Here is a 166,345-nt window from a genome sequence, read left to right on the forward strand (position 1 = left end):
GGATGCTCGACGAGGCCCGCCCGGATCGGATTCAAAACGATATATCGGCAAAGACACAAGAGATACTCGTCGCGTTCGACGAGGATAGCCTTGTATCGACCCTGATAGACATGACCGACTGTTTTGTTTCGGGCGTTATAACGAGTTGTATAGACCCCGTTGATGTAATGCATGACCTCAGCGAGGTTGCCGTCAGGAGTCTCAACGAGAAGGTGGTAATGGTTTGTCATTAGGCAGTAGCCGTGGATGAGAACGTTAAAGCGTTTTGCGGCTTCTTCCAGAATTACCAGAAAAGCCTCACGGTCCTTATTTGTTCTGACGATAGACTTCCGGCCGTCGCCGCGGCTCATAACGTGGTAGACGGCGCCGGGGTACTCGATGCGTAGAGGTCGTGCCATGACGAACACGCTATCAAATTATGGATGAAAGAAAAAGACTTGACTTATAACGGACGGAGTCAATAATTAACCTTACAAAGCACGACCTGACCCCTAAGCCGACCCCGGTCAGATAGTACATAAAGAAAAATAGAATTACTCTATTGAAGGGGAGGAGCATTATGACACAGACGATTGATTTAAAGAAAGAACAGCAAGCTTCGATTGCCAGGCCGCGGTACAAATATTCTATAATGGCGCGGAGTTTTTTTATAACCATGGATATCCTGACGGGCCGTAAGGTGACTTTGTCAAAGGCCAAGTTGCTGGAGACTCTGGCCTGCATTCCTTACCGTGAATGGGAGATCCGGCAGTATATCCGGCTGACCCGACGGTATCGAAAGTGGGAATTCGTCGATTGGGCCAACGGCATAAAACAATGGAGCCGAAACGCCCAGGACAATGAATACACCCACCTTCTGATCGTCAACGAGAAGATGAAAGAAGACGGGATGAAAGACGCCTGGTACCTGTTCCCGTTAATCCCATTTATCATGGTCATGGTCTATGTCCCCTTCGCGAAGACGTTAGCATTATTCCGTACTCGGCGAGCCTTTCTTTTTAACGCCGAATTCGAGGACCACGCCGAGCACGTATACGCCCAGTTCGTTGGGGAGCATCCGGAGTGGGACGAACAAAAAGTAGATAACGATCTGGTGAAAGCTTACGCGGATGTCGAAACCTGGGGCGATGTTTTCCGCCGCGTTGGTTTGGACGAACGCGACCACAGGAACGCAAGCTTTGTCGCTTGCGGCAAACCGGAGTTTGTCGTTGAATACGAAGGGATGCCTTAAAAGGGTCAAGTCTGTTTCTAGTCCTTTGGTTCTGCTAGTCTAGCGCTATGGATAAGTCACAAAAACGAGAGGAACACCGGGCCACTCGGGAAGTCAAGAGGCAGGCGCACGAAGATGAAATGGTTAAGCTGCGCGGCAAGCGGGAGGGCAAGAAATGGGCCTTCTCTCTCGGCCTGATGATTCCATTTCTGCTAATCGTCGTATCTTTCGCCGCTGTCGCGTACGTTTTGTTAGTACTCCCCGGACGCTCCATTAACCAAACAGACACTATGGCCGCCAAGGCGATACTTAAAGCCGCCGCTGTTGCCGCCGACCAATTCGCTTCGGACCATAACAATTCTTATGGAGGCATGACAGCGGGCGATCTGAAAGCCATCGACTCTAAGATTAACTGGGCTGACGGCGCTCCTAATCCCGGCCAGGTCGGTATCGTCTCGGCCGAAGAAACTACGTTCAAATTGGTCTATAAGGATTCGACCGGCGGCGAATTCCAAGCGGCGCGCGATAAACCGGGGGCGCCATCTTTCACAGACGTCAGCGGCAACCCGATATAGAGCTTTGGTGTTTCTACTGTACTTTGATTTTGTACTTTAGGGTGTTGGCGGGAGCAACGGGTTTGTCCCAGGTCCGGAGATAATTGAGCGTTATCGTCGTTTCGCCGGCCGCGATTGCCTTATAGGACCAAACATGATCGCCGCCTGAGCCCACTCGCCCCGTATTATCGGCCGTGTATTTGTCGCTTATCTTTTTAACGACTTTACTGTCTGTACCCTTGGCCATCTGCCATACATATCCCGTAGTCGCGTTGCCTCTGAGAGTAATCGTGAATTGCTGGCCTACAGACGCTTCAATGGTCTTGCCCGAATCGGCCTCGGTATAATTAGCCGTTCTAAGGCTGCAACCTACATAAATCAGGACCGCGACAATACCCAGAACAAAGACTAATGAAATTACTAAGGTTCTTCTCATTTGGCGCCTCCATGGCCTAGCGCTAACCCCGCTGCCAGCTGATTTAATCATATACGCACAGCCAGTTAATTAAAAGGGTTCAATATGTAAATGGGGCCAGGGGTTGAATAATAAGGTTTCGGTTATTGCTTACGCGGTTAACATGTGTTAACTTAAATTTATTTGGTTAACATATGTTAACTAGGTTGGTTAAGGTTAACAACGGTAATAAAGTGGGGCACACATGGACAAGAATATGATTAGCACAACGGAAGCGGCAAAGATAATGGGCATAAGCCGTATAGCTGTCTGGAAGAAGATAAGTCAAGGGAAACTTAAGGCTGTAAAAATCGGTCGGAACTATGTTATCGATAGGCAAGATCTTGGGGATATCTATTCGGAGACGACACCCGAAACTGAAAAGATTATCGACGAAACGGTCGACCGGGTCATAAAGGAATATGGAGACGCGCTTAACAGGTTGGGCAAAGAATGAAGCCGGTTTCGATTAATGAGGTTGAGCGTGTCACCCATCGACTGGCGCAAGAGAAACTGGCCTTTGACGAGCCGATTCCGGATTTATCAACGCGGTATCCCGGTATCTTGGAGAGTTGTCTAAAGACAACATTCGAGACAGTTGCCGGGGGCAAAGACCCATATCGTGGTTTGCCTAAGAAAGCGGCGATTATGTTCTATCTGATGATTAAGAATCATCCGTTTTTCAACGGGAATAAACGAGTCGCTGTGACGACAAGGTTGACCTTCCTCGTGCTAAACGACAAATGGCTAAGGGTTACGAATGAACAGCTCTATCAACAAGCGGTTGAAGTCGCGCAAAGTAATCCCAAATACATGGATAGTGTAGTAAAGGATACCCAAAGGTTTATCTCAGACCATCTTGCAGGTGTATGAGGACGGGGGCTGGATGTTTGCCTCGCAATGACGGAAACACCCCCTCACCTTTAATCCTCTCCCTGTAGGGTAGAGGAGATTGTTTAGCACCCACCCTTTAATTCCCTCCTTGCCTGCCGGCAGTCAGGCTGCGGCAGATTTGCGGGGCGCCCCAGGATGACGCACCTCTGTATGCCTCCTGTTCTGATTTCTGTATCTGCGCAGAAACAAATACAGTGACTACCGTATTCTTGAATACTTGCGAATACGAGTATACTGGCGGTATGGCGATTATCATTGTCTCTGATTTGCATATCGATACCTGGGACAACGGGGAAAAAACACAGGGCAAGACCAAGGCCCGGCACTTTCTGGATTTCCTGGAAGCCAAGACTCCGGAAATCGAGGCGCTATATATAGCCGGGGATCTGATGGATATGCCGCCGGTGCGAAACCACGATGTCGTGCCTAAGGGCAGCGTCGCGGAACAAGTGATGAGCGGTCTGGTTGCCTTTGCCTCCAAGCCCGATAAAGACCTGGTCTACCTGGTCGGCAACCACGACATCGGGATTTCCGGTTTGCGGATTAATCTTGACTTTCAGGTTCCCTGGTTGGGCAGGATGGCCATAACATATCCGCGCGTCTATATAGAAACACCGGCCGGCGGGGTCCTGGTCGAGCACGGACATTTCTACGATCCCTCGCTAATGTTGTTCGCCGGCGACCTGATTCTCGGCACATATTACGGAGATGTTCGCGGCTTGCCGGCTTCGGACGTCTCCAGCGGTGTCATAAGGGCTCTTCAGCGCCGAGACCCTGTTACGGCCGAGAGGGTTGTAGAAGCGGGAGCGATGGAACCGGTCGCGAAACAGCGGCCGGGATGCCGGAGCATCGGTAGAAATATGATCAACTCGGTTCAGCACTGGTTCGGTTCGACGGTCGATGTTGTTTCTCCGGAATTGTGGCGGAAAGCGGCGCCGACGGCTTTGGCTGAATATAACGATTCGGCTGACGCCGACCACCAGGCGAACACGATTATCTTCGGCCATACTCACACGCCGGATAGCATGACCTGGGACGACATGCAGTATTTTAATAGTGGTTCATGGTCAAGCAATGGTCCGCAATCGACCTACCTGGAAATTTCCGCCGACGGCCGGATATCATCCCACGAATGGATAGAAAGTCTACAAATCCAATAACCGGTTTGAGTCCTCTTTTAGGCTTTGAGTTTTCTGGCGGAGAGAAGGTGGTCCGCTTCTCGCTCGAGGAAGAAGTTCAAGGTAACCCGGATGGCAACAGTGGCGCCAAGCAGCGAAATCTCCGTTATGGACGGAGCAATCAGGGTCCTTAGAATGTCCGCGCCTACCAAAAACTCCAAGGCAAAGGAAAGAGATCTGCCCAAACGTAACCGGATTTCGTCGGTGGAAACCGGATCCTTCAGGTATCTTCCAAAGCCACCGACATACCGGATGGCGCTATCAATAGCGGAAATGGCGATAACCAAACCCGCGAAGATATTTAGAGCGAAAGAAATAATATGAAATATATTTTTTACTTGCTGTTCCACAGTAAGCTCCCAAATATCAAATCTCAAATAGTATATCAGTCATAAAGGAACTTACGCGACCCATATAGGAACACTAAGGAAACGCAGCTTCTACTTCTTGCTCGGTCGCCCCGCCGGCGATGACGTATACAAGTATCTTGCCCCTGGACCAGAAGTATTGAGTCTGCCCTCCAGGTGCGACGACATACGCGGTCCTTCCGGCCAGCTTGATTACGCGAACACTTCCGAAGTCGCCGCCGATGCGCTGCATGGCCTTAACCATACGGTCGGTTTCGCTCCTCGCCTCTTTCGCTGTGGCGTATTCACTGAGCCAAACGGATATATCAGTTCCATAGCTTCCAATGGCCATTTCTTTAGCGTTTCGGAGCCGTCTCTGATGCAGCCTTGTACTCATTTCGGCCGCGGCTTCACCGGTTATTGTTTCCGTGAGCTCGACTGAGCCTATATTCGGCGGCAGGCTGTCGCTAAGGGCTGGGGGAGGCGGGCTTTCCGCCTTGCCACAACCGGTGATAAAGATTAATGCAAGAAAGAAGATTATCGGGAATCGTTTATTCAACCTATTTACTCCTTGTTTAACCAGCGTATTAATTGAAGTATACCCGAGCTAGTATGGCTTGGGGAATGACAGTATACTGGCGATAGTAAAATGTTGGTTGTCTAAGGAGGGGTTGGGGCTATGAAAGTTTACGCGGTGGTCGTAACTGTGGTTCTGCTCGTTTGTTTGGCGGCGGGCGGCTTGGTGATCGTTAAGCAAGGCGGCGATTTGCAGGCGATAGAGAAAAATCTTCAGACAGAACGCAGAAGGACCGGCGACGCGCAACGACAATTGAAAGATCTACAGGACGGAGTCGTCGCTATTAAGGTAACCAGCTTGGCGCTTCAAGCAGCTGTCAACGCCCCGATAATCCCCGGCGACGTAAAGATCGACCGGATTGAAGACGCCGCCGCCACCGACGCGCGGCAGAAACTGGGGGATATTACCGACCAGAAAGATAGAGAGATGGCGCTCGCGGATTGGGACGCGCTGCGTAACGGCGGCCGGGTCGTTGATTACCAATCAGTCTTGCGTTCGCTGTCCCAGAACATCACCCGCAACCTCGAACCGAAGAAGTAAATATTCTAAACAGATGGGCTGTCTTTAGGAGTTGAATTATGAGACAGAAGTTGATTGTTTGGTTGCTGGCTTTTTATATGGTGTTGATCGGTGGCGTAGCGTGGGCTAGCGCGCCTGTTGTCGCCACCGTCTTCTATATTCTGCTGGTGGCGCAGATACTTATTCACACCTTTTGGCTATGCCCGCGATGCGGCAACGATGAGTGCGCGATTAATCCGAAGAGTCCCTATTTTATTTTCATGGGGCGCCGGAAAGCGGCGCCGGTTGAAAAGCTGCCTGCCAGAAACATGACCTTGCCGGTCACAATGCTGGGTTTGACAATGCTCGTCGGCCTATACGCGATTTGGCTGTTAAGCCCGATCGTCAGCTATTCGTTGGCTTGGGCCGGCGCGATGTTGGTTTATGCCTATTCCAGGGTAGCCTGCAGCACCTGTCAAAACATCTGCATTATGAGTCGGCGGAAGCAGGCCGGCTAGTGTTATACCAGCCTCTACATTGCACAAAACTATGTTTTGACCTAGTTTAAGAATGGTTCATTACGTGCTATAACATTGTCGAAGCTATCGATGAGGAGGAGCCATGAAGTGCAAGAAGACCCCTGTTGCCAAGAAGATAAAGCCCTGTCCGCCCGAGGAGGGGCATAAATCAAAGGTTGAGAAACCCAAATCTCAAGAACGTCTTAAGTATGACCCGGGTCACAGGATGAGGGTTCGCGACCAGGACGGGCGCACTACGCACCGCGACTACGAAGACCAAGACAACCACAAACCTCACTAAGGCAGCTGTCAGTCTGCCGATAGGGCGAAACGGTATTCGTCGGTGAAGTCTTGGGACTTGTTCGGGCCGTCTTTTAGATAGAACTTAACGCGCACGCTTTTATCGTCCAAGTCGATCACCAGCGGCCAGAGGGTTCTTAGCGGTAGGTCGAGCGACGGGCCTTCGGAGCTGTCCTGGCAAAAACCTCGAACCAAGTCCATTGCCTGAAATCCGTCGGCGGCTGAATACTTCCGGTCGGTATTCTCAACTAGATAAGCATTCAGCTTCCTGTAGCGATTGAATGAGTTATAAGCCTGTTCCGGACGATTCCGGCCAACGCTTCGCCGATTTCTTCATTGGTCCCCTTAACCGAGATGTGCCTGACTTCCATATAATTGTCGCCGCTTTTGGGTAGGATGACTTCGTTCTTTAGAACGACGTTTCGGTTCGATGAATTATTGCTATCTGGCATGAGACTCCTTTTCTGGATAGGTTTCCTCCTAGATTACATATATACCACTGCAAAGGAGAGAGCCCATTGTATGGAATCGGAAAAGTAAGTATAATGTAAGTAAATACGGATTTTGATGGAGGTCATAATATGAAAAGAGAAAGCGCGGTTTTGTCTTCCCGGGGCCAGCTTACCCTGCCGGCGTCGGTGCGGAAGAGCGTCAATATCAAACAGGGCGATGTTTTGAGCGTTTATGAGGTCGACGAGCGGTTCATAATTATCGAGAAGGCGCAAGCGACACCGTTGGAAGAAATCCTGACTCGCTTTGAGGAAAGCGCGCGAAAGAATAATTTGAAAGCTGACGACGTAGTGGAGATTGTACGCGCCGCGCGCCGCACCGTCTATCGCGAGATATATGGCGCCGATTCTTAGGGTTTTTGCCGATACAAATATCCTGGTTTCGGCATTTTGGTTTAATGGACCGCAGCGTCGGCTTGTTATAGCAGCGGTTGAGGAAAGACTGACTCTTATGCTTGGACAAGTCGTAGTTCGTGAGACGCAAAGTGTTATTAAGAAGAAAACACCTGATAGGGAAGATGATCTCAGGGCTTTCCTGGAGGCTATTCCTTTCGAAACAGTCCCCCTGCCATCCAAAGCGATGGTATTGCGTCACCGGAAATATGTTACGCACGACGAGGACGCGCCGGTATTAGCGTCGGCCGTTCTAGCGGACGTAGATTATGTAGTATCCGGAGACAAGAAGTTCTCGAACAGGGCGACAAGAGAAATGGTTGAGTTGATTTCATGCTCGGAGTTGTTGCTTAGACTGCCCCCGAAGAAGAAATCGCAAAAAACCTAGTCTCTGTCTTTGCGGTTTTGTTTTTGGTCCAGATACAGTTTCCGGAGGCGGAGATTATGCGGGGTGACCTCTAGGAGCTCGTCGTCTTCCAGGAAGTCTAAGCATTGTTCCAGGGTCAGGATAGTCGGCGGCGTCAGCAGGATGGAGTCGTCGGAGCCGGCGGCCCGCATGTTGGTCAGCTTCTTTTCCTTGGCCACGTTGACCCAAAGGTCGTTCGTCTTTGCGTGCAGGCCGACGATCATACCCTTATAAATAGGAGTCTGCGGATTGATGAACAGGACGCCGCGTTCTTGCGTGTTGCCCAGGCCGTAAGTTACAGCTTTGCCGCTTTCCGAGGCAACCAACGCGCCGTTTCTTAACTGAACAAGGGCTGAACCTAACTTCTGATAGCGGAGGAACATTGAATTCATGACCGCGGTTCCCCTGGATTGAGTCAGCAGTTCACTACGCAAACCCAATAGCCCCCGCGTCGTAATCTCAAAAACCAAGCGGACGGTAGAGTCGGAGTTGTCTTCCTGGGATTGCAGGACACCCTTGCGGCGGCCGATTTCGCTGATGACGGCACCCGTATAGGCCGTGTCGACGTCAACGGTAAGCTCTTCAACCGGTTCGTTTTCCTGTCCGTCGATCATCTTCGTTATGACTTGGGGCTTGCCGACCTGGAACTCATATCCCTCGCGCCGAAGCGTTTCCAAAAAAACCGACAGGTGCAGCTCGCCCCGCCCGGAAACGATGAAGTTCCCAGACTCACCCATCTCCAACTTGAGAGAGACGTTGGTATCCAGTTCCCGTTCGATTCTCTGAAGGATCTGGCGGCTGGTAACGAACTTGCCGTCCTGGCCGGCGAAAGGCGAGGTGTTGGCGGAGATGCTGATCTTTAGCGTCGGTTCCTCGATCTCGATGACCGGCAGCGCTTCGGGTTGGTTAACACAGGCCAGCGTCTCCCCGATATTGGCGTTCTTCACACCGGTCAACGAGACGATATCACCAGCCTGGGCTTTGTCTACCGCCAACCGGTTCAAACCTTGGCTGACGTAGACCGCATCAACGCACGCTTGCTCTTCCGTGCCGTCCTTTTTCATCAGCGTTATAGTTGTGCCCGGACTGATGCTGCCCCGAGTAATCCGGCCGATGGCGTATTTCCCCTGGTAGCTATCGCTATCCAGCGCGGCGACCAGCATCTGGAAATGTTTGTCGACCTCCGCTTGAGGCGCCGGGACATATTTCACGATCGCCTCGAAAATAGGCGTCAGATCGGCGGGCGCACTCATGTCGGCCGGCATGGTTGCCCAAGCTTTGCCCTCGCGGGCGATGGCGTAATAGACGGGGAAATCAAGGTGGTCGGGGTCGGTCGCCAGGTCGAGGAAAAGGTCGTGCGTCTTCTCGATGACCTCGTCAACCCGAGCGTCGCGCTTGTCTATCTTGTTGATGACCACGATCAACTGCAGCCCGATTTCCATGGCCTTTTTCAGCACGAACTTAGTCTGGGGCATCGGGCCTTCCTGGGCGTCGATGACCAAAATGGCGCCGTCCGCCATGTTCAGAGTGCGCTCAACCTCCCCGCCGAAGTCGGCGTGGCCGGGAGTGTCGATGATATTGATCTTAGTGTCCTTATAGATAACGGCAGTGTTTTTGGCAAGGATGGTTATACCGCGCTCCTTTTCCTGGTCATTAGAGTCCATGATCAGGGTTTGCGTGAACGCGGCTTCGTTTTCCCGGAATGTTTTTGATTGCTTCAGAAGACCGTCTACGAGAGTAGTCTTACCGTGGTCGACGTGGGCGATAATGGCAACATTGCGAAGATTCATAGATGTTTGATGCTACGGGAGATTCGCCGAAATAGCAAATCAGACTGGATGTCCGGCACAAAAAGAAAACAGCCCCGGGAGGGATGAACCTCTCCAGGGGCCGTTTGTCTTTAACAGATAAAGCTAACGCTTAGTAGCGCTTGCTGCCGTATCCGCCGCCGTAGCTACGGTTATTGGACGACGTACGCTCTTCGCGAGGCTTGGCCTCGTTAACGTTGAGCTTACGACCGTCAAGCTCCGTCTCGTTCAACGCCGAGATAGCCGCTGCCGCCGCCTCTTCGCTGCCCATTTCAATGAACGCGAAGCCCTTGCTGCGACCGGTCTGACGGTCCATTACCAGGTCCGCCGACGCGACTACACCGCTGGCCGAGAAAAGCTCTTTAAGCTGATCGGCAGTTGTGTCGTAGGAAAGGTTTCCCACATACAGTCTAGTTCCCATACTCTTTTCCTCCCTTCACAGTCATTGCCTTCGGATGAAGGCGGAGGCTAGTCAAAGGAACCAGGGGTCTGCGGACGAGGAAAAATCTCTGCGTGCTCAACCAAAAGCTCAATCGAAAAACCTACTATTTAAGTATAACACACAATGCACATGATAGTTACAAGTCAATCCAGGCGTCTTCGTAAAAGTGGCTTAGGGCCGACCGGCCCTCAGGAAAGCTACATTCAGCAACCGGGTTCGCCGGGGTGGTCACAGCAATTTTGACGCAACCGGATTCTGCGCCATAGGTTCGAGAATATAAGCTTTAATTTCTTACCGAGCGACATTGGCTGGCGAATATTACGCCAAAAGGCGCCAGGATCGGGATTAGCATGCTGGTGCAAGGCCGGCTCCCTTCTCTCCTCTATGATAATCAATGTTGCCGGCAAAGGGCTATACTGACGATATGGGCAATATGACGTTTGAAGAAGCCATGGACAGATTGAAGGCGAAAGCCAGGCCCGACCAGCTGGAGGGCATGGCTAGGTTCGGGATAACCGGCGCCGGCCGGCTGGGCTTGTCCATGCCCGACATTCGCCAGCTGGCCAAGGAGATCCGCAAGAATCATGATCTGGCGCTCAAACTTTGGGTTACGAAGGTCCCGGACGCAATGATTCTGGCGGCAATCGCGGACGACCCCGCTCAAATGACCAAAGAGCAACTGGAATCGTGGGTCGTAGATATTAATGCCTGGGACGTTTGCGACCAATTATGTATGACAATGGATAAACTCCCCTTCGCTCCTGAGCTGGTCAGGGAATGGTCGACCAGAGACGAAGAGTTCGTCAAGCGAGCCGCCTTTGCTTTGATCGCCTGCCTGGCCTGGCACGCCAAACAAGCCCCCGACAAAGACTTCATAGGTTACCTGAAGATTATCAAGGCTGGGGCGACCGACGAGAGAAACTTCGTTAAGAAGGCTGTTAACTGGGCGCTGAGAAACATCGGCAAGAGGAACGCCGCTCTCAATAAAGAGGCCTTGAAAGCGGCCAGGGAAATTCAGAAGATAGATTCAAAAGCAGCGCGGTGGATTGCCGCGGACGCGATTCGGGAACTGGAAAGCGATAAGATTCAAGTCAGACTGGCTTAAAGCGGCGCGGCCGCGAAAGGTGTTAGTTATGAAAAAGGCGATGATGGCGTTATGCGTTCTTATGGTCGGGGTCGTTGTTCTGTTCGGCTGCTCGAAGCAGACCGGTAGCGAGGAGACGACCGGAACAACCGAAAAGGGGGCTGAGAAGACGATGTTTGAGTTAAAGAGCGAGGCTTTTACCAACAGGTCCGCCTTGCCCATCAAATACGCCAAGTCCAACGTGACGGGCGGACAGAATGTGAGCGTTCCGCTGTCTTGGTCCGGCGCTCCGAGCGGCACCAAGGCGTTCGCTTTGGTTATGGTGGACCGCAATCCCATGGCCGACAACTGGATTCACTGGGCGGTCGTCAGCATACCGGCAACCGCAACATCGATTCCGGAAGGAGCATCCGGAACGGAGAAGATGCCGACAGGCGCACAGGAGCTTAACAACACTTTCGGAGACAAGGGCTATGGAGGGCCTACGCCGCCGGCGGGGACCGGAACTCATGAATATGAGTTCATTCTGTATGCCTTAATCAACGATAATATTGAGGTGCCGGCGACACCTTCTCTAGCCGTGTTCGAGGCGGCTGTAGACCCAGCCGCGATCGCCAGCGCCAAAATCTCAGGAATGATGGAACGGTAAGGAGGCGAAATGGTGAAAAAGACCTTGGCGGTTATCGGTCTGCTGGCAATCGTCGGAACGATTATCGCGGTTGCCGCGATAATGTTCTGGCCTAGCGGCGGCAACGCGGCCGAGAAGGCGCTGGCGCAGTCGTCACTGCGAAATGTCATCTCCGCGGCCGAGATATACCGGGAGGAGCATGACAACGTCTACGAGGGTCTGACCGCAGCGAAGATACAGAATACGGTCAGTGAGAAGGTCGTTGACGGGATGCCTAAAGCCGGGCAAGTGGGCATAATGGATTATAATTCGGACCAGCTGGTTCTTTTATTTGTAGGGCAAAGCGGCAGCGAGTACAAGGTGACAGTGAAATCAGGCTCTATTGAATGGGATTTCTAGCCATTAAAAGTATACGTGCGATATTGTAGAAAGGAGGCCGGATGGCTGACAAGCCGGTAGGGGAAACTCCTGTTAAGAAAGTTGAACGGAAACGAAATATTTGGATGGCGTTGGCAATCGCGGCCGGTGTAATTGTTTTCTTCATGGTGATTGTCGGCCTGGTCGCTGTCAGGTTGAATTCTAAGTCGACGGACCAGAGCCAAACGGCCACGACGACCACGAAAAAAAGCACCACAACCACGGATGATACCAACATTAATCAGAAATCGACGCCTAGCATCACCCAATCCGCGGAGGATGCGGAGAAGTATAAGGGTTGGCAGACTTATGAAAATCAGTCATGGAGGGTGTTCGTTCGGTTCCCGGCCGGGTGGACAAAAACAGAGACTTCCGGAAGCTTAAACGTCGTTTTCCTAGGTCCGCCGACGGCCGGAGGCGTTATTCTGAACGAGTGCGTTTTCGGCATCTTTGTCAAGGAAGTCCCGGCCGGTACGACGCTGGACTCATATGTCCACACAGCCCAGACGCAGCCTATGGGTGGCGGAACCGTTGCGGAGCAAATGGAGACCTCGGTTGGCGAAAGCCCGGCGGTAAAAATCATGGATACGTATTCCGATGTGGGCGCTCCCTGGAAGAGGCTAAGAATTTGGACCATAAAGAACGGGCGGGCTTACACTTTTTCTTATACCGCCAGCATCAACTATGGCGGAACGGATTATTACACTCTGCATTCGGCGACCGCCGATATGATTCTGGCCTCGGTGATTATTCCCGATTAGTGGTGCGGCGGCAGATCCTTGGCCGCGTGACTAACGGTCTCACTTATCCGCTTGGCCCGGGTATCCTCGCGTTTTGCGGTGTCTATCCACCGAAGTATCATCTTCTTAGTCGAATCGGTAAAGCCGTCGAAATTCTCTCGCGCGGCCGGATTAGCGTTTAAAGCCTCGTTTAGATCGTCCGGGATGTCCAGGTTATCGATAGGGACGAGCGACGTCCAAGCCCCGTTTGCCTGGGCGATTTTGACTGCTTTCTGTCCGGCCGGTGCCATCAATCCCTGGCGCTCCAGCCTGGCAACGCGGTTACGGTTGTTCTGCGACCAGATACTGGTCGGTTTGCGGCCGGAGAACCAGAGCTTAAATCTTTCCTTATCAATCGGGTGAAGCCGGCTATCTATCCAGCCGAAACATATCGCCTCTTCAACCGCGTCTTCCAAAAGAAGACGGGGTGAGCGGCTCTCTTTTTTGTGTATTACGACCCACGTGCCCAATGACGAGGCGTGGTTTTTGTCCAGCCACGCACGCCAGGTAGCACGGTCCTTGGGGTCTAGGGGTTCCTCGGTGTCTTTAGAAAAAGAACTAACAATCATATTAGTATTCTAGCATCTTCAAGTAACAACATGGCGGTTAAGTCGAAATTAATTCAGTGTTCTCGGTCAGTTTGTAGACCGCCGCCATAGACAACAGGCCGTAAGCACCCAGCCACATCGCGATGATGATCTGGGTGGGCAAGTTGACCGGATCGTAGATGCCGGCCGGTTTAAACAGGCTGTAACTTAAGTCGGCGATTGTGAAGACCGACAAACCGAGCACGAGCAGTGCTTCCCATAGTCTATTGAAGTGGGTTCTGTGGACCAGGATTATCACCGATAGCCCGGCCACAACACACACGTCGAGGGCCGTGTACAAGTAATTTACAAACAAGGAAAAGTCTACGCCCGGCGTTCGCACTATGCTGGCGGCGACGCCGTGCGGTAGGAATATGGCCATAACTACGCTGATTATAATAGACACGACTATAACCGCAAACGGGTAGAATTTTACCCACTTGAATCTCAGGCCCGGTTTCTCGGTGGCGCGGCCGAGTGAAACCACGAGAGCGACCAGGAACACATAAGAGGTTAGGTAGAAGATATCCGGGACGCAAAAAACTCTTTTAGGTCCGAACATGCCGGTAAGCTCGCAGATACGGAGAGACAAGTCGCCGATTGCCCACAACGCGCCCGCTGATGCTATCAGAATCCAGACTTTCTTGTCGTGACCACGGGATTTGACAGCGGCGACGATTAAGACGGTAACCGTTACAACACCCATTATAAAATAGAAAACATCCCGTACAGGTTCAGCATAGGCTGTGTTTACGAAAGCGGAAGTCAGCAGGAAGATTGTGATGAAAAAAAACAGACCGAGCCAGGCGGCGAGAACGATTCGCTGATTCCGCTTTTTGCTGTTCATATCATGAACAGTATACATTTTTATATCATATAATAGAACGATGTCTAGAAAACCATACCTGAGATGGACCTTAACCTTGGCCGGGGTGGCCGCGCCGATTGTGTTGGTGACATATCTGTCCAGCCAGCACGGCATGATGGATGTCATCAGGGATTACCTGCCGCTCAAACGCAATATGTACATTTTGCTGGGTACCAGCTTGCTCGCGTTAATCGCGCTGTGCGCGGACATTCTTGAAAGACGCAGCCGGGGGCTGGCGGCCGCGATATCGGGCTCGTTGACCTGGGCCATGATAGTTGTCTCTTTCACGCTGTGCGCCGCTTTCGCCGCTTATATTTTTACCCCCGCGTTCAACGGCTCTGGTGATACGCCGCCTCAATTAATGATGATAGAGTCCCAAGCGCCTAAAGGGATGCCGGGATTGGCCGTGGTGTTTTACACTGACAAACCGACCGGGAATACGATTGTCTGGGGCGAGGTCGGGGGCAAGTTGTTTTCGACCAGGGAAAAAATCGCGTCAAATAAGCACTGGTTTCGCTTAGACGGTTTACAGCCGGATAATGAATATATGTACGCGGTGAACAGCCAGAAACCGGTCTGGTTCAGAACGCCCCCAAACGACGGACAACCGATCTGGTTTGCCGCGGGCGGCGATGTTCATTTCGGGAACAAAACAAGTAATCCGGCCGCCACCAAGGCGCTCTTGGCGCAAATTGCCAAACCGACCAACGGGTACGACGCTTTTTTCCTTCTCGGTGATATGGTTCAACTTGGTATCAACGACTCCATCTGGCGGGAAACCGCGCGGCAGTTCGCGCCGTACACCCGGTCTATTCCGACGGTCGTACTACCGGGTAATCACGATACGATGCTGGGCGGATTGCCGTTGTTTGAGAAATATCAGAAACCGCCAGGCCAAAGCGGCCAAGATTTATGGCAACGGATTGATATAGGAAACACCCATTTCCTGCTGCTGGACCTGGAATGGGAGCTGCAGACGTATACCGTCGAGGAAAAGACTTGGCTAATTGACGAACTGGAGACCATCCCGAAAGATGACTGGACAATCGTTATGAGCCACACGTTCTACTATTCCTCCGGCGCCATTGAGGACGGCTGGCCTTGGTATGACAACAAATCGGTTATCAAGGAGTTGACGCCGGTCTTTGAAAAATACGGCGTCGATATCGTGATGTCAGGCCACAAACACGACAACGAGCTGTTGAAAAAGAACGGTGTGACTTATGTTGTCTCGGGCGCGTTGGGGGGCGAGCCGCATAAACTGCTGACCTATAGGTCGCTGGCCAGCGTATGGCTGAAAACCGGCGCTTACGCTTTTGCCGACGTCACGATCAACGGCAATCTGGCGACGATATCTTTCATCGACCAAAACGGAAAGTCGTTGTACCGGACAACGATAAAAAAGCAGACGCCATAATATTCCATCTAGCGGCGTGGGCTCCGTATAAGGTAAAATGTCGGCGGGGGTAGCGAATAATGGAGATGCCGGCGGCCCAGCCGCAAACGCAAGTCCAAACTCAAACACAACCGGCGCCGGTCAAACCGCAGGCGCCGAAAAGCCGCCGGGGTTGCGTAACCTGTCTGATAATCACCCTTGTCATCCTTCTTCTCTTGACGTGTTGCTGTTCCTGCAGCCTGTTCGGCATGCTCAGCTTGGCCGGCGCCAAAGGCCAACCGGGAACTATCCTCAAACCTTCCGGCGGCAGCTCCGGGACCAAGATGGAAGCCAGCAGTCTGGCCATTCCGACCGGACTTAAAGCGGCCGCGACCGACGCGGCCATCAAGCTTGACTGGGATTCGATCAGCGACGCCAAGAACATTCGCATCTACCGGAGCGAAAAGCCGGGCCAGGGTTTTACCAAGCTTGATAAGGTCGAGAGCCCCGCTTCCAACTATAAAGACGGAACCGCGAAAAAGGGCACGACATATTACTACGTAATTACGGCTCTCGCGTCATCCGGAGCGGAAAGCGCCAACTCGGCTCAAGTCGCCGCCGTTATAGATGTCGCGCCGTTGGTGCCCAAGGGCATTTACTCCTGGAAGGACGTCAAAGCCAAAGCCGACGCCGACGCGGAATATCTGCGGGTGTTGACCAAAGTAACCGGGATGACTATGAGTGATGTCAATCGCGAGGTGGAGCGGGAGAAGGCCGGCCAGTCGATCAAGGTCACACTGCTAAAGGGAACAATTATCACCAACACGATGGAAGACTACCGCATCGTGCCGAATTTCACTCTGACCTATGACCGCGAAGCATTATGCGACGCTAACGAGATCCCGCGCGTCTTGACGAAGTGCGGCAACCCGATGAAGACGCAGGCGCCGGTAACCCCGACCGCCGTTTTGATTCAACAGGTCCAGATCTTCATCACGAATGTCGTGATGATTTTCCCGCCGAATGTAACCAACGTCTTGATTAACACCGGTCAGTCAGCCAATAACGTGATGGTAGCTGTTATCCCGACAGTCATCCTCGTCGATTTCGGCCCGGATTTCAGTCCGCCGCCGCCGACTGTGTTCGTCGACCCGGCCACGTTCGGGGATGACCTGTATGATCCGGAGACGGACATCAATCTAGAAGAAGGCCAGCAGTGGATAAACGAAGGCAAACTGCTGATTACGGCCAATCCGCCCGATCCCGCCCCGAGTCAAAGCGTCACCATGACGGTTAGAATATTTCCAGCTGAAGCCGGCGTTATGATGGATTACAGCATGGTCGGAACCGACGGTTACAGCACGTCAGGAACGGGGACAACCGATAAGAACGGAGAGTTTTCGTTTACCATCCCGGGCGGCGGAGCCGAGGTTCACGATACGGTTACGGTAACTGTTCCGTCCAAGAGCAACCTTGGCGGGACGGTCGAATACACCTTCTGATTTATCCATTCTTCTCACCAAGCCGATATCAATCATGGGCTGTTCTATATTCGACACGAGGGGGCGGGACACTATGAGAATCCACAGACTTTTTATCGTTCTGGTTTGCGTAGGGCTACTGGCTTTCCTCGGATTGGCTTGTTGCTGCCCGACGGCTTTTCCGGTCGGGCCTTGGTCCGAATCGGTGGGCTCCAACTCTACGTCGGTCGCGGTGCCCAAGCTTGATATCACCTATCCCGTCCAGGGAGACGTCACGGATTCGTCACAAATGGAAGTCAGCGGTCTTACCGATTCTGACGCGAGCCTCTCCGTAAACGGCAAGAGTCTCACGGTTTACTCCGACGGAAGTTTCAAAGGTGTAGTCGAACTGCAGCCGGGAGAGAACAGCCTTATCTTCACGGCGATCCGGCCGGGAGGCGATCCCGCCATACGAGAAATAACTGTCACTTCAAACTGTTCCACCTGAGGCTAGCCGCTGGCTGCCGGTCGGCAGCAAAATATGATAGAATTGACCAATGGTGATTAATATTGACTAAAGACATAATGGACGTCAAAGAAGTAGCGGCTTATATGGGTTTCAGCCCGACCAAGATATACCGCATGTTAACCTCAGGCGAGATTCCACACATCAAAGTCGGCGGTCAGTATAGATTCCCCAAGGCGGTGATCGACGATTGGCTGGCCGGGAAGCTTGAGGTACCGGCAGTCGGTAAGGCTACCAGGGCAACGAAGACTACGAGGACTACACAGTCCGTTGCGGGGAAGGAAGTGCGGGTGGAGGATGAGATTGTCGCCCATTTAGCCGCCTTTAACAAGACCGGCGCCGCGGCCGAGCGCAAGCAGGCGAAAAAAGTAATGACGCTTAATATGGACAAATTGGACTGGCAATATCTCGCGGGCAGAGCTCAAGAGGCCGGGGCGTTGGACGAAGCAATCACGGTTGAGAAAGAGATCAACCAAGGCGGCTAAGCCCGAAGGCCGCTAAGAGATTTGACCGCCAGCCTGACCTGTGTTGCTGACAGTACCGGTGGAAACAAGAAGTACCCAGGCCAGACAGAAAAATGCAATCCCCAAGACGGTTAACGCAATCCCCGCGATAGCCCACTTTCTTTGGACTTCCTGGAATTCCTGGATGCTGTCCCAGCGTTTGTTTTTCCACGCCCATTCGTTCCCTTTTATCAGGAGTACCCAGGGCATGACATAGTAGCCGCCGGGAACGAAGACAAGAAACGAAAGCCAGACGCGGTTACCGATACCCCAAATCCAGGTCATTAAGAACGCGCCCCAGTTGACGCCCTCCAATTCTGCCGGTAGGGATGACATCGAGCCCTGCCCTGAGTTGTCGGCGAACATACCCTCCACAGGAATGTCTCCGGGATAGGTGCCGGAGGGCACAGAACGCTCCAAGGTTCGGCCGCTTCGCGCGGCCTGATCCGGCATTTGGGAGCCGCGCGCGGCCATAGAAGAGACAGGATGCCCCCGGTCGCAGCGTCCGTTGGCGTCCAGATAGACGAATTTCTTACACTCTGTGCAGAAGGCGGCGCCCTCCTTGGAGGCTTTGGTTTTGTCAACGGGCGCCGAGGCCGCGGCTTGATCCGGTGCGGACGGCTGTTCAGAGGGGGCGGCAGGAAGCTCGGCCGGCTCGGCGGGCGAGTCCGGAACCTTAGCCAGTTTGCCGCATAAGGTGCAGATTTCTTCGCGGTCCGATAGCTCGGCGCCGCAGTGCACGCAATTCAAATATGCCTCCTTAATGTACAGTGCTCTGATGTGTATAATACAGGTATCCAGTCTGCCCCTCAAGGAGGCAACGTGCCTGAAGATTCCTGGGCCTACAAGGATGCGGGCGTCGATATCGAAGCCGGCGCCGCTGCCGTTGACGTCATCAAAGAACTGGTCAAGAAAACAAGCCGACCTGGCGTCGTTGGCGGCATAGGCGGATTCGGCGGACTTTTCAGGTTGGAACCGGACCGTTACGACGACCCCCTGCTCGTATCCTCGACCGACGGAGTCGGGACTAAGGTCAAAATCGCCCAGGAAGCCGGCGTGCATGACACTATCGGCATCGACTTGGTGGCGATGTGCGTCAACGATATCGTGGTCATGGGGGCGGAGCCATTGTTCTTCCTCGACTACATAGCTTGCGGCAAGCTTGAAGTTTCCCTGGTAACGGCGTTGGTCAAAGGAATCAGTGACGGATGCGTCGAAGCCGGCTGCGCGCTTCTGGGCGGCGAGACGGCCGAGATGCCCGACATGTATAAAGTAGGCGAGTATGATCTGGCAGGATTTACGGTCGGCGTGGTTGAGAAAAGTAAGGTCATTGACGGATCGGCTATCACCGATGGCGACGTAATCATAGGGTTGCCCTCATCCGGTATTCATAGTAACGGATATTCGCTGGTCAGAAAGTTGCTGCCAGAACCCGACCCGGCGCTTCAGAAACAGTTGTTAACCCCGACCAGAATTTACGTCAAACAGATTCTGGAATTAGTAAGAGAAACGACAGTCCATGGTATCGCCCATATAACAGGCGGCGGCTTAGTCGACAACGTAGCCAGGCTTCTACCGGAAGGAACCGCGGCGGTTTTAAACACAGATGCCTGGAAGACGCCGGAACTCTTTGCTATGCTCCAAAGACAGGGCAACGTCAAACGGACAGAGATGTTCACGGTCTTTAACATGGGCATCGGTATGGCCATAATACTGCCAGTTCAAGAGGCAGAAAAGGCGGGAAGGTTACTGCAAGCCCTGGGCGAGGAATATTTTGTGATCGGACAAATTGCCAAAGGCCGCGGAAACGTAGTTCTGGGGGGTTCTTAAGGTGTTCGATTTCATCGGTTTCGGCGCTTTGAACGTAGACCTGATTTATGTAGTCGACGACCTAAGCAACATAAAGGTCTGCGGCCGTGACTGCGAACCGGGGGGCGAGGTCTTCTGCAACATAGGTGAATTCAACGACGTTCAGCAGCTCTTGAAAACCCACGGCAAGTTTGTGAGCCGCAGCCCCGGCGGAAGCGCCGCCAACACCGCCGTTGCCATGAGCCGGCTCGGCTATAAAGCCGGTTATATCGGCCAGGTGGGCGAGGATGAAAACGGTGACTTCCTCCTGGAAAACATGGCCGGCGTCGACACTTCGCGGATTAAACGGGGCGGTGAGGCGGGCGTAACGATCGTTTTATTGGACCCGAACGGCGAGCGGACAATCATCGTTCTACCAAACGCCAACGACGATTTCTCTTACGCCGATATCGATACGAACTATGCGGCGGACACAAAATTTCTTCACTTGACCTCGTTTGCGGGTGAGACGCCGACGGAAGCTCAGATTAAGTTGGCTCAAGCGCTTGGCAACGGCGTCAAAATAAGCTTTGACCCGGGCGAGATCCACACCCAAAAGGGTTTAGTGAAGATGATGCCTGTCTTTAAGAAAAGCCACACCGTGTTTATCACGGACCGTGAGGTAAGGTTGTTGACCGGCGAGGACTATGTCGACGGGACTCACGAGATCCTGAATTACGGACCCGAGGTTGTTGTCTGCAAGCTGGGGAAAATCGGCTCATATGTTCTTACGCGCAAAGAGGAATTCGGGGTGCCCGCCGAAGAGGTTAAGGCGATTGACAAGACCGGCGCGGGTGACGTCTACGCGGCCGGCTTCATCGGCGGGATGATCAAGAAATTGCCGCTGATGCAGTGCGCTCAACTGGGCAATAAGGCCGCGGCTACAAGTATAACCGGTTGGGGTCGTGAGAACTATCCCGATCAGTCGCTTTTCTCCGGAGTCGGGTGATGACGCTTAAACTGGGTTGGTTTTCCACCGGTCGGGACCGGGTGGCGCTCGACCTTTTTGAAATCGTCTACGAGGCCATAGCGGATGGGACTATCGATGCCGAGATGGCCTTTTGCTTTTGCAATCGCGACAACGGCGAAGCCCCGGAAAGCGACGAGTTTATCGCGACGGGCCTGGGCCACGGTGTTCCGGTAATCGCGATGAGTTCGGACGCGTTTGAGCCGGCGCGCCGCATGGAGGGCAGGCAAGACGTGGCTACACTAGAGGCCTGGCGGCTGGATTACGACCGCGCTGTTATGCACGCGATAGACGGACGGTCGGCCGACATCGTCGTCTTGGCCGGATATATGCTGATTGTCGGTCCTGAGATGTGCGTCCGCTACAACATGGTCAACCTACATCCGGCCTTGCCGGACGGGCCGACAGGCACTTGGCAGCAGGTAATAAACCAGTTACTGGAGACCGGAGCCCGGGAAACCGGAGCAATGATGCACCTGGTGACGACGGAGCTGGACCGAGGACCGGCGATCGCGTATTTCAAAATACCGGTCCGCGGCGGGTTCGACCAGATCCGCCACGACGGCGTAATCAGGGAGTTGCCATTGCTCCTGCTAACCCTCAAGGAATTCGCGGACGGCCATCTACAGATAAGGGAAGGAAAGATTTATGCCGGCGGACAAGAACTCAAGACAGGCTATGACCTGACCGGCAAGGTAGAGGCTTGGCTTGAAAGTGAGACGAAATGAGCAGGCAATTTGTCACCGATTGTGAAGGACCTGTTTCATTAAACGATAACGCCATGGAGATGGCCGCGGAATTCATCCCGAACGGTGCCAAGTTTTTCACCAAAATCAGCCGTTACGACGATTATCTGGTAGATATCGTCCACAAGCCCGGGTATAAAGCCGGCGACACCTTACGGCTGATTATCCCGTTCTTTAAGGCCTACGGGGTTACCAAAGCGATGATGGAGGATTATTCACGGCAGAATATTATGTTCGTACCGGGCGCGCAAGCGACTTTGCACCGGGTGCTACAGGAGATGGAAGCCTTTATCATTTCCACGAGCTATCACCCTTACATCCAGGCCTTATGTGAAGTGGCGGCATTCCCGATCGAGAACACTTACTCCACGGAGATAAATATTGACCATTATGTCTTATCGAAAACCGACGAGAAGCGGATCAAGGAGATAAAAGAAGAGATCGACGAGATGCCGGAATACGACCTTCCGCCGGAGGCCAAGCATTTTGACGAGCTGCCGGAAGAAAGCCGGAAAACGATTGCTCTACTGCAGCACGTATTCTGGGAAGAGCTGCCGAAAATGCACGCCGGGGCGCTTCTGACAAGCATAAATCCAATCGGCGGCCCGGAAAAAGCGCGGGCTTTGGACGATAGCTTGCTCCGAACCGGCAATGAAATTTCCGAAGTCATGTACGTCGGCGACAGCATTACCGATGTCCAGGTTTTTCAAGAGGTGAAAAACGGCGGCGGCTTGGCCGTCTCGTTTAACGGGAACCGGTACGCGATCGACGCCGCGGAAATTGCCTTATACGGGGCGGGTACGCAGATAATCACGCTGGTGGCGGACGCTTTCACGGCGGGCGGAAAAGCCGAAGTAGGTCTATTGTTGAACAAAATGGATACCCACATGATGGGGAAAATCAACGCGCGCGGCGCTGTCATTATCAGTGAATCTGACAAGGAAAAAACGGTTCGAGAGAGCCAGGCTATGCGCAAAGAGATAAGAGGAATCGCGGGACAGCTCGGCTAGTCGGAAGTGAATAGTGAGAAGTTGTAGTGACAGGTGAAGTGGAGGACAAGTGGATAAGGTAAAGATTAAGAGAGCACTGATAAGTGTTTCGGACAAGACGGGCTTGGTAGACCTGGCCAAGGTCTTAGCCAAATTCGGCGCCGAGATTATTTCAACCGGCGGCACAGCCAAAGCCTTGGAGGCTGAAGGAATTAAGACAATCAACATCTCGGACGTGACCAAATTCCCGGAAATGCTGGACGGACGCGTAAAAACCCTTCACCCGGCCGTTCACGGAGGCTTGCTGGCCAGGCGCGACCTGCCGGAGCATATGAAGACGATCGAGGAGCATGGGATTATCCCGATTGACATGGTCGTCGTCAATTTGTATCCGTTTGAGGCCACGGTTGCCAAACCCGACGTGAAAAGGGAAGAGGCAATCGAGAACATCGATATCGGCGGACCGAGCATGTTGCGAAGCGCCGCTAAGAACGCAGACGCCGTCGCAGTCGTCGTTAATCCGGAGAGATACGCGCCATTGATAGAAGAGCTGGAAGCCAACGATGGAGCGCTTGGCCTGGCCACCAGGATGGAGCTTCAGAAAGAGGTCTTCAAAACGACGGCGTCTTACGACGCGGCGATTTCCCAGTATCTTGGCGACGCCGGCGAGGTCACCGATTTTCCTGACATGCTGACGCTGCGGTTCAAAAAACTGCAGGACTGCCGGTATGGCGAGAATCCTCACCAGCGGGCTGCTTACTACAGCGCGCTGGTGCCGGAACCACACGCGCTGGTTAACGCCAAGAAACTGCACGGCAAAGAGCTTTCGTTCAATAATGTGTTGGATATGAACGCGACCTGGGGCTTGGTTCACGAGTTCAACGTGCCGGCCGTCGTGGTCGTCAAACACAACAATCCCTGCGGCGTGGCGCTGTCGACGGACATTTCGGACGCCTATCGGAAAGCCTGGGATGCTGACTCATTGAGCGCCTTTGGAGGCGTCGTCGCTTTAAACCGTCCGGTTACAAAGCAGATCGCCGAGCACATGAAGGGTGTTTTTATCGAGGTAGTCGTGGCGCCCGGTTACGACGACGAGGCGCTGGCCATTCTGGAGGAGAAGAAGGACATCAGGTTGTTGGTCATGGACGCCAAACGGCCTACGCATGTCGGAGAGAAGGATTTCAAAAAGGTCGACGGCGGTTTGCTGTTGCAGGATATGGATCTGTCCCGCGAGGAACGCGACGACATGAAGGTCGCGACCAGGCGGCACCCGACCGAACAGGAATGGGAAGATCTGCTTTTCGCCTGGCGCGTCGGCAAACACGTCAAGTCGAACACCATCGTACTGGCTAAGGACATGGTGACGGTGGGCGTGGGCGCCGGACAAATGAGCCGGGTTATTTCGGCTACGATAGCCGGGATAAAAGCCGGCGAGAAAGCCAAAGGCAGTGTGCTGGCCAGCGACGCGTTCTTACCGTTCCGCGACGGAGTGGACGAAGCGGCCAAGGTGGGGGCGGTAGCGATCATCCAGCCCGGCGGCAGCGTTCGCGACGACGAGGTCATCGCGGCGGCCGATGAATTCGGTATGGCTATGGTCTTTACCGGGTACCGTCACTTCAGACACTAACTTAGGATGTCATTTGGTTAAGAAAGGTTTTCTGGAAGAGGCTAAATGCCCTTGGTGGATTTGCTGGTCGTTCGATAATCCGCTCCGCCGTCTGGTTCATAATTCCTGCCGGATCATGGAGGGGCTGGTCAACGAGGGTGACACGGCGCTTGATTTAGGATGCGGCGAAGGCTACTTCACTATTGACATGGCTTGCCTGGTCGGCGACTCCGGCCGTGTGTTCGCCGTCGATATTCAGGAACATATGTTGAAAGTCGTCCGCCGGCGCGCCAAACGGGCCGGCCTGGAATCGCGCATTGAGACGATTCTTGGTTCCCCCGACAGACTGACTATACCCGCGCCGGTCGACTTCGCGCTGGCCTTCTGGATGGTTCATGAGGTGCCGGACAAGGACAGGTTAATGGCCGAAATCGCGGCCGCCATGAAACCGGGCGGCCGCTTTTTGATCGTCGAACCGAAATGGCACGTCTCGCTGGACTCCTGGAACGAAATGATGAAGATCGCGGAAACCGCCGGCTTGCACCAAATCGAGGAACGTCCCGTCAAACTTAGCCGTGCAATCATCCTGCAGAAACAAAACACGTAGAGGCAACACTACAGTGCTCCAGGGCACGATAGTGAAGGGGTCGACTTCTGTGCTCTAGTGCACTAGAGTCGTGCACTTCAGAGGCACTTTATGTTTCCGGTCGGTAGTGCTAATCTGATGGCATAAAAAGTAAACTTTCCAGCCGGATCAACCTGCCCTTTGGAGGGTGCGCCATGAACCGGAGCATCTATCACCGGACCAGTCTGGTCGCTGTATCCGTCCTCACACTTGTCGTCTTTTTGGGTTGTTTCTGTTGGCCGAGTCTGCCCAGTCTGGTTCACCAGGGCAGTTGCGCGCCGATTCAAGCCGCCCAATCCGCCAACGGAAAAGCCGGGGCGATTCCGCCGCCGAGGCCGAAGATCGTTTATATTCACGCCGGCGACATTTGGATTATGAACGCCGACGGGAAAGAGAGCACCCAGTTGACCAAGACGACAGAGGCGGAATTCAGCCTAAGCTTTGCCCAGTACCCGGAGAAGATATGGTTCATCAAAGAGACCGGGGTGGCCGGTTCGACGCCGTACGGAGACGTCTATTCATGCGATTTGGCCGGAAAGAACGTCGCTCATATAACCGACGGGCTGAAAGTCGGATTCGCCGTGGTCTCCAACGACGGGAAAAAGCTCGCCGCGTCCATTGTCAAACAAGTCCCGGATTTGAACGCGGGCGGCCAACCGGGCGATACGGCCGATATGTGGATCCTCAGCGCGGAGAAGCAAAAGCAGACGGGTTCCGAAGACTATGTCGACCTGACGAGCAACTTGCCGTACACGCTCGGTTTAGGCAGGTACGGTTCAACCTTCGCGGCCTGGTCGCCGACGTCCGATACGCTTGCTTTCACCTATAAAAGCGACGGCAGCGCGTCTTTGGGCATATCGACAAGAGCGGTCTATACGGCGGCGGCGGACGGAACAAGCCGGATCGAAATCATCAAGAGCGCCGACGAACCCGGGTTTGACGGCCAGGGGGAACGGATTGTAGCAGTCAACGGCGCCCACTGGGATACGATGGGCGTTATCCAGACCAAAGCCGACGGCACTTCGCCTGAAGTGGTCTTGCCGATTGCTCCCGGCTCGGATGTAAGCACTACACTGTACAGCGTCTATACTCCGTTCTGGATGAACACGTACGAGGATATCACAACGCAAGTGAACATCTTTTATGCGAAGACGACGCACCCGGCGCCTCCCGGCGAACCGGTTAACACACTGGAACGCTTCGATACCCAGAAGAAGACAACCTCGGTCGTGGCCACCCAAAACGGCGCCGACAAAACAATCACCCACGCCTCCGGTGAGAATTACAAAAACCTCATTGCCTTCCAAGTTGGCCGGTCCGATTCATCGGGGGGCGGCAACGCGTCGATCTGGACGGTTAAGCCGGACGGCACGGGTTTGACGCAGCTGACGCAGGGGACCGACGATAGCGAACCCATTTGGGCAGAGGACAACAGCTGGTGGAGAGGGGAAGGCGGTACCGCCAAGGCCAACAAATGCCATTGGCCGTACCAGAATAAAACGATTCAGTTCTGAGTTATTTCCCGCGGATCTCGTCGAGCATGTTCATCCGGGTAACCATCAACGCCGGAATCAACCCGGAAATCAGGGCGACAAACATGATTATTTCCGCGCGAATGATGAAACTGGCGTAGTTGACGACCAGATGAGCGTCACCCAGCGGCAATGAAAACGGATATTTAATAAAGTAAGGCACAAGAATGGCGAAGAACATCCCCGTCCCCATTAAAACGCCCATCGCCGAGTAGATCGTGCTCTGCATAATATATACGGAGTGAATAAGATACGGGCGGACACCCAGCGCGCGCAGGACCCCGATTTGCTGGCGTTTATTGCTTACGTCGATGTAGATTACGATGAAGATCGTGATGGCCGCGATCAGGGTGGCGACCAGGCTCAACAGAACGTCGATGCTGACAAAGCTTTTGGTGACGTTCTTCATTAAGCCTCTTTGGTCAACCCACGTCTCGATTACCCCGGTAACGCCGGCGGCTTTCAATCGTTCCATGACCGCGGCTTCGTCGCCGTTCTTGTCGGTCTTTACAAGAATGCTCGTCGGTTTGTTCTTGAGCGCAGGAGCGATATCGCGCAGGCCTTTAAGCGTGATAAAGGTCTGCATGTCGCTCTCGACAAAATTCGCGTGGAAGACGCCGCGGACCGTCATTTCCGTCTCGCCCGTCGCCGTCTGGACTTTTATCTTGTCTCCGACCTTAGCTTTGAAGCCCCGGTTTTCCGTGTTGTCCCCGCCGGCGGCCTCGTAACCGAGGAGAATACCGTCACGGTCGTTCGGGTTAAGATACCGGCCGTCCTTAATAAGATTCTTAATCTCGGTGATGTTCTTCTCATCTTGCGGATCGATCGCGATAACGCGGAAAGCTCCTTTGACGTTCTTGGAAATCAGCGTGGCCGGAACGGTGTAGTGGGCGGACGCGGCGGCGACTCCGCCGGTGTGGCGGATCGCGTTAAGCACGGCGGTCGAATCCTTGATGGTGTCCTCTCCTTTGGGCGGGAAAACGATAATGTTGCCGGCCAGGGTGTTAATTATTTGAGAATCGGAAACATCGATTATGCCGTTAAAAAGCGAGGTGACGAAGACCAGGTTGATAAAGGCGATCGCCATCAGGAAGATAATCAAGAGCAGCGTCCATTTGCTGCCGCGGATGATATGCCGGTTGATGAGGAAGAAAGGGATTTTCCATTCGTGCATTAGGCGACCTTCCCGTCGACCAGGTTTATCAACTGTGTCGCGTAGTGCGTTTCGTCCTGTTCGTGCGTGATCATCACTAAAGTGTGGTGCTCCTCGGTATTCAGCGACTGAAAGAGTTCCATGATGCCTTCGGCGGCGATAGAGTCCAGGTTAGCGGTCGGCTCGTCAGCGAAAATCACGGCTGGATTGTTAATAAGCGCTCTGGCGATGGCGATTTTCTGCTGTTCACCGCCCGAACATTGGCGGGGAAGGTTGTTGACGCGGTGGGCGACGCCGACGCGGTCCAGAAGGTCCAATGCGCGGGCCCGGGCTTCTTGGCGCGACGCGACCATCATAGCCGGCAGCATGACATTCTCCAGCGCGGTCAGCTCCGCCATCAACGCGTATTCCTGAAAAATGTAGCCAAGTTCCCGCACGCGCATGCCGGCCCGCTCCTTCTCAGACATCATGAGCACGTCACGGCCGCTGAAGACGATCGAGCCGGAATCAGGACGGTCCAGCAACCCAAGCTGATGCAAAAGGGTTGATTTGCCGCTGCCGTTGCGGCCGGTGATGATAAAGAACTCGCCGTCTTGAATAGTCAACGAGACGCCGTTTAATGCTGTAACGGAGATTTCACCTAGGTCGTAGGTCTTGTAGATGTCGTCGACCTTGATGATGGGTTCAGTAGCCATGCGTTCATTCTAACATTTATTGAATTGCCCTCGTCGGGCGTGTAAAATAAGACGTTATGGGCCGTTAGCTCATCTGGTAGAGCACCGGACTTTTAATCCGGGTGTGGAAGGTTCGAGTCCTTCACGGCCCACCAGCAAATCGGTGGTTGGTGGTTAGAGGTTAGTTGTTAGAGAGGACATATGTTCGACCCTGGTTGTCCGCAGCCAACTGCTAACCACTAATAACTAACAGCTATTAGGCCCCCATCGTCTAGTGGCCTAGGACACCGCCCTTTCACGGCGGCGACAGGGGTTCGAGTCCCCTTGGGGGTACCAGCCTATCTATGATAGGCAACTAACAACTTACGACAGACAACAGACAACAAAACCAGGTTGTAAGTTGTATATTGTAGGTGGTGGGTTCGCGTTAGCGGGGGCGATTAGCTCAGTGGGAGAGCGCTTCCCTTACAAGGAAGATGTCGGAGGTTCAAATCCTCCATCGCCCACCATTTTCAGAGGATGGTGCCAGATTCAGTATCTTCTGAAAATGGTTGACACGAGTTGATTTGAACCTCCGACATAAGGGGGGTTGCATCGGGGGGAAAGGTTCCCCCCGTAATCTAGGTTAAGGAAGGGGGAACTCAAGGGGGAAACCGTTGGTTGCCCCCGTGAGGAGGGCAGGCAGTTAGGTGACTGCCCGACGGAGGATGGTTCAAATCCTCCATCGCCCACCATTGATATTTGTTATAGTTATATGATTGTAATACGGAGCCGTGGTGTAGCCTGGCCTAACACATCTGCCTGTCACGCAGAAGATCGCGGGTTCGAATCCCGTCGGCTCCGCCATCTCGATGTTGGGGATGGCGGGATAGCTCAGTTGGTAGAGCGCGGGACTGAAAATCCCGGCGTCCCCAGTTCGATTCTGGGTCCCGCCACCACTTTCCTTACCAACCGATAAGAGGCTTTCTTGAACATCCGGTTAAGCGACCTAATCGATCTGCCGGTTTTCGATGTGGAAAACCATAAGTTCCGCGGGTATGTCCGCCGTTTCTTGTTGACCGAAGACAAGACGGAGATCCGTGCTTTGATACTTCGCCGCCAGGCTTCCTATCCCCACAAGACCATGCCGTTTGAGCGCTTGGTCGGCGTGGGCGACGATCATTTGATGTCGGCCGGCCCGGCAATCCTACTGGTTTTTAACAGGGATGTAAGCCGAGCCGTCAAGCGGGTCGTTAAGAATCCTCATCCGTCCGCGGTCGAAGGGGATGACGTCATCGGCAAAGTCGTCGACTACATCATCGACGAATCGGGGAAGGTGACCTCGCTTATCATGGAAAAGAACATTTTTACCAAACCGGTCAGTATCAGCGCGGAACGCGTCATCGAATTCAAAGATAACCGGTTCTACATGAAGCCGGACACCCGGCAATGGGAACAGACACCTTTGTTTGAGGAGATTGCCGTGTTGACCGCCAGGCAGTTGGCTTTCGCGACGAACAAAACGAAAGACGTGATCGCCAAGACGAAGAAGAAGTACAAAGAAGCGAAAAAGAAGGACTGAAGTTAAGTCTAGAATCCCAGGTCTATCTGCAAGTTTCGGTCAGCCCCGATGGCCGCCCCGTCGACGTTTAACATCAGCTTGGTCGCCGCTTCCGGTATCGCGAACACCATGACGACGCGCTGCTTTTCCTTGACCAGAATCGACGCGGAATAAACGGACACGAGTTTCGGATTGGCCAGCCCTTTGATTTGGGCGTCCGTCGCCTTCTTGTCGATTAAGTAGGTCTTGCCGGCGCCGTCTTTAAGCGTGAACGCCTCCGGTTTCAGAGTGACCTTTTGGTCGCCTATATTTGTCAGGTAAAAGTCGACAATCAGGAACCAGTCTGGCGCGGTCACCTTGGCGTCCGCCTGTCCGACGTCGCGAGTCTTCAAGACGCTGATGACCGACCAGTTTATGCCGCCCAGCTTCGTGCTCTCGCCTGACTTAATCGCGACCGGCTTGACGGCCGGCGCGCGGCAGGCGCGGACAATCAGGACGATGGCCACGAGCGCTACTATGATTATGGCGATGGCGATGATGCGTCTTATAGTAACTGTCATGCCAACATTATAACCTTTTACTTGCAATTGCTGTCTAATATACTTATTCTGATACTGACAACTTACCTGGTCATAAAGTCATTTGTCATTCTACCGCCGGCACGAAAGGAGCCTTAAGAATGTTCAAGAGAACCCTCGCCGCAGTCGTCACAGCCTGTCTTTTTTTCTCTACGACAATCGCCTGCACCGTTTGCGGAGTCACGCCGCAAGATCAGACTAAGGTCACCAAGCGGACGGTCAACGTCAATCCGCTTTTCTACAAGGAAGACAGTACCGGTCCGAGCGGCGGTTACGGCACCGCCAAGATAACCATTGAAACCAACAAAACGGGTACGCCCAAGGTCGGTTTTATCGAGGACGAGGTCGCCGGGACCGGCGCGCAATGGCGGGCATCGGGCTGGATGGCGGCGACCATGGGACCGTTCCTGCTAGGCCGCGATGTCACTGACTTCAAATATAGTTTCGAGATGAATGGATATATCGACGGGCCTAGCGCCGGAGGATTAATGACCGCCGGCGTACTGGCGGCGCTGTTGGGCGACGACGTCAAGAAAGATGTCACGATGACGGGCACAATCAATCCCGACGGTACTATCGGCCCGGTCGGCGGCATTATGTACAAGATAGACGGGGCCAAAAAAGCCGGTAAGAAGACGATGTTGATTCCGGCCGGCACCCGTTATGAGGTAGACCAGACGACGGAGGAAGCCGTTGATTTAATCGCCAAAGGTAAGAGCAAAGGCATAACCGTTAAAGAGGTAGCCAACATCTACGAGGCTTATAAGGGTCTGACGGGCAATGAGTTGCCGAAGCCGGAAGGGGCGACCTTAACCAAGGTCGAACTCCCTGCCAGCGTGGACAAAAAGGTAAAAGACCGCGCCGTAGACTGGTTCCAGAAATATGAGGATGAAAGGACGAGGTACGGCGGCGTGGTTGTCGGCTTCGACACCTCGATCGAGGACGACTGGGTCGCGTCGGCCGACGATATGGCTGCCAAGGCCGACGATTATTTGGGACAGGGCATGACGTCCGCGGCTTATGACCAGATAACGGGCGCCTATATGTACACGACCATGGCGTACAACATGAAGAAGGCGATGCAGGCGTACCTGGCGCAGGGAGGCGTGGCGGGCGTCGACAACTATTTGTCGACGATCGATCCGACAGGCAAGAAAATGAATGATGCCTTTGACCAGCTGCGAAAAACAAAACCAGGCACTCTGGCCGATACCATTGTCCTGGCGGACGCTTTCGGGCGGTTATCGCTGGCGAGCGGTCTGATTGTGCAGGCCGAGGACCTGTTAAGCCGGGACGCGGCCACGCCCGAGGAAGCGGTAGCCAATATATTGATCGCCACGGCTTATTACTCTCTGGCGAGTTATGGAATAGACTACGCGCTGGATTCGGTCAAGATCGGGATGGGCATAGGCAAGGCCAAACCGGCCGACAAAGCGGCGATCACCCAGCTTTCCGAGGCGCTTCGCAAAGCGTCGGAGGCCAATATCGAATACTTTGACACGATCGTCTTGCAGGATATTGCCGACAGCGAAAACGTCAGTCTGGACGCCGTGAAATACTACTTCCTGACCAATGAGCTTGACTACGGATTCGCCGTTTCGGCGAACGTCGGCGCGCAAGAAATGAAGGACAAGCTTGGCAACACGGAAGCCAGGGCCATCGGCGTGCTCGGCAATTCACTGGAGTCGTTCGTATTGTCCAGTAAGCTTATCGCCAAGTATTATTCTTTGGGAGCCGAAACCGACGACAATGGAAACGTTATCGGCGTGACGATGGAAAAAGCCATGATCAATATGCTCGATTTTGGCGAGGATTCCGCTTTGGAAAACATCAACTCGGCCAAGAAGGCGGACGCGTTGCCGGTCATGGCCATAATCGCTTTCGACGGCGGCAAGGTCTATCGCGAGGGCACTTACGAAGATAAGTTTACGGCTCTCCAGAACTTCTGGGCGGCCTCCCTGGAAGGGAAAATGCTGTCGATTCTGGCCGGTATGAAGGTAACAAGGACGACGGCGTCGGGCACTTCGGGAACCGCGAAACTTTTGGGCGATTAGACGCCGATAACGGTCAGGGCGGCCGGGACGATTTCCGCCCGGTACCGTTTAGCTAAAATAAGTTCTCCATCGAGCGCGGCCGGAAGGTCGCGCTCGCTTTCTATATCTACGGTTCCAGCCTTGTAGAAATGGGTTTTCTTCATCCAGGTATGTTTACCGGCGACGGCGAACGGAAGGCGTAAGAACAATTCCCAACGCGGCAGGGCGTCGATAACACAGACCTCCAGCAGGCCGTCCGCATTGTCCGCTCCGGGCGTTATCTTAAAACCTCCGCCGTAAATCGGGCCATTATTGATTGCGACCAAGAGGACTTCTTTGGTTTCCCACTCGCCCCCGTCAACGCGAATCCGGACCGTGTGGCCGTAATAGTCATGCAAGACCACCCGGAACAGGGCGGTCATGTATAAAGAGAGACCGGTCTTCCGTGTTTCCTCTTTGATTTCGTTGGCTAAGTGGGCTACTCGGGCATCGAATCCGATGGCCAGCGAGTTGGTGTAATAGCGGCCGTTAACCAGCCCAAGGTCGATATTTTTCCGTCCGCCTGTCTTTAAACGAGCCATGGCCGCGCGGGCGTCTCGCGGGACGCCGATTGCTTTGGAAAGATCGTTTCCGGAACCGGTCGGGATCAAACCCACGGGAATGTCCAACCGCTTTTGGTGGGCAAGTCCGTTGACGATTTCGTAAACCGTGCCGTCACCGCCGGCTGCGACCACGGCGTCGTATCCGTTTAACGAGGCCGCGATGTCGAATGCTTGACAGGGGTGCTCGGTGACGGAGATATCGGCTTCAGCCCAGCCGGCCAAACCGTCTTTCAGTAGAGGAATTACTTCGCGCCCTCGCCCGTGATTGGCGTGCGGATTGACGATTACCTTAACGTGCCGCGCTCCCGCCTCAGGCATCGCTCCGGCCGCCCCGCATAAGCAGGATAGAGCCGATAAAGACCAGCAGCAAGACAACCGCAGTCCCGCCCCAGATAATCCAAGCCGGCGCGCCGGTCGTCGTTTTATCGGAGGCCGTTTCGCCGCCGGGGAGCATTACCTTTTTCTGGGCGATGGCCATGGCCACCGACGGCTTTGTTTTCATCTTTAAAGCGCGGGTTATCTCAGTTGAGGCGGTCCGGTAGTTTAGGGTGGCGACCATTGTGTAATGACCTTGTTTGCCGGCCGGGATTTTGTAAGTCTTTTCGTAGGTTTTGGTTTCGTTCGGCGCGAGGCGGTTGTCGGAATAGATCTTGACCGCGCGCCACATGGGAACGGTTCCGTCGTGTTTGCCCTGGGCGTCTTCCAGAACGGTCGTGTAACGTTCGTTATAGACCTTGTCTTTCTGGCCGTCTTTATCAACGGCGATGATTTCCAGCCAGACGTCGCGCACTTCCGTCAAACCCGTCGGAATCATGTGGCCGGCGCCGGTGTTAGTCACCTTGACGGTGATGAAAACCTTGTCTCCCGGTTTTGCGCTGGTCCGGTCGGTTGCCACTTCGATTTTGGCCGCTTTCTTCAGGAGCTTGATTGCTCCGGTCTTATCGCCTTCCGCGAAATTGCCGCCGGCGAAGGTGTGGCCGAAAACGACGGGGCGCTTCGGACCCTCAGAAGCTATGCTGACGTTTTTCATCTGAGGCATCATACAGTGCTGACATTGCCGGTTCTTAGCCGGGTACGGGCTGTTCTTCCATTCTGTGTAAGTTTGCTCGAGCGGCAATCCGTTGATCGGGTGATAAACGTCGTGACACATGCCGCAAAATTCGGACTGAGTATGCAAAACGGACAAGGTCGTTTCGTGGACTTCGGAGATCGCGTCAACAAACGGGCCCCGCTTTACGTTGCCGGGCGTATTGACGAAAGACGCGTTACCGATGCCGTTTGTGCCGCTGACCGTATGGCAAAAATCACAGGACACGCCGCTCATCGCGATGCTGCTCTTCGGCGGCACTTCTCCGATCATTTTCCCTATCGGGGAGTGACAATCGAAACAAAAGGCCCTTATGGCCTGGGCTTCAGGATTGTCGGGGCCGCCTAGATCTTCCACGGCGTAGGCGACCTGTTTCTGAAAAAGCTCGTCGGTTACAGCCCGGGCGTGGGCGGAGTGTTTCCATTGGTTATATAAGGTAGTATGGCATCCGCTACAATAAGAGGGTTCCATAAAGTCTTTGGCTGAATATTGAGCGGCGGAAGCGGCCGGTGAGGCCGATAAGACAAGCGCCGTTAGAAAGATGAAGGTCAGAACCTGGCGAAGCAACTTCATGCGGCCTCCTTTGGTATAATCTACGCGAAATAACTCACAATAACCATAATTCTAGCACACGGGGACATGGATGAGCCTGACAGGATTAGAGACAAGCGGCAAGAAATTAATCATGACGGCCGGCAAAGGCGGCGTAGGTAAGACGACGTGCGCCTCGGCCATCGCGACACAGTTGGCGGACGAGGGCTATAACACCATAATCATATCTTCCGACCCCACGCCGTCGCTTTCCGACATCTTTGAAACGGACGTCGGCGCCAGCGAAACACCGATACCGGGCGCTCCTAATCTTACAGCCCTGGAGATAAGCTCGGACCTTATCCTGGAGCGCTGGAAGAAGAAATTCGGCCCGGAAATATATGAGGTGATCAGCTCGTTTTTACCTTTTGACGAAGATATTATCGATTATGTGGCGACGGCTCCCGGAATCGAGGAAGAATATATGCTGGACTATATCCTGGAGCTGGTCGAGAAGAGTCGTTACGATATTGTCGTCTGGGACACCGCGCCGGCGGGCCACACCCTAAAACTTCTGGACATGCCGAACATGTTTATAAGCCATTTGACCAAAGCAATGAAGGTCTACATGGGTTTTACGGACTACATTAAGAAGGTGCAGAACGTCACCAAGCGCAAACCGAGCCGCCGCCGGATCGCCGACATAATCAAAGAATGGGAAGCACTGGCCGACAAGGTCGTGTCCTTCATGAAGAATCCCGCCAACACGGAGTTCATCCTGGTTACCATACCTGAGGCTTTGGGCGTCAAGCAGTCGGAGAGGATTATTAAATCGTTGGACGATTATGGGATGGAGATGAAACACCTGGTCGTCAACAACGTTATCGGGGAATCGGACAGCCCGTTTCTGGAATCGCGCCGCAACATGCAGCAGGGGTATCTCAAACATCTGAAAGACGAATACGAACAGCGTATGGAGGTCCTAGAAGTGCCGCTCGCCCCAAGCGAAATAAAGGGCTTGGAGCGAATACGGCAAATCTCTTCTATTCTATTTTCCTAAGGATAAGGTTTTTAGGCCTCGGATGGAGCCGCGGCGTTGAGCTCTTCCATCAACTTATCCACGTCAATGCCGTGAGCCTCGGCGGCTTGTTCCACGGTCTCGCCGCTGGCAATGAAACAGCCCAAGCAGTGCATTCCATTGTTCATCAGGACCTTAGCCGTGTCCGGATTCATCTCCAACACCTGGCTGATGGTCAAGTCTTTGGTGATTTTCATAGAATCAGTCCTCGAACGTAATGGCCTCTTCCGGACAGTTTTCGACGCAGGCAAAGCATTCCTGACAATCGTCCGGATTGACAACTTCGCTCTTGTAATTTTCGTTGTCTGGATCCGGCTCTGAAAAAACAACCGGGTCGGCCGGGCAAACGTCATAGCACGTTCCGCATCCGGTGCACTTATTGGCATCTACTTTTGGCGGCATACTTCTCCTCCTTTCACAGGGTGTTTACGAAGTTCGGTGCGGTGTCTGAAGAGGCTTGGGAGTCTCAAAAGACGTCGGCGCGCCTATTCTTACGTATTTACCGGGTTTATATTCCGTCAACCCTAGGGCTGCGCGACGCTCTTTAATATGCGCCAGGGTCTTGTTTACTATTTCGGCAGGATCCGGTTCGAACTCAAGACGTCCCTGGAGCTGTTCCTGCCATCTATTATTAATTATATCCTCAATTACCGGGCTGCCGCTAACCGGGCTGCCGACACCGAAGATAACGTAAGCCCCGCTGGCCACGAAGTACTCACCAATAGCCAGGGCTTTCTCGCTCATCCATTCCGGCGCGATACCTACGGCCGGCAGATCCGAGATGTCTTCGCCCAGCCCGCCTTCATTGACCACGTCCGAGAGCACGGTCAGGATCCGGGAATTGTCGACGCAGGAACCCATGTGCAGAACTGGAGGAATGCCGACCGTTTCGCCGATTTCCTGGAGCCCCGGACCGGCGTCTTTCATGGCCTCCGGCAGGAGCAGACCGTACTTGGCGTTGGCGATGGCGCCGCAGCCGGTCTGGACGACAAGGATATCGTTCTTAATGAGTTCTTTGACGATATAGTTATGGGCCGCGTCCTGTTCGACTCGTGGATTGTTACAGCCGACTACGCCGGCCAGACCCATGATCCGGCCTTCCATAATGGCGTCGTTCAGCGGCCGGAGTGTGGCGCGGTATTTGCCGCCCAGCATATAACGGATATATTCGTGGGAGAACCCGGCGACCAGGTCGCTAATATAATCCGGGATCTCGTATTCCTTGCGGTTCGGGTAGTTCTCGATCGCCAGTCTGACGATTTTCTTAGCCGTCTCAATCGGCGCGTTCTCGTCCAACGGCATATATTCTGCGCCCGGCACCTTGGCTTTGCGGCTGGTGGCTACGAGCTTGGTGTGGTAGCTGGAAGCGACGTCGGCCAGCGCCTGGAAGATGCACTGCACGTCGACGACCATAACATCGACGACGCCGGTGACGATAGCTAATTCCTGGTGCAGGAAGTTGCCGGCCGGCGGGACGCCCTGGCGGGCCAGGACCTCATTTGACGAGCAGCAGATGCCGGCCAGGTTGATGCCTTTGGCGCCCTTGGACTCGGCCAGTTTGATAAGTTCGGGATCGCGGCTGGCGGCAATGATTGTCTCCGAAAGCAGGGCTTCATGGCCGTGCATGACTATGTTGACATAGTCTTCCTTCAAGACGCCCAGGTTGACCTGACCGCGTCTGGCCCACGGCGTGCCGAAGATGATGTCCTGCAGATCGGTCGCCAGCATGCTGCCGCCCCAACCGTCGCCGAGCGAGGTCTTGAGTGAATGCATGAGGATGTGTTCCGGATCCGTATCAACACCCATGTTCGTGCGGTGCATGGCCTCGACGATCTCCCGATCGATGCCGCGGGGGGCGATATCGAATTTGCGCCATATCTCCTGGCGTTTCAACGGCGCCCGGTTCAAGTAATTCAGCTCGCCTTCCTGGCGGCCGAAGTTACCCAGCGCGATATTGGCGACGTCGAGCGCGATGTCTTTGACCTCGCGGCCTTCGGTCGCGAGGTCAAAGTGCTCGGCCACTGCCATAAGTTTATCCTCGTCCGCGATGCCGAAGCCGGAGATCTCTCCGGTCGCGATGCCGCGCAACATCAAGGCGACGTCGCGCCCGTGATCCGAGTGAGCGGCGGAACCGGCGGCAACGGAACGCGCCAGATTTCTGGCGACTACGGTCGCCGCATCAGCGCCGCATATGCCGCGGCTGCCCTCTTTGGTCAAGCGGCAGGGTCCCATAAAACAGTTTTTGCAGCAAGCCCCGGTCAATCCGATAGGGCAGGGTTTCATCTCATCGACGCGGGAAAAAGCGGTGGAAACCTTATCTTTGGCGGCCTTTTCTATCATCTGTTCGGCCGCGGGATCCATCGTCTTCCGGAGCGTCTTTTTTTCTGATTCCGGCATACCAACCTCCATTCGCGCATGTAGCGCTTGTTACTTGACAATAGTGTAAAAATTATATCACATGACTCCTATTGTATAATGTAATTTGTCGGCCCAAGCGACCTCCCCGGAAAGGATTTTAGGGTGAATATAGAAGCAGTCGGCAAAAGCGCGGCCAAGTTGGTCGACAACATCGAAACGGTTATCAAGGGCAAGCGTCAGGCCGTCGAATTATCTGTCGCGGCGTTGCTCTGCCGAGGACACCTCTTGATCGAAGATGTGCCGGGCGTCGGCAAGACGATGCTGGCCAAATCGATCGCCAAATCGGTCGACGGAACATTCAAAAGGATTCAGTTCACGCCGGATCTGCTGCCGTCGGATATAACCGGCACCAGCCTGTTTAATCAAAAAACCGGCGACTTTGAATGGCAACCGGGACCGGTCTTCGGCAACATCGTTCTGGCTGACGAGATCAACCGGACAACGCCTCGGACACAATCGGCCCTCCTGGAAGCAATGGATGAGCGACAGGTGACCATCGACGGGGTAACCAGGCCGATGCCGGAACCCTTTTTTGTCATCGCCACGCAGAACCCGGTTGAGTATCACGGCACGTACCCGCTGCCGGAAGGACAGCTTGACCGTTTCCTGATGAGCATAAACCTGGGCTATCCTGACGCCGCCGATGAAAAGTCGGTCGTTATCAGCCAGCAGTCGTCCCATCCGATCGAAACGCTTAAGCCGGTCATGCACGCGGATGAAATCGTTGAGGCGCAGACCGCGGTTAAGACCGTCTCTATCGACGAAACGCTTATAGACTATGTATTGAAAATCACGGACGCGACACGGCGGTCCGACGACTTTGTTTTGGGCGCCAGTCCGCGAGGAACGCTGGCGCTTGTCCATACGGCGCAAGGTTACGCCGCCATCAAAGGGCGGAAATTCGTTCTGCCGGACGATATCAAAACCGTCGCCATGGCCGTGCTGGCGCACCGGGTTTTCGTAAAGCCGCGGCTGAAAACGGGCGAGGCGCCGGCCAGGAAGATAATCGCCAGGATTCTCGACGAGGTGCCGGTTCCCGTAGTTCGATGATCAACCGCAAAGTAATCACCCTTCTCCTTCTGGCTTTGGCGATGTTTCTTATCGCTACCAATGTTCAGGCAGCTCTCCTGTTTCTGATTTCGGCCTCATTGATCGGCCTCGTTGTCATTTCTTACGCGGTCCCGATCTTGGTCACCAGCCGGCTAACCACGGTCCGGAAGATGCCGGCGGAATCGTTTGAGGGCATGCCCGTCGTTATCCGGTCGGAGGTTTCCAACCGGGGCTGGCTGCCGAGGTTTCTTCTTAAGGTAGAAGACCAGCTGGCCCGGGGCGGCGGCGGAACCGTTGTCTGGCTGCCCGGCGGCGCCTCGCGGGCGGTAACGTATGAAACCGCTTTGCCCAGAGGCGTTTATACCAAGGCCGGTTTGGCCGCGGACTCGGGTGCGCCGTTCGGGGTGTGGCACCGAAGAGTTTCAAACGAGGCCACCGCCGGCATAACCATCTATCCCGCCTACGAGGAGATTCCGACCTTCCCGATTCTTGAACCGATGTCCAGCCCGTCGGAAACCGTGCATGAACGGCGAAGCGCCGGCTCCGGCTATGACTATCTGGGAATCCGGGAATACCGGCGGGGCGACAGCATGCGGGCTGTTCACTGGCGGAGTTCCGCCAGGCGGGGCGAGCTTGTCGTCAAGGAGTTCGAGGAAGAAATCGCCACGCCCGTCAGCATCGTCATTGATTTAAAGGCCGGGACCGCGGCAGGCCGAGCCGGCGACGATTCTTTGGACGCTGCAGCCCGCGTCGCCGCCACCTTAGCCAACTATTGCCTTAAAGCCGGCCACCCGTTGCGTCTTTTTGCCCAGGACAAAGAGGCCGTGGCGAAAATCGAACGCCCCGGTTTCTTCCCGACCCTTGAATGGCTGGCGGGACTTAAAGCCAACGGCCGCCTCGACGCGGCGGCCCTGGTCGAGGAGGCGATACCTTTCATCGGCCAGCGCTCGACGGTCATTCTGATCGCGACGTCGCAAAAAGCCGACTGGGCGGACATTTCCGCCGCCGTGCAAGCTCGCCGGGCCAGACTGATCGTCGTCTTGGTAGACGCTCGCAGCTATGGGGACAAAGTCTCGCCAACGCTGGAGGAGATCTCCGGAGAAATGGCCGGCGCTCGCGCGACGCTTTACGGATTAATGAAAGGACAGGATGTTAAGGAGTGTTTGAGAGAGCCCTTGAACGTTACCGGGAGATAAACAGGAAGCTGCCGCCCGAGAACTCGTTGTTTGTCCGGGCAAGCGTTTTGGGCGCCGTATTGACGGGCACATTCGCCGTCGTTGCCCAGGGTTATCTGCCGCAATCAACCAATATTATCGCTCCCATCGGTATAATCGCCGGCTTTGTCCTTAGCTGGTACCGGCGCGATAACGTCAACGTCGGTCTGAAAATTGCGCTCTCGTTCGCCCTGTTCGGCGTGACGGGCTGGTTCTTTTACAACGTGGTTTCCGTGCCGTACGATACCCGGGTGCCGTTGGCCGAACTTTTTCTGTGGATTCAGGTCCTGCACAGTTTCGACCTACCGGCTCGCCGTGATCTGCAGTTCTCTTTGGTGTCAGGCTTAGTGCTGACCGCCATGGCGGGCACCCTGGCGCTGGACATGTCCTTTCTCTTCTTCCTGGCGGGATTTATCGTATTCTCATTGCTCGCGATGTTCGGTATGTATCTATCCGAGCTGGGAGTGAGTCCGCTGCAAGTTTTAAAAGAGGCGCCCGCCTGGAAATCGCTGGCCTGGATCGCGGTGACAACGGTCCTAATGATGGCGATTACCGTAGGCGCGTATCTGGCGACTCCAAGGCTGCCGGGTATGCGGGTGCAGAGCCTGCCTTTTAGCGCGGAAAAAGCCTTTGCGGCGGCCTTCCGGGGCGGGCTGGCCGGGCCGGCCGTCAATCTGAACGAACGTTTGCCGAGCAGCCGGGCGACTTTTTCCGGCACCTCGTATCCCGGATTCAACAAATCGCTCGATTTGCGAGTCAGGGGTAAGTTGTCCAAAGGGCTGGTCATGAGGGTAAAATCGACCAACCTGACCTATCATCGCGGCCAGTCTTTCGTCAATTACACTGGCAAGGGTTGGACGGCCGTCGCCGAAAAACCGAAACAAGCCAGGCAAAAAACGCAGCCCCCCATCATCCTGCCCGTTTTGGACATTGAGGGATATATGGGGGCGCGGGAAACTGTTTCCTCCTATTATATCGAAGCGGACCAGCCGAATATCGTCTTCGCGCCGTACCAGGCGGGTATGCTGTACTTCCCGTCGGCGGCCGTTTGGATAGACCGGGAGTCCGCCGTAACGAGCTCTTTCTCCCTGGATTCCGGGGTGATCTATAGTGTGATTTCACACTACGATCCGGCGAATCCGACGCGCTTGAGGAAGCAGCCTCAAATATACGGAAACCGCGAACTGTCCAGATATCTGCAACTGCCGGAGATGCCCGACAGGGACGCGGCCTTGGCCGCGCGAATCACGGCCGGAATGACCAAACCCTACGAGAAGCTGGAGGCAATCCAGGCGGAACTGAATCGAAGGTGCCGTTACGACCTGGAGGCGCCTTTCCAGCCGGAAAACCGGGACGCGGTCGATTTCTTCTTGTTTAGCAGCAAAGCCGGCGGTTGCGACCAGTTTGCCAGCGCCTTCGTCGTGCTGGCCAGGATGAACGGCCTGCCGGCCAGACTGGTCACGGGCTATGTGCCGGGCGACTATAATCCGTTTACCGGTTACTACGAAGTTCTGGCCGAGCACGCGCACGCCTGGGCTGAGGTCTATTTTCCGAACTACGGGTGGATCGCCTTCGACCCGACACCGGGCAGCGAGATGCCAACGGATACGGGCCGATTGCGGAGGTCGTTCGCCGGCGCGTCTCTGTTTGAGTACTTAAACCGGCACTTCCCGGAACAACTGAGAACGCTGAGAAATGTTCTCGGTTCGTGGAGAGCGGTCGTTTCTTCCCCGTTGGCCAGGGCCGCCGCCGCTTTGCTTCTGGCCGGCGCCTTTGGCTACGCGGGCGTGGCGGCCTGGCGAAGATTCAAGACGCGGGTAATAGAACCTGCGGCCGCGCGAGCCGGCATGCCCTTCACCGCGGTTGAAAGCGCTTACTTGGCCATGTGCGAGCTATTCGCCGGCCTGGAGCGACCCAGGCGTCCAAGCGACACACCGGCCGAGTATTCCGCCGCTTTGACGGCCGAGTTCGGATGTCCGGAAATCGGCCGGCTTACAGGCATGTTTGAGACCGCGTTCTACGGCCGAGAAGCACCCGGCAAGTCTGAGGAGGACGCGGCGCGGGAAGCTTGGCGGACGCTATCCGACAAGTTGAAAAGGCCGACCGATACATGCTAAACTGCTTGTGCTCTTGAACAGGTTTTGAACCTTTAGGGGGCCTGCCCGTTTTATGGATAAGTATAAGTACCTAGTCGGCATTTGTGTCGTCTTTTTTGTCATCACAGTGGTGATCTTCTTCACCAAGGGATCGACCCTTTTCTGGCCGCTTTTCTACGTGCCCATTATGATGGGGGCGTTGTATTACAACGAAATCGGCGGGGCGGGAGTCGGTGTCTTAAGCGCGCTAGCGCTATTCGGATTCCTGTACTTGCAGATCCCTGTTGACGAGGTCAGCGCCAGGACGATTGAATTCTCCGTCGCCAGCGGCCTTATGGTTTCCGCCGGATTCTTCTTCGGCTGGTATTTCCATTCTCAAAAGAGAAGGCTGGCCGATCTGAGCGACGGCACGATGCTCGACCGGCTGACCGGGCTGCACAACTACGGTTACTTCGCTGAACGGTTGGAAGAGGAACGGAAACGAGCCGACCGTTTTGGCAGCCGCGTCGCCCTGATGATGGTCGATGTGGATTTCTTTAAGCCATTCAACGACCAGTTCGGCCACGCCTCCGGTAATCTGATGCTAAAGAGGCTGGCTGTTATATTGGAGGAGAAGGTTCGGGACGTCGACATTGTATGCCGTTACGGCGGCGAGGAATTCGCCGTTATCTTACCGAATACCGAGGATGAAGCTCTGACCGTGGCCGAACGAGTCCGTCAGGCTGTTGAAGAATCGGGTTTCGAGGGCGATAAGAACGAGCCTGCCGTAAAGAAGACGGTCAGCATTGGCGTCGCCGTTTACCCCAACCACTGTGAAAACGACCTGGAACTTATCGATTGCGCCGACAAGGCTTTGAATCGCGCTAAAGAAACCGGCCGGAACCGCATCGTGCAATACGATCCGGGCGTTGATACCCAGCCGACCTAATGCTTTATGCCGTTTGTGACCTTGGCGGAACAACTACACAGGTCGCCCTCGTCGACGAGCGGGGCGTCATCAAGATCGACGCCCGCCGCCCGACTCTCCTAAAATCATCTACATCAATAATTGACGGGGTCGTCGACCTGACCGAGGAACTGCTGTCGGCAATCCACAAAACGAAGTCAGATCTCGACGGTTTCGGGATCGGGGTGGCCGGCCTGGTGGACTACAAAACGGGGACGGTTGTTTTCGCTCCCAACCTGCCTTTGCGCAACGCGCCGCTAAAGAAGACTATGGCCGGGCGGTTCGGGACGAAAGTTGTTGTTGAGAACGACGCCGCCGCCGCGACCTTAGGCGAGGCCAGATTCGGCGCCGGCCGCGGTGTTAAAAACCTGGTCATGTTGACAATCGGCACCGGCATCGGCGGCGGAATCATTATTGACGGAGCGCTCTATCGCGGAACCTCAGGCAGCGCCGGCGAGCTTGGCCATATGGTTATCGAGGCCGGCAAAGCGGCCTGCGAGTGCGGCGGGCAGGGTTGTCTGGAAGCGCTCGCGTCCGGCCGCGCCATCGCCGCGCGGGCGCGCACGGCCGTCAAGAAAGCGGGCGGCGGAAAAATCGTCGATCTAGCCATCGGCGACCTTAAGAACATCACCGGCGAAGTTGTGTCGCAAGCGGCTCAAGCGGGCGACACAACAGCTATCGCTGTGCTGGCGGAAACCGGCCGTTTCATCGGTGCCGGCCTGGTGACCATCGTAAACGCGTTCAATCCGGATATGATCATCCTCGGCGGCGGAGTCATGGAAGGCGACACCCTGATCCTCAAAACCGCCGTGGCCGTTGTCAAAAAATGCGGCCTTATCCCTAACCGGGACGTCGTTAAAATCGTACCGGCGAAACTAGGCAACAAAGCCGGCCTCTACGGCATTTCTTCCCTGCTTGCGGAAACAAAGAAATAGACTCGCATGCCGCTCGCGTCCTACCATCGTTTTTGCTTTGGGGTCAGGCCCTTTCTTCTTATGCGATAGGGCCTGACCCCGTGTTTCAAGTCGCAACGCCTTCGCAAACAATGCTCTCCGCTCGGACGTGATTTGTCCGCATGCTCGAACTTCTTTTTAAAGCTAGCCCTCTCTCTTGAGGGGAGAGGGCTACTGTTAATAACCACTCCAGCGCTTTGGAGTGCTGGAGTGGTTTTCCACAGGGCGCTCGTTTATATATACCAACTCTTGTTTGTATAGCAACTTATGTTTGCCCGGACGCATCCCCGGGAATATGTCCCAACCGACTTCATTTTCGCATTTGCGCAAATACGGAATTTGCGCAAATGCAGTTTCTGACTGATATGGAAATTAAAGGTTATGTCACTCCCGTTCTTTGGAGAATGGGGCTGTTCGCCTTGGAGCAGGGATAGGGCTAAAATGTTGGTGGCGTTATGGTTAGCGCTGATCTTTGGAGGTAGCAAAAGTGGCGGCTGAGGTTTTTTTCGCCGGAATGAAATCGGCCCTCGGGTCCGGAATGCTCGACAAGACGGGTCAATTGTTCGACAAAGCCGGCTTTGCCGAGTTTATCAACGAACGCGACCTGGTCGCGCTGAAGATTCATTTCGGCGAACGGGGGAATACCGCTTTTCTATCGCCTATTTATGCCCGGCGGGTTATCGACAGGGTTAAAAAAGCCGGCGGACGCCCTTTTTTAACGGACGCGGGAACCCTGTATGTCGGCGGGCGAAGTAACGCCGTCAGCCATATCACAACTGCTGTTCAGAACGGCTATTCCTTCGCGACGGTCAATGCGCCGGTTATTATTGCCGATGGGCTGACCGGCAAGGATTATGTCGAAGTCGAGATAAACCGGAAACATTTTGAGAAGGTGAGAATCGCCAGCGCGGCGGTTCACGCCGACAGCCTGATAGCCTTAACGCATTTCAAAGGCCACGAGATGACCGGTTTCGGCGGAGCGCTGAAGAACATCGGCATGGGCCTGGGGTGCCGGAGCGGTAAACAACAGATGCACGCCGATGTTACGCCGTCCGTCGACGCGTCAAAGTGTAAAGCCTGCGGCAAATGCGTCCGCTGGTGCGGCGCCGCGGCCATCAAGGTCACCGGCGAGCGGGCGGAGATCGACCTCTCGAAATGCCAGGGTTGCGGAGAGTGTATCGTTACCTGTCCCGAACAGGCAATCAGCATTAACTGGGGCGACGACGCGGTTAAGGTCCAGGAAAAAATAGCGGAATACGCGTTGGGCGCGATTAGCGACAAGAAAGGGAAAACCGGATTTATAAACTTCATTATGAACATCACGCCTGATTGCGATTGCTGGGGTTACAGCGACGCGGCGGTCGCGCCGGATATCGGCATTGCCGCGTCAACCGATCCCGTCGCAGTGGACCAAGCATCGATCGACCTGGTTAACGAGACCGCCGGCCGGGATCTGTTTAAGGAAATCCACACGAACGTCGATTGGGATGTTCAGTTGAGGCACGCCGAGGCTATCGGTTTGGGAAGCCGCGATTATAAACTGGTCCGTCTGGACTAAAGTTTTGCAGCCTGGAGCCGATAACTGATTAGCCCTAAAAACAGGGGTTGATGAGGTAAATATGCATAACGTGACATTCTCGGGACGACAAATGAAAGAACCGAAGGGGGCTAAGCACCGTAAGGGCCTCTCGACCACTCTCGTGTGGTGGCTGTCCGGCGGGGCCGCGGTAAGCGTCATCGCGTTAACCATCGTTCTGACAACATATCTGTCCGGCGGATTTTCTGCTTACCGGACAGGTCAGCCGGGTACGGATATGCGCGCCTTCCAGCTGCCCGCCCCGACGAATGACATGCTCACGCCTGCCGTTGAGCCGGTTTCGGAAAACGAGCAGGTCTGGATCGACAACATCAGGACCCTCTCCAAACAACAACGGCAGCAGGCTGAAGAAAGACAGCGTCAGCAGGACGAAGCCTTGCGGCAGCAACAGTTGGCCGCGGCCGCCCAGGCGAAATTGACCGCCGGCTCTACGTCTTCGACCAAGCCGGCAGACGGTACCGCTTTCTTAGTCGGCGATCAGTCGCAAGCCCGCGCCATCGACATCTACCTGACGGAGGTCGAAAGTCCGATGGTCGGTTACGGCCGGGCGTTCGTCAGCGCCGGACGGACTTACGGCGTCGATCCGTTCCTCGTCGTCAGTATCGCCGGCAAAGAAAGCTCCTGGGGCAAAGACTGCTTTCTGCCATTTAACGCCTGGGGCTGGGGCGACGTTTATTTCAAGAACTGGGAAGACGCGATCTTCAGCTACGCGCGCTGTTTAAGCGAGGAATACATAAAGAAAGGCAGAATGACTCCGGCCGTTATCGCGCCGATCTATTGCCCGCCGAATGCCGCGGCGTGGACTCGCGACGTCAACGATTTCTACGCTGAGCTTTACGGCGTCTATGCCGCAATCCAGCGGTAGATTCATGGCCCCAGCCGCAGGGAAGCTATTCGTCACCGCCACGCCTATCGGCAACCTGGAAGACATCACGCTGCGGGCTCTTCGCGTCCTCAAAGAAGCCGATCTCATTGCCGCCGAAGACACCAGGGTAACGCGCAAACTGCTGGCAAGGTACGACATAAAGACCCCTCTAGTCAGCCTGTATGAGCACAACGAGAAGACAAGGATTCCGGAACTTCTGGCGAAAATCAGATCCGGGCTCAACGTCGCGCAGGTGTCGGATGCCGGCATGCCCGGCATATCCGACCCCGGTTACCGGTTGATCAAGTCTTGTCTGGACGAGGGTTTGCCGGTTGAGATCATCCCCGGTCCGACCGCTCTCATCAATGCTTTGGTCGCGTCAGGATTGCCGACGGACAGGTTCCTTTTCATAGGTTTCTTGCCGCCGAAATCCGGCGGGCGCAGGAAACTGCTGGAGGAGCTGAAGGAAGAAAGAGGGACGCTGGTTTTTTATGAATCGCCCCACCGCGTCAAGAAAACGCTCGCCGACGTGACGGAAATCATGGGAGACAGGCCGGTCGCGCTGGCTCGCGAGCTCACTAAGATGTTTGAGGAAACCCTCCGGGGCACGGCCGCGGACATCTTGGATCGATTAGGCGAGAAGAACGTCAAAGGCGAAATCGTCCTAGTCATCGGCGGCAAAACCAGAAAATAATAGACTCGCATGCGGCTCGCGGCCTACCAGCGCTTACTCGTCTCACTCCCAAGTACTAAGGTCGCTTCGCCAAGCAAACCCTGCTCTCCGCTCGATTCGTGGAATGTCTGCTGTTCAATCTTACTATTCAAGACTGTTTCTCCCCCATACTTGGGAGAGAAAGGAAACCCAGGGTCGAGGCTCCCACCCACACCTCAGGCTAGACTCGCAGATTGGGGCGCTCGAATTCATTTTTACATCTGCGCAAGTGTCATATATGCGCAGATGAGCGGACAGTGAGTCTTTTCAGACAGCGTGTTTGGTTGGGTTTCGTGATAAGATATGGAGACTTGATTAGGGCATCAACATGTTAACTTGCCAAGGACTTTCAATGGCAGGTTGCTCGGAGGGCAGCATGGATCAAAGCAAAAAAACTATTACGGCAGCGTCCGTTATGATTATTGCCTTCTTATCGGCGATTGTCGCAGTCGCCTTGGTACAGAATCCGCCAACGGAAGTTAAGCCTCATGACCATGCGGCCGAACAAGCGGGCCAGCAGTCAGATCAAGCCTCCGTTCTTGAAGCGACTCTCGATGAGATCGATCCGAAGGCGACAGGCACACTATCATTGGTGGTGCAGGGCAACAACAACGAAGAGGCTGCTAAGAAGCTGACGGAAGCTTTACATTCGCAGTTTGAAGGCTTCATCGGAAAGGTGACAATCGACCTAAGTAAACAAACCTTTGTGCTCGAATACGATACCACCAAGCTAACGGAAGATAAGCTGCTTATCGCTATAGGCGATGCCGGTTACAAAGCGGAAAAAACCCCCGCCGAATAGACAAGCACGCAGACTATTTTAGTTCTTCGAGGCAGGCGCCGCAGATTTGTTTGCCTTTGTATTCGGTGAGGTTGTCCTCGTTCTGGCAGAAAACGCAGTGCGGCTCGTATTTCTGCAGGACGATTTTGTCGTCTTCGACGTAGATCTCGATTTCGTCGTCAGGGGAGATGCCGAAGATGCGTCTGAGTTCCATGGGAATAACGATTCTGCCGAGATCATCCAATTTGCGAACAATTCCCGTAGACTTCAAAATACCCCCAACAGAATCGAAATAATAAATAATATTTAAGAAATAAGAGACAGCACGCGGAACAAGTATATTGTTTCTTATTTATTATTTGCAGTCCGGCGAGCCGGATTGCACCTTGACACCAATTTATGCAGATTATATGGTAGTTTACGAATCAAAGTCAATATGACCAGGCATCTAAAGGACCTATCAAAATGGACAAGTTCTACGTCACCACCCCTATCTATTATGTAAACGATATTCCGCATATCGGCCACAGTTATACGACGATTGCCGCCGACGTGCTAGCCCGCTGGCATCGTCAGCGCGGCGAAGAAGTCTTCTTCCTGACCGGCACAGATGAACACGGGGCAAAGGTCGCGCAGTCAGCCGCCGCGGCCGGGTTGGAACCCAAGGAGTTCTGCGACCAGGTATCGGCCAGGTTTATCGCCGTGTGGCGGGCGCTCAACATCTCTAACGACGCTTTCATCAGGACGACGGACAAAGCGCATGTTGAAGCCGTCGAGAAATTCCTGACCGAGCTAAACAACAGAGGCTTTATCTATAAGGGTGAATACACCGGGCTGTATTGCGTCGGCTGCGAGCGATACTATTCGCGCGACGAGTTAGACGAGGGAAAATGCCCGCTTCATAACAAGGAATGCGAGATCGTTTCGGAAGAGACCTACTTCTTCAAACTCTCGGATTTCACGGACAAGATTCTTGGGGCGATAGAGTCAGGCGAGTTCAGCATCGAACCGCCCGAACGGAAGAACGAAATCGTCAGCTTCCTGAAACTGGAAGGTCTGACCGACTTGGCCATTTCCCGCAGCAAGGTGGAGTGGGGCATCCCGCTGCCCTTCGATCCATCGCACACAGCGTATGTCTGGACGGATGCGCTACTAAACTACATCACCGGAGTCGGCTGGCCCTCCGATAAAGACAGATTCGCCAGGCTGTGGCCGGCTGACATCCAGCTGATGGCCAAGGATATCCTGCGCGTTCACGCGACCATTTGGCCGGCTATGCTGTTGGCGCTGGACATCCCTATGCCTAAACGAATGGTCATCCACGGCTTCTTCACCGTTGACGGCCAAAAAATGAGCAAAAGCCTAGGCAATGCCGTCGACCCGACCGCGTTGTCCGAGACTTATTCGGTCGACGGTCTGCGGTATTTCATATTAAGGGAGTTCGGATTCGGCCAGGACGGTGATTTCTCACTGGCGCGTTTGCATGAACGGTATAACAAGGACCTGGCCAATGACCTCGGAAATCTGGTCAGCCGGGTGCTGGCCATGGTGGAGAAATACCAGGCCGGAATGGTCCAAGAACCGTCCGGCCAAATCGAGGCCGTCGACGACAAGTTAAAAGAAACCGTTATGGCGGCTTTTACCGAAAGCTCCGCGGCGCTGGAGAAAGTCGCCTTCAACGAGGCCTTAGCCGCCGTGTGGCAGGCGGTCGGCGAAGCCAACCGTTATGTGGATAACACCGCGCCATGGGCCTTGGATAAGGCAGGAGAGGTGGAGCGGCTGCGCACCGTTCTTTATAACGCGGTCGAGGCGGTCAGACTGATTGCCAGGCTCATATCGCCCTTTATCCCCGAGACGGCCCAGAAGGTCGGCGAGATGTTAGGGACGCCCCCCGACAGCCCGGCCGAGTGGGGCTGGTTCCCAAAGAACACAAAGGTCAGAAAGGGAGAATCCCTCTTCCCGCGCCTCTAGAAGTTGCCGAAACAGGCATATTGGCGTAGAATTATACCCCTATTCAAGGAGGGATTGCGTATCCGCAAAAAAACGCCGTTTCGGCTGTTCATATTTGTATCCGCCTTTCTTCTAGCTACAACCAATCCGCTTATGTACGCTCTCGGCGTTACCGAGTCCGAGGCGCAGTCCGAACTGGAAGACGCCAACGTCTACCTGGTGACGGCGACGCGCCAATACCACGAGACGGCCGCGGAAGTCGAACGCGTCGATAGCCATATCGCCGAGGTCGAGAAGGAAATACAAGAGCTCAACCGTAACTTTGACGAGACGAACAAGGCCATGAACAACAGGCTTAAGACCATTTATAAATATAGTGATTTCAGCGCGCTCGAGCTGATTCTGGGGAGCGCCGATTTTGACGATTTCAGCCAAAGGATGGAGCTATTGTCGCGGCTGGCGTTCAGCGATTCCCGGCTTATGAAGACGGCCTCGGAGAACAAAGCGATTTTGGAGAGCAAGAAAGCCGAGCTGGCCGCTGAACGTGCCAACCGTCTGGCAGCGCTGGCCGACCTAGGCGGGAAGACGCGGGATATCGAAAACCAGGTGCGCGAGAAACACGAAGCTCTGGCTGCCGCGCAAGCGGCCGCGCAATCCCCCGGCAACCCCGTGGCGGAGCCGGCCGAACCGGCTCACCTTGATAGACCCCTATCCGGACGGAGCGAAACAGGCGACGCCAGCTACTACTACTATACCGGCGGATATACCGCGGCTCACAAGACTTTACCCTATGGCACCATGGTGCGCGTCACCAATCTTAGAAACGGCGCCCAAGTATGGGTGGAGATCGTCGACCGGGGGCCTTGGGGTCCGGGACGTGTCATCGACCTGGAGGAAGTTGCTTTCGCGGCTATCTCCGACCTGGGCGCGGGCGTTATTCCGGTAATGATTGAGTGGTAGACGAGAAGAACATATGGGCCAGTGACGGGGTCAGACCCCTTCACATATGTCCAGGGGTCTGACCCCTGGTCTCAAGACAACAAGGAGGGGTTAATCAGTGCCGATAGTTAATCCCTCGACCACGAAAGAAATCCTTAAAAAACACAGCATTCATCTCACAAAAAGACTCGGCCAGCATTTTCTGATTGATGCCAACATCCTGGACAAGGAAATCGCCGCCGCGGGTTTGACCTCGGAGGACACAGTTTTAGAGATCGGACCGGGCATCGGCACGCTAACCGAGGCCTTGTCCAAACACGCCGGCCGCGTCGTCGCGGTGGAGTATGACAACCGGTTTATAGCGATCTTGAAAGAGACTCTGGGCGGGCGCGACAACATAAAGGTCATCCAGGCCGACGCCATGGACACTGACCTCAACTCCCTCGGCGCGAACGTCATGGTGTCAAACCTGCCCTACAATGTCGGTACGGCCGTTATTACGAAAGTCCTCCAGGATGTTCCCGACATAACCCGAATGGTCGTCATGCTGCAGAAAGAAATGGTCAACAGACTGGCGGCCGGACCCGGCAGCAAAGACTACGGGGTTTTGGCCATATCCGCGGGGTGTTATGCTCGAACCACGATTGTGGCTGAGGTAAAAAGAAACTCCTTTTTGCCGCCGCCGGACGTCGATTCAGCCATTGCTGTTCTTGATCGGCGACCGCGACCGCAATTCGGCTCGGAGACGGCCGCGTTTATCGCCTTTGTGAAAGGACTTTTTGCGGTTCGCCGGAAAACAGTTAAAAAGGCTTTGACTATAGGCGAGACCGCTGTTTCCACGGCCATGGCGACCGCGGCGGTAACAAAATCCGGGCTGGATCCGACCGCCCGCGCAGAGACAATGTCTGCCGAAGAGCTATGGCGTTTGTATGAAATGTTACAAAATGCCAGGTCTTGACATTCTAGCAGATAGTGATAGAATTCCCATAGATAAAAAAGGAAAGGACGCCAATGATTGTCCAAGCTCTTCCGCAGCAAGAAGCGATCTGCCGGATCAAGCAGGAGCTTAGCGCCCAAATAGGCAAACGTATCAAGCTAAGCGCAATCAAAAGCCGCGGGGCGTTATGGGAGAGAGAAGGAACCCTAGAGGAAATCTACCCCAACCTTTTTATCGTTGAAATCGAGGAAGCGACCTGTCTTCGCAAGATTTCTTATTCCTACGCCGACGTTTTTACGAAAAACATCAAGATGACCTGCTGTGAAACCGGCGAAGACCTTTTCCCCTGGCTGCCAGACAGATTCTAATTTTCGCATCATAGGGGGCCTCTCTTGCTTAAGTTTATCGCGCGGGCCAAGATCAATCTATACCTAGACGTTGCTGACAAGCGGCCTGACGGATTCCACGAGGTCAAAACTGTTCTTCAGAGTGTAACGCTGGCTGACGAAATCATGTTCACGCCCAATGAATCCGGCATTGAAGTCGCCTATGGCGACTTTGGCAAATGTGATTTCCATAATGATCTGATTATTCAAGCCTGGGAGGCGCTGGCGGCGCTGACCGGCCACGATGCCTGTTTTACGGCTGACGTGAAGAAGGTTATTCCCGCGGCGGCAGGATTGGGCGGCGGCAGCGCCGACGCGGCGGCCGCGCTCATCGGCCTAAACAAACTCTACGGATTGGGTTTGGATCAGGCGGACCTTAGGCGGATCGCCGAAGATATCGGCGCCGACGTTCCGTTCTTCCTCACAGGGGGGACTATGGAGGGAACCGGCGCGGGAGAGACGCTAAAGCCCCTGCCGGCCATGCCGGACTGCGAAATCGTTATCCTTAAACCGTCCGTCGATGTCAGCACGGGGCGCGCTTATCAGGATTTTGACGAAGCAGGCACGGCCGCGGACGAACATAAACCGGGCCTCGACGCCCTGGAATCAGCCTTATCAAACGGCGACTACGGACAGATCTGCGAGTCTCTTTTTAACGCGTTTGAGCCTGTCATTATGGGCAAATATCCGGCCATCAGAGCGGCCAAAGAGGCCGCGCTGGCAGCCGGCGCCGACGCGGCCTTGATGTCCGGCAGCGGGTCGACGGTGTTCGCGCTAACAAGGTCATCCGGTATCGTTGAGGATATTATCTCGGCCGGCGAGGAGACGGGCGCTCAAGCCTATCGGGCCAAACCTTGCAACGTAGCAGTCGTAGAGGTAGATTAGTAACACTACAAGTAACAACCGGCGGTTGACTTCTATGAGTACAACAATAGACGCGGTTATTCTAGGCGGCGGCAAGATTAAGCAAGCGGCAGGTGAAACGCTTTCCGCCAGCGCCGAAGTGGTCGGGAAGGGTCTCATCAGGCTTAGCGGCCGGGAGATGATCGAGTATGTAATAGACGCGTTGAAGAACGTCGAACGCGTCCGCCGGATTGTTGTCGTCGCCCCCGAGTCGGCCCTCCATGAAAGCTGGTCAAGCTGTGTCGACGCCGTTATTCCTACTGTCGGTTCCGCAGTCGACAACGGTGTGGAGGCCCTCAAATACCTCAAGGAAAACAGCCCCGGTCTGACCAAATACGTACTCTTCATGACCTGCGACATCCCGCTTATTACAACCGAGGCGATCGATGACTTTCTCGACCGGTGCCAGACCACGAACGACGACGTCTATTATCCCGTTATCTTAAGAGAAGTTGTTGAGGCCAAATATCCGGAGACCAAAAGGACGTACGCGAAACTTCGGGGCGCGACAATTACCGGCGGCAACTTTGCCCTGATGGAGCCGGAGGTAATTCTAGCTAACCTGAATCTGCTGGAGGACGCATATAGCGCCCGTAAGAGCGTCTTTCAAACACTGAGACTACTCGGGCCCAAGATGATCGTTAAGTTTCTTACCAGGACGCTCACCCTTTCCGATATTGAGAAACGCGTGACTAAGATTATTAACGCCAGAGCGAAGACCATCGTCACTCCATATCCGGAAGTCGGAGTGGACGTGGATAAACCGGAAGACTTGAAACTTGTTAGCAAACTAATGGCTGACGCCAGAACCTAGAACCATCAGGGGGCGCAACACAAGCAAGAAGGGGGAGAACGACATGAGGGTCACAGCGGTGTCGATGAGAGTCGTCGAGCGGGAGAAGGTAAAAGCCTTCGCCTCTATCACCCTGGACGACGAGTTTGTCGTCCACGACCTTAGAATCATCGAAGGGCAGAAGGGGCTGTTCGTCGCCATGCCCAGCCGCAAACTTCCTAACGGAGAGTTCCGCGACGTCGCCCACCCGATAAAACCGGAGGTCCGCGAGATGATACAGACCGCGGTTTTAGAGGAGTTTGAGCGCCGCAAGGAAGAAGGGCCGGAAATCCCGACGACCATTGAAGAAGCGGAATTCGTCCCGAAGCAAGAGGTCGCCCAAACAGCCGAATAGATAATCCCCAAACCCCGCCGCCGCCTTTTCCTTTATAATTGGAACGTGGTGGGGCGTGGCCAAGTGGTAAGGCGCGGGACTTTGGCTCCCGGATCGGAGGTTCGAATCCTCCCGCCCCAGCCAAGATAGAGGCTCTCGGCCTAGCAGCGTTAGCTCCTCTCGGCCGCACAATATGCTTTTCATTTTGCCTGCTTATACCGATAATAAGAAAGTGTATCAGTCTTAGAAGCGGGTAAAATATGACACTTGAGCGTAAAATCGATTGCGTGTTCGACAACCGCGAAACCGAGCGGTCGCTTCAGATTCTGCTAGACAGTTTCCCCTACTACGCCCTAATCGTTGACGAGGACCACCGAATAGTTCTTGCCAACAAAACAACCCTCAAGGGACTGAAAAAGACCGTGGAAGATATTCGAGGAACTTATTGCCCGAAGATCATTCACGGATTAGACGACGTGTTTCCGGGATGTCCGCTGGAAGAGGCGGCACAGGCAGACAAGCCTGTCGAGCGAGACTTGCAGGATAATAAAACGGGGCGATGGATGCGTTCGGTCATCTATCCGATGAAGCAAAGGACAGTCGGGGACAGACGAGTTTTCTTTCATACGGCGCAGGATATTACCGTCTACCAGGAAGCCGAGGAGGGACGCCGGGAGAACTCGCGCTTGTTGGAGCTCGCCTTTGACGATATGATCGCCGCCCTGGCGGCCACAGTCAGAACCCGTGACCCTTATTCAGCCGAGCATCAAGTCCGAGTGACAAAACTAGCGACCGCGATGGCTGTAGAACTTGGTTTCTCTGAATACCAGGTTAAGGGCGTCGAGATGGCGGCTGCCGTACACGACATAGGAAGACTTTACGTCCCGACGGACGTTCTCAATAAAACAGGACCCTACTTGCCGATTGAACGCGAGATAATGCAGACTCATTGTCAATACGGCTACGACATCCTCAAAGGAATTCACTTCAAGCAGCATGTACCGGAGACCGTACTCCAGCATCACGAGAGACTGGACGGATCCGGTTATCCCAACAGCTTATCCGGCGACCAGATATTCAAGGAAGCACGAATCATCTCCGTCGCTGACGTAGCGGAGGCGATGCAGTCTCACCGACCTTACCGGCCGTGTTTTAGCAGGGAATTGGCTCTGGCCGAAATCACAGACAATAAGGGAAGGCTTTATGACCCTGAAGCCGTTGACGCTTGCGTATTTCTGTTTAGCGAAGGCGGCTTCGAATTCTAAGACGCGCGGCGGACAAACTAAAGCATGCATAGGTGATATGCCGATAATATCACGGTGGGCGGCAGCGGAGGCAAAATGAGCGTTCGCTTAATAAGCGATTCTGATAACTCTCAAACGATCGAGATTTTGCTGGAAGAGATACTCGGCAGGATCGCGGAAGCCGTATTCGTAATCGACAAGCAAGGCCGTTTCTTATATGTGAATCGCGCGGCCTATGAAGACCGCGGTTATTCCAAAGAGGAATTCCTGAAACTCAACGTAAGGGATATCAACCTTCCGGAGCGCGCCAAGTTAGTCCAGGCCAGAATCAACGAAGTCAAACGTAACGGCCAGACCACTTTTGAGACGGTCCATGTTCGTAAGGACGGCTCAACGTTTCCCGTAGAGATCACCTCCAGGATGATCAGAGCCGGTGAAGTAGCCGGCATGATTGCCGTCGCCCGCGACATCAGCTGGCGTCTGAAAGAAGAAGAACAGCTTAAGGCTTCAGAGGAGAAATACCGGGACTTGTTCGAGGACAGCCCGCTGGCGATATTTAAAACGACCGCGGACGGGAGAATCGAGATGGCCAACAGTGCACTTGCCAGGATGCTGGGGTATGAGACGTCCGAAGAGCTCATAGCCAAGGTGCCGAATGTGGACGCCACCTACATAGATCCGTCGTCAAGAGATAAACTCTATAAAATAATCGGGGAGCAAGGCACGGTAAGAAACTTTGAAACGGCGCTCAGAAGGAAAGACGGCAGCATATTCTGGGGAGCGCTAAACGCGCGCGCCATCCGGGGAAACAAAGGAGAGATAGCGGGTGTCGAAGGACAAGCGCTCGATATTTCAGACCGCAAAGCGGCGGAAATCGAAATAATGGAATACCAGCGCCTTCTGGAAGGGATTCTGAGCAGCTCGGACGCGCCCATTTTCTCTATTGATAACAATGGGAGATATTCGAGTTTCAATAAGGCTCATGCCGACGCCATAAAGTTGTCTTATGGAGCCGATATTGAGATGGGCAAAAAGATTTTTGACTATCTTTCTGTCAAAGCGGACAAGCAGAACGCGATGGCCAACTTCAAACGCGTTCTCAAAGGCGAACGATTTTCCGAAGTGACCAAATACGGAGACGACAAGAAATCCAGACTGTATTTCGAGATGACCTATAATCCGATTCTTGATGACGAAGGCAAGGTGGTAGGCGCCAGCGTTTACGCCAGAAATATCACCGAAAGACGACGAGCCGAAGCCGCTTTACGCGAAAGCGAGGAGAGATATAGGAGCGTTTTTGAAAACACGACTGTCGGGGTGATCAGGACAGGCGCTGACGGATCACTGTTGTCGTCCAATCCGGCGTTCGCTCAAATGCTCGGATATAAAACAACCGAAGAGTTGATAAACGCGGTGCCTAATGTAAGAGCGCTATATGTTGACCCGGGACAGCGTAAAAGGTTGCTTGTCATCCTGAACGACAAGGTTGTCGCCAACGATTACCCGATTGAACTTAAGCGGAAAGACGGCAGCGTTTGCTCGATTTCAGTGAATGTCAGGGCCATAAAAGACAAAACTGGTAAGGTAATCGCCCTCGAAGGTTTGCTGGTTGATATCACCCAGCGGCGGCAAGCGGAAGAGCAGCTGAAGGAAGCGCACGGTAAACTTGAGGCGACGCTGAGGGCGATTCCGGACCTTATGTTCGAAGTGGACACGAAAGGTCAGATATACGACTATCACGCACCAGCTAACGAACTGCTTTATGCTCCGCCGGAAACTTTCGTAGGGAAAAACGTTTCCAAAGTTTTACCAGAGCCGGCGGCATACATATGTATGGAGGCGATCTCTAAAGCCACCGCACACGGCTGGTCTCGCGGCGCCACGTATATGCTTGACCTGCCAAAGGCGGGAAAGCGATGGTTTGAACTGTCAATCGACACAAAAAAACACGACAGCAAAAAAATCGAACGGCTGTTGGTTATTTCCCGGGACATTACCGACCGGGTCCTGGCGGAAGAATCCATAAAACACGAGCGCGACACGGCGCAAATGTATCTTGATATTGTTGACACTGTCGTCGTTGCCGTCAACGCAGAGGGCAACGTCATAATGATCAATAAATACGGTGCGGACCTCCTTGGATATACCGAGGAAGAAATCATCGGCAAACCGTGGTTAACCACGTTTATCCCTTACCATGAGCGAGCGCTCGTCGAGGGCATGTTTGAGCGTATTGCCAAGGGAGAAAAGGCCGTCGAGTCTTACGACAACACGGTATTACGCAAGAACGGTGAGGAACGTTTGATCAACTGGCGGCATAGGTTCGTGAACGACGACAAAGGCAAACTCAAATTTGTTGTCAGTTCAGGCGTAGATATAACTGACATTCATAAAGCCCGCTATGAGGTCCGGCAGAGCTATTCGCAGCTACAGTCGATCGTAGACGGCATTATAAAAGCGCTCGCCATGACGGTTGAAACACGCGATCCGTACACTGCCGGCCATCAACGGCGCGTCGCGCAGCTGGCGGTCGCGATGGCGGAGGTTCTTGGCTGGAAAGAGATTCAGATCAAGGGCTTGGAAATGGCGGCGACAATCCACGATATCGGTAAGATGTATGTACCAGCCGAGATACTCAATAAACCGGGCAAGCTGGACGCGGTTGAATTTGAGCTGATCAAATTGCACTCCGCGGCAGGTTATAATATCGTCAAAGACATCGAGTTCGTCGAGCCGGTCGCCGATATGGTCCGGCAGCACCACGAACGGCTTGACGGATCCGGCTACCCGGACGGACTTAAACATCAGGATATCGTCCCGGGCGCCAAGGTCATGGCTGTCGCCGACGTTGTCGAAGCCATGTCTTCGGACCGGCCGTACCGGCCCGGCCGCGGTCTGAACGCGGCCCTAGAGGAAGTTCAGGACAGAAAGGGCGGGCTCTACGACGCGGAAGCGGTCGAGGCCTGCATGGAACTGTTCGTTAAGGCCAAGTTCAAGTTCGACTAGCGAAAGGGATTATGCGCCGGATGAAGACATGCTAGGCCATGATTGAGCTTTTGTCCTCCGTAATCCCTCTCTCCATCGGGGCGGCTTTTAGCCCTACGGTACTAGCCTTCACACTGGTCATTCTGGGCGGGAAAACAAAGCCGCGCCTGAAAGCCTTAATCATGATCGCGGGTATGTCTATCGCTTTGACCGGTTTGGCTTTGGCCGCGGGGTCGCTGACGGACGTGACAGCTAACACCGAGGTAAAATCGGTTACCTTATGGCTAGACATAGGCTTAGGGATTTTCTTGATAGGTCTAGGATTGAGAAGCATCCTCATCAAGCAGACCGACGTACCGCCGAAACCTCGTCTTAAGAGCGGCGCTAGAGGAGGAAGGAGCGTGGCCGCCTTTGTCCCTATCGGAATCGTCATCATGCTGACTGATTTCTCGTCGATTGTTCTATTTGTCCCGGCGATACGGGACATAACGGCGGCCTCGATAAGCTGGACGGCGAAGCTTCTGGTAGCCGCCATCCCGTTTATCGCAGTTCTAATACCCGCCTCCGTGCCCCTGCTGGCGGTGACCTTCTCGCCGGATAAGGCCGGTCAGGCGCTTCAGAAGTTGAACGTTTGGCTAGCCCGGCACAACCGGACGATCAGCGTCAGCCTGGCCTTCGCGTTCGGAGTGTTTCTTTTGTGGAAAGGCGCCTCAAAAATATTCTGATCCCCTAACGGGAGTTTAATCGGAACGGCGTCTTCTCGCTGCGCCCCCGCCTCCGTACGTGCTTAGGTCGATTACGAAAGCGAAAATCAGAATGAACCACTCAAAAAGACCGGGATTCTTGCCGATCAGGACATAGGCGAGAGTCGTCCACGGCAAGAACAGGATCCCTAGAACCGGGATAAACCAGTTGGGGAAGAGATCGACAAACCTGAACGGATCGGCTAGCCACCAGAAAATCGTCGCCAATCGCGGCAGACCGGCCAGCGCCATCATAATCAGACAACAACCCATGATTCACCCTCCTCTTAGACCAAAACCGGGATAATTATTCTGTGCTTAAGCCAAATGTTGCAGCATAAGCGCTTGCGCCGCAACCATTTTCTCTATTTCAGACCCGTCGACGCTTTCATTCGCGCCGTGGATTAATGCCGCCGCGTCGGAAGCGCCCCACAGGACGAACTCAGCTTGCGGCGCGGCTTCAGCCAGCCTCTGCAGTAGCGGAATCGTGCCGCCCGAGCCGACGTCCGACGGCTCTTTTCCGTAGACTTCGGAGACGGCTCGCCGGGCTGCCGACTGGCCGGGGCCGCCGACAGCCGATGTAAATGCGTCAGCCGCCATCACTTCTTCGACCGTTACTTGCGCTCCCCAGGGAGCCGCTCGTAAAAGGTGCCTCTTCAAAGCGCCGATTGCCTTATTGGGATCTTCACCTGGAGCGATCCTTAGGGATAGCCTGGCCTTGGCCGCCGGTATCAAGGCGTTGCCGGCTTGGCTTGTCGCCGGCGCGTCCAGACCGATAACCGTAACACTCGGTTTGCTCCACAGGCGCGACGCCAGGCTGCCGTCTCCGATCATGACGACACCTGGCAGGAAGCCGGCTAAATCGCGGAAGCGCTCTTCGGGATAGACATCGTCAGGCCAGTCAAACGATTGCAGCCCCTCGACGACGGTGTTTCCCTTTTCGTCCCATAGGGTTCCCAGCAGTTTGATCAGGGCAACCAGCGCGTCCGGCACCGGTCCGCCGAAGATTCCCGAATGCAGCGGTCTGGCAATGGTTTTAACCTCGACGAGACAGACAACCGTACCCCGAAGCGCGGTGGTCAACACGGGGTCGCCGGCAATGATGTTTCCCATATCGGATATCAGCATGACATCCGCTTGAAACAGCTCCGGATGCTTAACGATAAACGGCTCCAGGTTGGAAACGGTTTCTTCTTCTCCCTCTATGACGACCTTTAAATTTACAGGCGGTTTTCCGTCGAAGATTTTAAGGGTGCCGGCGTGGATGACAATCCCGCTTTTGTCGTCCGCCGCCCCGCGGCCGTAAAATCGTCCGTCAGGCTTCTCGGTCAAGCGCCAGGGATCTGTCTCCCAATCTTGTTCCGCCGGCGCGGGTTGGACGTCGTAATGGGCGTATAACAGGACTGTCGGGGAACCCTTGGGACCGGCCGCTTCGGCTGTGACGGCGGGATAGCCCGCGCCGAGGTCTAGCTCGCGGACATTCGCATAACCGGCTTTTTCCAGGATTTTAGCGGTGGCGGCCCGGGCTGCGTCAACCGGCTCCGGCGGAAAACCGGGAAATGGGACGGAAGGCAGTGCGACCAAGTCGGTCAGGTCCTTCATCAACTCGGGTAAAATCAACCGGGCCTTGGTGATGAATTCGTTAACGTTCACCGGCGTCTCCCTTCATTAGCGTAATAACGTGGACCTCCGGCGTGGCGAACAGGCGGAACGGCACAGTGACCATGCCGACGCCGTTTGAGACCAAGATGGGCACCCCGTGTTCCGTCCGCCAACCGGTCCGGTAGCGCTGGCCGAAATGAGTCGGCCTGGTTAACCCCTTGCCAAAAAAGGTCACTTGGCCGCCGTGAGTGTGGCCGGCCAGCGCGAGATTCCATAAATGACCAGACGGCGGCAACGATCTGGCCAGTTCGTCCGGATTGTGCGTAACCAGAATGGCAAAATCATTTCGCTTGACGCCCTTGGCCGCCTTCTTTATATCGGGTCCGGCCGTCCAGAGATCTTCTAAGCCGGCGATGATTATCCGCTCGCTGTTTTTGGCAACGGACAGGTTCTCGTTTTCCAGCAGGGTGATGCCGGCGTTGGCCAAGCCTCTCCTCGCGTTGGCGACGCCTTCCCAGGCGTCATGGTTGCCGAGCACGGCGATTTTCGCCAAATTTGCGCGGAATCGTTTAGCTTCAGGATAAAAAATTTCATCGCCGCGGCGCCGTCCGCCTACGTTATCGCCGCCCAGTATGAGGATATCCGGCGTCAAGCCGTTTACCATATCCACAATACGGGCCATCCGGTCCGGCGACACAAAGGGCCCGGCATGGATATCGGAAACGAAGACAATCCGCGTGCCGTCAAAAGACAAGGGCAGGTACGGGCTGGATACCGAAACTTCCTCCACTCGAACGCGGCGTGCTTTAAGGACGACGGTTGTCAGCCAGGCGGCCGCGACACCCGCCGCGACTCCCGCGATTATGGTTGTTCTTGTCCTTCTAGCCATCGTTTTCCTAGAGTAAGTTGGAGGCCAAACGGCAAGCTGAATAGGTAAACCGTTTGAGCGCGGACGCGCTCATGAGTTCCTCCAAAGTCACTTCCCGGCATTCTTGCAGGTCTTTAATAAAGATGTTTTCTTGTGCCTTGGCCAGGTCTTCATCGTAGATCCAGACCATATTTTCTTTATGCAGCCGCAGGCTGCGGATATCGAGATTCATAGTCCCGATGGAACAGACTTGAGAATCAACAACAAGCGTCTTGGCGTGGAAAAAGCCGGCTTCATAAAGGAATACGCGACCTCCCGCCTCTAGAAATCTAGGCCAGTAGGAATGGGCGGCGCACCAGGCGGTCTTATTGTCGGGCACGCCCGTCATCATCAATCTGGTATCGACGCCGCTTAAAGCCGCTCCGATCATCGCGTCATAGGTGCTGTGGTCGGGAACGAAATAAGGCGACTGCAGCCAGACCCGGTTGGTTGCCCCGGAAATGGCTATGCCGTGGGTGCGGCGGGCCGACTCCCACCAGTCTTCAACACCCTGGGAGACAACCTGTATCATGGTCGCGTCGCCGGAGTTTTCCTCAGGCGCCGGCAGGTATCTTTCGTCTAGAAGGCTTTCGCGTCGGTCATCGTACCAGCGCGCGGCGAATAATCTCTGCAAATCGGCAACACCCTGGCCCGTGATTCGCAGGTGAGTGTCCCGCCAGGAGTCGTATTTGGGTTTACCGTCGATATATTCCTGGCCCATGTTCATGCCGCCCGTGTAACCGATATCACCGTCGATTATGACTATTTTGCGGTGGTTGCGGTAGTTGATCTTGTTAACGTTTCTTATATCTGGCGAGTAGTCCGCTCCGGCCCGCCCGAGTTTCTTGATTTCATCCTTTTTGTACGAAAGACTGCCGGCGAAATCGTACATGATGCGGACCTCGACGCCGTTATTCAACCGGTCCAGAAGGATCTCCGTGATCTCCCCTGTCAGCTTGTCATGCTCCCAAATGAAATACTGCAGGTGAATAAACTTTTTAGCCGAGGCCAGATCCTTCTTTAGAGCGGCGAATTTCTCGGCGCCGGACGGATAGATCGTGATATCGCGGACGGGCAGCGGTTTGACGCCGTTCTCCTTTTCAATGCTGTGAATGATCCTGTTAACGAAGGAGCCGTCGTAACGTTTCCTTAAGGCTTGCCGCATATCCGAATGGCGTTCGTAGACCGGCGGGAGCGCTTCGTTTACCAACGCCCTAAACTCGGCATAACGTTTATGACGGCGCGCCAATGCCGGCCAGTCCCGGCCGAAGAAGAAATAAAAAACAAGGCCGAAAACAGGCAGAACGATGATAAAGATGAGCCACAAGAGCGTTGTCGTCGGCTCCCGGTCCTCGGAAACAATGAATATCAAAACACCCAACCAGTAGAGGACCAGGCAAATTATAATCAGGGATGGCACTGTAGGCATCAGGCTCTCTCCTTGTAAAGCGGGCACCCTAAAAATATCACAGGCGGGACATGTCTAGCCACCCGGCTTACACACCGGCCTTTGTTGAAAGTTGCCGTTTTCCCCTTTAGAATAGAGAGGCGTCCTTATAAGAGGGGGTTTTTGTTTTTATGGACATCGCAGTAGTGCTGCTGGCCGCAGGCCAAGGTACCCGTATGAAATCCGCCCACCCGAAGGTTCTTCATAACCTTTGCGGTAAGGCTATGGTTAGTTATATCGCTGAAGCCGCGGCCGCCATTAAACCGATGACCTTTGTCGCCGTTGTCAGCCCGTCGGCGGCTGAATCGGTTATAGCGGAACTGCCGTCAAAGGCCAAGGTTGTCGTCCAGGACGAGCCTTTGGGCACCGGACACGCCGTGCAAACGGCCGAAACGGCCATACGGGGGTTCGCCGGCACCGTTCTGGTGTTGTGCGGTGATACACCGTTGATAACAGGGCAGACCTTGAAGTCTTTGGTCAAAGCGCACAAAAACCGGCTGGCGGCGGCGACGGTGCTGACCGCAAAGGTTGACGACCCTCACGGTTACGGCCGCATCATCAGGGGCAACGGTGGCGTTAAGAGGATCGTTGAAGAACGTGATACCGATCCGACGGAATCGGTTATAAGAGAGGTCAATACCGGAACATATTGTTTCGACGGGGCCAAGCTTTTCGCCGCTCTGCATAAGATCGAGCCGAACAACTCGCAAAAAGAGCACTATCTGACGGATGTCATCGAGGTCTTTTTCGAAGATAACGAGAAGGTGGCGGCGTTCCAGGTTGAGGACTCAATGGAAACGCTGGGCATTAATTCCCGCGTCCAGCTGGCCGACGCCGAGATGATCATGCAGGCGCGCTTGAACCGGGAGCATATGATGCGCGGCGTTACGTTGATTCACCCGATGCTGACGTATATCGACGCGACCGTGAGTATCGGCAAGGATACGGTGATTTATCCGAACACGTTCTTAACAGGCAAAACAGCTATCGGTGAGGGCTGTCTGCTAGGACCTTCGTGCCAAATAGTTGATTCCCGTGTCGGAGACAACAGCGAAATAACCTTCTCGGTTGTCAGGGAGTCAAAACTGGCCAGCGGAGTTAAAATCGGGCCCTTCGCGAACGTCCGGCCGGGCAGTAAAATCGGCCGGGACGGCAAGGTCGGCAGTTTTGTGGAGATTAAAGCGGCGGAGGTCGGAGCGGACAGCAAGGTGCCTCATTTGTCGTACATCGGTGATACCACGATCGGAGAAGGCGTTAATGTCGGCGCCGGCACGATAACATGCAATTTTGACGGAGCGCGCAAGCACCGCACGATCATCGGGGACAACGCTTTCATCGGTAGTGATACAATACTGGTAGCGCCTGTCAAGGTCGGAAAGGGCGCTTATACAGGGGCTGGGTCAACGATTACCAAGGACGTACCGGACGGCGGGCTCGGCATCGAGCGTTCCGAACAACGTAATTTAGACCGAAAACCCCCAAAGAAATAGACGTTTTAATTGACGATGAGCGAGGTGATGACGTGACCGGCGATTCCCGATTAATGCTTTTTACCGGAACGGCCAATCCCGAATTAGGGCGGGAGATCTCCAGGCATCTTCAGGTCGAACTGGGGCAAGTTCAGTTATCCAGGTTCGCCGATAGTGAGATTTACGTCAGGTTCCTGGAAAGCGTTCGGGGAGCGCATGTCTTCGTCATCCAGTCTTTATGTCAGCCCGTCAACGATAGTCTGATGGAACTGTTGATCATGATGGACGCTCTTAAAAGGGCATCGGCCGGAACCGTGTCCGCTGTCATACCGTATTATGGTTACTCGCGGCAGGACAAGAAGACGCTGGCCAGAGAGGCCATAACCGCCAAACTCGTGGCTGATCTCCTGGTCGTGGCGGGCGCCGACAGGGTTTTGACAATGGATCTGCACGCCGGCCAGATTCAGGGATATTTCGACGTACCGGTAGATCACCTGACAGCCTTACCGATACTGGCGGAGTACTTCAAGGGCAAGGATCTTAAGGACGTGGTAGTCGTCTCGCCGGACGTCGGCCGGGTTAAAACAACCAAGAAACTGGCCGACGCCATGAACGCGGATATGGCCGTCTTAAGCAAACGCCGGCCGTCGCACAATGTCGCCGAGATCGGTTACGTTATCGGCGACGTCAAAGGCAAAAACGCGATTATGGTAGACGACATGATAGACACGGGGGGCAGCGTCTGCCGCGGCGTCGAAGCGCTGAAGAAGGCCGGAGCGAAAGACATATACGTTGGTTGCACGCATCCGATACTTTCGGGAAACGCTATCGATAACCTGAATTTATGCCAGCTCAAGGAGCTTGTGGTCACAAATACGGTGCCGTGCTCCATTGACAAACATATCGACAAGATGACAGTTCTTAGCGTCGGCTCGGTTTTCGCTAAGACGATCAGGAACGTTTATGAGAACAAGTCCGTCAGCGAGATTTTCGGCGGGCACGAACACGTGTAACAAGCAAAAGAGCGCAGAGCGGGGAGCTTTGAGCAAATACTAGCGAAGTAAGACTCTACGCCCTAAGCTCTTAGCTATACGCTAAGTAAAAGGAGAGGATTGGTAAGTGGAAGTTAAGTTAAAGGCAACTGTCAGGGAGCCGGGCAAGCACAGCGCCATCACCGAACTGCGTGATGCCGGTTTGATCCCCGGCACCTACTACGGCAAGAAGATCGACCCGGTATCCGTCTATGTCAGCGACCATGAACTGCGGGAAGCGCTGCATACGGAGGCGGGTTTAAACGTTCTTATCGAACTGCTTGTGCAAGCGCCGGAAGGCGTTCAAGCACCGGACCTTAAAGGGAAACAGGTCGTCATCATCAAGGACATGCAGCGAAATCCGATTCGCGGAGACATCCTTCACGTCGACTTCGTCAAGGTGAGCATGACGGAAGAAATCACGGCCGCGATACCGATCCTTCTCAACGGCGAGGCGCCGGGCGTCAAGGTGGGCGGTGTGCTTCAGCATTCGATTCGTGAGGTCACCGTCAAGAGTCTGCCCGCCAACCTGCCTGATTCCTTGGCGATAGACGTAAGCGTCATGGAAATCGGCGACAGCCTGAAAGTATCGGACTTACCTGTAACCGAAGGCGTGGAGATCCAAGACGACCTCGAGGAGATTCTGGTTTCTGTTGTCCCGCCGACCAAGGTCGAGGAAGTCGTCCCGGTCGAAGGCGAAGAGGTCGAGGTCGAAGGCGAAGAGGCCGAACCCGAAGTCATCGGCGAGAAGAAAGAAGAAGCGGAACAAACCGAGGAATAGTCTTTGTTTCTTATCGCGGGCCTGGGCAATCCCGGCCAGGAATACGCCGGCAACAGGCACAATCTTGGTTTCATGGTCGTCGACGAGATCGCCCGGCGGTTGGGCGTCGTCTTTCGACCGACAAAAATGGATGCGCTCGTCGCGGACGTAGTCGACGACGACTCGAGATTGCTTCTGGTCAAACCCCAAACATTCATGAATGAGAGCGGCCGGAGTATCAAGCTTATCCGGCTGCTCTTTGACGTTCCACTGGAGAACATGGTCGTTATCCATGACGATATGGATATCGAATTCGGCGATCTCAGGCTGAAGGATGACGGCGGAAGCGCCGGACACAACGGCCTCCAGTCAATCATTGACGAACTGGGAGAGGATGACTTTAAGCGCATCCGCATCGGTATCGGCCGGCCGCCTGGCCGCCAGGATCCCTCCAAATTCGTCCTCAAGGACTTCACCAAGAAAGAGCGCGGCGAGGTTGATTTCATCGTTGACGAAGCGGCCGATATAGCTCTTAAACTGGCTGAAAAGCGTCCATGAGCCTGCGCGACCTGCTGCCGGCAATAAGGGCGGCGGGCGGGTACAAAGCGTTAACCGGCCGCTCCCTATCTATCAGTGAAATCCTGCGGCCTATTTTTCTGGCCGCGCGTTACGACGATAATCCCCGGACGACACTAATCATAGCGCCTGATAGAACGACGGCCGACGCAACAGCCGCCGATTTAGCGTCAATTCTGGGACTGGAAGTCCACGTCTTGCCTGCCCATGGCGATGCGGGCGGGGACGATGGCGACGATCCGGAATCGACAGGTTTACGGGCCGCGGCATTTGACAGCCTGGTAAGCGATCCTGAAGCATTGGTCGTCGCCACCGCCCGGGCGGCCGCCGAACCGTTATCCAAGCCGGTCAAGAACAAACGGCTGGCCAGTCTGATCGCTTTGGGCGATACCCGCGGGCCCGATACGTTGATTGAAACATTGGGCGCATACGGCTATGAACGGGCGTATGAGGTTCAGAACAAGGGCGAATTTGCCGTCCGCGGCGGTATCCTCGACATTTACGGTTCGGGCGCGTCCAATCCGGTCAGACTTGAATTCGACGGGGACGAGGTTGCTTCCATGCGCTCCTTCAGTCTGGTGGATCAGATATCGACCGGACCCGTAGAGAGCGCGATTATATATCCCGTGCGGACGGCCGCCGGCGAAGGCGCGGCGCTATTTGACTACTTGCCTAAAGGCGCCTCGGTCTTTCTGGTCGAGCCGGAAGGCTTGCCTGATGACGTTGAGATCCCGTCGCCGCCCGGGGCAACCATTATTTCTTCCCTCGCGGCCGGCCGGCCGGCCCTGGAGATCGAGCGCCACCCCGCTTTTCTGGGCGACGGACGAGGTGTGGATTTCAATCATATCCAGGGATATCTGAAATCCTTACGGGATCGGGACCTTAGGATAGTTGCGGTTTTAGCGGACCGGGGACGGGCGGACAGGTTTGCGGAGCTGCTGCGCGAGTGGGAAATGGCCGCGGGCGTCGAGGTCAGGGAGGGTGCGGTCAGGACAGGTTTTATTTTGTCTGAGGCCGGGTTGGCGCTGTTGACCGAGGCAGATCTGTTCGGGGCGAAGCGCGAGCTTCGACAGACGAGGCAAACAAAGTCCAGGGCTTTCTTCGATCTGATGGACTTGCAGGAAGGCGATTACGTCGTTCATATCTACCACGGCATCGGCCGGTATGCTGGTTTGACGCAAAGACAAGTCGACGGCTTAAGGCGGGATTATATTCTGCTGGAATACGCCCAGCGCGATAAGCTATATATCCCTACCGACCAGCTTGGTCTGATTCAAAGATATATCGGAGGCGAAGGGACGGCTCCGGCTGTCGACCGGCTGGGCTCGAAGCGCTGGTATAACGTAAAGCGCAAGGTCAAAGAATCGACAGCCCGGATTGCCGCCGAGCTGGTCGAGCTTTACGCCGCCCGCAAGTCGGCGGAAGGACACGCCTTCGCGCCGGATACTCCGTGGCAACGAGAACTCGAGGAGTCCTTTCCGTTTATCGAAACCCCAGACCAGGAAAGGGCCATCGACGGGGTTAAGATGGACATGGAAGATCCTCATCCGATGGACAGGTTGATCTGCGGAGACGTGGGGTACGGTAAGACGGAGGTCGCGGTCAGGGCCGCGTTCAAAGCGGTCATGGACGGACGGCAGGCTGCTATCCTCGCGCCGACGACGCTGCTGGCCGAACAGCATTACGAGACGTTCCGCGAACGCTTCGAGCCATTCCCGATCGGAGTCGCCCAGCTCTCACGTTTAAAGAAACCAAGTGAACAGGCAAAAACCATTGAGGGGCTTAAAGACGGAACGGTCGACGTGGTTATCGGTACGCACCGGCTGCTGCAAGCCGATGTAAAGTTCAAAAACCTGGGGTTGTTCGTCATCGATGAGGAACAGAGGTTCGGCGTCCGCCACAAGGAGTTTCTCAAGAAACTTCGATTAAACGTAGACGTTATTACCCTCTCGGCGACGCCGATACCAAGAACATTGAATATGGCGCTGACAGGGGCCAGGGATATGAGCGTCATAGACACCCCGCCGGAGGACCGTTTCCCGGTCGCCACTTTCGTCAAGCCTTATGACGACGCGGTAATCGCGGCGGCCGTGCAGCGGGAGTTGAGCCGTCAGGGACAGGCATTCTTTGTTCATAACCGCGTCGACAGCATAGAATACGCGGCCGAGCGTGTTCGCCGGCTTGTTCCAGGCGCCCGGGTCGCTGTTTCTCACGGACAGATGGGGGAGAGGCAGCTGGAACTGGTCATGTCGGAATTCCAGGAGCGGCGTTATGACGTGCTGGTGGCGACAACCATTATTGAATCCGGGTTGGATATGCCCAATGTTAATACGCTGATCGTCGACCGGGCGGATAAACTGGGTTTGTCCCAGCTATATCAATTAAGAGGCCGCGTTGGCCGGTCAGACCGTCGGGCCTACGCCTTCTTCCTAATCCCGCCGGAGCTATCCCTGTCGCCGACACAGCTCCGAAGGCTGAAAACTATCGCCGAGTTTACCGACCTTGGCAGCGGTTTCCGAGTCGCGCTGCGCGACCTGGAAATAAGAGGCGCAGGCAATGTACTTGGGGCTGAACAGCACGGCTTTATAAACGAAGTCGGCTTTGAACTTTACGCGTCGCTGCTGCAAGACGCTGTCGCCGGTCTAAAAGGCGAGCCGGTCAGGAAACACGTCGAGGTTAAAATAAACTTGCCGGTAGAAGCCTATATCCCGAAATCATACATCGGCCAAGAGCCGTTGAGAATCGACGCTTACAAGAAAATCGCTCAAGTCGCGGAGGAGGACGACGTCGGCCGGTTAAGGAAGGAGTTTAGAGACCGGTTCGGTCATCTGCCGGAAATCGTAGAGAATCTTCTGTTGATCGCCAAGTTGAAAGCGACGGCCGGACGAGCCGGGGTTAACCGAGTAACCGCGGAGCGGGGTCGGGTTAGGCTGTCCCCCATAGATGTGTCCGCCGGCTTGGACGGGGTTCTTAGAAAATACTCTGACTTGGCCAAATATAAGCAAGGCGAGCGCGCTTTGTATGTCGTCGCGCCGCGTGGGCGCGCCGGAGTTGTTTTGTTAGACCAGTTACTCTGTGATATAATGACACATGTTTTTTGACCTTAAGTTTTGTTCCAAGGAGGACGTAAATGAATTCGAAGATGGTAATAATTATCGCGGTGGCTCTAGTGCTGGTGGTTGCCGTGGCGGGGGTTGTGGCCTGGCAAACCGGCTTATTCTCCAAGAAGGCGGCGACGGTTGACGGCAGCCCGATCTACATGTCGGAGGTTCAGAGCCAGCTCGACAGGATTTCAGCTCAGCACAAGACGGCCGAGCAGAAGAAGGCTTTTGAACAACAGAAGAAACAGATTACAGCGCAGATCCTGGACCTTCTGATCGACGAGAAGGTTTATGTCATTCAGGCCGACGAGATGAACATAAAAGTAACGGACCAGGAAGTGGAGACCGAGGTCAACAGGACTATCAAGCGGTTCCCGTCCCAGGCCGAGTTCGACAAAGCGCTCAAGGACGCCGGTATGACCATGGACGACCTGCGCAAATTCACGAAGACCAGGCTTATCACGGATAAAGTCAACAAGAAAGTCGTCGGCACGGTTACCGTAACCGACGCTGAGGCCAAGGATTATTACGACAAGAATCCGACGCAGTTCAAAGACCCGGAGAAAGTTAAGGTCTCCCATATTCTGGTGAAAACCGAGGAAGAGGCCAAAACGATCCAGGCTCAAATTGTTGCGGGCGGCACCTTCGCGGATATCGCCAAAGAGAAATCGACGGATCCGGCCAGCAAGGCCAACGGCGGCGACCTGGGCTATGTCCAGAAAGGCGTCATGGTTCCCGAATTCGAGACGACCGCCTTCGCGATGAATGCCGGCGACCCGGCGCAGATTGTGAAAACCCAGTTCGGCTGGCATGTAATCATCGTCACCGACAGGACGCCGGAGAAACAGCGGACTTATGAGGAGTCTAAAGCCAGCATCGAGCAGATGTTAAAGAGCCAGAAAGAAAGCACAAAGATCAAGGCTTGGCTGGATGGCGTCAAGAAAAAGATGACCATTAAGAAATATATCTAATCTTCGCCGCTAACGCGCGGTGTTATCATAAGAGGGCGAGCCTTGGCGACAAGGTTCGCCCTCTTTTTATTTACGGCGGGGAGGACAAGAGTTTGACGGAATTTGACGAACTTGTATCGATAATGGCCCGGTTACGGACTTCCGACGGGTGTCCGTGGGACAGGGAACAAACCCACGATTCCTTGAAGCGTCATGTCATCGAGGAGGCGCACGAAGTGGTCGACGCTATCGAACATGGCGACGACGATCACCTTAAAGAAGAGCTCGGCGACCTGCTGCTCCAGATAGTATTTCACGCCCAGATAGCGGCTGACCGGGGCGCCTTTGACATTGCCGACATCGTGGCCGGCATAAACGAGAAACTAATACGGCGCCATCCGCATGTCTTTGCCGAGGGAAGCGCGGAAACAGCGGCTGACGTCGCCCGAAATTGGGAGATGATCAAGAAGGAAGAGGAGCTAAAATACGAGGAAAGTCGGCTGGAAGGCATACCCAAGTCGCTGCCGGCGCTCCTGCGGGCGTTTAAAATCCAAAAGAAAATGGCCGCTGCCGGGTTTGACTGGGACAACACGGAAAGCCTGATCGAGGCTTTTGACTCGGAAATAGACGAATTCAAGCAATCGCTTGACGGAGACGGCGACTTGAAGGAAGAAATCGGTGATATGCTATTCATGTTGGCGAATATCGCCAGGTTAAAAGGGATTGAACCGGAGGAAGCGATGCGGGCGGCTAACCAGAAAGTCGAGTGCAGATTCCGGTATATGGAAAAGGCGGCGGGTGAATCTGGCCGTCCGCTTGACGAGATGAGTCTGGATGAACAGGATGAGTTATGGGAGCAAGCTAAAGAGGAGGAAGAATAATAATGGCCAAGATCGCGTCCATTAAGGCGAGGGAGATTCTGGATTCAAGGTCTAATCCGACGGTCGAGGTGGACGTCGAGCTTGATAACGGTATTTTGGGGCGAGCGGCCGTTCCTTCGGGAGCGTCAACCGGAACCCTGGAAGCTCTAGAGCTGCGCGACGGCGACAAGGGCCGCTATCTGGGCAAAGGCGTCTTAAAAGCGGTCGGTAACGTTAACTCCATTATCGCTCCGGCTTTGACCGGCCAGGACGCCGCCGACCAAGCTGGCTTGGACGAGGCGCTCATCAATTTGGACGGAACGCCCAACAAAGCTAAACTCGGCGCCAACGCGATACTTGGCGTTTCTCTGGCCGCGGCCCGCGCGGAATCCATCAGCCGCGGCCTGCCGTTGTTCGAGTATCTGGGAGGAGAAAGCGCGATCACCCTGCCTGTTCCCCAGATGAACATCCTAAATGGCGGGGCGCACGCGGACAATAACGTAGACATCCAGGAATTCATGATTATCCCGACCGGCGCGCCGAACTTCGCGGAGGCTTTGCGTATGTGCAGCGAGGTTTTTCATTCCTTGAAGGGACTCCTTAATTCTAAAGGTCTGGCGACGGGCGTCGGGGATGAAGGCGGTTTCGCTCCGAATCTGGCCTCCAACGAAGAGGCGATAGAGGTCATCCTGGAGGCCGTGGAACGGGCGGGATACAAAGCGGGTGTCGACATCAATCTCGGTCTGGACGTCGCGGCCAGTGAGATCTACAAAGAAGACGCCTATACGCTGTCCGCAGAGAACAGAACGCTTACCAGCCAGGAAATGGTCGATTATTACCGGGACCTGACCGGGAAATACCCGATCATCTCCATAGAAGACGGTCTTAGCGAAGCGGATTGGGACGGTTGGAAACTGCTGACCGATACCCTTAGCGGGAAGATCCAACTTGTCGGGGACGACATCTTTGTCACCAACAAAGACATTCTCATGAAAGGTATCGACACAGGCGTCGCCAACTCCATCCTGGTCAAAGTCAATCAGATCGGCAGCTTGACGGAAACGCTGACGACGATTGATCTGGCGAAAAGCGCCGCTTACACGACGGTCATATCTCATCGTTCCGGGGAGACCGAGGATACAACCATCGCCGACCTGGCTGTCGCGGTCAACGCCGGCCAGATAAAAACCGGCGCGCCGTCGCGTAGCGAGCGGGTCGCTAAATATAACCAACTGCTGAGGATAGAGGAATACCTGGGGAACCGGGCGGTTTACCCGGGTTTGGCCGCTTTCAAGCGTTAATGCAAGATTGCGAGGAGCTGAAAAGGTTCAATGGCCGGTAAATCCCCTAAGCGGTTGCCGCTGCGGACACTATTGTTGCTTGCCGCCGCCGCCGCCATCTTGTTTTTAACTATCGCGCCGGCGCGAGAGGTCCTTAGACAGCGCACGGAAATAGAAGAACTATCGGAGGAACTCGATAGCGTCAAGACGCAGAACAGTGAACTCCACCTGGAAACCCAAAGGTTGAACACCGACGCCTATATCGAGCAGCAAGCGCGGGAGAGGCTGGGTCTTATAAAACCCGGCGAAGAACCATTTCTGCTAGTGCCGCCGAAACAAGAACCGCCGAAACCGGCGACTAAACCGGCCGCGAAGCCTAAAGCTAAACCGGTCTCAAAAACCTGGTGGCAACAGATAATCGCTTATTTTGAGGCGTTGGTTTCATGACGCGTTTAGCGGCCATTGATATCGGTACTAACACGGTGAGGTTGCTTGTCTCCGACGTCAGTAAGGAAGGAGTCAAAACCGACGTTGTTCGGCGAGCCGTTATCACGCGGCTTGGTCAAGGTTTGGGGGAGTCGGGGATGTTTAAGCCCGAAGCAGTCGTCCGAACCCTGGAGACTTTGGCTGAATACGAGGACGAAACCGCGCGGCTAGGCGCGGAAGCGATAAAGGCGGTCGCGACCAGCGCGGCCCGCGACGCCGGCAATAGCGGAGAGTTTCTGGCTGCGGCCGGCGAGGTGCTGGGGACGCCGGTCGACATCATCACTGGCGAGACGGAAGCGGCTTATGCGTTCCTGGGAGCGGTTGAAGGCTTTCCCTTTGTGGAGCTGCGGCAACCGGTCTTAGTTTTTGATGTGGGCGGCGGTTCGACCGAACTTATTTCAGGCCGCGGGCGCGTTATGGACCAAGCGGCCAGCCTGGATATCGGTAGCGTCAGGCTAACTGAACTGTTTGTCCGGCACGATCCGCCAGCGCCCGACGAAGTTGTTATGATCAGCCAGTGGGCGCGCGATGCCGTGAAAAACGGACTAAGACATATTCGCCCGGCCGCTGACGGCTTAACGGTAATCGGGGTGGCCGGCACAGTTACGACTATCAAAGCGGTCCGCTTGGGTCTTAGGGATTATGATCCGGTCAAAATACACCTCTCCCGGCTGACGCGCGACGACATTGACATCGCGCTAAAAGTATTCATGTCGATGGGCTTGGAGGGCAGGCGCGGCCTGGCCGGCTTGGAGCCAAAACGGGCGGACGTGATTATCGCGGGGGCTTTGATCACGGCGGCTGTGTTGGACGAGCTAGGCGCCTCGGAAATGACCGTCAGCGAAAGCGACATCATCGACGGAACGTTGCTGACGCTGGCAAAAGAAGTTAGTGGTTAGTCGTTGGTAGTTAGTTATTAGCGGACAACAGGCGATTACTATAAAATCTACTAACAACTAATATCTAACGGCCAACATCTAAAAGGCCCGGGTGGCGGAATTGGCAGACGCAGCGGACTTAAAATCCGCCGGAGCAATCCTTGTGGGTTCGAGTCCCACCCCGGGCACCACTCGTAATTGCGCGGGTTCTGCATAAATAATAGACTCGCATGCCGCTCGCGGTCTACCATCGTTAGTGTTTTGGGGTCAGTCCCTTTCTTCTTATGAGATAGGGCCTGACCCCGTGTTTTAAGTCGCCGCGGCGAGCGAACAATGCTCTCCGCTCGAACAGCGATTTGCCTGCATGCTCGCTTCTAAAGCATCACCCGCGAAGTACTCGTGTCTAAAGATGAGGCTCCGGTGCCATCCGCCCTTATATCAAAAGCAAGAACCGCGTCACCCATTACGCATGATTATTAGCAGGCTTATTTCCTTATCGTTCGCGACAAAAAGGTCAGACGTTTAAGTCCCGCTTCTGATAGAAGACGAAGGCCAAAACGCCTAGAACCGCGGTTAAGGAAACCGAGATGGCGAAATACACCGGATTCAGCGCGGTATTCTTGACAATCGTCGCCGCGTCAAAGTACTTGAACGGCGTCGCGTACTTAAGCCATTGAGCCTTCTCGGTTACGTCAAGCCATAACGACAGGAAATAGGCGCTGAACAAATAGGCTGAGACAACGGCGGCCGCCCGTTTCGGTCTCTTGATGATTGCCGCAGCCGCCAACCCTGCGGAGAGAAACAGCAGCTGCGCCAGGTACATCCCGCCCATCAGCAGTAAAACCTCTGTCGTCGCGGATTCGCCCCTGTTGTAAGCGGCGACAAAAGCGACCGATGAGACTGTTGTCACAAGGTTCAAAACTGTCACGTTCAGGAGCGCCGCCGACAACTTCGCCGCTACGGCTTTGGCCCTGGATATCGGTTTGGCGAATAGAAACTCCGTGGTCCGGTCAAGCTCCTCTTCCGTAAGAACGCCTGCGCCGAGCAACGCGGCGTGAATCGACGCCATCACGATCAGGTAGATGAACAGGATAACAAAGAACCCGATTGCCGTGGATAGATTGACGTCGCGGACCCCCAGAACGGCCTTAACCGCTTTGGGCAGGGTGTCAAAAATCTTAGTGACGTTTACGCCTGATTTCTGGTAGGCGTCGAACTTAGCCATGCCGGAATAAACCAGAAAAAACATCCCGACCGACCACCAGATCAGCCCCTTGCGGTGAGCCTTGAATTCCCGTAAGAAGACATTCATATCAGCTAAAGTCCTTTCATCTTTTTAGGCGGCTAAATAGAACTTATGTCCCGCCGACTGTAGATATAGTAACCGGCCGCGACGGCGGCTATGACGAACATAATCTCTATCAGCGGATACTGCCACTCGTAAGAGCCGTGTTTATAGACATAGATCAAGTCGAAGAATTTAAAAGGCGTCAGGTAGCGAACGGCTTTTGCCCCAAGCACCGCATCGAACATACCGACTATGTAGAAAGCGAAGACCGTTACCAGCGACACCGAAAGGACGTTCTTGATCCTCTTGGCGGAAACCGATATCAGAAATCCCAACGCGACAAAGAATATCTGTACGAATAGCAGAGTCAGCGACATCAAGAGAAACACCGATGTCGACAGGGCGACTTTCGAGACCGCCATCATGATAGTCCAGGTGGCGCTGACAAAAACCACGTTGGTCCCGGCGATGACCACGACCGCGGCGGCCAGCTTGGCGGATACGATACTTGACCTCTTGATGGGTTTGGAAAGCAGGAATTCCGCAGTCTTGCCGCGTTCTTCTTTGCTAAGGGATGCCGTTCCCAGATTCATCGCCTGAATTGCGGCGGCGAGGGTGGTGAATCCGAGGACCAGCGCGTAGAAGCTGGCCAGGGCGAACTTGGGGTCGAAGTTGAGTCCGAAAGCCTTGCGCAAGGCAAGCGGGAAAGACTGATAGATCTTGTTTACCGTTTCCGCAGCGTCGGCGAAGGCGGGGAAGATCAACATATACAGCGCCGCCACGCTCGTTAAAGAGATTATCCATATGATCGCCGTTCGGCGGTTCTGTTTTATTTCTTGCCAGAAAAGGGCTTTCATATTCCTCTCCTACTCGTAGTAATGTAAGAATATCTCTTCCAGGTCAGGCTCTTCGACTAATAGACTTTGCAGGTCAAGATCTGCTAGCTTCCGGGTTATGGTGTTGAGGTTGCCCTTAAAGAGGAAGCTCGCGCGGGTCGTGTTCGTCTGCAGGTTGGATATCCCCGGCATGTCGAAATAGCCGGGTTCGATGGGTTTGTTGGCGACTACCCGGAACTGACTGTAGTTGCTTTGGGCCAGGTCGCTCATCTTCTCTATCTGGATGATGCGACCTTCTTTGATGATGGCGACCCGGTCGCACAATCTCTGGACCTCGCTCAGGACGTGGGAGGAGAGGAATATGGTCGCGCCCTTGCGGTTTTCCTCGTGCACAAGTTCGAAGAACTTCTGCTGCATCAACGGATCGAGTCCACCGGTCGGTTCATCCAGGATTATCAGTTTCGGATCATGGATGAGGCCCTGGACGATCCCCACTTTCTTCTTGTTCCCGTATGACAGATCGTCGATCTTCTTGTCGAGATCAAGGTCCATGATCTCGGATAATTCCTTAATCCGCTTGGAGCAGTCTTTCTTGTAGAAGCTGGCGGAGTAATTCAAGAGCTCTCTGACGCGCATGTTGTCGTAATAGAAGACCTCGGAGGGCAGGTAGCCGATCTCCATCTTGATCTCGGGCCCGTATTTCACAACGTCTTTCCCGAATATAGTAGCAGAGCCACTGGTCGCGTAGATCAACGATAAAAGGACCCGGATGGTGGTCGATTTGCCGGCGCCGTTAGGCCCGATGAAACCGTAGATTTCGCCCTCTTCCACGCTGATATCGACGTCAATGATTCCCCGCGATTTGCCGTAATACTTGGTCAGCTTTTTTGTCTCGATTACAGCCATTGCCGCTTCCTCCTCAACGTGCAAAAGTTGTTTTCTTAATTATTACTCTAAGGACAAGTAAGTACAATCTTGAGATATCGGGCGGTCAGCTCTAGACTAGGAGTTAAGGAAAAGGAGGAACCATGGCTATAGATCCTGTCTGCAAAATGGACGTCGACGAGAATAATCCTCCCGGAGGCACCTCGGAATATAATGGCGCGACTTACTACTTCTGCGCGCCCGGCTGCAAGATAGTCTTCGATAGGAATCCTGAAAAATACCTGACGGACGAAGACAAATAATCACTTGAAGATACTCGCTCCCGCGGACCGTCTGGTCGAGGTCCGTCCGCTTATAGACGCGGGGGCCGACGAGCTATACGGAGGTTTCATACCGTCCGCATGGGACGAAACGTACGGCGAGGTCGGCTCCATCAACAAACGCACTTTTCAGGCCGCTCAGTTCGCGACAATCGACGAACTGGCTAAGGCCGTTGAGCTGTCGCACGGCATGGGCGTGCGTTTCTATCTGACACTTAACAACGATTTCTACACCCCGAAGCAGATGCCGGCCGTCTTGAAACTTGCGCAAGAGGCGGCCGCTGTAGGCGTCGACGGTCTGTTGGTGGCCGATCTCGGCCTTATTCTTGAGCTCAACAAGCTGCGTCTACCGCTGGAACTTCATTTAAGCATCCTGTCGGCTGTCCTCAACAGCCAGGCGGCGCTCTTTTTCAAGGACCTTGGGGTGGCCCGCGTCGTTTTGGACCGGACGCTGACCGTCCAGGAAATCGCGAAGGTTGTCGCCAATGTCCCCAGCCTGGAGTTCGAGGCATTCGTAATGTATGGAAAGTGCCCGAACATAGAAGGCCTCTGCTCGTTCTTCCATCACGACGATCCCGACCACGTCTGGCCGTGCGGGCGGGCCTGCGAGCTTAAGCCTGTTCCGGCAGACAATCCGGAAGCGGCCGCGGCTGCCGCAGCCCAGTCCGGCTGGGCAGAGGCCGTCAGAGGGAACGCCTGCGGCTTATGCGGCGTCTACGACCTCATGAAAGCAGGTTTGACGGCCGCCAAGATCGCTGGCCGCGGCCGCAAAACCGAACATAAACTGGCCGCGATCGCCGCTTTGAAGACCATACGCGACTTGACGGCCATGGGCGCCTCCAGAGTCGACGTAGCAAAAGCCGCCCGCGCCTCGCATGAGAGGCTGTTCGATTTGCCCTGCTCGCCATATGAATGCTATTTCCCGGCGGAGGGGTGAGCCCGATGGAGAACGCCGTTCTGATTAGCCCGGCAGACGATTTAGAAACCGCTCAAGGTTACGACAGGCTGTATTTCGGCGTCGAATTCTGTGAGATCAAGATCCCTACCGCGGATGAGGTCAAACGGGCCGTCGCTTACGCGGCGGCCAACGACATGCGATTCACCCTGGTAACGCCGTATGTGACCGACAGCGGTTTGGCGGCGGTTGAACGGGCGATTGCCGTCCTGCCGGCTGCCGGAGCGATAGAGGTAGTAGCTAACGACTTCGGCGTGTTGCGCCGGATGCTGGAATTTCATCCGAATCTTACACCCGTTTTAGGCAGGCTGCTCGTGAAGCAGAAGCGGGGATTCGGGATTTCTACCCGCCGACAAGACGCGCCGCCGGCCTTGGCGGAGCAATGGGGGTTTAGCGGCGCCGACAACGAAACGGTGCGCGGTTATTTGACGGATATAGGAGTCAACCGGGTGGAAATGGATAATCCGGCTCAAGGCATAGCGTCCGATTTCTCTGGATCCAAGCTGGCCGCGTCCGTCTACACGCCATACACGTATGTCACGACAACCCGTTACTGCCCCTGGGCTTATGACGGCAGTACCTGGCCGAACATGCGCGGCAGGTGCGGCCGACCCTGCCTACAGGGTATTATAGAAGAGACGGGAGACTTGTTCGATCGGACGATATTCATTAGCGGAAACGCCCAATTCTATCGCCACGACGTTCTTCCGCCTGAGAATGAACTGCTTGATAAAGGCATAGACAGGCTGATCTATGAACCGGGATTGCCGGTATAAAAACGGAGGTTAGATGCATCACGACCATCATCACGGCGAGGGCGGGGTCTATTTCTTAAGCCGGCCGCCGCGTGTTAAATGGGACGACGTCGGAGGGTTCGACGACATCAAGGAAATCCTTAGGGAAATGGTTTCCCTGCCGCTTAAATCACCTGAGTTGATAACCGGCATGAACATCGATCCGCCTGCGGGCGTGCTGATGTGGGGACCGCTGGGGACGGGGATAAAGATGCTGGCCGAGGCCAGCGCGTCGGACGCGGGCGCCCATTACATATACGTGTCCGGACAGGAGATGCTGGGCAAGCCGGAAGAACTCAAGAAAGCGTTCGCCGAAGCGAAAGCCAAAGCGCCGGCCGTGTTGTTCGTCTCGGATGTTGAGTGGCTGGCTGCCAGGGCGGGCGCCGATTACGAATGGGAAAAGGGGAACCTGCGCGGAATTCCGCCGACATTCGCCGACAAGGACTTGACGACGGTCTTCATCGAGGAGATCGACAAGCTGCAGGAAGGCGGGGATGTTAGCCCGATGGCCAAAGGTGTCGCGCTGGTCGGTTCCTGCTACCGCATTGATGTAGTCGACCAGGCTTTGGTTAAAGAGAAGAGCCGGTTCAACCGCAAGGTTTTCGTCCACCCGCCGACCACGGCGGACCGGGAAGGTATCCTCCGCATCTATATCAAGCGTCTGGAAAAGAACCTGGGCGGTGAGATTGATTTCCCGCTTCTGGCCAAGGAGACTGAGGGCTATGTCGGCTGGGATCTGGAGAACCTGTGTAAACGGGCGGCCTTAAACGCCGTCAAAACCGGTTCGGATAAGATTAAAATGGAACACTTCCGGACGGCCGTCGGAGAGATTCAACCGTGGCTGACGCCGGGTATGCAGACGAAATACTATGAACTGCGCGAGCTTGACTGCAGCCACTATTACACCTTTTGAAGCGCAAAAGACTAAAGCGCAGAAGCCGCTTCTGGGCTCGCGCCTTCTCTCTTCTGGGCTAGCAAGGAGGCATTATGTGTGAGAGACCGGGGGAATTGAACTGCCCGTTTGTCGCCAAAACCAATAGCGGTCATTACCGCTGCGACCTGCCGGGCGCCGGCGATTCGCTGACCAAAGAACAGATCAACCAGTTCTGCCTGCGGCCGCACTGTCGCAAGTGCCCTGATTACCAAGCCTTCGAGGACAAGAACTTCCCCCTCTTTAACCCCAAAAACCGTTCTTAGATAGCCAACACTATCGTGCTCCAGGGCACGATAGTGTTGGCTATCTAAGCGGATTTATTTATATCAAATTATATTTCTCTAAATGAGTTAAGCACTCGAAACAACTCAGGTTTCTGCTTAGCTTCTGCCAGGATATTCAAGATTTGATAAGCGTTGTCTTTCGTCATTACGGCGAGGAGATCCGATATCAGCGTGGACGGCCATAGGTACTGAGCGCTTACATTCTTTGGACTTTGATAAGAATCCTCGTGATTAGGAATGAGCGACCTTAGTTTTGTTCTTCGCTTAAGAGCTCTATAAGCATCTCCCCTTATCTCTAGCCAGTTGCTGATTCTAGAAATTGTACTTTCGCTTACACCAAGTGTTTTTCTAATTTCCTGGTAGGAATAGCCTTCGAGCAATAAGACAGCGATCTGTAGTCGGTTGGCAATCATTGTCATTTCTTGAGGAGAGAGAAGGTCTCGAAGAATCTTCGCAGTCTCAACAGGATCTCTTAAAGATGAGAGGGCGTCGCAGAGATAGATCAAAGACTGAAGCTGTCGTTCTCTCAACAATGCACTCAAATCCCTCTTTGGAGTAAAAATATTTGACATAATATGATATTAAAGGAACACTAATGAAATATCAACACCAACACTATCGTACTCCAGGGCACAGTAGTGTTTGTGTTATAGACAATTCTTGGCGGGCCTTCGGTTAGATTTCTTTGACGAAGAGCTGCCAGGCCAGCGCGGCCAAGAGGAAAGTCAGGGCGGCCGTCAGACCGAGATCGAACCACAAGGGGAAATCGTAGAGGCCGACTGTTACGTTACGCAGGGCGTCGACCGCGTAGGTAAGCGGATTGGCCATCATTATGTACTTCAGCCAGTCAGGCAGCCAGGGTAGCGGGAAGATGGCCGTGCTCAAGAAGAACATCGGCATGATGAAGATGTTGACGATGACACCGAAGCCCTGGAAGCTTTTGATGCGGGAGGCGATGACGATACCGATGGACGTTAGCATGACCGCCATCAAAGCCATGACCGCGAGCGACTTGATAATGATTACTGGCGTCAGGCTGACGCCGACGACAGGCGCCAAGGCCAGGACGACCGTTCCCTGAAGCATAGCCCACGTCGCGCCGCTTAAGATTTTGGCCAGGGTGATGGAACCTCGGGAAATCGGCGCGACCAGAAGTTCCCTTAAGAATCCGAATTCCCTTTCCCAGACTATACTGATGGCTGACTGGACGCCCGCAAAGAGCAAAGTCATGCCGATTATGCCGGCGAAGATGTATTGGCTGAAGGTTACGCCGCCGACGGAACGGAAGGCGGCTTTTAGGCCCAAGCCTAGGACGACGAGCCACAGGATGGACCTGACCAGGCTTCCGATTAGCTGGCCGCGGTCTCGCCAGTTGACGACCAGGTCGCGCTTCCAGATGGAGTAAACGGCGTCGAAGTCCATCAACGCCCTCCTTTAGCGCGGGCGGCGATGTCGCTCATATGTTTCTTCGGGGTGGCGAAGCCTTCCCTGATCTCCTTGCCGGTAAGCTCGAGAAAGACATCGTCCATACGATTCTTGCCGGTAAATTTCTTTAAAGCGGCCGGGGTGTCCAGGGCGACGATCCGGCCCTGGTCGATAATAGCGACTCGGTCACAATTCTCCGCTTCGTCCATGTAATGCGTGGTCATGAAGACCGTGGTTCCCGACTTGGCCGCTAAGGCGCGTAAATACTCCCAAATCCGGTTCCGCGTTTGCGGATCCAGCCCGAGCGTCGGCTCGTCAAGGAACAATACCTTGGGGGTGTGCAATAAGCCTCGGGCGACCTCTAAGCGTCGTTTCATACCGCCGGAGTAATTGTCGACGATGTCGCCGGCTTGTTCCGTCAGCTCGACCAGCGCCAGAGCCTCGGCGATCCGGCGGGCCCGGTCTTGCTTCGGGATGTGGTACACGGAGGCGTGGAAGTCAAGGTTTTCCATCCCGGTCAGGCGGTTATCAAGCGTCGGATCTTGGAAGACGACGCCGATCGACTCCCGGACCCGTCCGGATTCGGCGGCGACGTCGTAACCGGCTATGGAGGCGGCGCCGGCCGACGGTCTGACCAGCGTGACAAGCATGTTTATGGTTGTCGTCTTACCGGCTCCGTTCGGCCCGATAAACCCGAAAAGCTCGCCGGCCGCGACTTCGAAGCTAACGGCGTCGACGGCGGTAAATCCGTCAAAACGCTTTGTCAGCTCGCTGACTTTGATGACTGGAGCGTCCAAGAAACCTCCTTGTTTGGTCGCGTCAATTGTATCATAAGGGAAATAACGCGCCGGCCTTCCCGGACGACCTGATGGGCTTGCGAAAAGCTTTTTAACCTGCTATTGTCTAAGGCATAAAGTAACATCTAATACAATCTCTCCGACCTTCGCCAGTCCCTTCGGGAAAGCGAAGGCGGCGGCTGTCGCGAGACAGCCCTAGGGTGTCGAGAGCAATCTCAACGCCTCCCGTGTTTGGAAAGGAGAGTAACGAGTGTCTATGACGCGCGTTATTCCGTTAGCGGGAGACGCGCGTTTTTTGTTTTTTGAAGTTGTGGCAGTGATGTTAGTGATGGAGGAGATGCGGCAGTGACAGAGAATAACGTATCACAAGAGGTATTGAATAAGGTCAAAGAGGCGGCCGGAGACAACGGCCTTAGCTGTCCGGAGGCGCGCAAACTAGCCGACGACCTGGGCGTAGCGCCGAAGGTGATCGGAGACGCCTGTAATCAAATCGACGTCAAGATCAAGAACTGCGCCCTCGGCTGTTTCTAAAGTGAGTAGCGCGTGCAACTGATCTGGCAGGGATTTCTCGAAGCTTTCGGACTCTTGTTCAGCTTCAATAAGGACATTGTTGAGATCGTCAGCATGACCCTTAAAGTTACGGGAACGGCGGCGCTTATAGCTATGGTCATCGGTTTGCCGGTGGGCGCCTTTATGGGGCTGACCAGGTTCAAAGGGCGGCAATTTTTCGTCACTCTGACCAATACCGGGATGGCCTTGCCACCGGTGGTCGTCGGCCTGTTTGTTTATCTGTTGATATCCAGATACGGTCCGTTGGGTACCTTGGATATTCTATACACGCCGTCGGCCATGATATTGGCCGAGGTCATCATCGCGACGCCGATGGTGATCGGGGTGACTTTAGCGGCCGTTCAAGCTCTCGACCAGCGTCTCATTTCGCAAATCTACTCGTTGGGCGCCAGTAATGTCCAACTGTTTTTCAAAATAGTCAGGGAAGCGCGCCTCGGCCTGCTCGCTTCGGTCGCGGCCGGATTCGGCGCGATTATCAGCGAGGTCGGAGCGGTCATGATGGTCGGCGGCAACATCAAGGATTCAACCAGGGTGTTGACCACGGCGATTGTCATGGAAACGCGTCAGGGACATACCAGCATGGCGATCGCGCTGAGCATCATACTACTCACGCTGGCGTTCGTCGTGAACGGTTTTATTACCTACGCCCAGCAAAGGAAACGATAGAATGGCAAGTTCGCTTATGTCATGCGAATCAATTGAAGTCACGAGAAACGGTCAGGAGATTCTCAACGTGCCGGCATTCTCGGTCGAGGAAAACGAGCGGCTGGCCGTGCTCGGACCGACCGGGGCCGGCAAAAGCACACTCTTGGGAATCCTGGACCTGACCGTGCGGCCCGACAGCGGGAGGCTGTTCTGGCGGGACGAGGACATCACCCGGGCCAAACCTGGTTCAGCCGTGCGCCGGAAGATCTCAATGGCTTTCCAGATCCCTCTTCTTTTCAAAGGCTCCGTATATGAAAACGTCGCCTACGGATTGAAGCTAAGGGGCGCGTCAAAAGGGGAGAGAGACGAAAAGGTCAACGAGATTCTGGACCTTTTCAAGGTCAGTAATCTGGCCGCCGCCGACGCAATGTCACTATCAGGCGGCGAAGCGCATCGCGTCTCGCTGGCCAGGTCGCTGGTTTTCGGACCCGATCTCTTGCTGCTGGATGAGCCGATGGCCTCTTTGGACCCCGGCACTAAGGAAGGACTCCTGCGCGAGCTTATGGAGATACTAAAGAAATTAAACGTAACCTGCGTTTACGTGACGCATAGCCGGGAAGAAGCCTTTATCGTAGCCGATCGGTTGGCGGTCATGGAGGGCGGCCGCGTCGTCCAGACGGGGACGGCGGAGGATGTTTTTTACCGGCCGGCAACGACCGATATCGCCGCTTTCGTCGGCGCGGGTAATATCCTGCCGGGACGCATTCTGTCTTCAAGCGATGGCCTGGCGCTTATAGAAACGACGGATATGGACATCGAGGCGGTTTCCGACCTGCCGCCCGAGAGCGATGTGACCGTTTGTATCCGGCCGGAGGAGATATTCATCGAGGACATCGCCAAAGGAAAGCGGACCGGCCGCGCCAGCGCCAGGAACAGGCTGCCGGGCAAGGTTGCCGCGATTGAAAATCTGGGAGCGGTCGCCCGGGTTACGGTTGACTGCGGTACCATCCTTAAAGCCCTAATTACCCGGCGTTCACTGGACGACTTGCACATAGGCGTCGGCATGGAGGTTATCGCCGGCTTCAAAGCGACGTCGGTTCACGTCATTGAGAGAGGCAAGCATGTTAAATCCTAAAGAAGCTTTAGATATTGTTTTGGCAACGGTCGAAACGTTAGAAACCGAGGCGACTCCACTTGAGCAAGCGCTTGGTCTGGTCTTGGCCGAGGACATAATCAGCCGCGACGACATCCCGCCCTTTGACAACTCGGCGATGGATGGCTACGCGGTCAGGTGGGAGGACGTCGCTGAAGCGGCCGCCGATCATCCGGTCACCCTGGATGTAATCGACGACATCAAGGCCGGCGACACGCCCCTCAAAGAAATTATGCCGGGGGCCGCCGCCCGCATCATGACCGGCGCGCAGATGCCGGTCGGCGCGGACACAGTCGTTCGCGTCGAGGATACGACAACTGACGACGGCGGCGCGCGCGAAGCCTTTGAGACGGACGAATCCGACGGCAGTTCCTTCAAGCCGGTTACCATAACCGTCAAGGTTAAAAGCAAGGGCAATGTACGGCGAGCCGGCGAGGACGTGGCTACGGGCGAGAAAGTCATCGACGCCGGCCGGGAGCTAAAACCTGCGGAGATCGGTTTGTTGGCGTCCCTCGGGTTTCCGGAAGTTCAAACGGTCCGCCGGGCCAGAATCGCCATTGTCACGACGGGCGATGAACTTTTGGAAGTCGGGCAACCATTGGAACCGGGCAAGATCCGCAACAGCAACGCGTATTCACTGGCGGCTCAGATTACGGAAGCCGGCGCCATACCTATCCGGTTGGGGATTGCCTCCGACACCAAAGAAGCGGCCCGGAAACTGTTCACCGAAGCCCTCGACCAGGCCGACATTGTCCTAACCACTGGGGGAGTTTCCGTCGGCAAATACGACGTCGTCAAGGATGTTTTGGACGAGATGGGCGCCGAACAAAAGTTCTGGAAGATAGCGCAAAAACCCGGACACCCCTTAGGATTCTGGGTGTTGAACGGCCGTTACGTATTCGGTCTGCCGGGCAATCCCGTGGCCACAATGGTTTGTTTCGAGGAATACGTTCGGCCGGCCATCCGGAAAATGATGGGCCGGACATATCTATTCCGGCCCGAGGTGCAGGCGATTCTAACAAGCGACATCCGTAAGCGGCCGGGCAGGCTTCATTATATCCGCGTCCGCGTTCAGAAGAAGAACGGGGACTACTACGCCGAAAGCACCGGACCGCAGGGTTCGGGGATACTGAAATCGATGGTGCTGGCCGACGGGTTGGCGCTGATTCCGCCCGAAATCGAATCGGTTAAAGCGGGTGAGAGGGTTCGGACGCGCTTAATCTCACAACCGGAGGATCACTAAATGCTCGTTGACAACTATGGAAGGACAATCGACTATCTGAGGATATCGGTTATCGACCGGTGCAATTTGAGGTGCGTATATTGCACGCCCGAGCACGGCATTGACCTCCTGCCGCATGAAGAGATCCTGTCGTACGAGGAGATGTTGGACTTTGTCACGGCCGCGGCGGGCTTAGGGATAAAGCATGTCAGATTGACGGGCGGAGAGCCTCTGATCCGCAAGGATTTTATCGGTTTTGTCGAGCGTCTGGTAAAAATCCCGGGCGTCGAGGATGTTTCCCTAACAACCAACGCCGTTCTTCTAGGAAAGTTCGCCGAAGATCTATATAGGGTGGGCATAAAGCGCGTGAATATCGGGATCGACACTTTCGATCCGGTCAATTTCAGACAGATAACCAGGATAGGCGACGTCAGCGAGGCATTGGCCGGAATCATGAAGGCGATTGAGGTCGGCATGCACCCGATTAAATTCAACGTGGTCGCGATGCGGGGTTTAAGCGACGACTTCGCGCCGTTCGTCAAACTGACCTACGAGTATCCGGTGTACGTCCGGTTCATCGAATACATGCCGGTGAGTAACGGCGTTGCCGATTCGACATTTTTAACGGCCGAACAAATAACGGAGAAACTGAAAAGTTACGGGGAGATGGAAGAGGTAGAATCGCCGGCGGGAGCCGGTCCCGGCCGGAAGTATTTCCGCTATAAAGGCGCCCAAGGCGCGATCAGCCAGATTTCGGCGATGAGCAAACACTTCTGCCCCGAGTGTAACCGTTTGAGGCTGACGGCTGACGGCAAGCTGCGCCTGTGTCTGTTTTGCGACGAGGAAATCGACATCAAGCCGGGTTTAAGGCCGCAGTTTGATAGAATTAAGACGGAAAAGCTTATCAAGCTGGCCGTGTCGGGGAAACCGGAACGCTACAATTTGTCCGAGCGGTCAGAGGACGGCCGGACGATGGGACAAATAGGCGGATAAAACGAGTGACGGAAGTGAAGTGGATTCATCACCTATATCACTACCGACATCACCAGTATCACTAATAACGGGAGACACACATGACTAAAAAGCTTTCACATATCGACGACAAAGGGCAGGCGCATATGGTCGATGTCGGCGAAAAGGCCGTGACTGCCAGAGAAGCGGTCGCCGAAGCCTGGATTTCCCTTGAACCGGCTACGTTAAAGCTGGTCCAGGAAGGAAATGTCAAGAAAGGCGACGTTTTCGGCGCGGCCAGATTAGCCGGCATAATGGCGGCCAAGAAGACGCCCGACCTGATTCCGCTGACACATCCTCTGCCCTTGGATTCCGTCAACGTGGATTTCGAGGTGGATGAAGGTAAATCAACAATCATAGTTACGGCGACGGCTAGAACGACGGCGCGGACAGGCGTCGAGATGGAAGCTATGACCGCGGCCTCGGTGGCCGCGTTGACCATCTACGATATGTGCAAAGCGGCGGAGAAAGGAATAACCATTAAAGAGATCAAGTTGATAAGGAAAACTGGCGGAAAAAGCGGAGAGTGGAACCGTGGCTGAAGTAGTAGCAGTTAACGTTAGCACCGAGAAGGGCATCCGGAAGAAGACGGTGCCGTCCTGCCGTCTGGTTATCGAACACGGCATTGAGGGCGACGCGCATGCCGGTAAATGGCACCGGCAGGTAAGCATGCTGGCGCAAGAGAGCATTGATAAGATGCAGGCCGGATTGAAGGACATCACCCTGAAACCGGGCGATTTTGCCGAGAACATCACAACAACAGGTATCGAAGTAATGAAACTCCCGATCGGCACCCGGTTGAAAATCGGCGACCAAGCCGAGCTGGAGGTTACCCAGATCGGTAAGGAGTGTCACCTGGCTTGTGAGATACGACGTCAGGTCGGCGACTGCGTTATGCCGCGCGAGGGTATCTTTACCATCGTCATCACCGAAGGCGATATAAAAGCCGGAGACACTATCATAGTTGTTGGTGATTAGCGGTTAGTAGTTAGTGCGAGTACGAGTACGCTCCAACTACCAACTACCAACTACCAACTACCAACTAATTACTAACTACTAGCAAGGGAGCATTAAATGCGTGTTGCCATATTAACGGTCAGCGATAAGGGTTCGGTCGGCCAGCGGGAGGACACCAGCGGCGCTTACATCAAAGCGACTCTGGAAACCCAAGGCGCGGAAATCGTCGATTACGAAATCGTGGCTGACGATTTCGAGGCTATCCGGGCCAAGCTGATTATATATTCCGACATCAAGCGTGTCGATTTGATTCTCACGACCGGCGGCACCGGACTGTCCCCTCGGGACGTGACGCCGGAGGCGACGCTGGACATTATAAACCGCTCCGCCCCCGGATTCGCCGAAGCGCTGAGGGCGGCCAGCCTCAAGATTACTCCGCAAGCCATGCTATCCCGCGCCGTCAGCGGGCAACGCGATAAGACGATAATCATCAACCTGCCCGGCAGCTTAAAAGCCGTCCAGGAGCATCTCGAGGTTCTCTTGCCGGTATTGCCGCACGCCTTGGAGATGGCTCAGGGACAGGGTCACGGTGACTAAGAAAGCCATATTGGCCGCCGGTATCGCCGCCTCTGTTGCCGCCGCCTTGGTAACCGCGTATTTAGCCCCGGCTGAGGCTCAGCTGGGCGAAGCGGCCAAGTTGATTTACCTGCACGCCGGCCTGGTTTTCGTCAGCCTGATTCTGGTAACCTGTGTCGGCATTTTAGGACTTTTATACCTTGTAACGGACAAAAAGACTCTCTTCGACTGGGCTAAACCTACCAAAGCGGTCACTTTGATATTCTGGTTTATCTACCTGTCTTCCAGCCTGGTCGCGATGCAATTGACATGGGGCGGGATCATGTGGGGGGAACCGCGACTTTTGCTGGCGGCGTCCATTTTCCTGGTTCTGACGGCCATATTCCTGGTTTCTTTGACGTTTCACGCGCCCAGGATTATCGCTTCGCTGAACGTTTTGATGGGCGCCTCAGTCTGGCTTCTTCTGGCACGCGTGCCGGCCGTCATGCACCCGACAAGCAATCCGATCCGTAACTCCTCGTCCTCTTTTATCAAGCTCGACACGCTGCTGATATTTCTCTTCTTTTTAGCCGCCGCGGTGCTTTCCATCGTGCTGGCGAGGTCCTTGATAAAGGATTAGCGCGTCTTGCGCCGCCGCGAAAGCGAGTGTTACAATTTCGGCTGCACCATTTTTCCTAAATAAAGGAGAAGCGTCAGTGGAAACGGAAAGTCCCGCGCGTCCTGTAAGACGTTCCGGCCGGCGTCCCGGCCGCGCCAGATGGATAACGATCATGGGCCTTATTCTGTTGATACTTCTAGCAATAGCGACGCCGTGGATATGGGCAAGCCGTAATTCGTTCTGCGGTTCTTGTCATGTCATGAAACCTTACTACAACACCTGGACCAAATCGACGCACGCCAACATAGACTGCGTGTCTTGCCATAACGGCCCGGGCATCGTCGGCCAGTTCCGCGGCAAGGTAGCTCTCTTCAGGTATATAGTCGTGGGTACCGTTTTCCGACCGGCCGTAATCAAGGCGGGGGACGGGATCCCCAACGCTTATTGCATCGACTGTCATTCCGAGCACCGGTCGCCGACCGCGGGTTCGGACATCAAACTCCCGGCCGCTCATCATAAAATGAAGGACAATCCATACAAATGCGTAGACTGTCATAAGGAACTGGTTCACATAAACAAACAGGTTAAGAAAAACGTGGTCAGGATGAAAGTCTGCGTCGATTGTCATAAGAAGGATAAAATCTCGACCAAATGCAGCGTTTGCCACTACGATCCGAAGAAGAAATAGGAGACGAGCGACCGCCAGCAACACCCTCTACCATTGTTTTTTGGCACATTGTCTGATAAAGTTTAATTGATGCCGCAGCCTCGAATATTCACTAATAGGCCGGCATCAATTTTTGTCTTAAGAGAACACTTTATCGAATACACAAGAGGTGCCAATGGAAAAACGCAGCAGAAACAGGCTGATTGTGGTCACGGCGATTGTTTTGATGCTTCTGGCGATTCTATTATATAGGTCGTCGGCAGGTAATCTCTCTTATTTCAAGACGGTTACGGAGTTGAAAAACGACACCACGTTAATCGGTAAATCCGTCAGGGTCGGCGGGGAAGTCGTACCGGGCACGATCAAGAAAACGGGCACCACGGTTACCTTCAGCATCGACGATAAGAAGAACAAGATGTCGGTTAAGTATACCGGTGCCGTGCCTTCATCGTTCGCTGAAAAAGTCCAGGTGATCGCTGAAGGAACCTATGTCAAAGCAGGATTGGTCGAAGCCGATTCTCTGGTCACCAAGTGCCCGTCGAAATACGCCAACGAGAAAATCGAAGATAAATAACGCGTAAGCAAAATAGCTAGTAAGGAGCTTATATGGTTTATGTAGGGTATGTTTCGCTCGTGCTGGCGGCTGTCGCCGCTATCGCGTCGGTCTTGATGCTTTACGTCCGGGGCAACCAGACAGGCAACGCGGAGGCGAGGATGAAACTGCCTTACCAAACCGTTTACGCGATCTTCGGTTCGGTTACGGTGGCCGCCTTGATCCTCCTGTACGGTTTTATCGCGAAGGATTATTCCTTCCAGTACGTGGCGGACAACTCCAGCGCGGATATGACTCTGTTTTATCGCATCGCCGCCCTTTGGGCCGGCCAGGAGGGTTCTTTCCTGCTCTGGTTATGGATCATCTCCGGCGCCGCCGCGCTTATCGCCTATTTCCGTTCCAAGGTTTACGACACTCTGACCTCAAACGCCCTTATTGTAATGGGCATCGTCCAAGCCTCTATGCTGGCCTATATGCTGGTTTTGGGCAATCCGTTCAAGATTTCGGCCATCAAGGTCGGCTTGGGCATGAATCCTTTGCTGATGCACTGGGCTATGGTTCTGCATCCACCGACGTTATTCGTCGGCTACGCCTTGATGACGGTTCCGTTCGCTTACGCAGTGGCGGCCATGGTCACAAGGGACGCCTCGACGGCTTGGGTGGAACGAAGCCAGCGCTGGACGCTGGTCGGCTGGCTGTTTCTGACAATCGGCATCTTCCTGGGCGCGGCCTGGGCTTACGTTGTCTTGGGATGGGGCGGCTACTGGGGTTGGGATCCGGTCGAGAACGCAAGCCTGCTGCCTTGGCTGGGCGGCGCGGCGCTATTGCACTCGTTCCACATTTACCGACAGAGACAAAGCTTTAAACGATGGGCGCTCTCGATGAGCGTTGGCGCGTTTTTCATGGTCATAATGGCCGCTTTCATGACGCGCAGCGGCGTTGTAACGTCCGTTCACAGCTTCGAAGGAAGCCAGGCGATCCTGACGTATTTCGCGGCGGTGATCGCGGCGACCCTCGGCGGCAGCGGTTATCTGCTAGCTTCCCGCTGGAATGTCTTTGAGAGTAAACATATCTTTGAGTCCGCTTTCTCGCGCGACGCTCTGTACCATATCAACAATATCGTCCTTCTATTCTGTTCGGCGGTTATTCTAGCCGGCGCCTTCCTGCCGTCAATTACCAAGCAGACGCTGGGGCCGGCCGTCTATAACAGCATCGCGCAGCCGCTGGGCGTGGTCTTTCTATTAATCGTGTCCATCTGCCCGTTAGTCGATTTCGGCGAGACAAACTGGAACAAATTCTTAAGGCGGATCGCGATACCGGGCGCGGTCGCCCTGATCTCGGCCGTCCCCTGGTTCCTCTACTGGAAGAGCTTGGAGAAAATGGTTACGGCGGTCAATCCAGCGGCTAAACTGCCGGCCAACGGATGGGTCGGGTATATCGGTCTTATTGTCGCCACGTTCGCGATCGTCGCCGCGATTCAAATCTACGTCCAAAAAATCATGACGAGGATGAGCTCCGGGAACGAGGGTTTGATGACCGCGTTAGGCCGTTTCTTCACCAAGACACCCGGCCAGGCAGGCGGCTTCATCACCCATCTCGGTTTGGGAATAGCGGTGATAGGACTGGTCGGCAGTTCCATGTACACCGTCTCTTTACCGAAGACTCTTCCGGATAAGGTCGGCACCTCATTCAAAGTCGGCGACATGAAATTCACCTATAAAGGTCTGACCGAAACGCAAGGCACCTATAAACAGATCGCCCACACGAATTTCGATATCGCCGACAGTAGTGGCCGATCGCTCGGCACGCTGGCGCCTGAGTATGTCTTCTATGAAGTCAGGGAACAACCGGGCATGAACGCCGATATCCGATATGAGGTTTTCCGCGACGTCTTTATCGTCTTTCAAGGTATGAACGATAAGAGCGAGCTGATTTTCGAAGTCAAGATCAATCCTTTAATATCGTTCGTCTGGGCCGGCAGCATTGTCCTGATTCTCGGCATCATGCTAGCCGCCCTGCCCAGACGGCCGTTAACCCAAGGAAAATGAACGGGCCGGCGGCCGCCATTGACGTTCGCGATATCTCCAAGGAATTCGACCGGCGCACGGTCCTTTCAGGCATAACGTTTTCCATTGATCCGGGTGATTTCCTGCTCATTCTCGGTCCCAATGGGGCCGGCAAGACGACTCTTCTAAGAATCCTCGCGACCTTGCTGTCGCCGACGACCGGGGACGCGGTAATCGACGGTTTCTCGCTCAAGGATAATCCGACCGAGATCCGGCAGCGCATAGGTTTCATCTCTCATAGCCATCTTTTATACCGCGACCTGACGACATACGAGAACCTCAAGTTCTACGGGAACATGTACGGGGTCAAGGATCTTGACGCTAGGATCGACGATCTTTTGGACCGGGTCGAGCTTAATCATCGCCGCTTCGACGTGGTCCGGGGTTTCTCTCGCGGCATGTTTCAGCGTTTAAGCATTGCCCGGGCGCTCCTGCACGATCCGGACATCCTCCTCTTAGACGAACCGCAAACCGGTCTCGATCCTCACGCCATCGATATCCTGGAAGGATTGATCGGCGAGCTGGCCGGCAAGAGGACTTTTATCATGGTTACCCACAATTTGGAGCGGAGCCTGGAGCTGGGCACCAAAGCGATCATCCTTAGAAACGGGCAGATCGTCTTTAGCTCTGAGGACGCGCTAACCCCGGGGGAACTTAGAGCCACCTACCGCCAGGTATGCGATATGGAAGCCTGCGATGACTGACGGCAAGATCAAGCGAGACGCCAGACAATACTGGGCCATCCTTAAGAAAGACCTGATGCTGGAACTCCGCAGCAAGGACGTGGTGACGTCGACCTTCCTGTTCTCAGTCATGGCGCTTGTCATTTTCTACTTCGCGTTCTCGCCCAACGTCAAAGACCTTACTATGGTCGCGGCGGGGATGCTGTGGGTGGCCGTTTTGTTCACCTCGTTGCTCGGGCTTAACCGTTCGTTCGTGCACGAGAAAGAGGAGGAGTGTTTGGACGGTCTGTTGTTAAGCCCGGTCGATCGGCCGGTTATCTTTGTCGCCAAGTTCTCCGGCAATTTCATCTTCCTGATTGTTTTGGAAGCAGTGATCGTGCCTATCTTTTCCCTGTTCTTTCTGAAGGGCATGGCGGCGACCGGCTGGCTCGAACTCATCTTGATTCTATTGTTGGGGAACATAGGCATGTGCGGCGTGGGCACCCTGCTGGCCACGATCTCGGCCAATACGAGGGCGAAAGACCTGTTGCTGCCGATTCTATACCTGCCGGTCATGACGCCGTTTATGATGCAGGTCGTATCCTATACAAACGCCGTTTTCGTCGGTAAAGGGACAGGCGACATGACCTCCTGGCTGTATCTGGTAATCGGCTTTGATATAATATTCCTCCTAGCCGGATATGCCTTATACGACTTCGTGATCGGGGAGTAATGAACAGAAAAACGCTAATCATAGTTTTGGCCGTTATCGCGGCGGTGTGTCTGGCGGTTTCCCTTTACGGTATTTTCATTGTTCTGCCTGTCCTGCCGGCGACGCAAACAGGATTCAGCCAGAAGATATTTTACTGGCATCTGCCGACGGCCATCGTCTCGTTCATCGCCTTTATGGTGACCTTCGTCGCCAGCATTCTTTACCTGATAAAAAGGGACTATAAATACGACACCGTCGCCTATTGCGCAGCCGAGCTGGGTCTTGTCTTCGGCGTTATGTTAATGATATTCGGCATTACCTGGGACTATCTGGCCTGGGGAGTCTGGTGGACCTGGGACGTGCGTCTGACAACCTACCTGATCCTGCTGCTCCTGTTCGGGGCGTATTTCTTTCTCCGCTCGATGGTCGATGAGCGCGGGAAAAGAGCAACCTACGCCGCGGTTTTCGGGATCATCGCCGCCCTGGACGTACCGGTGTCCTTCTTTTCAACCAGACTGATCAGAAACGTTATGCACCCTGTCGTCATCGGCGGGAAGGGGACGGGGCTTGAACCTGAGATGTATCTCTGGCTGGCCGTCTCCATGATCGGTTTTATCTTAATGTATACGGCCTTATTGCTTATAAAAATCGACCTGGAAACAGTGAAAGAAACGTTACACGACATCAAAGACAGAATCGAAACCGGAGGGAATAATTATGCCTGATATTCAGATGGCCCCTTACGTCCTGGGGGCGTATATCGGAGCCTGGCTGGTTTTAACCGGATATGTGGCCTATCTGGCCGTAAAGGTATCACAGGTAAAGAAGGAACTTGTCCACCTTAGTGATACCCTTAAGAAATCCTAGCGCGAGCTTTAAGGATTAGTTTTGGATACTACTATTGTCACCCTCTGCTTTTGGCTGGCCGTGGTGGCCACGGCTGCCAGCGCCCTCTTCTATATACGGGATTTCTTCAGTACTGGCGAGAGTGATCGATGGGACTCGCTAGCGGGTAATCTGGCCGTGGCCGCTTTTGGCTTCCTAGCCGTATCGCTGGCGGTTAAATGGCTTTATTTCGGCGTCACCGAATTCGGCATCCAGTTTTCAACCAGATCCGTATACGCCCTATGTTTATTGGGGGCCTACGTTCTGGCGGAGGCGCTTTACTCCGGACGAATGCCGAAGATACGCGTGGCCGGGACGCTGGTCATGCCGGCTGTACTTGTCCTCTTGTTTTACGCGTGGGCGGGCTACGGGATCGAGTATACGGTAACACCGGCTTTGAACAGCGCTTGGGTTATCGTTCACGTGATCCTGGCCTTGCTGGCTTACGGGGCGCTGACCGTGGCGCTGATAGCGGCCGTTTTACAGATAGTTGAGGAGAACCGCCTCAAGAACAAAAAACGGCTGGATAAAGTTTTTAGAAAATTTCCACCCTTGGAAACCCTGGAAAGCCTGACCTACAAAGCAGTATCAATCTCTTTCATTTTCCTTTCCCTGGTCATCGTGACCGGCGCTTTGCGTGCTAATATGTTGCCGGCCTGGCAACAATGGTGGGCCGATCCGAAAATCTTGTCGGCTATCGTCACCTGGGCTGTTTTCGGGACCTATATCGCGGGGCGCGTCTTCTTCGGATGGAGAGGCAGGCGGGCCAGCTTGATCGTCATAGCCGGTTTCGTCATCGCCATATTCACGTATTTCGTCAACTATATATTCCCCAGCATCCACAACTACGGACGTGGGTTTTAGTGCACATTATCGTTCTTGGGTTGAGCCATAAAACGGCGCCTGTCGAGGTGCGCGAGAAGATTTCTTTTCCGGCTGAAACACAAGCCGCCCATTTGGACAGGCTGAGGCTATACCCGAGTTTGGCCGAGGCGGTCATCTTGTCCACCTGCAACCGAACTGAGATATACTGCGTGGCTGAAGACGCGGATAAGGGGCGGGAAGAGATGACGTCTTTCCTGGTCGAGGTCGGCGGGATTAAACGCAAAGACCTCGACAGACACCTCTACTGTTATACATTGGACCGCGCCGTCCATCATCTGTACCGAGTCGTCTGCAGTTTGGATTCCATGGTTTTGGGGGAAGCGCAGATTCAAGGCCAAATAAAAGAGGCTTATACGTTGGCGTTGGAAGCCGAAGCGACGGGTACCGCGTTCAACAAACTTTTTGAGAACGCGATCCGCGTCGGTAAAAGGGCCCGGACGGAAACGGGCATCGGCGAAAGCGCTGTCAGCATAAGCTCCGTCGCCGTCGAGCTGGCGATGAACGTTTTCGAGGACTTGAAGGGCCGGACCGTTTTGATTCTTGGCGCGGGAGACATGAGCGAGTTGACCGCGCAAGCCTTGCGTGATAACGGCGTAACCCAGATCGTCGTCGCCAACCGGACCTACGAGCGGGCCGTCGATTTTGCCGCCAGATTCGGCGGACGGGCGGCCAGATTTGAGGATTTCCCGGCCGAGATGGGCCGGGCGGATATCGTAATCTCCTCGACCGGCGCCAGCGAATTTGTCTTGACCAGGGAAATCATGAGCGGTGTTATGAAATCCCGCCGGCACGCGCCGATCTTTCTGGTAGACATCGCGGTGCCGAGAGATATCGCCCCCGAGGTCGATTCGATTAACGGGGTGTTTCTTTACAACATCGACGACTTGCAGGCGGTTGTGGCCTCGAATCTGGCGGAACGGGAGAAAGAAGCCGCCAAGGTCGAGGAAATCATCGAGGAGGAAGTTGCCTCCTTCGGCGCCTGGATTTCTTCTTTAGAAACCGTCCCGACCATCGCCGCCCTTAAGGAACGTGCCGAACGGATCCGCGAGGAAGAGGTCGCCAAGACGATCAACAAAATGGAAGGGCTGTCTGAGAAGGATAAGAACGAACTCAACGCGATGGCCAAAGTCATCTTAAGCAAAATGCTCCACGAGCCCATTGTCAGACTTAAAAGCCATGAGCGCGACAAAGAACGTTATCAGTACCTGGAGAGCATTAGATATCTCTTCGGCCTGTCTGACGAGCGAGGCAAGGGGAGGACGAAGCGTGACTAAGGTCCGGATCGGCACGCGGGGCAGCCAGTTGGCTTTATGGCAGGCCGATAAGGTAGCCTTGCTGATAAAAAAACAGCATCCGGGCACGATCACCGATCTAGTTAAGATTAAGACTACGGGCGACAAGATTTTGGATTCTCCGCTGTCCAAAATCGGTGACAAGGGCTTGTTCGTCAAAGAGATAGAAAACGCCCTCATAAAAAGGGAAATCGACATTGCCGTACACTCGGCCAAGGATATGCCGACCGAGATTCCGGCAGGTTTAATATTGACCGCATATCTTAAACGCGACGATCCTTCGGACGCTTTAATCAGCGCCGACGGAAGGACACTGGACGAGCTTAGGGAAGGCGCGGTTATCGGCACGAGTTCGCTAAGACGGCGAGCCCAGCTTCTGGCTTACAGGCCGGATTTGAGATTTGTCGATCTGCGCGGCAATGTGGACACCCGTTTGCGCAAGCTCAAGGAGGAGAAGCTGGACGCGATCCTCCTGTCCGGCGCCGGGTTGACCCGTTTGGGGATGGGCGATAAGATTACCGAACGCATCCCGGCCTCGATCGTCGTGCCGGCCGTCGGCCAAGGTCTTATCGTTATCGAGGCCAGGGAAGAGGACCGTAAAACCCTCGACTTCGTAGAGTTTATGAACGATCGGGATACGGCAGTCTGTGTTAAGGCTGAGCGGGCTTTTTCCGACTCGATCGGCGGCGGCTGTCAAGTGCCGATGGGCGCGCTGGCCGTCCTGGAAGATGGGACGATGAAGCTCAAAGCGGTCGTGGCCAGCTTAGATGGCGAGACCTTGTTAAGAGCTGAGATAGACGGGCCGGCCGAGGACGGAGAAGCGTTGGGTCGTGAGCTGGCTGAGAGAATGAAAGACATGGGCGCGGCGGAGATTCTGGACGAGATCAGGCGGGAGAACTGTTGAAATCGCTTTCCGGGAAGAAAATAGTTATTACCAGGGCCAGGGCGCAAGCAAGCGAGCTGGTCGACGAGCTGGAACGTTTGGGGGCGTCGGTGGTCGAGTTCCCGACAATCAAGACCGTCGCGTTGGACAGCTACCAGAAACTGGACTATTCCTTGGAGAGAATCGACGCGGCCCTGGCTAAGGGCTTGGTTCATTACGAGTGGATCATTTTCACCTCAGCCAACGCCGTCAGATTTTTTATCGGCCGACTGCTGGCGACCGGCCGTTCCACCACCTCGTTCACCGGATCGAAAATAGCGGCGGTGGGGCCGGGCACGGCCAAGAAACTTAAGGATGCCGGGGTTCGTGTTGATCTAACCCCGCAAGACAATAAGGCTGAAGGGCTGATTCAAGCCTTTAGCGTGCTGGCGGTCAAGGGTCGACGGGTACTATTGCCGCGGGCGCTTAACGCCAGGGATCTTTTGCCTGACGCCTTGATGCGCATGGGCGCGATCGTCGATGTGGCGCCTTGCTATCAAACTGTCGCCGACGAAACTGGCGTCGCGAACGTCAAAGCGGCGCTGCAAACCGGCGTAGACGTCATTACCTTCACCAGTTCCTCGACGGTTCAGAACTTCCTGGGCTTATTGAGGGACATCGATCTTCCGGCCGCGCTTAAGAACGTCAAGCTGGTCTACATCGGGCCGATCGCGGCCGGGACGGCGCGGCGGTTGGGCTTGCCGGTTTCGGCAATCGCTGAACCGCACACAGTCCAGGGCCTTGTGAAAGCGATTGAGCAGGTGGCGGGCAAGTCGCGCTAGGTGTTAGAATGAAAAATTCGTGGGGGTGTAGCTCAGTGGGAGAGCGCTGCGTTCGCATCGCAGAGGCCGGGGGTTCGAATCCCCCCACCTCCACCATTTAAAGTGACTCGCATGCTGCTCGCGGCCTACCATTGTTAGTGCTTTGGGGTCAGGACTCTCGCATAAGAAGAAAGTCCTGACCCCGGTTCGTATACAGCGAAGAAACAATGCTCTCCGCTCGAACAACGATTTGTCTGCATGCTCGATTTAAATATTCTTCGACTGAACGAAGTGAATGGAGAAGCATCCCTCTCCCTCTTGAGGGGAGAGGGCAGGGTGAGGGTGCCGCTTGGATTTGATTTTGGGTGGCTGAAAGGTGGCTCCGGTGAAGGCTTGGTGTTTAGGACGCCCGACGGGGCGGGCGGTTCAAATCCCCCCACCTCCACCAAGCTCGAACAAATAGTGCGGTGGGCTGCTCCGCCGCCGCATGGCAAGTTCCGGTCGTATCCTTCCGAAGAACGCTTGATTTTCCCAGCGAGAAAATCTTCGCTCCGAGTAAATCCGGCGACCACTATCGTGCCCTGGTGCACGATAGTGGACCATGCTCGCTATCGAATCCACTAGGCCTTCCTCGAGATCCGCCCCGTACTTCCTTTGTTTCGCGGAATGCGGCTCCGCGCCCAGCCGCGACATCTATTCTTAATAGCTATTTCCTCTTCCTTTGTAGGGGAGAGGATTATGGTGAGGGGGCCGGTTGGATTTGAATTTGAGGAGCTGAAAGGCGGCTCCGGCGCCTTCTGCCTGGTGTCTACTTCGCATGCCGGTTTCTCGAGAAACCGGAATTCGCTGCAGCCCAAGCGCCCCGGCGCTATTAATCAATTGCTATTCCTCTCCCCCGTGGGACTGCCTGCCGGTAGGCAGGGAGAGGTTAGGTGAGGGGCCAGTTCAGAGGCCAACAGTCCAGCGAACTAGTTCGCTGGACTAAAGACAAAGCCCCCGGGGCTGGCGTCCCACCCCACCCTAACGATTGGCGCAAGCGGCACTTTCATACTCTAGAGTATGAAAGTGAAAAACCGCGGGGACACATTCCCGGGAATGTGTCCTAGAAGAGATGCATATAATATGTTCGAGTCCTACCCGGGGAGCCACATTGTTATTGCAGTTCAAGCGCTATGACCCATAGCCTTGTATACAAACATCCCTTGATTGCGTGTCGTTCCGTCATTGCCTGCCTGCCGTGTAGGCAGGCGAGGAGCCAATCGTAATCTTCGAGTGAGCGCAGCGAGAATCAAGAGGCGCCAGCAACGAAGCAATCTCCCAACTCCTATTTCATTAACCCCAGACTATTACAAGGCCGTTTGTAGAACCGACGGTGGGTTCAACCGTTATAGAGCTCCTGCGTTTCAACTCATATACAGTGCTATCATAACTTTCGTGATACTTGCGTTCGTTTCCCTGCTAATAGGCTTAGCGACAGGCGTTCTATCCGGGATGTTCGGGGTAGGCGGCGCGATAGTCTCAACACCGGCCTTACGCCTGCTTCTTCACGTTGCTCCGCTGCTTGCGGTGGGCACGACGCTGCCAGTCGTTATTCCTGCCGCCATGTCGGGCGGGCTGGTGTACTGGCGGCGCGGTCTCATCGAAAAGCGACTTGTCCTGCCAATCGTCGCCGGAGGCGTAGGCGGTTCGCTTTTCGGCGCATTCTTGACACGCTTCACATCAGGCCACGTTCTCCTCATTGTGACGTCAATAGTCATTCTCGGGATAGGCGGCCAGTTCATTTATAAGGCGCTGACCGGCCGCGACTCATTTGAGGGATTGTTCGGCGTTAGTAACGCCGGCGCGTCCAACAAAAGTGGCTTACCTCTGACCGTCGCCATCGGAGCGGCCGCCGGCCTTGTCAGCGGATTGTTGGGCATTGGCGGTGCCATCGTTCTCAATCCCGCTTTGGTGTTCGGCCTACGCGTTCCAATCAAGAAGGCTTTCGGGACATCTCTTATGATAATTGCGATCTTGGCCGTTCCCGGCTCGCTCGTCCACGCAGCTTTGGGGCACATCGACTGGAGCCTGGCTGGTCTGCTAGCACTGGGCGTCGTCCCCGGCGGCTATCTAGGGGCGCGGGTGACCGCGCGGGCGAAGTCGCGAACAGTCGGACTTGCTTTCGGTCTGTTCTTGCTGGCCGTAGCGTTGATTTTGGGGGTCAGCGAGTTGGCATCTCTACTGTAGGGACGCGGCGCCCAGGTTATGGTGGCGTCAACAGCTATCTAGCAGGCCTTATGCAACACCCTGAATGTTTGAAAAACGTACAGCCCGGGGAGCCAGAGTTAGCATAACCGCCGGTCAGAAACCATGTCATAAAAGCGTCATCCTGGGCGAGCGGTCTTTGCGAGCGCAGGAACTGAGACGAATCCCACTATTCAGCTAGAATCGTGCGTGGTGGATCGCCTAACTGGACTAAAAAGAAGCAACCTCCCGGTAACCCAAAGCTCCAATCCCCATTTCATTTACCCCTGATTGACACGAACTTTATGGTTGCATAGACTGACTGAAGAATTACGCAGATCAAGGACCAAGACTCGACGCCTTGATTCAAAGCCGCCCCCTTTCAATAAAATATTACTTGCGTGAAAAAACGACGTATGATAAATTAGCTACGGGATAAACAATGCTTATAGCAGATATAAGATATGATAATGACCAGGAGGCAGTATGGAAATTGATTTACGGGGTTTATCGTGCCCCATTCCGGCAATGAGGGTAAAGGACACTTTGGCAAAGGAAAAGCCGGATCAATTGACCGTAACGACTGATTGTTCGACCCCCATGGAAAACATTGAATTCGTAGCTGAAACTGCTGGATACGAGTGTAACGCGGCGCGCGAAGGCGATACTAATGTAATAAGGATAACGAAAAGGAGTGTGTCGTGAGAAGAAAAGAATTTATCGTCGTAATAGGGTCGGGTATCTTAATCGGTCTCGTTGCCCTATACCTGATGGCCCGTGGCAATCCCGGCAATATGGGAATTTGCATCGCCTGTTTTGAACGTGATATTGCCGGGGCCTTAGGGCTTCATCGAGCTTCGATTGTGCAGTACTTGAGGCCTGAGATCATCGGTATACTCCTGGGAGCTCTTGTAGCCGCGCTGGCGGCACGCGAGTTCAAAGTCAAGGGCGGCTCGGCTCCCGTTACCCGTTTTGTCATCGGCATGTTGGTCATGATAGGAGCCCTTGTATTCTTGGGTTGTCCTTTGCGGCTATCACTTAGGCTGGGTGCTGGTGATATGAACGCACTGGTCGGCCTGTTCGGGTTTGTCGGCGGTATTGGAGCAGGCGTTCTTTTCCTCAAATCTGGATTTAATTTAGGTATCGCCAAAGACTCCAAGCGTATTGACGGATGGATCTTGCCCGTAATAGCGGTGGTTTTATTAGGTTTGGCCATATTCAAACCGGTTCTTAACCCGGCGCAACCTGTTATGTTCAAAGGAAAACCCGTCACGGTGAACGGCGAAGCGGTTACCACAGCACCCGGTCCTATTTTCGCGTCTAAGACCCCGGAAGGGGCAAAACCTGTTCCGGGAGATATGAAGGCCCCACTAGTGATTTCTCTTATTGGCGGTCTTGTGGTGGGCGTGGTGGCCTATCGCAGCCGTTTTTGTTTTGCTGGCGGTATCCGAGATGCGATGTTGACGCGCGACGTGAAGCTGTTAAGCGGTGTCGTAGCGCTGGTTGCTGTCGTGGCGCTGGGAACATACTTTATGGGCTCATTTAAATTCGGTTTTGCGGACCAGCCGATCGCCCATTCAGACCATTTATTTAATTTCATGGGCATGGCCGTTGTTGGCCTTGGTTCGACAATGCTCGGCGGTTGTCCATTGCGCCAGCTTGTGTTGTCCGGTAACGGAAACTCTGATTCCTCGATGAGCGTCTTCGGCATGATCGCCGGAGCCGCGTTTGCTCACAACTTTGTCTTCGCTGCTGGGAAACTTCCGAGTGGCACGATGGGCGTTCCGGGCAATGGCAAGATAGCGGTCTTGATCGCCTTGTCATTATTGATTCTCATCGCGATGTTTAACTCCGAGGCGATTACCGGCAGATTTGCCAAGAAAAAATAAACATGAGGTCTGTTTCGGAGCAAGGTCCTAATCATCAAGCTTTGTTACGCGGGCGTCGGGAATAGTGGGATTTGTGCCCTCACAGTTTGCCTATGTTTTGACGAAAACGAACATTGGGAGAACCAGATAGAAACGCTGTTCGCGAACAGTCATTCTGGACTCGCGTTATATGCGAGCCCAGGAACTGAGGCGGTCATCCATTCAGCTAAAGTCGTGCGTGGTGAATAGCTGGGGTGAAGGTCACTGGCAGAATGGTTTCTAGCCGGCCTTGAAGGATTCCGGAAATATACGCGTTTACTTGTTTGTTCAGAAATGCTTATGGAAATATAAGTACGCTTATTAAAGATAAACCTTTTTCTAACACGAGGGCACTGGCCCTGGGGACCCCGTGGGCTGCAAACCCATTGGCTGCTTGGATAAAACCAGCGGGGTGAGTTCGATTCTCACGTGCCCTCTCCATAATCGCTTCGTTAGATATTCTATTACCACTCTCAGCAGGCCTTATGCAATACCCTGAATGTTTGAAAAACGTACAACCCGGGGAGCCAACCTCATAACCGCAGTTCAGACACGTGTAGCATCCCTACGCAACTGAGCAATATCCTGCCCTAAGTTCAATCCCTCAATCTGCCAAAAACGATTAAATGATAAAATCTACCCCATGACTACTGACATTATCGTTTTCATCACATGCGCGGTTCTATTGATGATTGCGGGCACACGATTAGCGAGCGACGGCGACGTTGTAGCAGATAAGACCGGAATCGGCGGCCTGTGGATTGGCGCCGTCATAATTGCTCTGGCTACCAGTCTGCCGGAGCTTGTCTCCGACGTCACCGCGGGATACAAAGGTTATATCGATCTGGCGGTAGGCGACATTCTCGGCAGCGGCATGTCAAATATGCTGATACTAGCGGGTATCGATATTCTATTCATAACAGTCTACACAAAGCGGCGCGGACTTCTGAGGAACGTATCCGGCGGCCACGTTGGCACAGCCAGTCTTGCCATTGCGTTGACCGCGATAACCGCGATATTCATGTTGCTGCCCAAAACCTTCGGAGTCTCGAGCATAGGTTTCGGCACAATCGTGATCGCAATCGTATACCTGGCGGGCATCTGGCAGCTATTCCGCCAGGAAAGCAGCGCACCGGATATTATCCCGTCTACAAAGAAAAGGTCATTGCCGTATGCTGTATTGGGCTTAGGCATTAGCGCGGTCATTATCTTTACGACCGCGCCCTTTATGGTAAACGCCGCGCAGCGTATCGCGGAAGCCAGCGGCCTAGGAGCCACATTCTTCGGCACTCTGTTCATGGCGATAGTGACGTCATTCCCGGAGCTGGTCGTCTCTATAACGGCGGTTAGGCTTGGCGCTTTTGACCTAGCTGTCGGTAATTTGTTCGGGAGCAACGCGTTTAATATCTTTGTCCTTGTTTTTGTCGACATTGCATACAGAAAGGGTGCTTTGCTCGCAGAAGTAGCAAATGTGCACTTGATCACAGCGTTGTTTCTGATGCTAATGATGGGCGTTGGACTAGCTTCTGTAGCAGCAAGAGGCAAGAAACGCAATGCATTGCTTGTGCCCGATTCAATCGCTCTGATTGTTTTGTATGCACTTGGGATGTACGCAGTCTACGCATTGTCGTAGTACCGCAGCACAAGAATAGTCCTTCTTACCACGCCTTATGCAAAACCCTGAATGTTTGAAAATCGTGCAACCCGGGGAGCCAGCCCTATAACCGAAAGACAAAAATCTTATCATAAAGGCGTCATCCTGGGGCGCCCCGCAAATCAGCCGCAGCCTGCCTGCCGGTAGGCAGGGAACTGACACGTTGCTTTCACTCCAGCTAAAATCGTGTTGGGTGGATCGGAAACATAATTCTAAACCAAAGGCTCCGGCGAACGCTCCTGTAAAATAAAGCCTGTGTGATAAAATATTGTATCGACTATTCGATACCTTGGAGGCATTTATGTATTTTCCTGATACTAGAATGAGACGGCTGCGCAAGAACGAGAATCTGCGGCGTCTGGTCCGGGAAACCGTTCTGACCGTCGACGATCTGATTTATCCGCTCCTTGTTGTGCCAGGCAAGAGTGTTAAGAAAGAAATCTCCTCGATGCCGGGCGTTTTCCAGATGTCCCCCGACCTAATTGTCAAGGAATGCCAGGAAGCGGAGGCATTGGGCATCCCCGGGGTTATCCTGTTCGGAATCCCCGAAACAAAGGACGAGGCGGCCTCGGGCGCCTACGATGAAGACGGCGTCGTCCAAACAGCCATCCGAGCTATCAAGGCCGCCAAGAGCGAGATTCTTGTTATTACCGACGTCTGTTTGTGCGAGTACATGAGCCACGGGCACTGTGGCGTGGTTGCCGACGGCGAGATATTAAACGACGTTACCCTGGAACTCCTAGCCCAGACGTCCGTGTCTCACGCGGAGGCGGGCGCGGACATGGTCGCGCCGTCTGACATGATGGACGGGCGCGTCGCCGCTATCCGCGGCAGCTTGGATGAGACCGGTTTTTACGATCTGCCGATTATGAGTTACGCGGCTAAATACGCCAGTGTTTTCTACGGACCGTTCCGTGAAGCGGCGGAATCAACGCCTCAATTCGGCGATCGGCACAGCTATCAGATGGACCCGCCTAATGTCTTGGAAGCCATCCGCGAAGCGGCTCTGGATATTGAGGAAGGCGCCGACATTATTATGGTCAAGCCCGCTCTGGCCTATTTGGATGTGATCAGGATGGTCGCCGACGAGTTCGGATATCCGACAGCCGCATACAATGTGAGCGGCGAATACGCAATGGTCAAAGCGGCCGCGGCCAACGGGTGGCTGGATGAGAAGCGCGCCGTTCTGGAGTCCCTGATCTCGATGAAGAGGGCGGGCGCCGATATCATTTTGACTTATCACGCCAAAGACGCGGCGAGGTGGCTTAAGTGACGCAACACCCGCACGGCACGCCCGGGAGAACCGCCCCCGGCAAAGACGCGGCGCTCCGAATGGTCGCCTGGGAAATCACCGGTTCCTGCAACCTTAAATGCGTGCATTGCCGGGCTTCCGCGACCGACAAACCTTTTCCGGGCGAGTTATCCACTGAGGAAGCCTATAAACTTATCGACGATCTGGCCGCCTTCGCCAAACCGGTCATAATCATCACCGGCGGCGAGCCGCTCTTGAGAAAAGACGTGTTCGAGATAGCCAAGTACGGAACAGCCAAGGGTCTGACGATGACGATGGGCTCGAACGGCACACTGATCACGCCGGATATAGCCCGGAAGATCAAGGACAGCGGCATCAAACGGGTGGCCGTCAGCTTAGAAAGCGCTGACCCGGTCAAGCACGACGAATTCCGTAACGTCGGCGGCGCCTACGCGGCTTCGTTGGAGGGAATCAGGAACTTACGTGACGCCGGTGTCGAGTTTCAGGTGGACCCGACGATCACCGCCCGCAACGTCGACGAGATCGACGAGATTGTCGACAAAGCTATCGAACTTGGCGCGGCTGCCGTGCATATCTTTCTGCTCGTGCCGACCGGCCGGGGCGAGGAGCTGAAAAACGAGGAGATTCCGGCGGAGCGTTATGAACAGGTCCTGGAGTGGTTCTGGAAGAAACAGCAGGCGGTGCCGGTCTATCTGAAAGCGACCTGCGCGCCGCACTACCACAGGATTGTTCGCCAGAAATCCGCTTCAGCCGGAGAGAAACCGCCGACGACCGAGCTGCGGCCCGGCCAGACTCATAGTCTGGAATCGATGACCAGAGGCTGCCTGGGAGGCATAAGTTTCATGTTTATCGGCCATACCGGCGACGTTCAGACATGCGGGTATCTTGAGGTTAAAGCCGGCAACATAAAAGAAACACCGGTTGAGAAGATATGGAAGGAGTCGCCGTATTTCCACGCTCTGCGTGACTACGATAATCTGAAAGGAAAGTGCGGCGTCTGCGAGTATAAATACGTTTGCGGCGGGTGTCGGGCGAGAGCGTATGCCCTGACCGGAAACTACCTGGAAGAGGAACCTTATTGTATTTACGTACCGAAGAGTATGAGAAGCGAACCGTAAACCGAGAACCGAAAATCGTCATCCTGGGCGAGTGGTTTTTTACGAGCGCAGGAACTGAGACGAGGCTTACTATTCAGGAAGAATCGTGTTTGGTAGATCCGAAACATAAGTCATAAAGTAAGGAAAAATATGGAACACTCTAAATCAAAGAAGTTATTTGAGAGGGCCAAGAAGGTTATTCCCGGAGGGGTAAATAGCCCGGTCAGAGCCTTTAGGTCGGTCGGAATGGATCCCGTTTTCATCAAGCGCGCCGAAGGCGCGTACTTATACGACGCCGACGGCAACAAATATATCGACCACATCAGTTCATGGGGGCCGATGATTCTCGGCCACGGCCATCCCGAAGTCGTTGACGCGGTTGCCAAAGCGCTTAAGGACGGCGCCAGCTTCGGGGCTCCGACTGAAGCCGAGGTTACCCTGGCCGAGATGGTAGTCGAGGCCGTTCCGTCCGTCGAAGAGGTCAGGATGGTCAGCTCGGGCACGGAAGCGGTTATGAGCGCTATCCGCCTGGCCCGGGCTTATACAGGAAGACCAAAAATACTTAAATTCGAGGGCTGCTATCACGGTCATTCCGACAGCCTGCTGGTCAAAGCGGGATCGGGCGTGGCCACTCTCGGCCTGCCCGACAGCCCGGGGGTGACCGAGGGAACCGCCGGCGATACTTTGACGGTCCCGTACAATGATTTGCCCGCGGTTGAGCAAGCGCTGGACGAGGCGGCCGGACAGGTCGCCTGCATTATTATCGAACCGGTTGCCGGTAACATGGGCGTCGTCCTACCTAAACCGGGATTTCTGGAAGGTCTGCGCGCGCTGGCCGATAAGAACGGCGCGCTCCTGGTATTTGACGAGGTTATTTCAGGTTTTCGCGCCGCGTATGGCGGCGCTCAATCAGTCTATAAGGTGTGGCCGGATCTAACGACGCTCGGTAAAACGATCGGAGGAGGTTTGCCCGTCGGCGCCTTCGGAGGACGCAAAGAGATTATGGAAATGATCGCCCCTGCCGGACCGGTTTACCAGGCAGGTACCCTATCCGGTAACCCTCTGGCCATGGCCGCGGGCATCGCCACCTTGTCCGTTCTAAAACGCGGCGGCGTCTACGAAGACCTTCAAGTCAAGTCGGAGCGGCTGGCGGCCGGAACAAGAAAAGCGGCCGCGGACGCAGGCGTCGCGGTAACAGTCAATCAAACCGCCAGCGTTATGACTTGTTTCTTTACGCCTGATGAGGTCACAGACTATGCGTCGGCCAAGAAGGCCGACACGGCTGAATACGGCGCTTTCTTCAGACAGTTAATCGAGCAAGGCGTTTACTATCCGCCGAGCCAGTTCGAGGCGGTCTTCGTTTCGCTGGCCCATACCGGCGACGATATCGAACAATCGATTGCAGCCGCCGGCCGGGCGTTCAACGGGATAGGCGCCTGAAAAAATTTCTCGTCAGAATAGCGGCGCGGCCGTTTGGCTGATAGAATAATGGCGGGAATATCCCGCCGACCAATGGCAACTAGGAGACAGTTTGCGGACAACTAAGCATACGAGAAACAAGGCTCTGATCATTGCTCCGCTGCTGCTTTTCGCCGTTTTCGCAAGCATCTCGCTGTTCGACCTGGTCACGACCGTTGGCGTCAAGGCCGCCACCCGCGCGCAACGTTCGATAAAAGTCCCGGCTGATAAAGAAAACTGCCTGGAATGCCACACAGCTAAAAAGAAACTTCAGTTTACCGAGATCAGCAGGGAAAAACCCTCCACTTACCTGTCTCCTGAGCTTATTCTTAAAACGGCGCACGCTAAATTAGCCTGCACGGATTGTCATAAGGGCTATACGCGGGCGATTATGCGGCGCAGCATCTCACGTTTCGGAAAGGTGGAGGTAAAAGAGCTACATAGCGAGCAGGAATACAGGAACTATACGCAGGTCGCCACGGAAGCCTGCGGCGACCCCAAATGCCATAAGAAAGAACAGGAAGAGTTCCTGGTCGGTTCGCATAGCACTAAGATCACAAAGACCGAGAAGGATCTGCCTACCTGTACTACCTGTCACAATTTTCACTATATCCCGCACTTATTTACCGACGAAAAAGGCAAAGCGATCAAGCTTTCCGCCGAGCTTAAAATCGAGGTGGCCGTCCAGTTATGCGGCAGCTGTCACGTCAGCAGCCTGGAAACATATACCGGAAATTATCATTACAAAGCTTTGCGACTGGGCAATGCCAATGCGCCGATGTGTTATGACTGCCACGACGGCCATAAAAGCGTCCCCTTAAAAGCCGGAACAAAAGAAGCGGTCAAAAACTGCAAGAAATGCCATCCGAATGCCAATAAAGAATTCACTCAGTACGTCGTGCATCTTGACCCGGTCGCTTTAACCGCGCCGCCCGAGGTGCTATACACGAACCTTTTCTATACCTCGCTGGTCGCCATAGTCCTGGTCGTGGTCGGCCTTCACACCACGATCCAGTGGACTAGAAAGCGGCGCGAGCACAGGATTAAAGAACAAAAGGAAATGGAGAAGTTCGACCGGGAAAACCCACAATAGTTTTTTTTGGAGAAAGCGATGGCCAAAGAACCTAAAGAAGAACAAAGCACAGAAGAGCCAAGCGCAGAAGCGCAGAAGGCGGAAGCGGTTGAGGCGAAGGCAGCCGTGGCCAAGCCGGCCGTAGCGGCTAAACCAGAGCGGCCCGCCGCCAAAGCTATGGCGGGTAAACCGGAGAAACCCAAGAAGGGGAAGGCCAAAAGGTTTAACCTGTTTCACAGGGTTTCCCACGCCGCCGTAACGCTGGCCACGATTTGCGCCTCGACGTCCGGCTTCCCGCTGAAGTTTAAGGACGCCCCGGGCATGCAGTGGCTCACGGACATCCAGGGCGGCGTCACCAATATGGCCATCGTCCATCGCGTATCGGCCGTTGTAATCCTTGTCTACCTGACAGGACAGTTCTTTTATATCCTCTATTATTTCTACGCCAGAGCGCGCGGCGTAGATACCTCCGGCATCGCTTGGATTCTGCCCAGAAAGCGCGAAACGCTGGACGTAAAGGCCAACCTGATGTACATGCTGGGAAGGGCGCCGGAACCGAGTTTTAAGAAACAGGTTTATTGGGGCGTCTTCGACTGGATTGTCAGCCTGGCGATGTTTTTCGCTATATTAATATCTGGCGCCGTCATCTGGTTTCCGGAATTATTCGCCAGATATCTACCGGGCACCTGGTTTAATGTAGCATATGTTACGCACTCAAACGGGGCCGTCCTTCTGGTAGTAATTACGCTGGTCACACACTTTTACAACATCTATTGGTCGACCGGACATTTGTCCGATTGCATGATAATCTTCACCGGAACGATGACCAACAGGCGGGCGAAACTAGAGTAAAAAATCACTTTCATTAACTTGCTTGACACTAATTCAGGCGTATGATTATACTTTCTTGTGTTTAATTTCCTTAATCCCTGACCATAGGATTAGCGCATAAGCGAGGGGCGTATGTCAAACGGATTTTTCAAGAAAATGGGTCTTGCGTTTTTACTCGTAATTGTCTTCGTCTTACTTGTTCCTAAACCTACTTTAGCCGCCGATACCGAAGGTTGTTTGACCTGTCACGGCCAGCCTGGCTTCAACACCATCATTAACGGCAAGACGGTGTCTCTATATGTCGACGGGGACAAAATGTCCTTGGGGATGCATAAGGATCGCAAGTGTTCCGACTGCCATCCGGGTTTTTTGGGCGGGACCGCCGGAGGAGCGGAAGGTCCTCACAGCGCCGCTCAGATTTCCACGTATTCCAAAGACGCCCTTAACTCCTGCCAGAAGTGCCACGACAAAGCTTTTTGGGAATACAAGAACGGCCCACACGGCAAAGGCGCCGATAAAGGCGAGGCGAACGCCCCGACGTGTTCCAGATGCCACGAAAAACACTACTCCGGAGCGACCAAGGACGAGACGTCCAATACATATAAAGTGAATTCGCCGGAGAAGCTGTGCGAGCCTTGCCACGAGGAAGCTTTTAAGACATACGACGAAAACTATCACGGTAAGATGGTTGTGCAGTTCGGTTATAAACGCTCGGCGAGCTGCTCGGATTGCCACGGCGCCCACAAGGCCAATCCGTTAACCAACAAGCAAGACGCCATTAAGGCGTGCGAGAAATGCCACCCCGGCGCCAATGAAAACTTTATAGGCTACGCGGTTCACGGCGACGAAAACGACGCCAAGAATTATCCGATGATGTTCTATATTAAGTGGATCATGGCAATCCTGCTAGTCGTAGTCCTCGCTTTCTTCTATCTCCACTCGCTCTTGTGGGCTATCAAGGATATCCAAGTCCTCAGGGCCGAGCATAAAGCGGAAGCGGCCGGAAAACCGGCGGAGTCCGGCGGAGAGGCTTATACGATGGGGGTGCTAGCCGAGGAGCCGAAGCACGAGGCTGTTCTATACCGTCGTTTCAACTGGTTCCATATCGCCATGCATTATTTAATGATGTTCTCCTTCCTGGCTTTGGTCTTCACCGGGATGCCGCTTAGGTATCGCGGCGCGGCCTGGGCCAAGGCGATGGTCACGACTATGGGCGGACCCGGGGCGACCGGCATCATCCATAGAATAGCCGCGGCCATCACGCTGTTCTATTTCCTCGCCGAGGTTGTTTACGGCGTAGGTTATTGCTACATCGTCAAGCGGGCGCCGATTTTTGGCCCGGACTCGATGTTCCCCCGCTGGAAAGACATCAAGGACCTCGGCAACAATATGAAATACTTCGTCGGCCGGGGCGAAAAACCCATGTTCGACCGCTACACCTACTGGGAGAAGTTCGATTACCTGGCGGTCTTCTGGGGGATGTTTGCCATCGGCGCGACCGGCCTGTTCCTTTGGTTCCCGGTGTTCTTCGCGAGCTTTATCCCGGGGCAGATATTTAACGTCTCGACGATCATGCACAGTGACGAGGCCGTGCTGGCCGCCTTCTTCATCTTCATAGTGCACTGGTTTAACACGCACTGGCGGCCGGGCAAATTCCCGATGGATCCGGTTATCTTCACGGGTATTATCACGGAAGAGGAAATCAAGGAAGAGCGTCCGCTCGAGTGGAAGAGAATGGAAAGCGATCCTGAGCTCAGGAAGCGTATGCGCATCGAAAGAAAGAAATAATAGCGATTGGCTAAGGAGGGAACGGACAGATAATGGACACACTTACTTTGTTCTTTATACTACTGGGGACCGTCTGGGGCGGCATCTGGACGTTTCTCGCAATCGGCCACTATATGGGCAAATACAAGGTCCACTAACAGCCGAAAGACCGTTCAAGGAAGTTGTTTGACACCTGAAAACGGGCTTGTTAAGATTAGCGCAAACTGCGCCTAGGGTGTTTATATTCAGTCAGCAAAGGGGATGGAATGGCAGGATTCAGAGACAAACTTAAAAGGTGGTTTTTCTTCCTAAATCCGGCTTATATGAAACGTCCCGTATTTTGGCTCTCGTTTCTGGGTTTGATTTTCATCCTTGGTCTTATTCTTGGGATCCCTTACTATATCACTTCGCAGAACCAGTATTGTTCTACCTGCCACGTGATGGAGCCTTATTACAAGACCTGGCAGACTTCAACCCATGCGAACACAGCTTGTCTGGCGTGTCACACCGAACCGGGTTGGCAGAGCGCCGCGCTGCACTTCGTGCGGACCACCCGAGAGGTCTACACCAATCTGGTTGGAGTCAGCGGTGAACGCTCGCCGTATTATTCCGCGCCAACGAACGAGATATGTTTTGAGTGTCATACCCAATATCGTGACGTGTCGGCCAGCGGCGACCTTCTGATTCCACACAGCGCGCATGTCAAAATGCGCGGGTTGACCTGTATCGATTGCCACAAGTACCTGGTTCATTTCAAGAATCCGGAAGGCAAGAATACGCCCTCCATGACGATCTGTTATAAGTGTCACGACGGCAAGAAGGCCACCAAAGAATGCAAGGCTTGCCATACTAAAAAGTCTTTTCCGGAGAGCCACAGAGATCCGGCGTTTATCGCCAACCACGGCCAACTGGCGCAGACTATCGGTAAAGAGTGCGCCAAGTGTCATGCTTGGACGCCCGGTTACTGCACGGAATGTCATCTGAAACGGCCGGCCAGCCACGACGGCATTGCGTTCAGGTCGACGCACGGGGAACGGGCTAATCTCCGCGCGCAGGGATGTTATGTGTGCCACGGTAAAGCGTTCTGTAAGAACTGCCACGACTAAGGCGTTAGAGGGGGATTGATGTCGAAGATCGGCAACTTCTTCAAAAAAATATTCAATAAAGAGAACTTACGTAAACCGGTCTTCTGGGGAGCGATGACGGGTGTTCTGTTTATCGTCATCTTAATCGTGGCTACGGTCTGGAATATCGTTGACAGTCCGGAATTCTGCGCCAGGATTTGCCATTTCGAGCAAGGTCCGACTGACACCTGGAAGAAATCGACTCACTCGCGGGTAGCCTGTAACGAATGCCATGTCGAACCGGGGTTCTGGGATGCGGTTAAATTCCGGACCAACCTAATTTCATGGATATATCTGCAAGTATCTAAAAACCCGACGCAACCAACCTCAGTACAGATGCCCAGTAACGCGAGTTGCGATGTTTGCCATAAAGTCAAACGTAAGGTATCGCCGTCCGGCGATCTCTTGATTCCGCACGACGCCCACATCAAGCTACGAGGCTTGAGGTGCGTGGACTGTCACCGTAACCTAGTCCACAACGCTAAAGTGACGGCCCGGAACAAGCCGCCGATGACCGTCTGCTATAAATGTCACGACGGCAAGAAGGCCAGTAACGCCTGTACCGCTTGCCATACCGAGAAATCGGTGCCGGAAGACCACAAGGCGGCCGATTGGCTTGTTGTCCACAGCCAGATCCAGAAACAGGACCCGGCTTATTGCGAGAAATGTCACGGTTGGGTAAAGGGATATTGCACGGAATGCCATCAGCGCCGGCCGAAGAGCCACGCCGGACAGTGGCGGACCTATCACCGCGACCGGATTGCCGCAGTCGGCATGAGGAACTGCCTGCAGTGTCATAACGATCAGTTTTGCATAAGATGCCACGGCATTATGCCGGCCGGCCAGTAAGCATACATAGTCCCGGCAGCGGGTGACCGCAACCAAAAAGCAAAGAAAACGAACCCCCTGAGGGGGGTTCGTTTTTATGCGGACGGATATCTAAAATATGGTAGAATAACTGGTAATGAACAGGACTTACTGGCAAGCCCGCAAAGCGGCAAGATTCGTCTTTCCCTTGGTTGCGATACTCCTAGTCGGGTTATCCGCGGCCGGCTGCACGAGTATTCAAAACCTAATATCACCTAAGACAACCACGACTACCACGACCACCCAAGAAAAGGGAACGGCGGCTAAAGACCTCAAAGTCTACCCGAATGACGCGCCGGGTTATGACCTTAAAGACCTGCCCCGATACCCCGGCAGTCTTCGACAGTCGTTCTCTATCGTCGAAGGTGAAACCGGTAAGTCCAGCGGCGTCATTTTGTATCAAACGGCCGACGAAGCCCGCCAGGTCGAGGCCTTTATCGAGGAACAGATCGAGAAGTATGATTGGAAACTGGACGAACTGATAATCACCAACGACGGCCAGATATACCGCTTGAGCAAAGGAACCAAAAAGACTTCGGTCAACGTCGCCACCCGTGAGGGGATAAACTTTACAGACATCACCTATCTCTACAGGGAATATTAATGAACTGTGAATGCCGCTAAACGTATTCTGCTAGCCGCCCTGTCGGGCGGCCTTTTAATCCTCTGTTTCCCGTTCCCCGACCAGGGATGGCTGGCGTATATCGCTCTGATTCCGTTTCTTTTGGTCGTTTACGAGGCAGGGCCGGGCGCGTCGTTTATGGCTGGTTGGCTGACCGGCACCGTCTTTTTCGCGGGTCTCTGTTATTGGGTCGGCATCTACGGCGCGGTTCCGCTTGGCCTTATGGCGATAGGCATAGGCGCTCTTGGCGGGGTCGCCGGTGCGGCCATCTCATATGTGTCTTCTTCGCTAAAAAGGATTACGCCGCACCGGTTCATCTGGCTTTTGCGGCCACCGGCTGTCGCGGCCGTTTGGACCGCTCTGGAAATCATTCGCTCTGAAACCGGCGTCTATAGTTTTCCTTATGGCACGGTCGGATTAAGCCAGCACGGTTTTGGCCCGGCTATCGTTCTGGCCTCGATATTCGGCGTCTACGGGATTTCTTTTCTGGTTGTCATGATTAATGCCTTCCTGGTCGAAACCTGGCTGGCACGATTGGAAGGGAAGGGCAAGCGCGCCATCGCCGCAATCGCAACAGGCGCAGCCCTCTTGATTTTTATTTTGGCCGCCGGCGCGTGGCTGCAAACCGGTGTCTCGGCTAACGCAGGCGCCACCTATAAAATCGCCATTGTCCAGGCCTCGATTCCGCAGAATGAAAAATGGCTGGTGTCTGAACGCGCGGCGACGATGGCTCGATATGAACGTTTGGTCAGACAAGCCGCTAAAGAGCGGCCGGACCTGATAGTCTTGCCGGAGGCCGCGCTGCCCGCTTATGTTTCGCCCGACGACCCGCTTTACCAGGAACTGGCCGGCTGGGCCGGCCTGACCCGGGTGCCGATTCTGGCGGGCGTACCCCTGTTGAAAGGGCAGGAGCCCTTCAATTCGGTGGTGTTGTTCGACGCCCGCGGCAAGCAGGCCGGGAAGTACGAGAAGATGGTTCCGGCCTTATTCGGCGAACTGGTACCCTTCCGTCCGATCAGTGAGCGGATTTATCCGCTTTTCGGCAGGATCGCGGACATTAGGCGGGGCGCAAAGCAAACCGTTTTTACTCTTAAGCCGGCCGGTAAGCCTCCGCTTAAGTTCGGGGTGTTGATCTGTTCAGAGTCTTTGTATTCACGTTTAGGACGGCAGATCGGGGCGGGTGGCGCCGAATCACTGTTCGTTCTGACCAATGACGCCTGGTTTTACGCCACTAACGAAGCCGCGCTTCACTACGACATGAGCGCATTCCGAGCCGCCGAAACGGGATTCTGGTTAACCCAAGCCGCCAATACCGGGATTTCGGGATTCATGGACCCGGCGGGGAAAAGCGTTAAGCGGACGGAGATCAACGAAATCGCGGTCATTGAGTCGACTGTCCAGGCCAAGCCGGGCCGCACCTTCTACTCGTCTTGGGGTTGGTTTTTCCCAATCGCACTTGTAATAACATGCGCCCTAATGATACCGTGTTTTTGCTTGGTGAACAATTGCACAAGTGGGAAATAAGCGGGTATAATTAGCCTGGGTAAACTTCCAGGATTTTAAAACAACGGCAAGGTTGGTATATGGCGGAAACACCAAGAGAAGGACCTCAGAAGCGTCCGGTTAAACGGCCGGTTCCCCGCAAGAGGCCGGTTCGCCGGCGCCCAGGGGAGCGGCGGGCTCACCCTCTTTTCCGAAGATTAATCAACACCATGGCCTTTCTAGGCGCGGCCGCGCTTATCTTCGTTTTCCTGGGACTACCTAACCTGGTAACATTTCAGCCGAGATTCTGCGGCTCCTGTCATCCGGAAGTCTACAAGCAATGGAACACCTCGACCCACGCCAAGATGGGTTGCATGCAATGCCATGTAAAAAGCGGTTTCAACAACTTGCTTTTAAGCCGCGTCGGTCTTTTGCAGCGGATCTATCTTAGAATCAACTCCGCCGAGGTAAAAAGGATGAAGGAGAAGAACGAGAAGCCGATCGGCTTTATCGCTCCGCCGCCGAACGAGGTCTGCCTGCCCTGTCACGAAGCCCGTAAGCGCATCTCACCGAGCGGCGATATCATCATTCCGCACCAGTCGCACATCAAGATCAGGAAACTCGCGTGCACCGACTGTCATGAGAGTTTTGTCTGCGCCAGAGCCGGCAGGGGCAAAGCGCTTGTCTCGATGGAAGGCTGCTACCGTTGTCACAACGGACGTCGGGCGACCAACGAGTGTACCGCTTGCCATACCGAGAAAGGCGCCCCGCCGTCACATCGCGGTAAGTGGGTGCTAAATCACGGCGCCGATGCCCTGGTCAATAAGGACGCGTGTATGGAGTGCCACTCCAAACCGAAAGACTTCTGTAAGAACTGTCACGGCAATAAGCCGGCCAGCCACACCGCCGACTTTGCCGTTACCCATGCTTCCGAAGCGGCTCTGAACAAGACCGGGTGTCTGGAATGTCATGACGAGAAGGTAACGTGCGCCAAATGCCACGGCGAAAGCGGTCAGGCCCACGACGCCAACTGGCGAAGCGTCCATCCGCAAGTCGCTCGCAACGGGATCAGGGACTGTTTCACTTGCCATAGCAAGTATCACTGCAATATGTGCCATCGTAATCCGACTTAAGGGAAAAAGGAGAGAAAACTGAGAGTCGCCAATATACCGGAACCGACACTTGTCAGACTTACGATTTACGCCCGTTGCCTGGCCGACATGGTCAAGGAAGGCGAGACTATTGTTTCATCCGACGAACTGGCGCACCGGGCCGGGGTAAACGCGGCCCAAGTCCGCAAAGACCTGTCATATTTAGGTAGTTTCGGCCGTCGCGGAGTCGGCTACAATGTCCGCCATTTGGCGGAGCGGATTACGATTGCGATGGGTTTGACCAGGGAAAGAACATTTATTATCGTAGGCGCGGGCAAACTCGGCAGCGCGCTTTTAGGTTACGCCGGCTTCCTGGACAAGGGATTTAGACCGGCGGCCGCGTTTGACGCGGATGAGGCCAAAGTCGGCCGGGAAATCGGCGGGGTAAAGATATTACCCGTCAAAGATATAGGCGAATTCGTTGCCTCCAGCGGTACCGACATTGCGATTCTGACGGTGCCGGCCGGCCAGGCGCAAGCGGTCGCCGATACGTTGGTACGGGCGGGCATCAAAGCCATCCTTAACTTCGCTCCGATGATTGTTAAGGTTCCGCCCCATATAAGGATCAGGCAAGTGGAACTGTCTTCAGAGATGGAAGTTCTGGCGCATTACCTGAATTCCCAGGGCGATTAAGCGGTAACCGGCCATGAATATTAAGGAACGCCGCAATATTCTGTTCGTCATAACCGGCGTCATGTTTGTCGTGACGATGGTCGCGCTGCTTTTGATCTATCTTGAGCAGGGGCGCTCCGCTTTTGAATCACTCGGACAGGGTAGGGAGATAAAATTATGGCAAACCCGGGACTTCTACGTCTATGACTATGCGTTAAAGAAGGAGGTCAGGGTCGCTGCGAGATGCGTTAGGATTGGCAAAAGCTCCGTCGTTTGTGTGGAACCCAGCGTGACCCTGTCCAGCACTCTGCTCGACCGGATACGCGATGATTTTGACGAAAGCATCTACAACAACGCGATCGGAACCGCGCCGGCCGACAAGTACAAAAACCTGAATCTCACTAACAAGATCGTCATTCTTCTGTTGGAGGCCAAACGCGGGCGGATACCTGAAGCCGGGGTGAAGCAAGTTGCCGGTTACTACTCGAAGCTTAACGAGCAAGCGCGTTTCTACAATGCGGAGAGTAACCAAGCCAGGATCATCCATGTCTTCATCGAACCGAGAAACATAAACGACGACTCTATTATGGAAACGGTCGCCCACGAAGCCCGCCACCTTAAGAACTGGTCGAAGACGAGAAACAATGTGGGGCTTATCATCGGTAGCCTTTTTGCCATCGCGACGGTTGCGACTTTGTATCTGGGACTCTCCCACCTCTACTTTCGGAGTTTCCGCTTATGAGCCAGGATTTGTTCGACCGCATAGTTATTATCATGATCTTTGTCTTTTACGTCGTCCTTTTTGAGACCTGGCTTGTCATCGCGCCTGACCCCAGCTGGGGTGGCATTGAACTTGTGTTCATGACTATCCCTGTGTTGACCATGGTCATCCTGTACAACGTCTGGGTCGCTTTGGCCGTCGGCGCTTTCTTGGCGATGTTGTATATGCCGGTGGTCTGGCCGGCGGTAGTTACCGGGAACATGTCAAGCATCGAGCTCACGATGCGATTCGTCCTCATGGTCGCATTAGCTTTCGGCGCGGCCATCTACAAGAATTTCGAGGAAAAACGGCGAGAGCGAATAAGGCGGCTGGCGACAAGATTGGCCAAGAAGGTCAATCAGCAGACGCATATCATAAAGGCACAACAAGCCCTCGGAGATAACCTAGACCTGTCAGCCCAACTGGAGGCCTTTCTTTACTGGTCCATCCGGTTGGTTTTGGCCAGGGCTGGTCATATAGTGGTCTATGATAGTGAAAAAAAGCGAGTCGTGTACGCCAAGTCGGGCGAAGTCGACGACGCCACGGATACACCGGCTCCACTCAGGAAGCTGATCAAGGGCAAACGGACCGATGTCAAACAGGAGGACATTGATTCCTTTACCAACGAAATGCAGGTTCTGGAGGACAGCATCTGCGTTCCGCTCAAGGTCGGGAAGAACAATCTGGGAGCGCTCTGCTTAACGCCGAAAGAAAGCCAGGCCTTTTCGGAAGATGACCTGAACTTAATCTCCATGCTCGGTGTGAAGGCCGCCATCTCGATCGAGAACGCCAAACTACACGAGCTTAACACTCAGCTATTTATCGATAGCATTCGGGCGCTCGCGAAAATCATCAATGCCCGCGACCCGCTAACAAAGGATCACTCAACCAGAGTAGCGCATATGGCAGACCGTCTGGCGCGTCACAAGGGTTTGCACGGCCGCTCCCTGTCAAACATTGTGCTGGCCGCGGACCTGCATGACATCGGACGCATCATTATCCCGGACGCGATACTGTACAAACCGGGCCGCCTGACGAAGAAAGAGTTCGAAGTGGTCAAGCAACACCCGGAAGTAGGTTTCGATCTTCTGCGGGACGTGCGAGCGCTCAAGGACGTCTTGCCGGGGGTCCGATATCACCACGAGCGGTACGACGGCCAGGGTTACCCGGAGGGTTTAGAAGGCGAGAACATCCCCTTGATGGCAAGGATCATCGCCGTCGCCGACACGTACGAAGCCCTGACCTCAGACCGTTCGCACCGGCAGTCGATCCCTGCGAGAAAGGCTGAAGCAATGCTTAAAGACGTGTCCGGAACGCAGTTGGACCCGGAGCTTGTCGACATTCTTCTTAAAATCATCGGACCGACTATGGGTAAGTCGAAGCGAAGGGTCTCTGAAAAGGCGAAATGATGCCATTATCGAATGGCGGTAAAATATCATTCATTTGCTTACGGCATATTTGCCTGATAAAATTAAAAGATAAAAGTTTGCCACGTGGAATGCTATATTCCCTCCTCTTAGGACTTGTTCGCCCGGCGAATACTGTCGATAAGGTAGTAGGGAGTTTTTTGCGTGCGAAGATATAGGCGAAGGATGGTCTGTGGTTAAAGATACAGACAGAGGTAAACCTGAAAACAAGTCCAAGAAAGCCGCCTCTGCTAAAGGTACCCCGACAAAGAAAACCGCTCCGCCTAAAAAGACAGCAGGAGAGGTAGATAACGTCGTCGGGGCGAGCGGCAAGTCCACCAAGGCGAGCAAACCGGCGGTAAAGAAGTCCGTCGCGACTAAGCCTCCGGCGGGAAAACCGGATATAAAAAAACCGCCGGCGTCGACCGAGACAGTGACCGACAAGCCGATAGCGACCGACAAGCCAATGGCGGATAGTGCTGGTAAACGTGTCTGGGCGGGGGAACCGGCCAGAAAACCGGCAACGGCGGCGGCCGGCGTGGTCGACGGCGAGGATAAGTCCAGCGAGAGCGAAGAACGGCGGCGGCGGATTATCCTGACATTATGGTTAACGATGTTCACCGTCCTGATCATCGTGTTTATTTGGGTTTTCTTTAGTCTTTTCGCGCCCGGACGCGCCCAACTGACAGCGGCTAAGAAATGTCTCCAGTGCCACGAGAAGGAAATGGCGCGCCAGTTGGGCTCGCAGTACCTCCACGAACCGTTCGGCAAGGAGCTCTGCACCAACTGCCATGTCGAGCCAAAAACGCCTGACAAAGCATGTGATCCGAAGAAACGCATCTACGCCGTGTTAAGCGGAACGCTGGATAAGGTCTGCACCAAGTGCCACACGAACGCGAAGGCGGCGATGACCAAGAAATTCGTACACCGGCCGTTCAAAGGCAAGAGATGTACGGACTGTCACGACCCCCACGCCTCTCAATTCGAGAAGCTGACCATTATGCCGGAGCAGGAACTCTGCGTTTCCTGCCACTACGGCACCTCGTTTATGCAGGCATTCCAGCACGAACCGGCGCAGAAAAGAAACTGTGTCGATTGTCACGAGCCCCATGCCAGCGATGAAGCGAAAGACCTTGTCTTGCCCGTCAATCAGCTTTGCTACAGCTGCCATTTCCGTGTCGCCCAACAGAATCTGAGACTATACAAGCACAAGCCCTTCCTGGACGGAAACTGCATAGCCTGCCATAAACCGCACAGTTCGCCCACGGCCAAGATTCTGGCTTACGAATACAATACGTTATGCGAAAGTTGTCACCCGACCATCGGGGCGGACTTCCAGCGGTTAAGCCATCATCCGCTGGGGATCGAGCCGATGAAGAACTGCGGCGTCTGCCATCTTTATCATTCGGCCGATTGGCCGAAGTTGCTGCCGCTGGAGAATACCATTAACTGTTATCAGAGCCAGTGCCATCCGGGCCTGCAGGCCTACTTTGACACCTCCGAGCACAACAGCACCGTTATGGGTATGCTCGCCAAGCAGAACCTGGCCGTAACCTGCAGCGCTTGCCATTCACCTCACGGCGCCAACTATACGACTTTGTTAACCGTCGACAGATATGCCGTCTGTTTGGCGTGCCACGCAGACAAGACCGGTAACCCGGCGCACGGTACTTTCGCACATCCGTTCAATCCGCCCTATGTCGACACGTGGCATGGTGACTACCTCTGGTGCGGTAGCTGTCACAACTTCCACGGTTCACCCTATCCGGCCATGAGGCTGGCATTGGGCGACGATCTTTGTTTGAAGTGCCACAATCCGAGCGACTTGGAAAGCACGTTCCGTTAGAAATGAGGTTAGGCCAATGAGTTTTCTTGATTCAATCAGTGACAAGACAATAAGCACAGCCATAAAGGTGGTCGCGACGTTGATAGTAATAGTGCTGGTTGCAGGCATCGGCTATCTTGCTTATCAACAGATCGGACCCAAGATCCAGATTCCGCCTTTGGTTCAGGAGGAGATCGATAAGGCCCTGCAGACGATTGCGAAGGATCCGAAGGACGCGGACACCCGGGTTAAGCTGGCCGGCCTCTACGTCGGCCAAAAGATGTGGAATGACGCGCAGACCGAACTGGACAACGCCATCAGCATCAACAAGAACCACATCGGCGCCCTGTCTCTACTGGGCCAAGTGGCCGAGGCGCGGGGGCAGACCGCCAACGCGATCGATTACTACAAGAAAGCCATCGCGTTGTCGGATAAGACCGAATTCAAATCCCTGAATCCCTTTATGTATGAATCCATTTACCGACTAGGGTCGATCTATATCGAGCAGAAGAAATACAAGGAGGCGATCGACGTCCTGAAGAAAGGCACGGCCGTCAACCCGATCGATAGCGATCTCCACGTCAAGCTGGGCGAGGCGTATGTCTTGAACAAGCAACCCGACGAGGCCATCGCCGAACTGGAGCAAGGCTTGACGTATGTGCCCAATTTCGCGGAGGGATATTATTGGCTCGGTCGGGCTTATGAAGTGAAAGGCGACAAGGAGAAAGCCAAAGCGAACTACGAGCAGGCAATGAAATTCAAGAAAGGTTATACGCAAGCTGAGGAGGCTTTGAGCAAACTGAAATGAGCATTGAAGAAAAAATCATGCAGGCCGAAGGGGCCGACAAAAGAAAAAAGAAACTCAGAACGTTGGGCATCTTAACAGCGATATTGATACTCATCATCGCGGCGATTTTGTTTTTCATCTTCAACAAGAAACCGATCGCCCGGCTACTTAGCGGAGATACTCAGAAACCGGTTTACATCTCGTCGATGTTCGGCGACCTGGACTGGCCGATCGGCGTGGCCGTCAGTCCCGACGGCCAGAGGATTTACGTCGTCGACTCCAACCACCGCCAGATCAAGTACTTTAATCCTGCCGGGAAACAACTTGGCGCATTCGGCAAGGCGTTGAACCAAGCAAGCGGCGGTGAGGGTTTCTTAAATCCGCTCTATATCGCGGTCAGCCCGAAAGGCGACGTCTACGTGACCGACCGGAGCGCGGCGGCTATCCAGATCTATTCGTCCACGGGCAAGTACATCTCGAGGTTTACCCCGAAGACGGACCAACCCGACTTCAGCTGGAGCCCGCTTACGGTGGCTTTTGATAAGAAGGGCTTGATGTACGTTGCCGACGCCACGAAGGATAAGCACAGGATTCTAGTGTTTGATGCCAACGGCCAGCTGAAGCTGCAATTCGGCAAGGAAGGCACGGGCAACGGCGAATTCGAGTTCATCAACGGTTTGGCAATCAGGAGCAACGGCGATATTTACGCCGCTGACAGCAACAACAGCCGGATTCAGGTATTCACCAAAGACGGTAAGTTCAAGGCGGTTATCGGCAAGGGCGGCAAGAACACCCTGGGCCACCCGGTCGCCCTGGGCTTCGACGCTAAGGGACAATTGAATATCTCCGACACGTTCGGGCATAGCGTCATGGTTTATGACACGGCGGGTAAATTCCTGTTCAAGTACGGTTCTTACGGCAACGGGGACGGACAATTCATGTTCCCGATGGGTCTGGCCGTCTATCAGAATACCGTTTACGTTGTCGACCGCGAGGGGAAACGGATAGAAGTCTGGGAATACTAATCTAAATATGAAAGCACAAATAACAAAATAAAATATCTGATTTTAACAAATAAAATAACCGGCAAAAGGCGCCGGATAACTTGAAAAAAGGGGCCCTCTCAAGGGGCCCTTTTTTTATATGGTGTAGGCGTTTCGTCCGATGGGTTGACGTGCCAAATTTTACATGAAGAAAAATGCCCTCTGAAATGTTGAAAGATTGTCTTAAAAGCGTTGCCCGAAGGCTAAATAAATGTTAAGCTTTAATGCAAAGCGATTTACCATTATCGCAGGTCATGACGCTCTAAAGCCCGGCGCAGACTAAAAGAGATCCGGCGAACGCAGAAAGGACTCATCGGTTCGCGTAGGGAAACAGGAGCGGAATGGCCGAAGGTGATTTTCTTAGCTACGCATATATGGTTGAGGAAGGGTGCCGCAGAGGGACCACTCTTTCGGCTTTGTCTATTACCTACGTCTTATTCTTAGTCAGATGTCTGCATCGCCGGCAATCATTTCTTAAAGAAAATCTGTTACGTCCTAGCCCCGTACTGCCGATTATATATATTGAAGAGGTCTCTCCCACCTACTGCGACCGAGCCCGCAGACTTAGAGAAGGGTCGAGTCGAGTGGGGGCTTAAGGGAGAGATGTCATACAATAGGTTTTACAGCGGCCAAAGCGGAATCGCGGCTTCTCGTAGAAGGAAGACACGGGAGGCATTGTTTGGCTTGTGTGTTCCTTTCTCGTGCCGGTCGAGTTTACCGAGGAAAACAAGTGAGGATGCCGAGGGATAATAGAAGAATGGCAGACATAAGCCGCCGATGTCAATTTCATAAGATAGGTTTTGGCGCGGGCATAACGCGTCGTTTAGCGCGTCTGATTATCGTGATTGTCGGACTCGGTCTGCTATGGTTGCTGAGCGGCACGAATACTTTCACGCTGCTGGCGAAGAACGACATCAAGACGGGCGCCGTCTCTTACATGCATATTGATGCGCCCGTGACCGTTAAATCAGGTCAGGAAATAGATATCATGGTCGGTCTGCGCGATCAGACCGGGCAACCCCTAACCGACCGAACCTACGGCAGCGGTTTCGGTAATTTCATGATTCCACCCGACGGTATCAAGGGCGCCGGCGGTAAAACGCCGGTTTTCAACGTCGACAGCGCCAGGACCAGGGAAGTACTGGACGCGAGCGGACAGAAGACGGGACTTTACAGGGTGCCCGTCATCATTTCCTCGTGGCCGGAAGGCGAAGAAACCGGGTCTTACGTGGTGACGGCGCGTTACTTTGGCGGCGATTACGGTACGCCCGATAATTCCTCACATCTCTCATATAATTTAACGTCTTCAGCAACTTTCAGCGCCGAAGTCGGCGGCAAGCCAGGTTTCCTGCGATATGCCGACGCGGAAATCGATAAAATAGTTCTAACCGTGCCCACAGCAAATCCTAACGAAGCGCCCCCTCCACCTAAGACTAATACCGTTGTTTTCCGCGTCAAGATGACCGCTCAAGAACCGACACAAGCGGACGGGCGGCAGATGCACGGATGGGCGAGGCCTGAGAACATAGGCAAATGGGCCACTCCGCGGGCAGTCGACAATGCCGGCCAGATCATGAAGGCCTCGTATGGTGAGATTAGGGAAGAAGAGATTGACGTCAAAGGACGGAAGATCCCGACGGGGGTCTACGACGTCCCGGTCGATCTGGTGACTTCCGGCGAGTCGGCGGGACGAAGCGCTGTCCTGACCATCGGTATCAAGGAAGAGAACTTTGCGCTGGAAATGAGCTCGACGGTGAATTTCACATCAACGGGACCGGAAGTCCGCGCGCCGGCAAACCCGTTCTTTGCCAACCAGTACCTTATCAACCCACCTCATACGCCGACGATATACGAACTCGATTTCCCGTCGCTGGTCGACCCGGAGAACTGGACTAACGGCACCATCAGGAACCTGCTAAGCGGCGTAGCCGATAACTCTCTCACCAATATAAATGTTACCGCGGCCGAGTATTGGGTCGATTCAGGTACGCATTATCCGATGACGGCGTCAGACGGCGCGTTCAGCTCGCCGTGGGAATGGGTGGAAGCGATGGTTACGCCGGCGATCATGCTACCGCTCTCGGACGCGAGACATCTGACGTATGTTCGCGCCCAGGAGACGGGCGGCAGTTGGGGCGCTACGGCCAGCACTTATCTGCACTTAGACCGAACGGCGGCTACGGTCACGACAACTCGGCCGCCCGACGCTACTTATGGTTTGTATGTTAAGGGCTCCTCATATCAGGTTCTGGGCAGCACGAACAATCCGGCAAGCTCGGGGGACACCATGGCTTCACCGATAGAATCGGTGCAGGTCTACGAAGAATCACAATTATCTTGGTTGGACGCCATCAACGATATCTCACGCGGCGGCAGCAATTTCTCATTTTGGTCTTATTACTCGTCCAACCAGTGGAACACGGCAGCGGTTCCCAACGGCAGCTATAATCTGCGCGCTCGCGTCGCTGATACGGCGGGTAACGTCAGCGGCGAGTTTGTGGTCGCGGTTATCGTAGATAATATTGAGCCGACGGCCGCACTCACCGTACCGGCTCCCGGCCAGGGATTTACCGCGAGCCCTATAGCTATTACCGGCACCGCCAACGATACCAACTTCAGCAGCTGGCTCTTGGAATACGGTACCGGCGCTTCTCCCTCAACCTGGGCCACGATCGCCTCGGGCACAACGGCTGTAAACAATACCGTCTTTACCAACTGGGACGTATCGACCTTGTCCGATGGCGCCTATTCGGTCCGCTTGACGGTTACCGACCGCGCCGGCAACGTGAGCTTACTAACCAGGGTGATATATATCGACCATATCGCGCCCGGTTCGACCATATCATCTCCATCGGCAAACGCCTGGATTAATGGCGCCATAAACATTGCCGGCGTCGCCACCGACGCCTTAAGTGTTGACGGCGATGACGTCAGCATCCAACGAGCGTCCAATGGATATTACTGGAACGGCACCGTGTGGCAATCGGGGGTAGCTTGGCTGGTCGCGACCGTGACTTCCGGCCGCGGTACCCCCAACGCGAACTGGTCGTACGCCTGGACCGCTTCCGGACTGAACCACAATGAAGCGGTAACCATAAGCTCGCGCGCCCGGGACAGCGCCGGCAATCTCCAAAATCCGCCGGTCTCCGTGACGGTCAAAGCCGACACATTGGCTCCGGCAATCAACTGGCCGGCATCGCCTGTGCCGCAGCAGTGGTATATGACCAACCAAACCGTTACGGTTTCTTTGAACGACGGCAACCCCGCTAACGGAATAGGGTCGAGGGGGTTCCGCTGGGCGTGGGATACGCCGCCGACGGACGACCCCGGCACCATGAATGTGACCGGCGACGGCCCGGGCAGCACGGTTTTCCCGAGCGAAGGCAAACACACTCTTTACATCAGGGTCTACGACAACCTCGGCAATATGCGGCTTGAGTCGCGCGAGTACTGGTACGACGCGACGTCCCCGGGGGGCTGGACGGGCCAGGCGCCGACCGGTTGGGTTAACACAAAGACGCCGGACATCACCGTGAAAGTTTCCGATGCGACATCCGGCTTGAACATCGCGGCCGGCAGTCCGCAATACAGCTATTCGATAAACGGCGGTACGAGCTGGAGCGCCTGGATAAACGCCACGGTGTCCGGGGCGTCCGGATCGAATGCCCTGGAGACGATCACCGCCGCCGCCGTTCCGTTCAACCAGGACTCGGCGACCCAGAACATGATTAAGTTCCGGATTAAGGACCTGGCCGGGAACGGCCAGGGCGCCGGTCAGGAAAGCCCCGGTTATGTGGTTAAAACGGACACGACCGCCCCGACATCGTCGGTGACCGCCCTTGGCGCGTACTTCAACGGCGCCATAGCGTGGACGGGGGCCGACGCGGGATCCGGCATCCAGAGCTATGACATCCAGTCTTCCATCAACGGCACCGTGTGGAGTGATTGGCAACTCGATACTACCGTGACCAGCGGATTATTTGTTGGAGCAAACGGGACCACCTATTATTTCAGATCTCGGGCAAGAGACGCGGTGGGCAATCTTCAGTCGTACCCGGCTACCGCCAATACGTCTTCGATTTACGACACATCGACGCCGACGGCCAGCGTGGTGCTTAGCGGAACGGCCGGTTTAAACGGCTGGTATGTCTCGGACGTGCAAGTCACAGTGAACGCCGCGGACGCAGTCATCCCAGGTACGCCTACCCGGTACTACAAGATAGACGGCGGCGCCTGGACGACCTACACGGTTCCGTTCAACGTTACCGGCAACGCAACCCACACCGTGCAGTATTACGCCGTGGACGCCGCCGGCAATCAATCCACGATATACTCGCAACCGGTAAACATCGACAACTCCGTGCCGCCGGTGCCGACGATGGTTGCTCTACCGGCGTTCACAGGCGGTACGGAATGTACCGTATCGTGGGGGTCGGTATCCGATGTCAGCACCCCGCTTACGTATTACGTCGAATACAGCGACTCCGCCACATTCTCGCCGATTCTCGGCAACTCCGGCTGGATTTCGGGAACCTTCTTTAAGTTCACGGGCTTAACCGACTCCGTAACCTACTACTATCATGTCAGGGCGAGGGACGCGGCCGGCAACATCAGTGCCTTCTCCACAGCCGTTTCCTCGACCCAGACGACCGGGCGGCCGATGATTACCTGGGGTGGCGCCACCCCGCAGACCTGGTATACGACGCTCCAGAACGTAACCGCGTTCGTGACGAGCACCCCGTCCGCTCCAAAAGGCTTCCGCTACGCGTGGGACGCCGCTCCGACGGACGATCCTACGACTATGATGATCGTCGGGGGCGCCACCGGCACCTTCCCGTTTGTGGCGGAAGGAAAACACACGTTCTTCGTGCGAGCCTATAACGACGCCGGATATATGGTCTTGGAGTCTCGCGAGTACTGGTACGACCCGACGTCTCCGGGAAGTTGGGGCGGATTCACCCAGACGCTTAACACCCTGACCCCGACATGCACCGTGCAGGTTTCGGATCTAACGTCGGGTCTCGACGTCACGACCGGCAGCGCCCAGTACGCGTACTCCACGAACGGCGGTACGACGTGGAGCGCTTGGGTAAACGCACCGATTACGGGCACTCAGGGAATCACGACCGCGCAGACGATCACCGCCGCCAACGTGCCGTTCACATCGCCTAGCGAGACTTTGAATAAGATCAAATTCCGCGTCAAGGACGTCGCCGGAAACGGCCAGGGCGCCGGTCAAGAGAGCACCGCCTACATCGTCGACAACTACCGGCCGACGGTGACGTCCGTAGATCCCCTCAACAACGCGACGTTTGCGCCTATCAGTCAGTGCGTCAAGGCCTACTTCAACATGAAGATGAACCCGGCGACCTTGACGACATCCACATTCACGCTCAACGACGGCGTCAGCAACATAACGGGGACGGTCAGGTATTACGAGGCCGGCGCCAGCTACTACGCGACGTTCGCCCCGGCGACGCCTCTGGTGAGGAACAAACTCTACACCGCGACGGTTACGACGGCCGTCCAGGACACCACAGGCCATACCATGGCCGCGACCTATGTCTGGACCTTTACGACAGCCGCCATCGTCGGCAACATCTCGACACCCGGGGACAACGCGCGCCTGACCGGAACGTCGGTCAATATCGTCGGCGCGGCCACCGGCGAAACCAGCACGCCGGCGCAGCCGTTCGATTTCAAGGAATACAGTCTCTGGTACGGAGCAGGCACGAGCCCCTCGACCTGGAATCCCGTCGGGGTAAACCCGCGCACGGTTAAGGTCGATTACGGTACGTTGGGGACCTGGGACACCACGACCGTTGCGGACGGTGTCTATACGCTGAAGCTTACGGTAACCGACAATAGTGTGACGCCTCGTAGTTTCGACTATTTCAAGGGTGTGTTGGTCGACAACACGGCGCCGCCCGCGCCTATCGTCAACGCCCTGCCCGCCTATGTAAGCGGCGTCGTTTCCGTCACCGGAACGGCTACCGACGCAACCAGCGGCGTCCAGAAGGTCGAGCTGCAGTTCGACGGCGCCGGTTCTTGGCTGCCCGCGGTCGGCACAAACCGTACGGAGGAGACTGGCGCCGCCATCACTTACTCAGGCGTCTGGACGGCGGTCGGCGACGCCGGTGCCAGCGGCGGCGCCGATAAGTACTGCGCGACGGCCGGAGCCACCGCGACCTTCAGTTTCAACGCGACCTCGGTTTCCTGGTTCGCTGCTAAAGGTCCCGATCGGGGTTACGCCAACGTCTATATAGATAACGTTCTTCAGCAGCAGGTCGACTTGTTCAACTTCGCGATCACCCTCTGGCAGACCCCGGTGTATATGAAGACGGGTTTAGCCGCGGGCGCCCACACACTGAAAGTGGAAGTGGTGGGCGACCGTCACCCGGTATCGACCGGCAACCGGGTCGATGTCGATGCCTTTGAGGTCAATGGACAGATCTCCTGGAGTTATAGTTGGGATACCGTGACGGTACCTAACGGGCCACATACGATCGTGGCTCGAGTCACCGACCGGGCCGGTCTCGTCAGTTCTAACAGCAGCCCGCCCATTTCAACCAGCACTGACAATTCGACCCCGTCAGCCATATTAACCAGCCCGGCGGCGAACCTGATGCAGAACGCGGGTGTCGTCACCATCACCGGAACCGCGACCGACTCGAGTTTCCAGAAATACGAACTGTTTTACGGCGCCGGTCCTGCGCCGGCGACCTGGACCGCGATAGGTGTTAACCCGCGGACCGTCCCGGTGATCAACGGGACGCTTGGCACGTGGGATGTCACCGCGGTCCCTGACGGCGCGTATATGATCAGGTTGGTCACGACCGACATGGTTAACGTCCAGTCGGTGGCGACGGTCTATCCGATACAGATCGATCGGACCATACCGTACTCCGAAATCACCGCGCCGGCCAACATGGATTTCGTCAACCCGACGTTCACGGTCTCCGGTATCGCCTTCGATTATCTGGTGAACAACGGGATGAGCGATATCTCCAATAGGGCTTCGCCCGACATGAATCAGGTGCACGTTGTTGTAACAAAGAACGTCGATTCTTATATGAAGAACCCGGTCGACATGGGTGCGGTTGATACGCTGGTATGGAGCGCTCCCAACAACTACTGGCTTTGGACGAAACAGATTACCAGGTCCGTCGGTGATGACTGGGGCTGGTTCGCCGTGAACTCCAAAGCTTATGATCGGGCGGGCAATGTGGAAACGTCTGCCACCGGCGTATATCTTTCAATCGACGACGTGCCGCCGCCGCAGCCGACTCTGCGCGGCTTATCCGACCATACGTCGGGGGCCGTGTCGCTGTCGTGGATTGCTCCGAAAGACACAGGCAGCGGTATCGATTACTTCAATATCTACAAACAGACCGGTGGTGGCGGTCCTTACACCAAGGTGACCAGCGGTTTGAAATATTACGACGGCACTATGATGGAGGCGGTTGACACAACCGGCAAGTTCTACAGCGCCAACGCGCTCGACGTCAGTTTCTCCGCCGGGTCGACGGTAACTTATTCATATTACGTTAAGGGGGTTGACTTTAGAGGTCTGGAATCAACACCCAGCAACACCATCACGGTGAAATACGATAGCCAGGCGCCGACCGCGCCGACCAATCTGATTGTCTCGACGGCCGGCAGCAACAACGACCTAACGCTGAAATGGTCGTCGTCGGCGGACAACCTAGGCGTCGCCGAATACAGGCTTTATCGCAGCACGGACGTTACCAGGGACGGGCTGGGCAACCCGATTGCCATGGTTAACCAAACGCAGGTTGCGACTATTCCGACATCAGGCTCCTTCGCAACGACTCGCTTCTTTGATCGAGGATTGACCAATCATACGACCTACTTTTACCAATTGGTCGCATATGACGAGCAGATGAACATATCGCCGGCCAGTGCCATCAGCTTCGCGACGACGGGCGAGCCCGGAGCGTTCTCACTGCCGCACGTCACATTCGACAGCGAGACGGCGGAATGCGCTTTGTGCCACCGGGTCCACACGGCCGTCGGCGAGACCTTACTGACCGTCAAGAGCGCTTCCGACGTCTGTATGGCCTGCCATGACGGGACCGGTTCGTCCGCCGCGACAAAGCAGGAATTCGACTACGCGTCCAGCGGAGGCCACCGCGTCAAAGACGACCAGTGGCCCAACGGGAAATTAACCTGTGTCGACTGCCATGATCCGCATCGTAATCCCGACCATGCCTTTATGGAAGATTTTGAGCCTGATCCACCGGCGACCGTACCAGTAAACTGGACAGTCGGGGCGGGCGTCTGGGGCATTGAAGGCGATTCGCAGCACCACGAGATGGGCCAGACCGCGACAAGCGGATCGACTTATCTCAACAGAAATACCGGTCTGAACGTTGCCAGCCTCGGCGGGTTATTCGCCGCCAAGATATACATAAGGTCTGGCACCGCAGCCTACTTCACGGTCGGGAGCGATGGCGCCGGGGCAAAACGAGGTCCGACCGTGGTCGTCGATCCGTCCAACGATTTAGTCCAGTTGTGCGACGGCGATACCGTCTTGTCCAGCCGATCCTTAGCCCTTAGCTATAACACGTGGTATCGAGTCAAACTGAAAATCGGCGCCGATAAAATAGCCGGGGTAACGCTGACCCAGTGGATCAGCGACACCAATGAACCGTCGTTGATATCGTTCAGTGCCGGTTTGCCTTCGGGGACCATCAAAGGCATCGGATCGTTTATCCAGCTGGGCACCGTCGACGCGTCGGCGCTTTTCGACAAGGTCCGGCTGAACAACGTCGGTATGTTGACGACCCGATATCGCTCTTACTACGTTGCCGGAAATGAACTTCAAAACTATAAGATGCCCGATGATCTGACCGCGTCGGAAGAGTTCTGTTTGGCCTGTCACGGATCGGCGATTGACAGCCCGGGCGGTAGCCACCGCCAGTTCTATACGTCCGCGCATAACCCGCTGGTCGGTTCAACATCGACGAATCCTTCACAAGGCGTGACCCCCAGATGGCAGACCTTGAGAGCCAAATGGCAGCAAATACGCAGCGGACCGATGGGCGCCAACCTCAAGGGCACCAATAATGCCTGTCTCTATTGTCACGGTTACCACGGCCAGCAGTCATATATGCGCATCGCCACCGGCGAAGAGGAGCTCTGCTATAAATGCCATGGCAAGGAGGCAAATTATAGCCGGACCGGCAAGAACGTTTACAACCAGTATCAGCAGCCGTATCATCATGGCATCACGCTGCGCGAAGCCGCCGTCAAGTGTACTTCTTGCCACGGCCAGCGCGGCATCAGCGACCGGTTCGTCTGGGAAGGCTTCCCGACATCCAATATAGTCAACCCGAGAAATATCAAACAGCCGTGGGTCGCCAACCGGATCGGCAACTGTACGGCCAAAGGTTGCCACGATACGGTCGGATGGACGCAACCGCCGGGCCCCGTGCATCAGCACAACATCGACGATTACTGCAATGTGTGCCACTCGGTCAATCGACTACCTGTCGAGACCCATTCGACCACGGTTCTGGTGCCGTACACCATCACGTATCCGCCGATTTATACAACGCCATCGGCCAACGGTTTCGTCCGCGGAGGCTACAGCGCCAGGGACGTGGCCGGTAACTATTTGGTCGGGCACAAGAGATGGACTTCAGCCACAAGTTGCGCGCCGGGCAGTTGCCACGAAGGACTGGTCGCACAATATCCGGGTGTCGACATCTCGCAGGTACCCGAGTTCAATTTCAAGATCACCTGTACGACATGTCATCATCAGCATGCGAGCGATTACGCCAGGGTTGTTCGGATGGACGAGGATTTCAAAGGCGACATGGTGATCGCGGCCGCCGGCTCAAAGCTAAAAAGCGGGACCGTTCTCAAGGCCGGGTCGACGGCTATGTCGGCGACCGATAAAAACGCCATAGGCGGAACATGGAACGGGACAACGAAATTTATCCTCGCTTCCGACGTTACTCTGACCGGTGACGTTAATCTGGCCGGCCAAGTCCGTGTTAATTTCGGTTCAAACCTTACGACAGGCACCATCCTGGCCACCGGGTCGACAGCAACGTCGGCGGCGGATCGAACGGCGATCGGCGGGAGCTGGGCGGCGACGGCGCCGTACGCGTTACTAGCTCCCAGGACGCTGGCGGCACCCTACACGTTGGTCAGTAACGGCGTGGTCAAGGGTATGTGTATGCACTGTCATGACGGTTCCGTAACTGAATAGATGGAGAGATTGGGAAATAGAGAGTTGGTCAGATTGCTATAATAAACAACGGGAGGAGTTGGGTTATGCCTCGGTTACAGGGAATTTTTGGCACTTTCGGATGTACGCCGACCGGCACGCGCTTAGTCGCCTTAGCGATTTCCGCGGTTGTCGTCTGCGGGATATTGTGGTTGGCCTCTCCGGTAGTCATGGCCGCCGACATCGGTTTCGAGAACATCTACACCGACTACATTAAGACCTATTCTCATTTCGCGCCGGCCGGCCTGCATACAGACACGGAGAACTATAAAGCGATGCCTTTGGTAAGACGCCATGCCAGCTGTAACGATTGTCATGACCCTCACTCGGCTATGGCCACCCCGTCCCCGCTGGGGTCCTATTTCGGCGCCGGCACACAAGCGAACGTTAGCGGCGTGCGCGCGTTTTACACCGGAGTGCCGGCGGGCGGCACGCCAACATATGTCTTTCTATCCGCCGTTGTCAAGGAATATGAACTATGTTTCAAATGCCATAGCGGTTACAGCTGGGGGACGCAGACCTTACCGAAATTCAACTGGACGAGAGGCCGATATTGGATGGCGGGAGACTCGGCAAGTGATGTTATCGTCCAGGAAACCGACACCGCCAAGGAGTTGAATCCGAATAACGCCTCGTATCACCCGGTCGTAGCCAAAGGCAAGCGCCCCGGTTCAGAAAGATACGGGTGGGCCGGCAACCGGACATTTAATCAAACCTTTGTGCCTGGCCGCAACGCCAATAGCGTGATCAAGTGTTCGGATTGTCACGGAAGCGACTCGACGACTGTCAAAGGACCGCACGGCTCGAATTATAAATACATCCTGAAGCGACCGGCGCCGTCAACGGAGCCCACCTATATGTTGAACGCCGGCCGCATAGGCAATTTAACGTACAACATAGCGATTTATCAGCGAACGTCCAATATCGTCTGTTACGAATGTCACGACGTTATATACTACGGACCGGGTAGAGGACATCCCGATGGGGGGCATGCCGGCGCCAGCCCCTGTCTTGGTCACGCGCCCATGGCACTTGACCAAATCGGCTGTACGACCTGTAAGGTGGTGCCTATTCACGGCGACACGTCAGCCCGTTGGTTGATGAAGCAGGAGAACTACTGCTATATCTGTCACCACACCATGAGCGGTTATGAGACATCGTGTCCTCGTTTCTACTCCATAACCGATAGAGGAAAAGAAACCGAGGAAACCCGCGTTCATTTCCAGAGTTCGCGCGTCAAACCGGGAAGCAACTATTTCATCCCGCTGCCGACCCCCGATATGCCGAACCTTAAAGGGTTGGGGAACGTGCCCGCGTACCGCTACTATAACCGGGAGGACGACTATATTCTCTTCAAGCACGGCGCGCCGGCGGTTGCCAACGGGATGTATAAGGTCAAGTTCGACCAGCCATCGTCGGGCGACCGGCCGGACGGCGAGCCTGTCGGAGAGATCGGCTACGAGGATTCGATCGCGTTGTGGACCATTGATCATACACCCACCTCATGGGTTTATCTCTCGGTGGACGGGGGCGTTCACGTGACGAACGACAAGAATATCGTTCTCCCGGTAAACGCCGTCGACAACAAAGGCAACAACGTCCTTGACGTGATCTCTCAGCATGCCGGCGGCGAATACGACAAATCGAATTGGTTCGCCGGCGAGGTCGGGTACGGCAATACGATCGATGAGATCTACGCCAACGGCAACTGGTTCACCCTTGATTTCGGCGATCTCTCCAAGGCCAAGACGATTAAACTGATTTGGAGCGTCAACGAGTTAAAAGGCGCCAAGCTCCCGATCTTCATCCAGACCAAGGATGAGAACGGGAAGTGGGTGACCAGGGGTTCGGCCCGTCATGCCGAGGATCGACATGGCTATATGGACATCAAGGGATTCTTCCCGGCCGGGACGAAATCATACCAGATAAGAGTAATTCCGACGCTGAACTTCGTCGACCACATGGCCGTATCGGTGAAAGACGAACCGTATAAACTCACCAAGCTCTCGCTGCAAAAGGCCGAGTATACGAAGTATAAAAGGTCGCCGGTGGACGTGACGCCGATTCTGAAGAAACGCGACGGCGCTTACCTGCCGTTCGACTACCGGGACCAGGCGCAGTTATACTTCAAGATTCCGGCGGCCGGCAAGAGTCTGACAAAACGGGATTTCGTTTTCGCGCCGGTGGGATACTACGAAGCCGGAGGGCCGGTCAATCCCGATACCGAACTGGAACCGATGACCGCGGAGAAAGCGCAGGACTTCGCCCGGGTGACACCAGCCGGAGGGTACGCCAACCACTATAATGTTCAGCCGCTTGATCCCGATGACTGGAACGAGCGTCATCCGACCAAGTGATCCGTCAAAAGCGTGTCTGGCTGTGGCTGGCGGTAACGGTCTTTGTCGGGCTTATAGGTATTTGGTGGATCTATAAAAGCAGCCGATCGGAGTTTGATCATCGGCCCAGGTCGGCAGCATCGAAAACGGATAATGTGGGGCGAGCCAGATATATGAAAGCGGCCCCGGTCGTGGATGGACTGATTGATCCTATCTGGCAAACGGTGCCTGAAACGACAGTCAGGTTAACGGAGGGCGAGGGCGACGTGAGCCTTAAGTTTTTATACACGAAGACGTCGATTTTCTGTTTGGTCAGGTATCCGGACAGTTCCCACAACTATATCGACAGACCTTGGGTGTTCAAGGACTCAAGTTGGCGGCAAGAGGGCCAATCGGATTCCGTGGTGTTGTTCTGGAATACCGGCGATTCGATTATCGGGTTTAATGAACGCGGTTTCGGTATGTTAACGGATGGGCTGAAACAAGACGAACACCCGTGGAATATCGCGATCGAAGGAACCAGTCTTGATAAAAGAGACGCCAAGTGGCGCGGGCAGCGAGGCGACTTCTGGTCAACGGGCTTACAGTTGCCCTACGGCAAGGCGGAGGATTGGGTGTTCAAAGAGGATATGAAACGACAAGCGGTGCGGGATTGGAAACCAAGGATCCTTGTCCAGCACGACGAGAACAAATTCGGGGTGCCATGGGTGCTGAATAAGAATGCCGATCGGACACGCCCGTCGTACGCATACAAACCGGGTTTCGACTTGACGAACAATCCTTATCCGGTTCTGGCCGACATGGTTCCCATTGAGACCGCCGCCGCGCCTTCTCCAGGCGATACCGTGCCTTTTATCGTGTATAAAAGCCGGGAGGCCCGCTGGGGAGGCAGCAAGGACGACATTGACGGGGCCGAAACATGGCAAGACGGCGTCTGGACCGTCGAGATGGGTCGCGCGCTGGATACCGGTCATGCGGATGACGCCCGGTTTACGCCCGGTGCGAGCACCCGGTACGTTTTCGGAATTCTGTTACGACGCGAGGGACGCCGGTATGAACCGACGGCGCCGGTAGAGTTGATTTTTGAGCCGCAAAATTAGGAGGCGCGTTATGAGCGATAGAAGACAATGGCTGGCTAAAGTCCTGACGATTACCGCAATGATCGGCACGCTGGCCGTATTGAGCGTGGGATGCGGCAACAAGACCGCCTCGTCGGCCGCGCGAGCGAGAACATCCGAACCGCGTGCCCTGACGGCCGTCTATATTAAAACGGCGCCCGTTATGGACGGCCGGCAGGACGAGGTTTGGTCTAAGGGGGTTCCGGTCACTCTTAATCTAAAGGGAGACGCGGCGGTCGAGCCAAAGCAGGTGACGGTACGGGCCCTCTACACTGATACGGAGATATTTCTGTTAGCCTCATACAGGGATTCGACGCCTCTTAAACTCAACCGGGGCTGGCGGTACGAAGGCGGCCGATGGGTGCGCGGCAGTTACGATGACACGCTGGCGTTTCTTTGGAATATGAACGACAGTATCAAAGATTTCAACGAGCGGGGCTTCAATGTCGTCAACGCTAAGCCGGGCGTCAACGATGACGTATACGATTTCAAGATCATCCGGACAAACGAAGCGGACGAAGCGGCCTTCGCCGCGCAGCAAGGTGACCTGTGGTCATGGTGCATGGTGCCGGAGTACTACTTCCGGGCGGGAGACTTCGTATTCCGGGCGGAGCCAAAGATAGCGGGGCGGACGCGGGAGATTACTGTCCAGCATGACTACCGCCCGAACAAGGCGCCGTGGTTTAAGAACGAAAAAACGGTCAATGGCATAGTCTTGCCCAAGTATATGTTAAAGCCCGGCCTGACGGACACGCCGTGGCCGTACGAGGATGAAGTCGTCGAAATAACCGACTCCACGGTCTTCCGGGACGGGGATACCGCGCCGGCCATGATTATGAAGCGTGACGTGAAGTGGGGCGGCAGCAAGGATGACGTTAGCGCCAAGGCAACATGGACAGTCGAAAACGGTTGGCTGGTGGAATTCAGTCGGGTGCTGAATACCGGTTGGCCGGACGATGTCAAGTTCAATGCGGCTGACCGGGAGGTTCGATATACGTTCGGCACTATCGTCCGTGACGGCGGCAACGGTTACGCGTACGGGGAGCCCGTTTCATTGTTGTTTGCCGGGAACAAGTAATGGTCTTTACCGTCTCCAGGCGCGCTTGGGTGATTGCGACGATTATCCTGGGCGCAATAGTCGCCGTCGGCGTCGCCGCTTACACTATCCAGTGGTTTCTTTCCAGACCGCCGACCGTTGTCGCGCGTTATGTAAGTAAAGGGCCGTCCATCGGCGGGAGCAAGTCCGACCCGCTCTGGAACAAAGCCACTCCCCAGGCGGTGAAGATCGAGAGCGCGCCGGACGTGGTTTTCCAGGCCTTATACACGAAAGAAAAGGTCTTTATCCGGGCCGTTTACGAAGACGCGACAAAAGACGATGTCTCCCAAATATGGACCTACGGAAATGGCGCCTGGACTAACGGCCGCGCCGGCGACTTGTTGGTGCTGATGTTCAACATTAACGATTCGGTCAAGGGGTTCGACGAGCGCGGTTCCAAGGTGATTACGCTGGAGCCGAAGACAAAACGCGATGTCAGCCCAGGCGGATCGTTGCAGCTCGGCTGGTCCTTCTATATCAACGCCGACAAGAAAGATAAAACGTCGCTTGCACAGCGGGCCGATGTCTGGTTCATGGGCGTGGGCGTTTCCAATAAGCTGGGACAAGCGGTAGATGAGGTGTTCCAGATCAACCCGATGCGCAGCCGATCGCCTTACGTGTTGTCGACGTTGATCGAGGTATATCCCGACGCGTTGACGGGGTCCTGGCCTGTCACCATCAACGCCCGTGATATCCATAAACTGGCGCCCGGCCAGCCGCGGGATATGTATCGGATTGGGGGGACGATTGAAACGTTGCCGTATCCTAAGGTCACGGACATGATACCGATTACGGACTATGCCGGGTTTAAAAACGGCGATAACCTTCCTTTCATTATCTTTAAAGGCGAGAGCTGGCGAGGCAGCGTTGGTGACATAGAGGCTCACGCCAGATGGGAAAAAGGCCGGTGGACGGTCGAAATGGCGCGTAAGCTTGATACGCGGCATGGCGACGATATCGTTTTTAAACCCGATCCGTCCGGGACAGTCTGGTATTACTTCAGTCCATTGGTAAGGACCGACGGTCAGCGGGTCAGACAAGGCCCGAGCGCCATCCTGGAATTCGAACCGGCCCCGCGTTAGGCGTACAAGACAATGCCTGTTTTCTCCGAATCCGCCACCGGTTTCCTTAATATCCGCTTCCGTTTAACATGCGCGTTGTTTTTGGCTGTGTTGATTGTGGTGGTGACGGCGGGCTGCGCTCGTAAATCAGGCCGCGCCCCGGCCGCTCCCGGAAGGAAAACCGTTTTGCTCAGCGTTTCCGTAAGCCGCGCGCCGGTCCTCGACGGGTCGGGTAGCGACGGCGTTTGGGCTTCCGCCAAGGAGGTGCGGCTGACCACGCGGCCGTTGTACGACAGCCAGAAGACGGCGGCGCCCCCGGTCGTCCGGCTGACGAGCGTGCACACCAAAGATGTGATTTATTTCCGTGCCGTTTGGGATGACCCGGATTCTGACGACGGTAAACTGTACTGGCAATTTGACGGTAAGTCGTGGCATCGGAAAATCAACAGCGATAAGATCGGTTTTCTATGGGATATCAAAGGATCGCTGCCCGGCTTCGCCAAACAGGGTTGCGGCGCGGTCTGCCATAATGAGGACCCGGCCCAACCGGATACATGGACCATGCGTGTCGCCCGCAAAGGGCCGTCCGACGTGCCGCTGGGCGACGCGTGGTTGTGGGCGCCGGGGGTAATGAATCTGGTGTCGGTCGTAGATGACGGGCTGATGGCCCCGTTGAATTTTAACACCCTGACCGGCGACCGTCCATCCGGGTTCATGCCATATTCCGTGCTCCGGTTCGACAACGGGGATGCCGGCACTAAGCAGTATTGGACCAGGAATCTGGAAAACCCCGCGGGCGACAACAAAGACAAGAAAGACGAGGCCCCGTCGTTCAAGCTAAACAACGGTCTGACCTTTGAGGATACACCCTTCCCACGGCAAGACCAGGTTGAGCCGATCACCGACTATTCAATCTTTAAAGCCGGCGATAAGGTGCCGCTGATTGAGTTCTTTGATTTGACGGCGAACTATAATCGCGGCAGGTTTCCGAACGGAAAACCGGAGGGCAGCCGTCTGGATATCTCCGGCCAGGGTGCCTGGACCAAAGGCGTTTATACCTTGGAGTTCGGTCGTAAGACGAACACCGGACACCTTGACGACGTCCAGTTCCAATCGGCGTTCAACAAAAACCTTTTGCCGGTTGGCGCCGTCGCGGTTTTCAACGACGCCAAGAAAGAACATTTCGTAACGGATCCTCTGACTTTGGTGTTGGAATGACCGGTCCGCGACATTTCACCACCATCACCACCACCATCTTGATTTTAGCGATTCTCCTGTTCGTGGGGTGCGGGCGTACGACGAATAAGAACGTAAAGCGACAACCGCGGCCTCAAACTCACGCCGTTCTCAAAGCCGCTCACATTCAGACTCCACCGGTCATAGACGGCATAGCCGACGACCGGGTTTGGCGGAAAGCCCCCGAGCTGACCGTCCCGACAGCGGGCGGTCCCGCGGTAACGATGCGGGCGGTTTACGACGACACTTACTTCTACTTCTCGGCGACCTGGACGGACCAGACCAACGACAGTGTCGACGAAGTCTGGAATTACGACGGACAGACCTGGACAAAGGGGACGATAGACGACGCTCTTGCGTTCTTCTGGAATATTGACGATTCGATTCCCGGTTTCACCAAGGAAGGTTGCCGGGCGGTATGCCATCAAAGGACCGACGGAACGGCCGCGATGGAGATCGTCGGGCCGGCCGGAGCCGGCCGTAAGTGGAGCGGCGTTAATCAAAAGGGAGATATCTGGGATATATCGCTAGGGATCAGTAACGTCCGCGGGTCAGTCAACGATTATGTCTTCAGCATCGACCCCGCCTTCTTGAAGTTCCCGAACAGCGTCCCGCCGCGCATCTTTCGCCGCCATGATTACTTCACGGAGCGCGCGCCGATGGATTTGAACTACGCCACGGATCCCGCCGATGGTAAGAAAAAGCCAAAGTATATGTTGAAACCGGGGCTGACGGTGGATACGACGCCCTATCCCTTTATCGATCAGGTGGAGAAGATAGAAGACTACGGCGTTTTCAAGGCCGGTGATCGCCAGCCCTATATCATCTTTTTTCCGTTTACCGCGAAATGGGGCGGGAGCCGGGACGATATCTCCGGCAAAGGTGTCTGGCGGGATGGTCGCTGGACTGTGGAATTCAAACGCAGCCTCGACACCGGTCAAACTGACGATATCCAGTTCAAGGTAAAGAAAGGTGAGATCAGATACTACGTGTTCGATGTCGCCGTCTTCGACCGCACCATAACGGATCACAAGTATTTCGGACCGATAAGTCTGGAAATCAAGCCTTAATCGTCCCGCCCGACAGGACTTCCGGAAGACCGGGTATCCTAAGACTAAAAATAGCCTCTGAAATGTTGAAACATTATCTAAAAACCGTTGCCCTATGGCCAAAAAAATGGTAAGATTTTGACGCAAAGCGATTTACTATTATCGCAGGTCATGACGCTCTAAAGCCCGGCGCAGACTAAAAGAGATCCGGCGAACGTAGAAAGGACTCATCGGTTCGCGTAGGGAAACAGGAGCGGAATGGTCGAAAAAGGGCTTCTGAGCTGTAAATATGTTGCTGAAGTGAGGCACCCCGTGGGAGCCTGGCTTCAGCTCATTTTATTTCTCCTTCTAACGGCCGTTTTGGCCACTTTCTTGTTCGTTCTTATCCCATTTCAGGCATTGGCGGCGGGACCGCACGGACCTTTTGGCGCGACGACGGAAAAGTGCGAAAAGTGCCACGCCATGCATACTAGCGCGACGCAGACACTTCTAGGGAGAACAACCGTTATGGAGCTGTGCGAGTCGTGCCACTCCGGCGGCATCGGCGCCGACACGGCGGTCATGCAGGGAGCAGTGATGAAACCGGCGGAGCCGGGCGGCGAGTATGTTATCGCGGGCACCCTGCTCGGCGGCGGGTTTGAAGGCATCGGCGGCGCGACCAACACGACCAGCAAACATAATCTTGGTGAAGTGGCGGCGCCATACGGTAGTAACGACATGGGCGCTACCATCGAACTTACCTGCACCTCATGCCATACGCCGCATGAGGGACCAAACTACCGGCTGCTCAGGCGGCGAGTCGGCGACGCTGCCGCCGACCTCTCGGTGACCTGGAACGGACCGGATCAGGTTGAGGGCGGGACGGAGGACAACAAATACGCCGAGGTGGATATGGAGCCGGCCGAGCCGGGCGTTCAGCACCGCACCTATAACTACAGGTCAGGAATGTCGGCCTGGTGTTCGACCTGTCATTCGAAATACATGACCAGAAGCGATGACACGCCTTACAACGCGGGCGACAACGCCGGCGACAAGGTTAGGTACCGGCACGCCGTGGATGTGCCGGTCATGGGCCGCAATAACATTTACAATCCGGCGACGACCTATGATCTGCCGACCGACTTACCCTTGCAGGACGTCGGTGGCGACGGCCGGACGAACGAAGATACGATCACCTGCCTGACTTGTCACAAGGCGCACGGCAGCAACGCGACTATGGGCACAAGCATAGACTCGCAAGCTTCTACGCGGGGTTCGTTGCCAACGGATTCGATGCTTTTGAGATTGAACGACAGGCAGATCTGTCAGAGCGCCTGCCATAAGGTGGTAAACTGACATGCGGGCCGCGTGGAGAATTACCGGTTATTTTCTAGCCATAAGTTTAGCGGCCGCGGCGGTTCTGGGGCCTGCTGCGATGGCCGTCGCCGCGCCCATGCCCACCGGCCATGAGGGATTCGCCAGTGATCCCCAGATCTGCTACGTGTGCCACCGTACGCATACCGCGACGTCCGAGAACCTTCTCTACAGCACGGCCGGTATGTGTCTGACTTGCCACCGGAACGGGACCGGCGCCGACACCGACGTTACCAGCGGGATTTACAACAGGCCGGTGGGATCGCTTCGTCACGGCGGACCGTGGGGCGAAGTAGGCACTCCGCTCCTGGGTGGAAGTTTTACGAGCATTGACACGGATGGCGACGGTATAGCCGAGCCGACCGTTAACGGCACCGACCCGACTAATCCGGGAACGTCGCAGCACGACATCGGGGTTACCCAGACACCGTTCGGCTCGGCCAGCGGCGCCTCGATGAAACTGGACTGCACCTCGTGCCACACCATGCACACCGGATTCAATTCGCCGGTCCAGTATCGTTCGTTGCGTTTGCGGGTAGGCGACGCGACGTCCGCTTTACCGGTAGCCTGGAACGGGCCGTGGTTCTGGAACGGGTCCGATCCGGCCAGTGCGGTCTTTACGACGCCGAAATCGGGCTCTTACATGGCCTATACGGACGTCCAGTTCGGGACGGGACAGACCTGGGACAATTTGAGTGAACCGCCGGCAACGGTCGGCGCGCCGATAGAATACACAAGAAACTATAACGCGGGTTTAAGCGCCTGGTGCAGCGGCTGTCACACCGTTTATGAGCAGCCAATCAGCGTTTACGACGCGGGCGACGGGGCTGGTGACCGCGCGCGTTACCGGCATAAGACCGACGTGCCGTTGACCGGAGGGGCCGGATCAAGGCTGAACGTGACCCTTGGGGCGCCCAGCACTAATCTTCCCCTGACCGACCAATTGCCTCTAGGTCGTTCGGCAGATGATACAATCAATTGTCTGACCTGCCATAGAGCTCACGGGACCACAGCTAAGATGGACAGAATGGCGGGAGCGATACCGGCGGCGAACCGCGGTATCTTGCCCAGCATGACGACGAGTATGCTGTTGAGACTGGATAACAGGGCGGTCTGCGCGGATTGCCATGGCTATCTGAGTAAATCCGGTCTTTAGGAGATGGTGAGACCTTTTGGTACAACTGGCTAGGACGAGGCCGATCAAGTTCATAGGATTACTGTTGGGCCTGCTGGCCGTCTATCTTGTCAGCGGCACGGACATGTTCTCGCGGTCCGCCAAGGGCGAAGCGGCGGCCGGCGCCGTTCAGTATGTGCACGTTGACGCGCCGACGACCGTCTATTTGAACAAGCAGTTCAACGCGAAGATTGCCTTGATCGACCAGCAAGGGAACCCCGTCGCCGGCCGTGCTTACGGCAACTCCGGCGGCCAGTTCGACATACCTAGCGACGGTTTGAAACTGGAAGGCGGCGGCAACGCCAGGCTCTCCGTTGATAAAGCGGCGGTCAAAGAGATTCTGAACAGTGGCGGCCAAGGCACCGGCGTTTACGTCGTGCCGGTAACGGTCCTGGGCTGGGTAGACAACCAACCGGGCAATACCTATACGATGGAGGCCGATTACCACGGGTCGGCGAACACGGATAACGCGGCCGCGGCTTCCTACATTCTGCGTTCTACGACAACAGTCAACGCGGAAGTTCCGGCCAAACCGGGCATCGTGAAATATATGCCGACCGAAACAAACGTCTTGACGTTAAAAGCGCCGGAGTCCAAACCGGGCGGCGCTACGGCTGAGCCGGTCAACAACGTCGTAACCTTTAGGGTGAAGCTAGTCGGTCAGGCGCGCGATTCCTTGACGAATTCACGCCGGATTTCCGGCCAGGGCGAAGAGGCGACGGTCGCCAAGTGGTTGACGCCGAAGGTCAGCGACAACACCGGGGCGACGTTGGACGCGTCAGTTAAGTCGGTCAAGGAAGTCAAAAAGCAAGTCATCCTCAAGCGGGGCAAGAAAGCCGAATTCGCTACCGCTAACTACGAGATCCAGGTCAACATCAGGACAACGCCTGAGCTGGCCGGGCGTCGAGCTGTCGTCGAGCTGCCGTTCCAGGACAAAGGGCTCACCCATATCGCCAGCGCGGTCGTCAACTTCGCCTCGGCCGGATCGGAAGACAAGGCTCCGGCCAATATTTTCCTAGCCAATCCATATCTGGTTGAGAATCCCAAGACGCCGCAAGTCGATCCGATGTCCATAATGTTCTGGGGCATCGACGGTGCCGGTCTGTACGTCGAGTTCGATGATCAAGTCGATTATCCTACAGCCGGCAACGCCATGATCAGCTTAGCGGGCAATCACACCGTCATAAACGGAGTTCGTCTTGAAACCTTGATCGCTGACCCGGATCTTATCAACATCAAGGCGGCGGAATGGTTCCGAGGAGCGATCGGGGCCGATGGTTCCGGCACCGCCATGTCGGCCAAGGACGGGGTGTTTAACTCGGATACGGAGTATGTTACTTACTTCTTAAGCAGCGCGACCATCCGCGCTTTGACGGAAGACCTGTACGTATACTATGTGCACGGACAGAACGCGTTAAACAACTGGGGACATGGCACCGAATTCGGCAACGTCAACCAGAACGTGGACACGACCATTCCGACGTGCGACGTGACTAAGCCCATAGCCAATGAATATTGCGCCAACAATAACTACCGGGTGGAAGGCGACTCCAACGCCACTACGGGCGCGGGTCACCCGACCAGTATGAACAGCGTCGCTATTTTCGAGGAGGGAACGGGCGATTACACAGAAGTCGCTTTCAATGATTCAGGCCGCGGCGGCGTTAACTATTCAAAGTGGTACGCGACTTGGGATACGACTTTCTCCGCCGGTCAGTCCTATAGCTTCCGGGGACGGGCTTTAGACAGCGCCGGCAATCTGAGCGCGGTTTCAACGGTTCCGGTCTACGTCGACAACACCAAACCGAGGACGAATTATTCCAGCCCGGCGGTTCCGGTCGGCTGGAATAACGGGGCGACTTCTTCGGTCAGTCTGACCGGTGACGCCTACGACGTAGCCGCGCCGGTCACTGGTGTCAAACTGTTTGACCATTACGTTTTGGAATGGGCGAGCGGGCATAAGCTCTTCGGCGACGAGACCGGTTGGAACACCACGAGACTGACCTTCGCGACCGGTCACGCCGGCGGAACCGGCGAGGTAACCGCCGGGGCTTTGGGCGCTTGGGATATCTCGGCTTTAGCGGAAGGCGACTATACGCTCCGCTTGACGTCCATAGACAAAGCCGGCAACAGAAACCTCGACTTCTCGTCGTATCCGACAGCCGATCAAGCGTCAAATATGAACCGCATCTTTGTCCACGTGGACAACACGCCGCCGACGGTCGGCATCGACAGCCCCATCGGAGGTTGGTACGCCAAGACCATCTGGGGGACCGCCGCCGATGGTTCATCAGGACTCACCAAGGTTGAGACCCTGGTTCAACGGTTGGACACCAACAACTACTGGAACGGCACCGCCTGGGTGGCTACCCAGCCGACGACCTGGCCGCAGGCTACGACTATCGCCGGCACGGGAACCCTAACAGCCGCCGCCGGTACGATCCTCAGGATAAACTGCGTGATCAAGGCCGGCACTACCTGCCTGAGCATGACAGATCGAAACGCGATCGGAGGCACCTGGACCGGTCTTGGACCTTACACGCTGACCGCCGACCGGACACTGACCGCCGATATCACCTTGTCGAGCACGGCGACCATCGCCGGCGGTTCTTTACTAAAGACTACTTCGGTTATCAAGACCGGTTCGACTTGCACAAGCCAGTTTGACAGGAACGCCATCGGAGGCACGTGGACGGGATCGACCTTGTCGGCCGACAGGACGATAGGGGCGCTGCCTTCGCCGGTGGGGGACACGTACCTTCATCTTCCGCTGACAATGAACTGGGAATATACTGTTCCGGACGCGGCGGCGCTGCCTCGCAACACCAACATAACGGTGCGCGCCAGATCGTTCGACGCGGTTAAACCGACGGGGCAGGAAAGCGCGTGGGCGACCGTCAGCGGCCTATTCGATCCGGATAAGCCAACCTCTTCCGTGACCCAGACGCCGAACGGAATGAACAGCTGGTTCATGGGGTCGGCGCCTTCCTTATCCATAACGGCGACAGATACATCGCCCGGTTCCGGCATGAACGGCGGCGCCGTAAGGTACGTCTGGACGACGACATCGGTCGGGACGGTCCCTGCCTACAACACGACGCAGTTGTCCTATGGAGCGAGTCCGGTTAATATCAACGCGCCGACCGGCAGCGCCGACGGCAACGGCGTTTTTGCCACCGGAACGACCCAGCCGATGCCGAACGGCCGGTACCGTCTATGGTACTACGCCAAGGATGTCGCCAAGAACACGGAGACATGGCATTATACCGATATTAAGGTCGACGCTCAGGGACCCCCGGTCCCCGGGATGACGCCCGAATCTACCTATACCCACGGCACGACGAATACCGTTTACGGGCCTTTGGTTACCGACAATAACCAGGACAACGCCGCCTGTACCTACCAGGTTCAGCGGGCGACGGACGCCGGCTTTACAATCGGCCTCATAACGATTCCTTGGTTCTACAATTCGACGTATCTCGGAAACCCGTATTACTACAACGCTTTCTACAATTTGTTCACCAACATGGTTGACAATCAGATTTACTACTATCGCGCGCAGAGCAGGGATTACGCCGGAAATATTTCAGCCTGGGGCGTGTCGGTCAACTCCCGACAGGATAACGCCGCTCCGGTTATCAATCAGAACAGCGGTACCGTCGCGCCAAAAACCTGGTATAACACCATTATTCCGGTCCAGATTTGGCTGACCGACAGCGCGTCCGGCCCGCGCGGTTTCCGCTGGGCCTGGGAAGGCGATCCCGCCAGCAACTGGGAAACCATGTCCGTCAGCGGCGGGACCACCGGCACAACTCAGATTCCCGGCGTAGGCAAGCGCGTCCTCTACGTGCGCGGTTACGACAACATGTATACGAACAACCACCAGGGCTATCTGGAACCGTATATATTGCGTAGCGGCACCCTACTAAAGACCGGGACGACCATTTTAAGTGCGAATGACAGAAACAGGCTGGGCGGAACCTGGACCGGCGCCGGACCGTACACGCTGGCAGCGGACCTAACCGTCGCGGTCAACACGAATATCGAGAGCGTCGTCAATTTCGCGGCCGGCTCGGTCATAAAGGCCAGCCAGCTCCTCAGGCTTGGGTCAGAGAGCGATAACGCGGCCGACGTCACCGCCTTGGGTGGGTCATGGAGCACCGCCAGTCCTTACGCTCTGCTGGGCGATCGCACCAACGTCGCCGACCGAACTCTGGTCGGAAAATTATCGCAACCGACCGCCCATCACTCGTTTACCGACACTTCGCTGGAGTTCTGGTACGACCCGTATCCGCCGTATAACTGGCAGAGCTTCAGCTATCCGGCGACTTACGACGGCTGGGCCCAGACCCAGACGCCGAGCTGCACCATAACCATTCAAGACGACATCGCGGTGCCTAGCGCTATATCAGGGTTGCAGGTCACGGCGGCGAAATACGCTTACTCAACAAACGGCGGCACCAACTGGAGCGCCTGGCTGGCGGCCGGCTGCACGGGCAGTAACGGCAGCCAGAACGTGGAAACGATTACGGCCGCCAATATTCCGTTCAACCAGGATTCTCCGACTTTGAATAAGGTAAAGTTCCAGATAGCGGACGTGGCCGGCAGCGTCGTCGAGAGCGCGGCCTACACGGTCAAGGTCGACGGGACGCCGCCGACGGTCACGGCAACGGTGCCGGGCAACGATCCGAACCCGAATACCCCGGCTCCTTTGGTTCCGCCGAATACGCCGCTCCGCGCGACATTCAGCGACGACATGCTGGTCTCGACCGTCACGAACGTCAGCAACTTCACCCTGGAAATGGCCGATCCCGGTTTGACGAACTGGTCGAGCGTGAGCCTGTTGTCGGCGACGTACGATACCGGTACCAAGACCGCGAACGTAATACCGACAACCAACCTGGCGCCGACCAAGAAGTACCGGATGACGGTTACCACAGGCGTACTGGATAAAGCCGGCAACGCCATGACTTCGTCTTATGTATGGTATTTCTATGTAAGCGACGTCCGTTCGCAGATAGACATGCCCACCGCCAACAGCAAGGTATACGACAATCTGCCTATCCACGGTCTGGCCGACGGCGCCGACGCCAAGTTCTACAAACTGCAATACGGGTCGGGCTCGTCGCCCGGCATCTGGACCACGATCGGCGGCAACGAAAACGGAGCGGCCGCGCCTGTAACCGACGGTATCTTCATGCAGACTGACTGGTCGGATGGTCTTAGCGGCGGCGCTAATCCCGAGGTAACAACAGGCACCGACACCTATAAGAAATATTTCTCAGGCGCGAACATAGACACGACGACGGCACCGGGTTCCGTCCGCATCCGCCAGAACGAAAACGCGGGACCGTGGTATGACAAGGACTGGGCGGCCAGAAAAAAGATAACGATAACAAATAGGAACACGGGCTGGAACGGAGGTTGGCTGTCTAACTACCAGGTTAAGCTGACTGTACCGTGGACCGCGGATATGAAGACGGACTTCTCCGATCTGCGATTCACGACGGCGAATAAGTTTACGTTGATCGATTACTGGATCGAGAGCTACACGGCGAGCGTGTCGGCTACCGTTTGGGTCGAAGTGCCCAGTATCGCCGCGGTGAATCCGACCTATATATACTTGTATTACGGCAACGCGGCCGCCGCATCGGCCAGTAGTGTCGCCAACACGTTCCTGAACAACCAGATTTACCTTAAGACCTTCGGTACGCCGACGTTCTCTCCTTATAGACCGGCCAACCATACTGAATTCGACAATTTCTTCCCGTACTTGAATCAGAACGGATACGGGATCTTCGGCAGCGGCTATGTCGACCGCGTCGACCAAACGACAAACCCCTACGGAGGCAGCGCCAACTACACATCGCAGTATAAGTTCATGTTCGTACCGGCGATAGGCGGCAACTACAAATGGGGCACCAACTCCGACGCGGCTTCCGAGGTCTTGAAGAACACCGAGGACGCAGATATGCACACCACCTTGATCGGCTGGTACGGAAATCACGGGCAAGCGACCCAGATCGACGACCACTCCGCCTTCTACGCGTTGACGGCGAATACGCCGGTCTGGTTGGAATATCGTCAGAACAACGCGGCCAGTCCGCAGCTTGCCCAGATGGGCATTATGGTGCCGGGGCAGGCCTGGAAGGTCGTCAACACGACTAACTTCCCGGGGCAGTTGTTCGCGCGGAATTACGCTCCGGTTGAGCCGACGGCGACCATCGCCGACGACAATCCGTTTGAGACGACCGCCAGCTTGACGTCATCCGTCTTCGATTCGGGTACGAGCTCGACGACCTGGGGTATGATGGCTTGGGGCGAAACCTTGCCGGCCGGCACCGACGTCACGGTTCAAATAAGAACCGGTTCCGATACGACTCCGGATGACGGCGGATGGTCTGACTGGAGTTATCCGCGTAGCGTAAATTGGGGCGATATCATACCGAGCGGATTGTCGCCGAACCGTTATATTCAGTACCGTTTCAACCTGTATTCGGATTCGACCGGCACCAGAACACCGAGCATAAGCGATATATGGATATACGACGACGAGCTCATTAAATGGAATACGTCCGGGGTCAGCGATGGATTATATACGATACGCCTCTTGACAAGCATATCGAACGACCCCGATCTGGGCGTCAGATGGTCAACTGATAACGTTCTGGAATCGCGGGTGACGGTGACCGTGGAGAATACGACGAAACCGACTTCCGTTATCACCTATCCGGCCAACGGCGCTTACGTAAAAGCGGCCAACAGTATTTCAGGAACCGCTGCCGACACCTTCCCCGGCATAGGCGCGGTCGACCTAAGGATCAAACGAGGAACGACCGACTACTGGAACGGCTCCGGCTGGACGACGAACTCCAACACCTGGGTAACCACCGTCAGCCGCGGCAGCGAGACGTCAACCTGGACTTATAACGCCGGCGGTTCGATGAACATATTCGCCGCCGGATCGACTTATACGATCGAATCCCGGGCCACCGACAAGGCCGGCGCCGTGGAGAACACGCCTTATGGCAGTATCACGGTGACGGGTGACAACGAAGCCCCGGCCGCCGCCGTCGCGTTCCCTCAAACGCCTGAGCCGAATAACTTTATCGCCGCTCCGTTTATAGGCGTGACCGGAACAGCCACGGATACCAATTTCAAAGACCGCAAACTGGAATTCCAGAAGAACGGCGATCTCGGTTGGACACAGATAGGATCGACCCGTACGTCGCAACCCAGCAATCCCTCACGGACCTGGACGCAGACGACCGACGCCGAATTCAACGCGGGTGGCACGTCCGGCGCGACTGTCGGGAATGATAGCGTTAAGATTACGCGTCAGGTGCCGACCAGCAATTATCCGGCTCTGGTTACGCAAGAAGGCGGCAGCGCAACGACCCCGACATTCACCGCGGCCGGCAATATGACGCCGGGCGCCGGCGTCGTCGCATCCGACGGCAAATACGTTTATGTCAAACGATATAGCACCTATGACGGCGCGGTGGTGTTCAACAAGATCGGAACCGGGTACGGCGGCACGACCGCCGGCACCAACTACGGTGAATTGCCCGGCGGGATCGAGCCGAATACGATCACCGCTTTTTATCTCGACGGATATGTCTATAACGGCCTGACCAACGACGGAACGATGATCCAGCGTCAGAACGTTCAGGAAGGCAACTCGGATTACGGCAAGATCGACCAGATCGGGTTGGGTTCAGGGCGAGCGGCTCTGCCGTTGGGCGCCGGTAACGCCTGGGATAGCAAGGGTATCGTCGGCGGCGCGATCATCAAGGACGGCGCGACCTACAAGATGTGGTACTCGGGTAACGACGGAGTAAGCTGGCGGATCGGCTACGCGATTTCCTCTGACGGCATAACCTGGGAAAAATCACCGGCCAACCCTGTCTTCAACCTCGGTTTAGGCGGCTCCTGGGACAGCCTGCACGTCGCCTATCCGACTGTCACGAAAGACGGCGCGACCTACAAGATGTGGTATTCGGGCCACGACGGTTATAGGTGGAAGACCGGCTACGCGACCTCGACCGACGGCGTAACTTGGACGCGCCACGCGGCCAATCCCGTGCTAACAATCGGAACGACGGGCGATCCGGACAGCAGCCACGCCAGTCTGCCGACGGTTCTTATCGAAGGACCGACTGATTACAAAATGTGGTACTCGGGTCATAACGGCACCTACTGGAGCATCTGTTACGCGACCTCGACCGACGGCGTCTCCTGGACAAAACAAGGCCGGGTTATGGACAAACAAGGAACCGGTTTCGAGCAATCACACGTTTACATCCCGACCGTCTTGAAAGACGGCTCGACTTACAAGATGTGGTACACGGGCCATGACGGCACGCATACGACGATCGGTTACGCGACGTCCGCCAATGCGACCATCTGGGGCGGCCGTACTCAGGTCCTGAACTATCCCGGCGGGGGCGCCTGGGACAATTATCACGCCTATGCTCCCAGTGTAATCAGGGAAAGCGCGACCGACTATAAACTTTGGTATTCAGGTAATGACGGTTATAGATGGAACGGCATCGGCTTCGCCACGTCAACCAACGGTACCACCTGGACCAAGACTTCGATCTGCCAGGCGACCAACGAGAAACTCGTCTCCCGGTCGGCGGGCACGGACTTAACAACCTGGACAACCGACTTCCTGGTGACGACCGACGGCCGCTACGTCTACAGTATCGGCCGCTCCGGGACGAACTGGCGCGTCAAAACATTTGACCCGCGCGACGGCTGGAAGAAGATCGGTGACTTCACGACGGCACTGGAAGAAGGGATGTCTTCATACGACACGATCGGCTTGGTTGCCGACGGCTGTTATCTGTACGCCGTGGAGTGGGCAGGCGAAGGCAATTGGAGTTCGCCGCGCGGCTACGGGCTTTACGGCTACGACACGGCCAGGGTGACGCGCATCGGCACCGGCTTTAACGGCACGTCAGCTGGCGAAGTCTTGAACCAGTGGTACATAAACCAATCGATGTATATGGTGACCGGCCAGTACGATCCGGTCAACCAGAAGGTCTGGATGGGCAGCCTAAAGACCGGCGCGATGGTCTTTAGATATAACGCGGCCAGCTCGTTCGGCACAGCCGGCACATTCACCTCGGGCGTCTTCGACGCCGGTTCAAACGTAAATTGGGATACGCTGGCCAGGACGTTCTCGGGCAGCGGCAGTATCGTCATCAACACCAGGACCGGCACGACCAGAACCTACAGTCCGGACACGTGGAGCTCGTGGCAGGCGGTTACCGGGGCCGGCCCGAACTACACCATTCAGAGCCCGGACGGCCGGAGGTACATCCAGTATCAGGTTGTCTTTACCGGACCCGGCGGGACTACGGCGCCTTCGTTAGACGACATCTCGGTCACTTACAGCGGGGGCGGCGATCTCTTGGAAACTTGGCCGATAACAGGCCTGTCCGACGGCCAGTACAGGCTGAGGCTGACGGTTACGGACAACGCCGGCAACGTAAGCGTAGCGACGTCCGATCCGGTCTATATCGACACACAGTATCCGGTGGCGGCGCTGAACAACCTGTTGAACCTGGACGGGAACGACACCGGGTTCATAGCGGGCAATAACGTCGACCTCGTCGGCACGGCGACGGACACCAATATGATGAGCTGGGTTATCGAGCAGAAGCGGGACGACGCGGGCACGTGGACGACGCTTAAAGCAAGCGACGCGAGCGACATAACCGGGACCGCCAACTCGACCGGCGATTTCGGCAAGAACTGGAATACCTTCTCCCTGGTAGCCGACAATACAAGGGATGCCCACGCCTTTTCGGTGCGGGTCCGCGTCACCGACAAAGCCGGCAACACGACTCTGTCCACGCCGGAGAAACTGATATATATCGACAACAAGGCGCCGACGATCACCTCGACGGTCCCCGCCACGGGAGCGACCAACGTCAATCCTTCGGTGACCGTCACCGCTTACTTCGACGGATTCCTATACGCGCCGACCGTCGTCGATCCGAACTTCTATCTGACGCCGTCGGCCGCTCATTCACTGGTTTATCAGGACCAGGGCGCGGCGACTTACGCGACCTTCATCCCGACGTTGCCGCTTAGCCGTAACACCATCTACACCGGCACACTAACCACCGCTATCAAGAGCCGAGCGGGCAAACCGATGGCCGCCAACTACAACTGGAACTTCACGACCTCGAATGTCGAGGCGAAAGTCTATCAGCCGGCGGTCAATACCCATATTTCGGGAACCTGTCCGGTCATGGGCTTGGCCGACGGGGCGACCTTCGGCGGCTATCATCTGGAGTACGCAGCCGGCCGGCACGACGAGTTGTACGGCGGTCCGTGGACGCAAATCGGTTCAAATCAGGCGGGCACCGTGTCGAGCCAGAAAAACACCCAAACGGATTGGAGCGGTACACAAAACATCGGCACGGTCCCGTTCGCCACTACGACAACGCAATGGAACTTGAAAGACGCCAATGTCTATACGTATTCCTCAAGCGGTGGCTACGCGCAGCTAGGGAACAGCAATATCAAATGGCTGGCGCCCGCCTGGAGCACGCGCAAACCGATCACCGTAGCGAATACCGGCGCCGCGCAAACGAATTTCCAGGTTCAGATGACCGTGGTCAACACGAGCCCGATGAAGGCCGATTATTCGGACCTGAGGTTTACCGACAGCGAAGGGCAGACTCAGCTTAATTACTGGATCGAGGCGACGCGCACGTCACCGACGGCGCAAGCGACGGTCTGGGTAAAAATCCCGAACGTTCCGAACGGCGGCAAGACGATTTATATGTACTACGGTAACGCGGGCGCGGCCACGGCCCAAAATCCCGAAGGCGTTTTTGAACTGTTCGACGACTTTACAGGACCGACGACGACCCTCCTGTCTTATGCCGACGCTACGCACGTTACAGTGGCCGACGCGGTCAAGGCCCAAATATCGGCCGGCGACTGGCTGCTATTCGACTCGGAAGGTTGGCCGCACGCTCCGCAGTCCGTTAAGGTGCAGTCGGTAACCGATAACGCGGTCGTGCTTGTGGCGCCGGGCTTGAGCGTCGCTCACGCTTCGGGTTGTACGGTTGTCAATCCGTCCAAGATCGACCTCAACAAGTGGAGCCTGGGCGGAACGCAAGGCTTCCTGCAAGCAGGCCAGAAGAGTCTCTTGAAAGAGGTTTCGACGTCCGGCCGAATGCAGTCGGTTCAGAGTTTCAACTATCCGATCGTCGTTAATAACAAAACCAAGGTAACCTACGGCCCGCCGAACGGGCTCATGTTGAACGGGTTTTATTCGTCCACCTCAAACGGTTTCGGCTTGATGTTCTACACCTCCTATGACGTCAACGCGGTCCCGAACACAAGAAGTTCAGCCCAGTATTACTGGAACGACGGCACCTGGATCAGCCTGGGCGGCATATTATCAGAAGACACCTGGTACAAAACGTCTATCGAAGGACGCAGCCAGTTCCGGTTGAAATACTATATGTACAGTTTGGCCGACCCGACCGCGCCGACAACGGTGCGCAGCGAAGTCATCACCAACGCGACGGCCGGGGAGAAGGTAACGCTTGGCACCAGGTACGATAACTCGTCCGCTACAGAGCCTATGTCCGCCAGCTGGGATTGGGTATACGTCAACAAATACGCGACCACGCCGCCGACAGCGTCGTTCGGCACAGCCGAGAGCTATCAATCGACGGGTACGCTAACATCCGTCGTGTTTGACGGGGGCGCGGCGACCAACTGGCAGATGCTGTCATGGACCGAGAACGTGCCGAAAGGCGCCAACATAACCTTGCAGACGCGCGCCGGCGACGTAGCTACGCCCGACGGCACCTGGACGGCCTGGAGTTCGGCCAGCAATTATAACGGCGGAACTATCATTCCGGCCGGCCAGCAAGGCAAGCGTTACATACAATACAGGACCAACTTCTACGGGAACGGCGCGACGTTGCTGGACGTTACCATCTGGCACACGCCGCTGCTCACCTGGGACACCACGGGGATAAGCGACGGACTATATACCCTGCGGCTTTCGGTTACCGATACGCCCGGCGACTATAGCGACGCGCGGACGCAACGAAAGGCCGTTGTCGTCAGCGTAGACAACGCCGCGCCGACGGTCACGATCGACGATCCGGCGGCTAACGCCTATATCACGAATATGAGGACGGTTAAGGGAACGGCGACCGACAGCCGGTCCTCGGTCGGCAAACTCGAGACACAGATAGACGCGGGCAACTGGCAGATCGCGGTCGGCAGCAGCCGGACGGGCGAAGAGGGCTCGTGGCGCGAGACGACCATGGTCGACGGGTGCGAGAACGCCAAGACCTATGACGGATTCTCCGGTTGGAACGGGAACCCCGTCAGCGTCAACTCGACAACATATCTCGAAGGCTCCGGAGCCATGAACCTGATGAAAACAAACACGACCGTGAGCGACGTGCCCTATGAGCTGATTCTGCCGGCCTCGCTTAATCTGACCAACAAATACCTGAGTCTGTGGCTATATGTCCGGGACGCGGCCGCGATGGCCAAGGCGTCGCAGATACAATTCTGGGCGTTGGACGTCAACAATGCCTGGAGCAACTATCGCAATTACGCCCCGTCCAGCCTATCGGTCGGCTGGAACTTGCTGATATTAGACGTCAGTAACGCGCCGAGCTGGTGGAATAATCCCAATCCGGGAGCCAGACCCGACGTCAGCGCCGTCAGGAAAATCAGGATTGATATCGACTCGGTGGCCAACGCCACAACATGGGGCGCCGGCGAGTTTGTCGTGGACCGTTGGGCGATGTCGCCGCAGGCCCCGAGCGCAGCGTTGTATACAGGCGCCTGGACGACCGCGACGGGGATCGAGCCTTCCGACGGATCACTTAAGTATTCCTCGACGCCGAACGACTCAGTTACTTTCAGTTTCACCGGAACCTCGGTCAACCTGATCGGCACGAGAGGGCCGAACCGCGGCGTCGCCAGCGTCTCGATAGACGGCGGCGCGGCTGTGACTGTAGACATGTACGCGGCCTCCGAAACCTACCAGCAGATCGTATTCACCCAGACGGACCTTACCGTCGCCAGCCACACGATGACGGTTACAGTTCAGGGCACGACCAATCCCGCCTCGACCGGGAAGCGGATCGATATCGACGGTTTCGACGTCGGCGGGACCATCAACTGGAGTTACGATTGGGTCACCAACGGTTTGGGCGATACGCCACATACATTTAAAGCGCGAGCGACAGACCGGGCTGGTAAGCTAAGCGCCGAAGGCACAAAAACCTATAATACCGACAACACCGATCCGACGACCGCCATTTCCAGCCCTGTCGCGAGCGGCGCTTTTACGAGCGATCAGCTGGTCAACGGGACATCGAACGATACCAACTTCGACCATTATGTCTTGGACTACAGCTACGGCGCCGGTGCCGAGGACTGGCTGCCGGTTTACTCGGGGACAAGCGCGGTCGTGGCCGGCAATCTGGGCACCTGGACCGCGCCGACCCAAACGCCGTTGTACGACTGGCAAACGGACGGCGACTCCGAGAACTGGACGCCACAGCAACAAATTACCAACGTCAAGGTAAACAACAGCATACTTAGCGGGCAGACCAGCGGCACCGACGGCTTTATCAAGACTCCGGCCAAGCTGACGATCAACGGCAACGAGGTCAAGATCCTCAAACTTAGGATGAAGGTTTCCAACGCTTCAGGCATCGCCCGGCTCTACTGGAAGTACACCTTCCCGTACTACACGTCTTACACAACCGTTTCCGGCATCAATCTACCGCTTGGCGAGCAGGTGCCGCGAACACAGGAAAGCGAGTGGGGCGTCGCGACCGGTTCCGGCCCATCCTATTTCGGATCTGAATCTCGCCGTCAAGTAAACTGGCCGCTTCAATACGCCGGCCAGTGGGTTGAATATCGGATAAACATGGGGACCGGCCAGATATATGCCAAACCGGACGGCGGTTCGGAGACGTTGATACAAGACTACAGCTTATTTTGGCCGACGACCGGGTTCTGGGCCGGCACGATTTACCAGCTAAGGTTCGATCCGACGGAGACCTCGGGCGTCGATTTCGATATTGATTATCTGTCTGTGCAGGGAGCCGACGGCAATTACTCAATCAGGGCCAAAACGTTCGACCGCGTAGGGCGGAGCAGCACAACGTCCGTCTACCCGGTTATGATCGACCGCAATAACCCGGCTTGTTCGGTAACCTACCCGGTTAACATGAGCTTCTTGACAGGCAGCGTGATCACCGTTCAAGGAACGGCCGTCGATGACCTGGTCAACGGCGTCGCTAGCGGCATCGACAGGGTTGAAGTGCGCGTCATCCAGAACGTGGACAGCTTTACACCGACCATCGGCCCGTGGCAGCCGGTGACCGTATCCAATACTCCGACCATCGTCGCCGGTTCGACAATCAGGTTAGGCACGATAATGAGGGTCGGAACGACCTGCACCAACATAAACGACGCGAACGCGTGGGCGGGCAGCAGCTGGACGGGCACCGGACCATACGCTCTGGCGGCGGATTACACCACTACGGCCAATAGGGTACTGACCGGGACATTGTCGCTATCGGGCAGGTCGGTCTTGAAGGCGAACACGATACTCAAGCTCAATACCACCTGCACAAACCAGGGAGTTACCAACGTTGTCGGCGGCACCTGGACAGGTAACGGGCCTTATACATTGTCGGCGGACCGGACATTGACCGCCGATTTCGCTCTGCCGACCTGTTGGACCAAGGCTGAGACGTTGCCGGCCGGCTGGCACGGCATCCAGGCAAGGACATATGACAAAGCCGGCAATATGCAGGAATCCAACTACTCATACATGACGGTCGACAACGACCCGCCGCCATCACCGCGTGTCAGGGCGATGCCCGATAAGGGACGGGGCGGCATTCTCCTGTCCTGGACACCGGTTAAGGATCCGGGGAGCGGCGTCGACTACTATATCGTCTATCGCAATTCGAGCACGACGCCGGTGACCGACGGCGTCAAGTATCCGGACGGCGCGACCATTGTCGACGCCGAGCCTGATACGACGACAAAGAATATTGACGGCGTCGACCAGACCTTCCGGAAATTCCACGCCTGTAACGCGATCGACACCAATTTCACCGCCAACGCGTCGGTGCGTTACTACGTGCGGGCTGTTGATTATGCGGGCAACGTTTCCCCCGCCAGTACCATTTCAGTCGTCTACGACACGCAGCCGCCAACGACGCCGAGCGGTTTAACCGTATCAAGGGCGGGCGCGACGCTGTCGTCGCTTATTTCATGGATGCCGTCCACCGACAACCAGTCGATCGCCGAATACCGGATCTACCGAGCCACGGCGCCGGGCTTTGTGATTACGGCCGATAAGCTGATCGGTACAGCCTCGGTTACGGGCACCTTCTTTACGACGAAGTTCTATGATAAGGATTTAGTTGAAAACACCACCTACTACTACAAAGTCGTCGCTTACGATGATTCACTCAATCCGTCGAGCGAAAGCAACGAAGCGTCGGTCGCGATCGGCGTCAGACAAGATTTCTCGTCTGAACTGCCTCACTTAACCTTTACCAGTTCGGCACCCCAGTGCGGGCTTTGCCACCGGGCTCACGCCGGACTTGGCGAGAACCAAATAACCAAGCCGACTGAGGCGGACATGTGCTTTACCTGCCACGATGGCACCGGCTCCAATACGCCGACCAAAGCGGAATTCGATTACGCGCCGTCCGGCTTGCATCGCGTCAAAGACGACCTTTGGCCGAATGGAGCTCTGTCTTGCATCGACTGCCATAATCCGCACCTGAACACGGAGCATGCCTGGAATGATAACTTCGACGACGATATCAGGATCAGCAACGCCAATCCGCCGGACAGCTGGGCCTTCAACGGCGGCACGTGGTCCAGCACGGCTACGCCTACGCTAAAGGATCCGGGGACGGGAATCTCGCCGGCCGGTTCCATGGTCAGCCACAACGAACTGAGGCAGTCGGCGACCACCGGCAGCGCGTTCGCGCGCCGGCAGACGGGCATCAACATTCTAGGGAAGGGCGGTTACTTCGCAACGGAGGTTAAGTTCATCTCCGGTAACGAGGTATATCTTACGGCAGCGGGAGACGGGACCAACGCAAAGCGAGGGCTTACTCTAAGTATTGACAAGGCTAACGGAAAGCTCACCCTGCATAATGGCGCCGGCAAGACTTACGCCCAGACCAATATCTCGGTCAGCGACGGCGTCCAGTATCGCCTGCGGATGTCCATTGACGCGGACAGGCTGGTAAAAGGCAGCCTCTATCGTGTGGACAAGTCGCCTACGCCAGGGCCCGACGTATTTTCCGACACCAATATCGGACAAGCGGCTTCGATGGTCGAGGCGAGCGATTATATGGGTTCCTGGCTGGAAATCGGAACTACCAACGCCGCGGCTGATTTCGACATCGTCAAGGTCAATAACCCAGGCATGCTACAGACAAAATATAGAACCTTCTCCAAGAGCGGTAACGTGTCTCAATACTCGGTTCCCGACGACCGGGTGGAAAGCGAGGCCTTCTGTCTGTCCTGTCATGGCACAACCGCGGATTCGCCGGGCGGCAGTCACAACCAGTATTACTTCTCCGTCCACAACCAGTATATGGGCGGCATGAACGGACAGGTTATGGACGAAGACAGCCCGAGCTTAGTACGCGCCGACCCGGTTACTATCTCGCCTCGCTGGCAAGAGATCCGCGACAGGTGGAAGGAAATCAAGACGAACCCCCTCTATCAGGTAGGCAATGGCAAGTCGTTGGGTGATTTGTTGGCGGCGACGGACAACGGCTGCCTCTATTGTCACGGCTACCACGGCCAGCAGTTCTATAGCCGGAGCGGTGGCGGCGAGGAACAGATGTGTTACGAATGTCACGGCGGGATCGCCAACTATTCCCGAGACGGCTGGAATATCTCGCGGCAGTACAACGGTTATATCGAAGACAGTCACGGCGCTATCGACTACTTCGGCGTCTGGACGACTGTTCCCGGTACTCAATATGGTGGCGACAGCGTCACGCGTTACGACGGACCGTCGGCCAACTGGTATAACAGCGCCTGGACAAAGCGGCAGACTATAACCTTAACGAACACCGGGGCGGCGCTCAGCGACTATCAAGTCAAATTGACAATCCCATACGACTCCTCTATGAAAACGGATTTCTCGGACCTCTTGTTCACCGCGAGTGACGGTCTGACGGCCAGGCCTTTCTGGATCGAGAGTTATACGACCTCGCTGAGCGCGGTCGTCTATGTTCGGCTTCCCGCTGTCGGAACGAGTACGTCTATCTTAATGTATTCCGGCAATCCGTCAGCCGTGGCCGCATCCAACGGCGCGACGACATTCGACTTCTGGGACGACTTTAACGACGGGACGATCGATACAGGCAAATGGACCGAGGTCGACAACGCGAGCAACTATATCACGGAGAGCGGCGGAGTGCTTAATGTCAGCGGCGGTCCTACCAACTGGGGAACCATCGGCATGTATAGCGTAACTAATTTCGCGCGGCCGTTTGTTTTTGAGGTCAGATACAAGCACACGGGCAGCAACTACAACATGGTCGGCATTAAGGACACGGGCACCGGAGTGAGCTATACTAACCTGACCTACGCAGCCTATCCTGTCTATGATGGCGGCGGGAACAGGATGCAAGTATATGAGAAAGGCGCCTATACGACCGAGACCTTGTACGGTTTGGACGCCTCTAACTGGCAGAATCTGGGGTTCAAAGTGCGGACGACGTCAGGCGGCGTGTACCAGCAGTCCGTAACGCCGAACCAACCGTCAACGTATTATACGAGCTCGAACTATGGCGACAGCCCGCAAAAAATCGCGTTTACCAACTACAACCAGGCGTTCCAGCTGGATAACACGCGGGTTCGGAAGTACGCGGCGACGGAGCCGACTTATATCTTCGGACGGAAAGAGTTTGCCGGGGCCGCGACATATAACTTTGACAGCGACTTTACCAGCGTCTACGCAGTCACCGGGCCGGGCACGGGACAGATCGATATCTATATCGACGGCGTGTATCAGACACGCGTCAACCTGGCTAGTTTTGCCGCCGGCAATAGCACGCTTGTTTATAATAAAACGGGACTGACCCGCGGCACAAGGCACACCATGGATATTATCCCAGTCAGCGCCAGCGGTTCCATTCAGATTGACGCCGTCAAAGGCGGCGGCAGCAAACACGGCCTGACGCTTCTGGAAGCGACCATCAAGTGTACCAGCTGTCACGGCCAGCGGGCCATGACCGACCGGCACGCTTACGAGGGCTATCCAACGTCGATCATCACAAACCCGGCTAACATCAAACAATACTGGTCGGATCAAAGGACGCAGGGCAAGACCATCAACGACTACTGCAATGCCTGCCATAAGGAAGCCGACCGGAAGGGCCGGGTGCTTATTGAGATGCACACTTCATCCAAGGTCGTGCCATACACGGTCAGATATCCTCCGATGGTTACAACGCCCAGCGCCAACGGTTTCGACCGGACCGGCTATACTCTGGGCGACGCTTTCATCAACCAGGAGAACTATACCGGGGTGACCTACACGCCGTTGGCCAACTGGCAGCTTATTACGGACGACGCTTTCTACGGGAGCCAGGCCGCGACAAGCACGGCTGCTTTAGACCAAGTAGAATTCACCTTCCAAGGCAGTTCGGTTCAGTGGATTCCGGCCTATGGCCCAGAAGGCGGTATCGCCCAGATCTTTATCGACAGTCTGCCGATTACCGACGGCAATACTCAGCTGGCCGGGGATCCGGGCACCAATATGAGCGGCTGGAACTTAAACTATCCGGTCCAGCTGCGCGGCGACAGCGTACCCAACACCACGGCTTTGAGATACCAGAAGACGAGTCTTGACCCGGCTATGACGCACACAATGCGGATCGTCAACACCGGGACCACAACCGGGAATCCGGCGACCGACACCAATGTCTATGTGGATGCGTTCCAGTATACGGTGCCGCGAGTCGGCCACTTCCTGTATCTGGCTCCGGCGAAGACGACGACAATCACCGGCAAGACCGATTCGACTCACTTCACGGTCGCCGACGCGGCCGCGGGCGAGCTGGCCATAGGTGTCCAATTGACCGTCGATCCGAGCAACTCGCCGCACGCCACGCAGTACGTTACAGTCGTAAGTCTGGCCGGCAACAATGTCGAGGTCACGCCGGGCTTGAGCTCGAATCACGGCATCGGCTGCATTATCAGGACAAACAACTGCGCCGGGACGTGTCACGACGGTTTGCCTGAATATATCCGGAATTCGCAGGAAGGCCGCTCAAAGATTACCTGTACGACCTGTCACCATCCGCACGCGACCGACAATCCAAGACTGGTTCACCAGCACGAGGATTATAAAGATTCCATAGGAACGGTCCATAAGGGCGCTTGCTTGCACTGCCATGATGGATCAGTGACCAAGTAGCGAAGAGCAGAGAGCTAAGAGCCAAGAGCGAAGAGCAGAATGTGAAAGAACGAGAGACGGGGATAGTGAGATAATTAGTATGACGATTACAAGGAAAGGTATTACAAGGAAGGGTTTATGAGTCCGGAGAGAAAAAGGAAGCGTCTATATGATATAGTGACGGCGGGCGCGGCGGCGATCGTTTTCGCGCTATTCTTAAGCACGGGCGCCTCCGGCGTCGAATACCAGAACATTTACACCGATTATCAGAAGCAGTTTTCACATTTCGCGCCGGCGGGCAAGCACTCCGACACGGAGAGCTACATGTACGATCCGACTCTGGGCGGCACGGTCCAGGAGCAGCTGCAGAAGAACCTGGAACGCCGCCACGCCAACTGCAACGATTGTCACGATCCGCACTCGGCGACGCGGTCGACTTCTCCCCTGGGTTCGTACTTCGGCGCCGGCACCCAGGCCAACGTCAGCGGGGTTAAGGTCACCGTTTGGGATCCCAACCTGGCCGTTGACGCCGACGGCAACGGGGTTCTGAACGACGATAACAAGTTCGCCTTTGTCTCCTCGGTCGTCAAGGAATACGAGCTGTGCTTCAAGTGCCATACGCGCTACGCGTTTAATTTTGCCTTATACAAGCAGACCTACGGTTACGACGTCGCCTACAACTGGACGCAAAACAGATACTACCTGGCCGGCGACCCGGCTACGGATATCGTTGTGCCCGAAACCGACCTGGCGACGGAGTTCAATCCGATCAATCAGTCATATCACCCGGTTCTCGCCAAAGGACAGACACCGGGAACGTTTGACCTGAAATGGGCCGAGGATCCGCTGGTCCCCGGCAGCCATGTCGATTTTAACCAGACCTTTACGCCGGGCGTCAATGCCGACTCCCGCATCAAATGCACCGACTGCCACGCCAGCGACTCGACCACGGTCAAGGGGCCGCACGGCTCTGCCTATAAATACATCTTAAGGAAACGAGCCCCGACCGAGGAACCGATAATAACCCGGACTGGTTACGCGCTGGGTTCGATCATCTACAGTGGCGGTGCCGGTGGCGAGCCGGGCTACACTAAGCGGACATATAATATGACCTGGTATGTGCGGACGGAGGATCTTCTTTGCTATATCTGCCACGACCTGAAATATTACGGGCCAGGGCGCGGGCACCCGTCGCGGGGCAAGCACTGGACGAACTGCCAGTGGCACCGGCCCATCGCGCTGGACGAGGTCGGCTGCGCCAGCTGTAAGGTTACGCCCGTTCACGGCGCGCCCAACAACAAATATTTGATGAGACTTCTTCCCCGCGGCGACAACCCGGCCGACCTGAACTGGTGTTACAACTGCCACAACTTCATGCCGGGACAGGCCGGCTCGTACATCGGCGGCTACCCGTCCTGCCCGAGGTTCTACTCGACGGACGAGGACG

General features: G+C 55.2%; 143 protein-coding genes, 9 tRNA genes, 1 pseudogene and 1 riboswitch (1 of these 154 running past the window's edge). Of the genes and pseudogenes, 123 read left to right on the forward strand and 30 right to left on the reverse strand.

Annotated features, from left to right (window positions below; translation table 11 throughout):
• Window positions 1–398 carry the 5' portion of a transposase gene (locus WC891_04080; GenBank protein ID MFA5867129.1) on the reverse strand. 472 nt of this gene lie to the left of the window's left edge, so the window shows 398 of its 870 coding nt (coding positions 1–398); it begins with the start codon at window positions 396–398; its stop codon lies off the left edge, out of view.
• Window positions 399–559: 161 nt separating this feature from the next.
• Here WC891_04080 and WC891_04085 point away from each other — a divergent pair, with 161 nt between their 5' ends.
• Complete coding sequence (locus tag WC891_04085; protein ID MFA5867130.1) at window positions 560–1,231, forward strand: alternative oxidase; 672 nt, start codon at window positions 560–562, stop codon at window positions 1,229–1,231.
• Between the two features lie 47 nt (window positions 1,232–1,278).
• A complete protein-coding gene (locus tag WC891_04090; protein ID MFA5867131.1) occupies window positions 1,279–1,785 on the forward strand; it encodes a hypothetical protein in 507 nt (168 codons plus the stop codon).
• A gap of 13 nt (window positions 1,786–1,798) precedes the next feature.
• Here the strand turns inward: WC891_04090 and WC891_04095 are convergent, their stop codons facing one another.
• A complete protein-coding gene (locus tag WC891_04095) occupies window positions 1,799–2,200 on the reverse strand; it encodes a protease inhibitor I42 family protein (protein MFA5867132.1) in 402 nt (133 codons plus the stop codon).
• Window positions 2,201–2,423: 223 nt separating this feature from the next.
• On the opposite strand from WC891_04095, the gene WC891_04100 reads away from it, so the two are divergent.
• The 3 genes from WC891_04100 (at window position 2,424) to WC891_04110 (ending at window position 4,272) form a co-directional block, all read left to right on the forward strand.
• Complete coding sequence (locus WC891_04100) at window positions 2,424–2,675, forward strand: helix-turn-helix domain-containing protein (GenBank protein MFA5867133.1); 252 nt, start codon at window positions 2,424–2,426, stop codon at window positions 2,673–2,675.
• On the forward strand, window positions 2,672–3,091 hold the full coding sequence (locus WC891_04105) for a type II toxin-antitoxin system death-on-curing family toxin (protein MFA5867134.1): 420 nt from the start codon (window positions 2,672–2,674) through the stop codon (window positions 3,089–3,091). Before WC891_04100 ends, WC891_04105 begins: the two co-directional genes overlap by 4 nt.
• A gap of 263 nt (window positions 3,092–3,354) precedes the next feature.
• Entirely contained in the window at window positions 3,355–4,272 is a 918-nt protein-coding gene (locus tag WC891_04110; GenBank protein ID MFA5867135.1) for a metallophosphoesterase, read from the forward strand.
• A gap of 17 nt (window positions 4,273–4,289) precedes the next feature.
• Here the strand turns inward: WC891_04110 and WC891_04115 are convergent, their stop codons facing one another.
• Window positions 4,290–4,640, reverse strand: coding sequence for a DUF1622 domain-containing protein (locus tag WC891_04115; GenBank protein ID MFA5867136.1), 351 nt, complete (start codon window positions 4,638–4,640; stop codon window positions 4,290–4,292).
• A gap of 73 nt (window positions 4,641–4,713) precedes the next feature.
• On the reverse strand, window positions 4,714–5,196 hold the full coding sequence (locus WC891_04120; GenBank protein MFA5867137.1) for a hypothetical protein: 483 nt from the start codon (window positions 5,194–5,196) through the stop codon (window positions 4,714–4,716).
• Window positions 5,197–5,316: 120 nt separating this feature from the next.
• Between WC891_04120 and WC891_04125 the strand changes: the two genes are divergently transcribed.
• The 3 genes from WC891_04125 (at window position 5,317) to WC891_04135 (ending at window position 6,531) form a co-directional block, all read left to right on the forward strand.
• On the forward strand, window positions 5,317–5,754 hold the full coding sequence (locus tag WC891_04125) for a hypothetical protein (GenBank protein ID MFA5867138.1): 438 nt from the start codon (window positions 5,317–5,319) through the stop codon (window positions 5,752–5,754).
• 38 nt (window positions 5,755–5,792) lie between these two features.
• Complete coding sequence (locus WC891_04130; GenBank protein ID MFA5867139.1) at window positions 5,793–6,230, forward strand: hypothetical protein; 438 nt, start codon at window positions 5,793–5,795, stop codon at window positions 6,228–6,230.
• A gap of 103 nt (window positions 6,231–6,333) precedes the next feature.
• On the forward strand, window positions 6,334–6,531 hold the full coding sequence (locus WC891_04135; GenBank protein ID MFA5867140.1) for a hypothetical protein: 198 nt from the start codon (window positions 6,334–6,336) through the stop codon (window positions 6,529–6,531).
• Between the two features lie 8 nt (window positions 6,532–6,539).
• Here the strand turns inward: WC891_04135 and WC891_04140 are convergent, their stop codons facing one another.
• A complete protein-coding gene (locus WC891_04140; protein ID MFA5867141.1) occupies window positions 6,540–6,731 on the reverse strand; it encodes a hypothetical protein in 192 nt (63 codons plus the stop codon).
• 59 nt (window positions 6,732–6,790) lie between these two features.
• Window positions 6,791–6,982 carry a hypothetical protein gene (locus WC891_04145; protein ID MFA5867142.1) on the reverse strand — a complete coding sequence of 64 codons (192 nt, stop codon included), beginning with the start codon at window positions 6,980–6,982 and terminating at the stop codon, window positions 6,791–6,793.
• 129 nt (window positions 6,983–7,111) lie between these two features.
• Here WC891_04145 and WC891_04150 point away from each other — a divergent pair, with 129 nt between their 5' ends.
• Both WC891_04150 and WC891_04155 read left to right on the forward strand, forming a co-directional pair.
• Window positions 7,112–7,393, forward strand: a complete 282-nt coding sequence (locus WC891_04150) for an AbrB/MazE/SpoVT family DNA-binding domain-containing protein (GenBank protein ID MFA5867143.1) — start codon at window positions 7,112–7,114, stop codon at window positions 7,391–7,393.
• Entirely contained in the window at window positions 7,377–7,820 is a 444-nt protein-coding gene (locus tag WC891_04155; protein ID MFA5867144.1) for a PIN domain-containing protein, read from the forward strand. The genes WC891_04150 and WC891_04155 overlap by 17 nt, the downstream gene beginning before the upstream one ends.
• On the opposite strand, the gene typA is transcribed toward WC891_04155, so the two are convergent.
• Window positions 7,817–9,628, reverse strand: a complete 1,812-nt coding sequence (gene typA, locus WC891_04160) for a translational GTPase TypA (GenBank protein MFA5867145.1) — start codon at window positions 9,626–9,628, stop codon at window positions 7,817–7,819. The two genes, WC891_04155 and typA, sit on opposite strands and share 4 nt — an antisense overlap.
• A gap of 130 nt (window positions 9,629–9,758) precedes the next feature.
• Window positions 9,759–10,067, reverse strand: coding sequence for an RNA-binding protein (locus tag WC891_04165; GenBank protein ID MFA5867146.1), 309 nt, complete (start codon window positions 10,065–10,067; stop codon window positions 9,759–9,761).
• 415 nt (window positions 10,068–10,482) lie between these two features.
• On the opposite strand from WC891_04165, the gene WC891_04170 reads away from it, so the two are divergent.
• Genes WC891_04170 through WC891_04185 form a run of 4 tightly spaced genes read left to right on the forward strand, consistent with a single transcriptional unit; the run spans window position 10,483 to window position 12,978 of the window.
• Window positions 10,483–11,193 carry a DNA alkylation repair protein gene (locus tag WC891_04170; GenBank protein ID MFA5867147.1) on the forward strand — a complete coding sequence of 237 codons (711 nt, stop codon included), beginning with the start codon at window positions 10,483–10,485 and terminating at the stop codon, window positions 11,191–11,193.
• A 28-nt stretch (window positions 11,194–11,221) separates the two neighbouring features.
• Window positions 11,222–11,821 (forward strand): YbhB/YbcL family Raf kinase inhibitor-like protein, encoded by a 600-nt coding sequence (locus WC891_04175; GenBank protein ID MFA5867148.1) that lies wholly within the window; start codon window positions 11,222–11,224, stop codon window positions 11,819–11,821.
• 9 nt (window positions 11,822–11,830) lie between these two features.
• Entirely contained in the window at window positions 11,831–12,199 is a 369-nt protein-coding gene (locus WC891_04180) for a hypothetical protein (GenBank protein MFA5867149.1), read from the forward strand.
• A 41-nt stretch (window positions 12,200–12,240) separates the two neighbouring features.
• Window positions 12,241–12,978, forward strand: coding sequence for a hypothetical protein (locus tag WC891_04185; GenBank protein MFA5867150.1), 738 nt, complete (start codon window positions 12,241–12,243; stop codon window positions 12,976–12,978).
• On the opposite strand, the gene WC891_04190 is transcribed toward WC891_04185, so the two are convergent.
• Together WC891_04190 and WC891_04195 are read right to left on the reverse strand one after the other, a co-directional pair.
• On the reverse strand, window positions 12,975–13,565 hold the full coding sequence (locus WC891_04190) for a YdeI/OmpD-associated family protein (GenBank protein ID MFA5867151.1): 591 nt from the start codon (window positions 13,563–13,565) through the stop codon (window positions 12,975–12,977). The genes WC891_04185 and WC891_04190 overlap by 4 nt on opposite strands.
• 37 nt (window positions 13,566–13,602) lie before the next feature.
• Window positions 13,603–14,430 (reverse strand): hypothetical protein, encoded by an 828-nt coding sequence (locus WC891_04195; GenBank protein MFA5867152.1) that lies wholly within the window; start codon window positions 14,428–14,430, stop codon window positions 13,603–13,605.
• Between the two features lie 40 nt (window positions 14,431–14,470).
• On the opposite strand from WC891_04195, the gene WC891_04200 reads away from it, so the two are divergent.
• The 4 genes from WC891_04200 to WC891_04215 all read left to right on the forward strand — a co-directional run bounded on the left by WC891_04200 (window position 14,471) and on the right by WC891_04215 (window position 18,297).
• Complete coding sequence (locus WC891_04200) at window positions 14,471–15,868, forward strand: metallophosphoesterase family protein (protein ID MFA5867153.1); 1,398 nt, start codon at window positions 14,471–14,473, stop codon at window positions 15,866–15,868.
• Between the two features lie 59 nt (window positions 15,869–15,927).
• A complete protein-coding gene (locus WC891_04205) occupies window positions 15,928–17,328 on the forward strand; it encodes a hypothetical protein (GenBank protein MFA5867154.1) in 1,401 nt (466 codons plus the stop codon).
• Window positions 17,329–17,401: 73 nt separating this feature from the next.
• Window positions 17,402–17,794 carry a hypothetical protein gene (locus tag WC891_04210; protein MFA5867155.1) on the forward strand — a complete coding sequence of 131 codons (393 nt, stop codon included), beginning with the start codon at window positions 17,402–17,404 and terminating at the stop codon, window positions 17,792–17,794.
• Between the two features lie 62 nt (window positions 17,795–17,856).
• A complete protein-coding gene (locus WC891_04215; GenBank protein MFA5867156.1) occupies window positions 17,857–18,297 on the forward strand; it encodes a helix-turn-helix domain-containing protein in 441 nt (146 codons plus the stop codon).
• A gap of 12 nt (window positions 18,298–18,309) precedes the next feature.
• On the opposite strand, the gene WC891_04220 is transcribed toward WC891_04215, so the two are convergent.
• Window positions 18,310–19,065 (reverse strand): hypothetical protein, encoded by a 756-nt coding sequence (locus tag WC891_04220; GenBank protein MFA5867157.1) that lies wholly within the window; start codon window positions 19,063–19,065, stop codon window positions 18,310–18,312.
• 72 nt (window positions 19,066–19,137) lie between these two features.
• On the opposite strand from WC891_04220, the gene purM reads away from it, so the two are divergent.
• From purM to WC891_04255, 7 genes are all read left to right on the forward strand, one after another.
• Window positions 19,138–20,145 (forward strand): phosphoribosylformylglycinamidine cyclo-ligase, encoded by a 1,008-nt coding sequence (gene purM, locus WC891_04225; GenBank protein MFA5867158.1) that lies wholly within the window; start codon window positions 19,138–19,140, stop codon window positions 20,143–20,145.
• A 1-nt stretch (window position 20,146) separates the two neighbouring features.
• A complete protein-coding gene (locus WC891_04230; protein ID MFA5867159.1) occupies window positions 20,147–21,112 on the forward strand; it encodes a carbohydrate kinase family protein in 966 nt (321 codons plus the stop codon).
• Window positions 21,112–21,858 carry a formyltransferase family protein gene (locus WC891_04235; protein ID MFA5867160.1) on the forward strand — a complete coding sequence of 249 codons (747 nt, stop codon included), beginning with the start codon at window positions 21,112–21,114 and terminating at the stop codon, window positions 21,856–21,858. Before WC891_04230 ends, WC891_04235 begins: the two co-directional genes overlap by 1 nt.
• Window positions 21,855–22,886 (forward strand): hypothetical protein, encoded by a 1,032-nt coding sequence (locus tag WC891_04240; protein MFA5867161.1) that lies wholly within the window; start codon window positions 21,855–21,857, stop codon window positions 22,884–22,886. Before WC891_04235 ends, WC891_04240 begins: the two co-directional genes overlap by 4 nt.
• A 49-nt stretch (window positions 22,887–22,935) precedes the next feature.
• The gene (gene purH / locus WC891_04245; GenBank protein ID MFA5867162.1) at window positions 22,936–24,492 is read left to right on the forward strand and encodes a bifunctional phosphoribosylaminoimidazolecarboxamide formyltransferase/IMP cyclohydrolase; all 1,557 of its coding nucleotides are present in this window, start codon (window positions 22,936–22,938) and stop codon (window positions 24,490–24,492) included.
• Between the two features lie 13 nt (window positions 24,493–24,505).
• Window positions 24,506–25,078 (forward strand): methyltransferase domain-containing protein, encoded by a 573-nt coding sequence (locus WC891_04250; protein ID MFA5867163.1) that lies wholly within the window; start codon window positions 24,506–24,508, stop codon window positions 25,076–25,078.
• A gap of 173 nt (window positions 25,079–25,251) precedes the next feature.
• Window positions 25,252–26,610: a hypothetical protein gene (locus WC891_04255; GenBank protein MFA5867164.1), complete on the forward strand. Its 1,359-nt coding sequence runs from the start codon at window positions 25,252–25,254 to the stop codon at window positions 26,608–26,610.
• Window position 26,611: 1 nt separating this feature from the next.
• Here WC891_04255 and WC891_04260 read toward each other — a convergent pair whose 3' ends face one another.
• Together WC891_04260 and WC891_04265 are read right to left on the reverse strand one after the other, a co-directional pair.
• Window positions 26,612–27,802 carry an ABC transporter permease gene (locus WC891_04260; protein MFA5867165.1) on the reverse strand — a complete coding sequence of 397 codons (1,191 nt, stop codon included), beginning with the start codon at window positions 27,800–27,802 and terminating at the stop codon, window positions 26,612–26,614.
• Window positions 27,802–28,476 (reverse strand): ABC transporter ATP-binding protein, encoded by a 675-nt coding sequence (locus tag WC891_04265; protein MFA5867166.1) that lies wholly within the window; start codon window positions 28,474–28,476, stop codon window positions 27,802–27,804. Before WC891_04265 ends, WC891_04260 begins: the two co-directional genes overlap by 1 nt.
• A 58-nt stretch (window positions 28,477–28,534) precedes the next feature.
• On the opposite strand from WC891_04265, the gene WC891_04270 reads away from it, so the two are divergent.
• The 6 genes from WC891_04270 (at window position 28,535) to WC891_04295 (ending at window position 30,016) form a co-directional block, all read left to right on the forward strand.
• A tRNA-Lys gene (locus WC891_04270) sits at window positions 28,535–28,610 on the forward strand.
• 105 nt (window positions 28,611–28,715) lie between these two features.
• Window positions 28,716–28,791 (forward strand) — tRNA-Glu (locus tag WC891_04275).
• Window positions 28,792–28,889: 98 nt separating this feature from the next.
• Window positions 28,890–28,964: transfer RNA gene (locus WC891_04280), tRNA-Val, on the forward strand.
• 258 nt (window positions 28,965–29,222) lie between these two features.
• Window positions 29,223–29,301, forward strand: a tRNA-Asp gene (locus WC891_04285).
• Between the two features lie 16 nt (window positions 29,302–29,317).
• Window positions 29,318–29,393: transfer RNA gene (locus WC891_04290), tRNA-Phe, on the forward strand.
• Between the two features lie 29 nt (window positions 29,394–29,422).
• Window positions 29,423–30,016 carry a hypothetical protein gene (locus tag WC891_04295; GenBank protein MFA5867167.1) on the forward strand — a complete coding sequence of 198 codons (594 nt, stop codon included), beginning with the start codon at window positions 29,423–29,425 and terminating at the stop codon, window positions 30,014–30,016.
• Window positions 30,017–30,024: 8 nt separating this feature from the next.
• On the opposite strand, the gene WC891_04300 is transcribed toward WC891_04295, so the two are convergent.
• The gene (locus WC891_04300) at window positions 30,025–30,555 is read right to left on the reverse strand and encodes a DUF4352 domain-containing protein (GenBank protein MFA5867168.1); all 531 of its coding nucleotides are present in this window, start codon (window positions 30,553–30,555) and stop codon (window positions 30,025–30,027) included.
• A 119-nt stretch (window positions 30,556–30,674) separates the two neighbouring features.
• Here WC891_04300 and WC891_04305 point away from each other — a divergent pair, with 119 nt between their 5' ends.
• Entirely contained in the window at window positions 30,675–32,627 is a 1,953-nt protein-coding gene (locus WC891_04305; GenBank protein MFA5867169.1) for a S16 family serine protease, read from the forward strand.
• Here the strand turns inward: WC891_04305 and WC891_04310 are convergent.
• Both WC891_04310 and WC891_04315 read right to left on the reverse strand, forming a co-directional pair.
• Window positions 32,624–33,526 carry a diacylglycerol kinase family protein gene (locus tag WC891_04310; protein MFA5867170.1) on the reverse strand — a complete coding sequence of 301 codons (903 nt, stop codon included), beginning with the start codon at window positions 33,524–33,526 and terminating at the stop codon, window positions 32,624–32,626. The two genes, WC891_04305 and WC891_04310, sit on opposite strands and share 4 nt — an antisense overlap.
• On the reverse strand, window positions 33,519–34,868 hold the full coding sequence (locus WC891_04315; GenBank protein MFA5867171.1) for a multiheme c-type cytochrome: 1,350 nt from the start codon (window positions 34,866–34,868) through the stop codon (window positions 33,519–33,521). Before WC891_04315 ends, WC891_04310 begins: the two co-directional genes overlap by 8 nt.
• 70 nt (window positions 34,869–34,938) lie before the next feature.
• On the opposite strand from WC891_04315, the gene WC891_04320 reads away from it, so the two are divergent.
• Window positions 34,939–35,886 carry an ArsA family ATPase gene (locus WC891_04320; protein ID MFA5867172.1) on the forward strand — a complete coding sequence of 316 codons (948 nt, stop codon included), beginning with the start codon at window positions 34,939–34,941 and terminating at the stop codon, window positions 35,884–35,886.
• 11 nt (window positions 35,887–35,897) lie between these two features.
• Here WC891_04320 and WC891_04325 read toward each other — a convergent pair whose 3' ends face one another.
• The 3 genes from WC891_04325 to cooS are packed head-to-tail and all read right to left on the reverse strand — an operon-like array spanning window position 35,898 to window position 38,301.
• The gene (locus tag WC891_04325; GenBank protein ID MFA5867173.1) at window positions 35,898–36,101 is read right to left on the reverse strand and encodes a DUF1858 domain-containing protein; all 204 of its coding nucleotides are present in this window, start codon (window positions 36,099–36,101) and stop codon (window positions 35,898–35,900) included.
• Window positions 36,102–36,105: 4 nt separating this feature from the next.
• Entirely contained in the window at window positions 36,106–36,306 is a 201-nt protein-coding gene (locus tag WC891_04330) for a 4Fe-4S binding protein (GenBank protein MFA5867174.1), read from the reverse strand.
• A gap of 24 nt (window positions 36,307–36,330) precedes the next feature.
• A complete protein-coding gene (cooS, locus tag WC891_04335; GenBank protein ID MFA5867175.1) occupies window positions 36,331–38,301 on the reverse strand; it encodes an anaerobic carbon-monoxide dehydrogenase catalytic subunit in 1,971 nt (656 codons plus the stop codon).
• 123 nt (window positions 38,302–38,424) lie between these two features.
• On the opposite strand from cooS, the gene WC891_04340 reads away from it, so the two are divergent.
• The 9 genes from WC891_04340 to WC891_04380 all read left to right on the forward strand — a co-directional run bounded on the left by WC891_04340 (window position 38,425) and on the right by WC891_04380 (window position 48,557).
• Window positions 38,425–39,372 carry a MoxR family ATPase gene (locus WC891_04340; GenBank protein MFA5867176.1) on the forward strand — a complete coding sequence of 316 codons (948 nt, stop codon included), beginning with the start codon at window positions 38,425–38,427 and terminating at the stop codon, window positions 39,370–39,372.
• Window positions 39,369–40,568: a DUF58 domain-containing protein gene (locus tag WC891_04345; protein MFA5867177.1), complete on the forward strand. Its 1,200-nt coding sequence runs from the start codon at window positions 39,369–39,371 to the stop codon at window positions 40,566–40,568. The genes WC891_04340 and WC891_04345 overlap by 4 nt, the downstream gene beginning before the upstream one ends.
• Window positions 40,532–42,703: a transglutaminaseTgpA domain-containing protein gene (locus tag WC891_04350; protein MFA5867178.1), complete on the forward strand. Its 2,172-nt coding sequence runs from the start codon at window positions 40,532–40,534 to the stop codon at window positions 42,701–42,703. The genes WC891_04345 and WC891_04350 overlap by 37 nt, the downstream gene beginning before the upstream one ends.
• Window positions 42,704–42,755: 52 nt before the next feature.
• Window positions 42,756–43,610 (forward strand): GGDEF domain-containing protein, encoded by an 855-nt coding sequence (locus tag WC891_04355; GenBank protein MFA5867179.1) that lies wholly within the window; start codon window positions 42,756–42,758, stop codon window positions 43,608–43,610.
• A complete protein-coding gene (locus WC891_04360; GenBank protein ID MFA5867180.1) occupies window positions 43,610–44,563 on the forward strand; it encodes an ROK family protein in 954 nt (317 codons plus the stop codon). The genes WC891_04355 and WC891_04360 overlap by 1 nt, the downstream gene beginning before the upstream one ends.
• A gap of 505 nt (window positions 44,564–45,068) precedes the next feature.
• A complete protein-coding gene (locus WC891_04365; protein ID MFA5867181.1) occupies window positions 45,069–46,139 on the forward strand; it encodes a DUF362 domain-containing protein in 1,071 nt (356 codons plus the stop codon).
• A gap of 91 nt (window positions 46,140–46,230) precedes the next feature.
• Window positions 46,231–47,043, forward strand: a complete 813-nt coding sequence (locus tag WC891_04370; protein ID MFA5867182.1) for a hypothetical protein — start codon at window positions 46,231–46,233, stop codon at window positions 47,041–47,043.
• A 4-nt stretch (window positions 47,044–47,047) separates the two neighbouring features.
• Entirely contained in the window at window positions 47,048–47,737 is a 690-nt protein-coding gene (gene rsmI, locus WC891_04375) for a 16S rRNA (cytidine(1402)-2'-O)-methyltransferase (protein ID MFA5867183.1), read from the forward strand.
• Between the two features lie 394 nt (window positions 47,738–48,131).
• Window positions 48,132–48,557, forward strand: a complete 426-nt coding sequence (locus WC891_04380) for a hypothetical protein (protein ID MFA5867184.1) — start codon at window positions 48,132–48,134, stop codon at window positions 48,555–48,557.
• A 13-nt stretch (window positions 48,558–48,570) separates the two neighbouring features.
• Here the strand turns inward: WC891_04380 and WC891_04385 are convergent, their stop codons facing one another.
• Window positions 48,571–48,810 (reverse strand): AbrB/MazE/SpoVT family DNA-binding domain-containing protein, encoded by a 240-nt coding sequence (locus WC891_04385; protein MFA5867185.1) that lies wholly within the window; start codon window positions 48,808–48,810, stop codon window positions 48,571–48,573.
• 161 nt (window positions 48,811–48,971) lie between these two features.
• Here WC891_04385 and metG point away from each other — a divergent pair.
• From metG to WC891_04440, 11 genes and pseudogenes are all read left to right on the forward strand, one after another.
• Window positions 48,972–50,507, forward strand: a pseudogene (gene metG, locus WC891_04390) (methionine--tRNA ligase).
• Window positions 50,508–50,561: 54 nt separating this feature from the next.
• Complete coding sequence (locus tag WC891_04395) at window positions 50,562–51,446, forward strand: RlpA-like double-psi beta-barrel domain-containing protein (GenBank protein ID MFA5867186.1); 885 nt, start codon at window positions 50,562–50,564, stop codon at window positions 51,444–51,446.
• Window positions 51,447–51,543: 97 nt separating this feature from the next.
• The gene (rsmA, locus tag WC891_04400; GenBank protein MFA5867187.1) at window positions 51,544–52,383 is read left to right on the forward strand and encodes a 16S rRNA (adenine(1518)-N(6)/adenine(1519)-N(6))-dimethyltransferase RsmA; all 840 of its coding nucleotides are present in this window, start codon (window positions 51,544–51,546) and stop codon (window positions 52,381–52,383) included.
• A gap of 53 nt (window positions 52,384–52,436) precedes the next feature.
• On the forward strand, window positions 52,437–52,730 hold the full coding sequence (locus tag WC891_04405) for a Veg family protein (protein ID MFA5867188.1): 294 nt from the start codon (window positions 52,437–52,439) through the stop codon (window positions 52,728–52,730).
• 24 nt (window positions 52,731–52,754) lie between these two features.
• Window positions 52,755–53,633 carry a 4-(cytidine 5'-diphospho)-2-C-methyl-D-erythritol kinase gene (gene ispE, locus WC891_04410; GenBank protein ID MFA5867189.1) on the forward strand — a complete coding sequence of 293 codons (879 nt, stop codon included), beginning with the start codon at window positions 52,755–52,757 and terminating at the stop codon, window positions 53,631–53,633.
• A 34-nt stretch (window positions 53,634–53,667) separates the two neighbouring features.
• A complete protein-coding gene (locus WC891_04415; protein MFA5867190.1) occupies window positions 53,668–54,465 on the forward strand; it encodes an NTP transferase domain-containing protein in 798 nt (265 codons plus the stop codon).
• A 43-nt stretch (window positions 54,466–54,508) separates the two neighbouring features.
• A complete protein-coding gene (gene spoVG / locus WC891_04420) occupies window positions 54,509–54,838 on the forward strand; it encodes a septation regulator SpoVG (GenBank protein ID MFA5867191.1) in 330 nt (109 codons plus the stop codon).
• Between the two features lie 49 nt (window positions 54,839–54,887).
• Window positions 54,888–54,961 (forward strand) — tRNA-Gln (locus WC891_04425).
• Window positions 54,962–55,077: 116 nt separating this feature from the next.
• Window positions 55,078–56,082, forward strand: a complete 1,005-nt coding sequence (locus tag WC891_04430) for an HD domain-containing phosphohydrolase (protein MFA5867192.1) — start codon at window positions 55,078–55,080, stop codon at window positions 56,080–56,082.
• 75 nt (window positions 56,083–56,157) lie between these two features.
• Window positions 56,158–59,067 (forward strand): PAS domain S-box protein, encoded by a 2,910-nt coding sequence (locus WC891_04435; protein MFA5867193.1) that lies wholly within the window; start codon window positions 56,158–56,160, stop codon window positions 59,065–59,067.
• A 38-nt stretch (window positions 59,068–59,105) separates the two neighbouring features.
• Window positions 59,106–59,771 carry a GAP family protein gene (locus WC891_04440; protein ID MFA5867194.1) on the forward strand — a complete coding sequence of 222 codons (666 nt, stop codon included), beginning with the start codon at window positions 59,106–59,108 and terminating at the stop codon, window positions 59,769–59,771.
• Between the two features lie 15 nt (window positions 59,772–59,786).
• Here the strand turns inward: WC891_04440 and WC891_04445 are convergent, their stop codons facing one another.
• The 4 genes from WC891_04445 to cls are packed head-to-tail and all read right to left on the reverse strand — an operon-like array spanning window position 59,787 to window position 63,727.
• Window positions 59,787–60,062: a hypothetical protein gene (locus tag WC891_04445; GenBank protein MFA5867195.1), complete on the reverse strand. Its 276-nt coding sequence runs from the start codon at window positions 60,060–60,062 to the stop codon at window positions 59,787–59,789.
• Between the two features lie 45 nt (window positions 60,063–60,107).
• Window positions 60,108–61,442: a M20/M25/M40 family metallo-hydrolase gene (locus WC891_04450; protein MFA5867196.1), complete on the reverse strand. Its 1,335-nt coding sequence runs from the start codon at window positions 61,440–61,442 to the stop codon at window positions 60,108–60,110.
• Entirely contained in the window at window positions 61,432–62,280 is an 849-nt protein-coding gene (locus tag WC891_04455; GenBank protein MFA5867197.1) for a metallophosphoesterase, read from the reverse strand. The genes WC891_04450 and WC891_04455 overlap by 11 nt, the downstream gene beginning before the upstream one ends.
• A gap of 7 nt (window positions 62,281–62,287) precedes the next feature.
• Window positions 62,288–63,727: a cardiolipin synthase gene (gene cls / locus WC891_04460; GenBank protein MFA5867198.1), complete on the reverse strand. Its 1,440-nt coding sequence runs from the start codon at window positions 63,725–63,727 to the stop codon at window positions 62,288–62,290.
• A gap of 149 nt (window positions 63,728–63,876) precedes the next feature.
• Between cls and glmU the strand changes: the two genes are divergently transcribed.
• The 11 genes from glmU (at window position 63,877) to WC891_04515 (ending at window position 75,327) form a co-directional block, all read left to right on the forward strand.
• Window positions 63,877–65,235 carry a bifunctional UDP-N-acetylglucosamine diphosphorylase/glucosamine-1-phosphate N-acetyltransferase GlmU gene (glmU, locus tag WC891_04465; GenBank protein MFA5867199.1) on the forward strand — a complete coding sequence of 453 codons (1,359 nt, stop codon included), beginning with the start codon at window positions 63,877–63,879 and terminating at the stop codon, window positions 65,233–65,235.
• A gap of 32 nt (window positions 65,236–65,267) precedes the next feature.
• Window positions 65,268–66,227 carry a ribose-phosphate pyrophosphokinase gene (locus tag WC891_04470; GenBank protein ID MFA5867200.1) on the forward strand — a complete coding sequence of 320 codons (960 nt, stop codon included), beginning with the start codon at window positions 65,268–65,270 and terminating at the stop codon, window positions 66,225–66,227.
• A 106-nt stretch (window positions 66,228–66,333) separates the two neighbouring features.
• Window positions 66,334–67,026, forward strand: coding sequence for a 50S ribosomal protein L25 (locus WC891_04475; GenBank protein MFA5867201.1), 693 nt, complete (start codon window positions 66,334–66,336; stop codon window positions 67,024–67,026).
• 3 nt (window positions 67,027–67,029) lie between these two features.
• A complete protein-coding gene (gene pth / locus WC891_04480) occupies window positions 67,030–67,563 on the forward strand; it encodes an aminoacyl-tRNA hydrolase (protein ID MFA5867202.1) in 534 nt (177 codons plus the stop codon).
• Entirely contained in the window at window positions 67,560–70,682 is a 3,123-nt protein-coding gene (gene mfd, locus WC891_04485) for a transcription-repair coupling factor (GenBank protein MFA5867203.1), read from the forward strand. Before pth ends, mfd begins: the two co-directional genes overlap by 4 nt.
• Before the next feature lie 29 nt (window positions 70,683–70,711).
• Complete coding sequence (locus tag WC891_04490) at window positions 70,712–71,653, forward strand: peptidylprolyl isomerase (protein ID MFA5867204.1); 942 nt, start codon at window positions 70,712–70,714, stop codon at window positions 71,651–71,653.
• Between the two features lie 92 nt (window positions 71,654–71,745).
• The gene (mazG, locus tag WC891_04495) at window positions 71,746–72,513 is read left to right on the forward strand and encodes a nucleoside triphosphate pyrophosphohydrolase (GenBank protein ID MFA5867205.1); all 768 of its coding nucleotides are present in this window, start codon (window positions 71,746–71,748) and stop codon (window positions 72,511–72,513) included.
• A 2-nt stretch (window positions 72,514–72,515) separates the two neighbouring features.
• On the forward strand, window positions 72,516–73,793 hold the full coding sequence (gene eno / locus WC891_04500; protein ID MFA5867206.1) for a phosphopyruvate hydratase: 1,278 nt from the start codon (window positions 72,516–72,518) through the stop codon (window positions 73,791–73,793).
• Between the two features lie 30 nt (window positions 73,794–73,823).
• A complete protein-coding gene (locus tag WC891_04505) occupies window positions 73,824–74,219 on the forward strand; it encodes a septum formation initiator family protein (protein MFA5867207.1) in 396 nt (131 codons plus the stop codon).
• Entirely contained in the window at window positions 74,216–75,157 is a 942-nt protein-coding gene (locus tag WC891_04510) for a Ppx/GppA phosphatase family protein (GenBank protein ID MFA5867208.1), read from the forward strand. The genes WC891_04505 and WC891_04510 overlap by 4 nt, the downstream gene beginning before the upstream one ends.
• 85 nt (window positions 75,158–75,242) lie before the next feature.
• Window positions 75,243–75,327: transfer RNA gene (locus tag WC891_04515), tRNA-Leu, on the forward strand.
• 323 nt (window positions 75,328–75,650) lie between these two features.
• On the opposite strand, the gene WC891_04520 is transcribed toward WC891_04515, so the two are convergent.
• The 3 genes from WC891_04520 to WC891_04530 are packed head-to-tail and all read right to left on the reverse strand — an operon-like array spanning window position 75,651 to window position 78,166.
• Window positions 75,651–76,448 (reverse strand): ABC transporter permease subunit, encoded by a 798-nt coding sequence (locus WC891_04520; protein MFA5867209.1) that lies wholly within the window; start codon window positions 76,446–76,448, stop codon window positions 75,651–75,653.
• Between the two features lie 32 nt (window positions 76,449–76,480).
• On the reverse strand, window positions 76,481–77,281 hold the full coding sequence (locus WC891_04525; protein MFA5867210.1) for an ABC transporter permease subunit: 801 nt from the start codon (window positions 77,279–77,281) through the stop codon (window positions 76,481–76,483).
• Window positions 77,282–77,290: 9 nt separating this feature from the next.
• Window positions 77,291–78,166, reverse strand: coding sequence for an ABC transporter ATP-binding protein (locus tag WC891_04530; GenBank protein MFA5867211.1), 876 nt, complete (start codon window positions 78,164–78,166; stop codon window positions 77,291–77,293).
• Window positions 78,167–78,288: 122 nt separating this feature from the next.
• On the opposite strand from WC891_04530, the gene WC891_04535 reads away from it, so the two are divergent.
• The 5 genes from WC891_04535 to WC891_04555 all read left to right on the forward strand — a co-directional run bounded on the left by WC891_04535 (window position 78,289) and on the right by WC891_04555 (window position 81,411).
• Window positions 78,289–78,447 carry a YHS domain-containing protein gene (locus WC891_04535; protein ID MFA5867212.1) on the forward strand — a complete coding sequence of 53 codons (159 nt, stop codon included), beginning with the start codon at window positions 78,289–78,291 and terminating at the stop codon, window positions 78,445–78,447.
• A gap of 4 nt (window positions 78,448–78,451) precedes the next feature.
• A complete protein-coding gene (locus WC891_04540) occupies window positions 78,452–79,402 on the forward strand; it encodes a peptidase U32 family protein (GenBank protein MFA5867213.1) in 951 nt (316 codons plus the stop codon).
• A 5-nt stretch (window positions 79,403–79,407) separates the two neighbouring features.
• A complete protein-coding gene (locus tag WC891_04545; protein MFA5867214.1) occupies window positions 79,408–80,196 on the forward strand; it encodes a hypothetical protein in 789 nt (262 codons plus the stop codon).
• A 13-nt stretch (window positions 80,197–80,209) separates the two neighbouring features.
• Window positions 80,210–81,127 (forward strand): AAA family ATPase, encoded by a 918-nt coding sequence (locus tag WC891_04550; protein ID MFA5867215.1) that lies wholly within the window; start codon window positions 80,210–80,212, stop codon window positions 81,125–81,127.
• A gap of 74 nt (window positions 81,128–81,201) precedes the next feature.
• A complete protein-coding gene (locus WC891_04555) occupies window positions 81,202–81,411 on the forward strand; it encodes a hypothetical protein (protein ID MFA5867216.1) in 210 nt (69 codons plus the stop codon).
• Between the two features lie 68 nt (window positions 81,412–81,479).
• On the opposite strand, the gene WC891_04560 is transcribed toward WC891_04555, so the two are convergent.
• From WC891_04560 to WC891_04570, 3 genes are all read right to left on the reverse strand, one after another.
• A complete protein-coding gene (locus WC891_04560; GenBank protein MFA5867217.1) occupies window positions 81,480–82,004 on the reverse strand; it encodes a YerC/YecD family TrpR-related protein in 525 nt (174 codons plus the stop codon).
• Window positions 82,005–82,107: 103 nt separating this feature from the next.
• Window positions 82,108–82,854, reverse strand: a complete 747-nt coding sequence (locus WC891_04565) for an ABC transporter permease (protein ID MFA5867218.1) — start codon at window positions 82,852–82,854, stop codon at window positions 82,108–82,110.
• Window positions 82,854–83,654 carry an ATP-binding cassette domain-containing protein gene (locus tag WC891_04570; protein MFA5867219.1) on the reverse strand — a complete coding sequence of 267 codons (801 nt, stop codon included), beginning with the start codon at window positions 83,652–83,654 and terminating at the stop codon, window positions 82,854–82,856. Before WC891_04570 ends, WC891_04565 begins: the two co-directional genes overlap by 1 nt.
• A gap of 125 nt (window positions 83,655–83,779) precedes the next feature.
• Window positions 83,780–83,912: riboswitch (molybdenum cofactor riboswitch) on the forward strand.
• Between the two features lie 87 nt (window positions 83,913–83,999).
• On the opposite strand from WC891_04570, the gene WC891_04575 reads away from it, so the two are divergent.
• From WC891_04575 to WC891_04840, 54 genes are all read left to right on the forward strand, one after another.
• A complete protein-coding gene (locus tag WC891_04575) occupies window positions 84,000–84,185 on the forward strand; it encodes a hypothetical protein (GenBank protein ID MFA5867220.1) in 186 nt (61 codons plus the stop codon).
• 12 nt (window positions 84,186–84,197) lie between these two features.
• The gene (locus tag WC891_04580) at window positions 84,198–84,890 is read left to right on the forward strand and encodes an ABC transporter permease (protein ID MFA5867221.1); all 693 of its coding nucleotides are present in this window, start codon (window positions 84,198–84,200) and stop codon (window positions 84,888–84,890) included.
• Window position 84,891: 1 nt separating this feature from the next.
• Window positions 84,892–86,004 (forward strand): ABC transporter ATP-binding protein, encoded by a 1,113-nt coding sequence (locus tag WC891_04585; GenBank protein MFA5867222.1) that lies wholly within the window; start codon window positions 84,892–84,894, stop codon window positions 86,002–86,004.
• Window positions 85,991–87,265, forward strand: coding sequence for a gephyrin-like molybdotransferase Glp (gene glp / locus WC891_04590; GenBank protein MFA5867223.1), 1,275 nt, complete (start codon window positions 85,991–85,993; stop codon window positions 87,263–87,265). The genes WC891_04585 and glp overlap by 14 nt, the downstream gene beginning before the upstream one ends.
• Window positions 87,266–88,237, forward strand: a complete 972-nt coding sequence (gene moaA / locus WC891_04595; GenBank protein ID MFA5867224.1) for a GTP 3',8-cyclase MoaA — start codon at window positions 87,266–87,268, stop codon at window positions 88,235–88,237.
• 80 nt (window positions 88,238–88,317) lie between these two features.
• Window positions 88,318–88,797, forward strand: coding sequence for a cyclic pyranopterin monophosphate synthase MoaC (gene moaC / locus WC891_04600; GenBank protein ID MFA5867225.1), 480 nt, complete (start codon window positions 88,318–88,320; stop codon window positions 88,795–88,797).
• A complete protein-coding gene (locus WC891_04605; protein ID MFA5867226.1) occupies window positions 88,790–89,233 on the forward strand; it encodes an MOSC domain-containing protein in 444 nt (147 codons plus the stop codon). Before moaC ends, WC891_04605 begins: the two co-directional genes overlap by 8 nt.
• Before the next feature lie 96 nt (window positions 89,234–89,329).
• Window positions 89,330–89,809 (forward strand): MogA/MoaB family molybdenum cofactor biosynthesis protein, encoded by a 480-nt coding sequence (locus WC891_04610; protein ID MFA5867227.1) that lies wholly within the window; start codon window positions 89,330–89,332, stop codon window positions 89,807–89,809.
• Window positions 89,802–90,407 (forward strand): hypothetical protein, encoded by a 606-nt coding sequence (locus WC891_04615; protein MFA5867228.1) that lies wholly within the window; start codon window positions 89,802–89,804, stop codon window positions 90,405–90,407. Before WC891_04610 ends, WC891_04615 begins: the two co-directional genes overlap by 8 nt.
• Before the next feature lie 76 nt (window positions 90,408–90,483).
• The gene (locus WC891_04620) at window positions 90,484–91,074 is read left to right on the forward strand and encodes a NapC/NirT family cytochrome c (GenBank protein MFA5867229.1); all 591 of its coding nucleotides are present in this window, start codon (window positions 90,484–90,486) and stop codon (window positions 91,072–91,074) included.
• Window positions 91,075–91,228: 154 nt separating this feature from the next.
• The gene (locus WC891_04625; protein MFA5867230.1) at window positions 91,229–91,627 is read left to right on the forward strand and encodes a cytochrome c maturation protein CcmE; all 399 of its coding nucleotides are present in this window, start codon (window positions 91,229–91,231) and stop codon (window positions 91,625–91,627) included.
• A 32-nt stretch (window positions 91,628–91,659) separates the two neighbouring features.
• Window positions 91,660–93,654 (forward strand): cytochrome c-type biogenesis CcmF C-terminal domain-containing protein, encoded by a 1,995-nt coding sequence (locus WC891_04630; GenBank protein ID MFA5867231.1) that lies wholly within the window; start codon window positions 91,660–91,662, stop codon window positions 93,652–93,654.
• On the forward strand, window positions 93,651–94,376 hold the full coding sequence (locus WC891_04635; protein MFA5867232.1) for an ABC transporter ATP-binding protein: 726 nt from the start codon (window positions 93,651–93,653) through the stop codon (window positions 94,374–94,376). The genes WC891_04630 and WC891_04635 overlap by 4 nt, the downstream gene beginning before the upstream one ends.
• Window positions 94,369–95,067 carry a heme exporter protein CcmB gene (locus WC891_04640; protein MFA5867233.1) on the forward strand — a complete coding sequence of 233 codons (699 nt, stop codon included), beginning with the start codon at window positions 94,369–94,371 and terminating at the stop codon, window positions 95,065–95,067. Before WC891_04635 ends, WC891_04640 begins: the two co-directional genes overlap by 8 nt.
• Window positions 95,067–95,771: a cytochrome c biogenesis protein gene (locus tag WC891_04645; protein ID MFA5867234.1), complete on the forward strand. Its 705-nt coding sequence runs from the start codon at window positions 95,067–95,069 to the stop codon at window positions 95,769–95,771. Before WC891_04640 ends, WC891_04645 begins: the two co-directional genes overlap by 1 nt.
• A complete protein-coding gene (locus WC891_04650) occupies window positions 95,764–95,913 on the forward strand; it encodes a CcmD family protein (GenBank protein MFA5867235.1) in 150 nt (49 codons plus the stop codon). The genes WC891_04645 and WC891_04650 overlap by 8 nt, the downstream gene beginning before the upstream one ends.
• Window positions 95,914–95,934: 21 nt before the next feature.
• On the forward strand, window positions 95,935–96,795 hold the full coding sequence (ccsA, locus tag WC891_04655; GenBank protein MFA5867236.1) for a cytochrome c biogenesis protein CcsA: 861 nt from the start codon (window positions 95,935–95,937) through the stop codon (window positions 96,793–96,795).
• Window positions 96,681–98,090: a glutamyl-tRNA reductase gene (hemA, locus tag WC891_04660; protein ID MFA5867237.1), complete on the forward strand. Its 1,410-nt coding sequence runs from the start codon at window positions 96,681–96,683 to the stop codon at window positions 98,088–98,090. Before ccsA ends, hemA begins: the two co-directional genes overlap by 115 nt.
• The gene (gene hemC / locus WC891_04665) at window positions 98,083–99,012 is read left to right on the forward strand and encodes a hydroxymethylbilane synthase (GenBank protein ID MFA5867238.1); all 930 of its coding nucleotides are present in this window, start codon (window positions 98,083–98,085) and stop codon (window positions 99,010–99,012) included. Before hemA ends, hemC begins: the two co-directional genes overlap by 8 nt.
• On the forward strand, window positions 99,009–99,812 hold the full coding sequence (locus WC891_04670; GenBank protein MFA5867239.1) for a uroporphyrinogen-III synthase: 804 nt from the start codon (window positions 99,009–99,011) through the stop codon (window positions 99,810–99,812). The genes hemC and WC891_04670 overlap by 4 nt, the downstream gene beginning before the upstream one ends.
• Before the next feature lie 21 nt (window positions 99,813–99,833).
• A tRNA-Ala gene (locus WC891_04675) sits at window positions 99,834–99,908 on the forward strand.
• Window positions 99,909–101,225: 1,317 nt separating this feature from the next.
• A complete protein-coding gene (locus WC891_04680; GenBank protein ID MFA5867240.1) occupies window positions 101,226–102,017 on the forward strand; it encodes a sulfite exporter TauE/SafE family protein in 792 nt (263 codons plus the stop codon).
• A gap of 483 nt (window positions 102,018–102,500) precedes the next feature.
• The gene (locus WC891_04685) at window positions 102,501–102,719 is read left to right on the forward strand and encodes a sulfurtransferase TusA family protein (protein MFA5867241.1); all 219 of its coding nucleotides are present in this window, start codon (window positions 102,501–102,503) and stop codon (window positions 102,717–102,719) included.
• Window positions 102,716–103,903 carry a YedE family putative selenium transporter gene (gene yedE / locus WC891_04690; protein MFA5867242.1) on the forward strand — a complete coding sequence of 396 codons (1,188 nt, stop codon included), beginning with the start codon at window positions 102,716–102,718 and terminating at the stop codon, window positions 103,901–103,903. Before WC891_04685 ends, yedE begins: the two co-directional genes overlap by 4 nt.
• 364 nt (window positions 103,904–104,267) lie before the next feature.
• Window positions 104,268–104,362 (forward strand) — tRNA-Cys (locus WC891_04695).
• 202 nt (window positions 104,363–104,564) lie between these two features.
• Window positions 104,565–105,554, forward strand: a complete 990-nt coding sequence (locus WC891_04700) for a hypothetical protein (GenBank protein MFA5867243.1) — start codon at window positions 104,565–104,567, stop codon at window positions 105,552–105,554.
• A 322-nt stretch (window positions 105,555–105,876) separates the two neighbouring features.
• Entirely contained in the window at window positions 105,877–106,848 is a 972-nt protein-coding gene (gene hemB / locus WC891_04705) for a porphobilinogen synthase (GenBank protein MFA5867244.1), read from the forward strand.
• Window positions 106,845–107,966 (forward strand): heme b synthase, encoded by a 1,122-nt coding sequence (ahbD, locus tag WC891_04710; GenBank protein MFA5867245.1) that lies wholly within the window; start codon window positions 106,845–106,847, stop codon window positions 107,964–107,966. Before hemB ends, ahbD begins: the two co-directional genes overlap by 4 nt.
• Before the next feature lie 129 nt (window positions 107,967–108,095).
• Window positions 108,096–109,385 (forward strand): glutamate-1-semialdehyde 2,1-aminomutase, encoded by a 1,290-nt coding sequence (gene hemL, locus WC891_04715; GenBank protein MFA5867246.1) that lies wholly within the window; start codon window positions 108,096–108,098, stop codon window positions 109,383–109,385.
• Window positions 109,386–109,476: 91 nt separating this feature from the next.
• Window positions 109,477–110,496 carry a cytochrome c3 family protein gene (locus WC891_04720; protein ID MFA5867247.1) on the forward strand — a complete coding sequence of 340 codons (1,020 nt, stop codon included), beginning with the start codon at window positions 109,477–109,479 and terminating at the stop codon, window positions 110,494–110,496.
• 18 nt (window positions 110,497–110,514) lie between these two features.
• Window positions 110,515–111,327 carry a hypothetical protein gene (locus WC891_04725; protein ID MFA5867248.1) on the forward strand — a complete coding sequence of 271 codons (813 nt, stop codon included), beginning with the start codon at window positions 110,515–110,517 and terminating at the stop codon, window positions 111,325–111,327.
• Between the two features lie 111 nt (window positions 111,328–111,438).
• Window positions 111,439–113,094 (forward strand): hypothetical protein, encoded by a 1,656-nt coding sequence (locus WC891_04730; GenBank protein MFA5867249.1) that lies wholly within the window; start codon window positions 111,439–111,441, stop codon window positions 113,092–113,094.
• A 245-nt stretch (window positions 113,095–113,339) separates the two neighbouring features.
• Entirely contained in the window at window positions 113,340–114,179 is an 840-nt protein-coding gene (locus tag WC891_04735; GenBank protein MFA5867250.1) for a NapC/NirT family cytochrome c, read from the forward strand.
• Between the two features lie 18 nt (window positions 114,180–114,197).
• Window positions 114,198–115,046: a cytochrome c3 family protein gene (locus tag WC891_04740; protein ID MFA5867251.1), complete on the forward strand. Its 849-nt coding sequence runs from the start codon at window positions 114,198–114,200 to the stop codon at window positions 115,044–115,046.
• A 115-nt stretch (window positions 115,047–115,161) separates the two neighbouring features.
• On the forward strand, window positions 115,162–115,668 hold the full coding sequence (locus WC891_04745; GenBank protein MFA5867252.1) for a hypothetical protein: 507 nt from the start codon (window positions 115,162–115,164) through the stop codon (window positions 115,666–115,668).
• 6 nt (window positions 115,669–115,674) lie between these two features.
• Window positions 115,675–117,210 carry an apolipoprotein N-acyltransferase gene (gene lnt, locus WC891_04750; GenBank protein ID MFA5867253.1) on the forward strand — a complete coding sequence of 512 codons (1,536 nt, stop codon included), beginning with the start codon at window positions 115,675–115,677 and terminating at the stop codon, window positions 117,208–117,210.
• Window positions 117,211–117,398: 188 nt separating this feature from the next.
• On the forward strand, window positions 117,399–118,301 hold the full coding sequence (locus WC891_04755) for a hypothetical protein (GenBank protein ID MFA5867254.1): 903 nt from the start codon (window positions 117,399–117,401) through the stop codon (window positions 118,299–118,301).
• Window positions 118,302–118,319: 18 nt separating this feature from the next.
• Entirely contained in the window at window positions 118,320–118,952 is a 633-nt protein-coding gene (locus WC891_04760; GenBank protein ID MFA5867255.1) for a redox-sensing transcriptional repressor Rex, read from the forward strand.
• Between the two features lie 13 nt (window positions 118,953–118,965).
• Window positions 118,966–119,673 (forward strand): hypothetical protein, encoded by a 708-nt coding sequence (locus WC891_04765; GenBank protein MFA5867256.1) that lies wholly within the window; start codon window positions 118,966–118,968, stop codon window positions 119,671–119,673.
• Window positions 119,670–121,100, forward strand: a complete 1,431-nt coding sequence (locus tag WC891_04770; GenBank protein MFA5867257.1) for an HD domain-containing phosphohydrolase — start codon at window positions 119,670–119,672, stop codon at window positions 121,098–121,100. The genes WC891_04765 and WC891_04770 overlap by 4 nt, the downstream gene beginning before the upstream one ends.
• A gap of 190 nt (window positions 121,101–121,290) precedes the next feature.
• The gene (locus WC891_04775) at window positions 121,291–122,943 is read left to right on the forward strand and encodes a cytochrome c3 family protein (protein MFA5867258.1); all 1,653 of its coding nucleotides are present in this window, start codon (window positions 121,291–121,293) and stop codon (window positions 122,941–122,943) included.
• Window positions 122,944–122,959: 16 nt separating this feature from the next.
• Entirely contained in the window at window positions 122,960–123,730 is a 771-nt protein-coding gene (locus tag WC891_04780; GenBank protein ID MFA5867259.1) for a tetratricopeptide repeat protein, read from the forward strand.
• Window positions 123,727–124,734 carry a 6-bladed beta-propeller gene (locus WC891_04785; GenBank protein ID MFA5867260.1) on the forward strand — a complete coding sequence of 336 codons (1,008 nt, stop codon included), beginning with the start codon at window positions 123,727–123,729 and terminating at the stop codon, window positions 124,732–124,734. Before WC891_04780 ends, WC891_04785 begins: the two co-directional genes overlap by 4 nt.
• A gap of 775 nt (window positions 124,735–125,509) precedes the next feature.
• Window positions 125,510–134,992 carry an Ig-like domain-containing protein gene (locus WC891_04790; GenBank protein ID MFA5867261.1) on the forward strand — a complete coding sequence of 3,161 codons (9,483 nt, stop codon included), beginning with the start codon at window positions 125,510–125,512 and terminating at the stop codon, window positions 134,990–134,992.
• Between the two features lie 65 nt (window positions 134,993–135,057).
• Entirely contained in the window at window positions 135,058–137,367 is a 2,310-nt protein-coding gene (locus WC891_04795; GenBank protein ID MFA5867262.1) for a hypothetical protein, read from the forward strand.
• Window positions 137,364–138,446 carry an ethylbenzene dehydrogenase-related protein gene (locus tag WC891_04800; protein MFA5867263.1) on the forward strand — a complete coding sequence of 361 codons (1,083 nt, stop codon included), beginning with the start codon at window positions 137,364–137,366 and terminating at the stop codon, window positions 138,444–138,446. The genes WC891_04795 and WC891_04800 overlap by 4 nt, the downstream gene beginning before the upstream one ends.
• 10 nt (window positions 138,447–138,456) lie before the next feature.
• On the forward strand, window positions 138,457–139,542 hold the full coding sequence (locus tag WC891_04805; GenBank protein ID MFA5867264.1) for an ethylbenzene dehydrogenase-related protein: 1,086 nt from the start codon (window positions 138,457–138,459) through the stop codon (window positions 139,540–139,542).
• Window positions 139,542–140,642, forward strand: a complete 1,101-nt coding sequence (locus WC891_04810; GenBank protein MFA5867265.1) for an ethylbenzene dehydrogenase-related protein — start codon at window positions 139,542–139,544, stop codon at window positions 140,640–140,642. The genes WC891_04805 and WC891_04810 overlap by 1 nt, the downstream gene beginning before the upstream one ends.
• Before the next feature lie 12 nt (window positions 140,643–140,654).
• Window positions 140,655–141,839, forward strand: a complete 1,185-nt coding sequence (locus WC891_04815) for an ethylbenzene dehydrogenase-related protein (protein ID MFA5867266.1) — start codon at window positions 140,655–140,657, stop codon at window positions 141,837–141,839.
• The gene (locus WC891_04820; GenBank protein MFA5867267.1) at window positions 141,836–142,927 is read left to right on the forward strand and encodes an ethylbenzene dehydrogenase-related protein; all 1,092 of its coding nucleotides are present in this window, start codon (window positions 141,836–141,838) and stop codon (window positions 142,925–142,927) included. The genes WC891_04815 and WC891_04820 overlap by 4 nt, the downstream gene beginning before the upstream one ends.
• 237 nt (window positions 142,928–143,164) lie before the next feature.
• The gene (locus WC891_04825) at window positions 143,165–144,241 is read left to right on the forward strand and encodes a cytochrome c3 family protein (protein MFA5867268.1); all 1,077 of its coding nucleotides are present in this window, start codon (window positions 143,165–143,167) and stop codon (window positions 144,239–144,241) included.
• Window position 144,242: 1 nt separating this feature from the next.
• The gene (locus tag WC891_04830; protein MFA5867269.1) at window positions 144,243–145,415 is read left to right on the forward strand and encodes a cytochrome c3 family protein; all 1,173 of its coding nucleotides are present in this window, start codon (window positions 144,243–144,245) and stop codon (window positions 145,413–145,415) included.
• Between the two features lie 16 nt (window positions 145,416–145,431).
• A complete protein-coding gene (locus WC891_04835; GenBank protein ID MFA5867270.1) occupies window positions 145,432–164,919 on the forward strand; it encodes a DUF2341 domain-containing protein in 19,488 nt (6,495 codons plus the stop codon).
• A gap of 117 nt (window positions 164,920–165,036) precedes the next feature.
• Window positions 165,037–166,345 (forward strand): hypothetical protein (locus tag WC891_04840; GenBank protein MFA5867271.1); only part of this gene is annotated, 1,309 nt, incomplete at its 3' end.

This window comes from Actinomycetota bacterium (assembly GCA_041658625.1).
GTDB lineage: Bacteria > Actinomycetota > JAHEXW01 > JAHEXW01 > JAHEXW01 > JBAZZW01.

Bases quoted from the DNA above. Each gene is read 5' to 3' on its own strand.
- WC891_04440 (MFA5867194.1), top strand. From the start codon at position 59,106: ATGATTGAGCTTTTGTCCTCCGTAATCCCTCTCTCCATCGGGGCGGCT.
- WC891_04240 (MFA5867161.1), top strand. From the start codon at position 21,855: ATGAGCAGGCAATTTGTCACCGATTGTGAAGGACCTGTTTCATTAAAC.
- WC891_04585 (MFA5867222.1), top strand. From the start codon at position 84,892: ATGGCAAGTTCGCTTATGTCATGCGAATCAATTGAAGTCACGAGAAAC.
- WC891_04355 (MFA5867179.1), top strand. From the start codon at position 42,756: ATGGATAAGTATAAGTACCTAGTCGGCATTTGTGTCGTCTTTTTTGTC.
- WC891_04370 (MFA5867182.1), top strand. From the start codon at position 46,231: ATGAAAGAACCGAAGGGGGCTAAGCACCGTAAGGGCCTCTCGACCACT.
- WC891_04325 (MFA5867173.1), bottom strand. From the start codon at position 36,101: ATGAAAATCACCAAAGACTTGACCATCAGCCAGGTGTTGGAGATGAAT.
- WC891_04100 (MFA5867133.1), top strand. From the start codon at position 2,424: ATGGACAAGAATATGATTAGCACAACGGAAGCGGCAAAGATAATGGGC.
- WC891_04260 (MFA5867165.1), bottom strand. From the start codon at position 27,802: ATGCACGAATGGAAAATCCCTTTCTTCCTCATCAACCGGCATATCATC.
- WC891_04195 (MFA5867152.1), bottom strand. From the start codon at position 14,430: ATGAACAGCAAAAAGCGGAATCAGCGAATCGTTCTCGCCGCCTGGCTC.
- WC891_04110 (MFA5867135.1), top strand. From the start codon at position 3,355: ATGGCGATTATCATTGTCTCTGATTTGCATATCGATACCTGGGACAAC.
- glp (MFA5867223.1), top strand. From the start codon at position 85,991: ATGTTAAATCCTAAAGAAGCTTTAGATATTGTTTTGGCAACGGTCGAA.
- WC891_04235 (MFA5867160.1), top strand. From the start codon at position 21,112: ATGACGCTTAAACTGGGTTGGTTTTCCACCGGTCGGGACCGGGTGGCG.
- hemA (MFA5867237.1), top strand. From the start codon at position 96,681: ATGGAGAGGCAGGCGGGCCAGCTTGATCGTCATAGCCGGTTTCGTCAT.
- WC891_04565 (MFA5867218.1), bottom strand. From the start codon at position 82,854: ATGGACTTCGACGCCGTTTACTCCATCTGGAAGCGCGACCTGGTCGTC.
- WC891_04305 (MFA5867169.1), top strand. From the start codon at position 30,675: ATGTTCAAGAGAACCCTCGCCGCAGTCGTCACAGCCTGTCTTTTTTTC.
- WC891_04345 (MFA5867177.1), top strand. From the start codon at position 39,369: ATGATCAACCGCAAAGTAATCACCCTTCTCCTTCTGGCTTTGGCGATG.
- WC891_04180 (MFA5867149.1), top strand. From the start codon at position 11,831: ATGGTGAAAAAGACCTTGGCGGTTATCGGTCTGCTGGCAATCGTCGGA.
- WC891_04490 (MFA5867204.1), top strand. From the start codon at position 70,712: ATGAATTCGAAGATGGTAATAATTATCGCGGTGGCTCTAGTGCTGGTG.
- WC891_04630 (MFA5867231.1), top strand. From the start codon at position 91,660: ATGGTTTATGTAGGGTATGTTTCGCTCGTGCTGGCGGCTGTCGCCGCT.
- WC891_04555 (MFA5867216.1), top strand. From the start codon at position 81,202: ATGTGTGAGAGACCGGGGGAATTGAACTGCCCGTTTGTCGCCAAAACC.
- WC891_04150 (MFA5867143.1), top strand. From the start codon at position 7,112: ATGAAAAGAGAAAGCGCGGTTTTGTCTTCCCGGGGCCAGCTTACCCTG.
- moaA (MFA5867224.1), top strand. From the start codon at position 87,266: ATGCTCGTTGACAACTATGGAAGGACAATCGACTATCTGAGGATATCG.
- WC891_04765 (MFA5867256.1), top strand. From the start codon at position 118,966: ATGAATATTAAGGAACGCCGCAATATTCTGTTCGTCATAACCGGCGTC.
- glmU (MFA5867199.1), top strand. From the start codon at position 63,877: ATGGACATCGCAGTAGTGCTGCTGGCCGCAGGCCAAGGTACCCGTATG.
- WC891_04435 (MFA5867193.1), top strand. From the start codon at position 56,158: ATGAGCGTTCGCTTAATAAGCGATTCTGATAACTCTCAAACGATCGAG.
- WC891_04200 (MFA5867153.1), top strand. From the start codon at position 14,471: ATGTCTAGAAAACCATACCTGAGATGGACCTTAACCTTGGCCGGGGTG.
- WC891_04745 (MFA5867252.1), top strand. From the start codon at position 115,162: ATGAACAGGACTTACTGGCAAGCCCGCAAAGCGGCAAGATTCGTCTTT.
- cooS (MFA5867175.1), bottom strand. From the start codon at position 38,301: ATGCCGGAATCAGAAAAAAAGACGCTCCGGAAGACGATGGATCCCGCG.
- WC891_04085 (MFA5867130.1), top strand. From the start codon at position 560: ATGACACAGACGATTGATTTAAAGAAAGAACAGCAAGCTTCGATTGCC.
- spoVG (MFA5867191.1), top strand. From the start codon at position 54,509: ATGAGGGTCACAGCGGTGTCGATGAGAGTCGTCGAGCGGGAGAAGGTA.
- WC891_04830 (MFA5867269.1), top strand. From the start codon at position 144,243: ATGCGGGCCGCGTGGAGAATTACCGGTTATTTTCTAGCCATAAGTTTA.
- WC891_04415 (MFA5867190.1), top strand. From the start codon at position 53,668: ATGAGTACAACAATAGACGCGGTTATTCTAGGCGGCGGCAAGATTAAG.
- WC891_04320 (MFA5867172.1), top strand. From the start codon at position 34,939: ATGAGCCTGACAGGATTAGAGACAAGCGGCAAGAAATTAATCATGACG.
- WC891_04190 (MFA5867151.1), bottom strand. From the start codon at position 13,565: ATGATTGTTAGTTCTTTTTCTAAAGACACCGAGGAACCCCTAGACCCC.
- WC891_04185 (MFA5867150.1), top strand. From the start codon at position 12,241: ATGGCTGACAAGCCGGTAGGGGAAACTCCTGTTAAGAAAGTTGAACGG.
- WC891_04685 (MFA5867241.1), top strand. From the start codon at position 102,501: ATGGAAATTGATTTACGGGGTTTATCGTGCCCCATTCCGGCAATGAGG.
- WC891_04820 (MFA5867267.1), top strand. From the start codon at position 141,836: ATGACCGGTCCGCGACATTTCACCACCATCACCACCACCATCTTGATT.
- WC891_04625 (MFA5867230.1), top strand. From the start codon at position 91,229: ATGGAAAAACGCAGCAGAAACAGGCTGATTGTGGTCACGGCGATTGTT.
- WC891_04545 (MFA5867214.1), top strand. From the start codon at position 79,408: ATGGAGAACGCCGTTCTGATTAGCCCGGCAGACGATTTAGAAACCGCT.
- WC891_04455 (MFA5867197.1), bottom strand. From the start codon at position 62,280: ATGGCTAGAAGGACAAGAACAACCATAATCGCGGGAGTCGCGGCGGGT.
- WC891_04730 (MFA5867249.1), top strand. From the start codon at position 111,439: ATGTCAAACGGATTTTTCAAGAAAATGGGTCTTGCGTTTTTACTCGTA.
- WC891_04175 (MFA5867148.1), top strand. From the start codon at position 11,222: ATGAAAAAGGCGATGATGGCGTTATGCGTTCTTATGGTCGGGGTCGTT.
- WC891_04090 (MFA5867131.1), top strand. From the start codon at position 1,279: ATGGATAAGTCACAAAAACGAGAGGAACACCGGGCCACTCGGGAAGTC.
- WC891_04535 (MFA5867212.1), top strand. From the start codon at position 78,289: ATGGCTATAGATCCTGTCTGCAAAATGGACGTCGACGAGAATAATCCT.
- WC891_04650 (MFA5867235.1), top strand. From the start codon at position 95,764: ATGCCTGATATTCAGATGGCCCCTTACGTCCTGGGGGCGTATATCGGA.
- WC891_04135 (MFA5867140.1), top strand. From the start codon at position 6,334: ATGAAGTGCAAGAAGACCCCTGTTGCCAAGAAGATAAAGCCCTGTCCG.
- WC891_04700 (MFA5867243.1), top strand. From the start codon at position 104,565: ATGACTACTGACATTATCGTTTTCATCACATGCGCGGTTCTATTGATG.
- WC891_04815 (MFA5867266.1), top strand. From the start codon at position 140,655: ATGCCTGTTTTCTCCGAATCCGCCACCGGTTTCCTTAATATCCGCTTC.
- WC891_04170 (MFA5867147.1), top strand. From the start codon at position 10,483: ATGTTGCCGGCAAAGGGCTATACTGACGATATGGGCAATATGACGTTT.
- WC891_04165 (MFA5867146.1), bottom strand. From the start codon at position 10,067: ATGGGAACTAGACTGTATGTGGGAAACCTTTCCTACGACACAACTGCC.
- WC891_04205 (MFA5867154.1), top strand. From the start codon at position 15,928: ATGGAGATGCCGGCGGCCCAGCCGCAAACGCAAGTCCAAACTCAAACA.
- WC891_04255 (MFA5867164.1), top strand. From the start codon at position 25,252: ATGAACCGGAGCATCTATCACCGGACCAGTCTGGTCGCTGTATCCGTC.
- WC891_04610 (MFA5867227.1), top strand. From the start codon at position 89,330: ATGCGTGTTGCCATATTAACGGTCAGCGATAAGGGTTCGGTCGGCCAG.
- WC891_04725 (MFA5867248.1), top strand. From the start codon at position 110,515: ATGGCCAAAGAACCTAAAGAAGAACAAAGCACAGAAGAGCCAAGCGCA.
- WC891_04525 (MFA5867210.1), bottom strand. From the start codon at position 77,281: ATGAAAGCCCTTTTCTGGCAAGAAATAAAACAGAACCGCCGAACGGCG.
- WC891_04740 (MFA5867251.1), top strand. From the start codon at position 114,198: ATGTCGAAGATCGGCAACTTCTTCAAAAAAATATTCAATAAAGAGAAC.
- WC891_04105 (MFA5867134.1), top strand. From the start codon at position 2,672: ATGAAGCCGGTTTCGATTAATGAGGTTGAGCGTGTCACCCATCGACTG.
- WC891_04785 (MFA5867260.1), top strand. From the start codon at position 123,727: ATGAGCATTGAAGAAAAAATCATGCAGGCCGAAGGGGCCGACAAAAGA.
- hemB (MFA5867244.1), top strand. From the start codon at position 105,877: ATGTATTTTCCTGATACTAGAATGAGACGGCTGCGCAAGAACGAGAAT.
- WC891_04795 (MFA5867262.1), top strand. From the start codon at position 135,058: ATGCCTCGGTTACAGGGAATTTTTGGCACTTTCGGATGTACGCCGACC.
- WC891_04810 (MFA5867265.1), top strand. From the start codon at position 139,542: ATGGTCTTTACCGTCTCCAGGCGCGCTTGGGTGATTGCGACGATTATC.
- rsmI (MFA5867183.1), top strand. From the start codon at position 47,048: ATGGCCCCAGCCGCAGGGAAGCTATTCGTCACCGCCACGCCTATCGGC.
- WC891_04360 (MFA5867180.1), top strand. From the start codon at position 43,610: ATGCTTTATGCCGTTTGTGACCTTGGCGGAACAACTACACAGGTCGCC.
- mfd (MFA5867203.1), top strand. From the start codon at position 67,560: ATGAGCCTGCGCGACCTGCTGCCGGCAATAAGGGCGGCGGGCGGGTAC.
- WC891_04330 (MFA5867174.1), bottom strand. From the start codon at position 36,306: ATGCCGCCAAAAGTAGATGCCAATAAGTGCACCGGATGCGGAACGTGC.
- WC891_04130 (MFA5867139.1), top strand. From the start codon at position 5,793: ATGAGACAGAAGTTGATTGTTTGGTTGCTGGCTTTTTATATGGTGTTG.
- WC891_04780 (MFA5867259.1), top strand. From the start codon at position 122,960: ATGAGTTTTCTTGATTCAATCAGTGACAAGACAATAAGCACAGCCATA.
- WC891_04560 (MFA5867217.1), bottom strand. From the start codon at position 82,004: ATGTCAAATATTTTTACTCCAAAGAGGGATTTGAGTGCATTGTTGAGA.
- WC891_04510 (MFA5867208.1), top strand. From the start codon at position 74,216: ATGACGCGTTTAGCGGCCATTGATATCGGTACTAACACGGTGAGGTTG.
- WC891_04755 (MFA5867254.1), top strand. From the start codon at position 117,399: ATGGCCTTTCTAGGCGCGGCCGCGCTTATCTTCGTTTTCCTGGGACTA.
- WC891_04405 (MFA5867188.1), top strand. From the start codon at position 52,437: ATGATTGTCCAAGCTCTTCCGCAGCAAGAAGCGATCTGCCGGATCAAG.
- WC891_04145 (MFA5867142.1), bottom strand. From the start codon at position 6,982: ATGCCAGATAGCAATAATTCATCGAACCGAAACGTCGTTCTAAAGAAC.
- WC891_04430 (MFA5867192.1), top strand. From the start codon at position 55,078: ATGACACTTGAGCGTAAAATCGATTGCGTGTTCGACAACCGCGAAACC.
- WC891_04805 (MFA5867264.1), top strand. From the start codon at position 138,457: ATGAGCGATAGAAGACAATGGCTGGCTAAAGTCCTGACGATTACCGCA.
- WC891_04300 (MFA5867168.1), bottom strand. From the start codon at position 30,555: ATGACAGTTACTATAAGACGCATCATCGCCATCGCCATAATCATAGTA.
- WC891_04530 (MFA5867211.1), bottom strand. From the start codon at position 78,166: ATGGCTGTAATCGAGACAAAAAAGCTGACCAAGTATTACGGCAAATCG.
- hemL (MFA5867246.1), top strand. From the start codon at position 108,096: ATGGAACACTCTAAATCAAAGAAGTTATTTGAGAGGGCCAAGAAGGTT.
- moaC (MFA5867225.1), top strand. From the start codon at position 88,318: ATGACTAAAAAGCTTTCACATATCGACGACAAAGGGCAGGCGCATATG.
- WC891_04645 (MFA5867234.1), top strand. From the start codon at position 95,067: ATGAACAGAAAAACGCTAATCATAGTTTTGGCCGTTATCGCGGCGGTG.
- typA (MFA5867145.1), bottom strand. From the start codon at position 9,628: ATGAATCTTCGCAATGTTGCCATTATCGCCCACGTCGACCACGGTAAG.
- WC891_04445 (MFA5867195.1), bottom strand. From the start codon at position 60,062: ATGGGTTGTTGTCTGATTATGATGGCGCTGGCCGGTCTGCCGCGATTG.
- WC891_04770 (MFA5867257.1), top strand. From the start codon at position 119,670: ATGAGCCAGGATTTGTTCGACCGCATAGTTATTATCATGATCTTTGTC.
- cls (MFA5867198.1), bottom strand. From the start codon at position 63,727: ATGCCTACAGTGCCATCCCTGATTATAATTTGCCTGGTCCTCTACTGG.
- WC891_04380 (MFA5867184.1), top strand. From the start codon at position 48,132: ATGGATCAAAGCAAAAAAACTATTACGGCAGCGTCCGTTATGATTATT.
- WC891_04140 (MFA5867141.1), bottom strand. From the start codon at position 6,731: ATGGACTTGGTTCGAGGTTTTTGCCAGGACAGCTCCGAAGGCCCGTCG.
- WC891_04520 (MFA5867209.1), bottom strand. From the start codon at position 76,448: ATGAATGTCTTCTTACGGGAATTCAAGGCTCACCGCAAGGGGCTGATC.
- WC891_04310 (MFA5867170.1), bottom strand. From the start codon at position 33,526: ATGCCTGAGGCGGGAGCGCGGCACGTTAAGGTAATCGTCAATCCGCAC.
- WC891_04635 (MFA5867232.1), top strand. From the start codon at position 93,651: ATGAACGGGCCGGCGGCCGCCATTGACGTTCGCGATATCTCCAAGGAA.
- WC891_04265 (MFA5867166.1), bottom strand. From the start codon at position 28,476: ATGGCTACTGAACCCATCATCAAGGTCGACGACATCTACAAGACCTAC.
- WC891_04155 (MFA5867144.1), top strand. From the start codon at position 7,377: ATGGCGCCGATTCTTAGGGTTTTTGCCGATACAAATATCCTGGTTTCG.
- WC891_04505 (MFA5867207.1), top strand. From the start codon at position 73,824: ATGGCCGGTAAATCCCCTAAGCGGTTGCCGCTGCGGACACTATTGTTG.
- WC891_04095 (MFA5867132.1), bottom strand. From the start codon at position 2,200: ATGAGAAGAACCTTAGTAATTTCATTAGTCTTTGTTCTGGGTATTGTC.
- WC891_04125 (MFA5867138.1), top strand. From the start codon at position 5,317: ATGAAAGTTTACGCGGTGGTCGTAACTGTGGTTCTGCTCGTTTGTTTG.
- WC891_04825 (MFA5867268.1), top strand. From the start codon at position 143,165: ATGGTCGAAAAAGGGCTTCTGAGCTGTAAATATGTTGCTGAAGTGAGG.
- WC891_04315 (MFA5867171.1), bottom strand. From the start codon at position 34,868: ATGAAGTTGCTTCGCCAGGTTCTGACCTTCATCTTTCTAACGGCGCTT.
- WC891_04640 (MFA5867233.1), top strand. From the start codon at position 94,369: ATGACTGACGGCAAGATCAAGCGAGACGCCAGACAATACTGGGCCATC.
- WC891_04735 (MFA5867250.1), top strand. From the start codon at position 113,340: ATGGCAGGATTCAGAGACAAACTTAAAAGGTGGTTTTTCTTCCTAAAT.
- eno (MFA5867206.1), top strand. From the start codon at position 72,516: ATGGCCAAGATCGCGTCCATTAAGGCGAGGGAGATTCTGGATTCAAGG.
- WC891_04210 (MFA5867155.1), top strand. From the start codon at position 17,402: ATGAGAATCCACAGACTTTTTATCGTTCTGGTTTGCGTAGGGCTACTG.
- WC891_04790 (MFA5867261.1), top strand. From the start codon at position 125,510: ATGGCAGACATAAGCCGCCGATGTCAATTTCATAAGATAGGTTTTGGC.
- WC891_04550 (MFA5867215.1), top strand. From the start codon at position 80,210: ATGCATCACGACCATCATCACGGCGAGGGCGGGGTCTATTTCTTAAGC.